The organism is Sporolactobacillus putidus, from assembly GCF_014647035.1.
GTDB classification, from domain to species: domain Bacteria; phylum Bacillota; class Bacilli; order Bacillales; family Sporolactobacillaceae; genus Sporolactobacillus; species Sporolactobacillus putidus.
Genome location: NZ_BMOK01000001.1, coordinates 1 through 230,686 on the forward strand (window position 1 = coordinate 1; position 230,686 = coordinate 230,686).

237 protein-coding genes, 6 tRNA genes, 1 other RNA gene, 2 pseudogenes, 3 riboswitches and 3 other annotated features (1 of these 252 cut by a window edge) are annotated in these 230,686 nt (G+C 48.1%); of the genes and pseudogenes, 55 read left to right on the forward strand and 191 right to left on the reverse strand.

The annotated features are described in order from the left end of the window. Positions 1-442 precede the first annotated feature (442 nt). A complete protein-coding gene (locus tag IEX81_RS00005; RefSeq protein WP_188800527.1) occupies positions 443-649 on the forward strand; it encodes a hypothetical protein in 207 nt (68 codons plus the stop codon). Between the two features lie 6 nt (positions 650-655). After that, complete coding sequence (locus tag IEX81_RS00010; RefSeq protein WP_188800530.1) at positions 656-1,156, forward strand: MltG/YceG/YrrL family protein; 501 nt, start codon at positions 656-658, stop codon at positions 1,154-1,156. Between the two features lie 301 nt (positions 1,157-1,457). Here IEX81_RS00010 and IEX81_RS00015 read toward each other — a convergent pair whose 3' ends face one another. The 8 genes from IEX81_RS00015 to IEX81_RS00050 all read right to left on the reverse strand — a co-directional run bounded on the left by IEX81_RS00015 (position 1,458) and on the right by IEX81_RS00050 (position 5,283). After that, positions 1,458-3,542 carry a peptidoglycan D,D-transpeptidase FtsI family protein gene (locus IEX81_RS00015; RefSeq protein WP_229727404.1) on the reverse strand — a complete coding sequence of 695 codons (2,085 nt, stop codon included), beginning with the start codon at positions 3,540-3,542 and terminating at the stop codon, positions 1,458-1,460. 257 nt (positions 3,543-3,799) lie between these two features. Then, complete coding sequence (locus IEX81_RS00020; protein ID WP_188800533.1) at positions 3,800-4,090, reverse strand: hypothetical protein; 291 nt, start codon at positions 4,088-4,090, stop codon at positions 3,800-3,802. Then, positions 4,090-4,452 (reverse strand): hypothetical protein, encoded by a 363-nt coding sequence (locus IEX81_RS00025; RefSeq protein WP_188800535.1) that lies wholly within the window; start codon positions 4,450-4,452, stop codon positions 4,090-4,092. Before IEX81_RS00025 ends, IEX81_RS00020 begins: the two co-directional genes overlap by 1 nt. A gap of 414 nt (positions 4,453-4,866) precedes the next feature. Next, positions 4,867-4,956, reverse strand: a tRNA-Ser gene (locus IEX81_RS00030). An 8-nt stretch (positions 4,957-4,964) separates the two neighbouring features. After that, positions 4,965-5,041, reverse strand: a tRNA-Ile gene (locus tag IEX81_RS00035). A gap of 4 nt (positions 5,042-5,045) precedes the next feature. Continuing rightward, positions 5,046-5,118 (reverse strand) — tRNA-His (locus IEX81_RS00040). A 15-nt stretch (positions 5,119-5,133) separates the two neighbouring features. Then, positions 5,134-5,207, reverse strand: a tRNA-Met gene (locus tag IEX81_RS00045). Position 5,208: 1 nt separating this feature from the next. Next, positions 5,209-5,283: transfer RNA gene (locus IEX81_RS00050), tRNA-Asn, on the reverse strand. A gap of 237 nt (positions 5,284-5,520) precedes the next feature. Here IEX81_RS00050 and IEX81_RS00055 point away from each other — a divergent pair. Beyond that, positions 5,521-5,682: a hypothetical protein gene (locus IEX81_RS00055; protein ID WP_188800537.1), complete on the forward strand. Its 162-nt coding sequence runs from the start codon at positions 5,521-5,523 to the stop codon at positions 5,680-5,682. 133 nt (positions 5,683-5,815) lie between these two features. Here the strand turns inward: IEX81_RS00055 and IEX81_RS00060 are convergent, their stop codons facing one another. Continuing rightward, positions 5,816-6,442 carry an NfeD family protein gene (locus IEX81_RS00060; protein ID WP_188800539.1) on the reverse strand — a complete coding sequence of 209 codons (627 nt, stop codon included), beginning with the start codon at positions 6,440-6,442 and terminating at the stop codon, positions 5,816-5,818. A gap of 227 nt (positions 6,443-6,669) precedes the next feature. Here IEX81_RS00060 and yqfZ point away from each other — a divergent pair, with 227 nt between their 5' ends. Further along, positions 6,670-6,984 carry a protein YqfZ gene (gene yqfZ / locus IEX81_RS00065; RefSeq protein WP_188800541.1) on the forward strand — a complete coding sequence of 105 codons (315 nt, stop codon included), beginning with the start codon at positions 6,670-6,672 and terminating at the stop codon, positions 6,982-6,984. Positions 6,985-7,146: 162 nt separating this feature from the next. Further along, positions 7,147-8,256 (forward strand): flavodoxin-dependent (E)-4-hydroxy-3-methylbut-2-enyl-diphosphate synthase, encoded by a 1,110-nt coding sequence (gene ispG, locus IEX81_RS00070; protein WP_188800543.1) that lies wholly within the window; start codon positions 7,147-7,149, stop codon positions 8,254-8,256. A gap of 64 nt (positions 8,257-8,320) precedes the next feature. Here ispG and IEX81_RS00075 read toward each other — a convergent pair whose 3' ends face one another. From IEX81_RS00075 to IEX81_RS00085, 3 genes are all read right to left on the reverse strand, one after another. Beyond that, positions 8,321-8,899 carry a nitroreductase family protein gene (locus tag IEX81_RS00075; RefSeq protein WP_188800545.1) on the reverse strand — a complete coding sequence of 193 codons (579 nt, stop codon included), beginning with the start codon at positions 8,897-8,899 and terminating at the stop codon, positions 8,321-8,323. A gap of 133 nt (positions 8,900-9,032) precedes the next feature. Next, the gene (locus tag IEX81_RS00080) at positions 9,033-9,395 is read right to left on the reverse strand and encodes a hypothetical protein (RefSeq protein WP_188800547.1); all 363 of its coding nucleotides are present in this window, start codon (positions 9,393-9,395) and stop codon (positions 9,033-9,035) included. A 94-nt stretch (positions 9,396-9,489) separates the two neighbouring features. Then, positions 9,490-10,317, reverse strand: a complete 828-nt coding sequence (locus IEX81_RS00085) for a sensor histidine kinase (RefSeq protein ID WP_229727405.1) — start codon at positions 10,315-10,317, stop codon at positions 9,490-9,492. Between the two features lie 427 nt (positions 10,318-10,744). On the opposite strand from IEX81_RS00085, the gene IEX81_RS00090 reads away from it, so the two are divergent. Continuing rightward, entirely contained in the window at positions 10,745-11,020 is a 276-nt protein-coding gene (locus IEX81_RS00090; RefSeq protein WP_229727406.1) for a DUF2624 family protein, read from the forward strand. A gap of 111 nt (positions 11,021-11,131) precedes the next feature. Here IEX81_RS00090 and IEX81_RS00095 read toward each other — a convergent pair whose 3' ends face one another. Continuing rightward, positions 11,132-12,031, reverse strand: coding sequence for a deoxyribonuclease IV (locus IEX81_RS00095; protein WP_188800549.1), 900 nt, complete (start codon positions 12,029-12,031; stop codon positions 11,132-11,134). 157 nt (positions 12,032-12,188) lie between these two features. Further along, positions 12,189-12,377, reverse strand: a complete 189-nt coding sequence (locus tag IEX81_RS00100) for a hypothetical protein (protein WP_188800551.1) — start codon at positions 12,375-12,377, stop codon at positions 12,189-12,191. Between the two features lie 10 nt (positions 12,378-12,387). On the opposite strand from IEX81_RS00100, the gene vrrA reads away from it, so the two are divergent. Next, positions 12,388-12,825 carry a VrrA/YqfQ family protein gene (vrrA, locus tag IEX81_RS00105; protein WP_188800552.1) on the forward strand — a complete coding sequence of 146 codons (438 nt, stop codon included), beginning with the start codon at positions 12,388-12,390 and terminating at the stop codon, positions 12,823-12,825. A 108-nt stretch (positions 12,826-12,933) separates the two neighbouring features. After that, a complete protein-coding gene (locus IEX81_RS00110; protein WP_188800553.1) occupies positions 12,934-13,920 on the forward strand; it encodes a 4-hydroxy-3-methylbut-2-enyl diphosphate reductase in 987 nt (328 codons plus the stop codon). Positions 13,921-14,090: 170 nt separating this feature from the next. Here the strand turns inward: IEX81_RS00110 and IEX81_RS00115 are convergent, their stop codons facing one another. The 21 genes from IEX81_RS00115 to rpsU form a co-directional block, all read right to left on the reverse strand. Continuing rightward, a complete protein-coding gene (locus tag IEX81_RS00115; RefSeq protein WP_188800562.1) occupies positions 14,091-15,212 on the reverse strand; it encodes a Nif3-like dinuclear metal center hexameric protein in 1,122 nt (373 codons plus the stop codon). 73 nt (positions 15,213-15,285) lie between these two features. Then, positions 15,286-15,990, reverse strand: a complete 705-nt coding sequence (locus IEX81_RS00120; RefSeq protein WP_188800564.1) for a tRNA (adenine(22)-N(1))-methyltransferase — start codon at positions 15,988-15,990, stop codon at positions 15,286-15,288. 374 nt (positions 15,991-16,364) lie between these two features. Next, positions 16,365-17,471 carry an RNA polymerase sigma factor RpoD gene (rpoD, locus tag IEX81_RS00125; RefSeq protein WP_188800566.1) on the reverse strand — a complete coding sequence of 369 codons (1,107 nt, stop codon included), beginning with the start codon at positions 17,469-17,471 and terminating at the stop codon, positions 16,365-16,367. A gap of 21 nt (positions 17,472-17,492) precedes the next feature. After that, entirely contained in the window at positions 17,493-19,331 is a 1,839-nt protein-coding gene (dnaG, locus tag IEX81_RS00130) for a DNA primase (RefSeq protein WP_188800568.1), read from the reverse strand. 17 nt (positions 19,332-19,348) lie between these two features. After that, on the reverse strand, positions 19,349-19,801 hold the full coding sequence (locus tag IEX81_RS00135; RefSeq protein ID WP_188800570.1) for a YaiI/YqxD family protein: 453 nt from the start codon (positions 19,799-19,801) through the stop codon (positions 19,349-19,351). 186 nt (positions 19,802-19,987) lie between these two features. Further along, on the reverse strand, positions 19,988-20,797 hold the full coding sequence (locus tag IEX81_RS00140) for a pyruvate, water dikinase regulatory protein (protein ID WP_188800571.1): 810 nt from the start codon (positions 20,795-20,797) through the stop codon (positions 19,988-19,990). Between the two features lie 67 nt (positions 20,798-20,864). Beyond that, entirely contained in the window at positions 20,865-21,494 is a 630-nt protein-coding gene (gene ccpN / locus IEX81_RS00145; RefSeq protein ID WP_188800573.1) for a transcriptional regulator CcpN, read from the reverse strand. Positions 21,495-21,589: 95 nt separating this feature from the next. Further along, a complete protein-coding gene (gene recO / locus IEX81_RS00150) occupies positions 21,590-22,336 on the reverse strand; it encodes a DNA repair protein RecO (RefSeq protein WP_188800575.1) in 747 nt (248 codons plus the stop codon). A 41-nt stretch (positions 22,337-22,377) separates the two neighbouring features. Further along, complete coding sequence (locus IEX81_RS00155) at positions 22,378-22,515, reverse strand: YqzL family protein (RefSeq protein ID WP_188800577.1); 138 nt, start codon at positions 22,513-22,515, stop codon at positions 22,378-22,380. Positions 22,516-22,623: 108 nt separating this feature from the next. Further along, the gene (gene era / locus IEX81_RS00160; RefSeq protein WP_188800579.1) at positions 22,624-23,529 is read right to left on the reverse strand and encodes a GTPase Era; all 906 of its coding nucleotides are present in this window, start codon (positions 23,527-23,529) and stop codon (positions 22,624-22,626) included. Beyond that, positions 23,526-23,924 carry a cytidine deaminase gene (locus IEX81_RS00165; protein WP_188800581.1) on the reverse strand — a complete coding sequence of 133 codons (399 nt, stop codon included), beginning with the start codon at positions 23,922-23,924 and terminating at the stop codon, positions 23,526-23,528. Before IEX81_RS00165 ends, era begins: the two co-directional genes overlap by 4 nt. Before the next feature lie 28 nt (positions 23,925-23,952). Then, positions 23,953-24,324 carry a diacylglycerol kinase family protein gene (locus tag IEX81_RS00170; protein ID WP_188800583.1) on the reverse strand — a complete coding sequence of 124 codons (372 nt, stop codon included), beginning with the start codon at positions 24,322-24,324 and terminating at the stop codon, positions 23,953-23,955. A 2-nt stretch (positions 24,325-24,326) separates the two neighbouring features. Beyond that, positions 24,327-24,803, reverse strand: coding sequence for an rRNA maturation RNase YbeY (gene ybeY, locus IEX81_RS00175; RefSeq protein WP_188800585.1), 477 nt, complete (start codon positions 24,801-24,803; stop codon positions 24,327-24,329). Next, positions 24,800-26,950, reverse strand: a complete 2,151-nt coding sequence (locus IEX81_RS00180) for an HD family phosphohydrolase (protein ID WP_188800587.1) — start codon at positions 26,948-26,950, stop codon at positions 24,800-24,802. Before IEX81_RS00180 ends, ybeY begins: the two co-directional genes overlap by 4 nt. Before the next feature lie 120 nt (positions 26,951-27,070). Then, on the reverse strand, positions 27,071-28,030 hold the full coding sequence (locus tag IEX81_RS00185; RefSeq protein WP_229727407.1) for a PhoH family protein: 960 nt from the start codon (positions 28,028-28,030) through the stop codon (positions 27,071-27,073). A gap of 168 nt (positions 28,031-28,198) precedes the next feature. Further along, complete coding sequence (yqfD, locus tag IEX81_RS00190; protein ID WP_188800590.1) at positions 28,199-29,407, reverse strand: sporulation protein YqfD; 1,209 nt, start codon at positions 29,405-29,407, stop codon at positions 28,199-28,201. Positions 29,408-29,424: 17 nt separating this feature from the next. Beyond that, positions 29,425-29,706 carry a sporulation protein YqfC gene (gene yqfC, locus IEX81_RS00195; protein WP_188800592.1) on the reverse strand — a complete coding sequence of 94 codons (282 nt, stop codon included), beginning with the start codon at positions 29,704-29,706 and terminating at the stop codon, positions 29,425-29,427. 353 nt (positions 29,707-30,059) lie between these two features. Then, a complete protein-coding gene (locus IEX81_RS00200; protein ID WP_188800594.1) occupies positions 30,060-30,545 on the reverse strand; it encodes a hypothetical protein in 486 nt (161 codons plus the stop codon). A gap of 33 nt (positions 30,546-30,578) precedes the next feature. Further along, positions 30,579-31,580 carry a flotillin-like protein FloA gene (gene floA, locus IEX81_RS00205; RefSeq protein WP_188800597.1) on the reverse strand — a complete coding sequence of 334 codons (1,002 nt, stop codon included), beginning with the start codon at positions 31,578-31,580 and terminating at the stop codon, positions 30,579-30,581. A gap of 111 nt (positions 31,581-31,691) precedes the next feature. Continuing rightward, entirely contained in the window at positions 31,692-32,135 is a 444-nt protein-coding gene (locus IEX81_RS00210; protein ID WP_188800599.1) for a GatB/YqeY domain-containing protein, read from the reverse strand. 15 nt (positions 32,136-32,150) lie between these two features. Beyond that, positions 32,151-32,330, reverse strand: a complete 180-nt coding sequence (rpsU, locus tag IEX81_RS00215) for a 30S ribosomal protein S21 (RefSeq protein ID WP_188800602.1) — start codon at positions 32,328-32,330, stop codon at positions 32,151-32,153. Between the two features lie 264 nt (positions 32,331-32,594). Here rpsU and IEX81_RS00220 point away from each other — a divergent pair, with 264 nt between their 5' ends. Beyond that, a complete protein-coding gene (locus tag IEX81_RS00220; RefSeq protein WP_188800604.1) occupies positions 32,595-33,518 on the forward strand; it encodes a Na/Pi symporter in 924 nt (307 codons plus the stop codon). A 40-nt stretch (positions 33,519-33,558) separates the two neighbouring features. On the opposite strand, the gene mtaB is transcribed toward IEX81_RS00220, so the two are convergent. The 7 genes from mtaB to hrcA form a co-directional block, all read right to left on the reverse strand. Next, positions 33,559-34,911 carry a tRNA (N(6)-L-threonylcarbamoyladenosine(37)-C(2))-methylthiotransferase MtaB gene (mtaB, locus tag IEX81_RS00225; RefSeq protein WP_188800606.1) on the reverse strand — a complete coding sequence of 451 codons (1,353 nt, stop codon included), beginning with the start codon at positions 34,909-34,911 and terminating at the stop codon, positions 33,559-33,561. Positions 34,912-34,913: 2 nt separating this feature from the next. Further along, entirely contained in the window at positions 34,914-35,681 is a 768-nt protein-coding gene (locus IEX81_RS00230) for a 16S rRNA (uracil(1498)-N(3))-methyltransferase (protein WP_188800608.1), read from the reverse strand. A gap of 3 nt (positions 35,682-35,684) precedes the next feature. Continuing rightward, a complete protein-coding gene (prmA, locus tag IEX81_RS00235; RefSeq protein WP_188800611.1) occupies positions 35,685-36,629 on the reverse strand; it encodes a 50S ribosomal protein L11 methyltransferase in 945 nt (314 codons plus the stop codon). Positions 36,630-36,763: 134 nt separating this feature from the next. Then, positions 36,764-37,900, reverse strand: a complete 1,137-nt coding sequence (gene dnaJ, locus IEX81_RS00240; protein ID WP_188800613.1) for a molecular chaperone DnaJ — start codon at positions 37,898-37,900, stop codon at positions 36,764-36,766. Positions 37,901-38,151: 251 nt separating this feature from the next. Continuing rightward, the gene (dnaK, locus tag IEX81_RS00245; RefSeq protein ID WP_188800621.1) at positions 38,152-39,996 is read right to left on the reverse strand and encodes a molecular chaperone DnaK; all 1,845 of its coding nucleotides are present in this window, start codon (positions 39,994-39,996) and stop codon (positions 38,152-38,154) included. A 53-nt stretch (positions 39,997-40,049) separates the two neighbouring features. Next, positions 40,050-40,706 (reverse strand): nucleotide exchange factor GrpE, encoded by a 657-nt coding sequence (grpE, locus tag IEX81_RS00250; protein ID WP_188800623.1) that lies wholly within the window; start codon positions 40,704-40,706, stop codon positions 40,050-40,052. Between the two features lie 28 nt (positions 40,707-40,734). Next, positions 40,735-41,766, reverse strand: a complete 1,032-nt coding sequence (gene hrcA / locus IEX81_RS00255; RefSeq protein ID WP_188800625.1) for a heat-inducible transcriptional repressor HrcA — start codon at positions 41,764-41,766, stop codon at positions 40,735-40,737. A 277-nt stretch (positions 41,767-42,043) separates the two neighbouring features. Here hrcA and IEX81_RS00260 point away from each other — a divergent pair, with 277 nt between their 5' ends. Then, on the forward strand, positions 42,044-42,403 hold the full coding sequence (locus tag IEX81_RS00260; RefSeq protein ID WP_188800627.1) for a YhjD family protein: 360 nt from the start codon (positions 42,044-42,046) through the stop codon (positions 42,401-42,403). A 91-nt stretch (positions 42,404-42,494) separates the two neighbouring features. Here the strand turns inward: IEX81_RS00260 and IEX81_RS00265 are convergent, their stop codons facing one another. The 5 genes from IEX81_RS00265 to gpr all read right to left on the reverse strand — a co-directional run bounded on the left by IEX81_RS00265 (position 42,495) and on the right by gpr (position 47,766). Further along, positions 42,495-42,644 carry an FbpB family small basic protein gene (locus IEX81_RS00265; RefSeq protein WP_188800629.1) on the reverse strand — a complete coding sequence of 50 codons (150 nt, stop codon included), beginning with the start codon at positions 42,642-42,644 and terminating at the stop codon, positions 42,495-42,497. Between the two features lie 438 nt (positions 42,645-43,082). Continuing rightward, complete coding sequence (gene hemW / locus IEX81_RS00270) at positions 43,083-44,210, reverse strand: radical SAM family heme chaperone HemW (protein WP_188800630.1); 1,128 nt, start codon at positions 44,208-44,210, stop codon at positions 43,083-43,085. A 12-nt stretch (positions 44,211-44,222) separates the two neighbouring features. Then, positions 44,223-46,046, reverse strand: a complete 1,824-nt coding sequence (lepA, locus tag IEX81_RS00275) for a translation elongation factor 4 (RefSeq protein WP_188800632.1) — start codon at positions 46,044-46,046, stop codon at positions 44,223-44,225. A 190-nt stretch (positions 46,047-46,236) separates the two neighbouring features. Beyond that, complete coding sequence (locus IEX81_RS00280; protein WP_188800634.1) at positions 46,237-46,590, reverse strand: hypothetical protein; 354 nt, start codon at positions 46,588-46,590, stop codon at positions 46,237-46,239. A 93-nt stretch (positions 46,591-46,683) separates the two neighbouring features. Beyond that, a complete protein-coding gene (gene gpr, locus IEX81_RS00285; RefSeq protein ID WP_188800636.1) occupies positions 46,684-47,766 on the reverse strand; it encodes a GPR endopeptidase in 1,083 nt (360 codons plus the stop codon). A gap of 221 nt (positions 47,767-47,987) precedes the next feature. Between gpr and rpsT the strand changes: the two genes are divergently transcribed. Continuing rightward, a complete protein-coding gene (gene rpsT / locus IEX81_RS00290; protein WP_188800637.1) occupies positions 47,988-48,254 on the forward strand; it encodes a 30S ribosomal protein S20 in 267 nt (88 codons plus the stop codon). A gap of 112 nt (positions 48,255-48,366) precedes the next feature. Here rpsT and holA read toward each other — a convergent pair whose 3' ends face one another. The 4 genes from holA to IEX81_RS00310 form a co-directional block, all read right to left on the reverse strand. After that, a complete protein-coding gene (gene holA, locus IEX81_RS00295; RefSeq protein WP_188800639.1) occupies positions 48,367-49,380 on the reverse strand; it encodes a DNA polymerase III subunit delta in 1,014 nt (337 codons plus the stop codon). A gap of 256 nt (positions 49,381-49,636) precedes the next feature. Beyond that, on the reverse strand, positions 49,637-51,955 hold the full coding sequence (locus IEX81_RS00300) for a DNA internalization-related competence protein ComEC/Rec2 (RefSeq protein WP_188800641.1): 2,319 nt from the start codon (positions 51,953-51,955) through the stop codon (positions 49,637-49,639). After that, positions 51,955-52,533: a ComE operon protein 2 gene (locus tag IEX81_RS00305; protein WP_188800643.1), complete on the reverse strand. Its 579-nt coding sequence runs from the start codon at positions 52,531-52,533 to the stop codon at positions 51,955-51,957. Before IEX81_RS00305 ends, IEX81_RS00300 begins: the two co-directional genes overlap by 1 nt. A gap of 69 nt (positions 52,534-52,602) precedes the next feature. After that, complete coding sequence (locus IEX81_RS00310; protein WP_229727408.1) at positions 52,603-53,274, reverse strand: helix-hairpin-helix domain-containing protein; 672 nt, start codon at positions 53,272-53,274, stop codon at positions 52,603-52,605. Positions 53,275-53,393: 119 nt separating this feature from the next. Between IEX81_RS00310 and comER the strand changes: the two genes are divergently transcribed. Further along, positions 53,394-54,221 (forward strand): late competence protein ComER, encoded by an 828-nt coding sequence (gene comER, locus IEX81_RS00315; protein WP_188800645.1) that lies wholly within the window; start codon positions 53,394-53,396, stop codon positions 54,219-54,221. Positions 54,222-54,378: 157 nt separating this feature from the next. Here the strand turns inward: comER and rsfS are convergent, their stop codons facing one another. The 7 genes from rsfS to IEX81_RS00350 all read right to left on the reverse strand — a co-directional run bounded on the left by rsfS (position 54,379) and on the right by IEX81_RS00350 (position 58,748). Beyond that, positions 54,379-54,732 carry a ribosome silencing factor gene (rsfS, locus tag IEX81_RS00320; RefSeq protein WP_188800647.1) on the reverse strand — a complete coding sequence of 118 codons (354 nt, stop codon included), beginning with the start codon at positions 54,730-54,732 and terminating at the stop codon, positions 54,379-54,381. 31 nt (positions 54,733-54,763) lie between these two features. Then, positions 54,764-55,318: a bis(5'-nucleosyl)-tetraphosphatase (symmetrical) YqeK gene (gene yqeK / locus IEX81_RS00325; protein ID WP_188800649.1), complete on the reverse strand. Its 555-nt coding sequence runs from the start codon at positions 55,316-55,318 to the stop codon at positions 54,764-54,766. Then, a complete protein-coding gene (locus IEX81_RS00330) occupies positions 55,308-55,886 on the reverse strand; it encodes a nicotinate-nucleotide adenylyltransferase (RefSeq protein ID WP_188800652.1) in 579 nt (192 codons plus the stop codon). Before IEX81_RS00330 ends, yqeK begins: the two co-directional genes overlap by 11 nt. 14 nt (positions 55,887-55,900) lie before the next feature. Then, positions 55,901-56,197, reverse strand: coding sequence for a ribosome assembly RNA-binding protein YhbY (gene yhbY, locus IEX81_RS00335; protein ID WP_188800663.1), 297 nt, complete (start codon positions 56,195-56,197; stop codon positions 55,901-55,903). Positions 56,198-56,284: 87 nt separating this feature from the next. Next, the gene (gene aroE / locus IEX81_RS00340; protein WP_188800666.1) at positions 56,285-57,121 is read right to left on the reverse strand and encodes a shikimate dehydrogenase; all 837 of its coding nucleotides are present in this window, start codon (positions 57,119-57,121) and stop codon (positions 56,285-56,287) included. A 5-nt stretch (positions 57,122-57,126) separates the two neighbouring features. After that, positions 57,127-58,227, reverse strand: coding sequence for a ribosome biogenesis GTPase YqeH (gene yqeH, locus IEX81_RS00345; protein ID WP_188800668.1), 1,101 nt, complete (start codon positions 58,225-58,227; stop codon positions 57,127-57,129). A 5-nt stretch (positions 58,228-58,232) separates the two neighbouring features. Then, positions 58,233-58,748 (reverse strand): YqeG family HAD IIIA-type phosphatase, encoded by a 516-nt coding sequence (locus IEX81_RS00350; protein ID WP_188800670.1) that lies wholly within the window; start codon positions 58,746-58,748, stop codon positions 58,233-58,235. Between the two features lie 523 nt (positions 58,749-59,271). On the opposite strand from IEX81_RS00350, the gene IEX81_RS00355 reads away from it, so the two are divergent. From IEX81_RS00355 to IEX81_RS00370, 4 genes are all read left to right on the forward strand, one after another. Beyond that, the gene (locus IEX81_RS00355; RefSeq protein WP_188800672.1) at positions 59,272-59,412 is read left to right on the forward strand and encodes a sporulation histidine kinase inhibitor Sda; all 141 of its coding nucleotides are present in this window, start codon (positions 59,272-59,274) and stop codon (positions 59,410-59,412) included. Between the two features lie 438 nt (positions 59,413-59,850). Further along, complete coding sequence (gene sigK / locus IEX81_RS00360) at positions 59,851-60,552, forward strand: RNA polymerase sporulation sigma factor SigK (RefSeq protein WP_188800674.1); 702 nt, start codon at positions 59,851-59,853, stop codon at positions 60,550-60,552. 132 nt (positions 60,553-60,684) lie between these two features. Beyond that, positions 60,685-60,981 (forward strand): acylphosphatase, encoded by a 297-nt coding sequence (locus IEX81_RS00365; RefSeq protein ID WP_188800677.1) that lies wholly within the window; start codon positions 60,685-60,687, stop codon positions 60,979-60,981. A 93-nt stretch (positions 60,982-61,074) separates the two neighbouring features. Further along, positions 61,075-61,644: an FAD-dependent oxidoreductase gene (locus IEX81_RS00370; RefSeq protein ID WP_188800679.1), complete on the forward strand. Its 570-nt coding sequence runs from the start codon at positions 61,075-61,077 to the stop codon at positions 61,642-61,644. 165 nt (positions 61,645-61,809) lie between these two features. On the opposite strand, the gene IEX81_RS00375 is transcribed toward IEX81_RS00370, so the two are convergent. The 23 genes from IEX81_RS00375 to cymR all read right to left on the reverse strand — a co-directional run bounded on the left by IEX81_RS00375 (position 61,810) and on the right by cymR (position 83,341). After that, positions 61,810-62,598: an SDR family oxidoreductase gene (locus IEX81_RS00375; RefSeq protein WP_188800681.1), complete on the reverse strand. Its 789-nt coding sequence runs from the start codon at positions 62,596-62,598 to the stop codon at positions 61,810-61,812. Positions 62,599-62,714: 116 nt separating this feature from the next. Then, entirely contained in the window at positions 62,715-62,942 is a 228-nt protein-coding gene (locus tag IEX81_RS00380) for a YrhC family protein (protein ID WP_188800683.1), read from the reverse strand. 109 nt (positions 62,943-63,051) lie between these two features. Next, positions 63,052-64,185, reverse strand: coding sequence for a bifunctional cystathionine gamma-lyase/homocysteine desulfhydrase (locus IEX81_RS00385; protein WP_188800685.1), 1,134 nt, complete (start codon positions 64,183-64,185; stop codon positions 63,052-63,054). Between the two features lie 43 nt (positions 64,186-64,228). Beyond that, a complete protein-coding gene (locus tag IEX81_RS00390; RefSeq protein WP_188800687.1) occupies positions 64,229-65,143 on the reverse strand; it encodes a PLP-dependent cysteine synthase family protein in 915 nt (304 codons plus the stop codon). A gap of 38 nt (positions 65,144-65,181) precedes the next feature. Next, on the reverse strand, positions 65,182-65,652 hold the full coding sequence (locus IEX81_RS00395) for an S-ribosylhomocysteine lyase (protein ID WP_188800689.1): 471 nt from the start codon (positions 65,650-65,652) through the stop codon (positions 65,182-65,184). Continuing rightward, positions 65,624-66,352, reverse strand: a complete 729-nt coding sequence (gene mtnN, locus IEX81_RS00400; protein ID WP_188800691.1) for a 5'-methylthioadenosine/S-adenosylhomocysteine nucleosidase — start codon at positions 66,350-66,352, stop codon at positions 65,624-65,626. Before mtnN ends, IEX81_RS00395 begins: the two co-directional genes overlap by 29 nt. Before the next feature lie 13 nt (positions 66,353-66,365). Next, a complete protein-coding gene (locus tag IEX81_RS00405; protein ID WP_188800693.1) occupies positions 66,366-67,013 on the reverse strand; it encodes a class I SAM-dependent DNA methyltransferase in 648 nt (215 codons plus the stop codon). A gap of 221 nt (positions 67,014-67,234) precedes the next feature. Continuing rightward, positions 67,235-67,813: a YrrS family protein gene (locus IEX81_RS00410; RefSeq protein WP_188800695.1), complete on the reverse strand. Its 579-nt coding sequence runs from the start codon at positions 67,811-67,813 to the stop codon at positions 67,235-67,237. Positions 67,814-68,307: 494 nt separating this feature from the next. Beyond that, positions 68,308-68,778: a transcription elongation factor GreA gene (greA, locus tag IEX81_RS00415; RefSeq protein WP_373292303.1), complete on the reverse strand. Its 471-nt coding sequence runs from the start codon at positions 68,776-68,778 to the stop codon at positions 68,308-68,310. 97 nt (positions 68,779-68,875) lie between these two features. Further along, complete coding sequence (gene udk / locus IEX81_RS00420; protein WP_188800700.1) at positions 68,876-69,523, reverse strand: uridine kinase; 648 nt, start codon at positions 69,521-69,523, stop codon at positions 68,876-68,878. 39 nt (positions 69,524-69,562) lie between these two features. Continuing rightward, the gene (locus IEX81_RS00425; RefSeq protein ID WP_229727409.1) at positions 69,563-70,210 is read right to left on the reverse strand and encodes an O-methyltransferase; all 648 of its coding nucleotides are present in this window, start codon (positions 70,208-70,210) and stop codon (positions 69,563-69,565) included. A gap of 73 nt (positions 70,211-70,283) precedes the next feature. After that, positions 70,284-71,375 (reverse strand): endolytic transglycosylase MltG, encoded by a 1,092-nt coding sequence (mltG, locus tag IEX81_RS00430; protein WP_229727410.1) that lies wholly within the window; start codon positions 71,373-71,375, stop codon positions 70,284-70,286. Positions 71,376-71,586: 211 nt separating this feature from the next. After that, positions 71,587-71,901 carry a DUF1292 domain-containing protein gene (locus IEX81_RS00435; RefSeq protein WP_188800702.1) on the reverse strand — a complete coding sequence of 105 codons (315 nt, stop codon included), beginning with the start codon at positions 71,899-71,901 and terminating at the stop codon, positions 71,587-71,589. Further along, positions 71,894-72,331: a Holliday junction resolvase RuvX gene (gene ruvX, locus IEX81_RS00440; protein ID WP_188800704.1), complete on the reverse strand. Its 438-nt coding sequence runs from the start codon at positions 72,329-72,331 to the stop codon at positions 71,894-71,896. Before ruvX ends, IEX81_RS00435 begins: the two co-directional genes overlap by 8 nt. After that, complete coding sequence (locus tag IEX81_RS00445) at positions 72,328-72,594, reverse strand: IreB family regulatory phosphoprotein (protein ID WP_188800706.1); 267 nt, start codon at positions 72,592-72,594, stop codon at positions 72,328-72,330. The genes ruvX and IEX81_RS00445 overlap by 4 nt, the downstream gene beginning before the upstream one ends. Before the next feature lie 68 nt (positions 72,595-72,662). After that, positions 72,663-75,305 carry an alanine--tRNA ligase gene (gene alaS, locus IEX81_RS00450; protein WP_188800708.1) on the reverse strand — a complete coding sequence of 881 codons (2,643 nt, stop codon included), beginning with the start codon at positions 75,303-75,305 and terminating at the stop codon, positions 72,663-72,665. A 346-nt stretch (positions 75,306-75,651) separates the two neighbouring features. After that, entirely contained in the window at positions 75,652-76,713 is a 1,062-nt protein-coding gene (locus IEX81_RS00455; protein ID WP_188800710.1) for an AI-2E family transporter, read from the reverse strand. 83 nt (positions 76,714-76,796) lie between these two features. Further along, a complete protein-coding gene (locus IEX81_RS00460) occupies positions 76,797-76,994 on the reverse strand; it encodes a YrzR-like zinc ribbon domain (RefSeq protein WP_188800712.1) in 198 nt (65 codons plus the stop codon). Between the two features lie 410 nt (positions 76,995-77,404). Then, positions 77,405-79,699, reverse strand: coding sequence for an SF1B family DNA helicase RecD2 (gene recD2 / locus IEX81_RS00465; protein ID WP_188800714.1), 2,295 nt, complete (start codon positions 79,697-79,699; stop codon positions 77,405-77,407). A gap of 91 nt (positions 79,700-79,790) precedes the next feature. After that, a complete protein-coding gene (locus tag IEX81_RS00470; RefSeq protein ID WP_188800717.1) occupies positions 79,791-80,468 on the reverse strand; it encodes a tetratricopeptide repeat protein in 678 nt (225 codons plus the stop codon). A gap of 112 nt (positions 80,469-80,580) precedes the next feature. Beyond that, positions 80,581-81,714, reverse strand: a complete 1,134-nt coding sequence (gene mnmA / locus IEX81_RS00475; protein ID WP_188800719.1) for a tRNA 2-thiouridine(34) synthase MnmA — start codon at positions 81,712-81,714, stop codon at positions 80,581-80,583. A gap of 25 nt (positions 81,715-81,739) precedes the next feature. Further along, a complete protein-coding gene (locus IEX81_RS00480) occupies positions 81,740-82,894 on the reverse strand; it encodes a cysteine desulfurase family protein (RefSeq protein ID WP_188800720.1) in 1,155 nt (384 codons plus the stop codon). Between the two features lie 24 nt (positions 82,895-82,918). Beyond that, complete coding sequence (cymR, locus tag IEX81_RS00485; RefSeq protein WP_188800722.1) at positions 82,919-83,341, reverse strand: cysteine metabolism transcriptional regulator CymR; 423 nt, start codon at positions 83,339-83,341, stop codon at positions 82,919-82,921. A 270-nt stretch (positions 83,342-83,611) separates the two neighbouring features. Here cymR and IEX81_RS00490 point away from each other — a divergent pair, with 270 nt between their 5' ends. Continuing rightward, positions 83,612-84,949: an AAA family ATPase gene (locus IEX81_RS00490; protein ID WP_188800724.1), complete on the forward strand. Its 1,338-nt coding sequence runs from the start codon at positions 83,612-83,614 to the stop codon at positions 84,947-84,949. Positions 84,950-85,060: 111 nt separating this feature from the next. Further along, positions 85,061-85,759, forward strand: a complete 699-nt coding sequence (locus IEX81_RS00495) for an RsfA family transcriptional regulator (protein WP_188800726.1) — start codon at positions 85,061-85,063, stop codon at positions 85,757-85,759. Positions 85,760-86,036: 277 nt separating this feature from the next. Here the strand turns inward: IEX81_RS00495 and IEX81_RS00500 are convergent, their stop codons facing one another. The 4 genes from IEX81_RS00500 to IEX81_RS00515 all read right to left on the reverse strand — a co-directional run bounded on the left by IEX81_RS00500 (position 86,037) and on the right by IEX81_RS00515 (position 89,615). Beyond that, positions 86,037-86,798, reverse strand: coding sequence for a Fic family protein (locus tag IEX81_RS00500; RefSeq protein ID WP_229727411.1), 762 nt, complete (start codon positions 86,796-86,798; stop codon positions 86,037-86,039). Positions 86,799-87,293: 495 nt separating this feature from the next. After that, positions 87,294-88,730, reverse strand: coding sequence for a polymer-forming cytoskeletal protein (locus IEX81_RS00505; protein ID WP_188800729.1), 1,437 nt, complete (start codon positions 88,728-88,730; stop codon positions 87,294-87,296). Then, positions 88,727-89,188 (reverse strand): prepilin-type N-terminal cleavage/methylation domain-containing protein, encoded by a 462-nt coding sequence (locus IEX81_RS00510; RefSeq protein ID WP_188800731.1) that lies wholly within the window; start codon positions 89,186-89,188, stop codon positions 88,727-88,729. The genes IEX81_RS00505 and IEX81_RS00510 overlap by 4 nt, the downstream gene beginning before the upstream one ends. Positions 89,189-89,201: 13 nt before the next feature. Continuing rightward, the gene (locus IEX81_RS00515; protein ID WP_229727412.1) at positions 89,202-89,615 is read right to left on the reverse strand and encodes a type IV pilus modification PilV family protein; all 414 of its coding nucleotides are present in this window, start codon (positions 89,613-89,615) and stop codon (positions 89,202-89,204) included. A gap of 113 nt (positions 89,616-89,728) precedes the next feature. Between IEX81_RS00515 and IEX81_RS00520 the strand changes: the two genes are divergently transcribed. Genes IEX81_RS00520 through IEX81_RS00555 form a run of 8 tightly spaced genes read left to right on the forward strand, consistent with a single transcriptional unit; the run spans position 89,729 to position 97,324 of the window. Then, positions 89,729-91,390: a GspE/PulE family protein gene (locus IEX81_RS00520; protein WP_188800740.1), complete on the forward strand. Its 1,662-nt coding sequence runs from the start codon at positions 89,729-89,731 to the stop codon at positions 91,388-91,390. A 44-nt stretch (positions 91,391-91,434) separates the two neighbouring features. Next, positions 91,435-92,469, forward strand: a complete 1,035-nt coding sequence (locus tag IEX81_RS00525) for a type IV pilus twitching motility protein PilT (protein ID WP_188800742.1) — start codon at positions 91,435-91,437, stop codon at positions 92,467-92,469. Between the two features lie 6 nt (positions 92,470-92,475). Further along, the gene (locus IEX81_RS00530) at positions 92,476-93,684 is read left to right on the forward strand and encodes a type II secretion system F family protein (protein WP_188800744.1); all 1,209 of its coding nucleotides are present in this window, start codon (positions 92,476-92,478) and stop codon (positions 93,682-93,684) included. Between the two features lie 22 nt (positions 93,685-93,706). After that, complete coding sequence (locus tag IEX81_RS16750; RefSeq protein WP_188800746.1) at positions 93,707-94,141, forward strand: prepilin-type N-terminal cleavage/methylation domain-containing protein; 435 nt, start codon at positions 93,707-93,709, stop codon at positions 94,139-94,141. Between the two features lie 23 nt (positions 94,142-94,164). Beyond that, entirely contained in the window at positions 94,165-94,920 is a 756-nt protein-coding gene (locus IEX81_RS00540; protein WP_188800748.1) for a prepilin peptidase, read from the forward strand. Positions 94,921-94,936: 16 nt separating this feature from the next. Continuing rightward, positions 94,937-95,893 carry a type IV pilus biogenesis protein PilM gene (pilM, locus tag IEX81_RS00545; RefSeq protein WP_188800750.1) on the forward strand — a complete coding sequence of 319 codons (957 nt, stop codon included), beginning with the start codon at positions 94,937-94,939 and terminating at the stop codon, positions 95,891-95,893. Further along, positions 95,890-96,435, forward strand: coding sequence for a PilN family protein (locus IEX81_RS00550; RefSeq protein ID WP_188800751.1), 546 nt, complete (start codon positions 95,890-95,892; stop codon positions 96,433-96,435). The genes pilM and IEX81_RS00550 overlap by 4 nt, the downstream gene beginning before the upstream one ends. A gap of 13 nt (positions 96,436-96,448) precedes the next feature. Further along, entirely contained in the window at positions 96,449-97,324 is an 876-nt protein-coding gene (locus tag IEX81_RS00555; RefSeq protein WP_188800754.1) for a hypothetical protein, read from the forward strand. An 80-nt stretch (positions 97,325-97,404) separates the two neighbouring features. Here the strand turns inward: IEX81_RS00555 and ssrS are convergent. The 10 genes and pseudogenes from ssrS to IEX81_RS00605 all read right to left on the reverse strand — a co-directional run bounded on the left by ssrS (position 97,405) and on the right by IEX81_RS00605 (position 110,259). Beyond that, positions 97,405-97,587: non-coding RNA, 6S RNA (ssrS, locus tag IEX81_RS00560), on the reverse strand. Between the two features lie 77 nt (positions 97,588-97,664). Beyond that, a complete protein-coding gene (gene aspS, locus IEX81_RS00565) occupies positions 97,665-99,437 on the reverse strand; it encodes an aspartate--tRNA ligase (RefSeq protein WP_188800756.1) in 1,773 nt (590 codons plus the stop codon). A 12-nt stretch (positions 99,438-99,449) separates the two neighbouring features. Then, entirely contained in the window at positions 99,450-100,715 is a 1,266-nt protein-coding gene (gene hisS / locus IEX81_RS00570) for a histidine--tRNA ligase (RefSeq protein ID WP_188800759.1), read from the reverse strand. Positions 100,716-101,387: 672 nt separating this feature from the next. Further along, positions 101,388-101,825, reverse strand: a complete 438-nt coding sequence (gene dtd, locus IEX81_RS00575) for a D-aminoacyl-tRNA deacylase (protein ID WP_188800761.1) — start codon at positions 101,823-101,825, stop codon at positions 101,388-101,390. Between the two features lie 81 nt (positions 101,826-101,906). Then, positions 101,907-104,081, reverse strand: coding sequence for a RelA/SpoT family protein (locus IEX81_RS00580; RefSeq protein ID WP_188800763.1), 2,175 nt, complete (start codon positions 104,079-104,081; stop codon positions 101,907-101,909). A gap of 215 nt (positions 104,082-104,296) precedes the next feature. Beyond that, positions 104,297-104,809, reverse strand: a complete 513-nt coding sequence (locus IEX81_RS00585) for an adenine phosphoribosyltransferase (RefSeq protein WP_188800765.1) — start codon at positions 104,807-104,809, stop codon at positions 104,297-104,299. Next, entirely contained in the window at positions 104,799-107,150 is a 2,352-nt protein-coding gene (gene recJ, locus IEX81_RS00590; RefSeq protein ID WP_188800767.1) for a single-stranded-DNA-specific exonuclease RecJ, read from the reverse strand. Before recJ ends, IEX81_RS00585 begins: the two co-directional genes overlap by 11 nt. A 50-nt stretch (positions 107,151-107,200) precedes the next feature. Further along, entirely contained in the window at positions 107,201-107,551 is a 351-nt protein-coding gene (locus IEX81_RS00595) for a LapA family protein (RefSeq protein WP_188800769.1), read from the reverse strand. 84 nt (positions 107,552-107,635) lie between these two features. Then, positions 107,636-109,877: pseudogene (secD, locus tag IEX81_RS00600) on the reverse strand (protein translocase subunit SecD). Between the two features lie 91 nt (positions 109,878-109,968). Continuing rightward, positions 109,969-110,259, reverse strand: a complete 291-nt coding sequence (locus IEX81_RS00605) for a post-transcriptional regulator (RefSeq protein ID WP_188800771.1) — start codon at positions 110,257-110,259, stop codon at positions 109,969-109,971. 224 nt (positions 110,260-110,483) lie between these two features. Here IEX81_RS00605 and spoVB point away from each other — a divergent pair, with 224 nt between their 5' ends. Then, positions 110,484-112,037: a stage V sporulation protein B gene (gene spoVB, locus IEX81_RS00610; protein WP_188800772.1), complete on the forward strand. Its 1,554-nt coding sequence runs from the start codon at positions 110,484-110,486 to the stop codon at positions 112,035-112,037. Here the strand turns inward: spoVB and IEX81_RS00615 are convergent. After that, positions 112,034-112,597: a DUF421 domain-containing protein gene (locus tag IEX81_RS00615; protein ID WP_188800774.1), complete on the reverse strand. Its 564-nt coding sequence runs from the start codon at positions 112,595-112,597 to the stop codon at positions 112,034-112,036. The two genes, spoVB and IEX81_RS00615, sit on opposite strands and share 4 nt — an antisense overlap. Before the next feature lie 183 nt (positions 112,598-112,780). Here IEX81_RS00615 and IEX81_RS00620 point away from each other — a divergent pair, with 183 nt between their 5' ends. Next, complete coding sequence (locus IEX81_RS00620; RefSeq protein WP_188800775.1) at positions 112,781-113,161, forward strand: TIGR04086 family membrane protein; 381 nt, start codon at positions 112,781-112,783, stop codon at positions 113,159-113,161. 104 nt (positions 113,162-113,265) lie between these two features. Here the strand turns inward: IEX81_RS00620 and yajC are convergent, their stop codons facing one another. The 9 genes from yajC to IEX81_RS00665 all read right to left on the reverse strand — a co-directional run bounded on the left by yajC (position 113,266) and on the right by IEX81_RS00665 (position 120,965). Continuing rightward, positions 113,266-113,595: a preprotein translocase subunit YajC gene (gene yajC / locus IEX81_RS00625; RefSeq protein WP_188800778.1), complete on the reverse strand. Its 330-nt coding sequence runs from the start codon at positions 113,593-113,595 to the stop codon at positions 113,266-113,268. Between the two features lie 21 nt (positions 113,596-113,616). After that, positions 113,617-114,759: a tRNA guanosine(34) transglycosylase Tgt gene (gene tgt / locus IEX81_RS00630; protein ID WP_188800780.1), complete on the reverse strand. Its 1,143-nt coding sequence runs from the start codon at positions 114,757-114,759 to the stop codon at positions 113,617-113,619. Beyond that, complete coding sequence (gene queA / locus IEX81_RS00635) at positions 114,756-115,802, reverse strand: tRNA preQ1(34) S-adenosylmethionine ribosyltransferase-isomerase QueA (RefSeq protein ID WP_188800782.1); 1,047 nt, start codon at positions 115,800-115,802, stop codon at positions 114,756-114,758. Before queA ends, tgt begins: the two co-directional genes overlap by 4 nt. Before the next feature lie 23 nt (positions 115,803-115,825). Further along, on the reverse strand, positions 115,826-116,026 hold the full coding sequence (locus IEX81_RS00640; RefSeq protein ID WP_188800784.1) for a DUF2905 domain-containing protein: 201 nt from the start codon (positions 116,024-116,026) through the stop codon (positions 115,826-115,828). Between the two features lie 5 nt (positions 116,027-116,031). Beyond that, positions 116,032-117,033, reverse strand: coding sequence for a Holliday junction branch migration DNA helicase RuvB (gene ruvB / locus IEX81_RS00645; protein WP_188800786.1), 1,002 nt, complete (start codon positions 117,031-117,033; stop codon positions 116,032-116,034). An 18-nt stretch (positions 117,034-117,051) separates the two neighbouring features. Beyond that, complete coding sequence (gene ruvA, locus IEX81_RS00650; RefSeq protein ID WP_188800788.1) at positions 117,052-117,648, reverse strand: Holliday junction branch migration protein RuvA; 597 nt, start codon at positions 117,646-117,648, stop codon at positions 117,052-117,054. A 394-nt stretch (positions 117,649-118,042) separates the two neighbouring features. Continuing rightward, positions 118,043-118,768, reverse strand: coding sequence for a YebC/PmpR family DNA-binding transcriptional regulator (locus IEX81_RS00655; RefSeq protein WP_188800790.1), 726 nt, complete (start codon positions 118,766-118,768; stop codon positions 118,043-118,045). A 149-nt stretch (positions 118,769-118,917) separates the two neighbouring features. Then, a complete protein-coding gene (locus IEX81_RS00660; RefSeq protein WP_229727413.1) occupies positions 118,918-119,502 on the reverse strand; it encodes a YhcN/YlaJ family sporulation lipoprotein in 585 nt (194 codons plus the stop codon). Positions 119,503-119,603: 101 nt separating this feature from the next. After that, positions 119,604-120,965 (reverse strand): LysM peptidoglycan-binding domain-containing protein, encoded by a 1,362-nt coding sequence (locus IEX81_RS00665; protein WP_188800792.1) that lies wholly within the window; start codon positions 120,963-120,965, stop codon positions 119,604-119,606. 204 nt (positions 120,966-121,169) lie between these two features. Between IEX81_RS00665 and IEX81_RS00670 the strand changes: the two genes are divergently transcribed. Beyond that, positions 121,170-121,706: a transcription repressor NadR gene (locus tag IEX81_RS00670; protein WP_188800794.1), complete on the forward strand. Its 537-nt coding sequence runs from the start codon at positions 121,170-121,172 to the stop codon at positions 121,704-121,706. Between the two features lie 70 nt (positions 121,707-121,776). On the opposite strand, the gene obgE is transcribed toward IEX81_RS00670, so the two are convergent. The 18 genes from obgE to IEX81_RS00760 all read right to left on the reverse strand — a co-directional run bounded on the left by obgE (position 121,777) and on the right by IEX81_RS00760 (position 140,249). Beyond that, a complete protein-coding gene (gene obgE, locus IEX81_RS00675; RefSeq protein ID WP_188800796.1) occupies positions 121,777-123,060 on the reverse strand; it encodes a GTPase ObgE in 1,284 nt (427 codons plus the stop codon). Next, on the reverse strand, positions 123,042-123,596 hold the full coding sequence (locus IEX81_RS00680; protein ID WP_188800798.1) for a Spo0B C-terminal domain-containing protein: 555 nt from the start codon (positions 123,594-123,596) through the stop codon (positions 123,042-123,044). Before IEX81_RS00680 ends, obgE begins: the two co-directional genes overlap by 19 nt. A 186-nt stretch (positions 123,597-123,782) precedes the next feature. Further along, on the reverse strand, positions 123,783-124,079 hold the full coding sequence (gene rpmA / locus IEX81_RS00685) for a 50S ribosomal protein L27 (protein ID WP_188800800.1): 297 nt from the start codon (positions 124,077-124,079) through the stop codon (positions 123,783-123,785). Then, positions 124,066-124,419 carry a ribosomal-processing cysteine protease Prp gene (locus IEX81_RS00690; protein WP_188800802.1) on the reverse strand — a complete coding sequence of 118 codons (354 nt, stop codon included), beginning with the start codon at positions 124,417-124,419 and terminating at the stop codon, positions 124,066-124,068. The genes rpmA and IEX81_RS00690 overlap by 14 nt, the downstream gene beginning before the upstream one ends. Positions 124,420-124,430: 11 nt before the next feature. Beyond that, the gene (rplU, locus tag IEX81_RS00695; protein WP_188800804.1) at positions 124,431-124,739 is read right to left on the reverse strand and encodes a 50S ribosomal protein L21; all 309 of its coding nucleotides are present in this window, start codon (positions 124,737-124,739) and stop codon (positions 124,431-124,433) included. Positions 124,740-124,969: 230 nt separating this feature from the next. Beyond that, complete coding sequence (locus IEX81_RS00700) at positions 124,970-126,127, reverse strand: ribonuclease E/G (RefSeq protein WP_188800806.1); 1,158 nt, start codon at positions 126,125-126,127, stop codon at positions 124,970-124,972. 79 nt (positions 126,128-126,206) lie between these two features. Continuing rightward, positions 126,207-127,055: a M50 family metallopeptidase gene (locus tag IEX81_RS00705; RefSeq protein ID WP_188800808.1), complete on the reverse strand. Its 849-nt coding sequence runs from the start codon at positions 127,053-127,055 to the stop codon at positions 126,207-126,209. After that, positions 127,048-127,827 (reverse strand): M23 family metallopeptidase, encoded by a 780-nt coding sequence (locus IEX81_RS00710; RefSeq protein ID WP_188800810.1) that lies wholly within the window; start codon positions 127,825-127,827, stop codon positions 127,048-127,050. The genes IEX81_RS00705 and IEX81_RS00710 overlap by 8 nt, the downstream gene beginning before the upstream one ends. A 201-nt stretch (positions 127,828-128,028) precedes the next feature. Next, a complete protein-coding gene (minD, locus tag IEX81_RS00715; protein WP_188800812.1) occupies positions 128,029-128,826 on the reverse strand; it encodes a septum site-determining protein MinD in 798 nt (265 codons plus the stop codon). A gap of 28 nt (positions 128,827-128,854) precedes the next feature. Then, positions 128,855-129,547: a septum site-determining protein MinC gene (minC, locus tag IEX81_RS00720; protein WP_188800814.1), complete on the reverse strand. Its 693-nt coding sequence runs from the start codon at positions 129,545-129,547 to the stop codon at positions 128,855-128,857. A 110-nt stretch (positions 129,548-129,657) separates the two neighbouring features. Continuing rightward, on the reverse strand, positions 129,658-130,173 hold the full coding sequence (gene mreD / locus IEX81_RS00725; RefSeq protein ID WP_188800816.1) for a rod shape-determining protein MreD: 516 nt from the start codon (positions 130,171-130,173) through the stop codon (positions 129,658-129,660). Further along, positions 130,170-131,036 carry a rod shape-determining protein MreC gene (mreC, locus tag IEX81_RS00730; protein ID WP_188800818.1) on the reverse strand — a complete coding sequence of 289 codons (867 nt, stop codon included), beginning with the start codon at positions 131,034-131,036 and terminating at the stop codon, positions 130,170-130,172. Before mreC ends, mreD begins: the two co-directional genes overlap by 4 nt. Positions 131,037-131,073: 37 nt before the next feature. Then, on the reverse strand, positions 131,074-132,117 hold the full coding sequence (locus IEX81_RS00735; RefSeq protein ID WP_188800820.1) for a rod shape-determining protein: 1,044 nt from the start codon (positions 132,115-132,117) through the stop codon (positions 131,074-131,076). A gap of 72 nt (positions 132,118-132,189) precedes the next feature. Further along, positions 132,190-132,876 (reverse strand): RadC family protein, encoded by a 687-nt coding sequence (gene radC / locus IEX81_RS00740; protein ID WP_308424052.1) that lies wholly within the window; start codon positions 132,874-132,876, stop codon positions 132,190-132,192. A 219-nt stretch (positions 132,877-133,095) separates the two neighbouring features. Further along, positions 133,096-134,139: a hypothetical protein gene (locus IEX81_RS00745; RefSeq protein WP_188800822.1), complete on the reverse strand. Its 1,044-nt coding sequence runs from the start codon at positions 134,137-134,139 to the stop codon at positions 133,096-133,098. Between the two features lie 143 nt (positions 134,140-134,282). Beyond that, entirely contained in the window at positions 134,283-135,977 is a 1,695-nt protein-coding gene (locus IEX81_RS00750; protein WP_188800825.1) for a sensor domain-containing diguanylate cyclase, read from the reverse strand. Between the two features lie 217 nt (positions 135,978-136,194). Then, positions 136,195-137,523, reverse strand: coding sequence for a bifunctional folylpolyglutamate synthase/dihydrofolate synthase (locus IEX81_RS00755; RefSeq protein WP_188800827.1), 1,329 nt, complete (start codon positions 137,521-137,523; stop codon positions 136,195-136,197). Positions 137,524-137,612: 89 nt separating this feature from the next. Continuing rightward, on the reverse strand, positions 137,613-140,249 hold the full coding sequence (locus IEX81_RS00760; RefSeq protein WP_188800835.1) for a valine--tRNA ligase: 2,637 nt from the start codon (positions 140,247-140,249) through the stop codon (positions 137,613-137,615). 47 nt (positions 140,250-140,296) lie between these two features. After that, positions 140,297-140,556 (reverse strand) — a binding site (T-box leader). Between the two features lie 147 nt (positions 140,557-140,703). On the opposite strand from IEX81_RS00760, the gene IEX81_RS00765 reads away from it, so the two are divergent. Continuing rightward, the gene (locus IEX81_RS00765) at positions 140,704-140,886 is read left to right on the forward strand and encodes a YszA family small membrane protein (protein WP_188800838.1); all 183 of its coding nucleotides are present in this window, start codon (positions 140,704-140,706) and stop codon (positions 140,884-140,886) included. A gap of 5 nt (positions 140,887-140,891) precedes the next feature. Here IEX81_RS00765 and IEX81_RS00770 read toward each other — a convergent pair whose 3' ends face one another. The 16 genes from IEX81_RS00770 to IEX81_RS00845 all read right to left on the reverse strand — a co-directional run bounded on the left by IEX81_RS00770 (position 140,892) and on the right by IEX81_RS00845 (position 160,250). Next, the gene (locus IEX81_RS00770; protein ID WP_188800840.1) at positions 140,892-141,932 is read right to left on the reverse strand and encodes a protein kinase family protein; all 1,041 of its coding nucleotides are present in this window, start codon (positions 141,930-141,932) and stop codon (positions 140,892-140,894) included. Positions 141,933-141,954: 22 nt separating this feature from the next. Further along, complete coding sequence (locus tag IEX81_RS00775) at positions 141,955-142,881, reverse strand: hypothetical protein (RefSeq protein ID WP_188800842.1); 927 nt, start codon at positions 142,879-142,881, stop codon at positions 141,955-141,957. Then, entirely contained in the window at positions 142,874-144,193 is a 1,320-nt protein-coding gene (locus tag IEX81_RS00780; RefSeq protein WP_188800844.1) for a LysM peptidoglycan-binding domain-containing protein, read from the reverse strand. The genes IEX81_RS00775 and IEX81_RS00780 overlap by 8 nt, the downstream gene beginning before the upstream one ends. Before the next feature lie 169 nt (positions 144,194-144,362). Next, positions 144,363-145,913, reverse strand: a complete 1,551-nt coding sequence (locus IEX81_RS00785; RefSeq protein WP_188800846.1) for a serine hydrolase domain-containing protein — start codon at positions 145,911-145,913, stop codon at positions 144,363-144,365. 598 nt (positions 145,914-146,511) lie between these two features. Continuing rightward, a complete protein-coding gene (locus IEX81_RS00790) occupies positions 146,512-147,204 on the reverse strand; it encodes a DUF421 domain-containing protein (RefSeq protein ID WP_188800848.1) in 693 nt (230 codons plus the stop codon). 184 nt (positions 147,205-147,388) lie between these two features. Next, positions 147,389-148,681, reverse strand: a complete 1,293-nt coding sequence (gene hemL, locus IEX81_RS00795; RefSeq protein WP_188800850.1) for a glutamate-1-semialdehyde 2,1-aminomutase — start codon at positions 148,679-148,681, stop codon at positions 147,389-147,391. Between the two features lie 3 nt (positions 148,682-148,684). Next, on the reverse strand, positions 148,685-149,671 hold the full coding sequence (hemB, locus tag IEX81_RS00800; RefSeq protein ID WP_188800852.1) for a porphobilinogen synthase: 987 nt from the start codon (positions 149,669-149,671) through the stop codon (positions 148,685-148,687). 4 nt (positions 149,672-149,675) lie between these two features. Beyond that, complete coding sequence (locus tag IEX81_RS00805) at positions 149,676-150,455, reverse strand: uroporphyrinogen-III synthase (protein ID WP_188800854.1); 780 nt, start codon at positions 150,453-150,455, stop codon at positions 149,676-149,678. A 26-nt stretch (positions 150,456-150,481) separates the two neighbouring features. After that, complete coding sequence (gene hemC, locus IEX81_RS00810) at positions 150,482-151,402, reverse strand: hydroxymethylbilane synthase (protein WP_188801417.1); 921 nt, start codon at positions 151,400-151,402, stop codon at positions 150,482-150,484. A gap of 166 nt (positions 151,403-151,568) precedes the next feature. Next, positions 151,569-152,924, reverse strand: coding sequence for a glutamyl-tRNA reductase (gene hemA, locus IEX81_RS00815; protein WP_188800857.1), 1,356 nt, complete (start codon positions 152,922-152,924; stop codon positions 151,569-151,571). A 193-nt stretch (positions 152,925-153,117) separates the two neighbouring features. Further along, entirely contained in the window at positions 153,118-153,702 is a 585-nt protein-coding gene (gene yihA / locus IEX81_RS00820; protein WP_188800859.1) for a ribosome biogenesis GTP-binding protein YihA/YsxC, read from the reverse strand. A gap of 203 nt (positions 153,703-153,905) precedes the next feature. Further along, entirely contained in the window at positions 153,906-155,624 is a 1,719-nt protein-coding gene (gene lonB / locus IEX81_RS00825) for an ATP-dependent protease LonB (RefSeq protein ID WP_188800861.1), read from the reverse strand. A 184-nt stretch (positions 155,625-155,808) separates the two neighbouring features. After that, complete coding sequence (gene clpX, locus IEX81_RS00830) at positions 155,809-157,083, reverse strand: ATP-dependent protease ATP-binding subunit ClpX (protein ID WP_188800863.1); 1,275 nt, start codon at positions 157,081-157,083, stop codon at positions 155,809-155,811. Positions 157,084-157,344: 261 nt separating this feature from the next. Further along, complete coding sequence (locus IEX81_RS00835) at positions 157,345-157,482, reverse strand: hypothetical protein (RefSeq protein WP_188800865.1); 138 nt, start codon at positions 157,480-157,482, stop codon at positions 157,345-157,347. 180 nt (positions 157,483-157,662) lie between these two features. Further along, the gene (gene tig / locus IEX81_RS00840; RefSeq protein ID WP_188800867.1) at positions 157,663-158,988 is read right to left on the reverse strand and encodes a trigger factor; all 1,326 of its coding nucleotides are present in this window, start codon (positions 158,986-158,988) and stop codon (positions 157,663-157,665) included. A 206-nt stretch (positions 158,989-159,194) separates the two neighbouring features. After that, on the reverse strand, positions 159,195-160,250 hold the full coding sequence (locus IEX81_RS00845) for a tetratricopeptide repeat protein (RefSeq protein WP_188800869.1): 1,056 nt from the start codon (positions 160,248-160,250) through the stop codon (positions 159,195-159,197). A 198-nt stretch (positions 160,251-160,448) separates the two neighbouring features. Between IEX81_RS00845 and IEX81_RS00850 the strand changes: the two genes are divergently transcribed. Then, complete coding sequence (locus tag IEX81_RS00850; protein WP_188800870.1) at positions 160,449-161,678, forward strand: DNA polymerase IV; 1,230 nt, start codon at positions 160,449-160,451, stop codon at positions 161,676-161,678. Between the two features lie 162 nt (positions 161,679-161,840). Here the strand turns inward: IEX81_RS00850 and IEX81_RS00855 are convergent, their stop codons facing one another. Further along, positions 161,841-163,004 (reverse strand): iron-containing alcohol dehydrogenase, encoded by a 1,164-nt coding sequence (locus IEX81_RS00855; protein WP_188800872.1) that lies wholly within the window; start codon positions 163,002-163,004, stop codon positions 161,841-161,843. Positions 163,005-163,376: 372 nt separating this feature from the next. On the opposite strand from IEX81_RS00855, the gene IEX81_RS00860 reads away from it, so the two are divergent. From IEX81_RS00860 to IEX81_RS00880, 5 genes are all read left to right on the forward strand, one after another. Continuing rightward, a complete protein-coding gene (locus IEX81_RS00860; protein ID WP_188800875.1) occupies positions 163,377-163,811 on the forward strand; it encodes a CBS domain-containing protein in 435 nt (144 codons plus the stop codon). 176 nt (positions 163,812-163,987) lie between these two features. Next, entirely contained in the window at positions 163,988-164,635 is a 648-nt protein-coding gene (locus tag IEX81_RS00865; RefSeq protein WP_229727414.1) for a TIGR01906 family membrane protein, read from the forward strand. 686 nt (positions 164,636-165,321) lie between these two features. Then, positions 165,322-165,702 (forward strand): hypothetical protein, encoded by a 381-nt coding sequence (locus IEX81_RS00870; protein WP_188800877.1) that lies wholly within the window; start codon positions 165,322-165,324, stop codon positions 165,700-165,702. 427 nt (positions 165,703-166,129) lie between these two features. Then, complete coding sequence (locus IEX81_RS00875) at positions 166,130-166,588, forward strand: CBO0543 family protein (RefSeq protein WP_188800879.1); 459 nt, start codon at positions 166,130-166,132, stop codon at positions 166,586-166,588. 103 nt (positions 166,589-166,691) lie between these two features. After that, the gene (locus IEX81_RS00880; protein ID WP_188800880.1) at positions 166,692-166,814 is read left to right on the forward strand and encodes a YjcZ family sporulation protein; all 123 of its coding nucleotides are present in this window, start codon (positions 166,692-166,694) and stop codon (positions 166,812-166,814) included. Between the two features lie 103 nt (positions 166,815-166,917). Here IEX81_RS00880 and IEX81_RS00885 read toward each other — a convergent pair whose 3' ends face one another. Then, the gene (locus tag IEX81_RS00885) at positions 166,918-167,211 is read right to left on the reverse strand and encodes a hypothetical protein (protein ID WP_188800883.1); all 294 of its coding nucleotides are present in this window, start codon (positions 167,209-167,211) and stop codon (positions 166,918-166,920) included. 108 nt (positions 167,212-167,319) lie between these two features. On the opposite strand from IEX81_RS00885, the gene IEX81_RS00890 reads away from it, so the two are divergent. Continuing rightward, positions 167,320-167,493 carry a hypothetical protein gene (locus IEX81_RS00890; protein ID WP_188800884.1) on the forward strand — a complete coding sequence of 58 codons (174 nt, stop codon included), beginning with the start codon at positions 167,320-167,322 and terminating at the stop codon, positions 167,491-167,493. A gap of 279 nt (positions 167,494-167,772) precedes the next feature. Beyond that, positions 167,773-168,414, forward strand: coding sequence for a superoxide dismutase (locus IEX81_RS00895; protein ID WP_188800886.1), 642 nt, complete (start codon positions 167,773-167,775; stop codon positions 168,412-168,414). Between the two features lie 180 nt (positions 168,415-168,594). On the opposite strand, the gene IEX81_RS00900 is transcribed toward IEX81_RS00895, so the two are convergent. The 3 genes from IEX81_RS00900 to IEX81_RS16655 all read right to left on the reverse strand — a co-directional run bounded on the left by IEX81_RS00900 (position 168,595) and on the right by IEX81_RS16655 (position 171,360). Next, positions 168,595-169,044 (reverse strand): hypothetical protein, encoded by a 450-nt coding sequence (locus tag IEX81_RS00900; protein WP_188800888.1) that lies wholly within the window; start codon positions 169,042-169,044, stop codon positions 168,595-168,597. Positions 169,045-170,030: 986 nt separating this feature from the next. Then, positions 170,031-170,843, reverse strand: coding sequence for an acyltransferase family protein (locus IEX81_RS00905; RefSeq protein ID WP_188800890.1), 813 nt, complete (start codon positions 170,841-170,843; stop codon positions 170,031-170,033). Positions 170,844-171,231: 388 nt separating this feature from the next. Further along, on the reverse strand, positions 171,232-171,360 hold the full coding sequence (locus IEX81_RS16655; RefSeq protein WP_268239283.1) for a hypothetical protein: 129 nt from the start codon (positions 171,358-171,360) through the stop codon (positions 171,232-171,234). Positions 171,361-171,481: 121 nt separating this feature from the next. Between IEX81_RS16655 and IEX81_RS00910 the strand changes: the two genes are divergently transcribed. Further along, positions 171,482-172,099, forward strand: coding sequence for an FMN-binding negative transcriptional regulator (locus tag IEX81_RS00910; protein ID WP_188800892.1), 618 nt, complete (start codon positions 171,482-171,484; stop codon positions 172,097-172,099). 377 nt (positions 172,100-172,476) lie between these two features. On the opposite strand, the gene IEX81_RS00915 is transcribed toward IEX81_RS00910, so the two are convergent. From IEX81_RS00915 to IEX81_RS00930, 4 genes are all read right to left on the reverse strand, one after another. Further along, the gene (locus tag IEX81_RS00915) at positions 172,477-172,794 is read right to left on the reverse strand and encodes a hypothetical protein (RefSeq protein WP_188800894.1); all 318 of its coding nucleotides are present in this window, start codon (positions 172,792-172,794) and stop codon (positions 172,477-172,479) included. A 364-nt stretch (positions 172,795-173,158) separates the two neighbouring features. Next, entirely contained in the window at positions 173,159-173,620 is a 462-nt protein-coding gene (locus IEX81_RS00920; RefSeq protein WP_188800896.1) for a hypothetical protein, read from the reverse strand. A gap of 31 nt (positions 173,621-173,651) precedes the next feature. After that, positions 173,652-173,732, reverse strand: a complete 81-nt coding sequence (locus IEX81_RS16755; RefSeq protein ID WP_308424056.1) for an XtrA/YqaO family protein — start codon at positions 173,730-173,732, stop codon at positions 173,652-173,654. 448 nt (positions 173,733-174,180) lie between these two features. Further along, positions 174,181-174,489 carry a YciI family protein gene (locus IEX81_RS00930; protein WP_188800898.1) on the reverse strand — a complete coding sequence of 103 codons (309 nt, stop codon included), beginning with the start codon at positions 174,487-174,489 and terminating at the stop codon, positions 174,181-174,183. 576 nt (positions 174,490-175,065) lie between these two features. On the opposite strand from IEX81_RS00930, the gene IEX81_RS00935 reads away from it, so the two are divergent. The 3 genes from IEX81_RS00935 (at position 175,066) to IEX81_RS00945 (ending at position 176,621) form a co-directional block, all read left to right on the forward strand. Continuing rightward, positions 175,066-175,176 (forward strand): YjcZ family sporulation protein, encoded by a 111-nt coding sequence (locus IEX81_RS00935; protein WP_188800900.1) that lies wholly within the window; start codon positions 175,066-175,068, stop codon positions 175,174-175,176. Positions 175,177-175,334: 158 nt separating this feature from the next. Continuing rightward, a complete protein-coding gene (locus IEX81_RS00940) occupies positions 175,335-175,718 on the forward strand; it encodes a YmaF family protein (RefSeq protein WP_188800903.1) in 384 nt (127 codons plus the stop codon). A 528-nt stretch (positions 175,719-176,246) separates the two neighbouring features. After that, positions 176,247-176,621: an acetylglutamate kinase gene (locus IEX81_RS00945; RefSeq protein ID WP_229727415.1), complete on the forward strand. Its 375-nt coding sequence runs from the start codon at positions 176,247-176,249 to the stop codon at positions 176,619-176,621. A gap of 63 nt (positions 176,622-176,684) precedes the next feature. Here IEX81_RS00945 and IEX81_RS00950 read toward each other — a convergent pair whose 3' ends face one another. Next, positions 176,685-176,924, reverse strand: a complete 240-nt coding sequence (locus tag IEX81_RS00950) for a hypothetical protein (protein ID WP_188800905.1) — start codon at positions 176,922-176,924, stop codon at positions 176,685-176,687. A gap of 573 nt (positions 176,925-177,497) precedes the next feature. Further along, the gene (locus IEX81_RS16660; RefSeq protein WP_268239275.1) at positions 177,498-177,632 is read right to left on the reverse strand and encodes a hypothetical protein; all 135 of its coding nucleotides are present in this window, start codon (positions 177,630-177,632) and stop codon (positions 177,498-177,500) included. Between the two features lie 202 nt (positions 177,633-177,834). Next, positions 177,835-177,923: riboswitch (cyclic di-GMP riboswitch) on the forward strand. A gap of 74 nt (positions 177,924-177,997) precedes the next feature. Between IEX81_RS16660 and IEX81_RS00955 the strand changes: the two genes are divergently transcribed. The 5 genes from IEX81_RS00955 (at position 177,998) to IEX81_RS00975 (ending at position 180,667) form a co-directional block, all read left to right on the forward strand. Then, positions 177,998-178,381, forward strand: a complete 384-nt coding sequence (locus tag IEX81_RS00955; RefSeq protein ID WP_188800907.1) for a response regulator — start codon at positions 177,998-178,000, stop codon at positions 178,379-178,381. Positions 178,382-178,728: 347 nt separating this feature from the next. Then, positions 178,729-179,145 (forward strand): DUF1259 domain-containing protein, encoded by a 417-nt coding sequence (locus tag IEX81_RS00960; RefSeq protein ID WP_188800909.1) that lies wholly within the window; start codon positions 178,729-178,731, stop codon positions 179,143-179,145. Between the two features lie 241 nt (positions 179,146-179,386). After that, complete coding sequence (locus tag IEX81_RS00965; RefSeq protein ID WP_373292305.1) at positions 179,387-179,509, forward strand: YjcZ family sporulation protein; 123 nt, start codon at positions 179,387-179,389, stop codon at positions 179,507-179,509. A 300-nt stretch (positions 179,510-179,809) separates the two neighbouring features. Continuing rightward, positions 179,810-180,214: a DUF1259 domain-containing protein gene (locus tag IEX81_RS00970; RefSeq protein ID WP_188800914.1), complete on the forward strand. Its 405-nt coding sequence runs from the start codon at positions 179,810-179,812 to the stop codon at positions 180,212-180,214. 279 nt (positions 180,215-180,493) lie between these two features. Next, the gene (locus tag IEX81_RS00975) at positions 180,494-180,667 is read left to right on the forward strand and encodes a YjfB family protein (protein WP_188800916.1); all 174 of its coding nucleotides are present in this window, start codon (positions 180,494-180,496) and stop codon (positions 180,665-180,667) included. Positions 180,668-180,985: 318 nt separating this feature from the next. Here IEX81_RS00975 and IEX81_RS00980 read toward each other — a convergent pair whose 3' ends face one another. The 3 genes from IEX81_RS00980 to IEX81_RS00990 all read right to left on the reverse strand — a co-directional run bounded on the left by IEX81_RS00980 (position 180,986) and on the right by IEX81_RS00990 (position 184,371). Continuing rightward, complete coding sequence (locus IEX81_RS00980; RefSeq protein ID WP_188800918.1) at positions 180,986-183,685, reverse strand: heavy metal translocating P-type ATPase; 2,700 nt, start codon at positions 183,683-183,685, stop codon at positions 180,986-180,988. A 22-nt stretch (positions 183,686-183,707) separates the two neighbouring features. Next, the gene (locus tag IEX81_RS00985) at positions 183,708-184,094 is read right to left on the reverse strand and encodes an ArsR/SmtB family transcription factor (RefSeq protein ID WP_188800920.1); all 387 of its coding nucleotides are present in this window, start codon (positions 184,092-184,094) and stop codon (positions 183,708-183,710) included. Between the two features lie 115 nt (positions 184,095-184,209). After that, positions 184,210-184,371, reverse strand: a complete 162-nt coding sequence (locus IEX81_RS00990) for a ParB N-terminal domain-containing protein (protein WP_373292306.1) — start codon at positions 184,369-184,371, stop codon at positions 184,210-184,212. 764 nt (positions 184,372-185,135) lie between these two features. Between IEX81_RS00990 and IEX81_RS00995 the strand changes: the two genes are divergently transcribed. The 4 genes and pseudogenes from IEX81_RS00995 to IEX81_RS16940 all read left to right on the forward strand — a co-directional run. Then, on the forward strand, positions 185,136-185,255 hold the full coding sequence (locus IEX81_RS00995; protein WP_188800929.1) for a YjcZ family sporulation protein: 120 nt from the start codon (positions 185,136-185,138) through the stop codon (positions 185,253-185,255). A 431-nt stretch (positions 185,256-185,686) separates the two neighbouring features. Then, positions 185,687-185,902 (forward strand): hypothetical protein, encoded by a 216-nt coding sequence (locus IEX81_RS16530; protein WP_229727416.1) that lies wholly within the window; start codon positions 185,687-185,689, stop codon positions 185,900-185,902. Further along, positions 185,899-186,333, forward strand: coding sequence for a pentapeptide repeat-containing protein (locus IEX81_RS01000; RefSeq protein ID WP_229727417.1), 435 nt, complete (start codon positions 185,899-185,901; stop codon positions 186,331-186,333). The genes IEX81_RS16530 and IEX81_RS01000 overlap by 4 nt, the downstream gene beginning before the upstream one ends. Before the next feature lie 337 nt (positions 186,334-186,670). Further along, positions 186,671-186,811: pseudogene (locus IEX81_RS16940) on the forward strand (IS4 family transposase); the annotation flags it as partial. 976 nt (positions 186,812-187,787) lie between these two features. On the opposite strand, the gene IEX81_RS01005 reads toward IEX81_RS16940, so the two are convergent. The 6 genes from IEX81_RS01005 to IEX81_RS01030 form a co-directional block, all read right to left on the reverse strand. After that, positions 187,788-187,861: transfer RNA gene (locus IEX81_RS01005), tRNA-Arg, on the reverse strand. Positions 187,862-188,295: 434 nt separating this feature from the next. Beyond that, entirely contained in the window at positions 188,296-188,835 is a 540-nt protein-coding gene (locus IEX81_RS01010) for a metallophosphoesterase family protein (protein ID WP_188800931.1), read from the reverse strand. Beyond that, the gene (locus IEX81_RS01015) at positions 188,832-189,437 is read right to left on the reverse strand and encodes an XTP/dITP diphosphatase (RefSeq protein ID WP_188800934.1); all 606 of its coding nucleotides are present in this window, start codon (positions 189,435-189,437) and stop codon (positions 188,832-188,834) included. Before IEX81_RS01015 ends, IEX81_RS01010 begins: the two co-directional genes overlap by 4 nt. Continuing rightward, a complete protein-coding gene (rph, locus tag IEX81_RS01020; RefSeq protein ID WP_188801418.1) occupies positions 189,434-190,186 on the reverse strand; it encodes a ribonuclease PH in 753 nt (250 codons plus the stop codon). The genes IEX81_RS01015 and rph overlap by 4 nt, the downstream gene beginning before the upstream one ends. Positions 190,187-190,286: 100 nt before the next feature. Continuing rightward, positions 190,287-191,306, reverse strand: a complete 1,020-nt coding sequence (locus tag IEX81_RS01025) for a GerMN domain-containing protein (protein ID WP_188800936.1) — start codon at positions 191,304-191,306, stop codon at positions 190,287-190,289. Positions 191,307-191,566: 260 nt separating this feature from the next. Beyond that, the gene (locus IEX81_RS01030; RefSeq protein WP_188800938.1) at positions 191,567-192,496 is read right to left on the reverse strand and encodes a S66 peptidase family protein; all 930 of its coding nucleotides are present in this window, start codon (positions 192,494-192,496) and stop codon (positions 191,567-191,569) included. A 180-nt stretch (positions 192,497-192,676) separates the two neighbouring features. Here IEX81_RS01030 and IEX81_RS01035 point away from each other — a divergent pair, with 180 nt between their 5' ends. After that, a complete protein-coding gene (locus tag IEX81_RS01035; RefSeq protein ID WP_188800940.1) occupies positions 192,677-193,033 on the forward strand; it encodes an alpha-glucosidase C-terminal domain-containing protein in 357 nt (118 codons plus the stop codon). Between the two features lie 247 nt (positions 193,034-193,280). Next, complete coding sequence (locus IEX81_RS01040) at positions 193,281-193,571, forward strand: hypothetical protein (protein WP_188800942.1); 291 nt, start codon at positions 193,281-193,283, stop codon at positions 193,569-193,571. Between the two features lie 528 nt (positions 193,572-194,099). On the opposite strand, the gene IEX81_RS01045 is transcribed toward IEX81_RS01040, so the two are convergent. The 13 genes from IEX81_RS01045 to IEX81_RS01105 all read right to left on the reverse strand — a co-directional run bounded on the left by IEX81_RS01045 (position 194,100) and on the right by IEX81_RS01105 (position 207,295). Next, positions 194,100-194,924, reverse strand: a complete 825-nt coding sequence (locus IEX81_RS01045; protein ID WP_188800944.1) for a MetQ/NlpA family ABC transporter substrate-binding protein — start codon at positions 194,922-194,924, stop codon at positions 194,100-194,102. A gap of 62 nt (positions 194,925-194,986) precedes the next feature. Then, on the reverse strand, positions 194,987-195,652 hold the full coding sequence (locus tag IEX81_RS01050; RefSeq protein ID WP_188800947.1) for a methionine ABC transporter permease: 666 nt from the start codon (positions 195,650-195,652) through the stop codon (positions 194,987-194,989). Continuing rightward, on the reverse strand, positions 195,649-196,671 hold the full coding sequence (locus IEX81_RS01055) for a methionine ABC transporter ATP-binding protein (RefSeq protein ID WP_188800949.1): 1,023 nt from the start codon (positions 196,669-196,671) through the stop codon (positions 195,649-195,651). Before IEX81_RS01055 ends, IEX81_RS01050 begins: the two co-directional genes overlap by 4 nt. A 213-nt stretch (positions 196,672-196,884) precedes the next feature. Continuing rightward, positions 196,885-197,007, reverse strand: a riboswitch (SAM riboswitch). A 353-nt stretch (positions 197,008-197,360) separates the two neighbouring features. Continuing rightward, positions 197,361-197,735, reverse strand: coding sequence for a hypothetical protein (locus IEX81_RS01060; RefSeq protein ID WP_188800951.1), 375 nt, complete (start codon positions 197,733-197,735; stop codon positions 197,361-197,363). 119 nt (positions 197,736-197,854) lie between these two features. Further along, positions 197,855-198,700, reverse strand: a complete 846-nt coding sequence (locus tag IEX81_RS01065) for a PTS system mannose/fructose/sorbose family transporter subunit IID (RefSeq protein ID WP_188800953.1) — start codon at positions 198,698-198,700, stop codon at positions 197,855-197,857. 13 nt (positions 198,701-198,713) lie between these two features. Beyond that, positions 198,714-199,514 (reverse strand): PTS mannose/fructose/sorbose transporter subunit IIC, encoded by an 801-nt coding sequence (locus tag IEX81_RS01070; RefSeq protein ID WP_188800954.1) that lies wholly within the window; start codon positions 199,512-199,514, stop codon positions 198,714-198,716. Positions 199,515-199,541: 27 nt separating this feature from the next. Further along, positions 199,542-200,033 carry a PTS sugar transporter subunit IIB gene (locus IEX81_RS01075; RefSeq protein WP_188800956.1) on the reverse strand — a complete coding sequence of 164 codons (492 nt, stop codon included), beginning with the start codon at positions 200,031-200,033 and terminating at the stop codon, positions 199,542-199,544. Continuing rightward, the gene (locus IEX81_RS01080; RefSeq protein WP_188800958.1) at positions 200,030-200,479 is read right to left on the reverse strand and encodes a PTS sugar transporter subunit IIA; all 450 of its coding nucleotides are present in this window, start codon (positions 200,477-200,479) and stop codon (positions 200,030-200,032) included. The genes IEX81_RS01075 and IEX81_RS01080 overlap by 4 nt, the downstream gene beginning before the upstream one ends. A gap of 220 nt (positions 200,480-200,699) precedes the next feature. Further along, positions 200,700-203,510: a sigma-54-dependent transcriptional regulator gene (locus IEX81_RS01085; protein WP_188800960.1), complete on the reverse strand. Its 2,811-nt coding sequence runs from the start codon at positions 203,508-203,510 to the stop codon at positions 200,700-200,702. A gap of 244 nt (positions 203,511-203,754) precedes the next feature. Further along, complete coding sequence (locus IEX81_RS01090) at positions 203,755-203,979, reverse strand: helix-turn-helix domain-containing protein (protein ID WP_010026148.1); 225 nt, start codon at positions 203,977-203,979, stop codon at positions 203,755-203,757. Between the two features lie 134 nt (positions 203,980-204,113). Beyond that, positions 204,114-204,884, reverse strand: coding sequence for a succinate dehydrogenase iron-sulfur subunit (gene sdhB, locus IEX81_RS01095; protein ID WP_188800963.1), 771 nt, complete (start codon positions 204,882-204,884; stop codon positions 204,114-204,116). 12 nt (positions 204,885-204,896) lie between these two features. Beyond that, on the reverse strand, positions 204,897-206,648 hold the full coding sequence (gene sdhA / locus IEX81_RS01100) for a succinate dehydrogenase flavoprotein subunit (RefSeq protein WP_188800966.1): 1,752 nt from the start codon (positions 206,646-206,648) through the stop codon (positions 204,897-204,899). Between the two features lie 38 nt (positions 206,649-206,686). After that, positions 206,687-207,295 carry a succinate dehydrogenase cytochrome b558 subunit gene (locus IEX81_RS01105; RefSeq protein ID WP_188800969.1) on the reverse strand — a complete coding sequence of 203 codons (609 nt, stop codon included), beginning with the start codon at positions 207,293-207,295 and terminating at the stop codon, positions 206,687-206,689. Between the two features lie 199 nt (positions 207,296-207,494). Here IEX81_RS01105 and IEX81_RS01110 point away from each other — a divergent pair, with 199 nt between their 5' ends. Then, entirely contained in the window at positions 207,495-207,974 is a 480-nt protein-coding gene (locus IEX81_RS01110) for a YslB family protein (RefSeq protein ID WP_188800972.1), read from the forward strand. Positions 207,975-208,066: 92 nt separating this feature from the next. On the opposite strand, the gene IEX81_RS01115 is transcribed toward IEX81_RS01110, so the two are convergent. From IEX81_RS01115 to IEX81_RS01160, 10 genes are all read right to left on the reverse strand, one after another. Next, positions 208,067-209,299: an aspartate kinase gene (locus tag IEX81_RS01115; RefSeq protein ID WP_188800974.1), complete on the reverse strand. Its 1,233-nt coding sequence runs from the start codon at positions 209,297-209,299 to the stop codon at positions 208,067-208,069. 184 nt (positions 209,300-209,483) lie between these two features. After that, a riboswitch (Lysine riboswitch) is annotated at positions 209,484-209,660 on the reverse strand. Between the two features lie 62 nt (positions 209,661-209,722). Continuing rightward, complete coding sequence (uvrC, locus tag IEX81_RS01120; RefSeq protein WP_188800976.1) at positions 209,723-211,504, reverse strand: excinuclease ABC subunit UvrC; 1,782 nt, start codon at positions 211,502-211,504, stop codon at positions 209,723-209,725. Positions 211,505-211,785: 281 nt separating this feature from the next. Next, a complete protein-coding gene (gene trxA / locus IEX81_RS01125; protein ID WP_188800979.1) occupies positions 211,786-212,103 on the reverse strand; it encodes a thioredoxin in 318 nt (105 codons plus the stop codon). Positions 212,104-212,216: 113 nt separating this feature from the next. Further along, positions 212,217-214,574, reverse strand: coding sequence for an endonuclease MutS2 (locus IEX81_RS01130; RefSeq protein WP_188800981.1), 2,358 nt, complete (start codon positions 214,572-214,574; stop codon positions 212,217-212,219). A gap of 256 nt (positions 214,575-214,830) precedes the next feature. Next, positions 214,831-216,552 (reverse strand): DNA polymerase/3'-5' exonuclease PolX, encoded by a 1,722-nt coding sequence (gene polX, locus IEX81_RS01135; protein ID WP_188800983.1) that lies wholly within the window; start codon positions 216,550-216,552, stop codon positions 214,831-214,833. A 57-nt stretch (positions 216,553-216,609) separates the two neighbouring features. Beyond that, complete coding sequence (locus IEX81_RS01140; RefSeq protein ID WP_229727418.1) at positions 216,610-217,158, reverse strand: CvpA family protein; 549 nt, start codon at positions 217,156-217,158, stop codon at positions 216,610-216,612. 152 nt (positions 217,159-217,310) lie between these two features. Next, entirely contained in the window at positions 217,311-217,961 is a 651-nt protein-coding gene (locus IEX81_RS01145; protein ID WP_188800985.1) for a hypothetical protein, read from the reverse strand. Between the two features lie 61 nt (positions 217,962-218,022). Next, a complete protein-coding gene (gene pheT / locus IEX81_RS01150; RefSeq protein ID WP_188800987.1) occupies positions 218,023-220,440 on the reverse strand; it encodes a phenylalanine--tRNA ligase subunit beta in 2,418 nt (805 codons plus the stop codon). Positions 220,441-220,456: 16 nt separating this feature from the next. Then, positions 220,457-221,494, reverse strand: coding sequence for a phenylalanine--tRNA ligase subunit alpha (gene pheS, locus IEX81_RS01155; protein WP_373292309.1), 1,038 nt, complete (start codon positions 221,492-221,494; stop codon positions 220,457-220,459). Between the two features lie 49 nt (positions 221,495-221,543). Then, positions 221,544-221,777 (reverse strand) — a binding site (T-box leader). 59 nt (positions 221,778-221,836) lie between these two features. Next, positions 221,837-222,604, reverse strand: a complete 768-nt coding sequence (locus IEX81_RS01160; RefSeq protein ID WP_188801421.1) for a TrmH family RNA methyltransferase — start codon at positions 222,602-222,604, stop codon at positions 221,837-221,839. A gap of 139 nt (positions 222,605-222,743) precedes the next feature. Here IEX81_RS01160 and sspI point away from each other — a divergent pair, with 139 nt between their 5' ends. Further along, positions 222,744-222,947, forward strand: a complete 204-nt coding sequence (gene sspI, locus IEX81_RS01165) for a small acid-soluble spore protein SspI (protein ID WP_188800989.1) — start codon at positions 222,744-222,746, stop codon at positions 222,945-222,947. A 307-nt stretch (positions 222,948-223,254) separates the two neighbouring features. Here the strand turns inward: sspI and rplT are convergent, their stop codons facing one another. From rplT to dnaI, 9 genes are all read right to left on the reverse strand, one after another. Further along, positions 223,255-223,608, reverse strand: a complete 354-nt coding sequence (gene rplT / locus IEX81_RS01170) for a 50S ribosomal protein L20 (protein WP_188800991.1) — start codon at positions 223,606-223,608, stop codon at positions 223,255-223,257. A gap of 51 nt (positions 223,609-223,659) precedes the next feature. Beyond that, complete coding sequence (gene rpmI, locus IEX81_RS01175; RefSeq protein WP_100488824.1) at positions 223,660-223,854, reverse strand: 50S ribosomal protein L35; 195 nt, start codon at positions 223,852-223,854, stop codon at positions 223,660-223,662. A 52-nt stretch (positions 223,855-223,906) separates the two neighbouring features. After that, positions 223,907-224,410, reverse strand: a complete 504-nt coding sequence (gene infC, locus IEX81_RS01180) for a translation initiation factor IF-3 (protein ID WP_188801422.1) — start codon at positions 224,408-224,410, stop codon at positions 223,907-223,909. Between the two features lie 188 nt (positions 224,411-224,598). Further along, positions 224,599-224,717: a sequence feature (ribosomal protein L20 leader region), on the reverse strand. Positions 224,718-224,858: 141 nt separating this feature from the next. Further along, complete coding sequence (gene thrS / locus IEX81_RS01185; protein WP_188800993.1) at positions 224,859-226,790, reverse strand: threonine--tRNA ligase; 1,932 nt, start codon at positions 226,788-226,790, stop codon at positions 224,859-224,861. A gap of 139 nt (positions 226,791-226,929) precedes the next feature. Beyond that, positions 226,930-227,085: a hypothetical protein gene (locus IEX81_RS01190; protein WP_188800995.1), complete on the reverse strand. Its 156-nt coding sequence runs from the start codon at positions 227,083-227,085 to the stop codon at positions 226,930-226,932. Between the two features lie 150 nt (positions 227,086-227,235). Continuing rightward, positions 227,236-227,814: a DJ-1 family glyoxalase III gene (locus IEX81_RS01195; RefSeq protein ID WP_188800997.1), complete on the reverse strand. Its 579-nt coding sequence runs from the start codon at positions 227,812-227,814 to the stop codon at positions 227,236-227,238. 353 nt (positions 227,815-228,167) lie between these two features. Then, entirely contained in the window at positions 228,168-228,410 is a 243-nt protein-coding gene (locus IEX81_RS01200) for a YrzI family small protein (protein ID WP_188800999.1), read from the reverse strand. A gap of 790 nt (positions 228,411-229,200) precedes the next feature. After that, positions 229,201-230,028, reverse strand: coding sequence for a putative sporulation protein YtxC (locus IEX81_RS01205; RefSeq protein ID WP_188801001.1), 828 nt, complete (start codon positions 230,026-230,028; stop codon positions 229,201-229,203). A gap of 146 nt (positions 230,029-230,174) precedes the next feature. Beyond that, positions 230,175-230,686, reverse strand: partial view of a primosomal protein DnaI gene (gene dnaI / locus IEX81_RS01210; protein ID WP_188801003.1) — the 3' portion only. The gene runs 424 nt beyond the window's last position; the window shows 512 of its 936 coding nt (coding positions 425-936); its start codon lies off the right edge, out of view; the stop codon is at positions 230,175-230,177.

The window sequence follows — 230,686 nt, forward strand, 5'->3', positions numbered from 1 at the left end:
GCCTCTATTCACGATGTATTCACCTTGGTCGGCATACATTTAGAATAAGGAGCCTTCTCCTTTTCGTCTAGTAGAAGAAGGAAAAAGGATAAACCTTTGGTTGGGGGGAGCGGCACGCCGCTCCCCCCAACGCCGCCTAGCCTGATTCATCCACCGAGAAACATTTTACACATAGTCTTATTTCTTTGACAGCCGGAATTTTTTGCTAGTTATTTTACATTTTTCTTTCTTTTTCGGCAATCTTCTTCCGTATATTATCGAGTTATGCTATAAATAACACTAGGATGTTCAAAAAATGGATAGTGGGCCGCCCTATTTAGTTTCCTTCTGTATTCAAGGAAACCGCACTTGCCGGATTGCTCCTGATCCCGATTGTTTCGAGGGCCGTTCGCTTTTTCATTCATTTTTTAACGCACTTCAAAAAAGTGTCGGGGGGTAAATTATGGGTTTCATTATTCTGATCCTTGTGATCATTGGATTGATTGCGCTGGCTCTTTCTTATTACAAACAAGACAGTGTGAAACAAATGGAAAGCCAGCTGGAAGAAAATTCAATCACTATGATGCAGGAGCTCTATAAAGTCAAGAAAAAAATTCGCGTACTCGAAGAGGAAGTTATGCTCGGGGACCGGGATAAATTTAAAGGGTGAATTGTGTTGACAAGAAATGGAATACGCGGTTTTTCCGCAGGTGTCCTGATCACTTGTGCTGTTTTCGCCTTTTTCTATTATGTCATTTTTAATAATGGAAATCAGACAGCGGCAAAGAATACGGTCAGGCAGACACCGCTGACCGATGCTACCGTCAGTCAGTACCTGGCAAGCCACCAACGCAAGGCGATCGACATTAACGCCTATAACCAGTGGATGGCAAGCGTCAATGCTGCAGCAGCGAAAAACGCTCAGTCAAAACCGGCAGCAAGCAGCAGCCCCCAGCCGATATCCTTCGATCTGCAGATCAACAATGGCATGACGCCAAGCGATATCTCAACGCAGCTGGTCAACGCAAAGATTCTTCCTGCGGATCAAAAGTTCAATTTCGAACAATATCTGCATACAAGCAAACTCGATCAATTCGTTCAACTTGGCACGTTTAAAGTTTCAAGCGATATGTCGATTCAAAAGATCGCACAAGTGATCACGAACAATCATCAATAATCGGTAATCAAAATGCCGGAAGAGCGACAATGCCCGACCGGCATTTAATTTGCCTGTAAGCTGCAGTATTTGGATTCTTCTCCCTCAGACCTCTCTTTTCCTTTTTCATAAAATCTCTTATTTTTTTTTGCAGAGCATTAAAAATAGTCAAATCCTGATCATACCGGATTTGACTATTCGAGTTAAGTCTGTTCAGAAACGCATTTTTCAAAAATGCCAAACACTATTATTTGTTAATCAGGTTCGGTTGTATAGTGAACCCATTAGAAGAAAAGACCTTACGGTAAGCAGCCACCCAAGATTAGTTACCGCTCGTGTAATGATAGAGGCTGTCGTATTTCTGATAAATATCCAAAGCAATCTGCTTATTCTGAGCGCCTGTCCTTACGGCCGGCACAACGACCGCTACAGCAATCTGCGGATTATCGTAAGGCGCGTATGAGACGAGTGTCTCATTATAGAGTTGCAGATCGTTCGCATCAATCTGTGCGGTACCCGTCTTTGCCGCGATCTTATATTTCGTGTTGGCTCCCGTACCGAGCATAATTCCCGTGGCTTGTAATGACGGACCATGCGTCACGAGATAGAGCCCGTCCTGCACGGTTTGAATTTGTTGCGGCGTATTGTTGATTGTATTTAGAATGCGCGGTTTATACGTATAAATCGTCGGACCGAGCCGGGTCGGATCGCTGCTCGGCGCACGGACCGACTGCAGCAGGTGCGGCTGAATCCGGTAGCCGCCATTGGCAATCGTCGAGATATATTGAACCATTTCGAGCGGGGTATAGGTGTCGAACTGCCCAATGCCAAATTGATGAATCAAACCTGGGTTATCCGGCATCCCGCCGTTATAACCTGTTCCTTCAGTCGGCAAGTCAATCCCTGTTTTTACGCCAAGCCCAAACTGGCTGTAGCCGTTTCGTAAATTTTCCACCGCGCGGATGAACTGCGGGCTGGTTGCCAGCGGCAGGCTTGCCTGATAGTGGCCTCCTGCCGGGGTCAGGGTGATCCCGGCCATATTCGAAGTGATCTTCGCCATAAAGATGTTGGAAGAGAACTCAAGCGCCTGTGCTGGCGTAAGGCTTCCCAATCCGCTTACTTCCCATGATTTAAAACTATTATTAGGATTCTGTCCCGGATATTGGATCGGCATGTCGGTGAATGACGTCGGAACCGCGTTGTACTGAAATCCAGTCAGTTCGGTCGCACCTTTGACCGCCGACCCCATGGCAAACTGTGAGTTGATCGCTTCGTTTGACGCGTCGACAAATTGGCCGTTGACCAGTTTTTCACCGCCGATCGCCAGGATCGCCCCGGTTTTCGGATTCATTACGACTGCGTAAGCACTGTTGTTCTGGCTGTTTCCCGCCTGCGCCCGCGCCGCTTTAATGTTCGAAATCAGGATTTGCGGCAGCGCATCCTGCAGCCGGCTGTCAATGGTCAGCTGCAGATCATCCCCGCGCTGGCCCGGCTTGACCGTCGGATTGCCGACCGGCTGCCCGTTTTTCGTGTGATAAGTCAGTGTCATCGGGACACCGCGCAGATAGGATTCATACTGCTGCTCGAGATTGCTCGTCCCGACCATGTCATTCCGGCTGTAGCCCTCCGCCAGATAGTTATTGATCTTCTCGGCGGGAATCTGTCCGACCGTTCCAATATAAAACGGGATGTTCGGAGCGTAAGCCCGCGAGGAAACGTCGGCGGTCTGAATCGTTCCGTTAAATTCACTGAGATGGTCCACGACATTGACATACTCCCTGTCGTTCACGTTCAGACCCCTTTTGATGATATACGGATTAAGGTTGGACGCCTGATTAAACGCGTGCTGAATCGCCATTACCTGCATGTCCTTCGCTGTAAAACCGGTCAGGACACGATTCGGAATACGGCTGAGCAGGAGGTTATACTCATTGGTCGGGTTGGCGGCCAGCGTAGTCTGTTCCTTCTGCGACAGAAAGGCATTGAAAGCCTGTTGCAGATTCTTAAAATGAGTCAGCGCGTAATACTCCTGCTCATCCCGCGTCGTCACCAGCTGCACCGCCTGGTTATCCATCGTGATCAGCTGAGACAGCTGCCGGGCGATGGAGAGGCTTTTCTGTGCATCGATGCCGGCGTTGCGTATGTAGACAATTGCCAGCTCCGCTTTATTGTCGGCGAGGGTCACTCCATTTATATCAACAATTTTCCCGCGGGCCGACGCAATATTGGCTGTCTGATTATGGTTGCCGTTGACAATGCTCTTATAGTGCGCACCGTTCACAATCTGGACAAAACCGAGCCGTACGATCAACGTCGCAAACGCCAGAAAGACCACCAAAAACAAAATGTTGAGTCTTAACGGCAGATTATTTTTCGTTTCTTTGTTATTCACTATTTCCTTCGCCAAACTCATTTCCCCCTATGAGCACGCGGCCCTATTCCATCAAAGTCATTCGTCGGCCGCACTCATTTTCTTCCTGTTCCAATGAAAATCAGCCAATGATTTTTAATCATAGATAAGGACACCCCCTCTCCGGTGTCCCATTAGCCATTATCAACACGTTTATTTTACTTTGCCCATATCCTTCTGTCAAAAAAAGCCCGGAAACGTGCGCTTCCGCATTTCCGAGACTTTAGGCGATTAGCCTCACTTTACTTCCTTAATCAGTCTTCAGCAATTTCAAATACCTTTTTATCTTCACGCTTATTAATTGTGATAATCTGAACTATTTGAACCAGTCCGTGAACGATATGAAAAATGATTCGAATCCCAATATGCCTGAGTTTGATTTCTTTACATTCATGAAGTTTTCCGGAGAGCTGCTTACCGATCTCATCAGCACGATATTCAAGCTTACGGTAAGATTTGCGAACAATAGCTTTCGTTGATCCGTCAAGATTATCAAATTCCTTACGAGCATTTTCATCAATGTACTCAAGCTTAAATTTAGCCATTACTGCTCAAACAACGCATCGTCTGGAATATCGTCCGGATCCGATCGTTTAAAGGCGTTATATTCTTCTTTTGACATTGTATCTTTTAACGGAATTGGCTTTGTTTTACCGGCTTCAGAATCCTCGAGGCGTCTGGCAGCTTCCTGATAAATCAAGTCATCTTCAAGACGATGAAGACGAACAATCAGATCTTCATATTGGCGATAATCCAGGATAACGGAATCAATTTTATTATTTTCAGAAATAAACTGTGGAACCTTCTTAGCTTTCTTGCGAATACTGCCTAAGGTTTTAGAGGCTACAGAAGCCGGAACAATTTGATCTGCATTGAATTTGGGCTTAGCCATTGCTGAATCTTCCATTTAGCTTTCTCCTTCTCAGCATTTTCTGAACACACGTTTATTATACACGATAATACGTTTAATGCTAAGTAAAAATGTACGTAAAAATCTCCATTACTTATTGCGATGAGAAACTCAGGCGCTGATCTTGTATAATCGTTAAGGAAGAAAAAAGGCGGTTTAAGGAGGACATCAGTAAAGTTCAGAACTAGACTTGCGATGGGAAAAAACCAAAATCTCGGTCAAGGTGCCTTTCAAAAATACATGGCACGACCGTGCTTTACGGTTCGGAAGCAGTCAAAAATGATGAGAAACCATGCAAGAATGTTTTGTATTTCTCGTATCCATTAGCGGCCACCAAAATGTAAAACACTCAGAAATGCCTCTTTATGGCTATTCCTGAGTGCTTGATGAAAGGTATTGATTATGTACAAGCGGAGGAAGAGGGATTCGAACCCCCGCGAGCCGTGAAGCCCCTGTCGGTTTTCAAGACCGATCCCTTCAGCCAAGCTTGGGTATTCCTCCACAACAAGTGGTGGACCCTGTAGGACTCGAACCTACGACCGGACGGTTATGGGCCGTCTGCTCTAACCAACTGAGCTAAGGGTCCAACGGGCGGTTAGTGGGTATCGAACCCACGCATGCCGGAACCACAATCCGGTGTGTTAACCACTTCACCATAACCGCCATTGGATAAAAAAATAGCGGCGGGGGGGATCGAACCCTCGACCTTACGGGTATGAACCGTACGCTCTAGCCAGCTGAGCTACACCGCCATGGCTCCACAGGTAGGGTTCGAACCTACGACCAATCGGTTAACAGCCGATTGCTCTGCCACTGAGCTACTGTGGAATAAATTTAGAACAAAAACTAATTTAACACAAGCCGTTGTTCCTGTCAATAATTGTTGAAAGTTTTCGATCCTCTCTCAACGACAAGAACTAATATATCATAATGCTCTGTGTTTGACAACACTTTTTTTTAGCGGGCTTTCCCGCCGGCCGGCCAATTCCACTTGTATAACGAACGCAATAATTATTAATTGAATACATATAGGTACAAAGGGCTCGAAAGAGGTGAAACGTAATTATGAATCAGACACACGAAGCCGTCGTGCTTAATGAAAAAAGCAAGGTTATTGCCGCCGCTCTTTATTTGGGGGGTGTCCTGTTCTTTTTAGTCGGTTCAATCATTGCATTCGTAGCGGCCAATCGTTCTTACGTATTTGCAGCGGAAAATATTTCAGTGTGAACCCTCTTTTTCCTCGCGATCCCAGCAGAATATTCATTTCCGCTTTCAGCCGAAAAGCGAAAAGGCAGTTACATCCTCCGACCGGATTTAGCTGCCTTTTTACTTTTTCCGTTTCGTTCCCCCGATCCGTTCTTCAAATCTTATCGATTACGATTCTTGTTCCATCCACAGATACAACCTGTACCGGCACATTTTCTTCGAGGAAAACGCCGTCTGTAATCGCGCTGTATTTTTTTCCATTAATATTGACCGTGCCGACCGGATGGAAAGGAGTCAGCGTCACGCCCTGCTTTCCAACCAAGTCGCGATAGTCCTTATTCATTGATACGTATCCCTTATCACTGGAAAGCCGGTCCTGAAGGGTCAGCTTTTCCAGATAGTCGCGTTTTGGAAGCCATTTTTTAAAAAGAAAGGACCCGCATGTACCGATAACGAACGCGATAGCCACCAGCATACCGTACAGTAAGGACGGTGCCGGAAGCGCGCAGGCAACGATCATAAGAATAAAGCCCAGGATCGCGATTACGCCTGTGGTAAAGAGTTTTCCATCAATAATAATCAGAATAAGCCCTCCGACAAGAAGCAGCACAATCCATTGCGATGCCTGATCGGTAAGAAAATAAGAAAAATAATAGATGAACAGTCCGCTGCCGATGACGGCAAAAATCCCTTTTGCCTTGACCGTAAGCTCGGCAAACAAAAATGAGGATGCAAGCAGGATCACGAAAAACCCGCCTGCAGGAAGTGCCAGTAAGCCCAAATCGGACACCTTCTTTCAGCTGGTTCGAGGAAATTAAAATGCCGCTGGATGGAAAACAAACCCGGCCTCTCTTCCCCGCTTCCGCCAGTTTTTTAATCAATGTGACAGGTCTCCTCTCATTAAACCATACGTGGAAAGCGGCGAAAAGTTTCTTTTTGAATATTTTTTGAAAAAGTGAATAGCGATCGGATTCAAAGCGTATAGATGGAATACGAGGAGATGATCGGATGAAAAAACGAATTTTTACTCTATTGATCCTTATTGTATGCTGGACAAGCTATACCGATCTAACTTCCGGATCATTGCCTGCCGGAACCGCGGCGAAAACATCTGCTCAATCTGTAAATGCTCCGCTTTCTTTTCAAAAAATCACCGTTGCCCCCGGAGACACACTCCTTTCGGTTGCGGAACGTATCAATAAGACATCACCCTCCATTGATCAAGTGATCAAGGATTTCGCTATTTTAAATCCGTCGGTCGACCCGAACCATCTGCAGATCGGACGAGCTTATGCGTTTCCGTATTATGACCGTCAGCCTTAAGGCATGAACAGCGAATGCTTTCCCATCGCGCGCCGGGATCCAATCGTAAATGTTGGCCCGGGAATGTCAAAAGGCGGCAGTTCCGCTCGATTCATGATATACTGGGTCTGTATGAAAAGGTCGCAGATAACTCATTCTTACCTATAAAGGAGCGAATGGTTCGTGTCAGAAATTACGCACCGAACGAAAACGAGAAAAGTGAGAGTCGGAAATTTAACCATTGGGGGATCCAATGAAGTCATCATACAAAGCATGACAACAACAAAAACACGCGATGTGGCGGCAACCGTTGCCCAGATCAGGAGACTTGAAGAGGCGGGATGCCAGATGGTCCGCGTCGCCTGTCCGACCATGGAGGACGCGCTTGCCATACCGGAGATCAAACGCGGCATCCATATACCGCTTGTCGTCGATATTCACTTCAATTACAAACTCGCCTTGAAAGCCATTGAGGGCGGCGCCGATAAAATCCGCATCAACCCCGGAAACATCGGCAAGCAGGAAAATGTTGAAGCCGTTGTCCGCGCGGCAAAAGCCAGACATATTCCGATCCGGATCGGCGTCAACGCCGGATCACTGGAAAAACATATTCTGGATAAATACGGTTACCCGACTGCGGACGGAATGGTTGAGAGTGCGCTGCATCATATCAAGATTCTCGAAGACCTTGATTTTCACGATATCATTGTCTCACTGAAAGCTTCGAACATTAATCTGGCAGTTGAAGCTTATGAAAAGGCCGCCCGCACGTTCAACTACCCGCTTCATCTCGGGATAACCGAGTCCGGAACCAAATTTTCCGGAAGCATCAAGAGTGCGGCCGGGCTTGGCATTTTGCTGCACGAAGGCATCGGCAATACGATGCGGATTTCACTGTCGGCTGACCCGGTCGAAGAAATCAAGGTATGCCGCGAACTGCTGAAGACATTCGGCCTGACCAACGCCGCAACTCTGGTCTCCTGCCCGACGTGCGGCCGTATCCAGATCGACTTGATCAAGATCGCCAATGAGGTGGAAGCCTATATTGACCACATCAACGCACCGATTAAGGTTTCGGTGCTCGGCTGTGCCGTCAACGGTCCGGGGGAAGCACGGGAGGCCGACATCGGCATCGCGGGAGGCCGCGGAGAAGGCCTACTTTTCAAACACGGAGAAGTCATCCGCAAAGTGCCTGAGGATCAGATGGTCGAAGAACTGAAAATCGAGATCGACAAGCTTGCCGAAGAATACTTTGCAAAAAAGAAAGCAGAACAAGCGAAAATCAAGAGTTGAAAAATGAAAAAAAATCCGGGACTGAATCCCCGGATTTTTTTTCATTTAGCCAGATTCCGAGCCCTTACTCACTCACCCAGGTCGTAATCTCTTCAACAGATTTTCTGACCGGTGCCTTGGCCTCGATTCCTTCTTGAGGGTAACCGACATAGATATAGCCCATCACCAGGCCCTTTTCAGAAACCCCGAAACTTTGCTTCATGGTGTCGGTATATGCTGGGTCCCCCGTACGCCACATCGCTCCGATTCCGAGAGCATGAGCGGCAAGCAGCAGGTTTTCTATGGCACAGGCGGTCGCCGCTATCTCTTCGACCATCTTCACTTTCGGATTGTCCGCAGGTTCAACAGTCACGACAATGACAACCGGAGAACGTTTCGCTTTGGCCAAACCCTTTTTATAGGCCTCATCCAGCGATTCTTTATCCCTACTTTCCAAAACTTGCTGGTTGATTTTTCCGTAAGCGTCTCCTAGCTTATTGCGTCCTTCGCCGATCAGAACGGTAAAATGCCACGGTTGTGTGTTGAAATGATTCGGCGCGCGTCTCGCCGCATCCAGAAGTTGTATAATCGTTTCTTTTGGCGGTACCCGGTCTGTTACTTTGCGAACTGAACGTCTCGAATGAATGGCTTCTATCGTCTCCATGTTATCCTTCCCTTTTCACAGCGTCTTCGTTTATTTTCAACGATATTGTAACATATGTCACAATCGCAGTGACAGAAATATGCATAAATCAAAAAGACGCTTTGCAAATCGCAAAGCGCCCTTTTGATTTTTTTCACCAGAACATTGGCGAAAACAATTGGATCAAAACAGCAGCACAGCCTATACCTATGGCCCAGCCGCCCAAAGTCCGCGCACCTTCTCGGAAGGCTATATAACCAATAATGATCCCGACGATGCCCAGAACAATGGGAAGAAAGAATAACGCTGCAACGGAAAACACCAGCGCGAGCCAGCCCATTCCTCTTCCGTTCTCAAAAACCCGCCGTTCACCGGTCCCGAACGGGCGATCATGTTCCGCCCGCCCGCTTTCCGGATCATATTGATCGGCCGCGAGTTCTTTTGCGTACTCTTCATTACTGAAAGCATGCCGCTTCTCATATAATGAATCTTCGCCCAAATGATCCTTTCCAGCCATAGCGACCCCTCACTTTCATTTTAGGATCGTCTATAGTCTGACTCAAATGGGTCGGTTTAACTGATACAGATTATGGAAACAGACCGGCGTTCCGCTATGCCACAGTAAACGGCAGATAAAAGCTGACAGTTGTCCCCTTGCCCGGCAAACTACTCACACAAAAAGTTCCATGATGCTCGGCAACAATTTTTTTGCATAGAGACAGACCAATGCCTGTCCCCTTTTCTTTTGTTGTAAAAAAAGGCTGGCCCAGCTGTTTCAGAACATTGGTTTCAATTCCCGAGCCATTATCCGACAATGAAAAACGGTAGCCCCCGGTTTCAATGGCACCTCTGAAAAAAATCTTTTTCTCCGATTGCTCCTTTTCTTCTATGGCTTCAAGCGCATTTCGGAGCAGATTCAGAATAACCTGCTTAATCATGGAGAGATCAATCGAACACTTTTTTTCGGAATAGGCAACATCATAGTCAAAAGAAATCTTTCTCAGTGAGCATTCCGATGAAATCAGGGAGATCAGGGATGTGCAAACTTTATCAGGCAGCATCTGCTGTTGTTTAATCTGTTTTTTGGAAAGGGTCAGAAAGTTCTCCAGGATCGCGTGCATGCGGTCTATTTCAGAAATGATCGTCCTTTTATATTTATCAAATTCCTGTGTATAGTCGGATAATTGCACAAACCCCTTAATCACGGTCAGCGGATTTCTCAGCTCATGCGCAAACTCTGCTGCCAGACGGGTAATCAGCGCGGTATGATAGCCGGCAATATATATTTTTCCGTCTTTGCCGAATCCATTGTAAAGTGTGCCTACGCCATTGTCTTTTACCCGGTCGTTCAGCAGCGCAGCAACAATGTCGTCACTTTCCATGATGGTCTTGAGGTAATTTTCCGCCTCTAGCCGGGCATGCTCCGTAAAAAAGTCCAAAAAGCAATCCCCAAAGCGATCAACCATAACTTTGCCATTTCTATTGCAATCTAAAATACGACCCTCGGGAGTCAGGCAGAAACGCATTTCCATTGACAGTTGATTCTCGAACAGGTCTTTCTCAGAAACGGATAGAAAGGATTCATGATATATAATGGTTATCACTCCTCTTTATATTTTACACCCCTTCACTCTAAACACTCCTTAAAATGCCATTCGGATTTTAAACGTTTAAAAATTCAAACGCTTTTATGTATATTTAATTATACTTTAATCAGGAAAAATGATATAGGGTAAACTGCCAAATAATGTTAGACAAGTTTCGACCACGTTGCAAACTTTGTCGATTTTTGCCGGTAAATTATGAGTATCCGTCTGATTTGGCCGTCATAGGCTATGATGAATGTTTTATCAAAGATGAATTGGAGTGGAAAATGTGCATCCCATGATTCAACAAATCGTCAATCAGCGGATTAATCAAGTCACGGCGGATGAGCTTTACCAGCAGGCCGTCCAGTTCGGCATCCCGATCTCAAAAGATCAGGCCGCCAGAGTCGCCGGCCGCGTGCACGGAAAAAACATTAATCTGTTTGATTCTGCAGGCCAAAAGACACTGCGGCAGATTCTTGTTGAGGAACTTGGCCAGAATATGGCTGAACGACTGAACCGGCGGTTTGAGGAACTGATGGCTAAGTATCAGTGATCATACAACACACAGCTCCCGAGACGGAAAACCGGGTTTATGGTTTTCACAAAAATAAACCGGAGAGACTCCGGCTTATTTTTGTATGTTAAGACACCGTACAGCGGACAATCAGCTCTGCTGGGCGAGAATATCTTCAAGCAGATGATCATTATAGCGCTCTGCTCTAAGCATGGCGATTTCACATTTATACGGCGGTTTCTTGTGTTTTGCGTCTTCGCCAACGTATGGCGTTTCGAGTATTTTCGGCAGCGCTTCCAGCTGCGGATGGTGAACAATGTAATTGAGCGCCTCAAATCCGATCGTGCCCAAGCCGATGTTGGCATGCCGGTCTTTCCGGGCTCCAAGGGGATTCTTGCTGTCATTAACATGGATGACTTTGATCCGGTCTGCTCCGACAATTTTATCAAACAGGTTAAGGACCCCGTCGAAATCGTGGGCCACATCGTAACCGGCGTCATTTGTATGGCATGTATCGAAGCACACGGACAGTTTCCCGTTCAGCCGTACACCATCGATAATTTCCGCCAGCTGTTCAAACCGGAATCCGCACTCGCTCCCCTTTCCCGCCATCGTTTCAAGGGCAATCTGAACCGTGTCGCCTTCTTCAAGCACTTCATTCAGCCCCTCAATAATTTTTGCAATACCGTTTTCGACACCCGCGCCGACATGCGCACCGGGATGAAGAACCATTTGCCTTGCGCCGATCGCCGCCGCGCGATCCATTTCTTTGCGCAGAAAGGACACACCCAGGGAAAAGGTATCCGGTTTGACCGTGTTGGCGATATTTATGATATAAGGTGCGTGAACAACCACTTCTTCAATATGGTGTGCCTTCATATGTTCCCGTCCCGCCTCAATATTCAGCTTCTCGATCGGTTTCCTTACTGTATTTTGCGGCGCCCCGGTGTAGATCATCATCACCGTCTCATCAAAAGCAACCGCCTCTTCACTTGCTCCGAGAAGCATTTTGGATCCGGACATATGAACATGTGATCCTATTTTTAACAAAGACATCCCCTCTTTTCTTTACTTATTTTAACATAATTGTCCGATTTTGCGCCCCGCGGATTGTTTTCCTCCTTTCATTCACGGATGGCTGTTTATCACATACACTGTTATATCAGCGAATAATACGATGAAAGGAATGAAAGAACATGCCTCCGTTTCAGCAAGGACCGCCGTCAATGTTCAGGGGCGCCCCCTCATTTTTTTCTCCACCGGCACCGCCGACACGTGGGTTTCCTTCGCTTTTTCGGGGCATGTCTTCCCCGATGCCAAGGGTGCCGGCGGCCCCTTCTTCTTTTTCTCCACCGGCACTGCCGACACGTGGGTTTCCTTCGCTTTTTCGAGGCATGTCTTCTCCGATGCCGAGGGTGCCGGCGGCCCCTTCTTCAGGAACAGGTGGGCTTTCCAACCTGCTCTCCATGCTTTCTCCCGGTACGGGACAGTCGGGAGGCGGGATCAATCTTTTCGGCATGATTGCAAATGCCCAGAAAGCCATTCAGACGGCGCAGACCGTACTCCCGATGGTTCAGCAGTTCGGGCCGCTTATCAAAAACGCTCCGGCTATTATCAGCGTCCTGAAAAGCATGCAGGCCTCCGAAGAAACAGCCTCCAAAGAGACGGAGGAGTCTGAGGAGGAGTCAGACGAGGCAGAAAACGAACAGAAAAAAGAGCAGACCGAAACGAAACAGGCCGATACCGGAAAAGAGAAAAAAAATAAAGCTGTGAAAGAAAAAAAGATCTCCTGGGATAGCGAGGACTTCGTGACTAGACCTTCACGGCCGCGTATGTACATTTAAACATTCGCTCCCTTCAGCTTCGTTGTGTTCTCGAATAGGCTCCTTTATAATGAGGTTTGAAAGGAAAAAGAGAAGAGACGAAGTTCTTCAGATCGGGGAGATAGAAAAATGGAAGTGATCAAGGTCTCGCCTCGAGGCTATTGTTACGGTGTGGTCGATGCACTGGTGATTGCGAGAAAAGCGGCCATGAATGAAGAATTGCCGAAGCCGATTTATATATTGGGCATGATCGTTCACAACCATCATGTGACCGAGGCGTTTAAAGAAGAGGGTATCATAACTCTTGATATCAAAGGAAAGAAACGGATCGACCTTTTACAGGAAATCGACCACGGGACGGTTATTTTTACCGCGCACGGCGTTTCGCCGGAAGTGCGGATTCTCGCTGAAAAAAAAGGGCTGACGACAATCGACGCCACCTGCCCCGACGTCACAAAAACACACGATCTCATTGAGAAAAAGAAAAAAGAAGGCTATCATGTCATTTATATCGGCAAGAAAGGGCACCCGGAACCTGAGGGCGCGATCGGCGTTGCACCTGATATTGTCCACCTCGTTGAAACCGTTGAAGATGTAAACAAGCTCAGTCTCCGCGCAGAAAAAATCATAATCACGAATCAGACGACGATGAGTCAGTGGGATGTACGCGAGATCATGAACTATATTAAAGAGAAATATCCGCAGGCAGAGACGTGCAATGAGATTTGTCTGGCCACTCAGACCCGTCAGGAAGCTGTCGCCGCCCAAGCAAAGGATGTCGACCTGCTGATTGTGGTCGGAGATCCGAGAAGCAATAATTCCAATAGACTGGCACAGGTCTCCAAAGAAATTGCGCACACGCCTGCGCATCGGATCGCGGATCTGTCCGAGCTGCAGCTGAACTGGCTTAAGGACGTAAAGAAAGTTGCGGTCACGGCTGGTGCTTCAACGCCGACACAACTGACCAAAGAAGTCATTCTCTTTCTTGATCAGTATGATCCGGACAATCCGGAAACCTGGTCAACCGAAAGCAAGGCAGCAAAGAATAATAACATTCTGCCAAAAGTCAAACCGGATCATAACCGGCGCCGGAAGGAAACAGAAGAAACGCTATAACTTTTCCGCGCGTGAAAGCCGTCCTGAAAACCAGTCAGGAGTTCCGAGCAGAAAAACTCTGACATTGCGTTTCAATGAAAAACATTTCAGAACGGCCGGCTAAATTATTGACTTAATCGACAAAGGCCCGCAGTCCGACCATCAGTTGGCGGCTGCGGGCCTTTAATTATTCAGATAAACCGGAATGGATTGGTCACCGATTCCGAAAGAATCACTTCAGTATCGCAGTTTTCTTCTTCAATCACCCGCTGCAGATAACGCTGAACACCCTTTTTCATCACCGATTCAATATGATGCCCCGCGTCAATGACTTTCAATCCGCTCAGCAGTGCGTCATGAGCCGTATGGTAGTATAGATCGCCTGTAATCAGCACATCCGCTCCCCGTCTCTTTGCAAAAGGAATCAGGCTGTTTCCGTCTCCGCCCGAGACCGCTACCGTCCGTACCTTTTCGTTCAGGGGTCCGACCGCCCGAAGCCCTTCCAGACCAAGCTTTGCTTTGACCTGCAGACAGTAGTCGCCGAATGCGATCGGTTCGGCAAGTCTGGCGATCCGTCCAAGCCCGTATGTTTTGCCTTTATTTTTCAGGGGAAAGAGATCATAGGCTATCTCTTCATAAGGGTGGCTCTTAATCATTTTTTCGATGACTGTTTGAAGCAGATGCTCAGGCACTAAAGTCTCAACCTTTCTTTCGGCGACCCTCTCCATTTTTCCCGGCGTGCCGATAAAAGGGTGGGCCCCTTCTTCGGGCAGAAAGGTCCCCTCTCCTGCCGCCGCAAACGTGCAATGGCTGTAACGGCCTATAAAGCCCGCACCCGCGTCGGCGATCGCATCCCGGACCGCCTCAAGATGGCTCTCCGGTACATAAACGGCAAGCTTATACAGAGGTTCGCTGACAGTCGGTTGCAGAATCTCTGTCCCGGTAAGCCCAAGCTGTGCCGCAAGCATGTCGTTCACGCCGCCCTCTGCGATATCAAGATTGGTATGCGCGGCGTAAACCGCAAGATCATGTTTGATGCACTTCGTGACAATCTTACCCTGACCCTCGTCGGATCGCACATTCTTCAGCGGGTGAAAAATCACCGGATGGTGAGCGATAATCAGATCCGCCTGTTTCTCCCCCGCCTCATCGGCAACGTTTTCCAGTACATCCAATGTGACCATGACTTTCTTTATTTTTTTATCTAAAGTCCCGATCAGCAGGCCGATTTTATCATTTTCATAAGCCAGTGACTTAGGTGCCCATTCTTCAAATCGCTGTATGAGCCGCCGACCCGAAATCCATTGATTCATGTAAAAACCTTCTTTTTGGTGATTTTAGCTTGAAAAATTCTTCACCCGCACCGTCCCGGTCCGCCTCTATCGATCAGCTATTTAGAACCGTTCCGATCATCTTCAGCGTTTTGAGGCAGTCTGCTCGCTTCAATATAACGGCCTCAGTCTCTCTCGTCTGTTCGAGCGACTGCAGGATCAGTTGCAGTTTCGCTTCGCGGAGAGCCCACTTCTTTCGAAAGACGGGGGTTTGATTTCTGATCAGGACCGGTCCCATCATCAATTCTTCATCGGTCAAACGAGCTTCTCCGGTCAAACATCGTTTAGCTTTAATGATTTCATAAAAGTGAGGGGACTCTTCGACAATGGCTTCGTCGGTTATCGACCAGCCACCAGAGGCAAGCCACGCACGGCAGCCCGGCTCCCGGATATTCGGCTGCAGGATCAGCGTTGTTTCTTCGGCGAGCTTCGCACGGCCGCGCTCCAGAATGTCCGTGATCAGTTCTCCGCCCATTCCGGCGATGACAATAACCTTTGCTTCTCCGGGCTCAATGACATCCAGCCCGTCCCCCAGTCTGACAGAAACCGAATCGGCCATACCCAGTGCCTGAACATTAGAAAGCGATTGACTGAAAGGACCTTCTCTTACTTCGCCGGCAATCGCCTTTATAGCAATCCCTTCCTGTACAGCACGGCAAGGAAGATGTGCGTGATCCGATCCAATATCGGCCAGCACGGCATTTTTTGGAATAAGCGACATGACAGTCTGAAGTCTTTTGGACAAGTGTATCGTTTGCATGAGTCACAATCCTTAATCTTAGCGCTTGCAGATTCCCTGCTATCTTACCACAATCCGTTACGATTCCCAACCTTCCGGATCAGGCAAGAAAAAGCAAAATACCTGATTCCGAAAACATCTCGTTACAATCGCTTGCGGGAGCTCTCTATTGATAACGTTTTCAATTTGGTTTAAAATAAGAATATATACAGTGTCATTAGTGTGAAAGACTTTTTTTATCAGCTATTCTTCAAATTAAGGGTCACATTTTCTGACGGTGATTTGCAAGTTGGCTGAAAAGTCATTAAAATAAAGGATATAGAGCTTATCTCTTTCATTTTTTAGGTAAAAAAAACTCGCCCCCTTTTCAGGGAGCAAGCGATTAGCTTGGGCTTTTAGTCCAAAAAGTCTTTCAATTGCTTGCTTCTGCTTGGATGGCGAAGTTTTCTCAGAGCTTTCGCCTCAATCTGTCTGATACGTTCTCTTGTCACTCCAAAAACTTTGCCGACTTCTTCAAGTGTCCGTGTTCTGCCGTCGTCCAGGCCGAAACGCAGTCTCAGAACATTTTCTTCCCGATCCGTCAGCGTATCCAGAACATCTTCCAGCTGTTCTTTCAAAAGTTCATAAGCCGCGGCATCAGAAGGCGCCTTGGCGTCCTGATCTTCAATGAAATCACCGAGATGGGAATCGTCTTCTTCACCGATCGGTGTTTCAAGCGACACCGGCTCCTGAGCGATTTTCAGAATCTCCCTGACTTTATCCGGCGACAGGTCCATCTCTTTGCCAATCTCTTCAGGAGTTGGTTCACGGCCGAGATCCTGCAGCTGCTGTCTTTGGACGCGGATCAGCTTATTGATGGTCTCAACCATGTGGACGGGAATACGGATGGTTCTGGCCTGGTCTGCAATAGCGCGGGTTATGGCCTGACGGATCCACCAAGTCGCGTACGTGCTGAACTTGAATCCTTTTGTATAATCGAATTTCTCAACCGCTTTAATCAGTCCCATATTGCCTTCCTGGATAAGATCAAGAAACAGCATGCCGCGACCGACATAGCGCTTGGCGATGCTGACAACCAGCCTGAGGTTTGCCTCTGCAAGCCGCCTTTTTGCCTCCTCATCGCCGGCATTGATCCGTTTGGCGAGAGCGATTTCTTCATCTGCAGAGAGCAGGTCTACACGCCCGATTTCCTTGAGATACATCCTGACCGGATCATTAATCTTAACGCCCGGAGGAACGCTAAGATCATTTAAATCAAATTCTTCTTCCTTGTGCTTTTCATCAGAACCGGGTTCGTCAGATTCATCAGCGATGTCGATGCCTTGATCGGCAAGCATCTCATAGAATTCATCCATCTGTTCCGGTTCTTGATCAAATGGCGCAAGACGATTCGCAATTTCCTGGTACGTCAGAGAACCCCGCTTCTTTCCTAATTCAAAAAGCTGTTCTTTTTCCTGATCCGCGGTCAGTTCCTGCTCCGTCCTGCTTGCTTTGCCAGCCATTTGACCCCCTCCTTCCGAGTACTATTCTTGCTCAGCATTGTGAGCGTTCAACTGCTTCTTTATGCCGATGATTTCGGACACAAGCTGGGCAGCCAGCTGGTAATGGCCGCTTTGCTCCGCCTGCTTTCTTTCCTCTTCTTTGTCCGCAATCACTGCCGCTTTGGAATGCTTGATGACCTGATGAATACAATCTTCAATTTCTCTTTCTTCCGCCTGATCGCTCATTGGTATCATGGATAATTCCACAGCTTTCTGCTGAAGACCGGGGTCTTCAAGGCGCTGGATAAACAGTCCTTCGTCAGGCGGATTGCCTTCCTCATAATAGGCGTACAGGTACGCGGCTAATGCCTGATGCAGTTCAATGGCAAAAGTGCCGCCCAGCATATCCCGAACATGCTCCGTAACTTTCCTGCTTCTCATCATCCTTGCGAGCAGCCTTCGCTCAGCCATTTCATAAGCAGGTGCAATCCGGTCCGGACGGTTTAAGATGACAGGGCGCTCACGATCCCGCCGTTCCTCCTGCCTTTTTGCCGCTTTGTACATTTGCATTTCCTGCCTCTTCAGCGCATCCAGAGAAATCGAAAATTCTTCAGCAAGCAATCTCAGATAATGGTCACGTTCCACCGCCCTTTTCAGAGTACTGATCTCCTTCAATACTTCTTCGATGTAGAGCAGCCGATCTCCTTCATCAACCAGATTCCTTTTTCTTCTGAAGTAATCCATCTTGAAAGTCATCAGTGTCTGGCTTGCCCCTATTACATCACTTTTAAAACGTTCGCCGCCAAACTTGCGAATGTAGTCATCGGGGTCAAATCCTTCAGGCATTTTTGCGATTTTCACAATTTTATTACTTTCCTGAAACATGGCCGCAGCGCGAAAACTTGCTTCAATCCCGGCAGTGTCCGAATCATAGCAGATGATAATAGTCTCCGCCGCCCTGAAAAGCATCGCCGCCTGTTCTTCGGTCAGCGACGTTCCCATTGAAGCGACGCTGTTCGTTACACCGGCCTGATGTGCTCTGATTACATCGACATAGCCTTCCAGAAGCACCGCCTGATTGCTTTTCCGGATCGACTGTCTCGCCAGATGATAACCGTACAGAATTTTCCCCTTGTGAAACAGTGAAGACTCCGGTGTATTCAGATACTTCGGTTTTTCATCCCCAAGTGTTCTTCCAGCAAAGGCAACCGTCTGCCCTCTAGGATTGAAAATCGGGAAAATGATCCGGTTGCGGAAGCGGTCAAAATATTTGTTATCAAATCCGCGTTTACCGATCAGCCCGGCTTTCTCCATCTGTCCGAGATTCACCTGCCTTCTTTCCAGCAGGGAAGTGGCCGTATCCCAGCTGTCTATCGCATAGCCCAGTTGAAAACGTTCGATCATGTCTTTTGTGAAGCCGCGATCATTCAGGTAGTTCATGCCGGATTTGCCAAATTTTGCAGTCGCCAGCAAATAATGATAGAATTTCGTTAACAGGTCCATACCTTCGGAAAGTTGTTTCTTACTTTGATCCCTTGCGTCTCCGCCTGCGGACGTTTTTGAAAGAGAGGGGCCCAGATCGATTTTAGCCTTGTCTGCGAGAAACTGCGCCGCCTCTGAGAAGGACATCCCTTCAATTTCCATAATGAAGGTGAACAGATTTCCTCCCGCACCACATCCGAAGCAATGATAAAGCTGTTTATCCGGAGACACGGAAAAAGAAGGAGTGCGCTCACTGTGAAAGGGGCATAAGCCTACGAAGTTCCTCCCTTGTTTTCTCAGCTGAACATAGTCGCCGACAATATCGACAATATCCAGAGACTTTCTGATCTTCTCAATTGTGTCTTCATGCAGTCGCACTTGGTCATGCACCACCAACATTATTACTTATTTATATCCTAATGATCTAAACGGCATAACAAATTTGTCAGAGCAACTGAAAAATTTTTCCGGTCTTTCTCTGTGAACGGCTTCGGACCCCTAATTCTTCGCCCTGTGGCAAGCGATTTTCGGGACAGGTACCGCCTGTTCAGAATTTCCGGAATATCCCTCTCCGCGATCTCCTTTCCCCGATCGGATAGAACGGACACACCGCGGCAGGCAAGCAGGCTTGCAAGCCCCATATCCTGTGTGACGACGGCATCTCCCGGCCCAGCATGGTTCAGAATATAGAGATCGGCCGCCTCCTTCTCCTGATCCACAAATACCCATGTCGATTGCCGGTCGGGACTGAAACTGGCGTAAGAAGCAACAAAGACGGGTTGAACACCGAACGATTTTACACTGTCCATAATTTCTTTCTTAACCGGGCACGCATCTGCATCGACATATAACGTGAATTTATTCACCATAATTAATTCTCTAACTTCCGTTGTAAATCCTTCTTGTCTTTTTATGTTTTTATATTGCAAATATTGTCAAAATCACCGAGTATCCCTTAAATAGTGTTACTTGATGCGCATTTCTTTTCCCCATCAGAAAAAGAAACAGCAGCATGCTTCCCAAACGCCTGCAGAACGGAGAAAACGTGAAGAAAATCAGGCGATTTCGCTCATGTACTTCAGTATTTCATTGGCGGTCTCCTCGACTGCACGCAGGGACACATCGATCACTCTGCAGCCTACGCGCTGAACAATCTCATCAAAGTATCTTAGCTCTTCATTAATACGGTCAGAGTTCGCATAATTTGCCCCTCCATCAAGTCCGAGTGCGGCAAGACGTTCCATGCGGATCGAATTCAGGCGTTCGGTACTGATTTTCAGTCCGAAGCATCGTTTCGGGTCGATTTTAAAGAGTTCTTCAGGAGGATCAACTTCCGGAACGATGGGAACGTTCGCCACTTTGTATTTTTTGACTGCGAGAAATTGTGAAAGCGGCGTTTTGGACGTCCGAGAAATGCCGATCAGTACGATATCCGCAAATAGAATCCCTCGCTGGTCTTTACAATCATCGTATTTTACCGCAAACTCGATGGCTTCAATTTTTCGAAAATAATCTTCATCCAGCTGATGTGAAAGTCCGGGTTCTCCCAAGGGCTGTTTCCCGAGAAAATTGCTCAATCCGCTAACCATCTCGCTCATCAGATCGAGATACTGGATCCCTGCTTCCTTAGCTTTTACCGTAAAATAGCGGCTTAAATTCGCCATGACCAAAGTGAACACAACAAAAGCGTGATCTTTTTTTGCCGAAACAATGAGATCATCTATTTTTTTTGTATCGCGGACAAATGAAAACTGTTCGATTTCAACATTCATCTGTCCGAACTGACTTGCTGCCGCCCAAACGACCGATTCGGCGGTTTCGCCAAGAGAATCGGAAACAACATAGATCAGATGGCGTTCAGTCATTTACATCCCTCCCAAATACGAATATTCTTCGTTCCTCAAGGTGAAGCAACGAGAGGATTGTCTTGGATTACTCAGCAGCTCCCCTGGCCAGCTCGACAAAGGCCTTGGTAATGTTCGTCTTCGTCATACGCCCGATAACCTCCAGACCGTCCCCTTTTGTCCGGACAACCGGCAAGGCATCGATTTCTCTGGAAATAAGAAGTTCGGCGACGTCGATCACGGCATCGTCGCTGCGGCAAAAGGTGATATTGGGCATACGGGACATAATCACGCTGATCGGTACATGATTCATATCCTGAGACCCGATCGCCGTACGTAAAAGATCTTTCCGTGACAGAACACCGGAAAGCAGACCTTGATCATTAACAACGAAAAGGGAACCGACGTCTTCTAGAAACATGGTACACACGGCTTCGTAAGCTGACGAAGATTCCTTTGCGACAACCGGAAGAGACTGGTAATTCCTTACTTCCATTTTCTGAATCTGCTCGGACAGCAATGTAAAAGGCGTCTGTCCTGTATAAAAATAGCCGACACGCGGCCTCGCGTCAAGAAAACCGGCCATAGTTAAAATGGCGAGGTCCGGCCGAAGCGTCGCGCGCGTTACATTCAGTCTCTCAGCAATCTGCTCTCCGGTTACCGGCGCCCCCTCTTTCACAATTTCGATAATCTTATTTTGCCGCTCATTCAGTTCCATCCGACTCCCCTGCCCTTTCATATCTCTATGTACAACCCATGACAACCTTATCAGCCGCTTGTCCCGGTTCCCGATCGGACCCGCGATTGGAATTTTCACTCGGTCCGAAACCTGGACAACTGGTCGATAAAGCGTCTGGCACGCAGTTTCAGTCCCGCGTTTTGTTCATAGTAAATAGTAATCAATGACTCGATTTCTTTTATCGTTTCGCGCTTCAGTGACACATGTCCGATCCGTGCAATCGGAATATGCTTAAAAAGCGGCAGCAGTCGGCCGGCCGTTACCGAAACTGAAATTGCATAGGGGTCCGTATCCGAGCAGTCGGGACAAAGAACACCCCCTCCCGATACAGAAAATTTGTAATGTTCACTTTGCCGGCCGCAGCGAAGGCAGCGGTCCACTTCCGGATCAATTCCGGCAACACGCATCATTTTCACCGCATAAATCGCTGCCAGCACGGGCGCGTCCGTTCCCTTCTCCATCAACAGCAGTGTATCCCGGAGTGTATGATAAAGCCCGGTGTAAACTTTGCCTTCTTCAGTCAGCCTGTCTGTCAGCTCAAGCATTACGGCCGCATAACCTGTTTTTTCAATATCCTCCCTGATTCGCCTGAAAGGATTCAGCGCCTCGGCCTGATACAGCATGCCAAGGCCCCTGCCTTTTTGGAAGAGACAGAGGCCGTAGAAAAGCACATGACTAACCGCAGAAAGAGAGCTCTTTGGTTTTTTAGCTCCCCTTGCCATCAGCCCGATTTTTCCGAATTCTTCGGTAAAGAGGGTAACAATTTTATTTGTTTCCCCATAATCAACTGTGCGAATGATGATGCCTTCCGCTTTGATCATCAAAGCGATCACCCGTTTCTCTTATCTCACTGCCTTTTGAGTCACCCGGCGGGTTCGGATACGCCCGGCAGGGTCCCCTCCGCAGGTTCTTGTTCATCTTTTTGTTCCATTTCCTTCATCAGAAGATAGAAATCAATGCTTCCAGTCATACAAAAAATTCTCCAAGTTAAGTCTAACATGAGTTTCTCATCCTTCCCATTTTTCCGCCTCATCTATAGCGTTTACGAAAAAGGTGGAATCATGAGAAGAAATGATTGTTAATTGGGTTCCGGACTTGGCAGTCTCCGTTACTCTTCCTGGCTGATATAGCCGAAGTTTTTCAGCTCTTCCTCTTTATCGCGCCAGTCTTTGTCGACCTTCACCCACAGCTCGAGAAAGACTTTTGAGCCGATCAGCGCTTCAATTTCCTTTCTGGCAAGTGTACCGATTTTTTTCAGCATACTGCCTGCCTTTCCGATGATAATTCCTTTCTGCGATGGCCGCTCCACGATAATCGTTGCCTGAATATCAACGATGCCCCGTTCTTTATCATGTTTCATCTGTTCAATAATCACAGCGATAGAATGAGGAACCTCATCTCGAGTCAGCTGAAGAATTTTTTCTCTGATCAGCTCTGAGGCGATAAACCGTTCCGGATGGTCGGTCACCTGATCGTCGGGATAATATTTCGGACCGTCTGGCAAATAGCCGCGGATCTGCTTCATTAATGTGCCGGTGTTTTGTCCCAGCAGCGCGGACACCGGAACGATTTCAGCAAAGTCATATAATTGCCGGTAACGTCCGATGAGCGGGAGCAGATCATCCGGGTGTACCTTATCGATTTTATTGACGACAAGAAAAACAGGGGAATCGGCTTTCTCCAGAAAATCAATGATAAACTGGTCGCCTCTCCCGTAACCCTTCTCCGCGTCGATAATAAAGAGGATCAGATCCACTTCATTGAGTGTGGCCAGTGCCATCGCCGTCATGACTTCCCCGAGTCTGTGTTTCGGTTTATGTATTCCCGGTGTATCTATAAAAATAACCTGTTCCTCATCCGTCGTGTAAATACCGTGAATCTTATTTCGTGTCGTCTGCGCCTTGTCGCTCATGATCGCGATTTTCTGCCCCAGAATGTGATTCAGAAGCGTTGATTTTCCGACATTCGGTCTGCCGATGATCGCCGCAAAACCGGATTTAAATGATTCGCTCATTTTTTCATATCCCCCGCTTCAAAAGCGCCCGGAAGCAATTCGTTAACCGAGGTCACCATTGTTAGACCGGCGGTATTGGCTAGAATAACCCGCATTTCCGGCGGACAGAGTTCGCTCATCACTTGCCGGCATGCGCCACACGGCGGAACCGGCCTTTCTCCGCCCGAAATGACGGCCAGCGCCGCATACTCGCGCTCGCCCTCGGAAAACGCTTTGAAAATTGCCGTCCGCTCCGCACAGTTGCACACTGAAAAAGCGGCATTTTCAATATTGAATCCGGTGAAAACTTTGCCGGATTTAGTTAAAAGCGCGGCGCCTACATGATAATGTGAGTAGGGCACATAAGCGTTTTTCATTGCTTCCTGGGCTGTTTCAATGAGTTGTTTATCTTCCATTTTTCCCACCCTTTTCTTTTAGAACGGATTAATGCAACGTGTTGTACACGATGAAAAAATAAATAACGGCCGCCATGACGGAAAACCACCATACGGCTGCTGCGGCCGTATCTTTTGCCGCTTTCGCCATCGGATGGCGTTCTTTAGTGACGAGATCGACGAGGCGTTCAACCGCTGTGTTCACCAGTTCCAGGCTGATGACACCGCCGATCAGAGCAAAAATGATCAGCATGTCCGTCAGAGGGACATGAATCATGAGTGAAAAAATGATCACGACTGCAGCGGCGAACAGCTGAATATGAATATTGCGCTCTTGGAAAAGGGCGAGACGAAATCCGGAAATAGCGTCTTTGAAACTTTCTGAAAGATGTTTATGTTTTCTTCTTCCGTACTTTTCCATAGTCAGATCCTTTTCAATCCAAAAGAAGAAAGGATGTTTTCCTGAAGACCGAACATTTCCTCTTCTTCCGCTTTCGTGTTATGATCGAAGCCAAGAAGGTGTAGCAGACCATGTATGATGAGAAACCCGAGTTCACGCTCAAATGAATGGTTGTAGGTTTCGGCCTGTTCACGGGCTCTGTCGATCGAAACGATAATGTCGCCCAGGACGCGAGGTTCCCCTTCCTCCAATATAATCGGAACCTCGTCCTCTTCCATTTCCTCCAGAGCGAAAGAGATCACATCTGTCGGCTTGTCGATCCCGCGATAGGCACGGTTGATTTCCTGAATCCTCGGATTCGTGACGAAAGTCAGAGAGCATTCGATTTCTCCCTTCAGATCCAGCACGCCAGCAGCATGGTCGATCAGCCGGATCACCCATTGCTGAAGCCCATCGGTGACCTCGCCCGTCTCATCATGCATGTCAATCGTCATCGTCATTTCTCGTCCACCTTTTTCATTTTTAGTTCTTTTGGATACTCAATACGCGAATGATAGACACCCCTCAGTGTCTCATCTATCGATTTTTCGACTTTTTTCAAATCGCTCAGCGTGATGTCGCATTCATCAAACTGACCGTCGCTCAGGCGGTCATTGAAAATGCTCTTCACCAGATTCTCCACCTTGACCGGCGTCGGCTTTTTCATAGAACGCACCGCCGCTTCGATGCTGTCGGCGAGTTCAACGACGGCCGCCTCCCTCGTCTGCACCTTCGGACCCGGATAGCGGAACTCGCTTTCCGGAATCGGCTGGTCGCTCTGCTCCTGAGCCTTTGCATAGAAGTAGCGGAGAAGTGTTGTGCCGTGATGCTGTTCGGCAACGTCAATAATTTCCTTTGGCATATGATGTTTGCGCAAAATATCGGCCCCGTCATAAGGATGAGAAAAGATAATCGTCCGGCTCAGCTGAGGAGAAATCTTCTCGTGCGGATTCACTCCATCAAGTTGATTCTCAACAAAAAACCTCGGGCGTTTCGTTTTGCCGATGTCATGATAATACGCGGCAACCCTGGCAAGAAGACCGTTCGCTCCGATCGCTTCGCATGCCCGTTCCGCAAGATTAGCCACCATGACGCTGTGATGGTAAGTTCCGGGCGCCTCGAGCAATATTTTTCTCAGGAGGGGCTGGCCCGGGTTGGACAATTCAATCAGCCGCATCGGCGACAAAATATCGAATCCAGCCTCAAACAGCGGCATCACGCCGTTCGCCAGTATCACCGACAGGAAACCTGAAAGAAAAGCGAAGCCCAGGGTCATCCCCGTTCCGGAAAGCGAAAACGGCGCGTTTTGAAACATCATCAGGGAAAGGACAGCCAGCACATTAACAAAGGCGATCATTCCGCCTGTCAGGAAAATCTTTGGACGGGTCTGCTTCCTTCTTAGTACCATTGCCCCGGCGAGCGAAGAAAAAAGCAGATAAATGCCCATCGGCGCGTCAAAGAGAGAGGCTTTCACACTGATCCCGAATATCACGCTTCCGACCAGAGAGAGAAGCATACTTGAAACAATGGCCATACGCTCGTTCAGCAGCATACGGATCAAAAGAGGGCCGAGGGCGATCGGTATGACATCTGCTAATCCGGCGACATTTGCCAGTCTGAGATAGCTGCAGATTTTAATGATCGCGGCCATACCAAGAAAAATCAGAACGTAAACGCCGAGGTATTTTAATGGCGTTTTCTCACTCGTTGTTTTAAACCGATGAAATTCGAACCAGATCACGGCTGTAATGAATGAGGTAAGTAATAGCAGGCCGATAAACGGAATAATATTAAAGTGTTCGTCCATTAGTCCGACCAGATTCAACTGCCTGATCATATCACTCGTAACCAGTTCGCCTTTTCTGACAATCACTTCCCCCTGGTGAATGACGATATTGCTGACGTTATTGGCAGCCTCCTGCTTGTTCCGTTTTGTTGCCGTCGGATCAAAGGTGTAGTTGGCGGTGATATAGGCGCGCAGTACTTCGTTCAGCGCGCTTCGCATACTGTCGTCCAATACGGAGGATGGGAGCGAAGCCGAGGCTTTCGTTTGCACGCTCTCCAGATCATTCCAGCCGACTTTTCCGCTCATTGCTTCATAGATGCTTGTGCTTGTGATGTCCTGGGCAATTTGAAGATTATGGTCCGATGCCGTCATCAGCGTTTTCAGTGTCGTGTCTGAAATTTTGAAGTCCGGCGATGGAGACAGTCTGTTGGAAACTTTCTGAATGGCGGCGTTCAGCTCTGCAGGAGTCGACTGCGCCGTTATATTATTTTCTTTTCTTATTGAGGAGACCGTATCAAAAAGGTCTCCGGCTTTCTCAACCTGAATAAGGGCGAGATTGCTGTTATATACATAAGCGGAAGGGGTCGCCCCCATCACTTCCTGTTTTTTTGCTTCCGTTGCCTGCGTGTCGACGGCATCGATCGGCGACTGAATATCGCTCGGCGCAATTTCATGGAGACGGACATTGGGATTTTTCGGCATAACACTGCCGATCATCAGTACATAAAGAACAATACCGACAATCGCATAAATCCCCCAATTGGCGACATACCTGGCAAAAAATTTTTTCAGCTGACCTTTAATAAGGAACGATGGTGTCATTGCGCTGCCTCCAAAACTTTGCTGATGAAGTAAGTCACCGATGAACAGATGGCCATAGCCTTTTTCCGGAAACGGGCCTTCCTCTCAGGAAAAATCCATTTCTGTTTGCCGGCCGATCTGTCAGTCTCCGTAGGCCCGAATAATTTTCTGTACCAGCGGATGACGGACGACATCCGTACTGTGCAGGTCAATAAAAGCAATGCCGTCGATATTCGCCAGCAATTCTCTGGCCGTCTTCAGCCCCGACTTTTTTCCTTTCGGAAGGTCTACCTGAGTCACGTCGCCCGTAATGATCATTTTCGAGCCGAAACCAAGGCGGGTCAGGAACATCTTCATCTGTTCCTGAGTCGTATTCTGGGCTTCATCGAGGATAACATAAGCATCCTCCAGTGTCCTCCCCCTCATGTAGGCCAGCGGGGCAATCTCGATCGTTCCTCTTTCGATCAGCCTAAGCGTATGCTCTGCGCCCAGCACATCGTGGAGTGCGTCATAGAGGGGGCGAAGGTAAGGATCCACTTTCTCTTTTAGGTCGCCCGGAAGGAACCCCAGGCTTTCTCCCGCCTCCACAGCAGGCCGGGTCAGAATCAGACGCTTCACTTTTCCGGCCTTCATAGCGGTGACGGCCATTACAACGGCAAGATAGGTCTTCCCTGTTCCGGCGGGGCCGATGGCGAACACCATATCATGTTTTTTGATGGCCTGGATATATTTTTGCTGTCCGAGTGTTTTAGCGCGGATCGGCTTCCCCTTCGCATTGGTCGTGATTTCCGTTTCATACAAATCGCCGAATGCATCCAGCTGGCCGTCCTCAGCCATTTTCAGAGCATAGACGGCGTCCCGTTCCGAGATGGAAATGCCGCGCCGGATCAACTGCAAAAGAGCCCTGAGTACCTGCTCAACCTTCCGGACATCGCTCTGATTTTCTGTAGAGACACTGACCGCACCGCCGCGCGTCACGATGGAAATCCCCAGCGTCTTTTCGATAATCTTCAGGTTTGCATCCCCCGGACCAAACAGCATCAGCGCTTCATTTACATTATCCCAGTCTATAGAAATCCCATATAATTGGCGTTCTGGCAAGCTCTAATTGTCCTCCTCAAAATCAGATCACTTTTTCTCATTTTACCATACGTGAGCGTTTAAATTCCAATCGGTTTTCACTCAAAGCCTGGGGCCCTGTTTTTTACATGCGGAAAGCCGATATCTTGGAAAGAAAAGACAAAGTATTTGCGTTTCCGGAGCGCTTATTTATTTCGCTTTCATGTTTTTCTGTTCTTTCGCCGGATCGATCGGTTGCGGAATGGCAATATTTTCATAGACAATATAATGGATTCGAACGGTCAGCTTGCCGCTTTCCATCCGCTTATCTTCAATTGTCGAAGAGACAATTTCCGAATCGTCGGGAAGTTCGTTCAATAACTTTTTTTCTGCCGTTTCCTTTGCTTCACTAAGTGCCTCATTTTCCTTCAGGCTGCGCATAACCGTTTGTTTTTCTCTGTAAAGCATCTGCTCGTAGGAAACGGGAAGCTCCCAAATCAGAAAGCGGAGCGGCTTGCGGATGACTTCTTTATCGTAGTTCTTAAACGATTCTGCTTTAAATCCCCAGATTGGTAGAGACCAGCCCCAAAAAACGAGGCGATGTTGAGTGGCCGATTTCCCCGTGTACAGAGTATAACGGCTTTTCATCGGTATGGCAGTTTCGGACTGGTACCATGTCTCACCGATGACTTTCCCATTGGCAGAGACAAATTTCGGTTCGTTTTCATTTCCAATTCTGCCGAGAACAAGAATCTGTCCGGGTTTGACGAACTGATTGCTTTCGACGACAGGCTGTCCGGTTTCAACAAACATATTGTGTATGACCGCCTGTTTTGCGGCGACAAGATTTCTGGGCCCCGCTGTTTCTATCTTTTTCGGGTATTTTTTTTGAACCACATCAATTCGATAGCTGGTTCCATCCTGTGAAACACCGATCCATGTGACATTGATCAGCTTTGCGGACAATTTGGATTCCAGCTGATCGGTTGCAGGGACGAAAAACTCAAGAGAGCCGACATAAAGATGATCATTCTTCAATAATGAACGGATCTGCTCTTCGAGTTTCGGGTCTGCGCCGTTCACCTCAACATCCCATACCATATTCGACAAAGTCAATAACAGCACCAAAAAAAAGAACAGCCCCGCGACCATTCCGAGACGCGATCTGATGCTTCCCCACAGGAATGGAACCCCCTTTTTATCCAGAATACGCATTCGGCTTCCGGTTTCCTTAAGTATTTTTTTTAATTTTCCCGCCTCAGTAAGCTCAATATAGCAAATGAGGGTTGTCTCATTTTTGCGCCTGACTTGCCACATCCGGATGCCCTCCTCAGCACAGCGGGTAATAAACCGCTCGGTCTCCGCACCCGTAATAGCCGCTTTCAGATAGCCTCCTGTACGCTGAATCTGATGTTTCAATACCACCGCACCCCCTTTCAGTCATCGACAAACCGAACATCCTTCACGCGGCCTTCAAGATATATCTCTTTTTCCAGAATGGTTTCTAAAACAAACTCTTCACCGGTGATGTGAAGCTGGCCGTTTTGTACCGCCAGTTTCAGCTCGTTTTTTGAAAATGCCAGAACCCCTTTGTGATTCTCTATAGAGAGATGAAACTGACCGATCAGTGTGATTCTCGGTAAGTCCATCACAACATCGGCGGGTATGTCGGAGACAGCCGCAAACCATTTCTTAAACCGAGCGGTCCATTTTTTCATAATCTCTCTCCACCTCTTTACAACCTTATGTACCAGTCAGTCCTCCTAGCACACTGAATCTTGATCATTCGTCATGGAATACAGTCCGAAAAAAGCGAAACATTTTTGAACACTCCCTAGAAATAAAAAACAAAAGAAGATTTTTTTGAAGACCGATATTTTTCCGCAACGGCCGATATATGTTTAGGTTCGGATTCCCTTGAGCGTTCTGCAGAAAGTTAAAGGACAGTTATTCACAAGTCGATATTTGATAATTTCCCAGACAATAAAAAATCCGGCGGCACATTCACTGAATCTAAATGTGCTGCCGGGCTGTCTAAAGCGCTGTCTACTGTTCTATGAATTTTTATTTTTTAGTGAGTGTTCCGTTTTCTGAAGTAAGCATGCGGTTCAAGTGCCCGCGGTTTGCCGATGCACACAGCAAAAAGAAAAGCCTGACGGACTCTGCGCCGGTCTCCGGTCCATCCGGGTCTTACTTTTTCAGAAGAAGTTCCGGAAACATTTCTACCAGGAATACGCCGTCTGGAGGAGGGCATTGTTTTTTGTTCCGACCGGGCGAGCCGATCGCTTGCTTCCTGAAGAAGCGTTCTCCGTTCCGTGCTTCCCGTGGTACGCTCACGTAGCGGTTCTGTATCAGGTTCGCCATTCTCGGCATTCTCTTCGGAAGTCATGGACAGGTGCCGTTCTCCTTGAGCCTGATCTGCAGGCGGGAATACGGCCGTACGCCGTCCTCTCCTTGCTTCACGCCGCGCTCTCTCCTGCGCGTTCTGCTTTTCCACCGATCTCGCAACATAAAAAATAAAAGCGATCACGGCAAATATAATCCAGACAAATCCCATCAGCCGAACACCCCCTTCCCGCTCAGAACACGATTACTTATATTCATCGCCTGAAGAATTGTCGCCGGTCTCCCCATTGTTGCCGAATGCATGGCGCATTTCGGTATCCGCCTTGATGTTGTTGTAGTTCATATAATCCATAACACCGAGTTTTCCTTCTTTGAGTGCAGCGGCCATGGCGAGCGGTACTTCCGATTCCGCTTCAACCACCTTTGCACGCATTTCCTCGACGCGTGCACGCATCTCCTGCTCACTGGCCACAGCCATCGCACGGCGTTCCTCCGCTTTTGCCTGAGCGATGTTTTTGTCCGCCTCAGCCTGTTCGGTCTGCAGAAAGGCCCCGATGTTCTTGCCGACGTCGACATCGGCAATATCAATGGAGAGAATCTCGAATGCCGTGCCGGCGTCAAGCCCTTTCTGAAGAACGGTTTTAGAAATTGTATCCGGATTTTTCAGAACATCTTTGTGTGTATGCGACGCGCCGATTGTGCTGACGACACCTTCTCCGACACGGGCTAGGACGGTTTCTTCTCCGGCACCTCCGACTAATCGATCAATGTTGGCCCGGACGGTAATTCTCGCCTTGACCTTGACCTCGATCCCGTTGATGGCGACACCGGCAATATAAGGCGTCTCAATAACTTTCGGATTCACACTCATCTGGACGGCCTCAAGCACATTCCGCCCCGCCAGATCGATTGCCGCCGCCCGCTCAAAGGTTAATTCAATATTTGCGCGGTGCGCTGCAATCAATGCGTTGACCACGCGGTCCACATTGCCCCCGGCCAGATAATGGCTTTCCAGCTGGTTGGTGTGCAGATCAAGCCCTGCCTTGGTTGCCTTGATCAGCGGATCAATGACGCGGCGCGGAACGACTCTTCTGAGGCGCATGCCGATCAATGTGAAGATGCTGATGCGGACTCCGGAAGAAAGTGCCGATATCCAGAGCATCACCGGTACAAAAGTAAAGAGAACCACAATTGCGATAATAATCAGTGCGGCAATAATTAAAACGCTAACTGTAGACGTTGACACAACCCTCAGCCCCTACCTCGTAGATTTTCTATTTTTTTTGAAAAAAGGGAATTAAATTCGACTTAATAATTAAGCTCTGTTTGTCTTCCAAGCAAACAGAGCTTCCGATCTTTAACTTAATTTTGTGCGCACCAAACGGTTGATCTGGCTTCCGTCGGCACGGCCTTTCACTTTCGGCATGACAGCCTTCATCACTTTGCCGATATCTGCACTTGATTTGGCACCGACTTCAGAAATTGTTTCATCTATAATGGACAGGATCTCATCATCAGATAACTGTTCAGGCATATAGGATTGAACGATTGCAATTTCTTCGCTGACCTCGTCAACAAGGTCCTGCCGTCCCGCATTCTCAAACTCTCGGAGGGAGTCTTTCCTCTGTTTAAGCTCTCGGGTCAGAACCGCCAATGCCTCGTCTTCCGATAACGGTTTACCGTTCTTGATCGACTCATTCTGCAGCGATGTTTTGATCATGCGTATGACGGAAAGCCTGACTTTATCTTTCGCTTTCATCGCTTGCTTCATGTCTGTTGTCAGACGATCAACAAGGCTCATTTATAAAACTCCTTCTCAGAATTTGCGACGTTTTTTGCGCGCAGCCTCAGATTTTTTCTTACGCTTTACACTCGGTTTCTCGTAGTTCCTCCGTTTCTTCACTTCCGCTAAAGTCCCGGATTTAGAAACCGACCGTTTAAAACGTCTAAGAGCATCTTCAATCGATTCATTTTTCCGAACCCTTGTCTCGACCATCTATGTTTCCCTCCCTCCAAAAGCACAACAACTTAAAATGACATCTCTGCATGTCACTAGACATTATATACGATAGACCATAAATGATCAAATTAAAACCAATGGCTTTCTCCCGGCTGAAGGACGGACTTCTTTTTCGGAAAGATACAAAAGTCCATGAAAATTTCAGTCATGCCTGTCCGATCAGGCAGTAAAAAGAACGTGTCCCATTTTTAAGTCATGGAAAAACTGCCTTTTAAATAGAATAGGACGAGGTGATCAGTGGTGAACCATCAGGTCCTCGTCTTTATTCTCTATATTCTCCTTTTTATGCTCGGCATGGGGGTCATGACCGGAGGCATGCATGAACTTGTCGGCGACAGAATGCGGCACACTCTGGAGCGGGCGGCCGACACGCCGCTGAAAGGTCTGGCAATCGGGACACTGGCGTCTATTCTGCTGCAGAGCAGTTCCGCCGTAACGATCATTACAGTCGGACTGATCGGCGCGAATGCGCTGCGCTTCTCACAGACGGTAGGCATCATACTCGGGGCCAACATCGGAACGACACTCACCGGTGAAATTGCCGCGCTGCCCATGGGATCGCTCCACTATGTACTGCTTGTTGCCGGTCTCATGATCATGTGCCTTCCCTTCCGCCACAGTATTTCAATCGGTTCGCTGTTTTTCGGAATCGGCTGTCTTTTTGCTTCGATGGCCGGCTTCAGCTCGCTTGCCGAACCGCTTGTCCGGTCGCCGTTCATATCCGGCCTGCTCTCGGATGCCAATGGAAACTTGTCTTTTTCCGTTGTCGTCGGGACGCTTTTTTCAGCGATTATCCAGTCAAGTTCTGCAACGACGCTCGTCTGTATGGGATTTCTCGATCACGGAATTCTGTCGCTTCCCTCGGCGATTGCCATTATGCTCGGCTCCAATATCGGAACATGCGTGACAACCTATATTGCGAGTCTCGGCGCTGGCAGAGCCGGCAGATGGACGGCCTATACACATATTCTGTTCAACGTGCTGAGCGTCCTGCTTTTCTTTCCGTTCATTCATCCGATGAGCGATTTTTCGCTGCTCATCGCTGGCAGCGGTCGGACTGCACTTGCGCATTCCTCTGTCCTGTTCAATCTGATTACAGCTCTTCTTGCCGTTCCTCTTGCCGGTCCGTACGGGCGCTGGGTGGAGAGAACTCAATTAAAATGAGCCGCGGCTCCGGACACAGCCCATTTCCTGTTCCGCCTGCTTAGTATGTCGTTGCCGGCTGTTCGTCATCATCGAGAACACGGACGAAAGAGCCTTCATTGATCGGGTAACCCGTTTTGGTGATCTTGACACGGACCAGTTTTCCAACAATATCATGGGAAGGGTAACGGAATTTAACTTTCAAATAGTTGTCTGTAAACCCGACGAAGTACCCGTCCTGTTCATGATGATTAAGCGGTTCTTCAGGAATGACTTCCAGCACGCTGTCTTTGTATTTTGCCGCATATTCTTCCGAAAGTCTGTTAGACAGTTCAATCAGACGCTCCACACGTTCATGCTTCACATGGACAGGCACCTGATCCGGCATTTGGGCGGCAGGCGTACCGGTTCTTTGAGAATAGGGAAACACATGAAGTTCCGCGAACTTCAGCTTACGAATAAAGTTATAGGTTTCTTCAAATTCTTCATCCGTTTCTCCCGGAAATCCGACGATGACGTCTGAAGTCAGTGCGAAATCCGGAAGGGCCTTTCGCAGGCCGGCAATCTTATCGGCAAAGAAAGCCGTCGTATATTTGCGATGCATCCTTTTCAAAACACCATCCGACCCGGACTGGAGCGGGATGTGCAGATGCCTGGCCATAACATGGGATTGATTGACTACATCAATCACTTCGCCGGTAATCTGGCTCGCCTCAATGGACGAGATACGCAGCCTTTTCAGGCCGTCCACGTTCATCTCCAAATCACTCAGCAGCTGCGCGAAGCTGTAATTCTCCATATCCTCGCCGTAGCCCGCTGTATGAATGCCGGTCAGGACGATTTCCCGGTAGCCCGCGTTCACAAGCTGCTGCGCTTGTTTCAGCACATTCTCCGGTTTCCGGGAACGAAGCAGACCGCGCGCCCAGGGAATAATGCAGAACGTACAGAAATTATTACAGCCTTCCTGGATCTTCAGGGACGCCCGAGTCCGGTCGCTGAAAACGGGAACGTCCAGTTCTTCATAGACCTTCGCTTTCATAATGTCCGCGACTCCGTTGATCGGTTCGCGCTCTTTGCGGTATTGATCGACATAGTCAAGCAGTTTGCTTCTGTCCTGCGTGCCAACAACGATATCCACACCCGGTATCGAAAGAACCTCCGCCGGAGACGTCTGAGCGTAACAACCGGTCACACAGATGACGGCGTCAGGGTTGCTGCGGATCGCGCGGCGAATAACCTGGCGGCTTTTTTGATCGCCGGTATTCGTAACCGTACACGTATTAATCACGTAGACATCGGCGGTTTTTTCAAAATCCTTGCGGTCATAACCCTGTTTCTGAAACAGCTGCCATATGGCTTCCGTTTCATAATGATTGACTTTACAACCTAATGTATGAAAAGCGACAGAAGGCATTTTTATCGATCCACCTCACGTTGTAATAATTCAAAATGATAGGACGCACAGGACAGCAAGTAGAGAGCGGCGGTTTCCGTTCTCAATATGCGCGGGCCCAGACCGCATAAAAGAAAGCCGGACTGCTTCAGCCGTTCGGCCTCGTTAGGGGAAAGACCCCCCTCGGGACCAATGACCATGATCAAACTGTTCCCGGCCTTCATATTTCTCAGCAATGACGGCAGACCGGACTGAACACCCGCTTTTGCCGTCTCTTCATAAGCCACCGCCTTGCAGGTAAACCGCTCACTGAAAATCAACAGCTGATCCAGTGTCATCAAAGGTTCAACTTCCGGTATGAGCAGGCGGTGAGTCTGTTCGGATGCTTCTTTGGCAATCCGTTGCAGACGAAGCCGTTTCTTCTCACTTTTCTCTTTCTGCCAGACCGAAACCGTCCGCTCGGAATGAAAGGGGATAAAGGCTGCCGCTCCGCACTCCGTTCCTTTTTGAACAATTGTATCAAATTTATCGCCCTTTGGTATGCCCTGCGCAATCGTGATACGGACGGGCAGCTCCGATTCCGATGTAAGTACGGATTCGATCCCCGCAATAACGCTCTGATCCTCAAAAGCCTTAATTTTACAGAGAAAAGCATCGCCCTTGTTATTGGCACAGATAATCGTATCGGCGACATTCATTCGCATGACCCGCCGGATATGCCTGGCATCTTCTCCGGTTATGCGCACACCGGACTCGTCAAACTGCTCTTTGGGAACAAAATATCTCTGCAATGCTCAAGGCTCCTTCTTGGCGATCAAAGCCACCCAGTCTCCGCTCTCCGGCCAGTCAAACACATGGAAACCGGACGCAGTGAGCGCCCTGACGACCTGATCCTTTTTTGTCTTAATAATGCCGGAAACGATCAGCAGTCCATCCGGTCTCATGATGCGGGACGCGCCTTCTTTGACGAGCCGGATAACAAGTTCTGCCAAAAGATTGCCCACGATGACATCAAAGCCGGGTTCAATCGTATCGACAAGATTATTCTGCCTGACCTCTACAATATCCTGGACCTTATTCAATTTCACGTTCAGCCGCGCCGACTGAACAGCCACCTGATCGAGATCAACGGCCAGGACTTCACCGGCACCCAATTTTGCCGCGCCGATCGACAGCACGCCTGTGCCTGTGCCGACATCGAGTACTTTCGCACCTCTAGGCATGTACCGCTCCAGAGCTTCAAGACAAAGTACGGTGGTCGGATGCGTTCCTGTACCGAAGGCCATCCCCGGATCCAATTCGATCACTTGCCGTTTCTCCGACTCCCGATGATAGTCAACCCATGTCGGGGTAATGACAAAATGCCTGCCGGCTGTGACCGGCTTATAATATTTTTTCCAGGCTGTAGCCCATTCCTCTTCGTTATGTTCACTGAACGTTAGGCGGTTTTCTCCCAGATCAATTTCATAAAGAAGAAGGTTGTTTATCGACTGTTTGATTTCCGCGACGGTTTCGCCGAGGAAGCTGTTCACAGGCAGATAGGCTTTCACATTGACTCCTTCAGCCGGATAATCAGCCGGATCAAGTGAATAAACCTCACCGTTTCCCTGGGGCCATTCCTTCTGCAGATCATGAGAATCTTCGATCACAACGCCGCCTGCACCCGCTTCGTAAAGAATGTTTGTAATCGGTTCAATGGCTTCTTCGGTTGTATGAATACAAATCTCCGACCATTTCATAAGTGCTTAAACTCCGTTTCCGTCTAAAAGATGGCTCAAAACCCGGAGAAAGGTCAATCCTCCGATTATTTTATAAAAAGTGGACGCCTGCTGGCCGAAAAATCATCTCTTTTTCTCAGGTTGTTCCCGCCCAATCAGTCAGCCTTAAACACCTTTTTTTTCACTTTGTCAAAAATACTTTCGTTTTCCTGATCCGGCGAACCGCCCGAAAGGTGCGAGAGCTTCCTGAAAAGTGTCTTTTCTTCTTCCGACAGATGTTTTGGCGTGACCACTTTTACCGTTACATGTTCGTCGCCCTGCCCATACCCTCTGACATTTTTGATGCCCTTTCCTTTCAGGCGGAATTTCGTTCCAGTCTGCGTCCCTGCAGGTATCCGGAGGCTGACTTTTCCGTAAAGTGTCGGCACTTCAATTTCATCCCCCAAAGCAACCTGGGCAAAGCTGAGCGGTACTTCCAGAAAAACATTGTCACCAGAGCGACGGTATAATTTGTGGGGCTTGACGGTGAAGACGATGTAGAGATCCCCTGAAGGACCGCCGTTCACTCCCGTCTCGCCCTGCCCGGACAGGCGGATCTGCTGGCCGTCATCGATTCCCGCCGGGATTTTGACTTCAATTTTCTTGTTGACTTTCACTCTGCCGGCACCGCTGCACGTATGACAAGGACTCTTGATAACCTTCCCGGTGCCGTGACAATAAGGGCATACACGCCGGTTAACGATACGTCCGAAAGGCGTATTCTGTTCGGTGTTCAGCTGTCCGGTCCCGTGACAATGCGAGCAGCTTTCCGGTTTTGTACCCGGCTTCGCTCCTGTTCCATGGCATGTTGAGCACGTTTCTTCCTTTGGAATCCTGATCTCCGTTGTCTTGCCAAAAGCGGCTTCCTCAAAGGTGATCGACATTTCATACTGCAGATCGGCTCCCTGCCTCGGCGCATTCGGGTCGCGCCTCCTGGATCCGCCGTTGAAAATCTGATCAAAGATATCGCCGAATCCACCGAAATCAGAACCCCCGAATCCCTGGCCGCCGAATCCGCCAAACCCGCCCTGGTTCGGTTCGGCTTCACCGAACTGATCGTAATTCGCTTTTTTTTCCGGATTGCTTAGAACCTCATAGGCTTCTTTGACTTCCTTGAACTTTTCTTCTGCATCTGCACTCTTGTTTACATCGGGATGATACTTTCTCGCCAATTGCCGAAAAGCTTTTTTAATCTCGTCTTTCGAGGCATCTTTGCTCACCCCGAGGACTTCGTAATAATCCCGTTTACTCATCAAATCACTCCCGAAATGACTTCACATATAGAAAACCTGGCAAAGCCAGGCCCTAGGTCGCGGCTTAGCTTAAGTGCTCCTCTTATTTTCAGCTGACATTTTTCGCCTTGTAATCGTATAAAATAAATCATAACATCCGGACTGGCGGTTAAGCAAGAAAAAGCCAAAGCCAAGACCCGTGCCTGACTTCGACTTTATCCTTCAATCACTCAATCAATCATCAATGTATGCTGATGTTAGCTTACGCTGCATCAGTTCTTTTTGTTCTTGTCGTCATCGTTGACTTCTTTATAATCGGCATCAACGACATCGTCATCTTTCTTTTTGCCGTTTGAGCTGCCCGCGTTCTGCGCGCCCTGGGCATTTTGAGCCGCCTGCTGATACAGTTTAACGGAAAGCTGCTGAACGACTTCATTCAATTCGTCCTTCGCCTTCTTGATGGCCTCGATATCCTTGCCTTCAAGTGCTTTCTTCAGCTTATCCTTGGCATCGTTTGCCTTCGCCTTTTCTGATCCGTCGACTTTATCGCCAAGATCCTTCAGTGTCTTTTCTGTTGAAAAAATCAGCTGATCCGATTCATTTCGCAGATCGACATCTTCCTTGCGTTTTTTATCGGCATCGGCGTTCGCTTCAGCGTCCTTGACCATTTTGTCGATTTCTTCTTCACTCAGGCCTGATGAAGATTTAATGGTGATCGACTGTTCTTTGTTTGTGCCTTTGTCTTTCGCTTTGACATTGACAATCCCGTTCGCATCGATCTCAAAAGTGACTTCGATCTGAGGCACACCGCGCGGAGCCGGCGGAATGTCATTGAGCTGGAAACGGCCGAGTGTCTTATTGTCAGCGGCCATCTGGCGTTCACCCTGAAGCACATGAATGTCAACAGCTGTCTGATTGTCGGCCGCCGTTGAGAAGACCTGTGACTTGCTCGTCGGGATCGTTGTATTGCGGTCGATCAGTTTTGTGAACACGCCGCCCATCGTTTCAATGCCAAGGGAAAGAGGGGTAACATCAAGCAGCACGACGTCTTTTACATCCCCTGTCAGCACGCCGCCCTGAATCGCCGCACCCACGGCAACGACTTCGTCCGGATTGACACCCTTGCTCGGATCTTTGCCGGTCAGGTTTTTGATTGCGTTCTGAACCGCAGGTATACGCGTCGATCCGCCGACCAAAATAATTTTATCGATATCGTCCATGGTCATATCGGCGTCGGACAGAGCCTGGCGAACCGGTCCCATCGTCGATTCCACGAGATCGGCAGTCAGTTCGTCGAATTTTGCGCGTGTCAGGTTGATTTCCAGATGCTTCGGCCCGGTAGCGTCAGCTGAAATAAACGGGAGAGAAATTTGAGTCTGAGAGACGCCGGACAGTTCCTTCTTGGCCTTTTCGGAAGCATCTTTCAGCCGCTGAAGCGCCATTTTATCGTTGGACAAATCAATGCCGTTATCTTTCTTAAACTGATCGATCAGATAGTCAATGACTCTCTGGTCAAAATCATCCCCGCCGAGACGGTTGTTGCCGGCTGTGGCTTTGACTTCGAAAATGCCGTCCCCGAGTTCAAGAATCGACACGTCAAAAGTACCGCCGCCAAGGTCAAAGACAAGAATCGTCTGATCTTCGCCTTTATCCAGGCCGTAAGCAAGCGATGCCGCCGTCGGTTCATTGATGATTCTGAGAACATCCAAGCCGGCAATCTTGCCGGCATCCTTTGTTGCCTGGCGCTGCGCGTCGTTAAAGTAAGCAGGAACGGTAATGACCGCTTTTTCCACGGATTCCCCGAGATAAGCTTCGGCATCCGATTTTAGCTTCTGCAGAATAATCGCAGAAATTTCCTGCGGCGTGTATTTTTTCCCTTCAATCTCAACTTTATAATCGGATCCCATATGGCGCTTGATCGAGAGCACCGTGTTCGGATTTGTGACCGCCTGGCGTTTGGCTACTTCGCCGACCTGACGTTCACCGTTTTTGAAAGCGACAGCAGACGGTGTTGTACGGCCGCCTTCGGGATTCGGAATGACAACGGGTTCCCCGCCTTCCATAACCGCCACACAAGAGTTTGTCGTACCTAAGTCGATACCAATGATTTTACTCATTCTTATTTCCCCCTAAGTATATTAGAAACATAGTACTGAGCAGTGCCCGCAAATCAGGCACTGACTTTAACCATTGCCGGACGAATGACCCGTCCATTCAATGTATAGCCCGCCTGAAGCACCTGAATAACTGTTCCGGCCTCGTGTTCCTGGCTTTCTTCCTGCATCACGGCCTGATGAAAATTTGGATCGAACGGTTTTCCAAGAGAGTCAATCTCTTCAACACCCTCTTTTTTGAGCGCCGTCTCGAATTTGCCCAGTACCATCTCCATACCTTTTTTCAGAGCCGATCCGTCCTCAGACGTAGTCTCTACATCCAGCGCCCGCTTAAAATTATCCAGAATTTCCAGCAGGTCCGATGCCAGATCCTGAGCGCGGTATTTTCTCGCATCAGCTTTTTCTTTATTCGTGCGCCTCCTGAAATTTTCAAAATCAGCCTGCGCGCGAAGCAAGCGGTTATTCAAATCATCACTGTCTTTCTTCAGCGATTCGATCTCGGCCGTCAATTCTCCGACCTTTTTGGCAAGTAATTCCGCATCGGGCTGGTCCGCAGCTTTTTCCTCTGCCGTTTCCTCGGGTTGAGCCTGCGCTGCATCCTCTGCTTCCGGTACAGCAGTGTCTTTCTTTTTTTCTTCCTCGGGCTGAACCATTTGATCTTCAGTATTTCCTGCCCTATCTTTTTTTATCTCTTCATTCGTCTGTTTAGCCATAGGCTCACCTCCTGAAAAATACGACGTTCTACTCCTTGCTTTTCCTGTCGTTCAAACTTTTTGTCAATATCTTGGATAAAACGTCAATCAAAGTGACAACACGGGGATAGGCCATGCGCTTCGGACCGATCACGGCGACTGTGCCCAGATGTTCCCCGCCGGCCGAATAAGTTGTCGTTATCAGACTGCAGTCTTTGATTCCGACCAGCCTGTTTTCCCCGCCAATCCGGATATGCAAACCTTCAGAAGGCATGCTCATCAGTTCACGGACAATTTCTTTTCCTTCAAATACATTGAAGAGCGAGATGATTTTATCGACATCCTGAAATTCGGGCTGTGCCAGCATCTTGCTCCTGCCGCTGTAGAAAATTTTTTCCGGATCGCTGATCGTCAGACCTTCGCTGAGGAGTGACATCACGCGTTCATAGCTGCTAGCATTCTGCCTCAGCACGTCTCTGATTTCTGTCTCAAGGCGGCTTTGCAACTGATACAAAGGAACCATATTCAGCTTTTCGTTCAGAACGTTGACGACTTTCTCAATATCCTCCGCTCTGATTTCTTCTGGAAAAGACACAAGCCTGTTTTCGACGTGTCCGGTATCGGTCACGATGATCATTACACCCTGACTCTCTGACAGTCTGATCAGCTGAATGTGCCTCAGTTTTGTCTCAAGCAATTCCGGTCCAAGCATAATCGCGGTATAATTCGTAAATTCGGAAAGCAGCTTGGCAGTAACCCGGATCAGTTCTTCGGTCTCTGCAAACTGCTGACGGTACGTCTTGCGGATATCATGCATCTCTTTATCGCTCAGCATGGCGGGCGAAAGCAAATGATCCACATAGAAACGATATCCCTTCTCCGAAGGCACCCGCCCGGAAGACAGGTGCGTCTTTTCCAGATAACCCATCTCCTCCAAATCCGCCAGCTCATTCCGGATCGTCGCCGGACTATAATGAACGTCGTCACGCTTTGCTATCGAACGGGACCCCACGGGTTCGGCAGAGAGAATATAGTCATTAACAAGAAGCTGCAGCAGAAACAACTGGCGTTCTGTTAACATCTTTATCACCTCTGTTAGCACTCTCTTTATCCGAGTGCTAATTCTACATTAAAATTTAACAACTTCCCGCCCATTTGTCAATGTTTTAGGACATTTCATCTGACAAAAAACACGAATAATCAACGTTTATCATTATACATTCATCCATCTATCTTATAAAAATGTATCGATAACAATAATCGCAGCTGATCGTATTTTTCTGGTCAGAATGAAGTCAAAAAAATTATTTTGCAACAAGAACATATATTCGCTATAATTTAATTAAAAAGGTGATCCCATGAATCTGTCTGATTCTTTTCGATCCGATAAGCAGATGAGTGCGGACGAAGAAAGAATGGTCGATGACTATATTTTCCTTCCACTCGTTTGTATGGCACTTGACCATGACAAGAAGGTGCTTGATGCCGCACCGCTCAAATTCAAATCATCCTATCAGATGGTTATGGATCAGGCGATCCGTAAAGTCAGAGCGGACATCAGAGCAAATAAAAATGAAATCTTCGATCATCACATTCGGATGACGAGAATGAGCTGGCTTCAGTATGATGCCGTTATGAGAGGGCAGCTGTTTCATGTACAGTATTCCAGGCCGGACGCCAATGAACGGGTGAACAGACGAATCGGCAAATACCTGTGACGGCAGCGTCTGCTTGCCTCCCCGTGCCGCTTCCCGGTTTGCTTGTGTGAAAAAGGAGCCCGCCCGTTCGCAGCCTCCTCATCTTTTTCTTTTATTTTTCCAGCCGATTTACCTGCTTTTTATTTCCCTTTATGCGCCTTTGTTCGATGATCCTGTCGATCATTTCCAGTTTTTCTTTGTCGCCCAATATTTCGGACTTGTTTGTCTGTACAAGTTGAATATATGACTGTTTTCTTTTCATCTTGAGCATCCTCTCTGTTTTTTACTTTGTCTATTATAAACATATAGCATTAATAAAAAATTAAAATTTTGTAAAAATTGACGGCGGTCATGAGCACGGGTTCAAGGCGCGATTTGCACGCGACGTTATCGTATGTATCATCCTTTCTTAACCCGGTGTTAAACTGTTTTTAATATGTGTGATTTACAATAAAGTCAGAGTGGATGGTACATGTGGCCATCACAGGTATTGGCGATGGAGGAGCCAATGCTATTTTTTTAATCAATAACTTTCCATCGTCTTTAAGTGATGTCCGGGTATTCCTTATCAGCCCGCTTTGTTCGTGGATGCTTTTTCAATGACAAAAATGACCTCTCATCCGTTAGGAAAAGAAGTCATAAACATCATATACGGTCTTTCGGATTTATGAAGTGCGGCAGGTGACCCCGCTGAATTTCTTCAGGACAGCAGAAAGGCCTCAAAGGCATTGTTCCCCAGAAAAACCCCTTTTTTTGTCAGAGCCACCCGGTCTCCGCTTTCTTTCAGCAGCCCCTGCGCCTTCAGCCGTTCGATCTGTTCGCCGTAAATGCTTTTTATCGGGCGGCCTGTTTTCTCCTGGAACCGCTTCTTGCTGACACCTTTGAGAAGCCGGAGACCGAGAAACATTTCTTCCTCCATTTTCTCACGGCTCGTTACTTCGTGAGACAAGGTTTCCGAATAACCGCGCTCAGCCACCAGTCCGATATATTTTTTAATCGGTCCGGCGTTGGCGTACCTTCTGCCGTCGACGTAGCCGTGGGCACCGGCCCCGATCCCATAGTATTCTTCGTTATGCCAATACAACGAATTGTGGATGCCTTCATAACCGGATTTTGCAAAATTGCTGATCTCATACTGATGCAGGCCGTGTTTCTCAAGCTCGAAAATGATGCGGCCGTACATATCCGCCTCGATATCTTCTCCGGGAAGCCGCAGTTTGCCGCTCTTCATGCGGTTGAAAAAAATGGTTTTCGGCTCGATCTGCAAGGAATAAATTGAGACGTGCGGCGTTCCAAGCGCGGCCGCTGCTTCAAGCGACTCCTGCAATGACGTTTCTGTTTGGCCGGGCAGCGCAAACATGAGATCCAAAGTGACGTTATCAAAACCTGAATCCTCGGCTCGTCTGACCGCCTCTTTGGCATCCTCGGCTCCATGGGCGCGGCCGATCGCCTTCAGAAGCCCGTCATCGAAAGACTGCACACCGATACTCAGACGCGTTACCCCGTATTTTTTCATCAGGCAAAGCTTCTCATCGGTCATACTTTCAGGGTTGGCTTCCACGGTAAATTCTTCAATCCCGGAATGCATGAAATGCCTGTCCGCACTGTCCAGCATCCGCTCAAACTGTTCTTCATCGAGCGCTGTGGGTGTCCCGCCCCCGATATAGATCGTTTTTGCCGGACCCATTGACGCGTAATGCGCCATTTCCCGGTCCAGCGCCAGAAGATAATCGTCAACCGGCTGGTTTTTAATAAAAACCTTGTTAAAATCACAATAGAAGCAGATATGATCGCAAAAGGGGATGTGGATATACGCACCTCTTGTCACCTGCACTCCCCCTTAATCATCCTGGCTCATTTTGAACACCGCCATGAAGGCTTCCTGAGGCACCTCGACACTTCCGACCGCCTTCATCCGTTTTTTTCCCTCTTTCTGCTTCTCCAGCAGTTTGCGTTTTCTCGAAACGTCGCCGCCGTAGCATTTCGCCAGAACATTTTTCCTGAGTGCCTTGATCGTTGAACGCGCGATGACTTTCTGGCCGATCGCCGCCTGAATCGGCACTTCAAATTGCTGGCGCGGAATCAGTTCTTTCAGTTTTTCGACAATCGCTTTACCGCGGTCAAAAGCGAATTCTTTGTGGACAATGACGGAAAGCGCGTCCACTCTTTCCCCGTTCAGAAGAATATCCATTTTGACCAGATCGCCGGCCTTGTAACCGTTCATCTCGTAGTCGAGGGACGCATAGCCTTTCGTGCTGGACTTTAACGAATCGAAAAAATCATACATGATTTCTGAAAGCGGCAAATCATAAATAACATTGGTCCGGTTCTCATCCAGATATTCCATATTTTTAAATTCACCGCGTTTCTTCTGGCAAAGTTCCATAATCGCACCGACGTAATCATTAGGCGTCATGATTGTCGCCTTGACAAAGGGCTCTTCAACTTCAGCAATAAATTTCCGTTCGGGCATTTCCGACGGATTGCCGACGCTGACCGTCGATCCGTCGGTCAGTCCGACCTTGTAGATCACGCTCGGGGCGGTAGCAATCAGATCAATATTGAATTCCCGTTCAAGACGCTCCTGAACGATATCCATGTGCAGCAGTCCGAGAAAGCCGCACCGGAATCCGAATCCAAGCGCCTCGGACGTCTCCGGTTCATATTGAAGCGCCGCGTCATTCAGTTCGAGACGCCCGAGCGCCTCCCGAAGATCGTTGTATCGAGCGGTATCGATCGGATAAAGGCCGCAGTAAACCATCGGATTCATTCGCCGGTAACCCGGAAGCGGCGCAGCGGCCGGCCGGTCCGCATGAGTGACCGTATCGCCGACCCGTGTATCGTGAACCGACTTGATGGAAGCCGTCAGAAAACCGACATCACCGACGGACAGCCGATCCCTGGCTTCAATTTTCGGCGTGGACACGCCCACTTCGGTGACTTCGAACGTTTTTCCGCTGGCCATCATCCTGATTCTGTCGCCGACCTTGACCGTTCCGTCAACAATCCGCACATACACGACAACGCCCCTGTATGAATCATAGAGTGAATCGAAAATCAGTGCGCGAAGAGGGGCGTCAGGATCTCCCTGCGGCGCCGGAATTTTCTCGATAATCTGTTTCAGAATCTCATCAGTGCCGATTCCCGTTTTTGCAGAGGCAAGAACCGCCTCGGAAGCATCAAGGCCGATCACATCCTCTATTTCCTTTTTCACTCGATCGGGATCGGCATTCGGGAGATCAATCTTATTAATCACAGGAATCACTTCAAGATTATTTTCTAAGGCCAGATAGACGTTTGCCAGTGTCTGAGCCTCAACCCCCTGAGCGGCGTCCACGACAAGCAGGGCGCCTTCGCATGCCGCGAGGCTCCGGGAGACTTCATAAGAAAAATCGACGTGCCCCGGCGTGTCGATTAAGTGAAAAATATAGGTTTCGCCGTCCGGCGCTTTATAAGTCAATTCAACGGCATTCAGCTTGATTGTGATTCCGCGTTCCCTCTCCAGGTCCATCGCGTCCAGTGTCTGCTCCTTCATCTCCCGCTTCGTCAGCGCCTGTGTCGCTTCCAGTATGCGGTCGGCCAGAGTCGACTTGCCATGATCGATATGGGCGATGATTGAAAAATTGCGGATGTGCGACTGCCGGCTGTTTATGTTCTCTGCCATCTGTGTTCCTCCTGCTCCAAAAACACCTTGCTTATGTTCGATTATAACAATCGGACCACCCCGTTTCAACGCGGAAAAAACCGGAACGAAGAGAACGGTTCTATTGATGCACAGAAATGCCGGAGAATAAAGCGATTAACAGGGCCCCTCTTGAAAAAATCGGCCTGAGCGGAAAAGATTCGGAATAAACTCAGCCGAAGCCTTGAATCATTCCCTTTACAATTCCGGCCACCTGGCCTACACCCCAGAGAAAAAGACGGGAAACTTTATTCGAAAACGCATCACCCGTATTTTTTGCCGCTGCGGAACCGGAACGCTGAGATATATTAGAGGCGCTCTGTCCAACCGTTCCCTGCGGTGCGGCGTTTTGCGTTCCGGAAGAAGGGCTGCTGCCCGGAACGGCTGCGTTCTGCGCGTTTGTCGTCTGAACGTTCGTACTCTGTGTATTTATGGTCTGTGTATCCCTTACCGTTACCGCACCGTAAAGCGTGCAGAGCATAAGAATTGAAAAAATGATCAGCATCTCGATCATCGTCCGTTTCATGATCATCACTCCATCCTGCCCATCGTTAAAGAGCTTGTCCCCAGACGGCTTGTTCACCAGGGATTTTATGCGGCAAAACAAGTTTTATGCCGGTCAATGTGTGAAGTGACCGACATTCTCCTGATTTACTCGTCGGTGCAATGCGGCGTTCAGACCGCCGGCCAGAACATTGCCCATTTTTTCAATAAAAAAATCAACTTCTTTCGGCGTAACCATCAGCTGGGTTCCGGACGCGCCGAGTGCTTCCTGAATCAGCTGAGCTTTTTCGTCTTCATTCAGCGTACCGACCAGGCCGAGAAAAGCCGCCCTTTTTTCCTTGCTCGGAAGCGCCAGCTTAGCGTAATCCACTTTTTCACCGAATGGGAGCCACGAAGGGACGAGCGCGCGTGAAGGCTCTGTTCCGCTCATCTCGCGTTCGAGATGCCTGAGCAAAAGATCCAGCACATCGCTTGTGATTGTCACCGCGTCAACCACGGTCGGCACACCCACAGCGATCACTGGTATACCGAGTGTATTTCTGCTGAGTTCTTTCCGGTTGTTGCCAATGCCCGATCCCGGATGAATGCCGCTGTCCGAAACCTGGATGGTCGTATTGACCCTTTCTATAGACCGCGAAGCGAGCGCGTCGATGGCAATCAGAAAATCGGGCTTTAGTCTGTCGATCACGCCAAGAATAATATCGCTCGTCTCAATGCCGGTAAGGCCCATAACACCCGGCGTGATCGCGCTTACCGGACGATAGCCTTTCTGAACGCTTTCTGGCTGAAGATGAAACAGATGTTTCGTCACAAGGATGTTCCCGACCACACTCGGCCCCAGTGAATCCGGTGTTACTTTCCAGTTACCCAGCCCGACAACAAGGCATTCGGCATCTTCAGGGATATTCAGATCTTTGAGAAACTGCGCAAAATACTTGGCAAATAGTTTTTCCGTTTTTTCTTCTATCTCCGTGTCTCCGGTACGGAGCGCTTTTGCTTCAAAAGTCAGATAGGCGCCGGGCTTCTTGTTCATTTTCACCGCGGCATCCTGCTTAATCGTCATTTTTGTAATTTTAATTCCGTTCTCATTTTTTTCTTCAAGTTCAACACCATGGTTGATTAACGATTTTTTTTCATCCGACTCGATCGCGAGGTCGGTGCGGACACCGTAAGCATGCAGGTCCAGCTCTTTTGCCATTTAACATTCCCCCGTCACTCAATGTTGTCGTGCTTCTATTTAAAAAGGATGGTCGATCATGACATTTTTCATTCATCGTTGCAAAAGCGGTGCGGCTTTGATACAATACAGTTTGTCAGAAATAATCTCAGCTAAACATGACTGTAGATTCCGTTTCGGCACTGTTTCTGCAGCCATTTGATTATGATTGACCGGGAATTTAGGTTTTGGAGGTGAATGTGATGCCAAATATCAAATCAGCCATTAAGCGCGTAAAGAAAGGCGAGGCCAATCGTCAGCACAATGTGCAGTTTAAGTCTGCAATGCGTACGGCGATCAAGTCGTTCAACGCGAAAGTAGAAGAAAAAGATGTCGAGGCTGCAAAAGAAGCTTTTCTTGCCGCAACAAAGAAGGTTGACAAAGCTGCTTCAAAGGGTTTGATTCATAAAAACAAAGCAGCTCATGAAAAATCGAGATTGTCCAAGAAACTGAATGAACTGAACGCCTGACTTAAAAAACGGGGACCGCTGAATAGCGGTCCTCTTTTCTATACAAAAATAAGCAATATAAAAAAACTAAAGCGCATCCAGCGCTAAGGGCTCCGCTTTGCCAAGTTTTTCTTTAAGCAGAAACAGCTGAAGAGATGTAATGAATCAGCATTTCAAGTGCAAGCAGTTTGTCCTCGCGCCCGGTTTTTATCCGGTAATCCGTCTCCGCGCATTTTTCCAGAGCCCTTTTCAGCACATCCGCATTGTATAAACGCGACTGCTCGGCGGCGAGTTTCACTGCATAGGGATGAACTCCGATTTTTCCGGCAATGCTGCTTTGCGTGTACCCCGCGTCCCGGTAATACGCGACCTGATAAACAATGCGGAACTGCCGTTCAAGCAGGGCAAGCAGTTTGAGCGGCTCTTCTTTCATCCTCACCAGTTCGTGAAGCAGGTGAAGCGCATCCGCCGTCTTTTTCTGCATCACCTTATTAACCAGCAGAAAAACATTGGTTTCGAGCGAACGCGATCCGATTTCCAGCACGGCGCGACTATCAATCGGTCTGTCCGGGCCGCAGTACAATGCGCATTTTCCAACCTCATTCGCCAGCTGTGTCAGATGTGGTCCGACCGAGGAAATCAGCTGCTCGTGACCGTCTTTTGTATAGACAGCTCCATACTTGGCCGCAACTTTTTCCATAAGATGGTAAACTGTCGAATCCGTGAGTTTCGACAGTTCGTATACTTGCGCCTTTTTTTCCAGACTTTTTACCAGTTTCTTCCGTTTATCGAGTTTCTCATAATGTGCCTCAATCAGAAGGACCGTATCCGGAGAGGGCTGTTCAATATACTGTTCAAACCGTTTTAAATCTTGATCCACCTTTGTTTTCGCTTTTTCAGCGGTGAGAAAGAACGGATTTTCTATCAGAACCACTCTTTTTTCGCCCATGAACGGAACGGTTTCCGCATCTTCGAGAGCGGACTCGATCGGGACTTCCAGCATGTCATAACTTGAAAAATTAAAATCGCGCTCTTCATCGGACAATGCTTCCCGAACAATATTTTTTTTCACCAGCCGGATCAGATAATCCTGGGTTCCGTACAGCAGATAGACAGGCGCCAGCGGTTTCCGGACCGACAAATCCATTTGTTTGACCTGTGCCAGTTTCAGTCGCCCCCTTACACCATTTACTTTACAATCCGGAAAGACGATTGACAAGAGAAAAAGGGACGGTCTTTAGGACCGGTCCCTGATTTATATATGAACGTTTGTCTCGCAAAGCCTAGGACAGCGCGGGACAGACGATGTTCTGTTTCTCTCTCTATGTTATCCTATGTGTGTGCAAAGTATGGGTGACAACACTTGTCAGTGCAAGAAAAATGCTGGAAAAAGGGGTCTTTGATCACTTTTGAATGGCAGCCGTTCTTATCCGCACAACCCGCGATTTTGAAAACAGAAACTGCAGCGCGCCTGACCTGTCCGTTCTCAGTACCTCTGTATGATGCACCTGAAGCCGGTCCAGTACGTCCTGATGAGGATGGCCGTAACGGTTATTTTTACCGGCGGAAACAATAGCTATAGATGGATTTAATTGGCTCAGCCAGTTTTCGGAACTCGAATTCCGGCTGCCGTGATGGCCAAGTTTCAGCACGTCCGCCCGAATGGACGGATATTGAGCGAGCAGTCTCCTTTCGCCGTCTGTCCCCAGATCTCCGGTAAAAACCCAGCTCTTCCCTCCGAGCATAGTCTGAAGCACTAGCGAATTGTCATTGCTGTTCGAACGTCCGAGCGGTGAAAGTACATAAAAAACGGAATTTCCGATGATCAGTCTGTCTCCCGATTTTAACTCGTCAATTTTGGTTCCGATACCGACAGCTTGCCTGAACAATTTAATATCCGTTTGGTCCGGATTGAAATAAGGGCTGATGACGATCTTTTTAATTGGCATCTGACCGATAATGCTTCCCATGCCGCCAACATGATCAAAATCACTGTGGGTCATGACAACGGCATCAAGCGACCCGATTCCCATCGCCCTCAGTTCATGAAGAACAACGTCTCTGCCCACCTCAAAAGGCTTTTTCCGCTTCTCCCAGCTTTTCTGAAAATAGGGCAGCGATCCCCCGCTGTCGATCAGTATATTGCCCTGTCGGTGCGGCAGCCGGATCAGAATGCTGTCTCCCTGGCCGACATCAAGGAACGTAACCGAACCGTAAGGATTGATCCAATCGTAGAAGACAACGATCCCGTAAATCAGAAGAAACGGGAAAATGAGAAGCGGCAATGTCCACGATTTGCTGGATCGCTCCCAGATTAAAAGAATGGCGTAAATAATCAGGACGGCCGTCGAAAGCAGCCATGGAGACATCGAGCCGTAATTCAGCTGCAAAACCGGATGTCGGTACAGGAACAGAAGCGCCTGATGCGGAGGAGTGAGAAACAAATCGATGACAAAGGACATAAACCCGGCCGAAGATGGAAAAAGAATACTAAAGAGGTAGGCGGAAGCCGATAAAGGCAGGATGACAAATGTCAGAAAGGGGACAAAAAATATACTGAGAAAAAAACTGATCAAAGAAAGCTGATAAAAACTGAAAATAACGATCGGGAAAGCGGCCAGTTCACTGATCATGGATAAAGCGCCGATTCTGATCAACGGGGACCGGTATTTTTCAATAACCTGCGATCCGATAATCAAAATCGCGAACGTTGTGGCAAAAGACAACTGAAAACCAAGATCAAAGACAACATTCGGATCCCAGGCGATCATGATCAGGCAGGCGCCGCTGATCACATCGGTTGTTCTCAGCCTACGCTTCTTCAGAAGATCGGACGCGAGAAACAGACAAGTCGTCAGGCCGGAACGAACAATCGATGGTTCGGCACCGGTCATGATCACATACACCGGAACCAGCAGCAAAAACAGGATGACGATGTGCTCCCTGACCATGCCAAGCCGCCGCGCAGCGAAAAAAAGGCAGCCGAAGATAACGGTCACATGCATTCCGGAGACGACAAGTAAGTGGACAAGACCAAAAAGCCGGTAAGCATCGGCAAGCTCCGGATCAAAGCCGCTGTCATCGCCGAAAACAAGCGCATTAATCATTTCAGCGCTTGAAGGGGAAAACAGAGCATTGATTTGATTAATCTGATCCTGCCGGAAACGTTTCAGATGATCAGCCGGCGAAACGGATCTGTCCCGACATATCGGAGGACCGTTCGCTTTCAGCTCCCAGTATACATGGTGCAGTGCCAGATACCTGCGATTGTCGAATGCGTGAAAATTCGAAGGCGCGCGAGGCCGCTCAAGCTGTCCGGACAGGCGGCAGATCACGCCCGGTCTGAGCGACCGCGAAAGCTTGTTCTTCACTTCTTCTGAAGGCAGCTTGACAAAAGTCTTGACAACTTCACCCGAAGACGTTTTCAGCATGAAACTCAGCTGATTTCCGTCAAAAAAAGGGCTGCCTTCCATTGTCCCTTCAAAATCCGATTGTCTCTCTGATAAAATGGTTCTGTTTGTCTGAAAAAAGAAAACGTCTGTTCCGATGATCAGGAACAGTGCGGCAAAAGCCGCAAACAGACTGTAATGCCCTCCGAAAATCAAGTAAAGTCCGTAAGCGATAAGCAGGAGGAGCGGGACCGCGGGCTGGTTCCCTGCCGCCGCCCAGGCTGAGAGACAGGCGCAAAGTGCAAGGAGATGCCATCTGCCTTCAAATGGCATTACATACCGCGGGCAAACAGCTGCTCCGCCTGATTATACAAATTGTGCAGCTCTTCTTTTTTTACGCCTGACTCTTCAAGCTTTTTAAACAATGAGGCAATATAGGCTAACTGCTTTCCGGAAATATCCTCCTCATTTACTGCAAAAATGTTGTCGAAAGGAACTTTTTTGACGGCTATTTTCGCCGTTTTGAAAAGTTCTTCCGCGTAAGGGTGATTCCTATAGTCTCTGGCATAATAAACACTCCGGATGCCTGCCTGAATAATCGATTTGGTGCACTGGACACATGGAAAATGCGTGACGTAAATTTCCGCGCCTTCGGTTGGTTCTCCGAATTTGGCGCATTGCAGGATCGCGTTCATTTCAGCATGTATCGTTCTTGCACAGTGGCCGTCAATCAAATAGCACCCCTCATCCGTACAATGCACGCCTCCGGATATTGAGCCGTTGTATCCGCCGGCGATAATCCGTTTGTCACGGACGATCGTCGCGCCGACGACCAGACGTGTGCACGTGCTGCGCGATGCAAGCAAATGGCTCTGCGCCATAAAATATTGATCCCAGGATAATCTTTTCATCTTATATCCTCCCCGAAAAAATTGAAATACTCTGTCCCCATTGTATCAAAACTTGTGCCTTGCGACCGGTTAATTTACCGTTGCCGAAGGCTTGATTTTCTCCAGGGACTTTTCACCGATGCCTGAGACATTTGTCAGTTCATCAACTGTCTTAAAAGGACCGTGTTCATTTCGGTACGTCACAATGGCCTTGGCCTTGGCCGGCCCGATTCCAGGGAGATCCTGCATACCTTGTTCATCCGCGGTGTTAATATTCACCATCTTCCCCTGCCCCGTCTCTCCAGGAGCGACCGCGGCAGCAGGATCAGCGGCAGACACGCCCGCCGTAAGCGGAACCTCTTTTTCCCCTTTCTCAGGCACATAAACGACCATCTCATCCGAAACTTTCCGTGCAAGATTAATCCTATTCCCGTCCGCTCTCTCAGTCAGACCGCCTGCACTCCTGATCGCGTCGCTGATACGGTCGGAGGCATTCATCCGGTAAATCCCCGGTCTCCTGACTGCCCCTTTTATATCGACGACAACGGTTCCGGACGGTTGCTTCTTTTCAGTCTGAGCCGCACCGGCCGGTTGTTCCGCAACCTTTGTCTGACCGGCTTTTGAAAACATGGATTCGGTTTTCGCTGTTTCAGAAGCTCCCTGACCTGCTGAATAATACCGGTACATCAGCAGAAGCGACAGACAGGCGGCGGCAAACAGCACACACAGCAGAATTTTGTGTTTTCGCCATAATTTTTCCATCAGCTCACTCCCATTCTTTCAGAATAGTGTCCTGGTATGCCGTCCCGCAGAGTGCATATTGCACGCAGTCTGAACATAAAATCCATGAAGGATACGGAACAGATTGAGGTGAGGCAATCATGAAGATCGGCGTTATCGGAACCGGAAACATGGGATCGCTGATCGTCGACGCGCTGATACAAAGCAAATCCGCCAGACCGAAAAACATTTCGGTGATGAACCGGACAGAAAAAAAAGCGCTCGATCTCGCACGAAAATATCGCGGGCTGACGGTCCATCATTCAGCGGCTGAAGTCATCCGGCGTTCAGCCCTTGTTTTTCTCTGCGTCAAGCCGCTTCAATTCTTTCCCCTGCTTCAGTCTGTACGCGGCGTATGGCGCACCGATCAACTGGCCGTTTCGATTACAAGCCCTGTCGCGGTCGAACAACTTGAGAAACTGATACTCTGTCCTGCTGCACGGGTCGTTCCGAGCATTGTCAACCAGGCGCTTGCGGGGAGCACGCTCGTCACATTTGGTACGAGCATAAATGAGCACATGAAGAACAAGCTGTGGCATCTTCTTGAACACTTTTCGCATCCGATCGAGATTGCGGAAGAAAATATCCGTGCGGCTTCAGATCTCTCAAGCTGCGGGCCCGCCTTTCTCTCTTTTTTGCTTGAAAAATTGGTAGACGGCGCCGTACAGTCAACGGGCATTTCCCAAAAACAGGCCATGGAATTAACCGCCGAAATGGTTATCGGATTCGGGAAATTGCTCGAGCGGAAGACTTACACACTTGACGAGTTAAGAAAAAAAGTCACGGTTAAAGGCGGGGTGACAGGTGTCGGACTGAACGTTTTGAATCATGAATGCAGTACCGTTTTTGAGCATCTTTTTGAAGAAACGCAGAAGAAATTTCTAGAGGATCATCTCGCCGTGGATCCATTTTTCAATGGAACAGACTGAATGGGGACGGCCAACAGAACACCACTTAGTCCTATTCTCCCTGTAAAATGGGGAATCCTTCCTGAAAATGTGACAAAACAGAGAAATCAGCATGAATATTGAAGGATCCCGTGTCTGACTACGAAGAACGGCCGGCGCAGATAATTTTAAAGCCGCTTCAGAGCGGCTTCTTTTCCAATGTATAAAGCGGGGCGTCCCCCCACAGTTTTTCCAATTGGTAGTAATCGCGCTCGTCTTTATGAAAGACGTGCACGACCACGTCTCCGAGATCAACAAGCACCCAGCGCGCCTGATCGTAGCCCTCAAGCCTCCGCACGGCGAGCCCTTTTTCCTCGGCGGCCTTTTTCAGTGCCATCGAGATAGCCTGTACTTGTTTTTCAGAATTGCCGTGACAAATGATAAAATAATCGGCCATGATTGAAATGCCCTTCATTTTGAGCATGACAATATCCTGAGCTTTTTTATCATCGGCTACTTCGGCAAAATACTTTACCCATTCCTCACTGTTCATTAAGTCACCTCATTGTTTTTTCTGCTTCCTGTCAGACAAGATCATTATATGCTTCAAATGTTTCCGGATAGACACGCTGTCGCTTATTAAGGAGATGGATAATCGTCCTCTGAAGTTCCTGAAAAACCGCTTCATCCAAGCTCCGTCCGGCAACCTCGCGCACTTCATCGACTCCGGGAAAGTCCCTGCCAGGCTCAATATAGTCCGCAAGAAAAATGATTTTTTCGAGATCTGTCATACTTTTTCTGCCGGTTGTGTGAAACGCCATTGCGTTCAGGACTTCATGATCATCGATTCCGTAATTTTCCTGAACATAAGCCGCGCCTGCGGGAGCATGCCACAGTTTAACCGAATACGCGAGATAATCGTTCGAGATGTCGGCTCGGCGCAGAATAATCCTTTTTAACTGATCATCCGGAAAATATTTAACGATGTCGTGGAGCATGCCGGCTAGTCTTGCCTTATACGGATCTGCTCCGTATTTCTCCGCAAGTTTTCCCGCCGTTTCCGAAACGCCAAGTGAATGTACGTATCGTTTTTCCGGCAAAATGTCTCTGATTGCCTGCTCCGCTTCCTCAATGTTCATAGAGCCGTCTCTCCTCAATATATGTTTTGACCGCATCCGGCAAAAAATACCTGCATGACAGCCCGGCCTTCAGCCGTTCGCGAAGAAAGCTGGATGAAATGTCGACCTGGGGCATATCAATATAGATCACATCGGCGTGTGCGGGATGCCCGGCCCGGTAGCCCGGTCTCCGGAATCCGATGAATGTCGTCAGTCTGCAAAGCTCGTCAATGCCGTTCCACGTCGGCAGATCGTTCACCATGTCAGCCCCGAGGATGAAGAAAAACCGGTCATCCGGATATTTTCCTGTCAGCTCTCTTAAAGTGTCGACTGTATAAGAGCGCCCTCCCCTGTTCACTTCGACTAATGACAGCCTGAAATGATTATTGTCTTTAATCGCCCGTTTGACCATCTCCACTCGGAGTCCGGCATCCGTATGAGTAACTTTTCCCTGTTTGTGCGGCGGAATGTAACTTGGCATGAACCAAACCTGATCCAGTCCGCATCTTTCCAAAGCTTCCTGCGCGATCAGCAGATGCGCAAGATGAGGCGGATCAAAAGTGCCCCCCAGCAATCCGATTCTTCTCATGAAATGGGTCTTCCTTATCCTTTCGGACATTCAATCCGTTTATGTTCTTTCGATTCTCTGTATAAAACCAGTGTATGACCGATTATCTGCACAAGTTCGGCATGCGTTTCTTCTGCAATCCGCTTTCCCGCTTCTCCGGCATCCTCGAAAGTATTCTGCAACAGAGAAACTTTAATCAGTTCGCGCTTCTCGAGAACGGCATCCAGTTCATTGAAAACCTGTTCATGCAGCCCTGCTTTTCCGACCTGGAAAACCGGTTTCAGCGGGTGGGCCATTTTTTTCAGAAATTCTCTTTGCCTGTTGTTAAGCATCCGTTTGATCCTTCCGTCTTAAGTCGTCAGTCTTGTATCTAAAGATGTGCGGTCTTCTGCCGCTTCACTGTTCAATCCGAAAAACCGTTATTTTGAGAACAGACTTTGAAGCAGCTTTTCCCCTTCGGAGACGTTCGGCATGATGCCTGTCCATTTCTTAAATGCATAGGCTCCCTGGTAAACAAGCATGGGTAAACCGTTCAGCACCGGATTGCCCAGACTTTCCGCCTGCCTGAGAAAGGGCGTCCTGGACGGACGGTAGATCAGGTCCGCAAAAAGTGTGCCCCGCCTCGCACCGGCCGCATCGACCACCTGGCCGTCTGTATCGGCCTGCAGACCGACAGATGTACAATTGATCACGATATCGTACCGGCTGAGCTGCTCGTCGGCCCCGGAAAGTTCACAAGCTTCGGATGGACAAAATTCCCTGCACGTTTCACTCAGGGCTTCCGCCTTTTTCAATGTGCGATTGCACACGTCAAGCCTTCCGGCCATGTACTTCGCCAGTGTCAAAGCCACGGCCTTTGCCGCTCCGCCTGCGCCCAGAACCAGAACAGACGGCTTTCCGGCACAAATCTCCGGAAAACGGGTTTCAATACTTTTTAAAAAACCGATGCCATCTGTGTTATATCCGATCAGCCGTCCGCCTGAATGAACGACCGTGTTAACGGCTCCGATGATCCGTGCATCTTTGTCCGTTTCATCCAGAAGCGGAATGACAGCCGACTTATGGGGAACGGTCACATTGAATCCGCTCGCGCCCAGCGCTCTCAGCCCGTCAACTGCCTTCACAAGATTTTCTTTCGTGACATGAAAAGCTTCATAGCGGGCATCAATGCCCGACCGGCTGAACCAAAACTCATGCATAACCGGTGACAAAGAATGCCCGATCGGATCCCCGATCACACCATACCATTTTCTCATCATTTCTACCCCTTGATAATTGAAGAGCGTACGGTGACACCGATACCTTCAGGCACAAATGCCGACAGCCGCGCCCCTCTTCCCTTGACCGTCACCCAGCCGAGTCCGGAGAAAACAATGTCCGTGTTCAGCTCACCGGTCCGGTAGTCAAAGCGTTTCAGAACGGGAAGCTGATCCCGGCGGCCGGGAGGCGCCAGCAGATGTCCGTATTGCCGCTTAAAGAGATCATCCGCGTTTTCCAGTTTCGTTCGATGAATCACAAGCGCGTTCGATGCATAGACAATTAATGAGCGCCTTCCGGGTCCCAGGTAGTCCACACGGGCCATTCCGGCAAGAAATAGAGTCTGGTTTTCATTCAGTTGGAAAACTTTGGGCTTGATTTCTCTGTTCGGCATCACCTGTCTGTAGTCTTCTACATCGACAAAGTGGACCATTTGCCTGAGATTCACCACACCCGGCGTGTCATACAACGTACACCCGTCGTCAAGCGGAACCCCGATAAAGTCCAGCGTCGTCCCGGGAAAACGCGAAGTGGTAATCACGCCGCTACCGCCGACCGTCTCCTGAATCAGATGGTTGATAAACGTCGACTTACCGACATTTGTCGAGCCGACAATATAAACATCTCTTCCGTCTCTGTAAAACTCCATACTTCTCTTAACCTCATCGATGCCGTGATTCTTCTCAGCACTCATCAGCAGAACATCGACAGGTTTTAAGCCAAGCTCTTTGGCAGAACGCCAAATCCAGCTCTTCAGCTTATTGGCGTTCGTCGATTTCGGCAGCAGATCCTTCTTATTACCGACGAGCAGAACCGGATTTTCACCGACAAAACGCTGAAGCCCGGGTACCCAGCTGCCGGAAAAATCAAAGATGTCGACCAGATAAACGACAAGTGCATCCACTTCGGCAATCCGCGAAAGCATTTTCAGAAAATCGTCGCCGGTTATCGGAACAGACTGTACCTCATTATAGTTCTTCAGCCGGAAACAGCGCCGGCAGACAACAGGCTCGTTCCGGAGCGCGCCGGGCGGCGCATAGCCAAGGGCTGTCTCGTCTTCCGTCTGGATTTTTACTCCGCATCCTTCGCAGTAGATGTCAGGCATGTTTTCTAATCCTCCCATTTCAGCCATCCCCGCCGGCGCATCAGTGACAGGATGAAGCGCTCCATCCGCCTGCTGAATTTTGTTGCCCAGCCGTCGCTTGAAGTGACCGGTGCAACAAGGATTGTATGAGCCCCGATCCGGTTTCCGCCCCAGACATCGGTCATAATCTGATCGCCGGCAACAACCAATTCGTCCTCTCTCAAATGCATCTCTTCCATGGCACGCCTGAAAGCACGGGAGAGCGGTTTTCGCGCCCGAAAAATATAGGGAACCTGTGCGGGTTCGGAAAAAGTCCTGACCCGCCTTTCATTGTTATTCGACAGGATCATGACGGAAATGCCTGCTTTCTTAAATGACGCGAACCATTTAACCAGTTCCGGTATCATATGCGCCTCATTCCACGCGACAAGCGTATTGTCCAGATCGGTGACCAATCCCCTGATTCCGCGTTTTTTCAGCTCCTCTGGCTGAATATCCATTATATTTTCTACATGTTCGTCCGGCAGGAATTTTTTTAACACTAGATCAGCACCTCATATTCTTTCTTTATTTTCCCACATGTTGCCGGTTTTACCAAGTCCCAAACCAAATTTTGCCCGTGATCTTTCGAGCGGCTGCCGGAAGAACGTATAGGATGCCCTGCAGGTTTACGTTATAAAAGCATCTCCGGGCCAGGGAATAGGGTGCGGCGTTCCCTGAAAAAAATTCGTTTTTAACAAATCCCTATTGATTTCAAGGGTACAACGTGAATGGTCAAGAATCAATATCAGTTTTTTTTCCTACTGTCTCTATGACGTTAACAGAAAAAAAGAAGCGAAATGTTTCGACAAAACACGACAACCCATTTTTTGTGGATAACCTTGTCCACATCGATTCCTGATAAAATTCAGCAATTTTTTGAATTATAAACATTCCGTGCACAGTTTATCCACTATAATCTGTGGATAAGCGGCTGATTGTTCCCTATGAACGTTCATGATAGAGTGAATATGAAAAAGATGCATCTTCAAAAAAACAGGAGGTGGCAACCGGAAACGGTAAAAAATGGAGAACCTGTCGGACGATCTGCTGATCGAGTCTTATGTAAAGGCCAAAAAGTATCACTTGAGCAATGATTTTATTCAGATGATCGAGCAGGAGGTGAGACGGAGGAAGCTGACAGAACGCCTGCATCAAATGAATTAAATTCTGTTGCAGCCGCAGAGATGATTCAAATCAGGTTTTCATTTACAGCAATGGCAGCCCCCGGTGAAACGGAAACCGCCCTCTGAAATTCAGGTCGCTTCGTCTGAAGCAAGCCCCCTTTCGCCGGCCATTCTTTAATAAACAAATGCCGTGCCCACAATGAACCAATGCCGATCAAGGCAAGGCCCGATCCGCAGCCTTATGAATTACCCATTCCTGACCTGATTCTTTGATCAGAGTACCCTATAATCTATTCACACGCCTCTTATTTGACTGGGCACGTGACTCGTCATACCGCTCTCTCTGCCGCGCCAGGGAGATATTTTTTTAGTCCACCCGTATTTTTTGCTCATCCCGGACAGGCACCGGACAGGGCGAAAGCCCATAAGCTAAAAGACAGCAACGAAAATCTATGCTTCGTTTGAGGAGTGAGAAGCCATGCTGTCGATTTTGGGCGGGATCGCCTATTTATTTAAACAAATATGGCTGCTTGTGTCCTACGTAAAAAACAATGCTTTTCCCCAGCCGTTGTCAGAAGAACAAGAAAAACAGTGTCTCGACCTCATGGCAACAGGCGATCAGGCGGCACGCAACAAATTAATCGAGCACAACCTGAGACTCGTTGCTCATATCGTCAAGAAGTTTGAGAACACTAAGGAGGACACAGACGATCTGATCTCTATCGGTACAATCGGGTTGATCAAGGCGATCGAAAGCTACTCGGTCGGGAAAGGAACAAAACTTGCCACCTATGCGGCAAGATGTATCGAAAACGAAATACTGATGCACCTCCGAGGATTAAAAAAGACAAGGAAAGACGTCTCGCTTAATGATCCGATCGGCCAGGACAAAGAAGGCAATACCATTTCGCTCATCGACATCTTAAAATCCCAAAACAAGGACATTGTTGATGAAATTTCACTCAACCTGGAATCCAAGAAAATTTATGGGTCTCTGCACGTTCTCGACTCCCGTGAAAAAGAAGTGATCATTGACCGATTCGGGCTAGATAACCATCAGGAGCTGACTCAGAGGGAAATTGCGGAGAAGCTGTCAATCTCCCGAAGTTACGTTTCCCGTATCGAAAAACGCGCATTGATGAAACTTTTCAACGAAATCTACCGAAAACCCAGTCACTGAAACCGGGGCGCCCTGTCGTTTTTTAGTCTGAATTTTCTCGAGAACCATTTTATGAGCTTTCTCATTCCCCGTTCAGCGATCCAATGGTAAACTTTAACTATCGGTATAAGACGCGGAGCGGAGGAATTGGACATGGCTGAATCTGAAACGACAAAATGTGTTCATCTTATGGTTCAGGGATTGGTGCAGGCCGTCGGGTTTCGCTACTTTACCTGGCAGAAAGCAAGTGAGCAGCATATCACAGGCTGGGTGCGGAACCGTATGGACGGCAGTGTTGAAATTGTTGCAGAAGGCTCTGAAACGAACATTGATCGGTTCATCAAAACGATCAAAAAGGGCAGCCCTTTTTCACATGTGCAAAAGGTGGACGTGTATCTATATGACCATCCTGAGCATTTTACAACCTTTGATATCGTCAGTTCGGTATAATGAAACCAAGAAGGAACGGATGATTTCATTAGCCGATCATCCGGCTTTTACATGGATTGAATATTTATTTTAATTGAATGGAGGCAATGATGTATGTACGATGCGGCAATAATCGGCGGCGGCCCTGCCGGACAGAGCGCCGCGCTGTTCACAGGCAAAGCCGGTTTGAAAACATTGCTCCTCGATAACGAAAAGGGGCTGACGAAAAGGGCGCTCCTCAGAAATCATTACGGCGTCAAGGAGATTACAGGATCGGATCTTGTTGCTGCCGGAAGAAAACAGGCCGAAAGCGCCGGAGCAGAAATCATTAAAGCGCAGGTTACACTCGTCAGCAAGGAGAAAGATGGATTCCGGATTGAGACGGAAAATGGAGAAACCTTTGAAGCCAGGCAGGTCATCCTGGCAACCGGTTCCAATCAAAAACTGGCCCAGACTATCGGTCTTAAAACCAAAGACGGTCAAGAAAAATATGTCAAGACTGTTATTGACACCGATCCGGCCGGACACACAAGCGTCGATGGAATCTGGGCGGCGGGCGTCGCTGCCGGAGTCAGCGTCCACACGATCGTGACGAGTGGCGACGGAGCAAAGACGGCCATCAATCTGATCAGCGAACAAAAAGGTGAACGTTACGTTAACCATGACGCGATTCCCGCAAAATAATCAGTCGTTTCGATTAAAAGGCCTCCCGGGTCAGCGATACCCGGGAGGCCTTTTAATCATCATATAAACGTTCTGTCCGTATTCAATTACAGCGACGATTCAGCTTTTTTGAGCATTTTTTTCAAATCGGTATTACTCTAGCACCTTTGTCTGCACCTGCTAAAATCAGATGCTTCTTACGAGTCCGCCGTCGATGAGCAGCGACTCTCCGGTTATATAGGAACAAACATCCGATGCCAGAAAAGCGGCGACCCTGGCGAATTCTTCAGGACGGCCGTACCTTCCGAGCGGAATTTCCGCTTCCGACTGTGTCCGGACATCCTGAATGGCGACGCCCGTTCGTTCGCTTTTCTGCCGGTCAAGCTGTGCGACCCGATCCGTGGCAATCCGTCCCGGAGCAAGCGTATTGATTAATATGTTTTTCCCGGCAAGTTCTCCCGCCAGCGTTTTCGTCAGGCCAACAATTCCCAGACGGAATGTATTGGATAAGACCAAACCATCGATCGGTTTTTTAATCGATGAGGAAGCGATGTTAATGATGCGGCCGCCTCCCGACTTTTCCATGAGCGGAACGGCAGACCGGATCATTCGCACATAGCTGAGCAGATTCAGTTCAAATGCCCTTTGCCAGTCTTCATCAGCCATAGACAAAAAATCCCCGCTTGGCGGGCCGCCTGCGTTGTTGACCAGTATATCCAGTGCCCCGAAGTGCAATCTGGTAAAATCCGTAAGAGCATCCAGATCATCCTTTTTCGAAACATCCGCAGGAAAATAAGTCACCGCCTCTTCAGAAAGCTGATTAAGTTCCTCAGCCGTCTCTTTTAAATGATCCGCATTCCTGCTTGAAAGAATCACTTCTGCCCCTTCAATGACCAGCTGCCTGGCGACTGCCTTTCCAAGACCCTTGCTCGATGCCAGAATCAAGGCGCGTTTTCTTTTTAATCCTAAATCCATAACTGAATGCTCCTTCCTGTCCGCGCGCATACCCGGTCAGAAGTTCCAGGCCGCGGTTTGCAAATAACCGACGCGCAGCGAGCCAGATCCGGATTTCAATAATTACCCACTCCGTTTTATTTATCCAGCCTATCTTTCAGTTTAGACGTTCTCCAATAGAAAAAGAAAGTCAGAAGCAAAAATGCGAGGCTCGCCCCTGAAAGAATGGCCAATTTCCAATCCACATCCGCGTATTCGGGCATCATGGTCCCGGTATAAAGAAACGCACTCAGAAACAGGCAAAGCATTGCGATCCTTCGGCAGTCGATTATTTTCTCCTGAATGATTTTCTCGTAATCTCTCATGTTCGATCCCTCCGTCATTCCCTACTTTAACATGTTCCCTATGAAAATTGGAAAGGTAGTTTCTGACAGAAAAAAAACCGCCCGGTCATTTGGGCGGAAATTTCCGAAATCAGTCCAGCGCCTGTCTCAAATCTTCAATGAGATCGTCGCCATCTTCAATCCCGACGGAGAGACGGATCAATCCGTCCGTGATGCCCAGTGCTTCCCGGCGCGGTTTTGGTATGGAAGCGTGCGTCATTTTTGCCGGAACAGAGATCAGACTCTCGACAGCCCCAAGACTCTCAGCGAGCGTGAAGTACTGAACTCGCACGAGCAGACGATCGGCATTTTCCCCACTGCCCACGTCAAAAGAAAGCATGCCGCCGAAACCTCCGGCCTGCTTTTTTGCCAGTTCATGTCCCGGATGATTCGCAAGTCCCGGATAGTAAACTTTTGTGACTTTCGGATGGGCTTCAAGAAATTCAGCGATTGCGTGCGCATTTTTCTCAATCTGTTCCATGCGCAGTGCGAGCGTTTTGACGCCTCTGATCAGCAGCCAGGCATCCTGTGGTCCCGGTACCGCTCCGACAGAATTCTGAATAAATCCGATCCGTTCGGCAAGTTCCTCTGAATTCACGGCAACAAGCCCGGCCACTACATCGCTGTGTCCCCCGATGTATTTTGTCGCGCTGTGAAGGACAATATCGGCGCCGAGATCGAGCGGATGCTGCCAATACGGCGTTGCAAACGTATTGTCTACGATAAGCAGCAGATTATGTTGATGAGCAAAAAGTGCTGTTTCCCGAATGTCGGTAATTTTCAGCAGAGGGTTTGTCGGTGTCTCAAGGTAAATGGCCCGCGTTCGATCGGTAACAGCCGCCCTGACCTTCTCAGGATCGCTCGTATCCACAAAAGTGGCCGCAATACCGAGACGTTTAAAAACCTTGTCAACGACTCTGAATGTCCCTCCGTACACATCATCGGTAATGATCAGGTGATCACCGCTGTTCAGCAGCATCAGAACGGAAGAAATGGCAGCCATACCCGATCCGAAAGCAAATCCCGCTTTGCCGTTTTCCAGCTCCTTGATCAGCTCCTCCAGCGCGTGACGTGTCGGATTGGCTGTCCGCGAATAATCATAGCCCTTTGTCTTTCCAACCGCTTCCTGCTTATAGGTGCTCGTTTGGTAGATCGGTACGCTTACGCTTCCTGTATACTCATCACCGAAAATTCCGGCGTGAATCACTTTCGTCTTAGGTTTCAAAACAAATTCTCTCCCTTTTTGGCCGACTCATCATCTTATTCGTTTAATCATAAATTCTTTCACTCAGATACCGCTCACTGGAATCCGGAAAAATGACGACAATGTTGCTTCCGGGCTCGGCAATTTCGGCCTCAAGCAGTGCGGCGTGCAGCGCTGCCCCCGATGAACTGCCGATCAGCAGCCCCTCTTTGGCAGCCGCCTCCTTCAATCGCCGGAATGCATCGTCATCGTTAACTGTATGAATTGCATCGAAATACTTGGTTTTAACGAATGAGGGAATAAACTCCATGCCGATTCCCTCCACACGGTGAGCGGCGGGCTTCCCGCCGTTCAAAATAGATCCGACAGGTTCGACGACAGCCGTCTTAATACCCGGATTTTTGCTTTTAAGGAATGCCGCTGTCCCTGTGAATGTTCCCCCGGTTCCGGCACCGGCGACAAAGACATCCACCCTTCCATTTAAGTCGTCCCAAATTTCCGGACCGAGCGTGTCATAGTACGCGTTCGGATTTTCCGGATTGGCGAACTGGTTCGGACAGTAGCTGCCGTAAGTCTCTTCCGCCAGCTGCCTGGCCTTTGCCAGTGCGCCGGACATGCCCTCTTCGGTAGGGGTGTTGACGACTTCGGCGCCTAAGGCTCTCATCAGTGTCTGCTTTTCAATACTGAATTTCTCCGGCACACAAAAGATGACATGAATGCCCTTGCCGATCGCCGCAACAGCGATTCCGATCCCTGTGTTTCCCGCCGTCGGCTCAATGATCGTGCCTCCCGGTTTCAATTTTCCGGAAGTGAGTGCTTCATGAATAAAATGTTCACCTAATCGATCCTTGACGCTTCCCCCGGGATTAAAATACTCGCATTTCGCGTACAAATGCACGCCTTCCGGAATTGGAAAAGCATGCAGCTCGACGAGCGGGGTTCCGCCCACCAGTTCATGTACACTCCCGAATACCGCCACAACAGTCCCCCCATTTTTTGCCGGTCTCTTGTGCCGAGTTAAGCGTAGATTTCTTTCCACTCGGCCTTGTGATCCAGCATTTTTGCGGCAATCTTTTTCGCGCCCTCAAGGTCGTGACTTGCCGCCCAGCCGCACTGATAACAGTTTGCGGCCGGCACTTCTGTTGCGTTCAGCACATCATGAAGGGTTTTATCAAGAGCATCGAGAATCTCATCATAACTGTCATTGTCGACAATGGATACATAAAATCCGGTCTGGCATCCCATCGGGCCGACATCAAAAATATTATCGATGTGATTGCGAATATTTTCCGCCATCAGGTGTTCAAGAGAATGCAGCGCGGGCATTTCCATATGATCTTTATTCGGCTGGCAGAAGCGGACATCGTATTTATAAATTTTATCGCCGTGTATTCCTTCCGTGACACCAACCAGTCGCACATAAGGGGCCTTGACTTTTGTATGATCCAAATTAAAGCTTTCAACGTTCATTTTTTTCTGTTCCGGCATCTAAATCAATCTCCTTCAGCAAGGATAGTATGAATTGTGCGGAATGTTTCGCCGCGGTTTCTAAAAATTGATCAAAGGACAGGTTCGACTCTTTACCCGCGATATCGGAAAGCGACCGGACAATGAGAAAAGGTACACCGAACTGATAACAGATCTGGGCAATTGCCGCGGCCTCCATCTCAACTGCTTTCATCTCCGGGAAAAGGGATTTAAGCTTTCCGATACGCTCGGGGTCGGACATGAAGGAATCGCCCGTCGCAATCAGACCTCTCACCGCCCTGTGCCCGCCGGACACTTCGGACGCCGCTTTTTCGGCAAATGCAACGAGCTTAGGGTCAGGCAGAAAAGAAGCAGGCATCTGCGGAACCTGACCCGGCCGATAGCCAAAGGCTGTCGCATCAACATCATGATGAATCACTGCGGAAGAAATAACGACATCCCCGATCTCGAGAGCCGGATCTGTTCCCCCTGCAGATCCTGTATTAATGATGATATCCGGCTGAAAATGATCAATCAGCAGAGTTGTGCCCAGCGCGGCGTTGACTTTCCCTATTCCGGACTGCAGCAGCACGGCATCGAAACCGTCGAGCCTGCCGCTGTAAAAATGGCATCGGGCTTCTTCCGTTTCTCTGACGTCTTTCATTGCTGCTTTAAGTATCCTGCTTTCCTCTTCCATTGCACCGATCAATCCGATTCTCATTCCCGACTTCCTCTCACAGTTCTTCCGTTTTCTCAGCAATAATCAGCCAGACAAATTTGTTAAGCTGCCTGAAATGAGGAACAAAGTGCCGATACCGGAGCATTCGATCAAGATCAGGCACCAGCGAATAGTATTCCGTCTGCAAATCTTTAAGCAAGTTTGCAAATCCATGAACACTTGCCCAGCGCCAAAGCTGGCGTTTTGCCACGTCATTCTCAAACAAAGTATCGGCAAACACTATTTTACCATGAACGGGCAGAAGGCGGTTATATTTCGTAATGGCGGCCCCTTTTTCTTCATCGGTGAGATGATGGAAAGCGTATGAACTGACTATGGTATCGACCGGTTGATCCGTTTCCGGAAAATCGAGAAAATCTCCGTCATACAGTTTCAGATCCGGTAGCTTATCGTGAGCCTTTGACCGCATCTTCTCAGATGGTTCAACGCCGAAGACGGTCAGCCCGGAATTGAGCAGTTTGGCGCTCAGGTTCCCTGTACCAACGCCAAACTCAAGAACCGTACCTTCAGCCTGCTTCGCCACTTCGTCGAGAATGAGATCGTAGTCTCTGAAGACTTCACGATATTCAGGACTTTCCCCATGAACCGAACGATCGTAATGATCCGCCCAGCGTTCAAATGTATCAATAAATTCTCGGCCCATAGATTCCACTCCATCATTTTATTATTCAAATAGTATTCATATAATATTTGTATGATTAATTGGATTAAACGTAACACATTTTCACTTGGAATTCAATGATTATCTCTTTCCAATCACTTAATAGGAATCTTTTTTTGTGATCATGATTTTTCATGACAATGCCCCGTCCGGAAGTCTTCCGGACGGGGCATTGTTTTTGTGTAAAGAGAAAATTGAGTGTATCACTGCGGTTTTTGTACTTGATCAGCCTGCCATTTTCCGGCCTGATAGATAAGATGAACGACATAAACGGAACTTTGCGCGGTTTTCGACGCCACACGTGCGAGCGAACTGTTGGGAGAACCGCCATTTCCCAGCCAGAGAATGACCATATTATTTTGATCGATTCCGGTGGCACCGGCAATTGCCGTGACCTGTGCGTTCCAATCGGCAGATCCTATATCATACGACGCCTGATGGCTTTCACCCGAATTCTGGGGGACGGCGCTTGAAGAGCTTGCTGATGAAGCGGCCCTTTCACTATTTGAAACCTGATTCGATCCCGTTCCATTTGACCGGGCGGATGTCCCGCCCGACTTGTTTTTATTTGACGTTCCGCTATTCATTCCGGATTGGGCACTGTGTGTCTGTGAAGCCGTTTTATCAGCCGATGATGTACTGAACACTGAAACGAGAATGATACAGCCAATCGCCAAAATTAAAACGGAAACGATGCCGACGGTCCAGTTCAGCCAGCGGTCCGACTTGTTTCTGCGCATTTCGAACCGCGACGAGGACCCGTTCCCTCTTGTGTTTCTCATACAGGCATCCTCCTTTGTTAAACAGCAGCTATTGAACAGACAACATTATCTTAGCATGTTTGCAGCTTTGCGTGTCATTATATCGCTGGGATCCGATAATCATTTTTATCGTTGACAGCACCCAAAGCTATTTATAAATAAAATTCGCAATAAAATACTCGTCCTGTCTGTCCCGAAGGATTATCATCAGACTGTAACAGATTATAGATTATACATGTCGTGTGTTTATTCCGGCTGTTCCCGTGATTCATTAGAAAACTTGGCGCAGGCTGAGCCTTAGTTGCGGGGGCCAGGACGGCCTAATGCCGAACGTGCCGCAGGACGCGGCGATCTGTTCGGTCGCTTACACTATAATCCTTTAAATTTTATACTTTCCTATAGTGAAATAAAACGCAACCCGAAAGCCGGAGAATGATGAGGCATCCAGGCGGCAGGACGGATTGCGTCTGTCTCTGTGTCATTTCCAAAGGCTGGCGTCAGCCTTCTTACATAACTTATTCGACCTTCAATATTTTCACGCGGATGTCGCCGCCGGGTGTGCTGACATTGACTTCCTCACCTACGGAAAGGCCGATCAAGCCCTTAGCCATCGGTGAATCGTTTGAAATTTTCCCCTCAAACGGATTGGATTCGGCACTCCCGACGATTTGATAAGTCTCTTCTTCGCCGTCCGGCAATTCTTTGAACGTCACGGATTTTCCGATTTTCACTACATCAGTCGTTTCATCGTCTTCAATGATAACCGAGTTTCGGATCATTTGTTCAAGCTGCTGAATACGTGCCTCGACAAACGCCTGCTCGTCCTTTGCAGCGTCATATTCGGAATTTTCGGAAAGATCGCCGAACCCACGAGCGATTTTAATTCGTTCAACAACTTCCTTGCGTTTCTCGGTTTTCAGATATTCCAGCTCTCGTTCAAGTTTATCTTTGCCTTCGGCTGTCATATAATGAAGCTTTTCTGCCATCAACATTCACACTCCTACTAAAATTATCTTTATGCCTGTTTGTTTATGCGCTTGCACTACAGGAGGCCGGCAACTTCAGATCCTCCATTATATGATTTCAATCAAATGGCGATGCGTCCGCACCATCGAGTACAGCACGTATTTTCGTCGCCATCAAGTCGATCGCAACCGTATTTTTGCCGCCTTCAGGAATGATGATATCCGCATAACGTTTGGTTGGTTCGACAAACTGCAGATGCATTGGGCGCACTACAGTCAGATACTGGTTAATCACCGATTCCACACTCCTGCCTCGTTCTTCCGTGTCGCGAAGCAACCGGCGGATAATCCGCAAATCGGAATCGGTGTCCACAAAAACCTTGATGTCCATCAAATCGCGGAGCCGCCTGTCTTCAAGGATCAGAATCCCTTCCAGTATGATGACATCTTTTGGTTCGACGGGTACAATTTTATCAGATCTCGTATGCACTGTATAGTCATACACCGGTTTTTTTATCGGGTGGAATTGCAGAAGTTCATGGATGTGCGCGATCAGAAGATCCGTGTCGAACGCCAGCGGATGATCATAATTGGTCAGCAGGCGTTCCTCAAACGGCTTGTCGTCCTGCGCCTTGTAATAAGCGTCCTGCTGTATGACCGCAATCGATTTGTCCGGAAAGCTCCGATAAATCTTACGCGTCACAGTCGTTTTGCCCGACCCGGTTCCTCCGGCAACACCGATGACAATGGGTTTTTTCCTGCTCATCTCGTTACTCTCCTCCGTTCAATGAAAGGCTTCTGCGATCTATCTTTTTGTACTGACGGCAAGGCCGTCTCCTACCGTAAGGAAGACCGTATCAAATTCGCTTCTTTCCGCCAGAAAGCGATTGTAGCCGTCGACCTTGCCGACCAGTCTGTGAAGCTGTTTCTTCTCCACCTTTTCAATATCGCAGACCAGTCCGTGAAAAAAGACATTGTCCGTCACGATGATCCCTTCAGGAGCGAGATACTGAGCGTACTTAAGAAAAAGCGTTTCATACTGTGCCTTTGCCGCATCAATTAAAATCAGGTCGAAAGGGGCCGCCGCCCGGGCGGCGGGCAGGTCTTCCGTCGCGTCTCCCTCAACGATGTGGATGGATGCTGTCAAATCCTGTTTCTTTATGTTCTGTTCTGCCTCGCGGATCATGTCTCTATCGCGTTCAATCGTTACGATTTCTGCACCCGCACCTGCGGCGATACGCATCCTGATCGCAGAATAGCCGATCGCCGTTCCGAGCTCCAGAATGTGTTTTGCTTTTCTCCATCTGATCAGCTGCTGCAAAAATGCGATTGCCGAAGGATGCATAATCGGAATATAAATTTTTTTCGCTCTTTCCTCCATCTGCCGGAGCATATTGTTTTCCGATTTAGCAAACGCGGCCGCATACTCCGACAATCTGTCAAAGTCTGTCAATCGCTCTCCTCCCTTTCCCAACTAAAAAAAGATGCTTCACAGCCTGCTGCCGGCCGTCCGCACCCGGTCCTCATTAGGACTGTTTTGCCCATTCATGGCTATATTTAGCAACAATGGCCTGATGTTCCGCATAGGTTTTCGAATAGAAAATCTGCCCATTGGGACGTGCATAGAAGTAATAATTGTCAGAACGGACTGGTTCAAGCACCGCCTGAATCGCATCGACCGACGGACTGCCGATCGGCCCGACGACAAGGCCTGTCCTTGTATATGTATTGTAAGGCGTATCCGTCGTCAGTTCATTTATCGTGTATTGCTGAATTCTTTTTTGCTGTCCGTAGGCCACCGACGGGTCGGTCTGAAGCTTCATGTTCTTTGCCAGCCGGTTATAGAAAACACCTGCAATTTTCTGCCGATCTTTGGCATCGGGCGCCTCCTGTTCAACAAGCGATGCCATCGTCAGAATATTGTGAAGCGAACCGAGCGAGTTTGAATTGATCTCCTTTGAGAAGCGTGCAACGGTCTGTCCCGTCTTATCCAGCATCTGATCGACCATCTGATCGAGGGTCGGGGAATTTTTCCCTTTGGTAAACTGGTACACACCGGGAGCAAGATAACCTTCGAGCGGGTAGAACACGCCCTTTGCGAAAATTTGATTTGTCAGAAAAGGGTACTGTTTCATATAGTGGGCTCTCACATACGCCGGATCTTTAAGCTTGTTCAGAATGTCCTGCGTGCTGAGTCCTGAGGCTCTGGCCATCTGACTTGCGATTTCACTCACCCACATCCCCTGGCGAACATCGACAAGGAAGATAACCCGATTGTGATTTCCCTTTTCCAGATCGTTCATCAGCCTGTCAACGGACATTGTGCGGTTAAAAGTATAGGTCCCGGATTGATACTGATTTAAATGCTTCCATCTTGCGTAAAATTCAAAGGCCCATGTCTTGCGGATCAAACCTTTCTTCTCGAGAACCTGCCCGACATCCTTCAGCGATGACCCCGCCGGTATGGTGATCGTCACTGCCTGATTATTCTGAGGATCAACGGGTTTCAGCAAGCCGGCATAATAATTGGACAAACCCCATACGGAAAAACCAAGTAAAACGATGGCGCTTCCGGCGATCATGATGATCAGACGCCATCGGCTGTTTCGCAATTTCAAAATGAGCCTCTCCCTTCCAAGAGCACCCCAAACATTATACACTTCGTTTTATTAAAAACGTTCATGTATTCGACAGAGTTCCGGCCATTTTGCGCGTCAACTAAAAAATAAAGAAAACGTACGGTGCAAAGCCGGAAAACGATATTTCCGAGGCCGGACTGCCTTTACTGTTTCGTATAAAAGGCCCTCGTTGTCCGCAAGGGCCGTTTCTTTAATCTTCTTCTTCACTGAACGTGTTAATCATCTCTTCGACAATGTCCCATTCTTCATCTGTCTCAATCGGGAATAATTTGAATTCGTCATTCTCGTCCTCATACCTGAAGGCAAAAACTTCTTCTTCCTCGTCGTCGCCCGTCTCTTCCTCGACAGGGACGACAACAACGTAAGACTTGTCAGTTTCCGGCACATCAAAATAAAAAAGCACATCGAACAGATTTTCATCGCCGTTTTCATCGGGAATCACGATTCTGTCCTTCTCTTCATCATGATCCGGCACAAAAATCGGGTAATGGTTGTGTTCACTCATCTCTTTTTTTCTCCATTCTTTTTTTGTCAAGATAACTTTGCAAAATCAATACGGCAGCTTCCATGTCGATGACTTTCTTTCTTTTGCTGCGGCTTACATCCGCAGCAATCAGAATACGTTCGGCGGCCATTGTCGTCAGGCGCTCATCCCATAGATCAACGGGAAGATGGAACTTCCGGCGCAGGCTCTTCGCAAAAGATTTTGATGCCGCCGCACGCTCGGTTTCCGTTCCGATCAGATCTTTCGGCAGCCCGACAACGATCGACTGAACGGCATACTGTTCAATCAGCTCGCCCAGACGATCAAATAACACGTTCTTCTTATGTTCGACATAACGGATCGTTTCAATACCCTGTGCCGTCAGCCCGAGCGGATCGCTGACCGCCACGCCGACCGTAACCGTTCCGAAATCAAGGCCCATAATTCTCATTCTTTGTCCCATTTCTTTTTAAGATAATAGGTGACAAGCTCTTCGATAAGCTCGTCCCGTTCAATCCTCCGTATCAGTTTTCGGGCGTCTTTATGCCGGGGAATATACGCCGAATCACCGGAGAGCAGGTACCCGACAATCTGATTGATTGGATTGTAGCCTTTTTCTTCCAGGGCATCATATACTTTAAACAGAACTTCGCGCGTATTGTGCCTGTCCTGTTCGCCAAAGTTGAATTTCATCGTCTTATCCAAATTTGTCATCCCCTATTCAGAAAATTTGGAGAAGTCTGGCCCTCTGCTCCAAAATCAGGCGATCTCTCTTTTCCCCGTTATCCTACAGCTGTTTTTTCAATCAGGCCGGCCACGGTCTGCAGAGCTTCTGCTACTTTCTCAGGCAGGCGTCCGCCCGCCTGAGCCATGTCCGAACGGCCGCCCCCGCCCCCGCCGCAGACAGCAGCTACATCCCTGATTATTTTCCCTGCATGATAACCTTTTGCAACCAAATCTTTGGTGACCCCAGACACCAGATGCACCTTGCCGTTTTCAACGGAAGCGAGGACAACGACCAGCGAATGAAAATGATTTTTTAAATTATCGGCCATCGTCCTGAGCTGATTCATATCCATTGAATCCACTTGCTCGGCAATAAAGGCGACGTCGCCAATCTGTTTGACCGATTGTTCCAGCTCATTGGCCTTCGCATTGCCAAGCTTCGACATAATCGCCGAATTTTCTTTCTCCAGATCTCTCATTTGCTGCTGCAGAACGTCCAGACGTTCGGGAATCTGGTCCGTCGAGACTTTCAGCATGCGGCCGATGTTTTTCAGTTCCAGCTTATCCTGATTCATTTTTTCATAGGCTTTTTTACCCGTCAATGCTTCAATCCGCCGCGTGCCCGCACCGATCCCGCTTTCCGAAACAATAGTGAACAGGCCCAGCTCCGCCGTGTTTTTCACGTGGCAGCCGCCGCAAAGTTCAAGACTGTAATTGCCGCTCTTGACAACCCGCACAATTTTCCCGTATTTCTCGCCGAAAAGCGCCATGGCTCCGAGCGCTTTCGCCTCATCGATCGGCATCTGAGCCGTTGTCACCGGAAGCTGTTCCCAGATTTTTTCATTGACGATCCGTTCTACTTGCTCCAGTTCGTCTTCCGTAACCTGTCCGAAATGTGAAAAATCGAATCGGAGCCTGTCCGGCGAAACGTAGGATCCGGCCTGGTTGACATGTGTGCCCAGTGTATCTTTCAATGCCTGATGCAGCAGATGGGTTGCTGTATGGTTTTTTTGCGCCGACAGCCTCATTTCTTTATCGACATCCGCCCTTACCGTATCCCCAACCTTAATCCGGCCGTTTTCCACGATACAGGTATGGAGATTCTGCCCGTTCGGCGCCTTCTGAACATCCGTGACAAGAAGCGCGGCCGCCCCGCCTTTAATACGCCCCTTGTCGGCAACCTCACCGCCGCTCTCCGCATAAAAAGGGGTGCGGTCAAGAATAATTTTGACCTCTTCTCCTTCGGAAGCACCGTCCACCGCTTCATTTTCTTTGATGATCCTAAGAACCTTCGCACCGTCAACCGTCAGCTGTCCGTAGCCGACAAATTCACTGCGATCGGTAATATTGCGCAAAGTGCCGTCCTGAACCTGCATGGATTTCTGATTGCGGCGTGCGGATCTTGCCCTTTCCCGCTGCTTGCCAAGCTCTTGTTCAAAGCCCTCGTGATCAATGCCGAGTCCTTCCGCCCTGGCATACTCTTCAGTCAGTTCTGCGGGAAAACCGAATGTGTCGTACAGCTTAAAAACTTCGCTGCCGGAAATCTGCAGCCTGTTTTGCGCCTTTGCTTCGGCAATCTGTTCCTTCAGAATCGACATGCCCTCGTGAATGGTCTCGTGAAAACGTTCTTCTTCACTTCGAACCACCTTCTGAACAAATGCCGTTTTTTCAAGGACTTCTTTATAATAGTCCTTCATAATATCGGCAACGATCGGCACGAGCTCATATAGGAACGGCTTGTTGATGCCGAGGTCCATCGCATAGCGGACCGCTCGGCGGATGAGGCGGCGCAGGACATAACCGCGGCCCTCATTAGACGGTAAAGCTCCGTCCGCAATCGCAAACGAGACAGCCCGGACGTGATCGGCAATCACTTTGAAAGGGGTATTCTTTTGTCCCTTTTTGTAGGCGACTCCGGAAACCTCTTCGATTTTATGGATAATCGGCAGAAACAAATCGGTATCAAAGTTGGTTTCCGCATTCTGGATCACACTAACCATCCGCTCAAGCCCCATACCGGTATCTATGTTCTTTTTCGGAAGCGGCGTATGGCTGCCGTCGGGATTGTGATTGAATTGTGAGAACACAAGATTCCAAACTTCCAGATAGCGTTCATTTTCACCGCCTGGATAAAGTTCCGGATCGGCCGGATCATTGCCGAACGCTTCGCCGCGATCATAGAAAATTTCCGTGTTTGGGCCGCTCGGTCCCTCGCCGATATCCCAGAAGTTATGCTCCAGTTTAATAATCCGTTCATCAGGGATTCCGATTTTCTCATGCCACAGCCTGTATGCTTCATCGTCGTCCGGATAAATGGTCACCGACAATTTATCCGGATCGAATGCGATCCAGTCCGGGCTCGTCAGAAATTCCCATGCCCAGACGATCGCTTCTTCCTTAAAATAGTCGCCGATTGAAAAGTTGCCGAGCATCTCGAAAAAAGTATGATGGCGGGCCGTATAACCGACGTTTTCGATGTCGTTCGTCCGGATCGCTTTCTGAGCGTTGCAGATGCGCGGATTCCGGGGGACAACCCGTCCGTCAAAATATTTTTTCAGAGTGGCGACACCGCTGTTAATCCAGAGAAGCGAAGGATCGTCAACTGGAATCAGTGAAGCGCTCGGCTCAACGGTATGGCCCTTTCCTTTGAAAAAATCCAAAAACATTTGTCTGACCTCAGATGAACTGAGTTGTTTCATCGCAAGAACCCCCAACTTACTCAATATTAAAAACCGAACTCAGCGGACTGTCCCGGCAGCGGACAAAAAAAGCTTCCATCCTATCACCATGAAAGGACGAAAGCTTCTCGCTTGAACACTGACTCTCGCGCAGCAAAATGAAAAGAAAGACATCTGCGATTCTGCACCCGGCGTATCCGATCCGCCGAGATTCCCTCAAAAACCGTCGTTCTTTTATCCCAAGTGCGTTACGGCAATGTCAGGTTCCCACACCAAAAGGGGCAGAGGGCAAAACGTCTGCATGCGCTGCTGCTATTCTTTTCGTCTCGGTTTCATTATTCTGCCGCTATTATAGATGAGTTTCCCCTTATTTGTCAATTGTACGGTACCGGTCTTTCAAATGGCGGAAACAGGTACGGATGACGATGAAGCACGGAATCGCCAGGAGCATCCCGACGATTCCCGCCAGCTCGCCGCCGATGCCGAGCGAGAGCATAATATACAATGGGTGGATATCGACGCTTCGCCCGACAATCAGAGGTTCAATGACGTTGCCCTCAAGAAATTGAATCAGCAGAATCAGCAGGATCACGCCGAACACAGTGTAAACCGATTGGGTTGCAGCGATCAGAATGGCGGGAGCCGCGCCGATCAGCGGCCCAAAATACGGGATGAGGTCTGTCGCCCCGATAAAAGTACCGAAGACAAATGGATAAGGCACCTTGAGCAGCCACAGACCGAGAGAGGCCAATGCTGCCAGAACCGCGCATACGGTCAGCTGACCGCGAATATAATTGCCGATCGAACGGTCCATTTCCGAAAAAATGTCTGCCGTCTGCCGCCGCCATTTTCTTGGGACGAGGTGCATCGCCCCTCTTTTCATGCGGTCCGCGTCCTTCAGAAAATAAAAGGCAAGAAACGGAATAATGAACAACGTAAACATCGATTGAATCAGTCCGGAACACCAGTCAATGATTTTGTCCGCCCAGGAGGCGGTCCCCTTGCGGATTCTTTCCAGAGCTTTATTTACGTGATCATGGACCGCTTCCGGCGTCGATCCATAAACATGATCAATATTCGATTGATAAAACGCTTCATACTTTGAAAACTCTTTATCCAGCCCTTTCAATTCGTGCATGAAAACAGGCCCGCCCTTGTACAGCAGAAATCCGACGCCTCCAAAAAATATGGCGTAGATAGCGAGTATGGCAACCGTTCTCGGGATTCCCGCCCTGTGGCAGCGCCTGACCAGCGGATGAAGAAGATAGGCGATAATTCCCGCTACAGCAAAAGGAAACGCCACTTTCAGGAAAAACTGCATCAGGACATTGAGCATCGGAAGCAGCCGGTAAAAAAGATAGCCGTTTAAAAAAAGAAGCAACAGGATCGATAAGACTTTTATCCACTGCAATGCAGGCCACTTCCGCATGATCATCCCTCCACGCATAGTCTTGCCCAGTGCATGAAAAAACATGACCGATGGAAGGAAAAAGTCGCTGCCGCAAATAGAAGCTAAAATCCGTTCGCCTTCGCCTCAAGCTGCTCCTTTTCAAATAAATCGTCAAGCGTGGTCAGGCTACCGTCTTCTTCAACCTGATTTAGGGACAATGTACCGTTCTCAAGTGTCAGTTCGATAAAACAGTCCCAGCAATAATACTGATTGGTACTCAGCTTTCCGATACTCTTACCTTGACAGTTCGGACATTTCATCTGTTTTCACCTCAAATTCATTCAATCTTTTTGATTACTCGCATCCATGTCCAAAAATGGATCAAAATATACTCTTTTTTAAAAAAAGTTTCTGTACCGATACCACTTGTTCATTTGCAACCGCCGGAATATTTGCCCTTGCCGGCGTCGGGACCGTTTTATCAGTTGCGCCGAATGAAGCGGTAGTTGCTCCGAATTTTCGAACTTGCTCCGAATCGGACGGTAGTCGCTCCGAATATTCGAGCTTGCTCCGAATTAGGCTTAACCAGCTCTGAATCGGGCGGAAATTGTGCCGAACTTAAAAACAATCGGCCTGCAGCTTTTTAGATATGAAAGCCCTTTCGTTTTCAAGAATCCGCATGGGCTCACGGGCCGAGAGCTATATCAAAGTTTTTTAAAAGGCGCTTCAATTAATGCGGAGCTTCTCCCGGTATCACATGCATCCGTTCCTGCAATTTTTTCGCCAGATTGGAGTGGCGTCTGTCTATATCGTTGCGACTGACCGCATGGCCAAAGGCACCTTCGTCGCCGCACAGCATGAGAAATTCTTTGCTGCGCGTGACGGCCGTATAGATCAGATTGCGTTTCAGCATCCGGTGATAGCCCTTTACAATCGGAAGAATCACAATTGGAAACTCACTGCCCTGGGCCTTGTGAATCGAGCAGCAGTAGGCCAGAGTCAGCTGATTCAGATCATGTTTCAAATACTTTACCTCGATATTATCGAATGAAACGACGACCGTGTCTTCATTATCAGTCGTCTCCTTAGCCTTCAGTATGGCGACCACTTCACCAATATCCCCGTTGAACACCTGATCGTCCGGATTATTGATCAGCTGCAGAACTTTGTCATGAACCCGGAACACGTGGTCGCCATACGTCAGGGACCGTTTCTGATCCGAAGCAGGGTTAAACAGTTCCTGCAGGGCTTCGTTTATCTTTTCTATGCCGGCGTTTCCGCGGTAAATCGGGGCGAGTACCTGAATATCCTTTGGCTGATAACCCTTCTTCTCGGCCCCCTTCGCGATTTGGCAGACTGCATCCACCACTTGGGCTTGATGGCAGTGGAAAAAGCGGCGGTCCGCTTTGGGAACCGTCACATCCGGGATTAAACCCTGCTTAATTTCGTGAGCCAGCTCGATGATTGATGAACCCCGGGCCTGGCGGAAAATGTCCGTCAGTCGGACAATGGGAATCACTCCGGACTGAATCAGATCACCGAGTACCTGCCCCGGCCCGACGGAGGGCAGCTGGTCCTCGTCGCCGACAATGACGACCTTAATATCCTCGGGAAGCGATTTGAGCAGCTGGTTGGCGAGCCATATGTCCACCATCGACATTTCATCGACGATCAGCAGTTTTCCCTCGACCGGATCGTCCTCATCATGTGTGTAGCCGGATCCGCCGTTCCAGCCGAGCAGCCGGTGAATCGTCACCGCCGGAAGACCGGTCGATTCCTTCATGCGTTTAGCCGCCCGGCCTGTAGGCGCTACAAGCAGTACAGGATATGGGTGCTCGCTGTCATAGTCTTTTGGTTCAAGAGAGAGACTGTTCAGTTCCGCGTAAACATCGACGATCCCCTGAATAACCGTTGTTTTTCCCGTGCCCGGTCCGCCTGTCAAAATCATTAACGGAGACTGGATCGCTTTTCGGATTGCCTCCTGCTGGCTCTCCGCATACTGCATGGAGAGTTTTTCTTCTACCTTGCCAAGTGCTTCGAGAAACTCGGTTTCGGAAAATTCATCCGGATTTCCGCTCCGTTCCATCAGTTTCTGAACACCGGTGACGATGCCTTTTTCCGCATAGTAAAGCTCAGGGAGATAGACGTCTTCTTCCTCCCGTACCAGCCGCCCGTCTTCTTCAAGAACATCTATTTCGCGAATGACAGGCGCTTGATCCATAGCCTGCGCAGGACGCGAAAGCAGCTTTTCAACAGCCGGGATGACTTCGTTATAAGGCATGAACACATGACCGTCGTTCATAGCCCGCTCATTCAGCCAGTAGAGAATAGCGGCCTGAATGCGTTCCGGGTGATTTCCGGTAATGCCCAGCAGCGCTGCCAGCTCGTCCGCGCGCTGAAACCCGACGCCTTCGATATCCTGGATCAGCTGATAAGGATTCTCTTTGATAATTTCCAGCGCATCGTCACCGTAAGTCTGATAGATTTTCATGGCCAGCTGGGAGCCGAACCCGTAATCCGAGAGACCGATCAGAATTTTCTCCAGTCCTTCATTTTTCAGAAGCGTCTCCACAATAAAATCGGACTTCTCCTTCTCCAGCTTAGGCACTATATTGAGACAAGAAGGATCATTCAGAATTTTCGTGATTGCGTTGTCCCCGATCGTTTCGACAATCGACTCAGCCGTCTTTTTACCGATTCCCGGAAAAAGATCGCCGGACAAGTACTGGACCATGCCGGTGCGGGACTGCGGAAGCAACTTGCGGTAGCGTTCGGCTTCATATTGCTGGCCGTATTTCGGATGCGTCTTCAGTCTTCCAATGAACTGGTATGTCTCGTGAAGATGGACGGCGGGAAAGTAACCGACAATCGTGATTTCTTTTCCAATCACGGGTTCGTCGGTTTCATGAATTTTTACGATCATCACCGTGTAGCCATTGTCGTTATTCTGAAAAACGATGCGCACCGGTTCGCCCTTAATCGACGGATGCCGGTCCGAAAATAAATCCATAGCTGCCTGTTCCATTTTCCCCGCCGTCCTTTCTGTTTTAAGATCTTTATCCTTTTATGCTTATTACTAATCGAACCGGAATGAGCAGAGTTTCAAAAATCCTGTTCTATTTTTTGGGCGGGTTTGATTCCCCGGTCTTTTTCAGTCTTTCAAGGCCATGCGCCGCGAGCATATGGCGGGGGTTTAGAGCCAGCGCTTTCGCAAAATATTGATTTGCGTCGGCGCCCTTGTCCCGATACATTGCGATGACGCCAAGATTATAGAACGCATCCGCATGATTCTGATTCTCCGCGAGTACTCTTAAAAATTGTTTTTCAGCTGCGTCCAGTTGACCGAACTGCGCCAGCAGGAGTCCGTACTGAAATCTGGCCTCCGTGTCTGAACTGTTCAACTCGACCGCGCGCTGAAAGGCCGCCAGCGCCCGGCCGGGATGTCCAAGCTGAAGCACGGACCTGCCGATCATATAGAACAAATCGCCTTCATTCAGCCCGTTTTTCTGAGCACGTTCAAATTGAACAAGCGCTTCATCATACTTTTTCATCTCAAAAAGGGCATTTCCGTACCCGAATGAAGCGGATGCGTAGGACGGATCAAGGGAGAGCGCTTTTTCAAAAAAGGCCGGGGCACGTCCTAGCTGCCCGGCCGCGATCAGAAGGTTTCCGAAATTCGCATATCCCGCGGGATTATCCGGCTCTTCGGAAATCGCCTGATCCAGAGCCTGCGCCGCCTGCGCATAGTCCTTCTCCCTGATCAGACGCAAAGCCTTTTCTGTTTTACTTTCCAAAACGAACAACTCCCCTGTTCAGATGATTGATTTCAAGACTAAAGCGGCCGCGGATCCGGGTTCACCGTGTTTGGCGTGAACGGCGCTTTTTACACCGAAAAAGACCCAGCACTCATAAAGGTGCCGAGTCTACAAAATCTATGGCCGCGTCCGTTCCCTGATTCAGAATGGTGCCGATGGTCGCCCCTCCAAGACAGATCTCGTTCTGATAGAAAACAACAGCCTGCCCCGGAGTGATTGCCCACTCCGGCTGATCAAAAACAACTTCCAGACGGTTATCCGGCCGCACGTGAACGGTGACCGGCCGATCTTTCTGACGGTAACGGAACTTCGCCGTGCAGTGAAAAACGTTCTTTTCAGGCGCGCCGCTGATCCAGTTGACCTTTTCCGCGATCAGCCCCTGAGAGTAGAGAGCCGGATGATCTGCGCCCGGCGCGACATACAGAATGTTTCGTTTCACATCTTTGCCGCAGACGAACCACGGACCGCCCGGACCGCCGATTCCCAGTCCCTGCCGCTGGCCGTTTGTATAATACATCAGGCCGTCGTGATAGCCTTTCAGTTCGCCGTCGATCGTGCGTATTTCGCCCCGGCAGGCCGGCAGATAGTGGCTGAGAAACTCCTTGAAGTTGCGTTCGCCGATAAAGCAGATCCCGGTGCTGTCCTTTTTGCCGGCGGTCGCCAGATGATGTTCGCGCGCGATCGCCCGGACCTGCGGCTTTTCCAGGTCTCCGAGCGGAAAAAGCACTCTTGAAATCTGTTCCTGAGAAAGCTGGTTCAGAAAATAAGTCTGATCCTTGTTCTGATCGGCCGCCCGGATCATAAGCGTCTTTCCTTCACGCCGCTCGGTACGCGCATAATGTCCCGTTGCTACATAATCAGCGCCCAGTGAGAGTGCATGATCAAGAAAAGCCTTGAATTTAATTTCTTTATTGCACATGACATCGGGATTCGGGGTACGCCCCGCTTTGTATTCCGCGAGAAAATAGGAAAAAACCCGGTCCCAATATTGTTTTTCAAAGTTCACGGCATAATAGGGAATACCAATCTGATTAGCTACCCGGACAACATCCTCATAATCCTCAGTTGCCGTGCAGACCCCGTTCTCATCGGTGTCATCCCAGTTTTTCATAAAAATGCCGATCACGTCATATCCTTTTTGCTTCAATAAAAGAGCGGCAACAGAAGAATCCACGCCGCCCGACATGCCAACGACGACCCTCGTACTGCTGGGGGATTTCGCCAAAGTTGTTCACCAGCCCTTTCAGAGGTCAATCCTGCCCGATTCCGACAAGTTCCCGAACAGATTGAGCAATAACATTCCCGGCCTCTTTAATTTGTTCCAACCTTAACCCGCTTCCAAAACTGATTCTGACCGAACTCCTTGTCTCCGGAGCGTCCTGGCCGAACATCGCGGTCAGCACATGCGACGGCTCCACCGATCCGGCTGTGCATGCCGATCCGCTTGAGACAGCGACACCGGCCAGGTCAAGCTTGGTGAGCAGTGTTTCAATATTTGTACCCGGAAAATATAAGTTAAGAATTTGCGGCAGAAAATGATCCGGATTCCCATTTACGCGATAACCGACATGCTCCGCGTCAAGTGTATCGAGAAGAGTCCGGCGTTCTTCAAGGTATCTGCCGATCCGCTCCGGCTGACGATCGCGCACAAGTTCAACCGCCCGTCCCAGCCCGGCAATCGCGGGAACGTTCTGCGTACCTGCGCGGCGCTTCCGTTCCTGCTCGCCCCCATGTGTCATAGTGGTGAGCGAAACCCCTTCACGTATATAGAGAAACCCGATCCCTTTCGGGCCGCCGATCTTATGTCCCGTCATCGACAGAAGATCAATCGGCGTATCTTTAACATCCATGTCCTCTGTTCCAAATGCTTGAACTGCATCGGTATGAAAAAGGGCCTGATGCGATGCAAGGAGATGCGCGATATCTTGGATCGGCTGAATCGTGCCTACTTCGTTGTTGCCGTACATGATAGTGACGAGTATCGTGTCGTCACGCAGTTTCTTTTTTAAATCATCGACCGAGATTCTCCCGGTCCGATCGACATCAAGATAATCCACATCAAAGCCGAGGGATTCCAGATATTCGCACGTCCTGAACACGCCGTGATGCTCCACTTTTGTCGTAATGATGTGCTTTCCGAACTTTCTGCTTGCAAGCGCGGCGCCGATGATCGCCATATTGTCGCCTTCCGTTCCGCCGCTTGTAAAGACAATCTCACGGCTTTCGGCACCGATATATTTTGCAATCGTATCACGTGCGTCGTCAATTATTCTCCGGGCCTGCCTGCCGAAAGAATGGATACTTGACGGATTGCCGATCACATTTTTATAGGTATCCGCCATGACGTCCAATACTTCGGGATCGATCGGCGTTGTTGCGGCATGATCGAGATAAATCGGATCCATGCCCATCACTCCTTTAATCTTCTGTTAAATATAAAACATGTCCGGATCCTGCACCTGCGGATCGGAATCGAAATGAATCAGATCGTCCAGAGTCGTGCCCTGAAGCACGTCTTTGACGGCGTCCCTGATTTTCACCCAGAGCTCGCGCTTTGCCGGATCGTCATCCTCCATTACTTCAACGGGCTGAATCGGTCCTTCCAGAACGCGGATCACATCAGCAGCCGTGATTTCGCTCGGGAGCTTGGACAGCACGTAACCGCCGTACGCACCGCGAATACTGTTCACCAGTCCGGCGTTGCGGAGCGGAGCGATCAATTGCTCCAAATAGTGCTCAGACAGATTATGATCATTTGCGATCGCTTTAAGCGAGAGCGGACCCCTGCCTTTATTTTTTGCCAGAGCCATCATGATCGTCAGACCGTAGCGCCCTTTGGTCGATATTTTCATTATGAACCACCTCTTCATCAGTCAAAATCAGCTGCTCTATCATAAAAAATTTTTCTGCTGTTCGCAATAAAAAAAAGAACGATCGGTTTCCAGGCTTCCTGAACCCTCTAAAAACGGACGAAGGCGCGCGGAAGCCGCTTTTGCGATCCGATCCGTTAAATATGGTAAAATATGATCAGACTCTAAATTATTATAGACGAAAACTGTTTTTCTTGCACGTTTTGAATCCGGGCATGACGGGTTTATATCAAACTTGAGAGGATGATCAGGATGGACTTATTTGATTTTCCATCCGATGACAATAAAACGTGGAACGCGCGGCCCCTTGCCGACCGGATGCGCCCGCAGACGCTTGACGAGTTTGTCGGTCAGGATCAGATTGTCGGAGAAGGCCGGTTGCTTCGCCGGGCGATTCAGGCAGACAAGCTGACCCCGATGATTTTTTTCGGACCTCCCGGCACCGGCAAAACGACACTTGCTCATATTATCGCCCGATCGACGGCGGCTTATTTCGAACAGCTGAACGCGGTAACTGCCGGAGTCGGCGATCTGAGAAAAATCATAGCGGGTGCGGAAGAACGGCTGAAATTTGACCGACAGCGAACCATCCTTTTTATTGATGAAATCCATCGTTTCAATAAAGGACAGCAGGATGCACTGCTGCCGTCGGTGGAAAAAGGAACAATAATCTTAATCGGGGCAACGACCGAAAGCCCGATGTTCGAAATTAATCCGGCGCTGCTTTCCCGTTCCCGCCTCTTCCGCTTCGTTCCGCTTTCACAGGGCGACATCCGAAAGATTCTTGAAAATGCGCTTACCGATAAGGAACGCGGCTACGGCAGTTATAAGATTCAGGCAGACAGCGACGCACTCGACCATCTCGTCCGTGTCGCAAGCGGCGACAGCCGTACCGCCCTGCACGCACTCGAACTCGCCGTTCTGACAACCGATCCGGACAAAGACGGCGTGATCCACATTGACCGCGGCGTCGCCGAAGAATCGATTCAGGAGAAAGTGCTTCAGTATGATAAAAAAGGGGACAATCACTACGATACGGTTTCGGCGTTTATCAAAAGCATGCGCGGCTCAGATCCCGATGCAACGCTCTACTGGCTGGCCAAAATGATTGCCGCCGGCGAAGATCCGAAATTCATCGCGCGCCGGATTTTTATCCACGCGGCTGAAGATGTCGGCCTGGCTGACCCGAACGCCATTCTCGTCGCGAACGCAGCCGTCACCGCTGTAACGTTTATCGGCCTGCCAGAAGCCCGTATTCCGCTCGCGGAAGCGGCGCTTTACATCGCCACCGCTCCGAAAAGCAACGCGGCCGTCGCCGGCATTGATCAGGCCCTTGACACTGTAAAAAATGAGAAAATCGGCGACGTGCCGCTTCATTTGCGCGACGCCCATTACAAGGGAGCGGTAAAGCTTGGCCACGGGAAGGGCTACCTGTATCCTCATGATTTTCCGGGAGGCTATGTCCCGCAAAACTACCTTCCGGAGCACCTGCGCGCAAAGAAATTCTATCAACCTTCGCCGCGCGGCTACGAAAAGACCATCCAGAAAAGACTGGATTATTTTGCCGAACGCGATCGGGAAAATAAATGACTCTCTTCCATTTTAATGAATGATACAATAGCAAATGACTTGTGTATAAAAAACTTTCAAGTTGTCTATCCTTCTTAAAAATAAGCAAGAATGCAAGAAGGAGAGTATACCATGACAAAAGTGAGACAAGATGCATGGTCGCATGAAGACGATCTGCTGCTTGCGGAAACCGTTCTGCGCCACATAAGAGAAGGCAGCACACAGCTTGATGCGTTTGAAGAAGTCGGCGACCGGCTGAATCGTACGGGAGCCGCATGCGGCTTCCGCTGGAACGCGATCGTGCGCAAAAAATACGAGCAGGCGATTGAAATTGCCAAAAAACAGCGCAAGCAGAAGAAACGCGCCGAACAGCGGAGCAAAATTGTTCGTCCCGCACCCGTTTTTTCTGCTGTGGAAACCGCTTATATTGCAGATCTTTCAGAGACGCAGAATGAGGATGCGGAGGTCGGGACAACTCCGGATATGACCGTCGTTTCTGACCAGCAGGCAGAACAACAAGAAATAAATCTGGGCGATGTAATCGCTTTTCTGAAGACGCTGCAGCGCGGCAAAGCAACGACCGGCCGGCTGGAGCAGGAAAACAGCCACTTAAAGCTGGAAAACGGCAAACTCCTTCAAAAGATAGCCGATCTGGAAAAAGAAATCGGCGGGCTGCAGAGCCGTCAGCAAACCGTGGAGGACGATTATCAGGCGCTGATCGGTATTATGGACCGCGCCCGGCGGATGGTTGCCTTCCAGGACCAGGAGTCTGTTCAAGGCGCCACTTTCAAAATGGACCAGAACGGAAATCTGGAGAAGGTTGCGAAATAATTAAACCACGTTGTTTAGTAAAATGGAAGCAGCCTGGAGAAAAGATTACTAGCTTTTTCTCCAGGCTGTTTTTTGTCAGATTTCAGGACCAGTATATTTATCCGCCGCCAAGGTTTGCGAGCTATGCGGATTAAGGCAGCCCGAAGAGCCTGAACGGCCGCGGCCATTCGGTTTTATAGAATCGAAGCGATGGGCGAGGCATTCTGGAGCTGCAAATAACCTTGAAAAATTTGACTGACCTGTATAGTAGTCACCCAGATTTTCCGTTGTCCAGGCGTTACAGTTCAGGTCCCTTTTCAATAGTCCTATTTTCATTTTCGGCCTCTGCCTTCTCAAAGGGAATCTGCTGAGCCTGCTGATTCTGAAAACGGCGGATACGGTCAAGCTCTTCCTGAGATTCCTTTTGAATAAATTGGCTTAGGCCCGTGCCATCTTCACTGGCGAGATAAGCAATATAAGCTGTGCGATCCTCCCTGCTGATGACATCCGGAGGCAAGTCATTCTGCAACAAGGAATAGTTCATCAGAATGCGTCCCGTTCGACCGTTTCCATCAGAAAATGGGGAGATGCGTTCAAACGCAATATGCGCTTCGCTGATAGCCAAATAGCGGTCCGCTGCTTTTCCCACATGTGCCAGACGATAATTCAGATTGTCGACCCACTGCCGCATGAGCAGCGGCGTTTCCACAGCACTGGCTGTATGGAACTCTGCACCTAGGATTGCGTTGTCCGATGTTTTGAACTGGCCGCGATCATGCTGCAGGCGGTCGGTTAGCGCGGCATGGATAGCTTTTACGGTATCGATAGTCAACGGGTGATTCTGATCCAGCTCGCCCAGCAAGTAGTTGAAAGCCTGCTCGTGATTCTTGACCTCATAAACTTCCCGTAAATCGACGCTGCGTGAGTTGGGAGGAAGTGCATTATGCAAAATAATGGAAACCGTCTCGGCCAGCGAAAGCGTATTACCTTCGATTGCCGTGGAATGGTGTGCAAGGCGAACCAACACATCTTTCAAGTAGTCATCGGGCAGTCTAAGCAATTCGATTCCTCTCCTTCCATATTCTTTACGGTAAAAAGTATCCCTAATCTGCTTTTGTCATCCGTGTTTTTCGAAAAGAACAATCCCTTCTCTCCCCACGGAATTGAGGAAATCTCGGTTATTTTTTTTCAACAGTCTTAAGCAAATCACTATTTTTTCCAGGGCCTCCGGTACGTCTTCCAGAAGGCCGCTTAAAAATGATACGCAGTTTTTCTTTGATTTCTTCAACATGGTTGTGTTTGCCTATCCTTATTTTCCTCCTTTTTTGTTCAAAATCAAATTAAAACAGGTTCCCTGCATTCTTACAATCTTTTTTTCATCAAGTCCTGATGTCTGTTGGGAAAAAGATTTTTACGCTTTCTTTTCACCGTCTCAGCCGTTTATCGCCTTTGACCGCGCAGCACGAGGATGAATCGGCGTTAAGGCTATATTTTTACTTTTCTGACCCAACTGAGACGCTGGCATAAACTCAACGAGAGAATCGTTTGATTGACCTCATTGATAACTTGTATTGCTCGTCGCGACAGTGGCCGGCGCGGGGATCGTGCTGCCGCCCCGCTGCTGAGGCCCAATCGTAATCAATCCGTTTGCACTGGTTTGTGGGGATGAATCCCCGCCAATGACTACGCCTTGATCGAAATGGATCGCGGATTTATTACTCTTCGGATAAAAGTTATTCTTGACATAAACTGTACGCTCAAAATTGACAGATTCATTCCATCCTGCACTGTCATTGCTTCTGTTGTTCGATCCATTGATGAAAACATAGCCCTGATAGGTGTCGCCCCCTTCGGAATTCAGATCGCCTCCGAAATAAACGTTCCCCACATACGTAGCCTTGCCTGTGTCATTTCCCTGTCCGTTAATATAGGTGTTTTTCATAAAGGTGGCATCACTGTCCTTTTTCAGATTGATCTGTTGATTGATTCGGACGTAGCCGTTAAAAGTCACGGTGACACCTTGTTCGACATTCAACTGGCCATTAATCAATACATTCCCGTTAAACACCGTGTTTTCTTTAATGTTCATCTGACCGCTTGTATAAACATCTCCGTTAAAGGTTGATGGGTTCTCAATATTTAACTGTCCGTCCACATAAACGTCTCCATCAAATACCGAAGGAGCATTGATTGGTTGTATATTTAACTGATTTGAAAAATTGACTGCTCCCTCAAAGAGGGGCTGTGTCATATCATTCCCGGAAATAGTCGGAGCTCCTGCTATTGGAGAACTTGGAGGCACTACAAGCGGCATGTCCTGAAAAAGGCTTTGAATGGCCGAAAAATCAACGGCCTGCTTTGTGTCTCCCACGCAGTTGGCCGATGAGCCATTAATAAAAACATGATCATTGGCATGGCAATAATAGTTTCCTTGATGAATCAGACTTCCTTCCATATAGGGCAGTGACAGCCCCATGTATTCCGGTGTGCGGTCGGAATCCCCTCCACTGCTGCTTCCGCTTGAATCGCTCCCATATTTAAAAGTCTTTTCCTGAGTAATGATCCGTTTCTCGCCTTGAACGGTCCCCGTACTGGTCACGGTCAGCTGAATCTGATTGTCTCCGGCATGCTCGTTCCCGATCGCCACTTCATATTCCGGATTGCCCTGCATCGAGTGGATAACCTGATCCCCGGATGAGTCCAGAGCGTCCGGCAGTGCGCTATCCAGCGCGGTTTTAAAGGCTTCAAAGGTGCCAGGAATATTTTGATTGATGGTTTTCAGTTCCTCGTTTATTTTTTGATTATAAACCGTGAGTCCCATCTCGGCCGCATTTGTCGCCTGGGTACGACTGGTTTCCTTGCTGATCTGCCGCATGTGGCTGAATGATACGTTAGTCAGAAGAAGTCCCATGATCGAAAAAATAGCAATGACCAGCAGAACCACGAGAAGCACCGATCCTTCCTGCCGTCTGAGTACATTCAATTTTCTCAATGGCTCTGCCCTCCCCCATTGTCATTCCACGGATAATTCAGCGCAGTATTAATTTGAAAACTCAACGCGCCGTTTCCTGATGGATCTCTCGGTAAAATCGTATAATTTATTTCAAGTTGATTCGTACTCTGATTGACTTCAATTGATGACGGGCTTCCGGAATAAGACAGATTTTCATCCGATATAATCTCGGCCTGGTCGGCGCTATCGTATTTTACTTCAACTTTCCCATCAATGATCGAGACTGAAAAAGGTTTGTTATTTTTATTAAAGAACGCCTGAGTCAGACGGGACTGAACAAGATGGGCGTCGGCCTGCAAATCATTCTCTGTCAACGTCCGTCCAGCTGATTTTTCGCCGGAAAGCCAGATTGTGAAAATCAGCGCGAAACAGACCGAAGCGATGGTCAGAACGGCTAGCATCTCAACCAGAGTCACGCCTCTTGAATTATGGATCATCTGCCTGTACCTCTCAGTTGCTGTTTGTCGTATAATAGTTGTAAAGTTCTACATATTTAGTGCCGTAATACGTTCTGACGACAACAGGAATTGCGCCGGTCCCGCCAATGGTTTTAAGGATGTATACATAGGTATCGTATCCATTCGGAAGGCCCAGGTCATTAGACTCAATGAAGTAATCTGTATTCCCCGGAGCAGCGGTCGGCGAAGTCGGCGCCGACGGCGATTTGCCAGGCAGCGTTCCGGCTCCGAGTACTTCCGAAAGCTTTTTCTGTGTGAGCTGCAAAGCTGTCAGCTTCGCTCCATTGTCCGTCGTGACCTGCTGGCTCTGGATAAAAACATAGGCAAAAGTGAGGATCATGACACTCAGGAGAGCGATTGCAGCAATCACTTCGATAAGCGTCATTCCGCTCTGCTTCAGGTTCATAAGTCCCGGTCCTTTCCTCATTCACGTCTTTGTTTTCTATTTTAAACGGTTGATTCATAGATTGAAAGTGCTGCTTTATGGATCAAATCGTCGATCATTCGGGAGGAAATCAAATGAAACGTACACATCGCCGGTTAGGGGATCTACTCGTTGAAGCAGGCCTGATCACTCAGGAACAGCTGGATTCGACGCTTGAACAGAAAAGCGCGTCGCAGAAACTGGGGCATGCACTGATCGAGCGCGGCTATATCTCTGAACAGCAATTGATCGACGTCCTTTCCATCCAGCTGAATATTCCGCAAATCCATTTAAGCAATCAGGTCATTGATCAGCAGTCCGTTAACCTGGTCGACCAGGACTTTGCCCGCCGCAACGAATTGATCTGCTACAGAAAAAAAGACAATATGCTTTTTGTCGCCATGACTAATCCGCTCGATTTTTTCGCCATCGATGACCTGCAGATGATGACCGGCTTTCAGATCAAAGTTGCCCTTGCCCTGCCTAGTGAAATTACAAGTGCCATTAATCAACTGTATAACGAAGAAGATTCGGTCAGTGAACTGCTGACAACAATGAACATACGTCCGGCGGAAGACGCGGCGGTGTTATCGGCTGAAGATGACACGCCGATTATTAAAATTATCAATAAATGCCTGACCAGTGCCGTCGAAGAGCGTGCGAGCGACATTCACATTGACCCTCGCGAGTTCAGCGTCGTTGTCCGTTTCCGGATTGACGGAGCGCTGCATACTTACCGGACCTTTCCAAAAGAAATGCTCAGTGTTCTCGTGACCAGAATCAAAGTGATGAGCGAGCTGGATATCACGGAAAAGCGTCTGCCCCAGGATGGACGGGTAAAAGTGGCGATCGGGAAACAGCGCATCGACCTCCGGGTATCGACGCTCCCGACCCTTTTCGGGGAGTGCGTCGTTCTTCGCCTGCTGAATACCCAGGACCTGCTGCTGAAAATACCGAATGTCGGCTTTACCGGGGAACAGGAATCTGCTTTTACAAAAATGATCGCCCGTCCTACCGGGCTGCTGCTGATCACGGGCCCGACCGGATCCGGCAAAACATCAACACTGTATGCGGCGCTTAATCACCTGAACAGTGAATCTCAAAACATCATTACGATTGAAGACCCTGTTGAATACCAGATTGAGGGGATCAATCAGATTCAGACAAACGCGCCGGTCGGCCTCACTTTTGCCGCCGGTCTCCGGGCGATCCTGCGGCAGGATCCGAACATCATCATGGTTGGTGAAATCCGTGATTCCGAAACGGCGGAAATTGCCATTCGTGCCAGTCTGACTGGGCATCTCGTGCTCTCTACTCTCCATACGACCGATGTCCCGACCACTATCTATCGTCTGATTGATATGGGTGTCGATCCCTTTCTCGTCGCCGCGGCACTGAGCGGAGTCGTGGCTCAAAGACTCGTGCGAAGGGTCTGCCATGACTGCGCCAGACCTGTGGAAGCGACACCTATTGAACGGGCATTATTCAAAAAAACGGGAATGGACTGTCCGCCTGTTCTGATGAAAGGGTTTGGCTGCAAATCCTGCCACCACACCGGATATCTAGGCCGGACGGCCGTTCATGAAATGCTGGAAGTGACCGATGATATTTCTGAAAAACTGATCAGTCATCATTCATACAGGGATATTCAGCATCTCGTACAAAATTCCGGCGGACAGACGATGCTCGAAAACGGCCTGATTAAAGTGACCCGGGGCATCACAACAGTCGATGAACTTTTGAAAATTATCAGCTGACCGATTATGAGAACCGGATTAATAAATAGGAGGATATGGCTGCTATGTTTGACGTTTTAAAAGAATGTTTAAGTATTGCCTGTGCACGAGGCGCTTCAGATCTGCACATTTCTGTCGGCATTCCCCCGACCGTCCGCTTGAACGGGGAGCTGATCTCTCTGGAGAGTCCGCCCATAACACCGGATGATACGAATAAAATGATCAGAGATGTTTTGTCCGATGAACAGCTCATGAGACTGGAGGCTAACGGCGAACTTGATTTCTCTTACAGCATTCCTAAACTCTCGCGATTCAGAGTGAACGCCTTCAGGCAGCGTTCATGCTACAGTCTCGCTTTTCGCGTCATTCCCCAGAACGTTCCCGATCTGGCATCGCTGCGGCTGCCTGATGTTCTGAATTCGCTCTGCCGCAAGCCGCACGGGCTTTTTCTTGTGACGGGTCCGACCGGAAGCGGAAAATCGACGACACTTGCCGCCCTTGTGGATGATATGAACAAGAGCATAAGGCGTCATATCATTACACTAGAGGATCCCATTGAATACCTTCACAAGCATAACCGCTGCATTATTCAGCAACGGGAAATCGGAAATGACACAAAATCTTTTTCGCTTGGCCTGCGGTCCGCCCTTCGCGAAGACCCGGATGTCATTCTCGTCGGTGAAATGCGTGATTTGGAAACGATTCGCACGGCATTGACCGCCGCCGAAACAGGCCATCTCGTTCTGGCCACGCTGCACACGAACGACGCGGTGTCGACCGTTGACCGGATTATTGATGTCTTTCCGGCCGAGCAGCAGGGCCAGATCAGGATCCAGCTTGCATCGGAACTTGTTGCCGTCGTCTCTCAGCGCCTCTTTCCGACGCCTGATTATTCAGGAAGGCGGGTCGCCACCGAGATCATGATCAATAATAAAGCGATCAGCCATCTGATCCGTGAAAAGAAAATATATCAGATTCCGAGTGTGATCCAGGTCAATCGCGCTCAAAATATGCAGACGATGGCCTCTTGTGTTCAGGACATGCTTGCGCGGCGGGAAATTGCCGGCGAGTCGGTCGAAACTTTTCTGCTTAGGGGATGACCGTTCATGCCATTATTTGATTATGTCGGCACAACTGATCAGGGAAAAGTCAGAAAGGGCCGTCTGAACGCCGCTAACCGTCAGGAAGCGCTGCTTCAGATCGCAAGACAGGGCCTGACCATCCGTTCGGTCAATGAACACAGCGACTCCATCTGGTACAAAGAATTGTCGCTCGGCCGGACGGTGAAGCTTCAGGATAAAGTCGTTTTTTTAAGGCAGTTTGCGACCATCGTGAAGGCGGGTGTGACGGTATCGGAGGCTCTCGAAATTTTGGGCGATCAGGAAGAAAAAAATAAATATTTTAAATCGGTGATTCAGCAAATGGCGACGGATCTGCGTGAGGGTCAGTCTCTTTCCCGGGCATTTCAGAATCAGGCAAAAGTGTTCAGCCCCATGATTATCCACATGATCCGTGCAGGCGAAGGAAGCGGCCGCCTGGAAGAAAGTCTCGATCATCTGGCAACCTATTACGATCGGCTGCACAGATCGCAGCAAAAACTGGCGACAACGATGGTTTATCCGTTCTTTGTTCTGCTGATGTCGGTCGGTGTCGTCATTTTTCTTCTGACAACGATCATTCCGATGTTCAGGTCAATGTTTGCCGGGCTTCATGTGCAGCTGCCGCTTATTACCCGGGTTATTTTATTGCTGAGTGACTGGATAAGGGTCTTTTGGCCTGTTCTTATTATCTTACTTTTCGTCCTGATTCTTCTTATTTCGATCGTTTTCAGAAATAAATCTAGTAAATTAAGACTGGATTATGCTATAATCAAGTTGCCTTTAATCGGGACTTTAGTCTATAAGAGTGAGCTGTCGCGTTTACTGTGGATGCTCGCTCTGCTGCTCTCCAGTTCCGTACCTGTGATCGACGCGCTCCGCTCTGTCGAGAAAATCACGTCGAATCTTGCCATCCGTCTCGCGATACATAATGTTTCACAGGCCCTCGATTTTGGCCGGCCTCTTTCCGAAGCTTTTCACCAGGAAAAGCTCTTTCCGCCGATTATTTTCCACATGACGGCGATCGGCGAGAAAACCGGAATGCTGGATCAGATGCTGAACCATGTCGCGCACTACTATGAAAACGACGTCGAGCAGATGACGGAACGTATGAAGGCTTTGATTGAGCCGGTCGTCATCCTTTTTCTCGCAGTCATTGTCGGCGTCATCGTGCTGGCTATTGTTATTCCAATGTTTCAGATATATCAAAATTTCTAAGGCTATTTTGGGAGGGAAATTTATGCTTAAGCGGCTTCGGGCAAAATCCGGGAAAAATCAGAAAGGTTTCACGCTCATCGAACTTCTGGCGGTCATCGTTATTCTTGCCATCCTCGCTGCGATTGCGATTCCGAGTGTTATATCAATAATTAACAGTCAAAACAATAAGGCAGCAGTTCAGGATGGTCTAACAATTATTCACGCTGCTAAGTTATATGTAGCTGATCATGGTAATGCTAGTACATCCAACATTTCGTCAGACAATTTGAAAAGCTATCTTGAAACAACTAATTTACCAAGTGGTGCAACTTATTCAGTTTCTATTTCAAATGGCACTTATACTTTAACGTACAATAAATTGCCTTCTGGCGGTCCATGGGGATCAAGCAATAGCGCCACTGAACAACAATTACTGCAATATAACAACGGAACTGGAAGTTCATCAGGAAATTCGTAATCAACATTAGGGATTGTTAATTAATGTCCATTCTAATCAGTATTTATATCCTAACTCTTGGTCTTGTTCTTGGTTCTTTTTATAATGTGGTTGGTCTGCGGGTTGCCGGCGGCCAGTCCATCATTTCGCCGCCTTCGCACTGTCCGTCGTGCGGGCGGCGTCTTACTATACGCGATCTGGTTCCGGTTTTTTCTTATCTCTTTTTACGGGGCAGATGCCGGACCTGCCATCAGAAGATCTCGCCGATCTATCCGATTGTCGAGGCATCAACGGGACTGCTTTTTTTATTCAGTTTTCTGTGGACGGCTTCGATCGAGGAAATGCTGTGCGGATGGCTGCTCGCGTCCCTGCTGATGATCGTGCTGGTCACCGACCTGACAGAAATGATGATACCGGATAAGATACTGCTTTTTTTCTTTATTCTGTTTGCCTTTTTTCGGATCATCTTTCCTCTCGCCCCATGGTGGGACGCGCCAGCCGGGGCGGCTTCAGGATTCATCGTGCTGCTTCTTATCGCACTGGTCAGCCGCGGGGGCATGGGCGGCGGAGATGTGAAGTTGTTTGCGGTTATGGGCCTGCTTGTCGGTGTGAAGATCGTGCTGCTCGGCTTTTTTCTCTCCACCTTTATAGGTGCCGTGATTGGCGTCGCCGGCCTGCTGACCGGCATGATCAGGCGCAGACAGCCGGTTCCCTTTGTTCCGTTTATCGTGCTTGGCATGCTGGCCGCTTATTTTTTCGGGGATCGGCTCATGGCGATTTACTATCATCTCTTATTTTAACAGCAGGAATGATGTGATGTCAGTGTTTGAAAAATGGTTGCCTATATTGCAGTCTCACGCCAGTGTCGGCCTGACTTTCTCGGATTATTCCATCCGGATGGTCCTGTTCAGAGGAAACGCGGATGACCTGTCTCGTCTGCAGTTCTGGGAGGAATGGCTTGAGCCGGGAATCGTTGAGAACGGGCGTGTCAAGAACGAGCAGGCCTTTTCAGATCGGCTGAAAGACATGGTCCGGGCGCTTAAAGCCAGAGGCAAAAAAACGTACTTTGCGATTCCTGATGCTCAGCTTGTTCTGCGCCAGTTTGATCTTCAGGGCATCCTGTCGGACTCGGATCTGCAAAATTACTTTTTTATCGAAATTGGGAATAAGATCCAGCTTCCATTTGAGCAGGCGGTCTTCGCTTTCCATGTCATCGACCGCAGTGCGACCGGTACCCGGGTCCTGTTGTTCGCGGCCCCGGAGCCCGTTGTAAAACAGTACCGGAAAGTGCTGGCCACGGCAGGTCTGAATCCGGTCAGCGCGGAATTCAGCGCGCTCGGGATCGACAGATGGGCGCAGTATAACCGGCCGCAGATCGCCAAAGCGCAGCGGATGTACGTCCAGCTCGAAAAAGAGGCTTTGTATGCAGCCATTATCCAAGAGGATATTCCGCTGTTCGTCCGCCAGGTAAGCCTTAAAGACCCTGAAAGTCACCCTTCTGACGATATCCTGTTTTTAAATGCGGCAACCGAAATCGAACGGATGCTGAATTTTTACCAGTACAGCCTTCAGAAGGGTTTGCACAAGGTTTCTGAGATCTATCTTTTGGGTGAACCCGGGCGGATGGCCGAATTTCGCGCAATTCTCTCAGGGACGGTCTCTCTTCAGGTTCAACTGCTCGCCATAGATCATGAAACGACACAGTGTCCGGACGATGTCGGCGCCACCCTTATTCCGGCGATCGGCCTCGCCATGAAGGAGGCCGTGAAATGATCGATATCAATCTGCTTCCTTATGAACACAAAGTCCCGAAGAAACTGATCTGGCTGATCGCTGCGTTTGCCTTCGTCTGTGTTCTGATTTTTATCAGCCTGAGTGTGTATTCATGGCAGCTGAATACACAGCTTAAAAGTGTTCAGCAAGAAGAAGCCGTCTGGAAAGCACGTTCATTGAAAAAAATCGGGTTTAAGCAGCCCAATGTCAGTGCGAAGCCCACGCCCGCAGATGCTGTTAACTTTTTAATAGCAAACCGGCTATCGGCATTTCTGACCTGGTCTTTGATTAACAGACAGCTGCCGGAGGGCGGGACGGTTGTAAACATTACCTATAACGACTCCGGGAAGGTAACGGTTCAGTGTCATCTGGAACACTTCGCCGAAATTCAGCCGTTCGCCGATCAGCTTCGAAAAAATTCATTTTCCCAGGTGGTCATGACCGAGGTTAATCAACCGAATCCCCCGGCTGCAGGCGGACTGAGCGGATACCTGGTTACTCTGACCTTGAATACCGGAATCCGCCTTCCTATTAATCAGTAGAGGATTAATGACTATGAACAGACCATTTATCGTCAGCTGCCTGTCTATTCTGATCGTCTGTACCGGATTCGGTCTTTTTTATTTACTAAAGATCCTGCCGGCTCAGCAGAATATTGATTTCTCCCGACAGAATATCAGGATTTATCAGTCGATCACGGCGGCTAATCAAAAGAAATTATCACAGCAAAAAAAGGCCCTGGCGGACAAGGTGAATCAAGCCAAGAAAGCAGAGCAGCTTGGACAAAAGGTCGACAAGGCCGTTCTTCCACCCAGCCCCGATATCGAGCAGTTTTTTGTATCGGTTGAACAAGAAGCGGAAACAAAGGGTGTAACTTTCACATCCGTTGTCAAGAGCAGTACTCCGGTATCAGGCAGTAATGGAACCAGTCAGCAAGGCGCTTCGGACGCGGGCAGCCTGAACTCTTCCGCTCAGAAAAATAATACCGGCAACAAAAAGGGCGCCGGTCAGCAAAATCCAGCGGTTTCCCTGCTTGCTTCCGATATTTACACAGTGACGATGAACGCGCAAAGCCGGACCTCAATCCTGGCTTTTATCGGATATCTTGAGTCGCAAAAGCGGCTGCTGCTCATCAATCAATTAATGTTTAAAGAGAACAATCCGGTGTTTCCCGGCAGCATGACGGTTGCTCAGTCCTCAAGCGGAGCAGGCAGCGGTATATCTAATCAGGCCGCGAATTCCGCTCAGCCGCCCAGCCCGAAAGCCGGCGGGAACACGGCGGCGTCCGGAGATGCGGCCAATAGCAGTACCGGGAACGATCCGGCAAAGGCTCAAGTCTCGTCAGGGCAAGCTGCGGCTGCCGCAGCTCAGGCGGCACAGCCTGAGTTTACCGCGACATTGACGCTGACGCTCTATTCGGCGAAACAATAACTGAAGAGTACCCGCATATTAAAAAACCGGAATCAAGGTTTTCACACCTAGTTCCGGTTTCTTCTTTAGGAAATAAAGCAGAGTGCCCCGAACGTGCCGTTGTGAAGCCGCAGCTTTGAAACCCGCTCGTGAGCAGGTGGGTGCCCTGTTCCACAGTTTACGGGTCCCTGCGCGGGCATGCGTTCCGAGTGAAAACAACGGACTCCCATTCAAAAAATGTTCGGTCAAAACATATCGACTATCGACTAACACTTCAGGACTCTCTTTAACTTCTGAATACATCTTAACACAACTGAAAGCGCTTATCAACTATTTCCCGCTTGCCATGTTCTGGTAAAGGTTATTTAAGCAAGGTGGCGACGTCAAGGTGCAGTTCACTGAGCTGGGCCTGGCTGACTTCGCTAGGCGCATGCATCAGCAAATCCGAGGCACTGGCAGTCTTCGGAAAAGCGATCGTGTCCCTCAGGCTTGAGCGTTCCGCCAGCAGCATCACAATGCGGTCGATACCGAGTGCCATGCCTCCGTGCGGCGGCGCACCGTATTCAAAAGCCTCCATGAGGTAACCAAACTGCTTTTCCGCGCGTTCCTCGGTGAAACCGAGCACTTTAAACATTTCTTCCTGCATTTCATGATTGCAGATTCTTTCCGAGCCGCTGCCGAGTTCAAAACCGTTAAGCACCATGTCGTAGGACTGGGCGCGAACGCTGCCCGGGTCGCTCTTTATTTTGTCCATATCTTCCAGAACAGGCATCGTGAACGGATGGTGCTCGGCGACGTATCGGTGTTCCTCTTCACTGTAGGATAGGAGCGGAAATTCGGTGATCCACAGGAAATTTAAGGCTGACTGGTCAATCAGGCCGAGATCTTTGCCGAGTTTCAGGCGCAGCGCACCCAGACTGTCGGCAACAATTTTCTTCTTGTCGGCGACGAACAGAAGTAAGTCTCCAGGTTCCGCGTTCGTCCGTTCAGCGATCCGCGCAGTCAGTGCCTCATCGAAAAACTTGGCAATAGGCCCTTTCATACCGCCCTCTTCAACTTTCAGCCACGCGAGTCCTTTCGCTCCAAAAGGCGAAACAATAGCGCGCAGGTCCTCGTCGACCTGTTTGCGGGAGAAGTTTGCCGCTTGTCCCTTCACATTGATCGCCTTGACCTGGCCGCCTTTCTCCTGAACTTCTTTAAAAACTCTGAGCGTGCTGTCGGCCGCGATATCCGTCAGGTCAATCAAAGTCATACCGAAGCGCGTGTCGGGCTTGTCGCTTCCGTACAGATCCATTGCCTGCGCATAAGTCAGCCTCCTGAACGGCCGCGGAATATCGACCCCCTTAACTTCCTTCACCAGATCAACAAGCATTTCCTCAATCAGATTCTGAAACGCTTCGATCTCAAAGAAAGACATCTCAATGTCGACCTGGGTAAATTCCGGTTGGCGGTCGGCTCGGAGATCCTCGTCACGGAAACAGCGGGCAATCTGATAATATTTTTCTATACCCGAAGCCATCAGCAGCTGCTTAAAGAGCTGAGGCGACTGAGGCAATGCATAAAATTCGCCCGGGTGGATACGGCTCGGAACGAGGTAATCGCGGGCGCCTTCCGGAGTGCTCTTTGTCAGGATCGGTGTCTCAATGTCCAGAAAACCTTTCTCATCAAGAAAACGGCGCAACGTGTGCGTGATCTTATTGCGCATTTTCAAAGTCTCAAGCATCTCGGGGCGCCTGAGGTCGAGATAGCGGTATTTCAGGCGAACGTCTTCCGATGCCCCGATACCGTCTTCGATCGGAAACGGCGGCGTTTTCGATTTGTTCAGCACGTAGATTTCGCTGATCATCACTTCAATGTCACCGGTTTTTATTTTTTCATTGACGGCTTCCGGATCGCGTACCGTCACCTCTCCGGTGACAGAAAGACAATATTCGCTCCGGACTTTGTCCGCCTTGTCCCACGCTTCCTGAGAGACTTTCGGATTGAAAACGATCTGAACGATGCCCGACCGGTCGCGCAGATCGATAAAGATGACACCGCCCAAGTCTCTCCTTTTCTGTACCCAGCCAGCGAGCGTAACCGTTTTTCCGGCCAGCTCGGCGGTTAATTCACCGCAATTTGCATTTCGATACATTTTTTCACCCCATTAATTGATTTTCGCTTTTAAATAGTCCGCAAGTTCTGTAAACGCGACTTCTTCCTGGCTGCCGTCTGCCATATTCCTGACCTTCGCCGCCTGCGCCTGCAGCTCTTCGTCGCCGATGACAATGACAAATCCGGAACGGTCCCTGTCGGCCTGTTTGAACTGCGCTTTAACTTTCCTGTCCATGTAATCCTTGTCGGCTCTGAGCCCCGCCTGACGCAGCTCGTTCAGAATGACGGCCGCTTTCCTTCCGGCCTCCTCACCGATCGCTGCGATAAAACAGTCAAGCGACGTTTCGCTTTTCAGTGAAATGTTTTCGACTTCAAGAGCGAGCAGAAGCCGTTCGATGCTGAGGGCGAAACCAACGCCCGGCGTTTCCGGCCCGCCCAGTTCACTGACGAGGCCGTTGTACCTGCCTCCCCCGGTCAGTGTAGTAATCGCGCCTTTGCTCGATCCCATGATTTCAAAAGTCGTATGATTATAGTAGTCCAAGCCTCTGACAAGTGTCGGATCGAGTTCATAGGCGATCCCCATCTCATCCAGAATGCCCTTCACTTTTTCAAAATAATCGCGTGCGGGCTCTGTCAGAAAATCAATGATCGAGGGTGCCGTTTTCATCAGCGGATGATCGTGGTCTTTCTTGCAGTCCAGGATACGCAGCGGATTTTTTTCAAGCCTGTTCCGGCAGTCTTCGCAGAACTCGCCGATGGACGGTTTGAAGTGCGCAATCAGCGCTTCGTGGTGCGCCGCACGGCTCTCCGGGTCGCCGAGGCTGTTCAGAACAAGCTTCAGCTTCTTCAGGCCGAGCGTCTTGTAGAAAGTCATTGCCAGTGCAATGATTTCCGCATCAACTGAAGGATCTTTTGAACCGAGCACCTCAACCCCGAATTGGGTAAACTGGCGTGTTCTTCCCGACTGCGGCCGTTCATAGCGGAACATCGGTCCGATGTAGTACAGTTTAGCAGGCTGGTTTGGAAGCCCGAACAGCTTGTGCTCGACAAAGGAGCGAACGACGGATGCTGTTCCCTCCGGCCGGAGGGTCAGGCTGCGTTCGCCCCTGTCTTTAAAGTTGTACATTTCTTTTTGCACAATGTCCGTTGTATCCCCGACACCCCTTTGAAATAAGTCGGTGGATTCAAAAATAGGTGTGCGGATTTCTTTGTAATTGAACAAAGCGCACACTTTTCTGGCAGTCTCTTCAATCTTCTGCCAGACTTCCGAGTCTTCCGGCAGAACATCGTAGGTTCCACGCGGTATTTGGATAAGCAAATGGTATTCCTCCTTCATCTCATTCCCGTTTTCTCTTTCTAAGAGGATGCTCGGTCAATCCGGGAAAAATTGCTGCCGAATGCGGGCCTTTTTTCCTCCGTATCAAACTGACTCTGTTAAAAAATTGCGGGATAATAAAAAGCCCCCTGTCCGTCAGATAAAAGACGAACAAGGGACGAATAAACATTCGCGGTGCCACCCTTAAATTGAAACATCAGCCGATGTTTCCTCTCAATCCGGTTAACGCCCGGCGGACGACTTTTCCTACATGACATGAGCTTTCATTTAAAGCCCTGTTCTTCAGAAAAATGCCTCGGAAGTGTCCGCCCGCAGACGCATTTCGCCCGGTGCGCTCTCAGCCTATGGTGCACCTTCTCTTTGACAGCAAACCTGCGGAACCTCTTCGTCACTGGCTTTGTTCCTTAATAGTACGAATGATGAGGCAATATGTCAAGGTTTAACGAAAAACAAATTGCCCATGGGCAACGAATTTTTTTAAATGTGTCTCCCTTTAACTCATGTATATATCCGGACCGTGGTGTGTGAATTCGTAATTAGTTTTTCTGAATAGCAATATAATTACGCGGGCGGCAATATAGTCTGGAAACGCCCGATTTCCGCTTGCAGAGGTTCATGGATTCCTAAACTCTGACCGCCAGAGATCAATTTCCTTTACTTTTCAATAATAATGGTGACCGGTCCATCATTGATCAGTGACACCGCCATCATCGCGCCGAACCGCCCGGTCGAGACCGAGATTCCCCGGCTTCTTAGCCTTGCATTGAAGGCCTCGTAGAGAGGTTCGGCTTCTTCCGGACGCGCGGCCTCGATGAAGCTCGGCCGCCTTCCATGTGCCGTATCTCCATACAGTGTAAACTGCGAGACGGACAGAATCTCTCCGCCGGCATCGATGATTGAGCGGTTCATTTTCCCTTCCTGATCTTCAAAAATACGCAGACCGGCAATTTTATCGGCCGCATAAGCGATATCTTCAACCGTGTCTCCTCTTTTAATACCGACAAGCAACATCAGCCCCTGATTGATCTGTCCGATTGTCGTTCCTTCAATTTCAACACTGGCCTTCTTCACTCTCTGTACAACAACCTTCACGACCGCCTCACCCTTTTCCCCATAATCGAACCGCCCGGCTTAACCATGTTATCTATCTTCCTCATGGGCTAATACTTCTGATTACTGCATCACGCGGCGCACAGAATAAATATCCGGAAGGCGCTTGATTTTGTCAACCACGCGGCGCAGATGGCTGATATTCGTAATCGCGATCGTCATATGAATCGATGCGACTTTGTTTTTATCGGCTCTTCCCGATACCGCGTTGATTGCTGTATGGGCATCCGACACGCACTGCAGTACTTCATTAAGCAAGCCGTTGCGATCATAACCCGTTATCTCGATGTCCACGTTGTACTCTTTCGATTTCTCCTCATTATTCTCCCATTCCACTTCCATCAGCCGTTCATGAGCATCCTCATTCTTGATGTTCGGACAGTCAACGCGATGGATCGTTACCCCTCTTCCCTTTGTGATGTAGCCGATGATCGCATCACCAGGGACGGGGTTGCAGCAGCGGGCAAGCCGGATCAGCAGATTGTCGATACCTTTGACACGCACACCGAGCGATGTCCGGCGGCGAGTCACGGAATTTTTTGACTCGGGAAACTGTTTGACCACTTCGTCCGATTCCGCTTCTTTGTCCCTTTTATCGTCTTCAATTAGTCTTGAGACGACCTGTTTCGCTGGAATACCGTTAAAACCGACCGCAGCGAACAGTTCATTTTCATGAGAAAAGTTATACTTTTTCACAACATTGGCGATATTTTCTTCAGTCAGCGTGTCTTTCAGGCTGATTCCCTGGCTTCTCAGTTCCTTTTCAATCAGTTCCCTGCCGTTCGCCACATTTTCCTGACGCTGCTGCCGCTTGAACCACTGCCTGATCTTGTTTTTTACCGCCGAACTTTGGGCGATCTTCAGCCAGTCGCGGCTGGGTCCGTACGAATGCTTCGACGTCATCACTTCGACAATATCGCCGGTCTTCAGTTTATAATCGAGAGGTACCATCTTTCCGTTGACCTTGGCGCCAACCGTTTTATTGCCGATTTCCGTGTGAATCCGGTAGGCGAAATCAATCGGCACGGAACCGACCGGAAGCTCGATCACGTCCCCTTTAGGCGTGAACACGAATACTGTATCGGAGAACAAATCCATTTTGAGCGTTTCCATAAATTCTTTCGCGTCGTCCGTCTCATTCTGGTACTCAAGAATTTCACGGAACCAGGTCAGCTTGTCTTCAAATTTATTATTGATGTTCCTTGTTTTTCCTTCCTTATAGGCCCAGTGCGCCGCGATACCATATTCGGCGACATCGTGCATCTCCTCGGTCCGGATCTGCACTTCAAGGGGATCACCTTTCGGACCGATCACAGTTGTGTGAAGAGACTGGTACATGTTCGCCTTCGGCATCGCGATGTAATCCTTGAAGCGGCCCGGCATCGGCTTCCAGTGTGTATGAATGATGCCGAGAATGGCGTAACAGTCTTTGATGCTCTTTACGATGATCCGAACGGCAAACAAGTCGTAGATTTCATTAAATTGTTTGTGCTGATTCACCATTTTTCGATAAATACTGTAAATATGTTTCGGTCGTCCGGAGATTTCTGCTTCAATCTCAACCGATTTAACGTATTCCTTCAGGTCCTCGACAACCTGCGCAATATAGGCCTCCCGCTCTTCCCTTTTTTGTTTCATCAAGTTGACAATTTTATAGTACTGTTGCGGCTTCAGGTAACGGAGCGATATATCTTCAAGTTCCCATTTTATCGCCGATATGCCCAAACGATTGGCAAGCGGAGCAAATATTTCAAGTGTCTCATTCGCCTTCTGGATTTGCTTCTCCTTGCTCATGAATTTCAGTGTGCGCATATTATGCAGCCGATCGGCAAGCTTCACAATGACGCATCGGAGGTCGCGAGCCATGGCGACGAACATCTTCCGGTGATTTTCCGCCTGCTGATCCTCTTTTGACGTATATTCAAAATGCCTCAGTTTGGTGACTCCGTCAACGAGCGTGGCGACATTGTTGCCGAACGTGCTGCGGATGTCGTCGAGCGTAATCGGGGTGTCTTCAACCACGTCGTGAAGGAAGCCGCTGATAATGGTCGTTGCATCCATTTTCAGGTTAACCAGTATGCCGGCCACTTCCACCGGATGCGTAATATACGGCTCACCCGATTTGCGCATTTGTCCGTTATGCGCCTTATTCGCAAAATCATAGGCTTCTTTGATCGACGCAAGATCCTTTGCATCGAGATAAGAAGAGGCCTTTTTGATTAATTCATCCATCGTCATATTCCCATCACCTTATGCGATGCCTCATTTCCGGATTGTATTATCACTATTATCAGAGAAAACAAGGTTAATGTAAAGCCTTTGCAGGGACCGCCCCGCCATCCGCCTCAGGAGCAGACAAAAGACCGGTTTTCCTGCGAAAGCGAAAGGCGCGGGAGAGGAAAAAAGTGAGAAAAAGAGTGCCCTTATTCAAGGCACTCCGACTGACGTCCCAGTTAAAACTCAATCAGTGAAAGTACGTCGTAATCCGATAAAAGTTTCCTTCCGCCCAGTTCAGTCAGTTCAATCAAGAAAGCCACACCGGCAATGACGCCGCCCAGACGTTTGACGAGCTTGATCGTTGCTTCGATCGTACCTCCCGTCGCCAGCAGGTCGTCGATCACAAGCACACGCTGTCCAGGCTTGATCGAGTCCTTATGGATGCAGAGCTCGTCGAGGCCATATTCCTTTTCGTAGGATACTGTCGCCACTTCCCGCGGCAGCTTTCCCGGTTTTCTTACGGGAACAAAGCCCACGCCCAGAGAATAAGCGAGCGGACCGCCGATGACAAATCCGCGTGCCTCCGGTCCGACGACCGTTTCCGCTCCTCTGTCTTTCGCAAATTCAGCGAGGTCATCAATCGCCGACTTGTAGACAGGCCCTTCCTGAAGCAGTGAAGTGATATCTCTGAAATTAATTCCCTTATTCGGAAAATCCTGCACTGATTTAATATACTTTTTATAATCCATTCATGGTCCCCTCCGGCTCAGTAGCTTTATCACGGTACTTCATCTGTTTCTCAAACCACGTTTTCAGTGAAGAAAGCGGGGAATAACAAAAAAGGTCTTCAAGTTCCAGCTGCTTCTTTTCTTTCCGATAGGTTAAAGAAGCAGTCAATGGCGCCTTTACCGGTGCGGAATTTTCTGTCAGCAAACCTTTTTCTATTTTAACAAAACCGAGTTCAAAAAACACCTTTGTCATAAAATGAATGGTCCGCTCAGGCCATCCTTTGTAGCGCGCGATCTTTTGGGCCATGACATCCAGCATGAAAGAATGTTCCTGCCGTATCAGGGCATAATACCAGACAAAGTGGTTTCGCGACGGAAATGAGGAAAAGTAGTGTTCCCGTTGATGGTAGAACACGGCATAAACCCTGTGAACCCGCGGACTGTTCACGGTCAGTTCGGACAACTGATCTTCCTGCTCGGGAAGATCGAGCAGCACAAGGTTCGGACGGCTGACGGACATGCCCGGTTCAAACAGTGTGACGCTGTTCCCGATCCGCAGCCTCTCCGCACTTTCCGGATGAAAAGCAAGCAGCGTGGCAGATTCGGATGGGAGCGCGGAGATTTTTTCACGGATTCTCTGCTCGGAGCGCCAGTCGAAAATCTGCGGACCATCGATACATAAGTCTTCAATTAAAAACTGCGGTTTTCTGAATCCGTTCCACTCATTAATCGAGCAGTTGCCAATCACAGTGGGGCAGTCAATCGGCGAGATCTGTTCCAGCCGTCCACCAAGTCCGAATCCGATCCCGTCGAGCTCTTTCTCCCGGCCTTGAAATGTCACTTTCAGATGAGCTTTTTCTCTTCCCGCGGCACTGATTTTTGAGAGCCTGACCGTATCCATCCGGAATGTCGGGCGGGGATTGTCTGTGCCGAAAGGTGCCATTTTATCCAGTTCTTCAATTTGATCCACCGTAATCTGATCCGGGGTGCACTCACCGTCTACGGCGAGCCGGGGAACGAAAGCCTGATCATCCAGAGACTCGGCTGCCGCAAGATTGAAGTCTTCTCTGAAGGCGTCAATCTCTTCCTCCGGGAGCGACAGCCCGGCCGCCATTTGATGTCCTCCGAACTGCGTCAGATGTTCCGAGCTTCTCTCCAGTCCCCGATAAAGGTTGAATCCGTCAATGCTGCGTCCGGATCCCTTGGCCGCTCCGCTTTGCTCATCGATACTGAGAATGATTGTCGGCCGGTAGTATTTCTCAACAATCCGCGAGGCTACGATACCGATCACACCCTGGTGCCAGTTTTTCCCCGCAAGCACCAGGGCCTTGTCGCCGCGGCGATAATAGCCGGAAGCCTCTTTATCGGCTTCAATCATGATTTTATCAGCCAGCGCTTTTCTTTGCCGGTTCAGCTCCTCCAGCCTGTCAGCGAGCGGAGCGGCCTCCCCGGCGCTGTCTGCGAGCAGCAAGCATAAAGCAGCGTCCGCATCGGCCAGCCTGCCCGCTGCGTTGAGCCTGGGTGCCAACTGAAAACCAATCATATCGCTGTCCATGGTCCCGTTGATTCCGGCTTTTATTTTCAGAGCATCGATCCCTGCAAGCGATCCCCCGTCCATTGCCCTGAGCCCTTTTGAGACAATCAGGCGGTTTTCATCGCGCATCGGTACAAGATCGGCAACGGTTCCGACAGAAGCCAAGGCGATCCAGCCGTCATTCAGCTGATCGGGACAGACCGCCTGAACAAGTTTCAGCGCCACGCCCGCACCGGAAAGTCCTTTAAACGGATAATCGCATCCGGGCTGTTTCGGGTTCAGAATGGCGAACGCATTCGGCAGGACTGCCGGCGGTTCATGGTGATCGGTAACGATGTAATCGATTCCCAGCTTCCTTGCTCTTGAGGCGGCTTCCAATGCGGCAATTCCGGAGTCAACGGTCACAATCAGTCCTACCCGATCCTCCTCTGCTTTCTCAACCGCGCGAACGTTTGGTCCGTACCCGTCTTTGAATCGGTTGGGGATATAGCTTGTGACCCGCGCACCCATTTTTCTGAGTGCCCTGATCAAAAGTGCGGTTGAGGTCACACCGTCCGCGTCATAATCACCGAACACCCGGATCACTTCCTGATCACGGACCGCCCGGATGATCCTCTCCGCTGCTTCTTTCATGCCCAGCATCTTCATCGGATCATGAAACTGCGCCTTTTCTGTGTGTAAAAAGATGTCGGCTTTATTCGGCCGGTCAATCCCGCGCAACACAAGGAGGCGTGCGGTCAGAGTGGAAATGTGCAGCGCATCTGTCAATGCACGCACCTTTTCTTCATCCGCGCGCTTCAAAATCCACCGATAGTTTGACTTTAACAACCGCCTCTCCACCTCCTTCACTATTATTTTACGCTTTCATAGATGATACCTTATTTTTTTAGTAAAGAGCGTCGCCTGGAAGAACGGGTTTCTTTCTCTTCATCTTCAGGCCGCCCGTCCGTGGCTATTCGGTTTCCATCATCAGGATGGAGCTCACTCAGACGGCGGATTTCGCGCTCAAGCTGCCTGATACGGCGCTGCTGTACGTATATTTTATAATAAGTGAATAAGCCGACAAGCAATGAGCCGAGCAGAAAAAAGCCAAGGATGATCAGAATCAGCGGAAGCCTTGCATTGCCGAACAGGAAGTTAAAAGTCACATTCTCCACATTCCCGATAGAAAAGAGAACGACGATTAAAGTAAAGATCAGCGCAAAAAGCAGACTCCATTGTTTTTTCACTGTCTTTGCCCCCTATCAAGGTAATTATTGAAAAAAAAGAAAAGAAAGACGGAATCAAGGTCTGTCTTTCTCTTCCGAAAATGCTCAGGCTTGCGGCTGTACCGTTCTTTTTCGCTTGCGGTCCGCCAGATAACGTGCCTTCAGCACTGCCCATAGCGGGCAGGCAATACAAATCGACGAGTAGACGCCGCAGATCAGGCCGACAAACAAAGCGATTGTGAACGTGCGGATCGACTCGCTGCCAAAGATCAGCAGGAAAATGACCGGAAAGAGAACGGTCAGGACCGTATTCACAGACCGTGTCAGTGTTTCCCGAATACTCAGGTTGACGATGGCCCCCAGCTCCTCGAACGTCGTCAGCCGCTTTCTGCTGAGTTTGATGTTTTCCCTGACACGGTCGAATGTCACAATGGTATCGTTGATCGAATAGCCGACAATCGTCAGGACGGCTGAAATAAACAAGATACTGACCTCAATGTGAAACAGGCTGAACACGGTGACAATAATGAAAGCGTCATGAATCAGGGCAAGAACCGCTGTCAGCCCCTGAAGAAATTCAAAACGGATCCACACATAGATGATGATAAAGACTGAGGCGAGGATCAGGGCGTAAAAAGCATTTTTTGCCAGATCGCGTCCTACCTGCGGTGAAACCGTGCTGACATTGGGATTCACACCGAAGCTGCTTTGAACGGCACTCTTGATCGAAGCTACCTGTTGCTGATTCAATTCCTTATTGAGGGCAACCGTTACTGTGTTATTATTATTGCCCGATACGGTCGGCTGGCCCGGCTGATAGCCGAGATCCGTAAAAACCTTGCTGACTTTGGTTACCGACAGCGGCTGGCTGCTCTGCACGTCAATTCGCGTCCCGCTGGTAAAATCTATACCCAAGTTCAGCCGGAAAACAAACAAGGAAATAATCCCGATCAGAATCAGCGCGGTTGAAAAAATAAAGAATACATTTCTGTATTTGATGAAATCCAGATGGTCGTAAAACTTATTGTAATGTTTATAGTTCATATTCTGCTTATTATTCACGAATATCACTCCTCCTGACACCGAACAGGCCCGGTCTGTCGTTGAGCGCCCTGCTCCGGATCAGAAGGCCGAGGAACAGGCGCGCACCGTAAACCGATGTGATGAGCGTGATGATGTTGCTGATCAGAAGCATCACGGCAAAACCTTTGACGGCGCTGTTACCGAATGAAAAGAGAACTCCTGCGGCAATAATGGTCGTCATATTGGCATCCACAACCGTTGGCAGAGCCCGCTGATTTCCCGATTTGAACGCCGACAGGATCGACTTGCCGCTTCGGATCTCATCCTTGATACGCTCCAGAGTGATAATATTCGCATCGACTGCCATCCCGATTCCGAGGATCAGCGCCGCGATTCCCGGCAGCGTCAGAACAGCCTGAAGACCGACGAAGACCGACATAACGATATAAACGTAAAATACAAGCGTGAGATCCGCGATCAGGCCGCCGAGTCTGTAAAAAGCGAGCATGAACAGCAGAATCGCCGCTACTCCGAGCGCGCCCGCAAACAGTGTCTGAGTCATTGAATTCTGGCCGAACTGCGCGCCGACCGAATCCGAATAGATTTCAGTCATCTTGACCGGCAGCGAGCCTGAATTCAGCAAATCCTTCAGGTTGGTTGCTTCCTGTACCGAGGCCATTCCCGTGATCTGTACATCGGTCGTGTTCAGGACCTGACTGACCTGAGGCGCGGAGATAAACTTGTGATTTTTCTGCGAAACCTCTTTAAGGAAAGAATCGCCCTTCTGATAATCCAGCCAAATCACGAGTACATTGTTCGGTGCTTCGGCAAGAATTTTTTTCGTGACGCTGGCGAACCTAGCCGGATCTTTCAGCTGCAGCGTAACCATCGGATGGTTCAACTGATCGAAAGCCACATTGGCCTTTCCGGGCTGAAGATCGCTCCCGTCCATCATCAGATTGTCCTTATAATCCCTGAAAGTCAGGACGGCAGTTGTCGACAGCAGCTGGCGGGCCCGTTTTTCATCCTTTACGCCCGGAAGCTGAACACGGATCCGGTTGCCGTTTTCGATGGAAATGCTTGGCTCGCTCACGCCGAGGACATTGATGCGCTTGTTGATTGCGGCCACGGCGTTGCTCATTGTATTGCTGTCGATCTTCTGTCCCGCTTTAAGCGGTTTGATCTGATAAAGCACTTCAAAACCGCCTTTCAGATCAAGGCCCAGCTTCACATTATGTATGATGGGCACCGTCGCAAAACTAAGTATGATTGCCAAAACAATCAGGATTGCAAAAAAGGAAAACAACGGTCCTTTTTTTACCATAATCTTTAACTTGCTCCCTTCTCTTTCTCCGCCAGAAGGCATGGCCTTCTCCGGTGCCAAGCCGTACCTCGAGGCAATCCGCATAAATGGTTTATTTGAATAGCGGGCCGTCGCCAAGGCCGACCGGACTGTCTTTAAAAATATCCATACGCAGCTTGTTCATATAATCGTTCACAGTCAGCGACATGACCTCAGCCACCACCTCATGTATTCGTTCAGGCTTGTCCTCTTTTTTCCTTTCCAGCCTTTCTTTCGCAAAATTCCAGAATTCATCCATCGTCAGATGATTCAGACCCAGCAGGTGAAATTCATCCAGTTTGCTCTGCAAAAACGGTCCGATTGCGCTCCGCCATTTTTCCATATCATCGCATGCTTCCGGCATTCAGATTCCTCCCATAATGTTTATCATAGCATAACTGGCGTGTAATACGAAACACAATTTCCCGGCCGCTGAAAGCTTTTCTCTGTTTCGGAAGATGCGTCCCCGGTCCGGATGATTCATAAAGGAAGGCTTGTCATGCTCGGCCGGGCTCGCTGCATATAATCCGATATGCACGCGGCATTTGTTTTCTTCACCGCAATACGGCAGAAAAAGGCGGACAATCAATGACACGGCAATCTTTCTTAACCGGATCACTTATATTAATGGCTGCGGGACTGTTCACACGCATTCTGGGCATGGTAAACGGCATGGTTCTTGCAAGGGTCATCGGGTCCGAAGGCGTCGGCCTGTACATGATGGCTTTCCCGGCCATGCTTCTTGTTGTCACGCTAACGGAACTCGGCCTCCCCGTAGCCATTTCTAAACTGGTTGCCGAAGCGGAGACTTTCGGGGATCAAAGAAAGATAAAGAAGATTCTCTCCTTGTCGCTGGCCATTGTCGGCAGCGCCGGTGTCATACTGACCGCGTCCATGCTGCTGATGATTCCTCTTTCTGCAAAATTCCTGTTTGCCGATACGCGCGTCATCTATCCGCTGATCGCCATTACGCCCGTAATTCCGATCGTTGCCGTCAGTTCGGTTCTGCGCGGCTATTTTCAGGGCATCCGGAACATGAAGCCTTACGCTTATTCAGGCATTGTCGAACAAGTCGTCCGCATTTCCCTTGTCGCCGTGCTGGCCAGCCTCCTGATGCCGCATGGTGTCGAGTATGCGGCGGCCGGCGCCATGATTGCCGGATCCGCGGGGGAGTGCGCTTCGCTGGTGTACATGCTCCGCGCCTTCAGAAAAGAAGGGGGGCTCCGCATCCGTACAGGATTTCGGAATTCCATTCAACGCAACCGCTCCATCCTCCGGCAGCTTCTCGGAATCGGTCTTCCGACCATGGGAAGCCGGCTGATCGGCTCGCTCAGCAACTTTTTCGAACCGATCGTCGTCTCAAACAGTCTCGTTCTGGCCGGATTTTCGATCAAAGCTTCAGCGGAATTGTACGGACAGCTGACCGGATACGCGCTGACTCTGCTTCTTTTGCCCAGCTTTATCACGCACGCCCTTCACGTTTCGCTTGTTCCGGCGATCAGCGAAGCCTACGCCAGAAAATCATACGGCATGATCCATTTCCGGCTTAATCAGGCACTGCGGATCGCCATGCTGACCGGCGGGCTCTCCCTCGTCGTCACTTTTTCCTTCGCCGAACCGCTGATGACGCTGATCTATGACTCACCTTCCTCCTCAGATCTGCTCCGCATCATGGCACCCTTCTTCATGATTTTCTATTTTCAGGGACCGATGCATGCCGTCCTTCAAGCGCTGGATCTTGCAAAAGCGGCGATGTTCAATACCCTGATCGGATCGGCAGTTAAAATCATCACGCTTTATCTTCTGACCAGTCGGCCCGAATTCGGCATTAAGGGCGCTGCCCTCGCCATCTGCATCAATGTCGTTCTCGTGACCGCCCTTCATACAGCCCTGATTATCAGGACGATCGGGTTCTCCCTGATTCTTAAGGATTATGTGCGGACCGCCATCATCATCGCATGCTCCGGGGTTCTTGCCCATTTTCTTATTGGAAGAGCCTTCACCGACTGGGCACTTTTCCCCAGAACACTGACGCTGATCTCGATTATTGCGACTTTTTATCTGCTCCTTGCTCTTTTTCTCGGGATGATTCACAGAGAAGAGCTCGGCCAGCTTCCTGTAATTGGAAAATGGGTGAACTAATGCTTCGACTTCCCGTCTTTCATATCCATATAGAAATTCCCCGCATGATCGATCGTCAGGTAATCCACCTGACGAATATCGCGATAGCCGAATTTTCGCAGCACCTGTCTCAGCCACAGATACGTTTTTCCGATACGTTTCAGATTATCTCCGCGCACCCTTCCGCATTCGATGAGCGGAAGGGCCATCGGCGGACCCGTGTCCCCGGAAAAAAACGGTTCGCGCGCGGCGGCTGCCGCTGATAATCCTAAGCGGCGGTGCGGGATGTTTTCTTCTTTAAGGGAAAGCGAAGATATGCTTTCTCTGATTGCTTGTTTCGCAAAGACCTTGAATAAAAGAACGTGCAGCCGATAAGCGGCGATAAGGAGCAGGAGCGGGACAAGGAAAGGGAGAAGCGGTTCATCTGGCCGGATAACCGCAAAAAAGGACAGTTCGGCAGCCATCAGAAGAACGGCGAATTCGGAAAATGTCCGGTCACCAATTTTCGCAGCCATCAGGTTTCTGAAGCCGAGCAGCATAATGACAATTAAGAGCAGTGTTCTGGCGGCCGCCGTTCCCATTTTTCTCCCCCTCCACGTTCTTTTTCTTAAGCTTATTATGAACAGAACGGAGCATTTCATGAATAACTAAATACGTTCTTTTTGGCATCAACCGCTCATTGTCCGAATAATATTGAAGGTAAACAGGCACTGACAAGCGTCAATCGTTTTAAAAAAGATCGTTCGTATCATGGAGGTGAAAAAATGGCGCGGAACTGGCTGACGGCCGTTACTTATGGAATGGCTGCATCATTTGTCATCGTCCTTGCCTCTGCTTTTCTGCTTGCTTCCCTTTTGCGGTTTACGTCTTATTCGGAAACCGGCGGATCCGTCCTGCCGATCGTCATATCGGTTATCGCCCTGTTCACGGGCGGGATCATTTCCGGCTCGAAAATGAAAGAGAGAGGACTCCTGATCGGATCCATCACCGGCCTTTTTTATTGTTTGTTCAGCTTGTTTTTCCAGTTTCTCGGACTGGACCAGGCACCAGGGCCGATGCAATACGTTTTCTATATGGCGAACATTGCTTCCTGCTCGATCGGCGGGGCGATCGGTGTCAATTTTTTTGCCGGAAAGCACTTATAATCTTTACTTCCGGCCGGGCAAGTGACCCGGAGCCGGTGTCCCGACGATTGCCCCTTCCTTGTTTTGGAAAAAAAGCGGCCCTTTTTCGGGGGCCGCTTTTTTCTTTAGTTTTCCGCTTTTTCTGCAGATTCTTCTTTTGCATCTTTCTTTTCATTTTCGGCGTGGACATTCGCGCCGGACTTCTTCAGTACACCGCGAATGGCACTGCGCTCGAAGGTCAGCTTGCTGGTTCCGCACCTGAGAACCACAGTCTGATCGTCGATCGAATCGATGGTTCCCTGCAGGCCGCCAATGGTGACGATCTTGTCTCCGCGCGACAATGACGACTGCATTTCTTTGGTTTCCTTCGTCCTTTTTTGCTGAGGGCGGATCAGCAGGAAGTAAAAAATAGCGACAAAAATAATCAGTGGTATGAACGTACTTAAACTGCCCATGGAGAGCCTCCCTTTCAACCCTTAAAAGTTTTTCGCATCTGGTTTATTAAAACCGTACGATTCAAAGAAGGTTTCTTTGAATTCAAGAAGCCGATCTTCCAGAATCGCCGATCGGACACGCTTCATTAATTTTATCAAAAAATAAAGATTATGGTAAGTCGTTAAGCGAAATCCGAATGTTTCGTTTGCTTTTACCAAATGACGAATATAAGCTCTTGAATACGAACGGCACACGGAACAGTCGCAGTGCTCGTCGATTGGCCGGAAATCGCGCGCGTACTTTGCATTACGGATAACCAGCCGACCGTGTTCCGTCATGCATGTCCCGTTCCGGGCAATACGCGTCGGAAGCACGCAGTCGAACATATCGATTCCGCGAATGGCGCCGTCGATCAATGAATCCGGAGAACCGACACCCATCAGATATCTCGGCTTATCCGCTGGAAGAAGCGGAGTGGTAAAAGCAAGTATTTCATTCATCGTTTCCTTAGGCTCGCCGACAGACAAGCCGCCGATGGCGTACCCCGGAAAATCGAGGGAAGTTAAATCGGCAGCCGACTGTTTCCGCAGATCTTTATAACCGCCGCCCTGAACAATACCGAAGAGCGACTGTCTTTCCGGATGTTTATTTGCCCTAAGACAGCGCTCAGCCCAGCGGCTCGTCCGCTCGGCCGACTCCTTCATGTAGTCGTACGTACAAGGGTACGGAGGACATTCATCGAATGCCATCATGATATCCGAACCGAGCGCGTTTTGAATAGCGATCGATTTTTCAGGCGTGAGAAAGAGCTTTTCCCCATTCAAGTGATTACGGAAATGTACACCCTCTTCACTAATATCTCTCAGCTTGCTTAAACTGAAAACCTGGAAACCGCCGGAGTCGGTCAGAATTCCCTGATCCCAGTTCATGAACCGATGCAGCCCCCCGGCTTCTTCTACAATCTCCTCGCCGGGGCGAAGCCACAAATGGTAGGTATTGCTCAAGATTACGCCAGCACCCATTTCTTTCAGCTCACGCGGGCTCATCGTCTTGACCGTGGCCTGCGTTCCGACCGGCATGAACATCGGGGTTTCAAAGGTGCCGTGAGGGGTGTGCAGTCTGCCGAGCCGCGCGCCGGTATTCTTTTCTGTCTTAATCAATTCATACGTTACCGCTGCACTCATCTCGTTTGAATTCCTTCCTCAATGAACATTGCATCGCCGAAACTGAAGAAACGATATTTCTCTTTAACGGCTTCACGATAGGCCTTCAAAACAAAATCTCTTCCGGCAAAAGCACTGACAAGCATAATCAGGGTGGATTTTGGCAGGTGAAAATTCGTAATCATGCCATCGACGGCCTTGTATTGATAACCTGGATAAATGAATATGTCAGTCCAGCCGGAAGCCTCTTGGAATTCGCCGCCGAACTTTGCCGTAATGGTCTCCAACGTCCGAATGACCGTCGTTCCGCACGCGATCACGCGCTTTCCTTCCCGTCTCACCCGGGTCAGCGTGTCCGCAGCATCCTTCGTCATCTGATAAAATTCCGAATGCATAGTATGTTCTTCTATTCTGTCCACTTTAACCGGTCTGAATGTGCCGAGTCCGACATGCAGCGTAATAAAAACGATGTGGATCCCTTTTTTTTCGATTTCAGCAAGCAGTTCTTTTGTAAAATGCAGGCCGGCCGTCGGCGCAGCTGCCGATCCGCGGTGTTTCGCATACACCGTCTGATAGAGATCGGGATCATCCAGCTGCTCTTTAATATAGGGCGGCAGTGGCATTTTTCCAAGTTCCTCAAGCACTTCATAGAAAATACCTTTATAATGAAAAGTCACGATTCGCCGGCCTTCATCGAGTTCTTCAGCACAGACGGCTTCAAGTTTGCCGTCGCCGAATTGTATCTGTACCCCTTCATGCACCCTTTTTGCCGGTTTTACCAGGCACTCCCACGAATCGCCCTCTGTCTGTTTCAACAGGAGCAGTTCAATCTTGGCACCTGTATCTTCTTTATGCCCGATCAGCCTGGCGGGCAGCACTTTCGTATCATTCAGAACCAGGCAGTCGCCGGGATTCAGGTAGTCGATGATTTCGCTGAAATGATGGTGCGCGATCCTGTCTTTATTCGGGTTAATCACCATCAGCCTTGACGCTGCACGATCCTTAAGCGGCGTCTGAGCGATCAGTTCCTGCGGCAGTTCATAATCAAAATCTGAAACATCCATGTTCTTTACGCACTCTCTTTCAATTAACGAAAATGATTAATAATGTAAAAAATCAGTGATAAAACTATGCTGATAACAATACAAGTGACAATAGGAAACATAACCGTGACATTTCCCTTTTTGATAAAGATGTCACCGGGGAGACGGCCGATCAATGGCCAGCAAAGTCCGATCACGAAGAGCACGGCACCCGTTATCATCAGAATTCTGCCTAAATCTCCCATGGCGGTCAGCCTCCCTTTTCCATATTGAAATGTTTGTAAGCGTGATCGGTGACAACTCGGCCCCTCGGCGTTCTCTGCATAAAACCGATTTGCAGCAGATACGGTTCATAGACGTCTTCGATCGTGTGTCTCTCCTCCCCGATAGCTGCTGCAATCGTATCCAGCCCGACAGGTCCGCCGCCAAATTTGCTGATGATCCCCATAAGCAGCTGATGATCGACCCGATCCAGGCCCATTTCGTCCACCTGAAGCCGGCTCAGCCCGATCCGAGCCGCGTTTCGGTCAATGACCCCGCCCATCTCGACTTGGGCAAAATCGCGGATTCTCCTCAGGAGACGGTTGGCGATGCGCGGTGTTCCCCTGGAGCGGCGGGAAATCTCGTCGCAAGCCTCACCGTCAATCTTGGCGTCAAGGACAGATGCCGTTCTTTTAACAATAAGCGAGAGTTCAGCAGGGCTGTAATATTGCAGCCTGTTGATGACGCCGAAACGGTCGCGAAGGGGGGGCGAGAGATAGCCCGCCCTTGTTGTTGCGCCTACAAGAGTAAAGGGAGGCAGATTCAGGCGGACCGAATGCGCCGTATCGTCTTTGCCGACGATGATGTCCATGCAGAAGTCTTCCATTGCTGGATAAAGAATTTCCTCAACATGACGGCTGAGCCGGTGAATCTCATCGATAAACAGAACATCTCCCGGCTCAAGCGAAGACAGCACCGCAGCCAGATCCCCGGGTCGCTCAAGAGCGGGGCCGGATGTTGTCCGGATGCCGGCACCCATTTCAGCCGCAATAATCATGGCCAAAGTCGTTTTTCCAAGGCCGGGAGGGCCGTAGAGCAGCACGTGGTCCAGGGGCTCATTACGTCCTTTGGCGGCCTTTATAAAGATTTTCAGATTTTTTTTAATGGCTTCCTGGCCAATGTAATGCTCCAGATCCGACGGCCGGATCGATTTCTCGATCCCCTGATCTTCAAGGGTTGATTCACTCGAAAGCAGCCGGTTTTCTTCCACCGTCTTCACTCCCTCCTTTTACGCCTTCATCATTAAGCGAAGGGCTTCTTTAAGATAATTTTCTGCCGACAGGTCCTGTTTTTTAAGTGTGGGAATCATGCGGCTTATTTCCTTATCCGAATACCCGAGCGTTTTTAAAGCGTCCAGTGCTTCCGTCAGCGCATGATTTCCATTTTCTGAAGGTTCTTCACCAGCTTTTTCTTCCTGGACGGCAAAATCTTTTAATTTTCCTTTTAAATCCAAAACAATCTGTCCCGCCGTCTTCTTGCCGACTCCCGGAAACCGGGTGAGGTAACGGTCATCTTCCGCTTCGATGGCCTGTATGATTCGTTCCGGCTGGTCCGTAGCCAGAATAGCAAGCGCACTTTTCGGACCGATGCCGGAAACGGTCAGCAGCCTGACAAAAAGCTCACGCTCCTCACGCGTTTTAAAACCATACAATACGTTGGCATCTTCACGAAGATACTGATACAGATAAAGGGTTGTTTCACGATTCATCAATGGCTGATAGCTGAACGGATTGGCACAGACAATCCGATAACCGATGCCCCCCTGTTCAAGAACAATACCGTTTCCGGAAAGATAAGTCAGCAATCCCCGTATATAGTCGAACACAAGCTTAGCTCCTCATCCGTTCATTTTTATACACAAATTCAAAAGTCATTCATTTTACATCATAACATAAGCTGAAGAGATACCACAAAAATGAGAACGAGAGGAGCTGCCCCATTTTTGAACACTGTTCCGAATCCGGCGAAAGTTTATCCCAATCCGGAAAATTGTTCCCAATCCGGGTAAAGTTGCTCCGAAACAAATAAAAGTTAATCCTAAATTACATCAAGTTGCTCCGAAATCATATAAAGTTTATCCCAATTCGGAAGTTGCTCCCAATCCGGGCGAAGTTGCTCCAACAAGGAAAAGGACATTCCTGACCGAATGTCCCCGTAATTCCGCTTCTTTCGGAAAAATGTGCTGTTTGGGTATTGCATCACGCATACAGTAAAAATAATCAGGCATCCTCAAGATTGCTGTAAATGTCCTGAACGTCATCGTTATTTTCCAGAGCATCCAGTAAGGCTTCCATTTTTTCAAGATCCGTGCCGGTTAAAGCTGTTTTCGTCTTCGGAACCCTTGCTACCTCAGCCCGGTCGATCTCGTAACCTTTATCTTCAAGCGCCCGTTTGACCTCCTCATGGGTCTCGGGAGCCGTCGTGATGATAAACGTGTCGTCCTCGGTTTTCAAATCGTCCGCGCCTGCATCGATCGCGTCCATCATCACCTGATCCTCATCAAGATCTTCTGTCACTTCAATTTCAATAATGCCTTGTTTATCAAACATGAAAGCGACGCTTCCCGATTCGCCAAGATTACCGCCGCTTTTCGTAAAGGCATGGCGGATTTCTGAAGCCGACCGGTTGCGGTTGTCGGTCAACACATCGACCATGACCGCCACACCGCCCGGACCGTAACCCTCGTAGGTAATTTCATCATAGGTAACTCCGTCAAGATTCCCGGCTGCTTTCTTAATTGCCCGGGAAATATTATCATTGGGCATATTGGCCGCCTTTGCCTTTTCAATCGCGTGCCTCAGCCCGGCGTTCATTTCCGGGTCGCCGCCGCCCCGTTTCGCTTCCAGAAAAATATCTTTAGACAATTTCATAAATGCCTTGCCGCGAATCGCATCCATTGCATTTTTTTTATGCTGTATGTTATTCCACTTGGAATGTCCAGACATACTTTGTTCCCCTTTCATCAATGCTCTTCTAAAATGCCGCAGAAACTGTCGTGCAATAACCAAACCCATTTCCGTTACCATTATACATATTTTTAACTTTTAAAAAAAGAGCAAGGATTTCTCCCTGCCCTTAGTTTTGTTATACGATTTTATTTCGTGTTGTTTTGAAACGGACGCTTTACGGCTCTGGAAAGATCGTCAATGATTCCGACGATGTCGGTACTCACTTCACGCATTCCCTTTCCGGCATTGAAATTCGTTTCGGCCGCCGTAATCCTCTGCACATAACGATTGTCGGTTGACACGTAAACCGTTCTGTTTCCGGCGAGCGGTTGGACAGCAGACGTAATTTCTTTTCTCAATTTTGCCGTATCCGTCCGGCCCCGATCGGGAACTGCTCCGATCACCACGTTGGCGTTTGTCACAACAACGTGGGTCTGGGCAATCCCGTTGACAGTATTCGCCTTATCGGCGATCCTTTTTGCCAGGCTCCGGTCCGATTTATAGCCTACACGATCATATGGATTCGTCTGATTCGTATTGGTAAAATCGGTCGGAGCCGGAGTAACCGGATTCGGATTGACTGCAGCATTCGGATTGTAGCGATTGTCCATTCGATAGTTTACGTCGCGCGGCGCGTTCGGATTGTAGTACGCAGCATTATCCGCCCTGCAGCCGGAAAGTATGCCGCTCACCGCGAGCGCAATACCAAGTGCACTCATTGTTTTTTTCACTATAAAACCCCCCTTCACAAAATATCATGTGTGGCAGCGGGGGGTTTTACGCTTATGAATTTTTACCGTTAATTTAACATATTTTGGAAAAACACTCATCTTTATTTCTTTTTTTGCGATGGGATCGTTTGCCCCGGCTGATAAGCAGGCGATGTTGCCGTATAGGGAACCGGCTGCGGAGGCTGGTTCCCTCCATAATAGCCGACAGGCGAATACGGCGGGTAAAGTGCCGATTGGACAGGGCCGCCGCACCCGCAGGGCTGCTCCGGATTTTTCAAGCCCGGCATATAAGGATAGGGGTAGCCTCCGATTGCTCCCGGAGCGGGAGATCCTGCTTTCCCCGCTGTTGTATAATCCGGCAAAGTCTGGACTTGAGCGCCCGGTTCTTGAAAAGCGGGGGCGGTGGTCGTTGGCCCCATCATTTCAGGATTCGTCCATGGTGAGACCGCCGGACTCTGGACACCGGGTGCATTGGCCGGTGTGTAAGGCTGGTCTACATGTATGGGCCCTTGTGAAAACAAGGCAGGATTCACTTGTTGTGCCGGACTCTTCGCCGGTTTTGCCGATTTGCCTTGTACCGCAGGATTATACGGTTTCACGGCATTTTCATTTGCTGCCGGAGAATACGGGCTTACATAAGAAGCCGGATTAACCGCCGGATTCTCCATCGGTGCCGGATAATACGGATTCGGAGGAACCGCCGGTGACGCCGGGCTCAGCGGATAGTACGGGGCCATCTGCAGCCCCGCAACGTTGGGATTCTCCGGATAGCCCTGAGCAGCCGGAGCAGGATAATACGGACCCGAAGGACCTGCCTGATAGGCCGGACTTACCTGACTCTCCGCGGATAACGGGTAGTACGGGTTCATTTGAGGCGCTGGACCGGCAGGCATGACCGGGTATCCTTGTGCAGCGGGAGAATAGGGTTGTTTTCCGGTATTTGCAGGCTGCGCTGCACCGCCCGGCTGATTCCAGTATCCTGACATTCCTTCAGTCATCGGATACTGGCTTTCTTTTGGATAGAATACCTTTGAAAAATCAGCCTGCTGCGCCGGTGCCTTAACCGCATTTCCTTCACTTTTTACAGCGGCCGGGGCGGCAGCCGGCTTTTTCATGCCCTGAACATTCGGCTGTGGGGCCACATTCATCGTTTGAGACCCAATCGGTGTTTTCGGCTTTGCAATCGGTGCAGCTGCCGGCGCGACAGGTTTCGGCTGGGCCTGGACGGCTGCTTTCATTTGCGGCACCTGTGCTTTTGAGGGCTGTTTTGCTTTTTCCGAACGGGTTTCCTGTTCCAAATGTTTTAACGGCTGCTTGCCGACAGCCACTTTTACTTTCATTCCCTGAGCCAGTTTGCCGTCTGTCAATTCTGTATTCATCTTTCTGAACGCATCAATTGTCATGCCGTGTTTACGCGCAATTTCCGCCATCGTATCGTCTTTTTGAACAACATACAATTTCACGGTTTCCATCCCTCCTGTGAAAGTCATTCTATATATATGGCACGGCTGGGCGTTTTGCCACTCTTTCACAGAAAAGAGCATTCATCCAAAAAAGACGGGGCATCTTCATTTGCCGCTCTGCCCGGTCGCGGACGGCGCGCGGCGTGCAGAATTCCCGAAAATTGATTATAATGGAAAGCAAACAACAATCGTGGAGTGTTAACAATGAACCAGACAAAAGATAAACGCAGATCCGGGGGCGAGAGGCGAAAACTGATCCTTGAACTTTTACGGCAATCATCCGAACCGGTCACAGGAAGCGAGCTGGCTGACCGGATGGATGTCAGCCGCCAGGTCATTGTTCAGGATATTTCCTTGCTCAAAGCGAAAGAATTTCCGATTATAGCGACGTCACAAGGCTATCTGTTTCTGACAAAATCGGAGCCGGAAATGAAAACACGGACGATTGCCTGCCGGCACACCATGCAGCAAACCGAAGATGAACTGAATCTGATTGTTGACTGCGGCGTGACGGTGATTGACGTAACCGTTGAACATCCCTTCTACGGAGAAATCACCGGATCTCTGATGATCCGCAACCGAATGGATGTCAGCCGCTTCATCAGCAAGCTGGAACAGACAGGAGCATCTCTTCTCTCATCGCTAACAGGCGGCGTTCATCTTCATAAACTGGAAGCTCCTTCTAATGACCGTCTGGATGCTGCTGTACATTTATTGAAAAAAGCGGGTTATTTATTATAACCCGCTTTTTTGCTCAGGCGACATGCTTTTTTTGTTCTTGCGGAGCGGCCCGCTTCCGCCCTTAAGCGATTCAGTCCGTATATTCAAATTCGTAATCCATGATGCGGACCGTGTCGCCTTCCTCGACACCTTTTTCTTTCAAAGCATCATCCACACCCATGCCGCGCAGCTGCCTCGCGAACCGGCGGATTGCTTCATCATGGTGAAAGTTTGTCATTTTGAACAGCAGCTCCACTTTCGGGCCGGACACATTAAAGATGCCGTCTTTATCTTTCGTGATCACAAAAGGTGCCTCAGGCTGATCCAGGCGATAAACGGACGGATGATCCTCTTCGGACGTTTCCTCCAGCGGAAATAATGGCGTTTTTTCGATCAGTTCATAAACCTTTTCCATCAGAGCGTCCAGTCCGGAACGGGTCACTGAGGAGACCGGAAAGACCGGAATGTCCTTGTCAATCTTTTTTATGAAATTCTCCAGATTCTTTTGGGCTTCCGGCATATCCATTTTGCTTGCGGCAACAACCTGGGGCCGTTCGAGCAAACGCCATTGATAACTTTTCAATTCTTCATTTATTTTTTTAAAATCTTCATAGGGATCCCGTCCCTCGCTGCCCGACATATCAACGACATGAACAATGACCCGCGTGCGTTCAATATGGCGCAGAAACTGGTAGCCAAGTCCTGCTCCTTTGCTCGCACCCTCGATCAGGCCCGGCAGGTCGGCAATGACAAAGCCTCTCCCTTCTCCGAGGGCAACCACGCCAAGATTGGGGACGAGTGTCGTAAAATGATAAGCGGCAATTTTCGGCCTGGCTGACGTGACGGCGGCGAGCAATGTCGATTTCCCGACGCTCGGAAAACCGACCATACCCGCGTCTGCGAGCAATTTAAGTTCAAGCTGGATCTCCCGTTCTTCGCCGGGTTCACCGTTTTCTGAGATATACGGTGCCGGGTTGGCCGGCGTGGCAAAACGGGAATTGCCTCTGCCGCCTCTTCCTCCTCTTGCAACGACCGCCTGCTGCCCGTTTTCGGTCAGATCGGCAAGAATTTCATTTGTTGTACTGTCCCGGACAACCGTTCCCGGCGGGACAAACACGGTCAGATTCTTCGCGTTCCTGCCATGTTGATTTTTCGGCCGGCCGTTCTCCCCTTTTTCTCCTTTAAAATGACGCTTGTAGCGGAAATCCATCAGTGTCCTCAGTCCTTCGTTCACTTCAAAAACGACATCCGCTCCCTTTCCGCCGTCTCCGCCGGCCGGACCGCCGTCGGGCACATATTTTTCACGTCTGAAGGCAACCATTCCGTTGCCGCCGTCTCCGCCCTTGACGTATATGGTTACTTGATCGACAAACACATGACCCACCTCGTTCTTCCGTTGACACTGTCATTTGTTATATAGTGTTTGACCCATTTTAAAGATTGATGCAGTTTAATTGCCATAAGCTTTTCCTGTGCTTCTTTTATTCGGATCAGTTTTCCTGTGTGGATGACGTGAACATTTACCGCTGACTCCTCAATTTCAAAAAGGATTCTGACAAAGTTGTCCGTCATTTCCGACGCCTGTTCTTCAAGGAGCAAAAGCAGTTTCTGAAAAAACTCCGTCAGCTCCTGATCGTGCCACGCAAGATTTTTTTCAGGGCCGGATACTTCAAATGAAAGCTGAAAAGAATGGGGAGCCCAGCTGTAAGTCACAAGAAAAAAAGTGCATTTCGGAATTTGCAGATGGGACAGACGGGCCTGATTACGCAAATTGTCCGTCATCCGATCCATGACTAAATTCGCTTTCTCCGGCTGCTGCATGTAAAGATACCCTTTGATCAGCTGCAGATCATTGAGCAGCGCGTGTCTGGCGGAGCTGATCAATTTTACACCCGTCTTTTCATCGAACATCGCCGTCTCCCCTCCCGAATCATACCTTGCCCTATAGTATATCAGAAAAAACGGGTGACCGGATAACCGGAACCCGTTATCGTTGCCGGATAGACAAAAAGCGGCGGGCGATTCTTTGCACACGCAAAAAACTGCCCGCCTCTTTACTATATCGTTTTATTCTCAGAATTCATTTTGGGAGCACAATCATGCCTCTATAACAGCAGCCGCCGGATAAACACTGACCTTTTTACGATCACGACCGAATTTTTCAAACCTCACAATTCCGTCTGCTTTCGCAAACAGCGTATCGTCTCCGCCACGGCCGACATTTGTTCCCGGATAAATCTTCGTGCCGCGCTGGCGGAACAGGATTGAGCCGCTCGTCACCAACTGACCGTCCGCTCTCTTGGCGCCAAGGCGCTTTGCGATGGAGTCACGTCCGTTCTTGGTGCTGCCGACACCTTTTTTGGATGAAAAGTATTGCAGATCAAGTCTCAACATGGTCAACACCTCCTTCATCATAGATTTTTATATAGTTCCCGTAGGATGTTTCAATTGTCTGCATGGATACGAGCATTGCTTCCAGAATCAGCTGCATTTTATCCCAAGCATCCGTCGTTGTTTTCGGGCAGATACACTCAAGAAAACCTCCGGCTTCCGCCTGCGTTACCTTCATTCTGGCTCCCGTAAGCGACTCGACAGCGTTTAAAGCCCCGAATGATACGGCAGAGACTGCCGCACAGACAAGATCGTAACCGTAAGGTCCGCTGCCGGCATGTCCGGTCATTTTAAAAGCTGTGATCTCCCGCTTAAGATTGCGATCAACAGTAAGGGTTATCATGCTTCTCACCCTTATGCATTGATTTTTTCGATCGTGACCTTTGTAAACGGCTGTCTGTGTCCTTGCTTGCGGCGGTAATGCTTTCTCTTTTTGAACTTGAAAATAACGATTTTCTTGTCTCGGCCCTGTTCAACGACTTTTGCAGTGACACTGGCACCTTCAACCGTCGGAGCTCCGACTTTGACATCTTCGCCGCCGATGAAGAGCACCTTGTCAAAAGTCACCGTATCGCCGGCTTCAGCAACAAGCTTTTCAATAACAATCGACTGGCCTTCCTCAACCTTCAGTTGCTTTCCGCCCGTTTCAATGATTGCGTACATTTGATGCACCTCCTTTATTATCTCAGACTCGCCAAAATAAGGCAGCCCCAGGCATTTAACAGAGAGTGCCAAAAGATGTCGGACCGTGCAGAGGATCGCTGTGCACGCCTCTTTTCCGCCTTTCAGACAGAATCTCTCTCGCCTTTTTCGTGCGGTTGGAGCGAGATGCTCCTATTCCTGTCATCCTTAAGCAATGACAAAGATATGTTATCACAGTTTGTCACGTTCTGTCAACGGAATCCTTTTTGCCTCTGCTGCGTTATGACCCTGTCCATTAATCCGAACCGCCGTCTTTTTCTTGTCAGTTCAACGAGTCCAAGTCTTGTATAGCCGAAAATTTTTACAGTGGCCGGATCGTCACAGACCGCTTCTTTCAAATAGTCAAGCACTTTCTCCTTGTTGTCGTTATCATTCAGGTGAAGAAAATCAACGACGATCATGCCGCCTATCTCCCTGAGCCTGAGCTGCCTCGCAATCTCGCGCGCGGCCATGCAGTTAATGTCAAAAGCCGTGGTCTCCCATCCCTGCCGGAATACCGTGGATCCGGAGTTCACATCGATCGCTGTTAGCGCTTCAGTATAATCAATAACCAGCGACGCACCGTTGCGAAGAGGGACAAGGGGGCGCGAAGATGCTTCATAAATGCCGTACAAGCCATGACGAGCGAAGAGATTCTCCTCTTCCGGCTGATAGACGACCGATGTATGATTCGGCAGTCCGGTTTCTGCAAGAAACTGATTGGTGTAGACGGTACAGGATGGAGGAAAATGATTTTCGTTTAATATCCACGCGATAAAGGACAGCTGCCGTCTGATCAATCCCGAATCGCTCATCCGGCCGCTGTCTTCCCTGATTTTCTCCCATTGCGCTTTCAGTTCCTGAAACTCGCCATAAAGCTGTTCGATGCTCATCCGCGCACCCGTTGTACGGACAATCGCACCTTCAGGGGGGACGCACCAGCTCGAAACCTGTTTCCGTAAGAGCTCGCGGTGCTCCCTGATTTTATGCGAAACAGCAGTATAGCCTCCGAGAGGAAGATAGATCATCCCTTTGCCGACGATTTGGACTTGTTCCGTGAGCCCGGCCACTTTGCCGGCACTCTCCTCTTTCTCAACCTGAACGATGCGGAGTTCCCCGGGTTCCGGATGATGTCCGGATGCGATTTTATTCCCGGGCAGGAATCCGCTCTGTCCATGCCCCAGGTCCATGAACCAGCCTATCTGATGAATCCGGCTGCCGGATACCCGCCCAAGACAAATATCCCCGGCTCTGACCTCACCCGAGGATGATTGAAAATAAAAAGAGAGAACATCGTCATTTTTCAGAAGAGCGGCACGAACACCTTTTTCTTCTTTATCAACGACAATTGTATAGTTTTTTTCACACACAGAATCACCTTTTCTCCCGCTCTTTCACACAATTATCGCAAAAACAGGGATCGGGCGCAATACAGCGGCGTTCTGCCCGTCAATCGGATACGTATTCATCGACCGTTGTCCCTGCTGCACGTCCGCTAAAGTAAGCGGAAGCAAGCGCCCTTCCATCGATGGTTTTCCGGGCATTTCCCTCAATTTTTATCCTGTGCTCGGCATTCCTATAAAATTTTGAGAAGACGGAGAGAATCGGCGTGTCCGGCTGAACGATCAGATTTCTGATTTTCGGGCACGGTTTCTTCCTGCGGGAAATGGCCAGCAGAAAACGGAGAAAGCGAAAGGAAAGTGCGCGGCGTTCTTTGTAAAGAGACAACAGAATAAACAGAATAACAATCCATAAATTTGCTGAAAAAGGAAGAAAATACAGAGTGATCAGACTGAACAACATGAGCGCTGTCAGTGAGAGCAAAAGCACCTTTTCATATGCCGATTTAAACGGATAGTTTTTCTGCAGAAAGAGATGCAGCAGCCTGCCGCCGTCCAGGGGCCAGATCGGCAGCATGTTGAAAAGCAGCAGAGCGTTGTTCTGATTGATAAACAATTGGTGCATGGTACCATCCCAAAACGGCAGCACGGAAAGAACAGGGGAAAGGAGAGGCAGCCAAACATGCTGGAGCGGCCCGGCCAGAACGACCAGACACTCCTGCCTGAAAGAATGCTCTTCTTCCTCATCGATTTTGGCCACGCCCCCAAAAGGCAGCAGTTCTATCGATGTGACGTTCCATCCAAAATAAAGCGCGGCAGCGGCATGTCCGCACTCATGGATCAGAACAATGATGAAGGCGATCGCCGTTTCCCAAAAATGACCGGTCACGATGCCTGCAGCAATGACAAGCCAAAGCAATGGGTGAATTCTGATTTTTGAAATCAGAAAATTAATCAAAGGACATCACCTGAATGGGGTCGATGAACTTCTGGCCCTTCTTCAGTGCAAAATAAAACGTTCCTCGTTTATTTCCGCCCCCGGTTGTCCCTATTTTCTGACCCTGTTTAACGAAATCATAAACCTTGACGTCGACCTGGTTCAGTTCTCCGTACCACGATTCATCGCTGTTCTGATGCTGAATAATAACGGTTTTCCCTATTTTGTTCTTCTGGCCGACGAACACGACCAGTCCATCTTTAACGGCCTCGACGGCCGAATTCGGAGACGTGGCTACTGTGATCCCGTTTGTCTGACTGTTAAAGCGATCCTGTACCTGTCCGGTAACCGGTTCGGCAAAAGCACCGTTCTTATTCTTTGAGGAAGATCCGGAAGCCGCCTGGTTTCCCTTATTTCCGCCAAATAAACCGGGGAGAAAGCCGACAGGCTGCCCCAGGTTTTTTTCATACCAGCCGGAAACGGCGGCAAACTGAAATTCCTGAGTCAGCGCCGTCACAATGGATTGTTTGACGGGAAGCAGACGCGAACTTTTATTTTGTTCAATCCAATAGACCGATGAGAAAAGAAGCGCGGAGATCAGACACTGGATTAGAAAACGGCGGGCAAGCGATAGAGGCGGACGCCGATCCTTTTCAATGTCGTTCGGCTGAGCATACCGGTCATAAGGGCTGATCAAATCACGCGCAGGCGGAAGTCCGGGCGGACGCATCGCCTGAAGGGCTTTCCTGCTTCGTTCCCGATGCCTCTTTTTATAATCATCGTAACCATTCATTTCCTTCTTCCTTCCCGCTTGTCCTTTTTCAAGCATTGTATGCGCGGTGCGGGAGAATTATGATCCATTAGAAAACTTGGCGAAGCCCATTCTTCGGTGCCGGCTAAGCCATAGCTTTTCTTATTAGTTTAGTATGAAAAAGCCGCTGCCGTCATTAGGAAGGATTTTTCCAGCGGCAGCGGTTTCGTATGCTTGCTTCTGTTATCTCATGCCCAGTAAACTTTTGAATCTATGGAAAAAACCGCTTTTTTCCTCGATGACCATTAAAGGAACCGTTTCACCAAGAATGCGCCGCCCGATGTTGCGGTAAGCCTGTGCCGCTTTTGAAGAAGGGTCCAGAGCAATCGGTTCCCCTTTGTTCGAAAAAGAAATGACATCATCGTCGTCTAAAACGATGCCGAGAAGATCGATAGCCAGTATATTCATAATTTCGTCGATATCGAGCATTCCACCGTTTTTAATCATGTGCTGGCGAATGCGGTTAATAACCAAACGGGGAGGGGTAATCTTTTTCTCCTGTTCCAGCAGGCCGATAACCCGGTCCGCATCACGAACCGACGATATTTCCGGAGTCGTGACCACAATCGCATGATCCGCGCCGGCTACCGCGTTCTGAAAACCGCGTTCGATACCGGCCGGACAGTCAATGATAACATAGTCAAAATCCGCTTTGAGTTCATCGACAATCTTTTTCATTTCATCGGGCGCAACAGAATTCTTATCTGTTGTCTGCGCTGCCGGAAGAAGGTTAAGGCAGTCAAAACGCTTGTCTTTCACGAGTGCCTGGCTTAATTTGCACCGTCCGCAAGTCACGTCAACAAGGTCGTAAATGATACGGTTTTCAAGCCCCATGACAACGTCCAGATTACGCAGGCCGATATCTGTATCTACAAGGCACACTTTTTTGCCTTGAAGCGCCAGAACCGTACCGATATTTGCAGATGTTGTTGTTTTCCCGACACCGCCCTTGCCTGAAGTTATAACGATTGCTTCCCCCATGGTTAACACCCCTCTGCTTTATAAAGATTTACGGCATCTTGAGCAGTAAAGACAAATGGCTCTTTTTCAAGACGGCTTGGAGACGGTCGATCACAATCTTGCCGACAGAGAGGTCAACATAAGCGCACTCCAGCACATGATCATTTTTCATTTCATTCGCGGGTTCTTCAGCGGTTCTGCTGATGATCCGCCCGATTTTCAGCTGCGTTGGTTTCATAATCGAAGCCGCAATCACTGAGTTCTGTTCATTTCCGGGCGTTCCTGCAGAAGCGATACCCCGAAGCGCTCCGAGCACAAAAATATTTCCGGTTGCCGAAACCACTCCACCCGGGTTCACGTCGCCGATCAGCAGTAAATCGCCCTCCACCGAGAGGACCTGACCGGACCGGATTATCCGGGCCACAGAAACTATTTTCTCCTTCGATTTTTCTGTCTCAAATTCTTCACGTGTCAGCACATTTGACCATATATCGTCAACTTTCAAATGATCAAACGACCGAATGATCGCCATCAGTTCTGAACGCTGGGATTCGCTGATATAACGGTTCCCTACCTGAACCTTGACCGAAGTCACAGGTCCTTCCTTGTAAAGCTGCTGATTAACGGACAATTTCTCCTTCAATTCATGAAGCAGTGCTTCATAGGCACACGTATCATCCATAACCAGTACAAGTCCGTCTTTTCTTCCTTTCATCGTGACAAGAGGCTGTTTGATTGACATCGGGATTATTCACCTCGATATGTTGATATTCAATAAGAAGCTTGGGAAATCCTTCTTTTAACGTATCCCAATCCAAAGAAGTCAGACCGGACAGGCACAGACGGGATTCTCTATTTCTCATCCAGTTCCGCCATGCTTCGCAGAAAACGATGAAACGGATGATAGATTGCTAACGCGAAAACTGCATTAAGCAAAAAAGTTGCCGGAAGGCGCCACCGGAGAAAGTCCAGCGGCTGCTGAGCAGTCAGCCCGATCGTCAAATAGATCACATACACTTCAGCCTGAAGCAGGCAGACTCCGAGACCCGTCAGCAGCATAACAGTCGCCGTGTTCAGATTCAGCCACCGGGCGGCGGAAGAAACAAGATAGACCGCAAGGGTCATGCTGAATGCATATACCCCGATGACCGATGTATATATCAGGTCAGTCAGCAGGCCGAAAAAAACAGCGTACCTCATTCCCAATTTGCTGCCGGCAAAAAAAGAGACCATAAGCAAGGCAACAAACAAAAAATCAGGAACAATCTGAACAGGCTTCCAGATCGTCCCAAATGGAAGACGGGTCAGAATCGTTCCCTGAGTAAGAAAAAGCAGAAATAGAATAATAAAAAGTTTCAGCTGTTTCAATTAAGCGTCCCTCCCGAACCCGGCGTTTTCGCCTTTCGCTCAACAATGATGACCGAAGTCAGGTCATTGAGATTTGCAGAAGGTTTCACCTCCGCCGCTTTCGTCAGGCCATACTGATCCGTGGAGACAGAAGTGACGGTGCCGATCATAAGGCCGCTGGGATACATGTCGCTGAGTCCGGATGTTGTCACAACCTGGCCTTTTTTGACGTTGGAACTGAGCGGGATTTTTTGAAACAAAAGCCGGCCGTTATTCGCATTGTATCCTTCGATCATTCCGTAAGTTTTTGTATTCTGAATGATGGCGGAAATTTGATTGACATTTTGATTGTCGGAAATAAGCGAAACTTCACTGGTAAAATTGCCCGTCCGGCTAATCGTGCCGATCAGTCCGCCGGGAGCAATAACCGACATGCCGGGCCGGATGCCGTCAAGCCGGCCTTTGTCCACGGTCACAATCTGATTCCACTGATCATAGGAACGTCCGATTACTACGGCCGGATGCTTAATAAAATTAAAAAGATCGGGACTGTTTTGCATATTCATCAGTTTCTTCAAATCATTGTATCTCTGAGTGATGTCCCGGTTCTCCTGTTCGACTCTTGCATAGTCGGCCAGGTCCGCCTTTAGTTTCTGATTTTCCTTATACGCGTTCCCAATATCGCTTACATTCTGAAAGAAACCCGCTGCATATTGAGCGGGTACATTCACCACATATTGAAACCATCCCACCGTGTCCTGTACGAATTGTTCCGGCCAAGTCGACTTGTTCCCCTGTCTGAGCGAGTAGCTGATCAGCACAATCAGAACGACAAGGCTTGTGAGAAGAACAATCAGTTTTTTGTTTGAAAAAAATGAAGGCATGAATACACCCGCTTAGTCTGTTACATTAATTTAACAATCATTTTCTGTTAAAGGATGTGGTTATTTTCGATTTTGAGCGGAAAAGATGCATGTTTTCCAAAGAACGGCCCGTACCGATAGCCACACAATCCAGAGGGTTTTCCGCAACAACCACTGGCATCTTGGTCTCGTCGCTCAGCACGTGGTCGAGATTATTCAGAAGCGCGCCGCCGCCCGTCAGCACAATTCCTCTGTCCATAATATCCGCAGCCAGTTCCGGGGGCGTTTTTTCAAGTGTCACTTTCACAGCCTCAACGATCTTATTGACCGTGTCCCTCAGCGCCGCAGCCACTTCTTTCCCCGTTACTTCAATGGTTTTCGGAAGTCCCGTCAAGAGATCTCGCCCGCGTATCTCCATCGAGGTGCCTTCAAGCTCCTCAGATTGGCCAGCGGATCCGATCTGAATTTTCAAAGTTTCCGCCGTCCGTTCGCCGATCATCAGGTTGTACGTCTTTTTGATATATTGAATGACCGCTTCATCCATATCGTCTCCGGCTACCCGGATCGACTGGCTGGTGACAATGCCGCCAAGTGAAATGATCGCCACTTCCGTCGTCCCGCCTCCGATATCGACGACCATGCTTCCGGTCGGTTCCCAGACCGGAAGATCCGCGCCGACTGCGGCGGCAAAAGGTTCCTCAATGGTGTACGCTTCCCTTGCGCCCGCCTGCTTTGTGGCGTCTTCCACCGCCCGCTTTTCCACAGCCGTAATACCCGACGGCACACAGACCATCACATTGGGTTTGCGCGAAAACATTGAACGCTGCTTCTGAGCCTCGTTAATAAAATATTTCATCATCGTTGCCGTCGTGTCGAAATCGGCGATCACGCCGTCTTTCATCGGCCGGACCGCGACGATATTGCCAGGTGTTCTGCCGATCATATTTTTAGCGGGGCTTCCAACAGCCTCGATTACTCCTGTATCTGTATGCAATGCCACAACGGACGGCTCTCTGACGACGACACCTTTTCCTTTAACGTATACAAGCGTGTTCGCCGTTCCGAGGTCTATCCCCATATCTCTTGAAAATCCGCCAAACATCTATGTAATCTCCCTTCAAGTTGCGAAACTCATAACATTAATTATATATTAGTTATTCTTAAAAACATAGAGCTACATCATACCTTTTTGCTTGAGACTGACAAATTTTCTGTCCCCGATCACTATGTGATCCAGCATATCGACACCTAATATTTTCCCGCACGAAACCAGCCTTTTTGTCACCTCAATATCTTCCCGGCTGGGTGACGGATCCCCGCTCGGGTGGTTGTGGAAGCAGATGATCGCCGCAGCCGACCGTCTGACGGCTTCTTTAAAGACCTCGCGGGGATGGACAATAGATGCATTAAGACTGCCGATGAAGATCGTTGTCTTATGAAGGACCTGGTTTTTGGTATTCAGGAAAAGAGCGATGAAGTGTTCCTGTTTCAGAATCCGCATTTCTTCCATGACGAAGTTGGCGCCGTCTTCCGGTGAGCGGACCGTATAATGCGTATCGCTGCGCAAACGGGCCATGCGCCTGCCCACTTCGAAACTCGCGAGCAGCTGAACCGCCTTGGCTGTTCCGATGCCCCGTACCTTTCGCAGTTCTTCCACACTGGCATCTCTCAGAAGATCCAGTCCTTCAAAGTGGCTGATGAGCCTTCCTGAAAGCTGGAGCACCGACTCGTTTTTTGTGCCTGAACGGAGGATGATGGCGAGCAGCTCCTGATTCGACAGCGAGTCCGCTCCATCCCGGATCAGCCGTTCCCTCGGCCGGTCTTCATTCGGCACATCTTTCATCATCACGTTTTCACTCATCTATCGATTCTCCCTCCGCTCGGCCGATTACCCATTTTCCGGCAATCCGCGCCGCTGCTGTTTGGTCTTAACATACCTCTTTCAGCAGATTTCTGCAGAGAGAAAAGTTCGGAAAAAGATGACTTTTATCGCTGTCTTTATTTATTTTCGACGAGATTCTTTCATTTATGACAATATATTTTAAAAACGTGTCTTATTAATTTTTTCCAGTTCGGCTATTTATTTTGCTATCAGATCACGGTACAGCATGATAGTCTCCAGAAGAGATTGCTGATAGGTGCTAAAAGACGTACCGGTTCCTTTTGCCTGCATCGCATGAACCCTGCTTGCGGCCGTCACGGCGCTTTTCCTGAAATTTTCAGCGATCTGCCCGTCCCGGCTGCTTAGGGAACCGGCGTTTGGTAATTTCCAACTATTAAGAAGCCTGTCCATTTGGGCGAGCGCTTGTCCCGAAGGAGAAAAGTGATTGTTGACGGCTTCTTCTGAAATCTTAAGCAGATCCTGCATCAGCGCCTTGCCCTGAGCGGCAAAAGCAGCCGCACTCCCGTCCTTTAAAACCGCCGGATTCGCTGAAGCGCTGAACTGTATGTTTTTCTGATATACCGGTATCCCCTGGTTTTTAAAGTATCCGGCCAGCTTTGCGGCCCCTGCCGCCGTCGAAGCCGCACTGATAAAAATATCTGTTGTGCCCTGATTAAACGTGACGGCAGCCACTCCGTTATTCCTAAGCTGCCCGGCCGCCTGCCCGGCTGCGGCCTGCGTTGAATAGACTCCTGACTGAATCACATAAACTGAAAGTCCGAGACTCTGATTCGTGACCGGAGAAAGCGATTGTCCCGCAGTTGCGGAACGGCCGGTCCCGGACGTCCACGCTCCCTGTCCCGGCCCAGTCTGTCCGGTAAAAACAAGCAGCATTGACAGACCGATCGACAGGCCGACCACAATGGCGGCGGCGGCTGGAAGCAAGAAGTGCCTGACCGGATAAAGTGTTTCGCGGATCGTCCGCCCGCCCGCCGGCCATTTTATTTTCTTACGGCCGAACACATGCCTGACGCGAAGATAAGATTTAATCCGACTTGGTTTATTATTTATATATGGACTTTCTCGATCGGCAGTATCCGGATTCTTCGGAAAAGCATGGTTCCAGTTTAATTGTCTTTCCTTATCCGCGGCCGTTTCCTGTTTTGTCCATTCTTCAAGCGTGTGCTTTTTTCCGTTGAACGTAATGATCACCCGGGGTGATTCTTTCTTCTTATCGGCCAAATCCATTTCTCCCTTCTGCGAGACCGGATTTCCTCCGAAAAAGGATAGCATACTAAAAGCAAAAAAGGACGAGACCTGTGTCGTCTCGTTCCCTTTTTTTTTCGCTATTATTTTACATGATCACCGCGTCCGCCGGGTGCACTCTAGACAAAGCGGGCAACACGATTTTTTCCCATGCGCTTAGCACCGGTGTACATCGCGTGATCCGCGTTATAAATCAGTTCCGTTGGATCTTTGGCGTCGAAAGGTGCAGTTGATGTTCCCAGGCTGATCGTTATATAAATTTGCTTGTAACGGTGTTCGTTTTCAATATAGATCATGAAGGGTTCGGAGGCGACGGCCTGACGGATGGATTCCGCCATCGCAAAACACAAGTTCCGGTCCATTCCCGGAAGGACAACCGTGAATTCCTCGCCCCCGTAACGGGCAATAATCCCTTTGTCCCCAACCGTCTGGCGAAGCCTGTCAGCGACGCCGATTAAAATGGCATTGCCGCTCTGATGGCCGTATGTATCGTTAACCCCTTTAAAATTATCAACGTCCAACATAATAATGGAAAACACTGCTGCAGCGGGGTCACTGAAAATACGTGTCAGCGCCCTCATCAGATACCTGTAGTTGTAAAGATCCGTGAGCGGGCACCTCTCGCTTTCTTTTTTCCGTATTTCAAAGTTACGGGCGTTTTCAAGCGCGATAGCGAGAAAATCCCCGATAATTTCCATACCGATTCGGTTGGATTTTGAATAGGCCTTATTCATGTCGGAAGCAAGAGTCAGAACACCAATGACCTGGCCGTGATACATCATCGGCACGGAAAGAAAAGACCTGGCTTTTCCCTCCGAAAGAGCATACAAAAAGGGATAGCGGCTCTTGTTTCTCTGGCCCATGACCGGTTTGCCTTCACGATACACGTGCAGGCTGATGTCTGCCTCCTTCTGAAACGGTATGAAAGTCCTGCCGTTATCCCGTCGGTAGAGACGCACGATTTTCGGTTTGTCAGGCTGTATGTAGCTGACGATGTACAAATAATCAACCGGAATCATTTCCGGAACCCTTTCGAAAAACAAATCAAGAACATGTTTGGCAGAGAGTTCCTCTGTCAGTTTCTGCCCAAGGTGATTCACCTTCTGTAAAAAACGAACCAATTCCTGACTGCTGTTGATTACCCGGATAACGATCGACAAAGCGACCATCGGAACCGCAATAATAAACATACCGGGCAAACCCCTGATTGAATACATGTAATAAAAGGCAATTCCGAGCGGCATCATTAAAAAAGTCGCGACAATCTCCCAGATGGTGTCTCTGTCGATGACTTTCACTTTTCCCGTTTTGGGAAGGAACCATCTCCGATATGAATAAATAAATATCTCATTCACAACGTAGGAAGCCAGATAAAAACCAAAAACCGGAATAAGATTTACAGTAAGCAGATTATGCCCGATTTCCTCCGTCCTCCCCCCAAGCCGGTAATATACAGAGGCGGCGGCAACGGACACTGCAAGAAACATCAGCGAATTTACGGGGATGCGATACATTTCATTTTTGCCGATCCGCCGAGTCATCAAATAAACCAAAATGCCGAATTGTGTCATCAGCGCTTCAAGAAACAGTCCAAAAATGAGGAATGCGGCAAGGCCGATGCCCTGAAGAACAATGATATCCGTCCCCTTTACCTTGAAGCTGAAAAGAGCGGTGATCATAAAAACGATACCTACAGTGAGAATTGAAGGAATCGAGTCGTTTTTCGGCGGATCGACTGTGTACATAAGGGGAAAAGAAATACAAATCACGACAAGCCAGGTCAGCCAAATCGTTCGCCTTTGCGTTTTACTCAATCGCACTTCCTCCTTTTTGTCAAGATGTGCGATTTGTGCCGATCAAATTCATACTTTTTGACTAAGTGTATTGTAACAAAAGAATGAAAATAATGAAAGTTTTTTCCAAACATCTGATTTTTTACCATAAAAAAAACCTTGCACCTCCAAACAAACTTGGCCACAAGGTCATTCACGATAAAGAGTTCTTCACTCCGTATCTGTTAAAAAAGTCCCTTTATGATAAATGTTTCTGCCGGTCGTTCACCTGATCAAGCAGGTAATGCCGGACTGCGGAAATGAAATAGAGCGATCCGCAGATCAGCAATACCTCGTCTTCTCCCGTTTCGCGGATCAGTCTGTGCAGCGCATCCTTCCAGTCCGCGATCTCCCTTTTCTTATCATGCCCGGATGCTTTATAGAGCAGTTCGCTTCCTGCCGCACGCGGATAGGCGAATGTTGTCAATGTGAGATCTGCGGCCGCCTTTCCGATGATACGGACCATCTGTACGTATTGCTTGTCCTCCAGTGCCGCATAGAGCACATGAATTTTACGGTCCGAATAATAACGCGTTACGGTTTGCACAAGTGCTTCCGTTCCCTGGACATTGTGAGCACCGTCGATGACGATCAGCGGTTTCGCTGACATCTGTTCAAAACGGCCCGGCCAGGCGGTTTTCTCAAGTCCCGACCTGATTTCGTCTTCTTCCGCCGTGATGCCGTAAAATGTATTCAAATACTCGACGGCCATAAGCGCGGCTGCGGCATTCTTAAGCTGATGTTCGCCCTTCATGCGAATGGCGAGATCCTCTTCATGCAGATACAAAGCGTCAAAGCTGAAATGCTCCCCCATCTTATCGTGACCGAGCGATCTGACCCGAAACTCCCGGCCGAGAACATAGAGATTCGACCTTTTGGCTTCGGCTGTCTGACGGATGACCGTCAGTGCGTCAGGATCTTCCGCAGTTGTTATGATGCCGACACCGTTCTTGATGATTCCGGCTTTCTCCCGCGCAATGCTGGCGATCGTGCTGCCCAGCTGTTTCATATGATCCATGGCAACGTTCGTGATAACTGAAACGAGCGGATGAATCACGTTTGTGGAATCAAGACGGCCGCCAAGGCCAACTTCATAAATCACAAGATCGCACTTATTCATCTTCCCAAAGTAGACAAAACTGAGCATCGTCACGACTTCAAATTCGGTCGGCTCACCCAGATCCGTTTCGGCATCGACCGCTTTGGTCAGCGGATAGACCCTATTGGCGGCCTTGATCAGATCCTGATCACTGATCGGCCGGCCGTTTACCATAATCCGTTCATTAAAAGATGTGATATAGGGCGAGATAAACGTACCGACCTTAAATCCCGCCTCCTGATAGATGTGCCACAGATAGCAGACCGTAGATCCCTTGCCGTTCGTTCCCCCGACATGCACCGCCCGGATATTCCGTTCGGGATGATCGATTCTGGCAAGCATCCATTCCATTCTCTTTGTTCCGGGCTTGATCCCGTGCGGAATCAGCCCGTGAATCCACTGAAGTGTCTCCTCAATCGTTGTAAACATGGCTTAACCCCCATATGATCAATAAACGGCGATGGGAACAGTATCCCATCACCGTTTATTTTCCGGCACCGGACTTCAAATGTCTACCGTCAGGCTTTTAATTCGATGATTCTCGCTTGAATTTTTTCCCGTTTCTGCAAGTAGTCTTTTTCTTTCTCGCGTTCTTTGCCGACAACCTGCTCAGGAGCCTGATCGACGAAACGGGGATTGCTTAGTTTTTTCTGTACCCGGTCCACTTCCGCATTCATTTTATCCAGTTCCCGGCCGAGCCTTCTTATTTCGTCATCAATATTAATCAGTCCTTCAAGCGGAAGGTACACATCTGCACCGGTCACAACAGCGGACACAGCTTTCTCCGGAGACCGGACGGCTGATCCGATCTCGAGGGTAGACGGATTGCAGAACCGTTCAATATAGGCCCTGTTCCGGTTCAGAATGCCCGTCTCTTTTTCGGAAGATGTCCTGATCAGCATCGCAACCGGTTTCTTCGGTGCGACATTCTTATCTGAACGGATGTTTCGCACGGAACGGATAATATTCTGCAGGAGTGCCATTTCTTCTTCCGCTGCCGGATCCATCCATCCCGCGGCGCTTTGCGGCCATTCGCTGCGCATAATGGTTTCGCCGCGGTGCGGAAGGTGCTGCCAGATTTCCTCAGTGACAAAAGGCATGATCGGATGAAGCAATTTTAGTATTTTATCAAGCACATAGGTCAGAACCGACTTTGTGGTTTTCTTTGCCGACTCGTCTGTTCCGTACAGCGGAAGCTTCGCCATTTCGATATACCAGTCGCAGAAGTCATCCCATATGAACTGATAAAGATAATGCCCGGCCTCGCCGAAATCATAGCTTTCATAAAGTGCGGTCACTTTTTCAATGGTCGTATTCAGCCGTGCTAAAATCCAGCGGTCGGCAATGGACTTGTCACCGGTCAGGTCAACATCGTCAAACGAAAAGCCGTCAAGGTTCATGATCACAAAGCGTGACGCATTCCAGATTTTATTCGCGAAATTCCAGTTTGCCTCAACTTTGCTCCACTGGAAGGTCAGATCCTGACCCGGTGTTGTTCCCGTCGCCAGCGTGTAGCGCAGCGCGTCCGCCCCATAGCGCTTGATGACATCCATCGGATCAATGCCGTTTCCGAGCGATTTGCTCATCTTCCGTCCCTGTTCATCGCGTACGAGACCATGGATCAAAACATCGCGAAACGGGCTCTTTCCTGTAAATTCAGTCGACTGGAACATCATTCGCGCAACCCAGAAGAAGATAATGTCGTAGCCGGTTACCAGCGCGTTGGTCGGAAAATACCGTTTGAAGTCGGGGTCTTCCTCATCCGGCCAGCCCATCGTTGAGAAAGGCCAGAGTGCCGAACTGAACCAAGTATCGAGCACATCCTCATCCTGTTTCCAGTTTTCACTATCTTTCGGCGCTTCCATCCCGACATACACTTCGCCGGTCTGTTTATGGTACCATGCCGGTATCCGGTGGCCCCACCACAGCTGCCGCGAAATACACCAGTCACGAATGTTTTCCATCCAGTGCCTGTAAGTCCCCTCAAAACGCTCCGGAACAAAGTTGACTTTGTCATCCGTTTCCTGCATATTCAGTGACGCCTCGGCCAATGGCTTCATCTTCACGAACCATTGTGTCGATAAAATCGGTTCGACAACGACACCTGTACGTTCCGAGTGTCCGACAGCATGAGCGTGTTCCTCCGTATAGGCGAGAGCCCCGGCTTCTTCCAGATCCCTGACGATCCGTTTCCGGCATTCATCACGGTCCAGTCCCTGATATTTACCGGCATTCTCATTCATTTTGCCGCGCTCATCGATAACGAGAATTCTGGGCAGATCATGGCGGTTCCCAACCTCAAAGTCATTCGGATCATGGGCCGGCGTAATTTTAACGGCTCCGGTTCCAAAGGACCGGTCGACATAACTGTCGGCAACAATCGGAATTTCCCTGCCGACAATAGGCAGAATCGCGGTTTTCCCGACTATATTTTTATAGCGTTCGTCATCCGGGTGGACGGCGATCGCCGTATCGCCGAGCATCGTTTCGGGCCGCGTCGTCGCAATCTGAATAGAGCCCGAACCGTCAGCCAGGGGATAATTGATGTGCCATAGAAAACCGGGAATCTCCTTGTATATGACTTCGATGTCGGACAGTGCCGTTCTCGCAGCCGGATCCCAGTTGATAATATACGCCCCCCTGTAGATCAGCCCTTTTTCATAAAGGCTGACAAACACCTTGCGAACGGCCGTCGACAAGCCTTCGTCGAGCGTGAACCTTTCCCTTGAGTAATCAAGGGAAAGGCCGAGTTTTGCCCATTGCCTGCGAATGAAAGACGCATATTCTTCCTTCCAGTCCCAGGCAACTTCGAGAAACTTTTCGCGCCCAAGATCATATCGTGATTTGCCTTCTTTTCTCAGCTTGGCGTCAACCTTGGCCTGTGTAGCGATGCCCGCGTGATCCATGCCCGGAAGATAGAGCGCATCATAGCCCTGCATTCTCTTGAACCGTATTAAAAGATCCTGCATTGTCGTGTCCCAAGCATGCCCGAGATGCAGTTTACCGGTAACATTGGGAGGCGGGATGACGATCGAATACGGCTTCTTCGACGGGTCCTCGTCGGCCTTAAAGTATCCTTTTTCCCGCCATGTCTTATACCACTTTTCTTCGGTCAGACTGGGATCATATTTTGTTGCCATTTCGTTTTCTGCCATTTTTACAGCTCCTTTACGTTCCACTAAACTAAAAAAGCCCTCTTCATCGCAAGGACGAAGAAAGCTCCGTGGTACCACCTTAATTTGCGCATAAACAGCCGCGCACACTTCATGATTCGATAACGGGGTTCCGGACCTTCCTACTCCGCCTAAACAGCGTTTCAGAAGGACTGCTCAAGGGCAACTTCCACTCCGGCAGCAGGGGAAGCCTCTCAGCGCACCGGTTTCCCTCTCTCCCAGAGAATGGACGACTGATCCATCCTCTTCCAGCATAAAGATGTGTACTACTCCCTGTCTCAGCATTTAGATCTCAAGTTTTGTAATTATTATATATACTTTATTCTCATTTCGTCAATGATTCATACATTTTCCTGTACGGGTTCTACCGCACGGAGGCCTATTGTCTTTCATAAACTGAAACAAAAAGATTCGGCTAAAGAAAGGAGAACATCTCTTGTTCAAAAAAAATCTTTTTCCTCCTGTTTTCAAAAAAATCCGTGAAGGCCTGGGCGTGATCGTCCTTCCGCTGGCGATTTTTCAGCTGATACGGGCCATTTTCATTCCGACAACTTTCGACGTTCTGATTGCTGCTATTCTTTTTTTCATCTATATCGCTTTTCTAAAAAAATGGCTGTAGCGCGCTCATTCATTCTTTACCTGTTCCTCTTCTTTTTTCGCTTCTTCTTCTTTCTTTTTTTTCTGATCAAGGAGCTGTTGCAGCTGACCGGTCATTTCTGTGTACGCCCGGCTCAGCCTCATCCATCTCTTTGTATACCATTGTTCGCTATGACCCCTGTTTTCCTCGTATTCTCCAATCAGGTCGAGCGGGGCTTTCGGACAGAGCAGTAAATGGAACAGAAATTCCGATTCTTCTTCGTTCAGCGGACACTCTGAAAAGTAAGAATGCAGCAGCCGGTTCCAGGACTCACCGGCGGGAGAAAGCATAACGCTGGCTTGCTCAAACAAGGCGGCCGTTTCAATGATAAAGAAATCTTCTTCGGATTCTTCAAAATTGCACAAGAAACTCTTTTCTCCTTCAATCAGCAAATGAAGCGGGCTCAGGCGGCCGTGACAAAGCGCGCGCCGCAGCTTTTTGCCTGATCCGTCTTCATTTTTCTCTTGCCCTTTGGAAAAATAGGCGAATGCCCGCTGCATATTGTTGAGACCGTCCGCCGTGAAGCTGAGGATGCACTGTTCAAAGGGAGAAGGATAGACACGATGCTCTGCCCTATTCAGGAAGCGTTCCCACTCAATTTGCCTGGCGCCGACCATCTGAGCCGCCGTTGCGAAAAGATCGGATGCGTCTTTTTCCTCCTGAAGCGTCTGCCGGTGCAGTTGGGCGGACCGCACAAACAAATGGCGATAACGTTCAGACAGATCCGAATCGGGCACGGTTTCTTCAAACCAGGGCATTAAATAATAACTGTTCTCTTCGCCTCGGACCACCAGATCTCCGTATTTGGAAGGAAGCGGACCGACCGCGTCAATGATCAGTCTGCCGGCCAGAGAATAGGCTTTGTGCAGATGCCGTATCTGCCGGTCCGTCAGCTTTTTTTGCTTGAGCGCGAATGTGCCGTTTGCCGTCTCCACCTTAATTACGTTTCCGAGCGGATCCATTCTGAGGGGAACGAGATCGTACTGAAAAAGTATTCGGTTAAAATGCAGATTCTCTCCCGCCGCCATGGCAGTTCACTCGCTTTCCTGGTCAAACCGGCTGTGAAAAAACAGAATCAAACAGTCCGATTAGCCGGGTTTTGTGATCCCAGACCGTTTTGAAAGCCTGCAAGTCCTGATCTCTCTGACTGTCTTCCGAAGCGTTGGACAGGGAATCGACCAGCCAAAACCACTCGGACGGGTCAAACCACTCGGCGCGGACAAGATCGGCTGTTTCCCGGTCGGGTACCCCTTTCTCCTTCAAACACAAAAAAAAGCTGCGAACGCTTTCTTCCCCGCTTTCCCTGAACCCATCTAAAAAAAAACGGGCAAGCCCGCGGTATCCGTTAACGGGCGCCTTCTGGCCAAACTCGATAAATAGTGTATCAAGCAGCGACCTGCTGTCCCCCAGTGAAAATGTATCCGGCAGAATGACCGACTCGCTGCGGCGGCTGTGCCTGCTTCTCAGAGAATCCGCCTGCTCCGCCCTTTCCCGGACTGACGGATAGCATGCCGCGGCAAGTTTTCCGGTACTTCCGGAAAATAATCCCGTCTGCCTGTACTGTTCAAATATACTTTCTGCGTGCTGCCGGATGACGGTAGATTTTTCATGATTATTGACCGAGTCCCTGCTTTTCGCAACCAACGTGGAAACGGTCTCGGCCCAGATCGGTTCATTTCCGGACAGAGTGGCTCTTTCCAGCGGAGCATCATGGCAAGTCACCGCAAAGCGTCCGAGCCGGATAAACGGATTTCCGGACTGCGTCACGTACATGCGATCAACAAAAAAACGATCATTGATCAGCTTCATGCGCCAGCTGACATGTCTTCTTAGAAGCCGCTCATCATTCCAGACACGTATTTTCTTCAGTCCTCTTTCCGTTTCAACAATCATCGGCTGCTCTTTAATCACCTTCAGCTGACGAAAATGATAGTTCGCCTGCAGCGCAGAAAACAGAATCTGCAGATTATCATTCATCCTTGTTTCCTTTTGCTCTCCCGGGAATATAAAGAATCTGTCCGGCCTCGATATTGCCCGAAGACAGTTCGTTTCTCCTCAGAAGACTCGTCACGGGGACCTGGTAACGCTCAGAAATGCTCTCAAGCGATTCTCCCGCTTGGACAATGCAGATCTTTACTCTTGTCTGCTGCTCGGCGTCGCTTCCGGCAAGCACTTTTGTCAAATAAAGACTGTTCGCTTCTTCCGGCCCTGATGTCTGCTTTTCATTCTGCAGATTCCCGGCAGAATCGTTCTCCCCGGTTTGGCCGGCCTCAATGGGTGCAGACGAAGCATATCGGCCCGCCGCTCCGCTGTCCGGACGTCCGAAAGCGACCTGAGGCGTGCTCTCTTCCCCTGCGGGTTCAGGCCTGCGAAAAGCTTCGTATTGAAATTCTTCAGCTTCCTGATCCTCATCATACTCAACTTCGCGGTCCGTCGGCATCGGATCAAAGTCATCTGAATAATCATCAATTTCTTTGGGAAGCTGCAGCAATTCATTGTCTTCTTCCTGATCGTCAAACCGCTTCTGTGCTTTTTGCGCTTTTTTATCAGCTTTCCCCGCAGGTTCGTGAACTTTAGGGGCCTCCTTTTTGGCCTTTTCCGGCATGAGCTTTGCCTTTTCTACCTTCTTTGTGACATTTTCCGGTATGCTCTTCGCCTTTTCCACCTTTTCCACCTTTTCCGGAATATTTTCCGGCGGGTTTTCAGCCTTCCCCTGCGCCGAAGGACCCTTTTCAGCTTTCTTCATTTTTGGTTCGGCTGCTTTCTTCTTTTCGGCAGGCTTGGCAGGCTTTTCAGTTACAGGCGCCGGAACTGCGGCTTCAGGCTTTTCCGGAGGCTGCGCCTTTTTTTCGCTGCGGCTCTGATTGGTCAGCCCGGTAATGGCAATATCGGCCTGAAGCTGAATATGGCGGTGTTCGGACAGTTCATAATCAAAAGACTCAATCACGACGAAAAGTTCATCCAGATTCGGCACCCGGTCTACCGGAATCGTGATATCAATGGGAAAATGATGTTCCAGAACCGCTGTTCCGGACGTTGTTTCGGTGATTTCATCAATCGTTCGAAAAGGGGCGGTCTTGTCCTCAACAGCATCCGCCGGAATTCTCGTCGGTGTATATTCTCCGGTCAGCCTGAGAAACCCTTTAATGGTCACATCGTTCCAATTTTCCTCAACAGTAATGTCCGGCTCCAGCGCCATGGACAGTATTTCTTCGGCTGGCGCGTCGTCCCGCAGCCATACCGATTCATTTATTGAAAACTGCAGACTTTCGCTCGAAGATTGAGACATCCTTTCCACCCTCTCATCCATTCTTATTACAGATCTATGCATGAAGACAGGATTTATGCTCAGCCCCGACACAAAAGGGGCCAAACAAAAAAGCGCTGCTCGGCAGCGCGTCAGGGTTAAACGTGAACGGGGATACGGATGTCGTTCATGTTACATTTAGATCTTCGGCTCATTTCCGGAACCGGAAAAGAGACATTGATTCATCATGCATTTTGAAGGAGCGTACCAGTATTGAATAAATATATACAAGCCATATTGTGCTATATACAAGATAAAGAGCTACTTTTATACTTTTGGGCAGCCACACAAACACAAAACTCCACGATACGCCGTTGAATAGAATGTATGGAATTAGATATATTGCATAACTGAGTCCAGCTACAAAAATTAAGGATATAGTAAAAGCTAAAATACTTCTTTTACTTATATCTAATTTTCTTTCCTTTCTAAATATCTGTATTAATGCTTTGATAGTAAAGTATAGAGTAATAATTATTATTAAACCAGTAATGACAATAACTAAAACAGAGACATTATCTGTAGTTTTATTTATATCTTTTACGTCGGTATTATCCACTTTACTTTGAAGTATTTCATTAATTCCTTGTCCAATTTTTGCCACATATTCCGAATTAATATTGGCAAGTATCGCCACTCCAATTTTTTCTTCTGGTCTAAATACAATAAATGAAGAATAACTTGGATTATTCCCCCTATGAGAAATCTCTCCACTACCGCTTTGGTATACAAACCATCCATCTGCATAGGATGATCCATCAGCTAAAGGAGATGTTCTACGACTTGGCTGCTGTGAAATTTTGATCAAATTTTTACTGAAATTAGAATCACTGGATGTTCCCAATTGAATCTTAAGCCATTTCCCCATATCTTCAGCATTAGATAAAATATATCCGGCTGGCTTATTCCCTCTGTAAACTGGAGCTTCGTATAGACTCGGTTTTAAAAAAGCTAGTTTGTACCCTTTTGTCATTGAATCATCGGTTACTTGTCCTCTATCTAGATATGTATTGTTTAAATTCATAGGTTTTAGAACAGAATCCTCTATATACTTTTCATAGGAACTACCAGTAACCTTTTTAATAATTAAGCCTAGTACATCATAATTTATAGTAGCATATTGATATTTTTCTCCAGGCTTACTATCTAGATTAATACCCACCAATGTTCTAACGGTTTTCTCTAATGCGTTGTCTTCATTTGAACTTGGTATTTTATCTATAGTATTATAAGGTATTCCACTGGTGTGGTGGAGCAATTGTTCTATAGTTATTGATGCATCTTTTCCCTCATATTTAACTTTTAACCAAGGAATATACTTGGTTACCTTATCCTCAAGTTTGATTAGTCCATCTTTTTGCAGATTCAAAATACCTAAAGCAGTAAAGGCCTTACTATTGGATCCAATTTCAAATATAGATTTAGATGTAACGGGTGTTTTATTTTCCAAATCAGCATATCCGAATCCTTTTTGATATACTGTCTCATTGCCTTTTACTATTACCACAGACAAACCTGGAATTTTTCCTTTATCCATATTGTTTTCTATTAAATTCTGTATCTTCTCATTTGAGTCCTTATTTAAATTATTTATCCCATTACTTTCATTCTCTGCTGCATAAATTTTAACTGATTGGAAGAGTGCACTAATGAGAATACCAAAAGTCATAAATACTATAAATAATTTAATGGCTTTTTTCATATCATCTTACTCCATCCTTAGTTTAGTTTTTTAACTTAATATTATAAGTTTTACTTCTAGGCTTGTAATTATTTAAAGTGGACCCCATTGACAAGACACAGATAGGCGTTTCGGCTTCTCTTACTAAGAAGTTTAACATTTTCTTTTGTAAGTTCCGAAGCAGTCCTCTCACTTGCGGATGATCGATGTTTCTGCGCACTGGATACTGGTTATGATCAGTGTGCCTGATCAAGCGGTTTACAAAAATCTCTGAACAGGTTTAGGGCGTTTTCACTGCTCAGCGGAAAATCATAGCGTTCAGGTTCCTTTTGGAACATCTGCCGCCGGAAATCGCTGGTTATTCATTAAAAAGTCGTCGGCTTATTCAAAGAATCATCAGTAAACGGCAGATTATCAACAGTAATATCAAAAGAATCAACAGTAAATCGCCGTTTATCATCAGTAAAGTTAAAAATATCAACAGTAACGATCAAAGAATCAATAAGTGTGAATAATCAGAACACAATTTGAGTTTCATTTATGCCTTTGACTCTTCCTGCCGTCTGAACGCTTCCTTCAGTCCGCCGTCACACCTTCAGATGACGGGAGGGGTGCCCCGTTACATTTTTTCAAGATAAACACCCTCGTCTTTCTTCCATTCACAGTAAAAGATGTCCTTGTAACGATCGATATGGCGGCTTTGAAGTGTTTTTAGCAGCCATTCTTCGTTCAGCCCTGCCTTTTCCAAGTTTTCCCAGTCAACCTTGCCGTCGCTGATTAATGTTACCGGCAAGTATACCGGTTTTTGCCGCTGCTCGATCTGAAGCTGCTGCTCAATGTCGGCATTTGTCGGCGTCGCATATTTCGTTTTTTTCAACACGCTGACTGTCCCGTCGGTCTCGAGAATAGCGTAAGCCACTTCTCTGACGGAGAAGACATCTTTCTGTCTGAGCAGGTTCTGAAGCATGTTCATATCCAGTTTTTCTTTTTTCATCGCCTCCCGGTCAATGTGCCCGTTCCGGATAACGATGGACGGACTTCCTTCAAGAAAACTTCTTGTACCCCTGAACTTTTGCGTACACCACTCCACGGCATAGATCAGACTCCCCCACAAGGCGATGGAGAACAGGATTGAACTGATTTTGATATCTTTGTCGTAAAGCGCATTGCCGACAAATTCTCCAAGAACAATTGCGGAAATAAAGTCAAAAGGCGTGATCTGCGAGAGCGTCGCCTTCCCCAGTATTTTTGTCATAACAAATAAGGCCGCAAAGCCAATCACAAGTTCAAATGCTATCGATACAAAATGCATGCCTCTCACCCTCGATAAACTTTTTAAAAAAACACCTTATTATTGTGATTCAATTTCTGAAAAATATTTACCGAATGCCTGAAGTTATCCGCCGCTAGGTGAGCAAAAACGGTTTTGAGAGTAAAAAAATAATCCCCGCACAAAAAGGCAGGGATTTTCTTCTGGGTTTGTTGATGAACAATCATTATTCCGATTCTGCAATACGTTTGAAGGCAATTTCTGCAGCGGCAATGGTTTTTTCAATATCGTCATTCGTATGCTTGGTCGACAGGAATACGCCTTCGAACTGCGATGGCGGCAGAGAGATCCCCTGCTCGACCATCGCCGCAAAATAGTTTCTGAAGTGATTGAGATCGGATGATTTCGAACGTTTATAATTAATAACTTCCTGATCGGTGAAAAAGAACCCCATCATCGCGCCGGCCTGGTTGACCGAAAGCGGAATGCCGTATTTTTCTGCGGCGGCTTTGTACCCTTCTGACAGACGGTCCGCCTTCTTCCGGAATTCTACATAATCATCCGGTTTCAGCTGCGAGAGCGTCATATAGCCTGCCGCCATGGCAAGTGGGTTTCCCGACAAGGTGCCCGCCTGATAGACAGGACCTTCCGGTGCGACCTGCTTCATAATGTCCCGCCGGCCGCCGTACGCGCCGACCGGCAGCCCGCCGCCGATCACTTTTCCGAGCGTCGTCAGGTCGGGTGTCACGCCATAATAACCCTGGGCGCAGTCATAGGCTACACGGAAGCCTGTCATGACTTCGTCAAAGATCAGTAGTGAGCCGTATTCTTTTGTGATTTTACGCAATGCCTGCAGAAAACCGGGAACTGGCGGAACGACGCCCATGTTTCCCGCGACCGGTTCAACAATGATGCAGGCAATATCATGGCCATACTGTTTGAACACGTCCGCAACGCTCTCCACATCATTGTAGGGCACGGTCAAGGTATCTTTCGCCAGCTGAGCCGGGACCCCGGGACTATCCGGAAGACCAAGCGTGGCGACGCCGGATCCGGCCTTTATCAGTAATGAATCGGAACTCCCGTGATAGCTTCCTTCAAATTTCAGGATCTTCTCACGTCCGGTGTAGCCCCGGGCAAGCCGGATCGCACTCATCGTCGCTTCAGTCCCGGAGTTCACCATGCGCACCATCTCTACGGAAGGAACACGCTCAATCACCAGTTCGGCCAGTTTCGTTTCAAGCACATGAGGCGCTCCGAAGCTTGTCCCTTTTTCCGCTGTCTTCTTGATAAATTCAATGACTTTTTCATCGGCGTGTCCGAGAATCAGCGGTCCCCAACTCAGGACGTAGTCGATGTACTCATTGCCGTCAAGATCATAGATCTTTGAACCTTTGCCATGATCCATATAGATTGGATTCAGGTCCACGGACGGGAAGGAACGGACCGGGCTGTTGACCCCGCCCGGCATCAAGGGTTTCGCTTCTTCGAACGCGGCGATTGATTTTTTAAATTCCATCGTTCACACTTCCTCCCCGAGCCAGCGAACAGCGTCCTTCGCATGATATGTAATAATCAGGTCGGCACCGGCCCGTTTCATGGCCGTCAGCGACTCCAGAACCACCGCCTTCTCGTCGATCCAGCCGTTTTGCGCCGCCGCTTTGACCATCGCGTATTCACCGCTGACGTTATAGGCGACAAGCGGCAGGTTGACGTTGTTGCGTACATCGCGGAGCACATCCAGATAAGGAAGGGCAGGTTTGACAATGATGAAATCGGCACCTTCCCCGACATCCGAAGCCGCTTCCCTCAGTGCCTCCCGGCGGTTTGCCGGATCCATCTGATACGTTTTTCGGTTGCCGAATTTCGGCGCGCTCTCCGCAGCGTCGCGAAAAGGTCCGAAAAATGCCGACGCATATTTGACTGCATAAGACATGATCGGAATATTGGCAAATCCCGCCTCATCAAGCGCATGGCGGATAGCCATGACGAATCCGTCCATCATATTCGACGGGGCGATGATATCAGCACCGGCCTCCGCCTGGGAAACTGCCGTTTTGGCCAGATATTCCAAGCTCTCATCGTTGTCCACGTCCCCGTCATGAATAATGCCGCAATGTCCGTGATCCGTATATTCGCACATGCACGTATCGGCAATGACAACGAGTTCAGGATAGCTTTTCTTTGCCTGGCGGATCGCTTCCTGTACGATCCCGTGTTCATCGTAGGCCCCGGAGCCGACAGCATCTTTTTCTTTCGGGATGCCGAAAAATATTACTGACGGAATGCCGAGTCCGACCACTTCCGACAGTTCTTCATCCAGGCGGTCCAAAGAATACTGGAAGACATTCGGCATGGATGGAATTTCTTTTTTTATGCCTGTCCCTTCGGCCGTCACGAAAATCGGATAAATAAAATCGGATGGTCTGAGAAATGTTTCACGAACCATTTTTCTTAAAGTATCTGTCCGGCGAAGCCTGCGGTGGCGATCAAATTTTAATGGATTCATCTTGTCATGACTTCCTTTTTTTGTAGTAGTCGGCTAATGCATCGATCATATCGTTTGCGGTAAAGTTTGCGGGAACGGCATCAGGGGGACAGCCCAGTGATTCCAGCGCCTGTGCGGTTACGGTTCCGATCGCCGCAACAGCGCACGTGTCCAAAGCTCTGCGCCACAAACTTTCATCCAATAATTCGGTAAAAAAACGAACAGCAGAGGGACTGGCAAAGGTGATCGCGTCAACACCGTGCGCTTCCACTGTGTCCGCAAGAACTTTTTTGGCAGAAACATTCGGAACGGTTTCGTACAGCACCCGGCCCGTCACCCCGACGCCCAGCTTTCTGAGTTCGTCAAGCCAGGACGTATCCGCCATCGAGCCGAGCGGCACGGCGATCCGCGCCGCTTTGAGGCGTCCGCTCCTAAAAGCGGCGACCACACTACGTGCAGTGAACCGTTCGGGAATAAAATCCGCCCTCAATCCAAAGGTTTCGAGCGCCTGGCCGGTTTTTTTTCCAACGGCAGCCAGCTTGACCCCTTTTAATCGATCCGGATCATCCAGCGTGCTCATAAAAAAATCAAGCGCGTTTTTGCTTGTCAAAACGATCCAGTCGGCCATCCGGACCGAGTCGAGCCAGGCGCGTTTTTCCTCTTCCGAGAGCCCGGCCTTCCGGTAGCCGATGACCGGGACGGCGACCGGCTCTCCTCCATGATATCGGATCCGTGCGCACATCGAAGCCGACTGGTTCCCGGCTCTCGTGACAAGCACACGTCTGCCCCGCAGCTCCGATCCCATCCTTCTCCTCCCCCAATCCCTGCTGCTTAATTGCTGAATTCGGATAAAATTTTTCCGGCACCGCGCGCAAGCAGTTCGCCGGCGGCCTGAGTCCCGAGAACATCCGGATCGGTGCCTTCCAACCTTGTCTTCAGAACCGTCGCGCCATCCGGAGAAGCGACCAGCCCGGTCAGCGCGAGCCCGGTATCCCCTTTACACTCGCAAAAGGCGGCGATCGGCACCTGGCAGCCCCCGTTCAGTTTTTTTAAAAAGGCACGTTCGGCCCGGACGGTGACAGCCGTCTCCTCATCGTTAATCTTTTTCAGAAGGGCTTTTAATTCCGCGTCTCCGGATCTGCACTCGATCGCCAGCGCACCCTGGCCGACCGCCGGCAATGAAACCCCGAACGGAAGATACTCCGCAGTTTTGAGTTCGGGAAGCCCCATCCTTTTCATTCCTGCCGCGGCAAGAACAATGGCATCGAATTCCCCGTTCTTCAGCTTGGCCATCCTTGTGTCGACGTTGCCACGTACGGACTGTACCCGCAGATCAGGACGAAAATGAAGGAGCTGAGCCGCACGGCGGAGGCTGCTCGTCCCGACAACGGCCCCTGAGGGCAGTTCTTCAAGAGATGCGCCGTTTCTGGAAAAAAACATGTCGCGAGCATCCTCGCGCACCGGAACCGAGGCAATTTCCAGACCGTCCGGCAGCTCCGCCGGCATATCCTTCATGCTGTGGACAGCAAAATCAATCGTTCCGTCAAGCAGCGCCTGCTCGATTTCCTTGACAAACAGCCCCTTGCCGCCGACTTTTGACAGGGTTACATGTAAAATTCTATCACCCTTCGTCACAATGTGCCTGATTTGAAAATCAAAATCAGGCGACAGACCCGACAGCGCCCCGATCACATAGCGGCTCTGAATGAGGGCCAGTCTGCTCTTCCTTGATCCGACCAGAATCGTTCTCATTGCCATTCCCCATTTCTCTCTTCCGAAAAACAAGTAAACAAAGTTTCATCTTTTCAGGTTACTGCACATTAAATAAAAAAATCTGCTGATCCGTCAAAGTACGGACCCGCGCAAGGGCAGGCGGCAATATTTTTAACCGTAAGCAGTGCAGGCGCTGCTACAATTTTCATGTGTGCGTTCCAAGCATTTGCCGCTCCGGCTTTTCTTTTTTGGGCACGGACGCGGCGAAAGGTGTCTTGTCCTGCTCGCCGCTTACTTCATCTGCAATATTGAAGATGTCGATAAAAAGATCCATGACCTCCTTGCCGTTTTTTTCCCCGGCAAATTCCTTGACTTTATTAATCGGATCACGAAGCAGCTGATTGATGATGCTTTTCGCGTGTTTGCTGATCACTTTGCGTTCGTGTTCCGTCATCTCAGGCAATTTGTTCTCTATGCTTTTCATCGTTTCCGAATGAATGGAAAGCGCTTTGTTCCGGAGAGCGGTGATCACGGGAACGACTCCCAATGTCCGCAGCCATCCGGCGAATTTGTCCAGCTGTTCATCAATCATAGGTCCGATCAGCAGGGCCGCTTTTCTCCGCTCTTCCAGATTTGACGCCACAATATTTTCCAGGTCGTCAATGTCGTAGAGGTACACACCGTCGAGTAGTGCGACGCGCGGGTCGATGTTGCGCGGAACCGCAATATCGACAAAGATAATCGGCTTCCCGCCGCGCCTGGCGACGGCATCTGAGACATCGTTTTGTGACAAAATAAATTCAGGGGCAGACGTCGAGGTGAGCAAAATATCCGCCTGATCCATAAATCGGCTCAGTGATTCGAAGGGGACGGCTCTGCCTCCGTATTGTCCCGCCAGACTTACTGCCTTCTCCATTGTCCGGTTCGCAACCGTAATATGCGAGGCGCCGCCGCCGACCAGATGTTTCAGCGCCAATCTGCTCATTTCACCGGCTCCGATCATCAGTATCTCTTTATCTTCCAGTGGTCCGAACGTGTTCCTGATCAGTTCCACTGCCGCATAGCTCACAGAGACAGGATGATCGTTGATCTGCGTTTCGGCCTGGGCACGTTTTGCAACGGTCACCGCTTCTTTGAACAATTCGTTAAAAAAGGTCCCGGTTGTCCCCGCCTTCTGCGCCGTAAGAAAGCCGTCCCTCACCTGCCCCAGAATCTGCGTTTCGCCGAGAACCATAGAATCCAGCCCGCACGCGACCCGAAACAAATGGTTGACAGCTTCCCGATCTTCCTTTACAAACAGAAACGGCAAAAGATCCTCACGGGAAATATGAAAACAGTCCGCGAAGAATTGTTTCGTATAATGACGGCCGGTATGCAGCTGATCGCTAACCACATAAAATTCCGTCCGGTTGCAAGTTGAGACGATCACATCTTCAAAGATGCTTTTTGTATCCCTCAGTTTTGTCAGAGTTTCTTCAAGATCCGATGCCGTCAATGTCAGTTTTTCCCTGACGTTGACCGGAGCACGGTGATGATTCACTCCAACTGCCAGAATATGCATCAAGCTCCCCCCGCTATTCATTACTTCCTGATTATGCGGCAAAACATCTGATTGAGATGTTAAGTAACTGTCTTACCTTAAGATAGCAGTTCAGTGTTACAAAATCAAAGATCCGCGCTTACACCCACTCATTTTACCGTATATTTCACAAAAAGTTCAAACAAAGACCTTATCGTACAGTAAACGCAATGATTTATTTGAGAAATGGTTCAAGTATACGCCATGCATCGTCTTTTCCCGCGCCGGTAACGGATGAAAAGAGGAGCAAAGGCTCGTCAGCCCCAAGGCCCAAATCATGAATGATCATTTGCTTTTGTTTCTGATGCTTCCCTTTCGGTACTTTATCCGCTTTTGTTGCGACCGTGACGATAGGACGGCCGAAATAGTCAAGATAATCATGCATCTGCACATCTTCTTTAGACGGCGGGTGACGCAGGTCGACAAGGTGAACGACCGCGCTCAATTCGCTCCGCTGTGAAAAATAAGCTTCAAGCATCTTTCCCCAGGCCTCTTTTTCTTTTTTTGACACTTTCGCGTAACCGTACCCCGGCACATCGACAAAGTAAAAAGATCCATTTATTTTAAAATAATTCAGTTTCTGCGTCTTCCCCGGTTTCTCAGAGGTTCTGACCAGACTGCGCCGGCCAAGCATTTTGTTGATAAAAGAAGATTTGCCGACATTTGAACGGCCGGCCAGCGCAATTTCGGGCAGTCCGTCCGTGGGATACTGTGCCGGCCCGACCGCACTGATGATATATTCCGCTTGTCCGATTTTCAAAACTTTTCCTCCTTCCGCCCAACGCATTTTTCACTAAAAAACACAAAAAGGGCGATGAACGATGGTCATCGCCCCTTCACAGGAAACAGCGATTCTTCACGTCCGATATAAATTGCATCTGCAACAATTTTATCGCAAGTGATTTCAGCTGTCCATGAAACGGGTAAAACGTCTGATATGAGCCGTGAGGCATCTGGATTCTGTTAACTGTCTTTTCGGACTCTCGAAGATGCGGATCGTGCGGAAAGCGACCGGTCAAGCAGCGCAGTTGAAAATGAAGGACTCTCCTGTCCGTCCCCTGCATTTTCCTCAGGGAGCAGGGCCAGCTCAAGCACCTCTCGCAGCGTGTCGACAGGAATCACTTCAATTTTCTCGTTATGTTTCAGTGATTCCTGCATGTTTTCTCTCGGTATCATGACACGTCCTGCGCCGGCTTCGGCAGCAGCCTCGACTTTGGCCGCCACGCCGCCGACAGGTTTAACCTGTCCGTGAAGCCCCAGTTCACCCGTCATCGCTATTCCGGAATCAACCTTGCGCCGAAGAATAGCCGAGCACACCGCCACCGCCATTGAAATGCCGGCGGACGGACCATCGACAAGTGCCCCGCCGGGAAAGTTGACATGAATATGGTACTTATAAGCTGAGAAACCCATTCTGTTTAAAACCGTCAGCACATTTTCAACTGAACCGCGTGCCATACTTTTTCGTGTGATCGATCGTCCCGACGAGCCCATCGTCTCTTCTTCGGCGATTCCTGTAATGGTCACGCTGCCGCCGTGACGGCTTTTCACGGCGGCAGCCTCAACTTCGAGAAGCACGCCCCGTCCGGGCCCGTAGACGGCAAGACCGCTGACCAGACCGATCTGGGGCTTGGCCTGAACTTTGCGGTTCGGTTTCGGCACCAGCCGGCTGGCGTTGATTACCCATTCGATCTCAGCCAGACCAATTCTCCGCGCCTTTTCATTATGAGCGATCGTCATTCCGGCTGCGATCTGCATCATATTGACGGCTTCACGGCCGTTTTTCGCGTACTCCGCTATTTTTTCCAGACAAACCTGCGGCACTTCCAGATTGAGTTTGTCCGCTGCGCGTTTAGCAATCAGTTGAATATCCGGATGGCTCAGTTCATTAAAGAAGATTTCGAGACAGCGCGAGCGAATTGCAGGCGGAATCTCCTCCGGACGGCGGGTGGTCGCTCCAATCAGCCGAAAGTCGGCAGGAAGGCCCTTCTGAAAAATTTCATGAATGTAGTTCGGAATCTGACGGTTTTCTTCACTATAATAAGCACTTTCAAGAAACACCCTACGATCTTCCAGCACTTTCAGCAATTTATTCAGCTGAATCGGGTGAAGTTCTCCGATTTCATCGATAAAGAGAACGCCGCCGTGGGCATGGGTGACCGCCCCTTCTTTCGGCTGGGGAATACCGGCCTGCCCCAGTGCTCCAGCCCCTTGATAGATGGGATCATGCACGGAGCCGATCAGCGGGTCGGCAATGCCCCGCTCGTCGAATCTGGCCGTTGCTCCGTCCAGTTCAACAAAAGGCGCCGAGCTCTTAAAAGGAGAATCCGGATTCCGCTTCGCCTCTTCGAGAACAAGACGCGCGGCCGCCGTCTTGCCGATCCCGGGCGGTCCATAGATGATCACATGCTGGGGATTCGCACCGCAGAGGGCCGCTCGGAGCCCCAGAATCCCGTCTTTCTGTCCGATCACATCCTCCATTGTTCTCGGCCGTATGCGTTCAGACAACGGTTCGGACAATGATAGGCTGTTCATTTTTCTGAGTTGTTCCAGTTCTTTTTTGGATTCTTTATCGATAGAAATTCTCTGTACATGCTGATTGTGCAGCAAATTCCAAAAATACAGCCCGATGATAGCACCGAAAAAAATTTGAGTAAAGATCAGCAAAACCATCCAGTTCATCTGTCTACCAGCCTCCCGGCAAGAGAGAGCTGCCCGGCCGCTCGCCGGCTGAACAGCCGTTCCCGCTTCTTTTAATGGCCAGTATTGCCAAGCCCGGCTGGAGATAAACAAAAGTGAATAATAAAAAGGGGTGTTTTTCCAACTTTCGGAAAAACACCCCTTAAGCTTTCACTCAGGCTAAGTTTCAGGCGCTTTCTTTCGGCGACTCAATGTTTTTGGCAACGGTTGACCCATCGCTCAAAAGCAGGGTAGGCCGCTCTTTGCCGTCAACCGTCGCTTTCGTAATGACACATTTTTCAATGTCGTCACGGGAAGGCAATTCGAACATCACGTCCAGCATCATGCTCTCAATAATCGAACGGAGACCGCGTGCACCCGTCTTGCGTTCAATAGCCAGCTCGGCAATGGCACGGAGTGCGTCTTCCGTGAATTCAAGCTCAACATCGTCGAGTTCCAGCAGTTTTTTATACTGTTTGACCAATGCGTTTTTCGGCTTGGTTAAAATATCAACCAGCGCATCTTCATCGAGCTGATTCAATGTCGAGATGACCGGCAAACGGCCGATAAACTCAGGAATTAAGCCGAACTTCAGTAAATCTTCCGGCAGCACATGCTTCAGGGCGTCGCCGCGCTGCATTTCCTGATTCTTTGCGCCGACCCCGAAACCGATCACCTTTTTGCCAAGACGACGCCTGATGATCTGTTCAATACCGTCAAAGGCGCCGCCGCAAATGAACAGGATGTTGGTGGTATCGATCTGGATAAATTCCTGGTGCGGGTGCTTCCGCCCGCCCTGAGGCGGAACACTGGCTACCGTCCCCTCAAGAATTTTGAGCAGCGCCTGCTGAACGCCTTCACCGGACACGTCTCTTGTAATTGACGGGTTTTCCGATTTTCTCGCGATCTTATCAATCTCATCGATGTAGATGATTCCCTTTTCCGCTTTTTCAACGTCATAATCCGCGGCCTGAATCAGTTTCAGCAGAATATTTTCCACATCCTCGCCGACATAGCCTGCCTCCGTCAGCGAAGTGGCATCGGCAATCGCGAACGGCACATTCAGAATGCGCGCAAGTGTCTGGGCCAGCAGCGTTTTCCCGCTTCCTGTCGGGCCAATCATCATGATGTTGCTCTTGGACAGCTCGACATCGTCCGGTTTTTGTTTTGAATTAATTCTTTTATAATGATTATAAACGGCTACAGACAAATTTTTCTTGGCATCATTCTGCCCAATGACGTAATCTTCCAGAATGGCGCAAATTTCCTGCGGCTTTGGAATATCCTTGAATTCAACTTCCTCATCCGTGCCCAGTTCTTCTTCTACAATTTCCGTGCATAGCTCGATGCATTCATCGCAAATGTAGACGCCCGGTCCAGCGACAAGCTTGCGGACCTGATCCTGAGTCTTTCCGCAAAAAGAACATTTCAATTGTCCTTTTTCTTCGTTAAATTTGAACATGTTTTCACCCCTATTCATTCTATCTTTCATCGAAACTCCAGACAAGAGCGAAGCATCCGGCCAACTGTAGTCATTCGTCTGAAGCAGGCCGTCTCCTCATTCGACTATTCTTTCCTTTTTCGTGCCGGGGAACCGACCGGGCAGCCCATACCCGGTTCCCTGTGAACAGACAGATGGTGCCGACCGCTCTGTTTCGTTTATTCGTCATTCTGCCGTCCCGGCCGCCGCATCCGGTTTCTGAACCCTTCCGTAGCCTGCCGGTCAGCAAATGGCGCACCCTGAAACAGGAGGCGGGACCGTATCCCGTTCAAAGTCCGGCAGACACTCACGTTCCCGGCCGCTGTCCCGCCAGTCGGCGAGTTTTTTTATTACAAATTCTTTATGTACGCATTGTAACATAAAAAAACTCTCCCGATAAGCCATATGCCTTTTAGGACAAATATACAACTATATTTTGGGCATGATCCTGAATCAAACGTCAAACATGCGTGTATCCTTATCTGATAATGATGAGTGGACAGACGCCGTGATTCATGCCTGTCCACCCATTTTATGATTATTTATTTTCAGTATGTCTTCTTATTCTTTTTCTTCTGTTTCTTCTTTTGCTTCTGCCGCTTTCGGTTTGCTGTTTTCAACAAGGAAATCGACAGTTTTTCGGAGCCGGACATCTTCTTTGACCAGATTTTCATTGCCGAGAGCCGATTTCAGCTGATCTACACTTAGTTTGTATGTTTCAGCCGTTTTTTTCAGTTCCTCTTCTACTTCTTCATCCGTCGGTTCAATATTTTCCGCATCGGCAATAGCCTCAAGCGTCAGATTGGCACGCACACGCTTTTCAGCATCGTCTTTCATCTGATTGCGCAGCGCGTCTTTGTCTTGGCCTGAAAAGCTGGCATACATTTCCATTGTCATACCCTGTGCTTTCAGGCGCTGTTCAAATTCGCCCAACATGTGGTCCTGTTCACTGGAAATCATGACTTCAGGGATATCTATTTCAGCATTGTCAGCCGCCTGGGTTACAACACTGTCGCGCTTGCTGTTTACCGCGTCCGATTCTTTATGTTCCTTTAAATGATTCTTAATCTTTTCTTTAAGCGCGTCCAGGGTTTCAACATCATCGTCGACGTCCTTGGCAAATTCATCGTCCAGTTCCGGAAGCTGCTTTGATTTGATTTCATGAACCTTGACTTTGAAAGTTGCTTCCTTGCCCTTTAATTCTTCAGCATGGTATTCCTCGGGGAAGGTCACAACAACATCCTTTTCGGCGCCCGCTTTCAGACCGACCAGTTGATCTTCAAAGCCCGGGATGAACGAACCTGAACCGATTTCCAAAGAATAGTTCTCGGCTTTGCCGCCTTCAAAGGGCTCATCGCCAACATATCCGTCAAAGTCAATGACAACCGTATCGCCCTGCTCCACTTCGCCGTCTTCCTTGACGACAAGTTCAGCGTAGCGTTCCTGCAGATGCTTGATTTCATGAGCCACATCTTCATCCGTGACTTCCGTGCTTTTTTCTTCCACTTCAAGGCCTTTATAATCGCCCAGCTTGACTTCAGGCTTGACCGTCACGTCCGCCTTAAGCACAAGTTTCTTTCCCTTGCCGATCTCTTCCACATCCACCTGCGGCTTATCTACCGGTTCGATACCCGTCTGATCAATTGCTGCGGAATAAGCGTCCGGCAAAATAAAATCGATCGCGTCTTCATACAGCGCCTCAACACCGAAACGCTGTTCAAACAGCACCCGCGGCACGCGGCCTTTGCGAAAACCGGGAACATTCACCTTTTTGACGACTTTTTTGAAAGCCTTGTCAAGCGCCTGGTTAAAGCTGTCGGCATCCACTTCAAAGGTCAGTGTGCCTGTATTGCCTTCTTTTTTTTCCCATTTTGCTTCTACAGTCATTTATTCTTACCTCCAACATCTATCTTCATACTTTTTGCAACACGGCTTTTTGTCTGGTCTGCCGTACAAACTTTCGCGCACTGCCTCTGCCCGCAGGCATGGGAATGCCGGTCTGCCTTTTTCTGCAAATCAATGACAACCATCATATTATAACATAAGAGTCATTTGTGAAAAACGTATTTATGCCAAATTTATTACCGGATTCTCTACCACGTTCCCCGGACCTCGATTTCCCTGACAGTCCTGACGGCAGCCTGAAACTCTTTTCTGGAGACATCAAACAGATCAAGGATCCGGTCTTCCTCCCATTCAATGTCGCCGGCCATGGCGGCACGGATGGAAAAAACGGCGGCCCATACTTTGGCTGACGGAGGATCAAGCGGTTTTGGATAGGCATTCATTGTAAAGAATCGTCCGACATTTTTAGCCAAGTCCGCTAAGGTAGGGTTTTCAGAACTGAGCACGCTCTCGATCTGCTTTTCAATCTGATCGGCGAATTCTTTATAAAGAAATTGGCTGTCGAAGGTCACATGGTATACTTCTCCAAATTTGCTGACCTTGATTTGGCTTGCCAGATGGTTTTCCTTAATCACACACATCAGCATGGTTTTAACTTCCGGGTTTTGCTTTTCATCAAGCAGAAACTGCTTCATCCGCGGCAAATATTCATTGTTCAGCCGCCCGGCCAGTTTTCTGATCAGTAGCATCTGAGTTTTTGGATCCGCCTTCTCAAGCGCCGGCCAGTCGATCGGTTCTGAAGAGCGGAGGTCCCGCGAGCTCCCGTTCGTATGCGGTTGCCGCTTCCTCCCCGGCGTTTCAGCGACCTGTCCCGGCTCGTTGATGCGAAGCTCGCAAAACCGCTTCATCTGGCGGAGAAATTCTTTTGTATCCGCGGAGAGATCTTTTCGGCTGTTCATTTGATCGATTTTATCGAGCGCGCCCTGATAATCCTTTTTTTCTATCAATATGGTCAGATACAAACGGAACACGTCGTCATAGTGAGGGGCGCCCCCTTCAAGCAGCTGTATGACGGCTTCCTCGGCCTGATGATAATCGCCCAGTTCGACCGAACAAATCGCCCAGCCGTACAGGCCTTTCAGATCGCCGGCATCCAGTTCCAACAGCTTGCCAAACAAGGGACGGGCCTCACCATAATTTTTTTCTTCGACCAGTGACATCGCCTTATTCAGAAGCCTGCTTTCCAAATCCGGGAGCATGACCACTTTTCCCTCTCGGCGAACCGGTTTTCCATTTTTCTTCATTCTTTCCCGTCCCGTTCCGTTGGTCTTTGCTTTTAGAATATCAGTTTCGCCCCGGCTTAGCAACGATTAGAGAGCAGGGACGCATTGGACCGACTGAGATGAGCGGGATGGATAATCATATGTTTTTATTTTCCACAAATAAAAAAACATATGTTCGTGTATAATGAAATCAGATATTCAAAAATGGGGGGGACACCAATGGATCGCGTGATCTTTCTCGTCGATATGCAGACCTTTTACGCCTCATGCGAAAAAGCCGATCATCCGGAGTTCAAAAATAAACCGCTGATCGTGGCCGGCGACCCGGAACAAAGAAGCGGCATCGTGCTCGCGGCCTGCCCTTTGGCCAAGGATTTTGGCGTCACGACAGCGGAACCGCTCGGCCAGGCGCTGAAAAAGTGTCCGCATGCGGTTATCCGGCGGCCGAGAATGCAGCATTACATCGACGTCTCTGTTCAGGTGACCCGTCTTCTGGAGCAATTTACAGATCTTGTCGAGCCTTATTCTGTCGACGAGCAGTTTGTCGATGTAACAGGCAGCCTGCACTTCTACAAATCCCCTTTTGCAATGGCCGAACACATTCAGCAATCGATAGCGGACGAAGCCGGCGTGTTTGCCAGAATCGGCATCGGCCCCAATAAGGTGCTGGCGAAAATGGCCTGCGATCATTTCGGAAAACACAACGTATCAGGCATTTTCGAACTGAATCGGGACAATCTTGAGCAGCTCCTCTGGCCGCTGCCGATCGGCGAACTATTAGGTGTCGGGCATCGCATGGAACAGCATTTGCTGGGCATGGGCATCCGCAGGATCGGCCACCTGGCCAATTTTCCGATCGACCTTCTGCGGAAAAGGTGGGGCGTGAACGGCGAGCTGCTGTGGATGACTGCCCGAGGTATCGACACCTCACCCGTTTCTCCGGGAACATTCAGCGAACAAAAAGCGATCGGCCACCATATGACGCTGCCCTACGATTATGCGAAAATTAAAGACATCCGTGTCATCCTGCTGGAACTCAGCGAGGAAGTCGCCTACCGGGCGCGGGCAAAGAAGTACAGGGGCCATGTCGTATCCGTCGGCGTATCCGGCGTTTTCGAGCGGCACACCGGCTTTCACCGGCAAATAAAGCTGCCCTTTGCGACCAATTTCGGCATGGATATCTACCGGGCGGCCGACCGCCTGTTCACCGAAAGCTGGGACAGGCAGCCTGTGCGCAGTGCCGCTGTCACCCTGTCCGCCCTGCAGCCCGCGGATAGCTACCAGCTTGATCTGTTTGCGCGTCTCGAGGAAAAAGAAAAACTGAGCGCCGCCGTCGACACCATCTATCGAAGATACGGAAAAACAGCCATTTTTCGGGGATCCTCACTGATGCCGTCCAGCCAGCTTCAGGCGCGAGCAAATAAGATAGGCGGTCATTACAAGGGATAAACCGGCACTGGGAACCCTGCCGGCGCGCACCCTTTCAAGCTGAAAGACGTAGTAAACACCGGGACTCTGCCCGAACAGCACGGCATTCCTCCGAACCGGTTCTAAAAAAACTCCGCCTGTCCTCTGTGAAACACCGGACAAACGGAGCTTTTCTCTTCGGATTTACAGCGATGCGCGGAGAATATCCAGCGTATCTTCCTTGTTCAGTTTCCTGAACTGGCCGAATTCGCCCCTTGCCATTGCGCGCTCGGCCATCAAATCAACTCTGCTGCCGTCAATAGCATAGTCAGCGAGGCGGCTTGGTGCACCGATACTTGTCCAGAACGAACGCAGCGCTTCGATCCCTTCAAGAGCAATCTCGCGATCCGTTTTCCCCTGCGGATCGACGTGGAAGACGCGTTCAGCAAGCTGTTTGAAACGGCCGATGTTAACTTCCAGATTGTGCTTCATCCAGTTTGGAAAGATAATGGCCAGCCCGCCGCCATGCGGAATATCATAGACAGCGGAGACGGCGTGTTCGATATTGTGTGACGCCCAGTCTCCGGCAAACCCCATGGACACCATACCGTTCAGCGCCATCGTCCCGCAGTAAAGAATCGTCTCGCGATGCTCATAGTTTTCAAGATCGTTCACGAGCTTCGGCGCCGTCTCGATCACCGTCTGCAGAATGGATTCGCACAGGCGGTCCTGCAGCGGCGTGTGTCCCGTCTGATGAAAATAGTGTTCAAAAACGTGTGCCATCATATCGACAATGCCGTAGATCGTCTGATTTTTCGGCACAGAAAATGTGAAAGCAGGGTCAAGGATGGAGAAAGCCGGATAGGAATAGGCACAGCTCCACCCATATTTTTCGTGAGTGTCCCAGTTTGTAATTACCGAATTGGGATTCATCTCGGAACCGGTTGCCGCCAATGTCAGCACCGTCCCAAACGGAAGAGCGTCATAAACCGGTTTTTTGCGCGTCACAAATTCCCACGGATCGCCGTCGAACTTCGCGCCCACGGCAATTGCCTTTGTACAGTCGATGACACTGCCGCCCCCGACCGCAAGCAAAAACTGGATATCCTCTGTCAGGCAGACATCAATTCCTTTTTTTACAGTGGTCAGCCGCGGGTTCGGTTCAACGCCGGCGAGTTCATAGGTCTCGGCATGAAGACCGTCAAGAATCTGTTTCACCTGATCATAAAGGCCCGTCCGTTTGATGCTTCCGCCGCCATAAACGAGCAGCACTTTTCGGCCGTATTTCGGAATCTCAGTTTTCAGCTGCTCCAGCTGTCCCTTGCCGAAGATCAGCTTCGTCGGATTGTGAAAAATGAAATTATCCATGTTCCATCGCCTCGCTAAATAAAGTTTAGGAATTTTCTCAGGAAAACCGCCGAACAAAATGATCCCTGCCTGCCTATTATACTATACTTGAACTCCCGGTGTACTTTTGAGGGCCTGCCGGCGAATTTTACAGCCATGCGGAGGCTCCGCCATCTTTCCGGTTTGACAAAATATTGCGGATTCCCGGCACTGTTTTCCCTTTACAGCGGTCCATTTCAGGAGTACGATAGCTTCGTGAAAAACAAATGATTCACTGAATTCTGCGGGAATGACACGGGCGCAGAGTGATTCTATGCGGCCTGTTTCCTGCCGTGGATTTCGATATCATTTGATGCATGAAAATATTTAGCAGTCTTGAAAGGAGCTCACAACATGAATGTCGCTTTTTTCATCACGCCAAAAAGTGAATGCAAATACGTGTATGATTATTGGACTATGAGACAGGCTATGGAAAAAATGGAACACCATCGCTATACAGCCGTTCCGATTTTAAACAAAAAAGGAAATTACGTCGGCACGCTGACCGAAGGCGATCTTTTATGGAAGCTGAAAAACAGTGGCGATCTTGATTTCAGGCACGCCGAATCCATCATGCTGAAAGACGTTCCCTTATATACCGAAGTAAAGACGATCTCGGTAGACGACGAAATAGAGAATATGATCGACACCTCCCTCTCGCAAAATTTCGTTCCCGTTGTAGACGACTTCGGGATATTCATAGGAATTATCAAGAGAAGAGACATCATTGCGTATTTGTCCCGGCTAATGAAAAACATGAGTAAGCAAGATACAGGCGCTAAAGTGTGAAAACGGCACGAAGCGGCTAAATGATCCAAAAGCAGGCTGGCGACTGATCATCTTCCGTCATTCGGAAGATGATCAGTTTTTTCTACCCTCTTCAAGAAATGTTCTTCATCTTTTTTTTACATAAATCCATTATAATGAATGTCATGATCAAAAAATCGACATTGGATGTGTTCAAATTGCCTTTTCTAAGTTACCGATTTATTCAGACCGGACTCTCACTGCTTCTCGCCCTGTTTCTGATATGCTTCGCCGTTCAGCTGACGCTCCTGTTCAAACCGCTCTACTATTTCGACATTCAGTACCTGAACATCCCCGCACAGTCGAATCTCAGCCAGATAAGAATTGTCGAGAACTATAATTACATGATTAATTATTTGTTGAACCCGATCCCGCAGGCTTTCCATCTGCCGTCGCTCCCCTATTCACAGCATGGGCGGATTCATTTTGAGGATGTAAAAAGGATCTTTACATGGATCGACATTCTTTTGCTTGTTACAGGCATCGCAGGGGCCGCAGGCCTTTATTTCAACATCAGGAATAAAGACTTTCACTTTTTAAAAACGACTTCGATTGCACTGATTCTTTTTACCATTATTCCGCTGACCGCTTTTTCCTTGGATTTTAACGATTCGTTCATAATCTTTCACAAACTGTTTTTCAGAAATAATTACTGGATCTTTAACGCCGCGACGGATCCGGTCATCACGATTCTGCCTGAAGCCTTCTTCTTTCATGCAGCCATGATGGTTCTCGGGCTGATTCTCTCCGCTGTCGTTTTACTTATGATCGCCCACAGAAAATTAACCCGGAGAACACGCGGATGATCACTGCCGAGACAACCGCACATTCTTCACGCTGATCATATTCTAAAAAAAAAAACTGATTGTACTGCTAGCTCATGTTAGAGCTCAAAGGATGAAACAAACCGATGAAAAATATGACGGATTTTTTTCTTCATTCGACAACAATTGAGCCCATTTAACAATCAGCTCAGTAATCGGAAGCTATTTTATGAAAAAACGGGCTGAAAAGCTTATTTCCATGTGTTCACAGAAGCACACAGCCGGACAATCGTCAGTAATGAGCAGAGAATCGACAGTAAAGGGTTGAGAATCAGCAGTAAATGGCAAAGAATCGACAGTAAACGACCTAGAATCAATAAGTGTGAAAAATCAGAACAATCCTGTGGGTAAATCATGAAGTGCCTGCATGAGCATCAGTATCTGTATGAATTAAAGGGGTACTCAAAAAAAAAGCCCCAGGCTGAGGGCTAAAAAAAAGAGGCTTAAAATAAAAAGAGACATGATTTGCCTTACCAGGCTCTCTCAGATTAATCCATTTTTCTTAAAAAATACTTAAAAATGCCGGCCGGCCCGCTGACCCCCTTTATGTGACTTATGGTAGATGAAAAACCAATGCGCACGAATTCCGAACCCAAAGAGAGCGTTTTTTAAAGAACACATTTCTGCCTGGGTGAATACCCTGTTCATGACAAAGGAGGAATGTGAAAATGAATCAAGAAGCCGGCCAGTTTTATGATTATCGGGATATAACCAGCAATTACCCCACTAACTATCCGATGGAAGAAAATCCGAGCCATTATCACCACCATGACCATAAACAGATCAAAGATTTGTGTGAAAAACACATTAACTATTACGTTATGGGGCATTTAAAAGACGGAAGAGTCATTGAAGGGATCATTTTAAGCGTTGATCATGAATCCGTGACCATCCTTGTTGTAGAAAAAGATGATCATATAAGAGAAGGAGATACCAGACAGTTCGGGCGTTTTCCCGGATTCTTCCGTTTTTCTCCTTTTCGCGTTCCCTTTCCTTTTTTCAGATTTCCTTTCATTACACCCTTTTTGTTTCCGTTTTTCTTTATTTAAGGGACTATTATGTATCGCCCGGAAACCCGGGCTTTTTTTCATTATGTCCCGCTTTCTAAGCAGATTTCCGGGAGAGCACGGCAAACTGTGCGGGCAGCTTTATTCGCAGTCCATTTACACCAATGATTTTCCATGGTCATGTATTTTTTACCAGCTTATCAACAACAATAAAATGTGTATGTTATTAAAGCACAGCGTTAAAAGGGATAAATTCCGGAGTGTATTCCGGCTGATGCTGATCGGATTCGTACAATTTTATTGTCGTAACCGACTTCAGGACTGTTCTTAATGATGCAGGATCCATTGTTTGTTTTCACGCTCATGCAATCGCGCTCTTTCGTCTTTAATCGCTCGAATCCGGCTCATAATCCTTGGAACTTTTACGGACATAACCATTTTGCAGAATAAAGGCAAGGTGACTTACATAATGATTCTTCTCATTGTTACCATGATCACTTTTTTTCTTATCATTGTTTTCATGCCGAAAAGGCTGACGATAATCGAATTTTATTCGACCTCGCTTGGAACGATCATTCTTCAGATGACGACCGATTATGTTCTGCAGTTTAAGTATCATTTATACGGCTATTTTTCCCGTAAAAGTGTCGACTTCGAAGCATTGCTTGTGTTCTTCATTGTCTTTCCGTCAATCAACATTATTTATCTGAACTTTTTTCCAGCACAATCCGGCATTTTCAAGAAAATCATTTACTTTGTTGGTTTTTCCGCGTTTGCAACCGCGTATGAATGGCTGACCGTCCAAACAGGCATCTTTTACTACACCGGCTGGAAACTTTGGTATTCATCGATTGTGTATCCCGTTCTGTTTATAATTCTGCTCTTGAATTTAACATTAGTAAGAAAGATCATCTCCTTAAGCAAATGACGCCGCATCAACCTTCTGCCCGCTAAATGGGCGTATTAATCATTCCGCTTTCGTCCATCCGCTCATATACTACATCAACATGTAAGAGAAGGAGGTGTCGCTAATGGGAGCTCCTGTTGCCGATGGATACGGATGCGGATATGGTTACGGAAGCGGAAGCGGATTCGCACTGCTCATTGTCCTGTTTATCTTGTTGATAATTATCGGCGCGACGTTCTGGTATTAATAACGAACACCGACAAATCCAAACCTATTTTCAGCTGTTCACCTCCTTTAAGCAAAGGGCACCCCGAACCAGGTGCCCTTTTGATCATTAAAAATAGCTCTGCTTACTGGGCGATTATCTTCTGTCGGGGCGATTCTCCGCCTGAACGGGGCGATTCCGGACAAATTTGGGGCGATAATTCACTGTCCTGGGGCAAATAACTCTGATTACTGGGCAATTCACTCCTGTCGGAGCGATTCTCCGTCTGAACGGGGCGATTCCGGACAAATTTGGGGCGATAATTCACTGCCTTAGGGCGAATAGCTCTGATTACTGGGCGATTATCTTCTGTCGGAGCGACGAATTCCTGTATGAGACCAGGAACCTGACGAATGATCCGCTGCTCATATGCTTCCACAATGCTGGCCTGTTATTCGCAACACATTTATGATGCACAATTTCCTTTTTTTGCATGACATCTTTTTTTGTTACATAAACCAAAATAACTTTGGGGGTGAAAATCAACATGAGAAATGGTAATAATTTTTGGCCGTTTTTAGCAATTTGTGGAGCAGTTACCGCAGCTTTTATATGGTTTAGAAATGGTCAGAATAATTTGCCTCAGTGGGCCCAGCAGCCGATGAATCAAATGGGTAGAACGGCGCAGCAGATTGCTGGAGCCTTCAATCCTCAGGGTTGATCATTTTAGAACACCACCATGTAAATAAGCCCCATGCTGAAAGGCTGGGGCTTGTTTTGCATGCTAAAAAGGATTTCATGTAGCTAATCAAGCATCCTTTATACGAAGTCGACGAGACAAGAAAACTGCTCAATAATATCTTAATTTTCCTTTGTTTCCCCTGTGCTCTAAACGCAGGGATTTTTTGGGTCATTGAACCCTACTGCTGCATATACAATAAGGTGATGATTTAAGAGAATACCTATAAAACAAGACAGTCAAAAATAGGAGGAAGTTGTTATGAGCAAGTTTGTTTTACCGCCGCTTGGTTTTCCTTTCGATGCTTTGGAGCCGTATATCGATAAAGAAACCATGATCATTCACTACACCAAACATCATCAAACCTATGTAAATAACTTAAACGCCGCATTGGAAGGTCACCCTGAATTGAGCAACCTGTCTTTAACAAAGTTGTTGTCCAATCTACGCGCACTTCCGAAAGATATTCGAACAAAGGTACAAAATAACGGCGGAGGCCATTATAATCATAGCCTATTCTGGAAAATATTGACTCCCGGCGGCTCAACCCAGCCCGTCGGCAACTTAAAAAAGGCGATTGAGCATGAGCTGAATGGATTTGAAGCGTTTAAGATGCAACTTTCAGATGCCGCAGCCAATCATTTTGGATCTGGATGGGCTTGGCTTGTTTTAAATCGGCAAAAAAAATTACAAGTGACCAGTATGAACAATCAAGACAATCCCGTGATGATTGGAAAAATACCACTATTAGGTCTCGATGTGTGGGAACATGCTTATTATTTAAAGTATCAAAACAGAAGACCGGAATACATTAAAAATGTTTTCCACCTCTTTAACTGGGATTTTGTTTCTAAAAGATATGACAAAGTACTTAACCAATCCAGAATATCTGGAAACGTTTAAAGAACGGATAAAATAAAACAGGCCCCCAAAAGACGCCTTTACAAAGTTCAGATGATCAGGCATAGAGCGTTTAAAAAAACACAAATTTTAATCGGCCATTGTAAATCATTATGTATCGCCAGTCAATGACCGGGTTTTTTTACGATTTTTATTATGCTTAGATGGAAATATCTCTTGACACTACTTTAAAGGCACACCCAGAACTTGAGCTGCGGTCTTAAGATTATCTCGATTTACTTTGATGAGTTCTGTAATTTTTGTATTGTTTTTATTCGTAATAGCATCTTGAAGCTCATCGTATTTTCCATGAATAGCTTCAGCATCGTTTTCCCCTTTTTTTGCTTTCAATGGTGGGAGAATAACGGCATGAAATTCATCATGAAGATTGTTTGCAAGAGATACAGCCGATTTAAAATCTGCTTTTTTAATGTCTTGCTCAATTGTTGTAAAGCCATCAAGTTCATCCTGAAAGGCTTTGGACAAAGGCTTTTGACTGCCGCCCATTGACATCCCTTTCATCGAATCCTTTGTTGCGGATTGTGCGGCATTATTGTTTTGCGATGTTCCACAACCTGTAAGAAAAAGAACCATAATGACTCCAATCATCGCTGTAATTATTTTGTTATTCATTTTAATTTTCCTCTTCTTTTCTTGATTCTTAACACTATATTTACCCACATCCAAATACCTGAAATACTCAGTACAATCATACAAATTGCACCTAAATCGGTAAGCCAAACAAATGACGTATTTCCAACATTTCCGGAATGCAGGGCAAAAATAAGTTCTTGCAACCTCATAGCGGTATTCGAAGAGTAACCGATAAGAGAACGATGATTGAGTAGAATTCCCGTTATGGACAGGAGTAAGACGAGTAAAGAACCGACTAATCCGGCGGTAAGGTGTATCATTCTCAGAACTTTATACATAGACAACACCCGCGTTTTATTTTTTTCCAAACAATAAAAGGTTTTCCACTATGATATATGTCGAAAAAAGTAATTTGAAATCTAATGTGCCCGTTCTACACAATAAAATGGGTATTGTTCGCTTGCCGTTTTTTTCATGACGTTTTATCTGGCTTGAGGCCGGATTTAAAGTGTCTGTACTTAAATCCATTTGCCTCGATCGATTAAAGTGTAGGAACTGGATTCACTTCGATTAGGGGAATAAGAAAAAGAGCCCGAAAAAGGGCTCAAAAGAATGGGGGTGATATTCATAAAGGCCACTGCTACTCTAAAAGAGTAACAAACTAATATTACTCAGATATAACAGCACTTCGAATATATTGTAACAGCCTGTGTAAAAACAACCTTCTCGGGTCTGGAAGCGAATCATCTCTTTTTTTGAAACATAAAAAAGAGTCCCGAAAGGCTCTTAATATAAACAAACATTAGCTCTTCTTAATCATCCATGATCGATAAGGCAATTTGTTCTCGACTAAATAAACGATTCTATTCAACACATAAGCCAGAGCTACGATTACAACGATAAATTCGATCATAACCAGCTTATGCTGATCATTCACCATATTCAAGAACAGCGGATGAATCAAATATATCTCGTACGCGATTGAACTGGCAAAAATGATGATCTTGGTAAATTTTAGAATGTGCTTATATATATGATATAAACAAAAGAAACATCCCAAACGAAAAGTTGAAAATGACCTGCATTGCGATAAAATTGAATGCAGTCAAATAATGGCTGTCAAAAGTCGGATTTCTGAGTAAAAGCACCTCCGCAATACCGATAGCAAGCATCAAAACCAAAATGACTGGCTTATTAAACAATCTCTTTTGAAACCATTCTTTATAGTTTGAAATTAGTACACCAAATGGAAACGAAAAAATCTGAAACGAAAATAACTGGTTGTCCAAATTAAACCATGTGATCAGAATGCCAGCCGCGAAAAGGAGCGTGGTCCTTATTGCACTGTTTTGAATTAGTAATCCTGTGACAAAAAAGGCAATATACCAAACGGCAATCAGTTGTAAAAACCAGTAGAATCCTGTAAACAGGTGGATCATCAACAACTGTTGTGCAATTTCTAATATCCCGGGAAAATCGCTTATCATAAAGATGCCTATCAAGAATATCATCAGTACCCAGTACGGAACAAACACCTTTTTAATCCGCTTGATGAGATAATGATCGAGCCCTCTTTTCTTGAAGCTCTCATTGATGCCGTAACCGGATGCAGCAAGAAATAAAAACACACCAAGTGGCCCAATCTGGTCAGTCAGATGTATGGCGTAGACTTGTCCGATGTGGTGAATCACAATGAGTATAATTCCTATCCCTTTTACAATATTGGTGTGGGACATAGACATAAAAGAGTAATTCAACTTCTTGGTGTCTTTAAACGGCAATAAAAAAGAGAGAAATAATACCAGTATAAAAATAATCAGAAGGTTAATCTTTAACATTGGCTTCCTCCAAATCTTTTCTTTCATACTGATATTATAACTATTCTAAAATTAGAGTGGGCCAATATTTTCTCGTGAAAATTAATTTTTTAAGCTGCAGTAGGTCACAAAAGGTTTACGACTGATTTTAATCTCTGTACAGCTACCTTGAAAACCTGCTGCATAAGCCTTACAAAAGCCGGATGTTGGCATGAATTTATCAGAATATTAGTATAAATATACTCTATTAAAATTATTTTCTCTTTTTCTCAGTAACACTTAAGCTCAACTCGACGTTATTCGGAACTGGAGCCTTTTAGAAAAGAAGGATACGATAAATGAAAGCAGTACAAGGACCGTTTCTGATATAAAGTCTTGAAGCTGGATTTTTCCTAAGCAGATTATCGGATCAACGGATGGGAGGCAATTGCTCATTGGCATGTATGTCACCCTTCTCAATAAACGCTTTAAACCGTTCATATATTTGTTTTATTTTAGGTAGGGAGTTATCTTTAAATGCAAAAATGGTATTCTTCATTTAAAATCTCCTTCTGACATGTTAATTTATTTAAAATTGTACCTTTTAAAAGGTCAACAGACGTAATAATAATCTTATATTCGAAGACAAACAATTTCAGATATATAAAAGGAGGAATTGTATGTATATTCCAAAGCACTTTCAAATTGACAATAAAAACGTCATTTATGACATTATTAATGAAAATGGTTTCGCTACGCTATTTTCCGAGCATCAAGGGCATCCCTGTGCCACTCACCTACCATTGACCTTGGATAAAGAAAAAAGCTGCTTGTATGGACATTTTGCGCGGCCAAATGAGCATTGGAAAGACCTAGAGGATCAAGAAGTCCTTGCTGTTTTTCATGGTCCGCATTGTTATATATCCCCTTCCTGGTATGAAACCGATCGAGCCGTTCCTACATGGAATTATGTTGCTGTTCATGTATACGGCAAGGTTGAGATCATAGAGGGTAAAGAGTTAATGAATTCCTTAAGCGATATGGTCGTAAAATATGAAAGACCAAACAGTTCATATCAATTCGACCAAGTGGATTCTCGCTTTATAGAGGGCATGACCAAAGGGGTTGTAGGATTCAAAATAAAAATTAATAAAATTGAAGGTAAAGCAAAGCTAAGCCAAAATCACTCAATTGAACGCCGGGAACTTGTTATTCAGCAATTAGAACAATCTGCGAACGAAGATGATCGAAAAATTGCACATTTTATGAAGGAAATATTGGAAAAAAAGTTTAATTGAGCAAATAGGCCTTTATTCATAATAAAGCGAAGGTTAGTGCGAGAGTTCTTTTCATTTCCAGGGAGTCATCGAAGCAGGCACTTATTACTTGAAGGGATCAAGGATGACGAGAAAGTTTCTTCACTTCTTAGCTTTTATTATGTTTCTATCCGTGACTAGCCATGGATTGGTCTTAACGGCTTAAGGAATTAATGCCCAACCAATAATCAGACTTTCCATTTGAAAGGAGCCTGACTGGTCATCGAAAAATATAAAGAACAGCAGTGAAAATCTTGATTTAGCCATGCTGCGTGACACTTACCTCCGAATGCTGATCTATTTGTTTTGCAGAAAAAGCACCCTTCCGGATGCCTTATCCAATACTATTTAAGCATTCATCATTTCTTTTTAACATAATCTATTTTGATACCAGGCCGATCATCACAGGCATGCACCAACCATTTATCTTCATTTTTTTCGTTTAATCCTAACAGTTCCAATACTTCTATCAAAGCACTGGGTCCAGCTGCGTTATGACCATGACCTAATTTACCCTCAACAACAAGAGTATTGTTGGTTCCAATAATGGTCGTCTTCTGATAAACATTTTCTTGATCTCGTTCATGCAACAAGCTTTTAAATTCGCCGAGCAGGTGCAAGTTAATTCTAATAAATTCGAGCGCTTCATTGACTACATTTCCTTCATAAGAGATCATTGCTACCCTCCTTGTAATCTGGGTATTAAGACTAAATTTTATTTCATTATACGACGAAAAGAATTAATAATAGACAAATATCGTCATAAACAGTCAAATATACCCAATTCATTGTTATTTTAAAGGCCTTAATCCATTTTTTGAACATTATTAGGTATATGGTCTTGATAACACGTTAATGGTTGAAAAGAAGTCATTTAAAATACTATTAAAACAGGTCAGATTTTGAACAAAAGAAAAAGCACCTATGAGAGTGCCTTATACATTGTTAATGTTAAGTTTTTTATGCGAGGACGTTGAATTAAAAGGTGTTTAACCGTTAATTCAACATCCTCCAGCTGACCGGCAGGACTTATCTTACTTTTTAATTATTATTTTCTCCTATAACATTCCATTCTTTGTTCTTTATCTGTAATGATTTTTGCAGGCAAAAACTATATGCATATAACCGTTCCAAATCTTTTCGTTGTTTCCAGAAATAATAAAATAGTAAAAGAACCACTAAGCTAATTAATATTGGTTGTGTGACATCATGAATTTTAAATATATTTTCAATAGTTAATATAATCCCGAATAGACCAGTGACGAAAGCAAAAGACGGTACAATAGCGTTTTTGTGCCTTTCTATCTCTCCCAATATCGCATCGTTTAAATACTTCAATTCATCTTTAGTGTGATTTTTTGCTAATTTGTCAATAAAATTGACTATGTCTTTATTACTTTTAAATTTCCCTGACTTTTTATAAATACGATTTAAGTACACTCTAGCAGATTCAGCTCGGAGTAAACTCGTTTTTTCGATTCCAAGTTTCGACGATGTATTCAAAACTCCTCCCCCTTGTCCCACTTCACGCGCTTCACCTTCCCTGGTGCGTTACGATGGTCGTCTCTCCGTGTTTCGGCAACCTCGTTATTCTTGCTTTTCCATCACACACCACATTGGCAAAGGTTCCTTATGTCCCATTATATCAATATTTAACTGCATTGAACGCGGATCTATCTTCATTTCTTTTTATCGCATCGAAATCCCTTCAGTGGTAAAATTAAGGAGTTGAGATTGCTCGAAGGATCCGGACTTTTTAAATAAGGAATGGTTAATATATGAGAAAATTCTTAAATGAATTAATTGTAGCGTTATGGTTTTTTATTGTCGTTTTTTTCTTCTCATTAATAACCGACAGCAGATTTTTCCCGTTGTTCATTCTGTGCGCCATTGTTCTATATTCAGGTGAAAAAGTAATCAGGAAGTTTTTCCATAGATAATCGAACTGCAACTGGCAATCTTTGGCGTCCTCCTTTGCAAAAAAAGACACAGAATAATGGCTTTTAACCGTATTCCGTGTTCTCCAGATGACGGGTAGAATAATTAATTTTTTCCCGAAAAATCTATACCCTTTCCGGCAATATAGCGCGCATCGGATAGAATTCTTCCATAAGAAGCCCAGATATGACTGCCGGATCATTTGCGATCATGGATTGGACCTGATCCGCACTGTCAACTTCAATAATTGCCAAGCCATACCCGCCGCTAGGGTCAAAAACAGGGCCAAAAACATGAACGGTTCCCTTCCTGAGCTGTTCTGTCCAGTAGGCAAAGTGACGCAGCATTATTTCCCTTTCATCTTCGGTCATATCTTGTTGAAATGTTGGCCTCGGTGGAATAGCCTTTAAAGCGAAGTGCTTCTTTTCCAGCATCAATATCCCTCCAAAAGGTAAATAATTACTCCATACAAGTCTGGATTATTTTGAAACCTAAGTTAAGTTCACAAACCTAAAAAAATATCTTTCTTTATATACTGTTTCGTTAGATTCATTCAAAACTCCTCCTCCCCTCGTCCCACTTCACGCACCTCATCTTGTCCTGGTCCGTTATTATGCTTGTTTCTCCATGATCGTTCAAATCTGCCATCTTGGCCTTTTCAGGTCTGATTTTAGCACTTTTGGTATCTTGGAATTTGTCTTCAGTCTGAAGGTACTCGCGTATACAACACAGTTAACTAAAATGCAGACAGCTTGATCAGAGATTAAAGAAGCTGGAAGAAAAAGAGTGAGTGGTGTTCAAATGCTCTGTTTTGTCGTACGACGGATTATCCCCAATCTGGGTGTTGTTTTCACTTGAGCCGCAAAACAATGATCCACATTTAATTGAGGAAAGCTTGATATATCTACCCCTTCTCCCCAAATAGGTTTTTTCACTCATCAATTTGTACCTTTCGCCAACCACCTGTCCGCTCATATATTGCACTATTCCGTGACAAGGAGGTGCTTCTCTTGGGATATGATGGTGGATACAGCGGCGGATATGGCACAGGCAGCGGATTCGCTCTGATTGTTGTGCTGTTCATTCTGCTGATCATTGTTGGTACTTCGTTCGTGTATTAATTACATCTGATTTATCCTTCGACACTCAGCATTCCCCCATTGGGCACCTCCGCACAAGGTGCCCTTTTGATCATTAAGTTAAATTCCCGTTCTAGATCAAACTCTTAAGAATATGAATTACTGTTTCAAAATCTTGTTTTTAAAAAGGAGCCGAATAAATGGAAATTCCTGTTTCTGGTTTCATGTATCATTCTGATGATTCGAATCCGCTTCATTCCCATCAACTTTTTATAACAAGTTGGGACGGCAGGCCAGTTCATGTTCACGAGTTTCGCGGGGTTACCTCTTTTGATGTAGGGCACGCCCACAAATATGCCGGAACGACCGAACCCGCTCCCAGCGGTGTCCCACATACGCACAGATACTTTACGTTTACTTCTGTCGATGACGGTCACCGTCATGAGATAAGAGGTGTAACAGGTCCAGCCATTCCCCTTCCGGGCGGGGGCCATTATCACGAGTTCAGAGGTACGACTACAGTAAGCGGTGCGACTCCTCATACACATAAATACTCAGGCAAAACAAGTCCGGAAGTTCAATAAAGTCATATGTACAACGAGCTCATGTCTGCTGCTTTATTACGTTAATTCTTATCCAAACCCATACAAGTATCCCCTATAAAGGGCACCTTGCACCGGGTGTCCTTTTGAGTACTCAACTAAATTTCTCTCCTTAACTTCTTGCCATCCGTTCCGTAAACTCGCCCTCAAATTATCGTTCTGCAGTAGGTCACATCAGTAAACCTTCTGCCTTCCTCCATCCAAAAGAGCAGGATCCATCTTTGCCCACTCATTTATCCATCTCCCTAAAATCTTTTTCATTCTTATCCGCAAACTCAATTCATAAAATATAAACAAACTTTAGTGGGGTTGTGATCATCATGTCTCCTCAACATATCAGCACAGCAGAAAGTGAGTTAAGAAATTATTTACGAATTCTCTGGGAGCAACATGTTTATTGGACTCGATTGACGATCATTGGAATCGTGTTTAGCCTCCCTGACACTGAACTCACAACGATGCGTCTGCTCCGCAACCCAAAAGATTTCGAACAAGTCTTAGCCCCTCTCTATGGTTGGTTCTGCGGTTGCCGCGCAGTTTGAAAAATTATTCACCGAACACCTGGTTATAGCCGCTCAGCTTGTTCAAGCTGCGAAAGCAGGTCATAGCGCAGGTGCTGCAGATGCTGAAAAAAGATGGTACGCCAACGCTGATGTGATCGCTGCTTTTCTCGGTCATATCAATCCGCATTGGTCCGCCAAAAATTGGCAATCGATGATGCACGAACACCTGGCTTTAACTAAAGCTGAAGCTGCCCAACTGTTGACGAAAAAGTATTCTGAAAGCATCTCTACTTTTGATCGAATTGAACCTCAAGCTTTAACAATGGCTGATGTCATGGCATATGGTATTGCCAGACAGTTTCCCAGTAAATTTTCTATGTGAATGAGTATGACGCCCTTCCTATCACAGTTTTTCCATCAAATTCCGCTTAGAAATCCTTCAAGCTCAGCCGCCCTTCCGATCTTCGTCCGTTATGGCGCGAGGCTTGTCCGGCTGCTGCTTGTTCCTCCATTCAAACTGGCTGCCGCTTGTTTTTTCTTGCTCAGATATTCTTTCAGAAACTTTGATTTCATAGAAAGGGTTGCTGCTGGTTCTATTTCGAAATAACCCTATCAAGATCGACACAGGGATGCTAAAACACGAACCGATTATGCATCCTTTATAAAAGTCGTCATGATTACTCATAAAATCATCCTCTAAAATTTTCTAAGTGAATATTAGTACTGAAGAGCTTCTATACTTAATCCCCTATCTAAAAAAACTAGCAAAAAAAAAATGAACAATACAGGAAAGCGGATAATCGCTTTTGTGAGATAAAAAAAAGCCCGCAGGCCCTAATATCAGTCAATTATTGAAATAAAATAGATGGACTCTGTTCCTTCACCAAAGAATTTCTTTTTCACAAAATAGGCTCAATGTTTGTTGTCAATTTTGTCCTGATCCACTAAATTGATTTTCTGACTCTTAGCAAAAGTCGAAAGAGCAACAGGCAATCTACTTGTGTTAATTTTCGCATCTGGACGGGACATATCGAACGAACGTGAATGACCGTTTTCGAATTCCTTATAAAACAAAAATGTGCTCACTGAACCACTCCTTTATAACCATTATAAAAGAATGGCGTACAGATAGCCTCATTTTTTTGCGTAGTAGCATCAACTGTCGTCTGTCAGTCAATAAGTCTTACCTCCTTACTGAAAACGGACATGAAAAAGAGCCTTAACGCGGGCTCTGAACAGGGTTTGAAAAAAGAAAATCTTATTGTTTATTCTTGTTGTTTTCATTCTTGCTGTTCTCATTCTTCATGGCCGACCACAAAAAAATAGAAGTAAAGACAAGAGCGCCAATCATGAAAGCTGAGCTGCCTAATAGATTAATCCACATTCCATTCAATAGACACACCACCTGACACTAGCGTAGCCAAATATGGTTTAAAACATACAACCTAAGAAGGTTGGCTCTTTGGCCTTTTTCCCATCACCAAATTCCTCCAAAGGCAAGATTGACCTTCTAAGCTGAAAGCCCGATCTTTTTGAGTAAATTGCTTAATTGATGAGAAATTAGGCACATTTATCTATATTTTTCATGTGTTAATATACCTATAGGGCAAATTTTACGAAAGTAAAAGACGCAAAGCCACGGACCTAAAGTATTACTTTTTACCATGGCAGCCGGGCCGCCAGGAATTTATCCTGCACAATCGAACTGAATGCTCTTTTCTAATTTGCCCCTTCTTATTGAAAAGAGGGTCCTTAGTTTTGAATAAATCTGTTCTCATTGTTGATGATTCACGGTTCATGAGATCATATATTAGTGACAAAATAGATAATAAACTTTTTACCGTCGTTGGAGAAGCTTCAAATGGTCTCGATGCTGTGAATCAATATCTTTCTCTTCATCCTGATCTCGTCATCATGGATATTACAATGCCAATTATGACGGGAATTCAAGCTTTAAGAGAAATCATCGGCTACGATCCAAAGGCGAACGTAATAATGTGTTCATCATTAGGAAGCAAACAGTTAATCATTGATGCATTGATATACGGTGCTAAGGAGTTCGTGCTGAAGCCATATTTCGATGATATCAATGAAAAATTGGGTAAAATTTTTGATTCAACGCCTTCAGCCCATACCGAATGATCCGGCAGCTGATTATTAGTCGCCTTTGCATCACTTTAAAAATCCGCGATTTACCCAATACTCGGTTACCCTTTCAACATTTCTTCTCTTAATCTCTTTCTGACCGTCCAGAAGCCGAGCATTTGGACTGTGTTTCAGCAGCGATTCATTCAGTCCCATGTTTTATGTTTTTACCTCATCCATAAACACTGATGAATAACCTTAAAATAAACGTATTCTTATTTACCCCCAAACCGCTCCATGAGCAGTCACACTTTTACTATTTTTTATAAATGCATTTAATTAACACAGACAGGCTATTTATAATTGCCATATCCTATGACATAAAACAAAAAGTAGGTGAGACTATGTCAACCTGTCAAAGACTTGCAGATATCATCGGAGGCGAGGTGATTACATCTACCCCTGTCTGCCTCGTTCAACGCCTTCGAGATATTGATGCCACTATTTTAGGCCGTCGTACCCGTTCCCCATTAGCCCTTCCGTTTGCTTTATCCTTTGAAAACCCAGTTAACGGGAAAACGCTTAATCTCGGTGAAACCGTCATCCTTCAGAATGAAATTAATCCATTTTTATCTGCGTTGCGGCAAAGAGGACTTATTGTAACAGCTGTCCATAACCATTGGCTTTTTGATAACCCTCGGCTAATGTACATGCACTGGGAGAATGTAGGCGATCCGTTTAGGTTTGCCAGAAATAGTTTTGATGCAGCCGTAGAGGCAGGTCTCTTCAAAAATTCCTCACAGATGTCATTTATGGATTAATCACGGCTTCAAAGGTAAAATTATAGATTTATCCATTTTGTAATCTGTACTTCTTTAATCTGAGAAGAGTTTTTCCCTAACTTTGCTGATTAAGGACTGTTTGCTCTACTTATTGTAAAAGTGGTTGAAACATCTCTAGTCTATTTATCCTTCTTCTATAAATAGTTATTTTCATTCATCAATTTGTACCTTTCGCCAACCGCCTGTCCGCTCATATAGTGCATTATTTCCTGACAAGGAGGTGCTACTTTTGGGGTATTGTGGTGGATACAGCGACGGCTATAGCAGCGGCAGTAGCTTTGCACTGATCGTCGTTCTGTTTGTTCTTCTGATTATCGTGGGCGTTTCCTTTGTGAAATGGTAAAGAACAGGGTCCGTCAAGACTAACAAAAAACATTTCTAGAAGGGCACCTCACACACGGGTGCTCTTTTGATTGACTCATTGCCATCTCTTCCCTTTAACCTCTTGCCATCCGAATCCCCCCGTAAAGAACCGTCCTGTTCCTTCATCATCGTCATTGCCGTTTTGTTTCCTCTCGCCGAATTTCACCTTTTTTCCTGGCTCTCTTTCTCCCGCCCCATTTTTCATCAAGAGGCGAATACCGATTTTTTTTTACTTATTTTTCTTTTCATCTTGCATATATATTTATGTGAGGTGATCCGGGTGGCCGATCTGGAAAATACTTGTCAACAATTTGCAGATATTTTTCATGGACAATCTAAATTAGAAAACGGCGTCTGTTTTGTTACATTGCGTAGAACTTTTCATGTAACTATTCAAGGAAAGACAAGTGTTGATGTAGCTCACGCTGAAATCTCTTTTGAATCACTCGACCCATCAGGAAATGCACTTAATTTAGCCGAAATCGCTGTCCTTCAAGAAGAAGTGCCTCGATTCGTTTGGTCGCTGTCACAACAAGGGATCATCGTGAGCGCCATTCATAATCACTGGATTTTTACAAACCCTGTCCTTCTATATGTCCATCTGCAAGCTGTTGAACCGCCTCTGATGTTCGCTAAGAAACTTGCAAATTCTTTTATACATTTGAACAGTAAGCCGGTTTCTTGACTGAATCGTCGTACTGCGAATGAACGTCTTCCCATCTTTAGTTCGTTAATTTCATCGATCAATTCATTGTTTTTATCGATCAGTATGTTAACCATCCCAGCTAGTGCAATGACATTACCGCGAGCAATGACGAAAAATGCCAATTCGGTCAGAGTTACGTAATCTACTTTTTATTTTTTTGATCACATGCACATTCTCCCTTCGTTTAAGCTGTTGATAAATACTGCAGTAATTCAGATTTCCAATCTCTTTCCGATAATAATATTGGAGGTGAATCTCTTGGATATTGCGGCTTTATCAACTAGCTTACAACAATCTTCACTTAGCCAGAACATTAGCATCGCTGTAACGAAAATGTCCTTGGATAATGCACAGCAAAATGCAAGCCAGATGATGGACATGCTCCAAGCTCCACATCCCACTTTAGGTCATGTCATCGACCTAAAAGGTTAAGCGAATGGAAAAAATGTATTCTAAAATAGGATACATTTTTTTCTGCTTTTTCTGCCCTTAATCAAGTGAACAAAGAACTTTTAAATAGGATAGACTATCTTCCAATCGCATGTTTACAATTAGGCAGAAATCCAGTCAGATCATTAAAATTTGTTTCGAACACTCATTTTAGACATTAAAGGGATAAGACTTTCCGTAACCTGCTGAACAAGGGCAGGATCATCAGACAAAAGTTTCTGATTCTGCTCTGTCGCTATCTAGGACAAGAAAATGGGGAGACTTGACCTTCAGTAACAACTAACTGATGATCCATTCAGCTTATTTTTTTATTTTGAAAAGTCGTAGACTATTTAAAATAACCAGCAAGGCTGCACCAGTATCACTGAGTACAGCTAACCAAAGCGTCAACCAACCTGGGAAAATCAAGATAAAGGCAGTTGCTTTGACAATTAGAGCAAAACTAATATTTTGTTTGATAATGTTTAAGGACTTTCGACTCAGAGAAATGGCGAACGGCAATTTCTCCAGATTATCAGCCATGAGTACAAGATCAGCTGTCTCCATTGCTGTATCTGATCCAGCACCACCCATAGCAATACCTAGATCTGCGTGGGCGAGGGCAGGAGCATCGTTAACTCCATCACCAACCATAGCTGTTTTAAGTCCTGAAGTTTGGAGCTTCTTAATCGATGAAACTTTATCTTCCGGAAGCAAATCAGCAAAATAACGTTTAATGCCTGCTTCTTTTGCCACATTCTCAGCTGTTTTCTGATGATCACCGGTCAGCATTACCAAATCATGGATGCCTATTTTTTTCAGCTTATTTAGTGCCGAAAGAGTTGTTTCTCGAATCGTATCCGATACGCCAATAACACCAATCAATTCTTTATCCGTTCCAATCATGACCAGAGTCTGACCAGATTCTTGCAGTTTCTGTGCCTGGCTATATTCACCCAGAGTGCCGACCCCTTTTTCACGGAACAGTTTTAGGCTACCCGCATAGTAAACGGTTCCTGAAATTTTAGCTTGAACACCTTTACCGGGAATATTTTGATAATCCTCACCGGAAAGAGCCAGTATATTTTTATCATTAGCGTAAGCCGACAGACAGCTTGCAATAGGGTGCGTTGAGTAATGCTCTAAGGTCTTAGTCAATGAAATTAAGTGTGACTTATCCCCAGTAAACGTGATAATGCGAACAACCTTTGGTTTGCCTTCTGTGATGGTTCCGGTTTTATCAAAAGCAATGGCTTGAATCCGACCGGCTTTTTCTAGAAAGGCACCACCTTTAATTAGTACACCTTGTTTTGCTGCATTGCCAATCGCAGCGACAATGGCAACCGGCGTTGAAATGACAAGGGCACAAGGGCATGCCACAACGAGCAGTTCCAACCCTCGATAAAACCATGCGCCCCAGGTTCCGAGTCCGATAATAGGCGGTATAATCATGACAGCGAGAGCCAGCATAAATACGATCGGCGTATAAATACGGGCAAAACGATCAACAAATATTTGGGTTGGTGCTTGTTTCTCCTGAGCTTCTTCAACCATTTGAATGATCCGGGCAATGGCTGTATTCGTAGATAATTTAGTAACCTGACACTCAAGTGTTCCGTTTTCGTTTAATGTACCAGCAAAAACGGTATCTCCCTGACTTTTGTCTACGGACATGGATTCACCCGTAATGGGTGCCTGGTTAACACTCGATGCACCATGAATGACCTCACCATCGAGCGGAATGCGTTCTCCTGGTTTCACGATCATTATTTCTCCGACAGTGACGGCACGAACTAGCTTTTTAATGATTGAATCGCCCGTTTTAATCCATGCTTCTGCAGGAGCAACCTTCATCAGATCCCCAATAGAACGGCGAGTTTTTTCAACCGAACGATTCTCCAAAACAGCACCTACAGCAAACAACCAGACGACTGTTGCAGCTTCAAACCATTGATTAATGAACACAGCACCGATGGCTGCCGCAGACATGAGAACATTCATATCAAGCGATCGGCTTCTTAAAGCGTAATAAGCACTTCGCAAAGGCTGCCGACCACTAATGACAAGAGCGAGACCATAAAAGACATTTTCTAAAACGAACGGGAACGAAGTGAAAGATAGAATAAATCCAGCGGCAATACAGAAACCTGAAATCAGAATTTTCCAAAGTGATTGATGAGAATGCACACGCTGAACGGATTTCTGCTCACCATGTATTTCCGGTATCGCTTGATAGCCGATTTTCTTAACTTCCTGTTGGATGCGTTCAACAGAAAGAGCATGACTGATGGACATCTTTCCTGATGAAAAATTTACCTTAACGTCCTGTACCTCCGGGAAACGACTCAAATGTTTCTCAATAGATCTTGCACAGGCTCCGCAATCCATTCCCTCGATTCTGTAATTTTCTCTAATCGATGATTCGTTTTGAGAATTTGAATCTTTTTCAAGCTTTACCTGATATCCGAGTTTGTTTAATTGTTTTGGAATGGAGGAAAGGGCGTTGGAGTCTGAATAAGCTACATGCATTTTTCCTGTACTGTAATGGACCTGAACGCCTGTTATTCCCGGCATCTGTAACACGCTTTTCTCAATCGTTCGGGCACAAGCTGGGCAATCCATTCCACTTACCCGATAAATTGCTGATAGAGAGTCACCGTCAAGAGCCAAGACTCCTTTTAAATAGTGCTCTTGTTTCTCATCCTCGTTACCGCAACAATCATCCTTACAGGAATCTTCACTTTTTTCATTTTTACAGCAATCATCATCACAGTCGTCGTCTTCGTTACAGCAATCATCGTCGCCGTGATCATGATGTCCTTCTTTGCGGCAACGGTCATCTTGACTATCTGCACAGCAGTCACAAGTGTCTAGTTTCACAGCTAGGCTGCCACTTATCGCATAACAGTTACAGCAATTACATTGTTTTTCAACACATTCGTGTGATTCATGATGATTACATTTTGAACAATTACATTGCTTTGTTAAAGAATCAATAGGTGTTAGTTTGATCTCTCTCATTTTTAACATCTCTTTTCTATTTTTAGGCCATTCTTTCGTTGTTCTGATTTTCAGTTGACCTTTGATGTAAAAAAACAAGTTTTACAAGTTGGCGGACATAGTCATCATTTAGGGAATAATAAACAAATTTCCCATCTTTACGCGAATGAGCTAAGCCCATTTTTTTTAGTAATCGCAAATGGTGAGAAGCTGTTGCTTTAGAGCAACCAACAACCGCACAAACATCGCAAACACATAGCTCTTCCTCAAGTGTTAATATATGAACAATTGTTATTCTTGTTTGATCTGCTAATAATTTGAAAAGGTCGGCAACCTCACAAGACCGACTACCCGACAATTCATTTCTTAAATACACAACCTTGTCTTTATGAATACAGGTAACTTCGCATACATCCTGTTGCTTACTCATTTTTTTCCTCCAGTCAAACGTTCATTTGACCATAGTATACGTTTGGTGTGGCTAATGTGCAAATAATCATTTGACTATTTTTTTCTGTTTATTACTGGTTAAAGTCGCTGTTCTGCTAAAGCCGATAATACCCTGCCTCACTTTCGGTATGGCCAATTTCTATAAGAATTTTAAATCGCTGATGGCCACCGACAAGTTTTCCTGTTCCCTTGTTCCATATTAACGGATCCACATAACCGAATTCCTTGATCGATCGTTCCAGTTTCTGAAGTCTCATTATCTTATCCTCCTCAAAGTAAAAAGGGCACCAACCGAGCGCCAAAACGCTCGCTCAGTGTCCCCAGGCTTTCCTATCTTGGACAAATATTTCTTTATCAATGATCGAAGTGGACAACTTCTAGAATCGCTTCAAAAAATCTGATACCGCCTGATAAAAGGCTAACGGTTCACAATCATGAATCGTGTGATCACTGTGTTCAAAAAAATGATATGACGTATTTTTTCTCCATTTCACCATCTCAATGATTTGTTCATCAGAGACTATATGTGAGTTTTTACCGTGAAGCAAATGCGTGGGGCAGTCTGTCGCGAGAAAATCTGCCCACCAATCGCCATTTAAATGAACCTGAGAATCGGGTAGGTTTTCCTTATCGAATCGAAAATGCCAGCCAGATTCATTTTCATACGCACTCTCAATAACATAGCCATAATCCTTAATTCCAAATTCCTTAAAGCTTTCTCCCAGAGCTTTCAGTGTTGATGCGGAGTCAACGATTGAACGCGCAAACGATAGATCATCTTCAACAACTGCACCGATGCCTTCAATGATTAATCCGCGAACACGTTTTTTTCTTCTGGCAGCTACTCTTGTTCCGAATGTGCCGCTACGTGGTCATAGTCATTCATTTTGTACACTTTCATCATTGCTTTTTCACTCCTTCGCATGAGCTGTCATCTACCCGTTTAGTTAGGCATTTCAATCATTCCACATTTATCTCTCCGCTCATATACTGCATCATCACTTGATAAGGGGGTGTCGTTATGGGAGCTCCAGTTGCTGGTTGCGGATGCGGATACGGATATGGTAGTGGTAGTGGTTTTGCGCTACTTATAGTCCTATTCATTTTGCTGATCATTATTGGCGCTACATTTTGGTATTAATCTCCCATTCCGCTCGTGAGCACCAGCCCATTCAGTCATCATCTTCTGTAAAGGACACCTCGCACCCGGGTGTCCTTTTTAATCACTTCTTCTCCTTGACCTATTGCCACCCATTCCTCAGCTGCAGCACCGTTCCCATAATAGTCCGCCCACATTTCCACGATCTTCCTTATTCCGCTTACTCCCTTAAATCACCTTCAACCATCTCCATGTTTGTCATTTCATCCTATGTTTGCGATTATTGGGTTTGCTTTTAAAATCGATAAATACGATTTTGTCCGTATTGTACAACGATTCACGTCGCCAAAATATCCTGCTAATCAGAGCTGACCAAACAATGATTATCCTTTTGACTCATTTATCATTGAGTAGTGAACACACATTCGGTATGATTGAACTGAAGAGTACGTTCAGAAGGAGATCCTATTCAAATGAAACAAATAAAGAAAATTAAAAAACCTGACCTTCCGGCAACTTTGCCACTGATAGAGTTTCGGGAGATCAGTGGGCAGGAAGAACCATTGCTTGGAAACGGTTTGGTTACAGGAACATGCCTGGATGACGAACACGTGGATCATTTGGTCCTCTCTAAAGTAATCTTTAAAAATGTTTCCCTGATAAATGTTCAACTGTACAAATTGACATGACCGATGTGATTTTTGAAAACTGCAATCTTTCCAACGCCAACCTCCAGAATGGGTTAATCTACAGGGTAAGTTTCAAGGACTGCAAACTGCTCGGAGTGAATTTTTCCGAAGCCGGTCTTAGCAATGTCACCTTTGAAAACTGTCAGGCGGGGCTGTGCAATTTTGTCGATACAACGCTTAAAACGGTGATCTTCGATCACACCTCACTCAAAGGCACCACTTTTGCCAATAGCCAGTTCAAGAATCCTGTATTCAATGCATGCGATCTTGACGATGCTTACATCGGTGAATGTCCACTTAAAGGGATTGATATCAGCAGCTGTAGCTATGACCGAATTAACGTTGATCTGAAACATCTTGCCGGCTGCATTGTTTCACCGCAGCAGGCAATTGGATTTGCCCGTCTGCTCGGTTTGGTGATCAAATCGTAAGTCTCAGCCCCATCTCTAATAGTTCAGTGCTACTGGGATCTGAGCCGGGATCTATTCCCTAATATCTTATTAGGGGGTGAATGAGGTAATAGATGACTGAGATAAGTTATTTCGACATGTTCAAAATTCCAGCAAAAAAATATTTCTGCACTTTGGTGGGGTGAAATAAAGGGGGAATATGAGTTAAAGGGATACGCATCTAAATTTATATTATTAACTAACTCAACCTTCGCAATTCAAAAATCGAGGTGATTGCCTGACACTACAAGATTCATGGCTTGTCAATTAGGGTTCTTGACTTAATGGAAAAACACCTTTCTCTTTGGTATAGTGAATTCTTCTGGATCTTCTCCATGAAGCTCTAGCCGGGACCAAAAATACGATCAAGAAGTGGATCACTTGTCAACTCCAGCAGTGGATGGACAGACTACCTAACTATATCAAGGCTTACCTGCCAGAACTAGGCTGCGAAAGTTGAGATAAATACAAATAAAGTTGTTTACTCAGAGCAGCCCAAACAGCGTTCTTCCGTTTAATTAAGTCGTCATGTAAAAAAAAATAGTTATATACTCATGTAGTCACCCCATGATTCAATCTAAGATTTCACGATAAAAAAGTCCTTTACTGCTTTATAATTAGAGAAATGGTCTGTTGTGCAGTTGACGGACAATGCGCAACAGTTCGATCGAATTTAGAAAGCTGAACCCAATCAGGAGAAAGTCGAGCCAAAACGCGAAAAAGTCGATCCGAAATATTGAAAAGTAGTACCGAATCTGGCAAAAGTCAAACCGAAAATAAGAAGTTGAACCGAAACGGGAAGAAGTCGATCCGAAATATTGAAAAGTAGTACCGAATCTGGCAAAAGTCAAACCGAAAATGAGAAGTTGAACCGAAACGAGAAAAAGTAGAACCGAAATATTGAAAAGTAGTACCGAATCTGGCAAAAGTCAAACCGAAAATGAGAAGTTGAACCGAAACGGGAAGAAGTCGAACCGAAATATTGAAAAGTAGTACCGAATCTGGCAAAAGTCAAACCGAAAATAAGAAGTTGAACCGAAACGGGAAGAAGTCGATCCGAAATATTGAAAAGTAGAACCGAATCTGGCAAAAGTCGAACCGAAATTCAAATTGGACCAAGCTGAGTCAACATGACAAAAAAGTTCAGCCATTATATATTGTCAGATCTTTACTTCACTCCTATCGATTTTATGAACAGTTCGTGTTTTACTGTGCAACATCAAAATGAAACAACTTTATTGTAATTTTTAAACGACTTTATTTGTAATTAAACATCTTTATTGTCATTCAACAATAACGTTTGGGCTGACTCTAGATCCCACCTATAAACGTGTGTTAATTCATTTTTGCACCCGATTTGCACCTTGATGATTTTTAGAAGGAGAAAACATGATTTAACAAAAGAAAAAAAGCCTTTAAACCAAGGCTTTTCGTTATGTCCCAGAAGGGATTCGAACCCATGACCCACGGCTTAGAAGGCCGTTGCTCTATCCAGCTGAGCTACTGGGACAAAATAAAATTGGTTGATAAGCATTCTTCGACGAATCATTCGACGACCTTTACTATTTTAGAGGGTAAAATCATATCTGTCAATGTCTGTCGGATTTTTTCATCTAAGATCATGGTGAGAAAATCGGGAGGGTAAATGCCCATTTTGACGATGTGCTTCCGCATGGCAATAGGAAACAGACTGCTTTCCTCGCGTGGAAATCGGCTGGCTCAAATGTTCAAAAAAAAGGTACGTCTGTCCCTGAACAGGGACGTTGTCAGGCCGTTTTCATATTCTGTAATAAACAGGCTTTTTCTCTCATTCATCTATACCTTTCTTTCAGATCGTGTTTACGTACAATGAATTATCAGGTTAACAATCAGGTTGCCTGATAACGCCGTGTGAGTGCCCTCCTCCGCATCACTCCTTGGGACACCTTGTTTAAGGTGTCCCTTTTAGTTTGAGCTGCTGTCTTCGTCTTTCCAAGGATATACTTTAGAGAAACCGGCAACCGGTTCGTCCGCGATGGTGTAGTAGGTGACTCCGATGGTCTTTTGATCGGGGCTGAGTTCGAGAATGGCATATGTACCTTCCTCATAGTTTTTGGGCAGGCGCAGACTGCCGGGATTGATGAAAATCATCCCGCCCTCCTTGAACGTTCCCGCAAAGTGGGTATGTCCGAAGCAGACCACATCCGCTTTTTCCTCCAGCCCTCTGTAGTACAATTTTGCCGGGGAATTCCGGACGCCGAGCAGGTGGCCGTGAGCCACCATAAATTTCAGCGGCCCGATTGTCCGAACTACTTCTTCTGGAAAGGTGCCCGGGCGATCGCAGTTTCCTTCCACCGCGATGTAGCCCTCCATTTCCCGGCTGCCCGGCGCAAGCTCCGAATCGCCGCAGTGGATGAAGGCTTCAACCTGTCCTTCGTAACGTTTTTTCAGTTCCACCACTTCCTGTGTCCACCCGTGCGTGTCACTGACGATTAGCCATTTCATTGGCCGGCTCCCGTCCAGCTGCTCCAGTTTTCACGCAGCCTCCGCAGCGCCTGTGCGCGATGGCTGATTTTATTCTTCTCCGCATCGCCCATTTCCGCAAAAGTCAGCTGTCTTTCCGGAATCAGGAAGACCGGGTCGTAGCCGAATCCGCCTTTTCCCCTTCGGCTGTTTGTTATCAGGCCTTCGCACCGGCCCTCGGCAAAATGGGTCGGCTGTCCGGGAACGCTGAGTGCCAGGACACAGACAAAGTGAGCGGTCCGTTCCCCCGACGGCACGCCCTTCAGCTTGCTCAGTAGTTTATCAATGTTATGTTCGCTGTTTTTGTCCAGCCCGGCATAGCGTGCGGAAAAGACACCAGGCTCTCCGTTCAGCGCGTCAACAGCAAGTCCCGAGTCGTCGGCGATCGTGATCATATTCATTTTTTGGGAAAGCGTTTCTGCTTTCAGTGCGGCGTTTTCTTGGAAGGTGGAGCCTGTCTCCGCTACGTCGGCGGTGATGCCGAGGTCCTTCAGCGAGCAGATCTCAGCATGGGAGTCCTCAAGTATTGCTTTGATTTCTTTTATCTTTCCTGGATTATTTGACGCTACCAGTACCCGGGTCACTTTTCCGTCCCCACCTTTTGTTCAGTCAGTATGTTGCCGATGACCGATTTCTCGGCATCGATCAGTTGATTGATCCCTTTTTTCGCCAGGTCGATCAGGTCGGACAGCTGCTGCTCGCTGAATGTCGCTTCCTCACCGGTGCCCTGTATCTCAACAAATTCGCCTTTTCCATTCATAACAATATTCATATCGACGTCCGTTGTGGAGTCCTCTTTATAGCAGAGATCGAGAATCGGACCGTATGACGGATGAATGCCTACAGATGTGGCTGCCAGATAGGACCTGACCGGGATTCTGGCGATCTGCTTTTTATCCAGAGCCTTTTTAAGCGCGAGGACCATCGCGACAAACGCACCGGTTATTGAAGCTGTACGTGTTCCTCCGTCCGCCTGGATGACGTCGCAGTCTACCCAGAGCGTCCGCTCCCCGATTTCGTCAAGGGCAACGACCGAGCGAAGAGCCCTGCCGATCAGACGCTGTATTTCCATGGTTCGCCCGCCCAGTTTTCCTCTCGACGATTCGCGTATGGTCCTCTCCGGAGTCGCTCTCGGGAGCATCGCATACTCCGCCGTTATCCAGCCTTTTTTCTGTCCGCGCATGAACGGCGGAACTTTATCTTCGATGGTGACGTTGCAAATTACTTTCGTCCGGCCGACCGTTATCAGCACAGAACCTTCCGGATGGATGATAAAATCCGGCACTATTTGAATCTGGCGAAGTTCGTCATTCGCTCTTCCATCTGGTCTCATCATATCAGCTGCCTCCGCATACCTCTCATTTTTAAGCATGATGTCTGAAAAGGGACAGCACGCTGCCCCTTTCTTACTATACCATATTTTTCTTAAAGAATTACAACCCCGCGGGACTCACCATGGAACGGGACACGGGGCCCGCAATCGTCTTTCCGGATTCCAGCATCACCTTATCCGAGCTGCCGACTTTAATCGACACCAGCCGGATTCCCTTTTCACCCGTCAGTGTCAGGACGAGACAGCGAAATGCGTCGTCGCTGATTGTTTTTGATTCCTTGTTCGCATAGAGCGCATCGTTGAAGTGAAGATACACCACACCGTTTTTTACCACCGGTTTTTCAACCAGTTCGGTTTCCGGACTGAATGTCGAGATGAACGCGCTTCCCGCAGGTTCATGTATCAGCGTGTTGACCAGACCGTACAGATCGTCCGATCCGGCCTGCGTCATCCGGACAGTCACAGGAACATCATAGGATTTTCCCTTATTGGAAGACAGATAGTATACAGTTGCCGGCACGCTGTCCGCTACATCCGCCACTCCGCCGAATGTTTCATTGATCCCATCCGAACGGGTCAGCCCCTGCCCGACCGGTTTTTTGCTGCCTGGCCACTCGTTCAGAATCCTGCCATTGACACGGATCGTCACCTTTTTTACAGTGTCGAACTGAGTCAGCGTCCAGACGACCGACTGGACAATTTTGTCCTGATCACCGGCCGGAGCATCAAGCAGTTCTCTTGAGAAATCGGCCGTCAGCAGCCCCTGCTGATCAAGAGAAACACTTTTGACTATCGTTCCCGCCGGCAAAATGGCCTGAAAACCGTTGGGCAGAAGATCCGTCACCGGCCCGTCCTGAGCGAGATAATCCAGCACTTGTTTGGCCGGCGCGTTTGATGCCGGCAGCGCAATGGTTTGCGGTGCGAGAAACCCGTTCGCATCAGAAAGATAAAGCTCTCTCTGAACGGATTTCAGGTTATTGGCCGTTCTGTTCAATTCCGATGGGCTTTTTACATACTGCACGCTGGATGGCTGGCGGTCGGCCGTTCCGCATCCCGCAAGCAAGGCCATGAACGCCAGCATGACCGCGGCCGTCATGACAGATGATCGTCGATACAACATAGCATACCCTCCCCCATGGGTTGTACTACCATGTATATGGACATCCCTCTCAAGTAGACCGCCGATCGGTAAAAATACGTTGTTATTCCGGGAGGCGAACGGTACGCACAAATGGGAGGAAGCCAGACGTCTGTTTGCCGATCGTTTCCATCATAACGGCTGATCCCGTCGTGTAAAACTGCTGCTCTGGCAGTGCGGAATACTCCCCCGATATTCTTATGGTCATTAAGGCCGGATTTGACAACGATGTACGAGTCATTCTAAGAAGCTGCAACGACAGTGGGTTCCAAGACAGTCAGCGTATTATCAACCGTGTTCAAATTAACTGTGGCGCCAATAGGCATCGCGGCTTTGTAGTAGCCATGAGCCGAAGTGATATTCGTCATGAGCGGTTTTCCGAGCGGAACGAGGATAGTGTTGATCACATCCTCGTAGGATGTTTGATATGCGGTGGGACAGCGGGTGCATTCCCCTATAAGGATTCCGGAGCAATCATTGAATTTTCCCGCCATTTTTAAGTGATTAAAATAGCGATACACCGTGTTAGCCGGGGCATGCGTCTCTTCAAGAAATAGAATTTTATTGGTTGTGTCAATTTCAAATCGCGTCCCTAATGTTCCGATAAAGGATGTCAGATTTCCGCCGACAAGGGGGCCCGTAACGTTGCCCGGAACCCTGCTCACCAGTGGAATCCCGGGCGGATTTTCGATAGGCCGCGGGGCTGTGGTTGTAGAAGTCGCCGTAAAAAACTGATCAAAATTATAGCTTGGGGTATTCGGTGAAAAATCGAAAAGCAATAAACTATTGAAAGCTATGAGATTTGCAAACTGGTACAGGCAATTCAGCAAAATAGTGATATCGCTGTACCCGCTGACAATTTTCGGATGACTTCGAATAAAATCAAAATCCAGATAGGAAAGAATTCCTGCTACACCCACGCCGCCTCTGGAAGAAATAATCATTTTTACATCGTCGTTATAAAACAAGTCCATAAGATCAGATGCGCGTTCCTGGTCCGTCCCGGCTAAAAAACCAGTTTCGTCATAGACATGCCGTCCGACGACCACCTGAAATCCCATATTCTGAAGGCCTTGAATGCCCTGATTGATGATGTTCGGATATAACGGACTCCCCAGCGTTGCAATGCCGACCGTATCTCCCGGCCGAAGTATCGGCGGTTTGGTAGCCACTAAACTCCCTCCCTAAGGCAGCTGCTAACATACTGTATTCAAAGGAAGCCTATAGGTGTAAGTGATCCGATACTTTTTGGCATAAGGTATCCTCTGGTTAATCCGCCAAAGTTGCGGGAACTTTCGAATTTCATCACAATCGCTTAACCTCATTTTCATCATGAGAAGCGCCTCAATACAATGTGGGTCCAGACGCTGTTTCCGTTCAGTCGGAAGGACAGCGATCCGAATTCGCTGCTCAACCGTTACCGCGACTGGATTCATGTGCGTGAATCCAGTCCTGCTCTGGTTAAGGGAGATATTCAAGACTTTCAGACCGGTGACAGCCGGATCCTGGGGTACACGCGAAACTTTAAAAATGACTCTGTTCTTGTCCTGAATAACCTCTCAGGCGAAACGGTCACGGTCAACGTGGATAAACAGGATTTTAAATCGGATGCCGCTTTATTCTCGGCTTTTGCCACAAACACCATCAATAAAGGCCATCAAAAGATGGAAATCACCATGCCGGCTTATTCTTCCATCTTCCTGAAATAAGAATAAAAACGGCGAATAGCTCAGAATTAAAAAAACAGGATGCAGTGATCTCAGCCGATCCTGTTTTTATATGGCAGCCTATTCTGTCCGGACTTGAGTCATTTAACCTTACAAGCTGACACCTATACGCAGTTCGCGGACGACGTCTCGGTGTTCAGCTTAACAAAACATGCCTATTGCCTATTCCGCTAATCCCCAGATTCGCATAGATTAGAAAAGTATTCAAAATTAGGGGAGGCGCGGAAATATGAATTTTGATGCCCAGCCATTTTATGCTCCGCATTATGAAGATTATAGAAATATGGACCCAGATTTGTACCAGCGGCCCGCCAGCCAGGAGCAGCATGTGCTTCATTTGATCAGCCCTGTTGTCAGCCATGGTTTGCGTGAAGCTCAGCATCTTGGTTATGAACACGCCTTAAGAGAAGCTGTCGCTATTGGTTATTTAATGGGAAGAGGACACGATTACCATACTGCCTGGAAAACGGTTGAATCCTGGTGGCATGCGCCTGGAACACACCTACCGACTCCATATTGATATTAATCAGGAAATGGGATCCGATCGGACCCCATTTTTTCTTTTCCAGCTGCTTAATCCCTTCCTAATTAGGCTTTTTTACTCATACCCACGGAACGAATCATAATATTTTTAAACGACAACCCCCCTAAAGTATTTAAAAACACCGTGAAAATCTAATCATACTTACCGGACACCTCCTTTTTCTTTGACCGCTTCGGAAGGAATCAGTGCCTTCATGGCTTTTGTACAAGAAAGAGGATACCCCTCACAAAATTCAACATTGTGAAAGGTATCCTCAAATAAGCCAATAGGACATCAATCTGTTTTATAGAGACTTTTTCAGTATTTCAGTCTCCAAAATATCCTTAATAACCTCGATTAATCATTTCATTTTACTCACCATGTCCATCATTTTTTCTACTACTTATCTATAATTTATGCGAATAAAATCGTAACTCTTTTTATCTAAAAAATCCGCTCCCGATTTTTGACCAGGAACGGATTCTCTTGCATTCTTATGAAACTAAAAATCGCTGTAATGATTAATCAATCGGAAACCGGCAGGACAGCTCCTTTATACTTTGTGTTGATAAAATCCTGAATCGCTTTCGAGTGAAGCACCTTCACAAGTTCTTTTACAGCCTTCTTGTTTTCATCGCCCTTTCGAACGGCAATGATGTTGGCATAAGGCGATTGAGAACCTTCGAGAATCAGCGCATCCTTTTTCGGATTCAGGTTCGCCTGCAGTGCATAGTTCGTATTGATTGCAAACAAATCAGCCGCGTTATTCTCATAAGCCTTAGGCAACAGCGCGGGATCGATCGGCTGCAGGAATTTCAAATGCTTGATATTATCGATATCATTTAATGTCGCCGTAATCTTATCTACACCAGGTTTTATTTTAACGAGTCCCTTTGACTCCAATAATAGCAGGATTCGGCCTTGTTCTGCCTTATTATTGCTGATCTGAACGGTTGCGCCGTCCTTTATGTCGCTGACCTTCTTATACTTCTTAGAATAAATGCCGAAGGGTTCAATGTGTATTTTCCCCGCACTTACAAGATCCGTGTGATTTTGTTTATTATATAAGTTCAAAAAAGGAATATGCTGGAAGTAGTTCGCATCAATCTGCTTCGAAGCCAGTGCCTTGTTCGGAAGGACATAATCCTGGAAAACCTTGATGTCCAGATTGATCCCTTCTTTCTTAAGAATAGGCGCCGCTTTTCTCAGAATTTCAGCGTGCGGAACAGGCGAAGCACCGACAACCAGAGTCGTCTGGGTGCCTGACGCATTCCCGCTGCTCTTTCCGCAAGCGGTCATCACAAAAATAACGGATAAAATGAGTGACAAGATAAGTATTTTTTTCTTCATTGTCTGTTCCCCCTAATAAGTATGCTGATCTGAATCGGAATCCATCTATAAATATACTCTATCTATCTTTTATCCACGCGGCGTGCAATGATGTCGCCGATGAACTGGATAATAAAAACAATCACCAGGATAATTATTGTTGCCACAAACGTGACATCATTATTATTTGCTTCGAAGCCGTCATTGTAAGCTAATGTGCCAAGCCCGCCTGCTCCGACAACGCCGGCCATTGCCGTATTGCCGATCAGCGCGATCAGCGTGACCGTCATTCCTGAAATAATGGAAGGCAAAGACTCGGGAAGCAGAACCTTCCAGATAATCTGAAACCTGGTGGCTCCCATCGATTGCGACGCTTCGATCACTCCCTTGTCCACTTCATGCAGACCGATTTCGACGAGCCTCGCAAAAAACGGAGACGCGCCGATAATAATGGAAGGAAGCGCAGCGGAAGCACCGATCATCGTTCCAATAATTAGAACTGTAAGCGGGATAAGCAGGATGATCAGAATGATAAACGGAATAGCACGAAAGATATTGACAAAGGATGATGTTATCCGGTAGGTGATCGCATTTTCGTACAAGCCCCCTTTTGCAGTTAAAAAGAGAACGAGTCCCAAAATCACGCCAAAAATAAAGGTAAAGACTCCGGAAACCAGTGTCATATACAGTGTCTGACCTGTCGCGGTCAACATCCCCATCCAGTCGACGTGAGGAAAAAGCTGATTCATGATGGCAGCACCTCGACTTTCACGCTTTCAGATCTGATCTGATCAATGGCGGACTGAACGGTATCCTGATGACCGTTAATCAGGAGAACCAGCGTCCCGTAAAAACCATTTTGTGAAGGCGCGAGTTCACTGACTATGATCGTCACACGAATCGCCTGATTATGAAGCAGCCTGTCCACGGCAGGCTGCTGGTCGGTTTTGCCGTCAAAATGCAGCTGCACTATTTTGCCATCAGGATTTGCTGATTGGAATTTTTCAATCCTGATCTGTTGTTTTAAAGGTGCCGCCACCTGTCCGACAAACTCCTTAGTGATAGCCTGCTGCGGACTCAGAAAGATATCTCTCACGGTTCCTTCTTCCACGATGCTGCCTTTGTCCAGAACGGCCACGCGATGACAAATTTTGTTGATCACATACATCTCATGAGTGATCAAAACAATGGTAATGCCCAGCGAACGATTGATATCCGACAGAAGCTGCAAAATCGAATCGGTCGTTTTAGGGTCCAGAGCAGATGTTGCTTCGTCACACAGCAATACCGCCGGATTATTGGCGAGTGCGCGTGCGATGCCGACACGCTGTTTCTGGCCGCCGCTGAGCTGGGAAGGATAGGAAGACGCTCTCCCTTCAAGTCCGACAAGCCGGATCAGTTCCTCGACGCGCTTCTTTCGCTTATCCTTTGAGAGTCCTGATAGTTCCAATGGAAACGCAATGTTTTCGGCAACCGTCCTCGACCAGAGCAAATTAAAATGCTGGAAAATCATGCCGATTTGTTTTCGCTCCCGGCTCAGTTCTTTCTCCGAAAGGGCTGACAATACATGCCCTGCTACTTCAACGCGTCCTTCCGTCGGCCGCTCCAGTAAATTAATCAGCCGAATTAAAGTGCTCTTGCCCGCCCCGCTGTAACCGATAACCCCGAAAATCTCCCCTTGTCTGACTTCAAGATTCAAATCGGTTAGAGCCTTCACCGGGCCGGCACTTGTCTGGTAAACCTTTTTTACATGTGTTAATCGAATCAAACATTCTGCCCCGCTTTCAAACCTTCTAACCCATTTTCAAACTGTTAAAATCAAATATGTTTAATGGGTTTTAAAACAATTAATTTTTTACTTTCTTTACTTTTGAGACAACCTTTTCAAAACTAAAGAAATCTCGCCACAGTCTTACTGTCTCCCTCCTTACGTTTCAGAACAACAAAAAAACCTCTCAAGAGAGGGGTTTGCTGAAAAACCCTCTCATCTCTCAGAAACATCTGTTTCTGCAGGAATTAGCACCTTCCAAGACTTGTCGAAATTGCCAAGTCCGGGGGTTGCCGGGCGTCATCGGGCCTGTCCCTCTGCCACTCTGGATAAGAGTTTGGTTTGTTATTCATTTGGTGTGTTAATAACTTACCACTTGATCATAAAGGTGTCAACCCGTTAAATAATGTTAGAAATTTCTTAATTAATTGCTTTGCTTGCATAGCGATTAATTTTTTCATACTGTTTCAAGGAACGAATCTGCAGCTTTTTTGCTTTTGTGAGACCCCCAAAAAATAGGACGAGTACCTGACCGACCAGGTACTCGTCTCTGCTTTAAGCAACGCCCACACTTCAGCTAATTTTTTTTACGTGACACGAACAACGGAAATGAAAGTCATCCACGAACTATTCACGCCTCATTATCTGTAGGCTTTATCTTACAATTTAGTTCTTAGTCTGAAAATCGTTTATATATATTTGTCGGCAAATCCGACCAGTTCCCTGATTTCAGTTTTGGCTGCTTTGGTCAGCACCTTGTTGTCGTTCAGCATCTGCTCGCCCCGCGCTTTTATGAAACGCAGATAATCTTTATTTTTTGTCTGAGCATAACCCTTTTTCGCCTGGTGCATATCCCGGAAGTCTCCGGCAGCCTGTTTTGCCAGTAAATAACGTCCGATTAAAAGCCCGATCGCGAGCGACAGAGAAACAATCGTTCCCCAACCGCCGGTCAGCTGATAAAGAAGTATCCCGATCACCATGAGCAAAGTTACCAATTTTGCGGAGCTGATGACATAGGCTTCGCCTCTCTCGCCCCTGACTGCCTCTCGCAAACTGTTTAACATTGTTCTCCCCCTCCTTGAGCACTTATTTCATGAACTATGAAATCAAATTTTTTCCCGTCCATTTTTCAAGGAACACGTGCAGATCTGTCCCGACCTGCGGCCTTCGATCAAGCCATGGTTTATAGTCCGAAGATGCCCGCCCAGTAGCCGAGAATACCGACAACGAACATTCCGAAGATAATCCAGATCGCATTCACATTACGTTTCAGCAGCCACATGCAGGCAAAGGTCATAAGCAAGGCGACCATCCCGGGAAGCAAAGAATCCATAATATTCTGAAGAGAAGTACTGATGACATGACCGGCTTGTTTGTAAGACACGAGAACAAGCGGCATTTTTATAGTGGTCCATTTGGAGACAAGAGAACCCATGACAAACAGCCCAAGCACTGAAGCCATCTGTGTCAGCTTTTTCAGACGGTTTCCGGCAACGTCCTGAACAATATCCGTTCCTTGTCTGTAACCCAATTTAAATCCATACCATCTGGTCAGCATCCGGATAATATTGATGCCGAAGAAGAACAGCAGCGGGCCGAGAATGCTGCCGCTCAGTGCCAGAGAAGCGCCAAGCGCCGCCAGAATCGGACGGGCCGTTCCCCAATAAATCGGATCGCCGATCCCTGCTAGAGGGCCCATGAGCCCGACTTTCACGTTGGTAATTGCCGCTTCGTCAATATCGGCTCCGGCCGCCTTTTTCTGTTCCATAGCTGCTGTAACCCCAAATATTGCCGATGCGGGCCATGGCGTCGTATTGAAGAATTCCAGGTGACGTTTTAAAGCGGCGGCCTGATCTTCTTTTTTATGGTAAAAGCGTTTAATCGCCGGGATCATGGTCACGCAAAATCCGATGGCCTGCATACGTTCAAAGTTAAAGGAACCGAGCATGAACGTACTGCGCAGGTAGGTGCTGAACATATCCTTTCTCGTCAACGGTTCAACTTTTCTTATTTCTGTTGATTCAGTCATTTTTATACCCTCCTTATCCTAATACGTCGTCGTCTTCAGTTCCGGCACTGGTCACAGCGGCAGGAGCCTTGATGGAATCATGAAAATCGGGATTGAGCTGTACATAGACAACGGCGGCACATGCTCCGAGAATACCCAACCCAACAAGATTGATACCGGTTACAAAGGTAGCAAGTGTAAAACCGATGAAGAAAAATGGCATGAGTGAACGGGCTTTCATCATGTTAATAACCATCGCATACCCGACGACGACGATAAATCCACCGGAAACTTGCAAGCCATGTGTAATCACCGGGGGTATAGCGTTCAGCCATTGGTTGACGATGCTCGTTCCGGCAATGGCAGCGACGGCACCGGTTGGAATAGCGACGCGCAGCCCTTGAAGGAAAAGCGCTCCGATATGGCACCATTCAATGCCGCGGAAATTGGCCTGAGCGGCAAAATGATCGGCTTGATGCTGAAAGAATACAGCGATGGTACGTACGAAGATGGTGAGCACCTGGCCGGCTGCCGCGAGTGGAACGGCAATGGCAATACCTTCACCGATCGATTGATGTCCGACAATAACAATGATTGAAGAAATGGTCGAGGCCAGCGCAGCGTCGGGAGCCATAGCCGCTCCGACATTCATCCACCCAAGTGCAATCAGTTCAAGATTACCGCCAAGAATGATTCCTGTTTGAAGATCGCCTAAGACAAGACCGACCAGCGTACAAGCAACGATCGGCCGGTGAAACTGACGTTCATCCATAACGCTGGCCATACCGCAAACTAATGAAACGAGGATAACGAGAATAAATTGCATTGCATTCATAGGATAAAACCCTCCTTCTCTAATGTCTTATATCAGGCCTTTGCTTTTCAGCCTGTTCATAAAATCAGAGCTTTGCGTATTCGGTAATTGCTGCAGAATAAGCTTCACACCCCGTTTATCCAGTTCCTGAAAGGCTTTAACGTCTTCCGGGGATACGGAAACCGCTTCGGAAATCAGCGTCATCCCTTCCTTGAACGTAATTCCGCCGACATTGACCTGGGTCACTTCAACCCCTTCATCCATGAGCCGCAAAACGTCCGTCGGATTCTCGACAACCATCAGGACATCCAGATTCTCATAAGTCGGATTCTTATAGCAGCGCGCGGTTTTGGCGATCGTCATGACATAGGATTTTGTTCTTCCCGGAGCCACCTGAAGCAAAAGTGTTTTTCTCAAATCGTCTTTGGCAGCGCTGTCATTTGCTGCGATAATTGTGCTGGCACCTACATGGTTGACCCAGTTGTTTGCCACTTGCCCGTGAATCAGACGTGAATCAATGCGTAACCATTTAATTTTCATCCCAATACATCTCCTTCATCTTCCATTGCGCTGTTGGCCATCTTCTGCCTTGCAAAAATGTCGCGAAATGATTTAATCCCATCCGCCCCCGCCTGTTTTGCCGTTTGGACAAGGTCCTCCAGTGTTCCGCCTGCCAGTCTCTTTCCAAGAACTTCGATAACCATCGGCAAATTGACACCGGTAACGATGTCCATGTTGTTCCGGCGGGCGACAAATCGGCTTGCGGCGTTGTAAGGGCTTCCACCAAAAAGATCAACAAGAAACAATACAGCATCGTCATCAAAACTTTCGGTAATGATTGCGTATTTCTCCAGAAGATTTTCTATACCTTCTCCAGGTTTGAATGTGACCTGCTCCACGTTTTCTATATTTCCGAAAATCATCCTGGCCGTGCTAATCAGAGATTCCGAAAAGTTTCCGTGTGCGGCAATAACTATGGCAACCACTCTCTAATCCCCCCCTTCTCTCTTGCTTACACTTTTATCTAAGCAATTTTCGTGCCAATTTGCGTATTAAAAAAAGAAACCATGAAAAGTAGCTCCATTCATGGCCTCTTCCGATCCTCATTTTTTGAAATTGACACAGTAATCTATTTTTTTGAAACAGTATCGTTTAAAATGGTTCACTGACGGCAGAACACCGGCTATTTGGCACACAGTACGCTTCTCAAGCCAGGTTCAATACACTTTTTCCAAGTTCATCCGCCAGCATATCGACCAGATACAAAGTTTCTCCTTTGCCTAGAGCGATGTTCAGCTTATACTGAATGACCTGAAGCGGCTCTGAAAGAAGATCGGACATTTTTTCTTTCTCCTGACTGACGGTCTCGGTGTATTTCAGCGGCGTACGCGTGATTTCCCGCTCCAGCGCAAAAGAAAGATGCATAATGATCCGAATCTTTGTCGCGTTCTTAAAATGCACATTCAGTGCCCTCTGGAGCGTCTTATTAAATTCGTTGATTGCCTCCACCGCTTTTTTCGGATTGAGATAAGTCAGCATATTCTGCAGGCTGTCTTCGCATACACCCTTAACAATGACATTGGACGGATTTTCTTTCACCGTTACCGGTTTTCTCAGGATGGCCTGTTCGATGATATTCTGGCTTTCGCCGCCGATAAATTGCTGCAGCGTAATATAAGGTACACCATCCAGTTTAGGATCCTTCGCACCGATGCTGGCAATGATCCGGTACTTGTCCGTCAGCTTCTGCGCCTGTTCATACAGCCCCACCATGGATACCGGGATGATCCGGATATTCTCATTGGTCAGGCTGCGCAAGTATTCGCTGATGATCGTCTTGATGCGCTGGGCGGTCCCCTTTCCCGTCGTACATATGGTCAGGACCGCTTTCTGCTTCCCGTCTTTTTCAACATCTGCAATCATTTCGCTGTTGGCTCTTACCATGCGAAGCGATTCCGCGATGGAATCGAGGTTCAGGTGCAAATAATTCGCTTTCTTTACCGCTTCGAGAATCAGCGGTGTGGATACCATATCGATGGCGCGGACGGAGACGCCCGCCGATGCGGCGATTTTTTCTTCAAAATAATAGAGCGATCCCATATCGACCATCATCAGCACCCCTTCACCCTGGTTCATTTTTCTCACCGTATGAACGATGTCTGCAAAAATATCTTTAAAACTTACACTGAGCGGCATATCGATCGCCGCGACCGGATAATCGCCGAGTAATTCCTTGGCGACGCGGACCATTGAGCTCGCCGTTTGGTCTCCGTGCGCCGCAACAACGATTCCCACATTTTTCCGGCGGGACAATTCTTCTGAAGAGGACAGCAAAACCGCAATGTATTCAATTTCAATCTCCGGAACGTTTAAGTTGAATGCTTCAACAATCAGTTTGGCGATCGCGCAGGCCGCCCTGTATTCTTTTGAACCCGGAGAAACCATGTTTTTCCTCTCTTTGGGAAGGACAGACAGTTTGCGGGATGTGTGCCGCATAAATGAATCCAGATGAAGCAGGATGAAAGAGAGAAACTGCTCGCTGATCTGGTGACCGAGATAACGCGTGCATGTCGCTTCTATCCTGGGGGCAAGGGACAGCATGCCGCTGTCTATTAGTGTCTCCAGCCGGCTTCCTGTGGTCTGCTGATAAAATTTAGTGAAGTGCGCCTTGATATCTTTGCTGATAAACGTCTTGATATCTTTGGTCGACAGCCCCTCATCAGAAAGAAATTGATATTTCCCGGAAATAATTTTATAGATGTCCACCGGAGGCTCGTAGCCCTCGTCATCGATCATCAAACCATCCTGCCTGCCGATAATGAGTGTTTCCTGCGTCAGATATTTGTCCAGCTGGTTGTTTATCTCCTGATCGCGTGAAATAACGCTGAGGCCTTCCTTCATCTCCGACGGAAGCATTTTTCCCGTCAGCGAAATACAATCGCTGTTGAAATTGTTCAAAAATCCCTGTGCACAGATCAGCTGCACATTGGATTTTAACTGACCGACATTTCCGAACGTGACGCTGCCGATCAATGCCCGGATGACATCTGCACTCACTTTGAACTGATTATTTGTGCGTCTGGCTTCGCGTGACAGCAAAAATTTCGTCAGCTCGACTTTCTCCAGCGGGCTGCGTTCGTTGAATTTCGGAATGTTAATCGTAACAGGGATGCGCCTCAGGAAAGTTTGCAGCAGCGCGGATTCCGGATCGGCCGTGGTTGCCCCGATAATCAACACATGCGATTCCCGTTTGATGCCTGTCTCCCCCAATTTGCTGTATTTCCCGGTGTCCATAAAATAAAAGATCATTTCCTGACCTTCAGGAGGCAGCCGGTGAATCTCGTCAAGGAAAAGAATGCCTCCGTCAGCCTTGGCCACCAACCCTTCCGTATCGCTGTCAGCGCCGGTGAACGCGCCCTTGATATAGCCGAACAGATGCCCGAGGAGAAGCTGGGCATTATTATAGTAATCGGCACAGTTGAACACGATAAACGGCGAGTTATCGGCCAGTCGTTTTGTATACTTGGCATAGCCGTGCATCATATGCGCGAACAATGTTTTTCCTGAGCCTGTCGGCCCGAGAATCAGGGTGTTCAGTCCGCGCGGGGGATAGACCACGGCCGCTTTTGCCTGAGTCACGCTCGCTTTGAGGCTCTGGTCCGCACCGATTAGCTGGCTGAAGGGGTCCTTTTCGGGAAGCGACTTGGGTTTACTCTTCTTCTGCTGTAATAAATCATTGACCGACCGCGCTTTAACAACGGACACGTCAATGACATTCCCGAATACGCGCTGCAGAACGGAAGCCGGAACGTATAATACCGGACGAGTAACAAATTTAATGACCTTATTTTCTCTGACCAGATTATTCAGCTCTAAACAGGCATTGCTTCGGAGCATACCCAGATGCGCGGCAACTTCTGAGGCAGGAACACCTGATTTGCTTAATAATGTGTTCTTGTCCATCCCGTCGCATTGTCTGACCAGTTCTTCGTATACTTTTTCTTTTCTGCGCGTCATCGTTACCCCTCCGTTGTGTCAACCGGTTTCATCTGTACGGTCACAGTACCCGTTCCAATTAAACCTTTGTTTAATACATTCGAGAAAAAAAGCCGGAATCCTTCTCATCTGAAGAGTACAATTAATTGTCGGAGTTTTCAAGCTGATTATCTCTATGAGCGGACTGTTCGACAAGCATTCGGACAGTCCGCTCTGTTACCCTCTGAAAACAACAGCCGGCTCTTTTGTCAGGAGCCGGCCAGTGCTATAATTTTAATTCTCCGAGCCTGAGCAGTTCGACAACCGCCTGGGACCGTCCTTTCACACCCAATTTTTGCATCGTATTTGAAATATGATTGCGGACGGTTTTTTCACTGATAAAGAGTTCTTTAGCAATGTCCCGGGTTGTTTTGTCCTGAACAAGCAGTTCAAAAACTTCTCTTTCCCTCTTCGTCAGCAATGGTTTTGGACGATGGTATTCTTCCTTCAACAATTCCCCCTCCTTGCTCAGCAATAGAGCGGGCGGGGAAGGCTTTTAGTCCCTATATTTTATGAAGACGACAAATGATTCGTGAGCAACATTTTCAGAAATGGTTGCTATTAAAAGGTCCTCTGGAAATGCCGTTACTGGTTGTCGCTTCCGAAAAAGTCACGGAAAGACTGAGCCATAGTTGCCCGGTTCAGGGAGGCGATCGATGTCGTCAAAGGAATGCCTTTCGGGCAAACTTCGACGCAGTTCTGCGAATTTCCGCAGCCTTCGATCCCGCCCTTGCCCATGATGGCCCGCAGCCGTTCCGCCTTGTTCATCGCTCCCGTTGGATGGGCGTTGAACAGCCGGACCTGCGAAAGCGGAGCGGGACCTATAAAGCTGGATTTGCTGTTCACATTAGGGCACGCTTCAAGGCAGACACCGCATGTCATGCACTTTGCCAACTCATAGGCCCACTGGCGTTTGCTTTCGGCCATGCGTGGCCCGGGACCAAGATCATACGTTCCGTCGATTGGAATCCATGCCTTCACTTTCTTTAAGGCGTTGAACATTCTGGTGCGGTCGACGACCAGATCACGAACGATTGGAAATGTGCCCATCGGGGCCAGACGGACCGGTTTCTCCAGTTTGTCGATCAGCGCCGTGCACGCCTGACGCGGTCTTCCGTTGATGACCATGGAGCAGGCGCCGCAGACTTCTTCAAGACAGTTCATCTCCCACTGAGGCGGAGAAGTCTGCTCCCCCTTTGAGTTGACCGGGTGGCGCCGAATCGCCATCAAAGCGGAAATCACGTTCATATTCGGCCGATAGGGCACATCAAACGATTCTATATAAGGGGTCGCATCCGGCCCGTCCTGGCGTGTGATGATCAGCCGTACTGTTTTTACCGTCTTTGCTTCACTCATGATCCTTCCCCCTTAATGTGCTTTTGAATAGTCACGTTTCCGCGGTTTAATCAGTGAGATATCCACATCTTCGTACTCAAAATCGGGTCCGTTTTTCTCCGGGTTGAACTTTGCTTTAGTTGTCTTGAGCCATTCCTTGTCATTTCTTTCCGGAAATTCAGGTTTGTAGTGCGCGCCGCGGCTTTCGTTGCGATTATAGGCGCCAAGCGTGATCACTCTCGCCAGTTCGAGCATACCCCAAAGTTCACGGGTAAACGAAGCACCGCTATTGCTCCATTTTGATGTGTCATTGATATTGATCTTTTTATAACGTTCCATTAATTCCTGTATCTTTTCGTCCGCTTTCAGCAGGCCTTTGTTTTCACGGACAACGGTCACATATTTGGTCATCCATTCACCGAGTTCTTTATGAAGGATATACGCATTTTCATTTCCGTCCATCGCCAGGATCGCATCATTTTTCCCCTGTTCCCGCTGCAATGCTTTATCAAAGAGCGCGGACGAAACATCCTCACTCTGTTTGTCGAGGCTGGCGACATATTCGACAGCATTCGGTCCGGCGACCATGCCGCCGTAAAGTGCAGACAGCAGCGAGTTCGCACCGAGGCGATTGGCTCCGTGATACTGGTAATCACATTCTCCGCAGGCAAACAGACCCTTGATATTGGTCATCTGGTTGAAATCGACCCAAAGTCCCCCCATCGAATAGTGAACGGCAGGGAAAACGCGCATCGGCACTTTATGCGGATCTTCGCCGACAAATTTTTCATAAATATCGATAATTCCGCCCAGTTTGACATCCAGTTCATGAGGATCCTTAAAAGAAAGGTCGAGATAAACCATGTTCTCCCCGTTTATTCCGAGATGTTTATTAATGCAGACATCAAAGATTTCGCGTGTCGCCACATCGCGGGGAACGAGGTTGCCGTAAGCCGGATACTTTTCTTCAAGGAAATACCACGGTTTGCCGTCCTTGTAGGTCCACAGGCGTCCGCCTTCTCCGCGCGCGGATTCGCTCATCAGTCTGAGTTTGTCTTCTCCCGGAATGGCTGTCGGATGAATCTGAATAAATTCACCGTTTGCAAAATACGCACCCTGCTGGTAAAGGTCTGCAGCGGCATATCCGGTATTGATCATCGAATTTGTCGATTTTCCAAAGATGACGCCCAGTCCGCCGGTGGCCATAATCACGGCGTCTGCCCGGAAAACGGAAATTTCCATTGATTTCATATCCTGGACGACGATGCCGCGACAAACCTGATCGTCATCAATGACCGTCGAAAGGAACTGAGTATATTCGTGCTTGTGCACGAGGCCGCGGACTTCCTGCCGCCGGACCTGCTCGTCCAGCGCGTACAGAAGCTGCTGGCCGGTCGTCGCGCCCGCATAAGCCGTCCGATGAAACTGTGTGCCACCGAATCTTCGGAAATCCAGCAATCCTTCCGGGGTACGGTTAAACATGACCCCCATGCGGTCCAGTAAGTGAATGATACCCGGCGCCGCTTCGCACATGGCTTTCACAGGAGGCTGATTGGCGAGAAAATCGCCGCCGTATATGGTGTCGTCAAAATGCTGCCACGTTGAATCCCCTTCGCCTTTCGTATTCACTGCTCCGTTTATACCGCCCTGGGCGCACACAGAATGCGACCGTTTTACCGGTACGACTGAAAAAAGATCGACTTCAACACCTGCTTCTGTTGCTTTGACCGTGGACATTAAACCGCCGAGGCCTCCGCCTACAACGATGATTTTTCCTTTACTCAATGGGCTCACTCTCCTTCATAGATTAGTAGTCTCTCTTATTATGCGATAAAAGCAAATAGAGCGCTGATGCCGACGTAGCCCAGCAAGAGAAAAATGATAAGCGATACATAAGTCCCGATTCGCTGAGCACGCGGAGAGACGAGCAGACCCCAGTGCACACAGAACGACCAAAGCCCGTTCGAAAAGTGAAAAACGGCTGATAAAATGCCTATGATATAAAAAGCAATAATCCAGGGATTGCTGAGAATATGAGCCATCATTTCATAATTCAATGGTGTTCCGAGTGCCATAGCAACTCTTGTTTCCCAGACATGCCATGCAAGAAAAACAACCAGAAACAAACCGGATAACCGTTGAAGCAAAAACATCCAGTTTCTAAAGAAGCCAAAATTTCTGACATTGTTTTTTGCAGTAAACGCAATGTAAATCCCATAAATTGCGTGAAACAAAATTGGTAGATAGATCAGTACAATTTCCAAAAAGAGCAGATATGGAAGATTTTCCATAAAAGACGCCGCTTGATTGAAAGCCCCAGGTCCCTTTGTTGCCTGAAAATTGACAGTCAGGTGGACGACCAGAAACAGGCCGACGGGAACAACCCCTAACAGAGAATGCAGGCGGTGCCGGGCGAAATCATTTTCAGCCATGATACTTCCCCCTCCGACAGAAATGTTAGCGCTTTATTATTTGGCTGGTTGCCATTCTTTGATGACATCTATTTGTCACAAATTCATTGTAACCCTCGGTTTTTTGACAGTCAATGAAAAAGTGGAAACGCTGTCTTCTATGTTGTCGTAGTGAATTTAAGAAAAAAAAGATATAATAGTCGGAGAGGGAGATGAAGAGATGACTAGGGGCGACATCTATCCGCAGCCTGAACACTTTGGTGATGCCAGTGTTCCGGCTTTTGGCTATGAATTAATCAGAAATGAATTGATATCCGAACTACTTGGGGAAGAAGCCGCATCGATTCTTTATTGGTCCGGCCGGAAAATCGGCAGGCATTACCCACTGAACAGCGAGGAGCAGCTGACAGAATTTTTTGCGCAGGCAGGATGGGGAACGTTAACACTGGTTGATAAAGGAAAAAATAAAATCACTTTTGACTGCCGGTCGGCCCTCATTGAATCAAGAATCAAAGATTATCCCGAATCCGTTGTTTTTACTCTGGAAGCCGGTTTCATTGCCGAACAGATGCAGCGGATTCTCGGATTTGTGGCGGAAACCTATACAGAAATACGGACAGGCCGCGAAAAGAAAGTTATATTTTCAGTGAAATGGGACGCGAAGGATTCGGTTGACAGAAGCATAGAGGCTGCAGAGTGAACGTGAACCGTCCGGTTGAAAATGAAAGATTAAAAGGGACCCGCTGGGATTGCATCCAAGGGGTCCCTTTTTCTACCTGTCCTGGGCTTGAATCAAAGGCTGATTGATTCCTGCTCCGCAAGGTGAAAAGTTTCATGAAGCGTGTCCAGCGCTTCCAGAAGCCTGTCTTCATCGATGATGGTCGAAACCTTGATTTCAGAAGTGCTGATCATTTTGACTTTGATATTTTTTGCGGCCAGTGCATGAAACATTTGGGCGGCCACTCCCGGGTTTGAAGCCATGCCGGATCCGACAATCGATACTTTGGCCAGTTCGGATTCAAAAATCAAGTGGTGAAACTCCAGTTCTTTTTCCTGAGTGCGCAGCACGTCGACCGTTTCATTCAGCACATCGTGATCGATTGTAAAAGACAGGCTTGTCTTTTCCTCGTCAAGCACATTCTGAACGATGACGTCGATATTGATGTGCCGATCCGCGATCGCGTCGAACACCCGCGATACGGCGCTGACACTGTTCGGGAGCCCGAGCAGTGTCACTTTCGTTACGTTTTTTTCAAATGCAAGCCCTCTGACAGCCTTTGCCTTCTCCATTGCAACTTCCTCCTTAATCACCGTGCCTTCCTCATCCGTGAATGACGAGCATACAACCAGTTCGATGTGGCTGTTCTTTGCATATTCAACGGCCCGCGGGTGAAGAACGCCCGCACCCAGATAAGCCATTTCAAGCATTTCATCATAGCTGATTTCTTTCAGTTTTCTGGCTTTGGCCACATAACGCGGATCCGTAGTAAAGACACCCGTGACATCCGTATAAATTTCACACTTTTCGGCACCGAAAGCCGAAGCCAGCGCGACAGCCGACGTGTCCGATCCGCCCCGCCCGAGCGTCGTGATCTCGCCGCTTTCCGTAACTCCCTGAAAACCGGCAACAATGACGATCTTGCCTTCTTTCAAGTGCGGACGGATCTGTGAAGTATCGATCGACCCGATCCGCGCACTTTCATGAACGTCCTCCGTCTTGATCCCAGCCTGCCAGCCCGTGAAGGAAATCGCCGGACAGCCCCGCTCAATCAGTACCATAGCGAGGAGAGCGATCGTCACCTGTTCGCCCGTTGACAGAAGCACGTCCATTTCCCTTTTTGACGGCCTGTCCGAGATCTCGCCGGCCATTGACACGAGCGCATCCGTTGTTTTACCCATTGCAGAGACGACGACAATCACCTGATTGCCGGCCTCCTTCTTCCTGATAATCCTGTCCGCAACCCTCTGCAGTCGCTCCACCGTTGCTACCGATGTTCCACCAAATTTCATTACTGTTAAAGCCACTCTTCACTCGCTCCTTTAGCTGTTGACCGGCATAAGATCTGCCGCCGCTCCTCCCCGCGTCCTCTATGTGAAAATAAGCGGGACGATCTTTGAAAGAGCACGTACATCCTTTAATTTGAACATCCTGGGTGATAAAAAGAACAGCGAGAATCCCCGCTGTTGAACAGTCAAACGTTTTCCAACATGCTGAGATAGTCCTCCACACCCTTGAGTGTGACAGCCCTGCACTTGTTCAGTGCAGATCCAGCCGGTCGCGTGATGAACCGCACCCGGCTTCGGCAGGCTTCCCTTTCCGCCGCGGTCGGTGAAGTTCATCCTTCTCACGCGGTTTAGTCATGAAGACTGCTCCTCTATCACTTCAGATATTTGAAAAAATTAAGTTACCGAAATTATAACAAAACTTATGCCCTGAAACAATACTTTTTAAGTGGGATTGTCCAAATATTTTTTCACGGTCTCTGCTATTTTCTGAGGCAGACCGGCTTCCATTAAATTCTCGCTGCTTGCCTCGCGAATTTTCTTCACTGAACCGAATTTCCGCAGCAGCGCCTGCTTTCGCTGTTTGCCGACCCCCGGTATATCATCCAGTACGGAATGAATCATGGCTTTGTTTCTGACCTGCCTGTGGAACGTGATGGCAAAACGATGCACTTCATCCTGAATCCGCTGCAGAAGATAAAAAGCCTGGCTGTTTCTGGCAAGAGGAACAGGCTGCGACTGCTCGCCTATGACAAGCTGCGAGGTTCGGTGCTTGTCATCTTTGACAAGACCGCAGACAGGAATATAAAGGCCGAATTCATTTTCCAGAACATCAATCGCCGCAGACAGCTGGCCCTTGCCGCCGTCGATCAGGATCAGATCCGGCAGAACCGCGCCTTCCCTGAGCAGCCGGGAGTAGCGCCTGCGGATGACTTCTTTCATCGTCGCGTAATCATCCGGACCTTCAACCGTCTTGACACGGTATTTACGGTAATCGCTTTTTTTCGGGCGCCCGTCCTCAAAAACAACCATGGCTGAAACAGGATCCGCTCCCTGAATATTTGAGTTGTCGAACGTTTCAATACGGCGCGGCGCCGGCATGTCCAGCGCTTCACCCAATTGTTCAACGGCGCCGACCGTCCGCTTCTCGTCGCGTTCAATCAAAGCGAATTTTTCTTTAAGGGCAATCTGCGCATTTTTGATCGCCATCTGCACAAGTTCTTTCTTTCGTCCGCGCTGCGGCTGAAGCACGGCGGTCTCAAGCATCTGTCCGACCAGCTGCTGATCGACATTATTCGGAATCAGCACTTCTTTAGGCTTGATATGATTCTGACGGGAATAAAATTGGCCGATAAAAGTCAGAAAATCTTCTTCCGGTTCCTGATAAAAAGGAAACATCGACGCGCCCCGCTCGATTAATTTTCCCTGGCGCATAAAGAAGACCTGGACGCACATCCATCCTTTATCATAGGCGTAACCAAATACATCCCGGTCATCGAGATCATTGAAAATCACTTTCTGCTTCTCCATCAAAGTTTCGATACTGCGAATCTGATCGCGCAGCTCCTTCGCCTTTTCAAAATTAAGCTGATCCGACGCTTGCATCATTTCTTCATTCAGCCTGAGCTTCACATCCTGATAGCCGCCGTTCAGAAAACGGGTGATGTCTTCGGCCATTTCCCGATACGTTTCCTTCGGGATCTCATTGACGCATGGCGCCAGGCACTGGCCGATATGGTAATACAGACAGACACGGTTCGGCATCGTATGGCATTTTCGGAGCGGATAAAGCCGGTCAAGCAGCCGCTTGGTTTCATTCGCAGCCGTCACGTTCGGATAAGGGCCGAAATATTTGCCGCTCCTCCGGCTGACCTTTCGTGTGATGATCAGACGGGGATACGTCTCCGATGTCAGCTTGATGTAAGGATAACTTTTGTCATCCTTAAGCATGATGTTGTATCTCGGCTCATATTTCTTGATCAGATTGATTTCAAGCAGAAGAGATTCGATTTCCGAGGACACCACAATATACTCAAAGTCATCAATATCTGCGACCAGGCGCTGCGTCTTGGCATCGTGCGACCCGCTGAAATAGGAATGAACGCGATTGAACAGATTTTTGGCTTTTCCGACGTAGATGATTTCTCCCTGTATGTTTTTCATTTGGTAACAGCCCGGCTGCTTCGGCAGCAGGCTGAGTTTCTCTTTGATTTTTTTGCTGACCATGTTTCATTCATCCTTTATAAGCAAAGACTGTCAGGCAGAATATGATTAGAAAACTTAGCTTCGCCAAGCCTTTGGCACGGGCGTTGCCTTAGTTGCGCTTATACTATAATTCTTAAAAAATTTTATACTTATAGTATAAAAAAACAGAACACCTGTATTCTTTTATTATTACCGAGATCCGGAAAAGATTCAACCGTCCCGGCGTGAAATAGAGAAAACCGGAGCAAAAGCGCTTAACGCGTTTTTGCTCCGGTTTTCTGATCTGTACCTGATCCGCCCAATCAGCTGATGTGCTGCTTGATACGGTCGACCAGGGCTTCCTTCGGCGTAAAGCCGACAACCTTATCCGCAATCTCGCCGTCTTTGAAAAGAAACATTGTCGGAATACTCATGACACCGAATTTGCTCGCTGTAGCCTGGTTTTCGTCAACATCCAGCTTGACGATTTTCAGTTTATCCGATAATTCGGAGTCGACTTCTTCAAGAACCGGAGCCATCATTTTGCATGGGCCGCACCATGTCGCCCAAAAGTCGGCAAGCACGAGTCCTTTCGATGTTTCGTCCGCAAAGTTTGCGTCATTTACCTGATTGATAGCCATTAGATAATGACCTCCTTGTATCATTCATTATGCCTTATGTGACAAAGTATAGCATCTCCACTTAAGAGATGCTATTATTCAGCTCACGTGATGACTTCCGTCCCGAAAAGCGTTTATTTGAACTCGACAACCGTCACACCGCTGCCGCCTTCACCCTGGCTGCCGAGACGTGAATCTTTAACCCTGGGGTGCCTCTCGATCAGTTTCGTCACACCCTTTCGGAGCACCCCGGTTCCTTTCCCGTGAATAATCGAAACACGCGGATACCCGGCGAGCATTGCCTCGTCCAGGTACTTTTCGACTTTCAGCATCGCGTCTTCGTAGCGCTCGCCGCGCAGATCCAGTTCCGGCTTCACCGTCTGGCCAGACGTGCGGACATTGACCACGGGACGCACTTTTTTCTCTTCCCTGACGCTTTTAAGATCCGTTTCGGCCACGTTCATTTTAAGTATTCCCGCCTGAACGAGATATTCGTGATCATTGATTTTTTCTACGATATAGCCGTCCTGCCCGAAGCTAACAATCTTCACATGGTCGCCCGGACTAAATCCGGCAGCCGCCTTCTTCACCGGAACGGAAGGCGTTTTGCGGTCCGGCTGGTCCAGAGCGTCCAGAGCATGGGACAGCCTTGTCTTCGCGTCGATGAGCTGATGCTCTTTTACCTGACCCCGATCTCTGTAATGACGCAGCTCATCGATAATCTTCTCTGCTTCAAGCCGGGCTTCCCGCAGCGAGCGTTCTGCTTTTTCCTTCGCCTGTTTCAGAATCTGGTCTTTCTTTTGTTCCAGTTCATTCAGCTGTTTGGTCAGAGATGCCTCTTTTTCTTCCGCCTCAAGCTTGAGCCGGCGCGCCCTTTCTTCTTCCTGTTCCGCTGCCTTCCGGTTCTTCTCCAGCGAGGCGATCATTTTGTCGACCTGGTTCGTTTCACGGCTGATCTGAAGTCTCGCAGCGTCGATAATATCGGCCGGCAGACCGAGTTTTTTCGAAATTTCAAACGCGTTGCTGCGCCCGGGAACGCCGAGCAGCAGCCGGTAGGTCGGACTGAGCGTCTCCACATCGAATTCCACGCTCGCGTTCATGACTCCCGGCCTTTCATAGGCATACGCCTTCAGCTCGCTGTAATGAGTGGTGCAGACGATGGTCGCCCCTTGTGCATAAACAGCATCCAGAATAGCGATCGACAGCGCCGCCCCCTCCTGGGGATCGGTGCCGGCGCCAAGTTCATCGAATAAAACAAGGCTGCCGAAATCGACTTCCTGCATGATTCCGACAATGTTGGTCATGTGTGAAGAGAACGTGCTGAGACTCTGTTCAATAGACTGCTCATCGCCAATATCGGCGAAAACTTTTTTGAAAACACCGATCTCGGAACCGTCTTCCGCAGGTATCTGAAGCCCTGACTGGGCCATCAGTGTCACCAGGCCGATCGTTTTCATCGAGACGGTCTTGCCCCCCGTGTTCGGACCGGTAATGATCAGTGCATGGGTATGCTCGTCGAAAATAACATCGATCGGCACCACGTGCCCTGGGTCAATTAGCGGATGGCGCGCCTTTTTCAGTTTAATGATCCCCTGGTCGTTGAGCATTGGACGCGAGCCTTTCATTGCGTGTCCATAATCAGCCTTCGCAAAAATAAAGTCCAGATGAGCGAGGCGGTCAACCTGCTCTAACAGAATATCCGCCGATTCCGCTGTCTCCCCGGTCAGCACGCGCAGGATTCGTTCAATTTCATGACGCTCTTTCGCCCTGGCTTCGCTCAGCTGATTGTTCAGGTCGACAATGGCCTGCGGTTCAATGAAAAGTGTTGCACCTGATGCCGACTGATCATGCACAATACCGCCGAATGCGGCACGGTATTCCTGTTTGACCGGGATCACCTGACGATCGTTGCGGATCGTAATGATGGGGTCCGACAGCATTTTCGATGTGCCGCTTGAATGCACGATGCTTTCCAGTTTCTGTTTGACACGGCTGTCGGCTGTCCGGATCTGGCTGCGGATATGGCGGAGTTCAGGACTCGCCGAATCCATGACCCCTCCCTGGTCGTCAATCGCGCTGCGTATTTGCCGTTCCAGACCGCCCGCCGGCTCCATGTCCCGGACCAGCCCGGTCAGTATCGGCAGTTCGAGCTTTTCGGCTTCAGCCAGATCGAGGATAAAATTTTTCATCAGACGCGCACCGCGGATTGTATCGGCAATGTCGAGCAATTCCCTTGCCTGAAGCATGCTCCCTATTTTGGACCGTTTCAAACCCGGCCTGATATCGGTGATCCCTCCGAAAGGCACCGACCCCTTCAGGCGCAGCACCGTGGCCCCCTCATCCGTTTCCTCCTGGCGTTCCCTGACCTCTCGTACATCACCTGATGGCGCAAGCTGCTCGATCAGGTTCTTGCCAAGCGAAGAAGCCGTGAAATTCATCAGCTTCTGCTTTATTTTTCCGTATTCCAACGCTTTAAGCGCATGTTCGTTCACTAGCTGCATCTCCTTCTGGAGAATAATTAAAAAAATCACACTGTATATTAGAAAACTTGGCGAAGCCAAGCCCTGGCGCAGGCTGAGCCTTAGTTGCGGGGGGCCAGGACGGCCTAATGCCGAACGTGCCGCAGGACGCGGCGATCTGTTCGGTCGCTTACACGATAATCCTTTAAATTTTTATACTTTCCTATAGTGTAAAATAGAGCGGATAGAAATTTCGAGACAGCAAAAAAAGGATTTTTTCTATTTCATCCTAAAACGGTACCTTCTTCCGCTTGATAAAATCGGCAAACTGACCAGCCGAGAGTGTGTTCAGCACGTTCTCCGGTCGTATCCAGCCGCGCGCGGCCGTCCGGACACCCAGCCCCATTTCGTCAATCATTTTCATAGAATGGCTGTCCGTATCGATCGCTATTTTAACACCCGCTTCCTGAGCTTTCCGAACCCATTCAGCGGACAGATCAAGCCGGTTGCGGTTCGCATTCAGTTCCAATGCCGTTCCTGTTTCAGACGCCAGTTTAATCAGACGGCCGATGTCCGCGCGGTAACCGCTGCGTTTCCCGAGCAGACGGCCGGTCGGATGGGCGATCAGCCGCACATAAGGGTTCCTGCATGCCGCCTCGAGCCGCCTCATGATTTCAGCCTGGCTCTGGTTGAAAGAAGAATGAATGGACGCGATGACAAAATCAAGTTTCTCAAGCACTTCATTGGTATAATCCAGCGTTCCGTCCGGAAGAATATCCATTTCGACACCTGAATAGAGTGTAAAGTCATCGTACAGCGCGTTGACGCGCGCCACTTCCTCTAGCTGATCGAGCAGCCGGCGCTCGGAAAGGCCGTCAGCCACTCTCAGCGACTTGGAATGATCGGTCAGACAGGCGTACGCATAACCTTTTGCTCTCATAGCTCCGGCCATTTCCTCAATAGTGTACGAGCCGTCGCTCCACGTAGAGTGCATATGCAGATCGCCTTTAATATCCGACAGTTTGATCAGTCCGAGCGGCGAGCGGCGCGCCTGGTCTACTTCGTCCGTCCCCTCTCGCACCTCGGGCGGAATCTCGTTCAGCCCGAAATGGTGATAAAATTCGTTCTCGCTGGAAAAGGTGATCATGCGGCCGTTCTCCAGTTCAACACCGTATTCACTGATCTTTTCTCCGCGTTCCTTTGCCAGATGGCGCATAAGTATGTTGTGTTCCTTAGATCCGGTAAAATGATGAAGCGTTGTAATAAAAGTTTCAGGCGAAGCCAAACGAAAGTCGACAGAGACTTTATAACCGTCATTCATCAGAACTGTTATTTTTGCGTCCCCGCGCCCGATCACTTCGGACACGGGCAGGCGTTCCAGAATCCGGTCTGCGGCTCCTTCAGGATCCTGAGTCTCCAGCACAAAATCGAGATCTTTCATGGTCTCTTTTCCCCGCCGAAGGCTTCCCGCCCTGGAAAAACGGCCGATTTCCGGAATCGTTCCGAGTATCGATTCTATTTTTTCCGCAAGATCCGTCATATAAGCGATGGACAGAATCTCCGGACGGTTTTTCCCTTCCTGAATCGCTTTCAGCAGTTTTTCTTCCGTCTTCTTCCCGAAACCCGGCAGACCGCTTACACGGCCCTGTTCACAGGCCTCCCGCAATGACGTCATGTCGGTTACATGAAGGGCCCGGTACAATGTGCCGATCTTCTTCCCTCCCAGTCCCGCAATATTGAGCAGACCGAGCAGGCTCTCGGGAATTTCTCCCTGCAGACTCCGAAGTACGGATGACTCGCCGGTTGCCATCAGTTCCTCTATGGCATGTGACGTCGACCGGCCGATGCCCTTGATCGCGGATACATCTTCTATTCCGGCCATGGATCGCCGATCGGTTTCCAGCGCCTGTCCCGCTTTGCGGTAGGCGGCCACTTTAAAAGGGTTTTCCCCTATAATTTCCAGATAGAGCGCAATGGTATCCAATTTATCAATAATCTGTTTTTTGTTCAATCAGATCACTCTTTTCCCCCAAAAGGAGAAAAATTTACCGAATCGCCGGGCAGCGGATCATCCCCGGAACATAAAAGCCACCCACATACTTTTGAACATTTTCGAAAATACTGGTGTATTGCCAATAATTGACTGGGCCAGCGACGAGTGGCTGATCGAAGACTGAATGCCGCCCATCGGTGTCAGCGCACCTGCGTAAAGCAAGAGAAAGACGATCAGATAGATTTCCACAAAACCGAGCACACCGCCGGACAGATGATTCACTGAACGGATAATCGGCATTTCCGCCAGAAAATTAAGCATGGATCCAAGAATATTCAACACAATTTTTGACGAAATAAAAAGAATGACAAAAGCAATAGCCTGATAATAGGCGGACTGCAGATTGAGACTGCCTAAAAAACTGAACGTTCCGCTGTGTGAGGCCGACGTCGGAGAGGGTAGCCAGAACTTGAGGACCCCCGCCAGTTGTTTATAGTACAAAAAGGCGACGACATAAGAGACGATAAATCCGGCAAGATGGACGAGCTGAAGAACCAGGCCGCGCCGGAATCCCGTGAAGAAACCTGCAGCAAGCAGCAGTAAGATTATTATGTTAAGCAGCATATGTTCAATCCCATCTTTCTGTAAGCGTGTCGAAAAATTTTCGATAATGCCGGCTGTATTCCGGGGGTACGTAAATCCCTTTCCCTGTGGAAAGATATTCCTTTTTCATTCCCAGCGACCATCCTGCATTATGATTCTCTAAGTTCATCATATCAAAAAGTCGGCCATTTGAAAAATAGCCGCTTGCAAATGCAGCGCCAATAGTTTTGCTGAACAACAATATTTTTTGCGAGCGGCAATATTTTTTGGTGAACAGTGATATTCTTCCGCGAACGGCGATATTTTCGGCTGAGCAGCGATATATTTTCACGAACGGCGATATTTTCGGCTGAGCGGCGATATATCTTCGCGAACGGCGATATTTTCGGCTGAGCAGCGATATATCTTCGCGAACGGCGATATTTTCGGCTGAGCAGCGATATATCTTCGCGAACGGCGATATTTTCGGCTGAGCAGCGATATATTTTCACGAACGGCGATATTTTCGGCTGAACAGCGATATATTTTCGCGAACGGCGATATTTTCGGCTGAACAGCGATATATTTTCACGAACGGCGATATTTTCGGCTGAGCAGCGATATATTTTCGCGAACGGCGATATTTTTCTCTGAACAGCGATATATTTTCGCGAACGGTGATATTTTCGGCTGAACAGCGATATATTTTCACGAACGGCGATATTTTCGGCTGAGCAGCGATATATCTTCGCGAACGGCGATATTCTTCCGCGAACGGCGATATTTTTCTCTAAACGAGGATATTTTGGGCTAAGCCGGTGTAAATGTTGAAAGGATCCGGACATGAAAAACGAAGAGAGCTGAAAAATAACCCCTCTTCGTCGTTAACCCTCTGTTGATTCGCTCTTAACTTCTGAGCTGCGCGCCCAGCCGCTGACTGCAGGCGTCGATAATCTGTCCGTGAACTGCATTGACTTCATCATCGGTCAATGTCCGTTCGGGATCAAGATAGACAAGCGAGAATGCCATCGATTTCTCATTTTCAGCGACGTGCGCTCCTTCGTAAACATCAAAAAGTCTGACTGAAGCAAGCAGCGGACCGGCCGCCTCCCGAATGACACGGTCAAGATCTGCCGCGGAAACAGACCGGTCAACCACGAGGGCAATATCGCGCGTGATTGAAGGAAAACGCGGCAGGATTCTGTAGGCGATCTCCGGTTCGCTCTTTCTAAGCAGCGATTCGATGGCGACTTCAAAGACAAAGGTTTCATTCAGGCCCGCGTCTTTCTGAACCTTCGGATGGAGGGCGCCTGCGTAGCCGATCACCTTTCCGTCAAGAAAAATTTCCGCCGTCTGACCCGGATGCAGTCCGTCCCGTCTGGCCGGACGGTAGTCGATCCGTTCAGAAACAGCCAGCGACTCGAACAAAGTTTCAAGAACACCTTTTACTGTATAAAAATCAACCGGCCGGGCCTCACCTTCCCAGCTGCGTTCGGCGGATCTTCCGGTAATGGCTCCGGCAAGATGCTCTTCTTCGCCGGGACGCGGGTTTCCCGGCTTCGGAATAAAGACTTTTCCGATTTCGTAGAGCGCCACGTCAGGCATCTGGCGGTTCAGATGGTACTTGACGACACCAATCAGCTGAGGCACGATGCTCTGACGAAGCACGGCGTGCTCTTCACTCATCGGCCAAATGACTTTCACCTGTTTTTCAGAAGCCGGATGAACGGTGTACGCCGACGCGTGATCGCCGGTCGTCAGCGAATAGGTGTAGGCCTGGGTGAGCCCCGCACTTTCCATCAGGCGTTCAGTGCGTCTGCGGAGCTTCTGATACGGTGTGAGTTCCGCTTGAACCGCGGAACCTTCGGGCAGGGTCGCAGGAATATGATCATATCCGTACATGCGCCCGACTTCCTCGACCAGATCTTCCGGAATGGCTACATCAAAGCGTCTGGCGGGAACTTTGACATGTATCGTATCGCCTTCGGTCTTAACAGTAAAACCAAGACGTCCGAGTGTTCCTTTGATCACGTCAAAAGAAAGATTTGCTCCAAGCACCTGATTGATTTTTTTCCATGGCATGGTGATTACCGTTTCCGGAACCGTCCGTTCACCTTGTTCGACAATGCCCTTTAAAACACGCGCGTGCGCATATATTGCGAGCAGTTCCGCGGCCCGGTCGGACGCCGGCGCGACGCGGTTCCTGTCCAGCCTTTTCTCAAAGCGGCTGCTGGCATCTGTGCGCATCTGCAGGCGGGCCGCGGTTTTCCGGATTGAAATCGGATCGAAAACGGCGGACTCAAGAAGCACTTTGTTTGTCGACAGCGTCACCTCCGAGCTTTCGCCGCCCATGATTCCGGCGACAGCCGCGGCTTCTTTGCCGTTCGTAATGACTATGTCCTCTTTGGTCAGCGTCCGCTCCTGGCCGTCCAGCGTTTTTATCGTTTCATTCCGATCCGCAAAACGGACAAGCACGCGATCCGATCCGAAGGCGTCGAAATCAAACGTATGCAGCGGCTGCCCGTACTCAAGCATCACGTAGTTGGAAATATCGACAACGTTGCTGATCGGCCGGATACCCGCGGCCATCAGACGAAGCTGCATCCAGCGTGGCGAAGAAGCAACCTCGATGCCCTCGATCAGCCGCGCGCTATAATACGGCACTTTTTCCCCCGCTTCTACTTTCAGACTGATTTTATCCGCCGCCGCTTGATCTGTCTCTATCACATCCGGGGCCGGAATGTGGACCGGACGATCAAAAATCGCAGCCACTTCATGGGCGACCCCGATCATGTTCATGCAATGGGCGCTGCTGACCAGAATATCAAGATCTAAAATCGCATCGTCCAGGTTAAGGTAAGGCAGCGCGTCGGCACCGACGGGAACATCTTCATCGAACACGTAGATGCCGTCCGCATACTCTTTCGGCACGAGGTCACTGTCCACACCCAATTCGCTCAGCGCGCAGATCATTCCGTTCGATTCCTCACCGCGGAACTTCGAGCGTCTGATTTGTACACCGCCGCCAATCCGCGCACCTACCGTCGCAACAGGCACCTTCTGGCCAGCAGCGACATTCTGGGCGCCGCAGACGATCTGAACGGTCTCCGCGCCCAGATCCACCTGGCACAGATGAAGGTGATCCGATGCGGGATGCGGTTCACACGCCGACACTTTCCCGACAACAATACCTTTCAGGTCCTTTCCGGGATAAGTCAGATGCTCCACTTCAATTCCCGCGTTCGTAATCCTGTCCGCTAGTTCTTCAGGAGTCACGCCATCCAGATCCACGTAATCCTGCAGCCATTTATATGAAACCAACATGTCTTGAACCTCCTCTTTACGCCCGTTTAAATTGTTTCAGAAAACGGATGTCATCCGTGTAAAAATTTCTGATGTCCTCAATACCGTATTTCAGCATCGCGATCCGCTCCGGCCCCATGCCGAAGGCGAATCCGGTATAAACCGATGGATTAAATCCGGACATTCGGAGCACGTTCGGATGCACCATGCCGGCACCGAGAATTTCAATCCAGCCGGTTCCCTTGCAGACGGCGCATCCGTGGCCGCCGCACCTGAAACAGGAAATATCCATTTCGACAGACGGTTCTGTGAAAGGGAAGAAACTTGGCCGCAGCCGGATTTCACGTTCGGCACCGAACATGTGCTTGGCAAAAACGGTCAGGACCCCTTTCAGATCGCTCAGCCTGACGTTTTTATCCACACAGAGGCCCTCGATCTGCATGAACTGATGCGAGTGTGTCGCGTCATCATTATCGCGTCGATATACTTTTCCGGGACAAATGATTTTAACCGGCCCCTCCCCCTTATGCGCTTCCAAAGTCCGCGCCTGCATCGGCGAAGTATGGGGACGGAGCAGAATTTCATCTGTGATGTAAAAAGAGTCCTGCATATCGCGGGCCGGATGATCTTTCGGAAGATTCAGCGCTTCAAAGGCGTAATAGTCTTCTTCCACTTCAGGCCCTTCGGCAATCGAAAATCCAAGGCCGATAAAAAGATCCTCCACCTCACGGATGACGGATGCCAGCAGGTGGTGTGCGCCGATCTGAGCTTTTCTTCCCGGCAATGTGACATCGATCTTCTCGCTCTCCAGCTGCGCCTCCAGCACTCCCGCCTCAAGTTCAGCCTTTTTTTCTTCAATCCAGACCCCTATCGCTTTTCTGACATCATTCGCCAGCTGTCCGATCACCGGACGTTCTTCTTTTGCCAGTTTGCCCATGCCCTTCAGCACTTCGGTAATCGGACCCTTTTTCCCAAGATAACGGACATGAACGTCCTGAAGCTGCTTCAGGCTGCTTACTGATCCGATACTTTCCAATGCCTTATCTCTCAGTTCGAGCAACTTATCCTGCAACATTTTTTCTTCACCCTTTCTCTTATTGAAAAATAAAAAGCTCCATCCCTGTAAAAGGGACGAAGCATCGCGGTACCACCCTTGTTGACAGCGTTCTGAAAACACTGCCCACTCAGAAATCTGAATAACGGTTGATCAGACCGGTCCATTCTTAACTAACATTCAGCGTTCAAATGGCAGCTCCGGAGTGAATTCGTTCCGTCCGTCCCATAGGCGCGCTCTCAGTCCATGGCGCGTCCTCCCTTTTTGGCGGTGCGGAAGTACTGCTCTCCTTCTCGGCTTTTCATGTTTACGAAAGGGAACATCAAGACCCTCGCATTAGATTCTTTACTTAGTATAGGCATTTTACACACTGCGTGCAAGTCCCTTTGTCTGAAGCCAGTAGAGGAGAATTCCCGCAGCGACCGCGACATTCATTGATTCCGCTCGCCCGGCCATTGGAATTTTCACTTCTTTATCCATTTCCGCGAGCAGTTCCGGTGATGCGCCGTTCCCCTCATTGCCGACCACGAGGCCAAAATAAGGGCCGGACACAGCGGTGGCCGTCATGTCCCTTCCTTGCAGTGACGAGCCGTAGAGGGAAATACCCAGCTTCTTCATCTCCGACACGACGGCAAACAGATCACGATGGATAACGGGGAGATGAAAGTGGGAGCCCTGTGCGGAGCGCAGCGTTTTTGCGTTGTAGCCGTCGACACAGCCTTCGCCCAGAAACACTGCATCGAGGCCGAACGCGTCCGCGGTGCGGATCAGTGTGCCCAGATTGCCCGGATCCTGTACGCCATCGACGAGCAGATACCGTCCTCTCTGAATGGAAAGAGCAGGCTGAATCATCCGGCAGACGCCAATGACTCCTTGCGGCGTTTCCGTCTGCGACAGCTCGGTAAAAATTTTATGAGTGACCTGATAAACCTCCACATCCGCTATCGGCCAGTCCGGAGGCAGATGAAATCCTTCATCGATGATCACGTCTGTCAGACAATCGTTCGCGGTAAAAAGGGCTTCCTGCAACAGATGAGGACCTTCGAGCAGGTACATCCGCTCCTTTTCCCGCCATTTCTTCATTTGAAGCTTCTTCCAATTTTTCACTTTCTCATTTTGCAGCGATACCATTCGTCTCAAAGAAAAGACTCCTTTAAAAGGAAATTATTCTGTCTGTAATGACTCCGTTCATACATATATCCGCGTGTTTAATCCATACTATACCATATTGCCTGTATAAAATGCTTAAAGAAAGGGGCACGATTTACACATGGATCTGGATATTCGCCGCGCAGTACTGCACAACTTATCCGGCAATAACAAGGAACAGCTTCAGGAGACAATCGTTGACGCCATCCGCAACGGCGAGGAAAAAATGCTGCCGGGGCTCGGCGTCCTGATGGAAGTGATCTGGAACAAATCCGATGCTGCGTTCCGCGATCAGATGCTCACGCGACTGGAACAAGGCGTTTAATCGAAAAAACAATCACCATAAAAGAACGAATGCGGGAATCGGGATGCTGTTTATCCCGATTTTCTTTCAGAAAATGAAGACGAGAATCTATGACCGGGCGATTGGCAACTGAACAGGGCGATTTCCTTATATTTTTTTAGCGATTGGGCGATTGGGCGATTCTCTCTTCTTTTCGGGCGATTCACTCCTGACAGGACCAATCTCTGCCTAAGTAGAGATTGCCCCGGCTTTTGCCCGATGCGCCCCTGAATATAATAAATGAGAGTCCGCTCAACTCGAACGGGCTCTCATTTATTATCAAACTATATTATTTAGCTGCTTTTGCTTTTTCAGCGAGTGTTGCAAATGCGTCCGCATCATGAACGGCGAGATCGGCCAGCATCTTGCGGTTCACTTCGATACCGGCCGTTTTCAGACCGTGGATCAGCTTGCTGTAGGACAAGCCGTTAATCCGGGCTGCGGCGTTAATTCGCGCAATCCACAATTTGCGGAAATTACGTTTGGTCTGACGGCGGTCACGATAAGCATAGGCCAGCGACTTGAAGACCTGCTGCTGGGCCACCTTGAATAATTTATGTTTTGCACCGAAATAGCCTTTTGCAAGTTTCAGCACTCTCTTGCGTCTGCGCCGCGTCACATATCCGCCTTTTACTCTTGCCATGTTGAAAACCTCCTAGAAAAAATAACTGTTCCGTTCTTTTCTTTTTTTAAGTTAAGCGTTGATCATTTTTTTGACTTTCTTTGCCAAAGTAGACGTCGCGATGGCGCTCTTCCGCAGATTGCGTTTTTGTTTCTGAGACTTATGGATCATCATATGGCTTGTGTAAGAATGGTTCCGTTTCATTTTTCCGGTGCCGGTTTTCTTGAAACGTTTTGCGGCACCTTTGTGTGTTTTCATTTTTGGCATAAAAAATTCCTCCTGACGGAGCCTATTAAAACGCGCTCCTTGGTTGCTTATTTTACTTTTCGGCCTTAGGGGCAAGCACTAGGAACATGCTTCGGCCTTCCATTTTCGGCTTTGCCTCAATCACGCTGATATCCGCGCATTCCTGAGCCAGCTTTTCAAGAACCTGCCGTCCGAGATCGGAGTGCGTGATCGCCCGTCCCCTAAAACGGACGGAGGCCTTGACTTTGTCGCCTTTCTCAAGAAATTTCTTCGCATTGCGCATTTTCGTATTGAAGTCGTGTTCCTCAATACTCGGGCTCAGACGAATTTCCTTGAGACTGATGACTTTTTGATTTTTGCGGGCTTCCCGGTCCTTCTTCTGCTGTTCGAAGCGGAATTTACCGTAGTCCATGATGCGGCATACCGGGGGTTTGGCGCCGGGCGCAACCATGACTAGATCAAGATTGACATGGTGAGCCAGGGCCAAAGCTTCCGACTTGGTTTTAATGCCGACTTGTTCCCCATTTTGACCAATCAGCCGAACCTGCTGAGCGCGGATCCCCTCGTTGACAATCATTTCTTTGCTAATATTGAGCCACCTCCAAAATAAGTTGAGCAAGTTTCCTGGCCAGATGAACATAAAGATGATTTGGCAAGGTCGGACCGCCTGGCTGCAACAGCCGGAAAACTCTGGCTCTGAAATGCCGCGGGATGCAGCTTCAGTCCGAACCCTGCACTGATTCTTCCTGATCTGCTTATTCAGCAGTCAAAATAAAAATGCGGGCGCATAAACGCCCGCATTGAAAATTCAACCTTATATCCAGACCCGACAACTGCATTTCTGCGTCGTCCAGGTGAGAAGCCGGGCGCCTCTGCTTTCACTCAATATCGATTAACTATTACAATATAGCACGTCAATGCTTATATTGCAAGGCTGGGATCGGCACTTTTTATTCTAACGAGTTAAATTCTATTTATCAAAGAGTGGTTTTAACGGTCGGCATTCCTCTACTAGGAATCAGGCATTATTTAACGACAGGTTTTTTCGTGATCCGGTTTTTAATTTCTTCAAGTATGCCAGCCTTAAAAGCTTCGTAAGAGACCGTATTCGATTCCTGTTCGCCATATTTACGAACGTTCAGGGTGTGATTTTCGATTTCCTGATCGCCTATTACAAGCGTGTACGGAATTTTGTGCGTCTGCGCATCGCGGATCTTATAACCCAGTTTTTCCGCACGGCGGTCGGCATGTGCCCGAATGCCGATTGCTTTCAAGTCGTGCTCAAGCTTGGAGACATAGTCCAGGTGAACATCCGCGACCGGAATAAGTTCCGCCTGAACAGGCGCCAGCCAGGTCGGGAACGCCCCGGCGAAGTGTTCGACCAGGATGCCGAAAAACCGGTCGAGTGAACCATAAACAGCGCGATGGATGACAACCGGGCGGACCCTTTCGTTATTCTCATCAATGTAGGTTAGATCAAATTTTTCAGGCATCTGGTAGTCAAGCTGAATCGTCGCGCATTGGTGGCTCCGTCCGAGAGCGTCCTTAATGTGAAAATCGATTTTGGGACCGTAGAACGCACCGTCGCCTTCATTGATCGTAAAAGGCATCTCCATATCATTAAGAACGCGGCTTAGAGAAGCTTCCGCCTGATCCCAAAGTTCAATGCTTCCCATGTGATCTTCCGGACGGGTTGAGAGCTCAACTGAATAGTCGAAGCCGAACGTACTGTATATTTTACCGATCAGTTCAAAAATGTTTTTAATTTCACTTTCAATCTGATCCGGTCTGACAAAGATATGCGCGTCATCCTGGCAGAATGTACGGACACGCAGCATGCCGTTCAGCGCACCGCTGAGTTCGTGGCGGTGAACCTGGCCGAATTCGGCAATCCTTATCGGCAGATCGCGATAGGAATGCAGCGTGTCTTTATAGATCAACATATGGCCCGGACAGTTCATCGGTTTCAGAGCATAGTTGACATCGTCCACCTTGGTAAAATACATATTTTCGTGATAGTGATCCCAGTGGCCGGAGTTCTCCCAAAGTCGCTGATTCATCATTAAAGGGGTACGCACTTCTTCATAGTCGGCCTGGCGCTGCAGCTCACGCGAAAAGTTTTCCAGCTCCGTCCGGATGATCTGACCGTTTGCCAGATAGAAAGGCATTCCAGGCGCCTCTTCCGAAAACATGAACAGCTCAAGCTGCTTGCCAAGCTTACGATGATCTCTTTTCTGTGCCTCTTCGAGAAAATGGAGATGACTGTCCAGATCTTTCTGACTCAGGAACGCCACGCCGTAAACACGCTGCAGCATCTTATTATTGCTGTCGCCGCGCCAGTACGCACCGGCAACGCTCATCAGCTTAAAGGATTTAATCCTGCCGGTCGAAGGCAGATGCGGACCGCGGCAGAGATCCGTATATTCACCCTGCCTGTAAAGAGTGATCGTTGCGTCTTCCGGCAGATCACGAATCAGTTCAAGTTTCAAAGGGTCGTTAATTTCCGTAAAAATCCGGATGGCTTCCTCGCGGGAGACCTCTTCGCGGACAATTGGAAGATTTTCGCCAATGATTTTCTTCATTTCCTTTTCAATCGCCGGAAAATCTTCCTTCGTCAGTGAATGCGGCATATCCACATCATAATAGAAGCCATTTTCAATAACCGGCCCGATTCCAAGCTTGACTTCGGGATAGAGGCGCCTCAGTGCCTGGGCAAGCAGATGCGCACAGCTGTGCCGCATAATCTTAATCCCTTCTTCAGAATCAAGCGGAATAATTTCAATCGAGGCATTTTCTTGGATGGGTCTTTTTAAATCATACAAATCATGGTTGATTTTTCCAGCGACGGCTTTTTTCTTGAGGCTTGCCGACAGAGATGCCGCTACTTGTTCCGTTGTCACATCCTGCGGATATTCCCGAACGGATTGATCGGGAAAAGTGAGTTGAATTTCTGACAATGACTTTCACTCCCTGTTTACGAATGATCCGTAATTTCTTCGAAAGAATGGATGATGGATGAAAGGCAGTACGACGCAAAAAAAGCACCCGTCCGCAAAAGGGACGAGTACTTTCTCGTGGTTCCACCCTTGTTCCTGTTCAGCGGGCCGTACGGGAACAGACAGCTATCTGCACTGAACCGGCACGCTGAAACAGCTCAAGATTTTGATAACGGAAAAAATCCGTCAGCGGATGCTTTCGTTCTCCGCCAAAGTTCAGAGGCGGTAAATCTCCCGCACCGTTAGGAACTTGCACCAGCGTCCCCTCTCTAAAAACGGTCGTGAAAGACCCATGTCCTCATCGTCACCGATCTTCTATCAAAGTATAAACCGATTATAGGCCGTCTGCGGCTGAAAATCAAGTTTCTCCGGAAAACGCGGACAGCCCGAAGAAGTTTAAATTGGCTCAGGCCTTGACTTTTTCCCGGTTATTCATCAGAAAATCAAACAGCATATCGCGGCTGACCTGTTTTGCCTCTTCCTTCAGACCGAGCTGACGGAGAATTTCCAGTCCGATCGGAAGCGCGGTCCCCGCGGCTCTGGACGTGATGATGTTCCCGGAAACAACGACAGGATCTTCGCTGTAGTCGGCATCCTTGATGTGGCTGCGAAAATCCGGATTGCTCGTCACCGTCTCGCCCTTCAGGATGCCGGCACGTTCCAGGGCAATCGGCGCGGCGCAAATTGCGGCAACTTTCCTGCCCTTTTCTTTGTAGTAGCGGATCAGTTTCTGTGCCCGTTCATCGTCCCTCAGTGTCGCCGCTCCTTTTGCTCCGCCAGGGAGATAGATGCCGTCGAAGTCCGTGAACGGACCGCTGTCGATCGTCGTATCCGCCTGAACCACAATATGGCGGGATCCTTCAACCCGTTTATCATCAAGAGCGCACAGGACAACTTCGACGCCCCCCCTCCGGAGCACATCGATGACGGTCACCGCTTCTGTTTCCTCAAAGCCGTTCGCGAGCAATACTAGAAATCTTTTCAACAGATTCACCTCCGAAAAAATACTGACACACTTATCGTAGCATATTAAGAAGCGATCTTTCAAAATTCCCGGCTATTTTTAGTGCACAGACAAATCATGAATGTTCAAAACATTTTCGAAAAGCAGTTATAAAAAAAACGTATCCTTTTCAAACCATGCATATTTATATCGCTCTACCGGATTAATCATTGCTTTTACCTCCTTTTATTTTTTTGGCTCTGTTGAATTTGATTGTTGTTTCTCGCTCCGCGCGTTCGTTTTTTGCGGACAATCCACGCACTTTCCGCTCAATCGGCAAAGGAACAAATCAACATTGAGCTTTAACATAGTGATTTTTTAAGACATCGTTCTTATTATCTGTAGTATCGCGAATAGTCGATCCGTCTGTCGAGTATTTTTTCCGTCAGCGTTTTAATTCTTTGCTCATCTTCATAACGTATCTGAGCGCATGGCGGCCGCTTTACAGCGATTGTCAGTGTAAAGGCCAGAAAGTTCAGTTTCAGCATTCGATTCCCCCCTTCCCGTTTTCGAATGGCGTTATTCATGAATACCGGTGCTGCAAGATACGTGTTGTTCTTCAAAAAAATCGTTGGCATACTTTACCAGCCTCCTATTTGTAATTGAATGATTTATATAAAGACCCACCATGGATAAGTGGCCGGTCTTATATACAGAAAAAGACCATAACGGCGTGAAGCCGAAACGGTCTTATCTCAAAAAGGGCGCAAAAAGACCGCAGTCATTGATGACCTGCGGTTCGCTTCAGTGATTAAAGGTTCTTCATTTCAATGATGCAAAGCAGCTGCTTCCGAGGCCATCAGAACTTGAGATTCAATTGGTGAAACCGAATGAATGATTCCGTTATTCATCAACATGTTGTGACAGCCTCCTTAAAATCTTTTATAACACTTTAATTCTATATGGAAAAAATTGCCTTGTAAAGCCCTTTAATTTTTTATGTGAGTATCCCTTTAACTCATACAGATACTGATGCTCATACAGGCACTTCATGATTTACCCACAGGTTTGTTCTGATTTTTCACACTTATTGATTCTAGGTCGTTTACTGTCGATTCTTTGAGCGTTACTGTTGATTCTTTGCCATTTACTGCTGATTCTTAACCCTTTACTGTCGATTCTCTGCTCATTACTGACGATTGTCCGGCTGTGTGCTTCTGCGAACACATGGAAATAAGCTTTTCAGCCCCTTTTTTCATAAAATAGCTTCCGTTTACTAGCTGATTTTTAAATGGGCTCAATTGTCGTCGTATGAAGAAAAAAATCCGTCATATTTTTCATCGGTTTGTTTCATCCTTTGAGCTCTAACATAAGCTAGCGGTACAATCAGTATTTTTTATTATACCGGGTTTGCCTCCCTGTTTAAGCTTACTGTGAATAACCGGCCTCGTTTTCTGCACGGAAACTTCCGGGAAGAAAACAGACGCGGTCTTCAAACACCTGATGCAGCGTTTTCATCATACCATGCTCCGGCCGGTCAGTATACACGACGACCTGTTTGGGAGCAAGAGCAATAAGCGTCAGAATAATCGACGGCTCCGCATCGATTCCCCACTGCTTTAATAATGGATAGAAAGAGCGCACCGACTGCACGTTGCGGATCAACCGATGGCGGTCGTCAAATAATTTGAAAGGCGACTCGTCAAACACTTCTATTTTTTCGCAAAGCGGTTTATAAGCCCGTATAATGCGGCGCAGCTTGTCAATGAACACCTGGTATTCCTGCTCCAGCTTGTATTCATCGATGGCAATCTCCACAAAACGGCGGAGAGCTTCGCGGTACGCCGTGAGACGGAATCTTAAAATAGACTGAAGGGACAGCGTGCAGTGTTCCGTCAGGATGTCGGCCAGTGAATCTATGATGAGCTGTTTCCGGTCGGGCAACCCGCCCGCTTGCGGAAGATCGTTCTTTTCTCCGGCAAAAATGGCGCTGACAATGCCCAGTATGGCAATCTTCTCCTCCGGTTCGGTAAACAAATAGTGCTTCTCAATGATCTCTGTCAGCCATCCTTTTTCATATCTGTCGATAATGAACCGTGAAATAAAACGGGCAAATTCCTTGTAATCGGATTCGATCTCAGGAAAAGCGGCCAGGCGGCTGTTGATCAGGAGCACATTCGCCGCCTGCCTGAAAGTGGAAGGCAGCCCTCTGTAAAATTCAACCGCTTCCTGCTTCGACTCAAATGCAATATCCAATGGTTCATCCTCCCCGTCCCATCTTATATAAAAACTATATGGGAGGGAGTCCCGGATCATGCTCCCGCTGCCTGCTTTTTTCTTTTAAAAAAAGTTCTGTTCATCCGTGTTACTCCCATGAACGTGGAAAAACGTTTCCGCCGAGGCTACCTGCGATTTGCACCCTCCATCCGGACTAGTGTGGTAAAATGACGGATACGCTCCATCAGGCGCCTTGCCTTGACATTTTCCACACCGCTTTTCTGCGAGTATGAAAAATGATCTTCCAGTTCATCATAGTTAAAATTAGATGTATAAAGTGTCGGGAGATGCTCCATCATCCGGTACTGGAGGACACTGCCCAGCACTTCGTCACGGATCCATGGCGTTATTGTCTCCGCTCCGATATCGTCGAGAATCAGAACGGGGGTTTTCTTCAGCACATCCAGTTTTCTGTCCACAGAATTATCCTGAATAGCTCCCTTAATTTCCCGGAAAAAATCCGGTGTGTAGACAATCAGCGAGGCTATGGACCGGCGCTCGGCCAGACGATTCATGATCGCGCCCATCAAGTACGTTTTTCCAATACCAAATTGTCCGCAGACGTACAGTCCTTTTACGGCCTCCCCGTTTTCGAGATAGGCTTTGACAAAGTCACCCGCGGCTTTCAGCGCCTGCT

What these genes read in the sequence shown, in the direction of transcription:
- IEX81_RS00005 (WP_188800527.1), top strand. Translation starts at nt 443, where the DNA reads ATGGGTTTCATTATTCTGATCCTTGTGATCATTGGATTGATTGCGCTG.
- IEX81_RS00020 (WP_188800533.1), bottom strand. Translation starts at nt 4,090, where the DNA reads ATGGCTAAATTTAAGCTTGAGTACATTGATGAAAATGCTCGTAAGGAA.
- IEX81_RS00025 (WP_188800535.1), bottom strand. Translation starts at nt 4,452, where the DNA reads ATGGAAGATTCAGCAATGGCTAAGCCCAAATTCAATGCAGATCAAATT.
- IEX81_RS00055 (WP_188800537.1), top strand. Translation starts at nt 5,521, where the DNA reads ATGAATCAGACACACGAAGCCGTCGTGCTTAATGAAAAAAGCAAGGTT.
- yqfZ (WP_188800541.1), top strand. Translation starts at nt 6,670, where the DNA reads ATGAAAAAACGAATTTTTACTCTATTGATCCTTATTGTATGCTGGACA.
- IEX81_RS00075 (WP_188800545.1), bottom strand. Translation starts at nt 8,899, where the DNA reads ATGGAGACGATAGAAGCCATTCATTCGAGACGTTCAGTTCGCAAAGTA.
- IEX81_RS00080 (WP_188800547.1), bottom strand. Translation starts at nt 9,395, where the DNA reads ATGGCTGGAAAGGATCATTTGGGCGAAGATTCATTATATGAGAAGCGG.
- IEX81_RS00100 (WP_188800551.1), bottom strand. Translation starts at nt 12,377, where the DNA reads ATGCCTCGAAAAAGCGAAGGAAACCCACGTGTCGGCAGTGCCGGTGGA.
- vrrA (WP_188800552.1), top strand. Translation starts at nt 12,388, where the DNA reads ATGCCGAGGGTGCCGGCGGCCCCTTCTTCAGGAACAGGTGGGCTTTCC.
- IEX81_RS00110 (WP_188800553.1), top strand. Translation starts at nt 12,934, where the DNA reads ATGGAAGTGATCAAGGTCTCGCCTCGAGGCTATTGTTACGGTGTGGTC.
- IEX81_RS00115 (WP_188800562.1), bottom strand. Translation starts at nt 15,212, where the DNA reads ATGAATCAATGGATTTCGGGTCGGCGGCTCATACAGCGATTTGAAGAA.
- IEX81_RS00120 (WP_188800564.1), bottom strand. Translation starts at nt 15,990, where the DNA reads ATGCAAACGATACACTTGTCCAAAAGACTTCAGACTGTCATGTCGCTT.
- rpoD (WP_188800566.1), bottom strand. Translation starts at nt 17,471, where the DNA reads ATGGCTGGCAAAGCAAGCAGGACGGAGCAGGAACTGACCGCGGATCAG.
- dnaG (WP_188800568.1), bottom strand. Translation starts at nt 19,331, where the DNA reads ATGTTGGTGGTGCATGACCAAGTGCGACTGCATGAAGACACAATTGAG.
- IEX81_RS00135 (WP_188800570.1), bottom strand. Translation starts at nt 19,801, where the DNA reads ATGGTGAATAAATTCACGTTATATGTCGATGCAGATGCGTGCCCGGTT.
- IEX81_RS00140 (WP_188800571.1), bottom strand. Translation starts at nt 20,797, where the DNA reads ATGACTGAACGCCATCTGATCTATGTTGTTTCCGATTCTCTTGGCGAA.
- ccpN (WP_188800573.1), bottom strand. Translation starts at nt 21,494, where the DNA reads ATGGAACTGAATGAGCGGCAAAATAAGATTATCGAAATTGTGAAAGAG.
- recO (WP_188800575.1), bottom strand. Translation starts at nt 22,336, where the DNA reads ATGATCAAAGCGGAAGGCATCATCATTCGCACAGTTGATTATGGGGAA.
- IEX81_RS00155 (WP_188800577.1), bottom strand. Translation starts at nt 22,515, where the DNA reads ATGTTAGACTTAACTTGGAGAATTTTTTGTATGACTGGAAGCATTGAT.
- era (WP_188800579.1), bottom strand. Translation starts at nt 23,529, where the DNA reads ATGAGCGAATCATTTAAATCCGGTTTTGCGGCGATCATCGGCAGACCG.
- IEX81_RS00165 (WP_188800581.1), bottom strand. Translation starts at nt 23,924, where the DNA reads ATGGAAGATAAACAACTCATTGAAACAGCCCAGGAAGCAATGAAAAAC.
- IEX81_RS00170 (WP_188800583.1), bottom strand. Translation starts at nt 24,324, where the DNA reads ATGGAAAAGTACGGAAGAAGAAAACATAAACATCTTTCAGAAAGTTTC.
- ybeY (WP_188800585.1), bottom strand. Translation starts at nt 24,803, where the DNA reads ATGACGATGACGATTGACATGCATGATGAGACGGGCGAGGTCACCGAT.
- IEX81_RS00180 (WP_188800587.1), bottom strand. Translation starts at nt 26,950, where the DNA reads ATGACACCATCGTTCCTTATTAAAGGTCAGCTGAAAAAATTTTTTGCC.
- yqfC (WP_188800592.1), bottom strand. Translation starts at nt 29,706, where the DNA reads ATGAAAAAATGGACCGCTCGGTTTAAGAAATGGTTTGCGGCTGTCTCC.
- IEX81_RS00200 (WP_188800594.1), bottom strand. Translation starts at nt 30,545, where the DNA reads ATGGGATTTGTCTGGATTATATTTGCCGTGATCGCTTTTATTTTTTAT.
- IEX81_RS00210 (WP_188800599.1), bottom strand. Translation starts at nt 32,135, where the DNA reads ATGAGCCTTGTTGATCGTCTGACAACAGACATGAAGCAAGCGATGAAA.
- rpsU (WP_188800602.1), bottom strand. Translation starts at nt 32,330, where the DNA reads ATGGTCGAGACAAGGGTTCGGAAAAATGAATCGATTGAAGATGCTCTT.
- mtaB (WP_188800606.1), bottom strand. Translation starts at nt 34,911, where the DNA reads ATGCCTTCTGTCGCTTTTCATACATTAGGTTGTAAAGTCAATCATTAT.
- prmA (WP_188800611.1), bottom strand. Translation starts at nt 36,629, where the DNA reads ATGAAATGGTCGGAGATTTGTATTCATACAACCGAAGAAGCCATTGAA.
- dnaJ (WP_188800613.1), bottom strand. Translation starts at nt 37,900, where the DNA reads ATGAGTAAACGGGATTATTACGAAGTCCTCGGGGTGAGCAAAGATGCC.
- dnaK (WP_188800621.1), bottom strand. Translation starts at nt 39,996, where the DNA reads ATGAGTAAAATCATTGGTATCGACTTAGGTACGACAAACTCTTGTGTG.
- grpE (WP_188800623.1), bottom strand. Translation starts at nt 40,706, where the DNA reads ATGGCTAAACAGACGAATGAAGAGATAAAAAAAGATAGGGCAGGAAAT.
- hrcA (WP_188800625.1), bottom strand. Translation starts at nt 41,766, where the DNA reads ATGTTAACAGAACGCCAGTTGTTTCTGCTGCAGCTTCTTGTTAATGAC.
- IEX81_RS00260 (WP_188800627.1), top strand. Translation starts at nt 42,044, where the DNA reads ATGAATCTGTCTGATTCTTTTCGATCCGATAAGCAGATGAGTGCGGAC.
- IEX81_RS00265 (WP_188800629.1), bottom strand. Translation starts at nt 42,644, where the DNA reads ATGAAAAGAAAACAGTCATATATTCAACTTGTACAGACAAACAAGTCC.
- lepA (WP_188800632.1), bottom strand. Translation starts at nt 46,046, where the DNA reads ATGGCAGAGAACATAAACAGCCGGCAGTCGCACATCCGCAATTTTTCA.
- IEX81_RS00280 (WP_188800634.1), bottom strand. Translation starts at nt 46,590, where the DNA reads ATGAAACGGACGATGATCGAGATGCTGATCATTTTTTCAATTCTTATG.
- gpr (WP_188800636.1), bottom strand. Translation starts at nt 47,766, where the DNA reads ATGGCAAAAGAGCTGGACCTGCATGCTTACGGTGTCCGCACCGACCTC.
- rpsT (WP_188800637.1), top strand. Translation starts at nt 47,988, where the DNA reads ATGCCAAATATCAAATCAGCCATTAAGCGCGTAAAGAAAGGCGAGGCC.
- holA (WP_188800639.1), bottom strand. Translation starts at nt 49,380, where the DNA reads ATGGATTTGTCGGTCCGGAAACCGCTGGCGCCTGTCTATCTGCTGTAC.
- IEX81_RS00300 (WP_188800641.1), bottom strand. Translation starts at nt 51,955, where the DNA reads ATGCCATTTGAAGGCAGATGGCATCTCCTTGCACTTTGCGCCTGTCTC.
- IEX81_RS00305 (WP_188800643.1), bottom strand. Translation starts at nt 52,533, where the DNA reads ATGAAAAGATTATCCTGGGATCAATATTTTATGGCGCAGAGCCATTTG.
- IEX81_RS00310 (WP_229727408.1), bottom strand. Translation starts at nt 53,274, where the DNA reads ATGGAAAAATTATGGCGAAAACACAAAATTCTGCTGTGTGTGCTGTTT.
- comER (WP_188800645.1), top strand. Translation starts at nt 53,394, where the DNA reads ATGAAGATCGGCGTTATCGGAACCGGAAACATGGGATCGCTGATCGTC.
- rsfS (WP_188800647.1), bottom strand. Translation starts at nt 54,732, where the DNA reads ATGAACAGTGAGGAATGGGTAAAGTATTTTGCCGAAGTAGCCGATGAT.
- yqeK (WP_188800649.1), bottom strand. Translation starts at nt 55,318, where the DNA reads ATGAACATTGAGGAAGCGGAGCAGGCAATCAGAGACATTTTGCCGGAA.
- IEX81_RS00330 (WP_188800652.1), bottom strand. Translation starts at nt 55,886, where the DNA reads ATGAGAAGAATCGGATTGCTGGGGGGCACTTTTGATCCGCCTCATCTT.
- yhbY (WP_188800663.1), bottom strand. Translation starts at nt 56,197, where the DNA reads ATGCTTAACAACAGGCAAAGAGAATTTCTGAAAAAAATGGCCCACCCG.
- aroE (WP_188800666.1), bottom strand. Translation starts at nt 57,121, where the DNA reads ATGAGAAAATGGTATGGTGTGATCGGGGATCCGATCGGGCATTCTTTG.
- yqeH (WP_188800668.1), bottom strand. Translation starts at nt 58,227, where the DNA reads ATGCCTGACATCTACTGCGAAGGATGCGGAGTAAAAATCCAGACGGAA.
- IEX81_RS00355 (WP_188800672.1), top strand. Translation starts at nt 59,272, where the DNA reads ATGGAGAACCTGTCGGACGATCTGCTGATCGAGTCTTATGTAAAGGCC.
- sigK (WP_188800674.1), top strand. Translation starts at nt 59,851, where the DNA reads ATGCTGTCGATTTTGGGCGGGATCGCCTATTTATTTAAACAAATATGG.
- IEX81_RS00365 (WP_188800677.1), top strand. Translation starts at nt 60,685, where the DNA reads ATGGCTGAATCTGAAACGACAAAATGTGTTCATCTTATGGTTCAGGGA.
- IEX81_RS00370 (WP_188800679.1), top strand. Translation starts at nt 61,075, where the DNA reads ATGTACGATGCGGCAATAATCGGCGGCGGCCCTGCCGGACAGAGCGCC.
- IEX81_RS00375 (WP_188800681.1), bottom strand. Translation starts at nt 62,598, where the DNA reads ATGGATTTAGGATTAAAAAGAAAACGCGCCTTGATTCTGGCATCGAGC.
- IEX81_RS00380 (WP_188800683.1), bottom strand. Translation starts at nt 62,942, where the DNA reads ATGAGAGATTACGAGAAAATCATTCAGGAGAAAATAATCGACTGCCGA.
- IEX81_RS00395 (WP_188800689.1), bottom strand. Translation starts at nt 65,652, where the DNA reads ATGCCGGAACAGAAAAAAATGAACGTTGAAAGCTTTAATTTGGATCAT.
- mtnN (WP_188800691.1), bottom strand. Translation starts at nt 66,352, where the DNA reads ATGAGAATCGGATTGATCGGTGCAATGGAAGAGGAAAGCAGGATACTT.
- IEX81_RS00405 (WP_188800693.1), bottom strand. Translation starts at nt 67,013, where the DNA reads ATGGGCCGAGAATTTATTGATACATTTGAACGCTGGGCGGATCATTAC.
- IEX81_RS00410 (WP_188800695.1), bottom strand. Translation starts at nt 67,813, where the DNA reads ATGAGAAACACAAGAGGGAACGGGTCCTCGTCGCGGTTCGAAATGCGC.
- greA (WP_373292303.1), bottom strand. Translation starts at nt 68,778, where the DNA reads ATGGCAGAAAAGCTTCATTATATGACAGCCGAAGGCAAAGATAAACTT.
- udk (WP_188800700.1), bottom strand. Translation starts at nt 69,523, where the DNA reads ATGAGCAGGAAAAAACCCATTGTCATCGGTGTTGCCGGAGGAACCGGG.
- IEX81_RS00435 (WP_188800702.1), bottom strand. Translation starts at nt 71,901, where the DNA reads ATGAGTGAACACAACCATTACCCGATTTTTGTGCCGGATCATGATGAA.
- ruvX (WP_188800704.1), bottom strand. Translation starts at nt 72,331, where the DNA reads ATGAGAATTATGGGCCTTGATTTCGGAACGGTTACGGTCGGCGTGGCG.
- IEX81_RS00445 (WP_188800706.1), bottom strand. Translation starts at nt 72,594, where the DNA reads ATGACAAATTTGGATAAGACGATGAAATTCAACTTTGGCGAACAGGAC.
- alaS (WP_188800708.1), bottom strand. Translation starts at nt 75,305, where the DNA reads ATGAAACAACTCAGTTCATCTGAGGTCAGACAAATGTTTTTGGATTTT.
- IEX81_RS00455 (WP_188800710.1), bottom strand. Translation starts at nt 76,713, where the DNA reads ATGCGGAAGTGGCCTGCATTGCAGTGGATAAAAGTCTTATCGATCCTG.
- IEX81_RS00460 (WP_188800712.1), bottom strand. Translation starts at nt 76,994, where the DNA reads ATGAAATGTCCGAACTGTCAAGGTAAGAGTATCGGAAAGCTGAGTACC.
- recD2 (WP_188800714.1), bottom strand. Translation starts at nt 79,699, where the DNA reads ATGGAACAGGCAGCTATGGATTTATTTTCGGACCGGCATCCGTCGATT.
- IEX81_RS00480 (WP_188800720.1), bottom strand. Translation starts at nt 82,894, where the DNA reads ATGGATCCGATTTATCTCGATCATGCCGCAACAACGCCGATCGATCCC.
- cymR (WP_188800722.1), bottom strand. Translation starts at nt 83,341, where the DNA reads ATGAAAATATCGACCAAAGGGCGCTACGGTCTGACGATCATGATGGCT.
- IEX81_RS00490 (WP_188800724.1), top strand. Translation starts at nt 83,612, where the DNA reads ATGGACTTATTTGATTTTCCATCCGATGACAATAAAACGTGGAACGCG.
- IEX81_RS00495 (WP_188800726.1), top strand. Translation starts at nt 85,061, where the DNA reads ATGACAAAAGTGAGACAAGATGCATGGTCGCATGAAGACGATCTGCTG.
- IEX81_RS00510 (WP_188800731.1), bottom strand. Translation starts at nt 89,188, where the DNA reads ATGATCCATAATTCAAGAGGCGTGACTCTGGTTGAGATGCTAGCCGTT.
- IEX81_RS00515 (WP_229727412.1), bottom strand. Translation starts at nt 89,615, where the DNA reads ATGAACCTGAAGCAGAGCGGAATGACGCTTATCGAAGTGATTGCTGCA.
- IEX81_RS00520 (WP_188800740.1), top strand. Translation starts at nt 89,729, where the DNA reads ATGAAACGTACACATCGCCGGTTAGGGGATCTACTCGTTGAAGCAGGC.
- IEX81_RS00525 (WP_188800742.1), top strand. Translation starts at nt 91,435, where the DNA reads ATGTTTGACGTTTTAAAAGAATGTTTAAGTATTGCCTGTGCACGAGGC.
- IEX81_RS00530 (WP_188800744.1), top strand. Translation starts at nt 92,476, where the DNA reads ATGCCATTATTTGATTATGTCGGCACAACTGATCAGGGAAAAGTCAGA.
- IEX81_RS16750 (WP_188800746.1), top strand. Translation starts at nt 93,707, where the DNA reads ATGCTTAAGCGGCTTCGGGCAAAATCCGGGAAAAATCAGAAAGGTTTC.
- IEX81_RS00540 (WP_188800748.1), top strand. Translation starts at nt 94,165, where the DNA reads ATGTCCATTCTAATCAGTATTTATATCCTAACTCTTGGTCTTGTTCTT.
- pilM (WP_188800750.1), top strand. Translation starts at nt 94,937, where the DNA reads ATGTCAGTGTTTGAAAAATGGTTGCCTATATTGCAGTCTCACGCCAGT.
- IEX81_RS00550 (WP_188800751.1), top strand. Translation starts at nt 95,890, where the DNA reads ATGATCGATATCAATCTGCTTCCTTATGAACACAAAGTCCCGAAGAAA.
- IEX81_RS00555 (WP_188800754.1), top strand. Translation starts at nt 96,449, where the DNA reads ATGAACAGACCATTTATCGTCAGCTGCCTGTCTATTCTGATCGTCTGT.
- aspS (WP_188800756.1), bottom strand. Translation starts at nt 99,437, where the DNA reads ATGTATCGAAATGCAAATTGCGGTGAATTAACCGCCGAGCTGGCCGGA.
- IEX81_RS00580 (WP_188800763.1), bottom strand. Translation starts at nt 104,081, where the DNA reads ATGACGATGGATGAATTAATCAAAAAGGCCTCTTCTTATCTCGATGCA.
- IEX81_RS00585 (WP_188800765.1), bottom strand. Translation starts at nt 104,809, where the DNA reads ATGGATTATAAAAAGTATATTAAATCAGTGCAGGATTTTCCGAATAAG.
- IEX81_RS00605 (WP_188800771.1), bottom strand. Translation starts at nt 110,259, where the DNA reads ATGCCGGAAGCATGCGATGATATGGAAAAATGGCGGAGCGCAATCGGA.
- spoVB (WP_188800772.1), top strand. Translation starts at nt 110,484, where the DNA reads ATGACACGGCAATCTTTCTTAACCGGATCACTTATATTAATGGCTGCG.
- IEX81_RS00615 (WP_188800774.1), bottom strand. Translation starts at nt 112,597, where the DNA reads ATGGGAACGGCGGCCGCCAGAACACTGCTCTTAATTGTCATTATGCTG.
- IEX81_RS00620 (WP_188800775.1), top strand. Translation starts at nt 112,781, where the DNA reads ATGGCGCGGAACTGGCTGACGGCCGTTACTTATGGAATGGCTGCATCA.
- yajC (WP_188800778.1), bottom strand. Translation starts at nt 113,595, where the DNA reads ATGGGCAGTTTAAGTACGTTCATACCACTGATTATTTTTGTCGCTATT.
- tgt (WP_188800780.1), bottom strand. Translation starts at nt 114,759, where the DNA reads ATGAGTGCAGCGGTAACGTATGAATTGATTAAGACAGAAAAGAATACC.
- queA (WP_188800782.1), bottom strand. Translation starts at nt 115,802, where the DNA reads ATGGATGTTTCAGATTTTGATTATGAACTGCCGCAGGAACTGATCGCT.
- IEX81_RS00640 (WP_188800784.1), bottom strand. Translation starts at nt 116,026, where the DNA reads ATGGGAGATTTAGGCAGAATTCTGATGATAACGGGTGCCGTGCTCTTC.
- IEX81_RS00655 (WP_188800790.1), bottom strand. Translation starts at nt 118,768, where the DNA reads ATGTCTGGACATTCCAAGTGGAATAACATACAGCATAAAAAAAATGCA.
- IEX81_RS00670 (WP_188800794.1), top strand. Translation starts at nt 121,170, where the DNA reads ATGAACCAGACAAAAGATAAACGCAGATCCGGGGGCGAGAGGCGAAAA.
- IEX81_RS00680 (WP_188800798.1), bottom strand. Translation starts at nt 123,596, where the DNA reads ATGTTCGATGAAAAGACGGGTGTAAAATTGATCAGCTCCGCCAGACAC.
- rpmA (WP_188800800.1), bottom strand. Translation starts at nt 124,079, where the DNA reads ATGTTGAGACTTGATCTGCAATACTTTTCATCCAAAAAAGGTGTCGGC.
- IEX81_RS00690 (WP_188800802.1), bottom strand. Translation starts at nt 124,419, where the DNA reads ATGATAACCCTTACTGTTGATCGCAATCTTAAGCGGGAGATCACAGCT.
- rplU (WP_188800804.1), bottom strand. Translation starts at nt 124,739, where the DNA reads ATGTACGCAATCATTGAAACGGGCGGAAAGCAACTGAAGGTTGAGGAA.
- IEX81_RS00710 (WP_188800810.1), bottom strand. Translation starts at nt 127,827, where the DNA reads ATGAATGGTTACGATGATTATAAAAAGAGGCATCGGGAACGAAGCAGG.
- minD (WP_188800812.1), bottom strand. Translation starts at nt 128,826, where the DNA reads ATGGGGGAAGCAATCGTTATAACTTCAGGCAAGGGCGGTGTCGGGAAA.
- minC (WP_188800814.1), bottom strand. Translation starts at nt 129,547, where the DNA reads ATGTCAATCAAACAGCCTCTTGTCACGATGAAAGGAAGAAAAGACGGA.
- mreC (WP_188800818.1), bottom strand. Translation starts at nt 131,036, where the DNA reads ATGCCTTCATTTTTTTCAAACAAAAAACTGATTGTTCTTCTCACAAGC.
- IEX81_RS00735 (WP_188800820.1), bottom strand. Translation starts at nt 132,117, where the DNA reads ATGTTTGGCGGATTTTCAAGAGATATGGGGATAGACCTCGGAACGGCG.
- radC (WP_308424052.1), bottom strand. Translation starts at nt 132,876, where the DNA reads ATGAGTGAAAACGTGATGATGAAAGATGTGCCGAATGAAGACCGGCCG.
- IEX81_RS00755 (WP_188800827.1), bottom strand. Translation starts at nt 137,523, where the DNA reads ATGTTTACAACGATTGAGGAGACACTTCAGTGGATTCACGGGCTGATT.
- IEX81_RS00760 (WP_188800835.1), bottom strand. Translation starts at nt 140,249, where the DNA reads ATGGCAGAAAACGAAATGGCAACAAAATATGATCCCAGTCTGACCGAA.
- IEX81_RS00770 (WP_188800840.1), bottom strand. Translation starts at nt 141,932, where the DNA reads ATGGCGGCGGGAGAGAATCTGCATTTTAACCGAATACTTTTTCAGTAC.
- IEX81_RS00775 (WP_188800842.1), bottom strand. Translation starts at nt 142,881, where the DNA reads ATGAATGATAATCTGCAGATTCTGTTTTCTGCGCTGCAGGCGAACTAT.
- IEX81_RS00780 (WP_188800844.1), bottom strand. Translation starts at nt 144,193, where the DNA reads ATGTCTCAATCTTCGAGCGAAAGTCTGCAGTTTTCAATAAATGAATCG.
- IEX81_RS00785 (WP_188800846.1), bottom strand. Translation starts at nt 145,913, where the DNA reads ATGAAAAAAGCCATTAAATTATTTATAGTATTTATGACTTTTGGTATT.
- IEX81_RS00790 (WP_188800848.1), bottom strand. Translation starts at nt 147,204, where the DNA reads ATGCATTTTGTATCGATAGCATTTGAACTTGTGATTGGCTTTGCGGCC.
- hemL (WP_188800850.1), bottom strand. Translation starts at nt 148,681, where the DNA reads ATGGAATTTAAAAAATCAATCGCCGCGTTCGAAGAAGCGAAACCCTTG.
- hemB (WP_188800852.1), bottom strand. Translation starts at nt 149,671, where the DNA reads ATGAATCCATTAAAATTTGATCGCCACCGCAGGCTTCGCCGGACAGAT.
- IEX81_RS00805 (WP_188800854.1), bottom strand. Translation starts at nt 150,455, where the DNA reads ATGGGATCGGAGCTGCGGGGCAGACGTGTGCTTGTCACGAGAGCCGGG.
- hemC (WP_188801417.1), bottom strand. Translation starts at nt 151,402, where the DNA reads ATGAGAACGATTCTGGTCGGATCAAGGAAGAGCAGACTGGCCCTCATT.
- hemA (WP_188800857.1), bottom strand. Translation starts at nt 152,924, where the DNA reads ATGCATATTCTGGCAGTTGGAGTGAATCATCACCGTGCTCCGGTCAAC.
- lonB (WP_188800861.1), bottom strand. Translation starts at nt 155,624, where the DNA reads ATGAACTGGATGGTTTTGCTGATCTTTACTCAAATTTTTTTCGGTGCT.
- clpX (WP_188800863.1), bottom strand. Translation starts at nt 157,083, where the DNA reads ATGTTCAAATTTAACGAAGAAAAAGGACAATTGAAATGTTCTTTTTGC.
- IEX81_RS00835 (WP_188800865.1), bottom strand. Translation starts at nt 157,482, where the DNA reads ATGTTACAATGCGTACATAAAGAATTTGTAATAAAAAAACTCGCCGAC.
- tig (WP_188800867.1), bottom strand. Translation starts at nt 158,988, where the DNA reads ATGACTGTAGAAGCAAAATGGGAAAAAAAAGAAGGCAATACAGGCACA.
- IEX81_RS00845 (WP_188800869.1), bottom strand. Translation starts at nt 160,250, where the DNA reads ATGAAGAAAAATGGAAAACCGGTTCGCCGAGAGGGAAAAGTGGTCATG.
- IEX81_RS00850 (WP_188800870.1), top strand. Translation starts at nt 160,449, where the DNA reads ATGGATCGCGTGATCTTTCTCGTCGATATGCAGACCTTTTACGCCTCA.
- IEX81_RS00855 (WP_188800872.1), bottom strand. Translation starts at nt 163,004, where the DNA reads ATGGATAATTTCATTTTTCACAATCCGACGAAGCTGATCTTCGGCAAG.
- IEX81_RS00860 (WP_188800875.1), top strand. Translation starts at nt 163,377, where the DNA reads ATGAATGTCGCTTTTTTCATCACGCCAAAAAGTGAATGCAAATACGTG.
- IEX81_RS00870 (WP_188800877.1), top strand. Translation starts at nt 165,322, where the DNA reads ATGAATCAAGAAGCCGGCCAGTTTTATGATTATCGGGATATAACCAGC.
- IEX81_RS00875 (WP_188800879.1), top strand. Translation starts at nt 166,130, where the DNA reads ATGATTCTTCTCATTGTTACCATGATCACTTTTTTTCTTATCATTGTT.
- IEX81_RS00880 (WP_188800880.1), top strand. Translation starts at nt 166,692, where the DNA reads ATGGGAGCTCCTGTTGCCGATGGATACGGATGCGGATATGGTTACGGA.
- IEX81_RS00890 (WP_188800884.1), top strand. Translation starts at nt 167,320, where the DNA reads ATGAGAAATGGTAATAATTTTTGGCCGTTTTTAGCAATTTGTGGAGCA.
- IEX81_RS00895 (WP_188800886.1), top strand. Translation starts at nt 167,773, where the DNA reads ATGAGCAAGTTTGTTTTACCGCCGCTTGGTTTTCCTTTCGATGCTTTG.
- IEX81_RS00900 (WP_188800888.1), bottom strand. Translation starts at nt 169,044, where the DNA reads ATGAATAACAAAATAATTACAGCGATGATTGGAGTCATTATGGTTCTT.
- IEX81_RS00905 (WP_188800890.1), bottom strand. Translation starts at nt 170,843, where the DNA reads ATGTTAAAGATTAACCTTCTGATTATTTTTATACTGGTATTATTTCTC.
- IEX81_RS16655 (WP_268239283.1), bottom strand. Translation starts at nt 171,360, where the DNA reads ATGAAGAATACCATTTTTGCATTTAAAGATAACTCCCTACCTAAAATA.
- IEX81_RS00910 (WP_188800892.1), top strand. Translation starts at nt 171,482, where the DNA reads ATGTATATTCCAAAGCACTTTCAAATTGACAATAAAAACGTCATTTAT.
- IEX81_RS00915 (WP_188800894.1), bottom strand. Translation starts at nt 172,794, where the DNA reads ATGATCTCTTATGAAGGAAATGTAGTCAATGAAGCGCTCGAATTTATT.
- IEX81_RS00930 (WP_188800898.1), bottom strand. Translation starts at nt 174,489, where the DNA reads ATGCTGGAAAAGAAGCACTTCGCTTTAAAGGCTATTCCACCGAGGCCA.
- IEX81_RS00940 (WP_188800903.1), top strand. Translation starts at nt 175,335, where the DNA reads ATGGAAATTCCTGTTTCTGGTTTCATGTATCATTCTGATGATTCGAAT.
- IEX81_RS00945 (WP_229727415.1), top strand. Translation starts at nt 176,247, where the DNA reads ATGGTTGGTTCTGCGGTTGCCGCGCAGTTTGAAAAATTATTCACCGAA.
- IEX81_RS00950 (WP_188800905.1), bottom strand. Translation starts at nt 176,924, where the DNA reads ATGAGTAATCATGACGACTTTTATAAAGGATGCATAATCGGTTCGTGT.
- IEX81_RS00960 (WP_188800909.1), top strand. Translation starts at nt 178,729, where the DNA reads ATGTCAACCTGTCAAAGACTTGCAGATATCATCGGAGGCGAGGTGATT.
- IEX81_RS00980 (WP_188800918.1), bottom strand. Translation starts at nt 183,685, where the DNA reads ATGAGAGAGATCAAACTAACACCTATTGATTCTTTAACAAAGCAATGT.
- IEX81_RS00985 (WP_188800920.1), bottom strand. Translation starts at nt 184,094, where the DNA reads ATGAGTAAGCAACAGGATGTATGCGAAGTTACCTGTATTCATAAAGAC.
- IEX81_RS00990 (WP_373292306.1), bottom strand. Translation starts at nt 184,371, where the DNA reads ATGAGACTTCAGAAACTGGAACGATCGATCAAGGAATTCGGTTATGTG.
- IEX81_RS00995 (WP_188800929.1), top strand. Translation starts at nt 185,136, where the DNA reads ATGGGAGCTCCAGTTGCTGGTTGCGGATGCGGATACGGATATGGTAGT.
- IEX81_RS16530 (WP_229727416.1), top strand. Translation starts at nt 185,687, where the DNA reads ATGAAACAAATAAAGAAAATTAAAAAACCTGACCTTCCGGCAACTTTG.
- IEX81_RS01000 (WP_229727417.1), top strand. Translation starts at nt 185,899, where the DNA reads ATGACCGATGTGATTTTTGAAAACTGCAATCTTTCCAACGCCAACCTC.
- IEX81_RS01010 (WP_188800931.1), bottom strand. Translation starts at nt 188,835, where the DNA reads ATGAAATGGCTAATCGTCAGTGACACGCACGGGTGGACACAGGAAGTG.
- rph (WP_188801418.1), bottom strand. Translation starts at nt 190,186, where the DNA reads ATGAGACCAGATGGAAGAGCGAATGACGAACTTCGCCAGATTCAAATA.
- IEX81_RS01025 (WP_188800936.1), bottom strand. Translation starts at nt 191,306, where the DNA reads ATGTTGTATCGACGATCATCTGTCATGACGGCCGCGGTCATGCTGGCG.
- IEX81_RS01035 (WP_188800940.1), top strand. Translation starts at nt 192,677, where the DNA reads ATGTGGGTCCAGACGCTGTTTCCGTTCAGTCGGAAGGACAGCGATCCG.
- IEX81_RS01040 (WP_188800942.1), top strand. Translation starts at nt 193,281, where the DNA reads ATGAATTTTGATGCCCAGCCATTTTATGCTCCGCATTATGAAGATTAT.
- IEX81_RS01045 (WP_188800944.1), bottom strand. Translation starts at nt 194,924, where the DNA reads ATGAAGAAAAAAATACTTATCTTGTCACTCATTTTATCCGTTATTTTT.
- IEX81_RS01050 (WP_188800947.1), bottom strand. Translation starts at nt 195,652, where the DNA reads ATGAATCAGCTTTTTCCTCACGTCGACTGGATGGGGATGTTGACCGCG.
- IEX81_RS01060 (WP_188800951.1), bottom strand. Translation starts at nt 197,735, where the DNA reads ATGTTAAACAGTTTGCGAGAGGCAGTCAGGGGCGAGAGAGGCGAAGCC.
- IEX81_RS01065 (WP_188800953.1), bottom strand. Translation starts at nt 198,700, where the DNA reads ATGACTGAATCAACAGAAATAAGAAAAGTTGAACCGTTGACGAGAAAG.
- IEX81_RS01070 (WP_188800954.1), bottom strand. Translation starts at nt 199,514, where the DNA reads ATGAATGCAATGCAATTTATTCTCGTTATCCTCGTTTCATTAGTTTGC.
- IEX81_RS01075 (WP_188800956.1), bottom strand. Translation starts at nt 200,033, where the DNA reads ATGAAAATTAAATGGTTACGCATTGATTCACGTCTGATTCACGGGCAA.
- IEX81_RS01085 (WP_188800960.1), bottom strand. Translation starts at nt 203,510, where the DNA reads ATGACGCGCAGAAAAGAAAAAGTATACGAAGAACTGGTCAGACAATGC.
- sdhB (WP_188800963.1), bottom strand. Translation starts at nt 204,884, where the DNA reads ATGAGTGAAGCAAAGACGGTAAAAACAGTACGGCTGATCATCACACGC.
- IEX81_RS01105 (WP_188800969.1), bottom strand. Translation starts at nt 207,295, where the DNA reads ATGGCTGAAAATGATTTCGCCCGGCACCGCCTGCATTCTCTGTTAGGG.
- IEX81_RS01110 (WP_188800972.1), top strand. Translation starts at nt 207,495, where the DNA reads ATGACTAGGGGCGACATCTATCCGCAGCCTGAACACTTTGGTGATGCC.
- uvrC (WP_188800976.1), bottom strand. Translation starts at nt 211,504, where the DNA reads ATGGTCAGCAAAAAAATCAAAGAGAAACTCAGCCTGCTGCCGAAGCAG.
- trxA (WP_188800979.1), bottom strand. Translation starts at nt 212,103, where the DNA reads ATGGCTATCAATCAGGTAAATGACGCAAACTTTGCGGACGAAACATCG.
- IEX81_RS01140 (WP_229727418.1), bottom strand. Translation starts at nt 217,158, where the DNA reads ATGCTGCTTAACATAATAATCTTACTGCTGCTTGCTGCAGGTTTCTTC.
- IEX81_RS01145 (WP_188800985.1), bottom strand. Translation starts at nt 217,961, where the DNA reads ATGTCCGGATCCTTTCAACATTTACACCGGCTTAGCCCAAAATATCCT.
- pheT (WP_188800987.1), bottom strand. Translation starts at nt 220,440, where the DNA reads ATGTTGGTTTCATATAAATGGCTGCAGGATTACGTGGATCTGGATGGC.
- pheS (WP_373292309.1), bottom strand. Translation starts at nt 221,494, where the DNA reads ATGTTGCAGGATAAGTTGCTCGAACTGAGAGATAAGGCATTGGAAAGT.
- IEX81_RS01160 (WP_188801421.1), bottom strand. Translation starts at nt 222,604, where the DNA reads ATGGTATCGCTGCAAAATGAGAAAGTGAAAAATTGGAAGAAGCTTCAA.
- sspI (WP_188800989.1), top strand. Translation starts at nt 222,744, where the DNA reads ATGGATCTGGATATTCGCCGCGCAGTACTGCACAACTTATCCGGCAAT.
- rplT (WP_188800991.1), bottom strand. Translation starts at nt 223,608, where the DNA reads ATGGCAAGAGTAAAAGGCGGATATGTGACGCGGCGCAGACGCAAGAGA.
- rpmI (WP_100488824.1), bottom strand. Translation starts at nt 223,854, where the DNA reads ATGCCAAAAATGAAAACACACAAAGGTGCCGCAAAACGTTTCAAGAAA.
- infC (WP_188801422.1), bottom strand. Translation starts at nt 224,410, where the DNA reads ATGATTGTCAACGAGGGGATCCGCGCTCAGCAGGTTCGGCTGATTGGT.
- IEX81_RS01200 (WP_188800999.1), bottom strand. Translation starts at nt 228,410, where the DNA reads ATGCCAACGATTTTTTTGAAGAACAACACGTATCTTGCAGCACCGGTA.